Here is a 230,686-nt window from a genome sequence, read left to right on the forward strand (position 1 = left end):
AGATGAAACGTCTTTGCCGTCTGAACGTTCTCTAAAACGAATGCACTCATCTAGACTACCATGCTTTCCATCCAAAAAAAAGTTAAAAAGACACCGAGCTGCTTATCACACTACTAAATGCCTATATATACCCTTTAAAAAGATAGAACTTTAGACATCTCCTTTTTCCAAATAATCCTTGATTTCTTCCTAAAAATACTACTTTTATTTACCGATAAATAGGTGGTAAGGCAATTGAAAAATCTGGTTTTTAATAGAAGGGAAAACAATAATGAGAAATTTACTATTGATTATTGTTCTGCTGTTCACCACCCTCCTGATACCTATTACACCCGTAACACATGCCGCCGGTATCACCCACTTTTCTGATATATCGTCAAAACACTGGGCTCAAAGAGAAATTGAACGACTGCAGGAACAAAACGTGATTGGTGGGTATAGTGATGGAACTTTCCGTCCCGATATGCCCATAACAAGGGCTGAGGCCGTCAAGATAATTGTACAAACCAGCAATATTGACCTTGGACAGGAACTCACCGTAAAACCGACCCATTCGGATGTTCCAGCTTCCTATTGGGCTTTTCCCTATATTGAGGCTGCCGAGAAACATGCCCTCATTACAGGATATGCAGACGGGTCGTTTCGGCCTGTGGCAACGCTGACAAGGGCAGATAGTGCGGTTCTGATCGCACGAGCTTTTGAACTCAACAGCCCCTCCTCAACTACCATCCAACCCAATGATATCGCCGCAAATCACTGGGCAGCTTCCTCTATCTCTAAGTTAATTAATAATGGTGTAGCTGTAGGTGACGCAAACGGCAACTTCCAGCCTGCCAAAATGGTAAGCCGCTCTGAATTTGCAGCTTTGCTGGCCCGAACGCTTTATAAAGAATTCCGCTTAGAGCCGGCTGGTGAGAAGTACCCAATGGTACAAAAGCCCAAGACGGATAATAGTGTAAAGATTATCCCGTTACCTTTACCATCGCCCTCACCTACACCGTCACCTGATACAAATATAGCTGGATCAGGATCTGGATCAGGTGGTTTGGCAGCCCCGCTGCCGCAGCCAGCACCCGTCCCCACTATGGGAACTGCTCCTGTGCAAACACCAATACCTAGTCCTAGTATGGCACCGGTTCAATCTGAGATTTCCGGCCTCCAAGCAAGTATTAAGGAGACAAGCCTATCCCTTACTTGGGTCAATCCAAGCGATGCCTCTTTTAAGAAAGTAAATATTTATAAAGAAGGCTCCAAGGTCGCTTCCAGCACCGGAACGTTCTATGAGGAAAGCGGACTCTCGCCTTCTACTTCATACAGCTTTACCTTTAAAACCGTTGACAGAAATAATCATGAATCAGCAGGTAAAACCATGAGCTATACAACGGCAAGTTCTACTCCTCCTTCTTCACCGGAAGAATTGATTGCCGTCCCTGATGACGGTGCTCTCCATCTGCAGTGGAAAAGCAATTCCGAAAGTAATGTATCAGGCTACAACGTATATCTGGACGGTCACCAATACAATACGACGTCGGTTACTCAAGCCACTTATGCAGTTAAGGGGTTGACTAACGGCGTATCCTACAACTTGTTCGTGACCACTCTAGATACGCTTAACAAAGAGTCGGAACCCTCCGCAACGATTAATGTCGTTCCTGGACTTCCGGATATCCTTGCTCCCGAAGAAGTTAGCGGCTTTGCCTCTAAGGACGATGGCACTTCTATTTCCATGACATGGAGTAACCCTTTGGATTTAGACTTTGTGCGCACTGATATTTATCAACACGATGTTCTGGTAGGCTCCTCCACTCAGGATTCTTTTACAGTAAAGAACCTTGTGAGCGAGACAGAATATGAGTACACGCTCAAGACAGTGGACAGCAGCAACAATACATCAAATGGAACCAGCGTTTCCATCCGCACCCAAGACATTACAGCACCTGCCGTGCCTGCCGATGTTTCAGCTGTGGGTGGTGCCAGCAGTATAAACTTCACCTGGTCAGCCAATGCGGAGACGGATCTGGCGGGATACAACATCTATGTAAATGACATGAAGTTGAACAGCGAAGTCATTAACCAAGTCTCTTATGAGTTAGGTAACCTTGAGTTTGGCAAAATGTACAACCTGACGCTAGAGGCTGTTGATATAAATGGAAACATCTCAAAACTCAGTGATGTTGCTGCTTTTACACCCAGTCACCATTTAATTGAATTATCACGCTGGGGGATCTACAATGACGGCACCCATCCGGTGGAGACGACCAAAGGAATTAATAACGCCCTAACTTGGGCTTATCAGCAAGGCATAACCGCAACGACACTTACGCCTGGAACTTACCTAATCGATAAAGCCAGTCAAATTAATATGGTTCCCAATATGCTGTTTGACCTTACTATGGAAGTTGTTTTGCAAAAAGAAACCAATGACAAGGAATCTTACCAGATTGTCTCTCTCGATTATGGAGATAACAACGTGACACTAAGAGGCGGCACCTATATCGGTGACCGATTGACGCATGACTATTCCAAGAAGGATCATGTAGGTTCAGCAGGTACACATGAATTTGGATACGGTATTATCGCCAGAGGTGTCAAGAATCTGGTCATCGACAGAGTAAAGACCACCCACTTTACGGGTGACGGCATTATTCTGGCAGGACACGGCACGATGAAGGATATCTATGAGCAAAGCTTCGTTTCGGGTTCCGTTAATGACAGCGGCCAAACCATTACGGACGCCTCCAAAACAAGAACAAAAGTAATGCAGCAGCTGACGAATCCGATTTTTCAAAAAGAACCTTATTTCGAACTGATGAATCCGGTAAACCTGCCGGGCAAGTTTGATATTTACTTCTATACGTCTGCTGGAACCTTTCACTCGAAAATGGCCGATAAAAGTATGCGGGATATTATATATATTCCTCAGGGGGTTACACAGTTTCATCTCGTATTTGCTAAATCCTCATATACCGGGGCTTATGTAGAGTACTGGAACCGGGCGTTAACCAGAGATTCTGTAATTATGAATTCAGAGTCCGCCTTCAACCGTCGCCAAGGGATCAGCCTGATCGGCTCGGACAACATTGTGATCAAGAACAACATCCTGCATGATATTAAGGGCATTGCTCCACAATCCGGAATTGACCTTGAAGGTGGTTATGGAGAGAACGGAGATTTGGTTACAAACACTACTATTCAAAATAATGAATTTTTCAATAATGCTTCTTATGATTTGATTCTTTATGACGGCAATCATGCAACCGTAGAAGGAAATCATTTTGCATCAAAAGGAGTCATAGGTTTGGCGGTTTCTCCACCTTTCCAAGGTGCGCTGGTAAAGGGAAACCATTTTGACGGAACACGGGTGATTGCTTATCACGATACAACACTTCTAAATAACCGTATGAATGATTCATCTACCTTTTTTGAGGGACCTAATATTAATATTGACGGATTGGATATCACCAACGGCACATTATCTGTCACTTCCAAAACACCGTTTGGAGTCACACTCTCCAATGTAAATATTAATATTACCAAGAGCATTGATGCAGGGCTTCGAATATGGAATCAACCTATCCGCCTTACTAATGTCACTGTCACCGGAGCAGGAAGTTTGGGCAGTCTGTCCGGAACTGTAGCAGAAGGAAGTATATTTGAAGGTCTTAAGATGATTGGGTATAACTCAAATAATGGGATCACCTTACCGCTCGGAACCTACAACAACAGTATTTTTCAAGCCGCTGAGGGTTATAAAATGGGATCGCCGAAGCTTGGCGCCGGAAAATATATTTTCAATAATTGCACTTTCACCTCAAATACTACCGGAAATACGGCCCTTTACGGCGAGAACGCCGCGCTGGATCTGACCGTCCGCAACTCCACCTTTAATGTGCTGGGGGATGCTACCGCTATCTCCATTCAGACCGCTAAAAAGGTAGTCTTTGAGAATAATTCGATTCAAGCGATGAAAATGGTTCGAACCACCCTTGAACTAATCAAGATTAATGATTACTGGAAACGAAATGATCCTTATGATGTGCTTAATGTAACGATCAATAACAACACGATAACCTCTAATATAGCCGCGGTAGGTATTTCAACCATTTATGCCGGAACAGGCGCACCGTCGTACCTGATACAGAATAACACTCTAAATAAAGCGGTCTTAACGCTAAAAGCAAATGACCTTCAAAGCTTGAACATCTTAAATAAATAATTGAAGGAGGGAGTCGGGCCTAGGCCCGGCTCTTTCCTTTTTTATTGCAAAAAAAGACCGACCCCCGGCCATAGCTGGCAGGAGAATCGGCCTTTTATTTATGCGCTTTCAATAACAGTAATACTTCTCCCACAGCATAAAGGAGTCATCCTTCTTGTCTTCCCACCAATTCTTGACGTCATTCCCCTTTAACCAGCTGAACCAGCTATTGCTGACTGTCTTAGTATCATTGTAATAATAGGTGGTCTTATCTTTCTGAAAAAATGAAGAGATTTCACCGGCTAGTGATGAAAAAAAGGAAGTGGCATAAGAGGAGGTGTTCTGTGACACCGACGAAGCAGATGCATAGGCAGAAGCAGGCAGCATGATTGTACTTATCAATACAACGATCAACGTCAGCCTGGTACACTTCTTTATATACCTGAACATGTTATCGGTCCCCACTTTCCTCTAGTCTAAATGACCTACTTTAAATGATTCTTTATAAAGAATATACCGAATTCGGTGATTTGTAAATAAATTCAAAGAGATAGGTAAGCGCCAGGCATTCCAGAAGGGTCACAAGTAAATATACCAACCCTTGAACAATCCCCACACCCATTAAATCGCCCACGCCTAGCAGAACATTCAGCTTCATTAAGGGGATATGTCCGAAAAAAATGACCTTGCTGAATCCATTAATAAACGGGTGATATTTCTGGATTGTAACCATTTTTATTCTCAAAATACCATAAAACAGCAGGATGGTGCTCGAGATCATGCTTAGGGACAGGGAATAATCGGAATTCCAATCCGCAAAAAAGAACAGTAACAATGTTTCCACCACCAAAAGTGAGGCTGCCAAGATCGACAGGGGAATGGCTCTAACTTGCAAAAACTTCTCCTCATACCTTCCCATCAACACTCCTGCGGATACAAAGGTTAAGCCGTACCCCAGATATCTTTCGGCGAATAGCTCCAAATAATTTCCGTAACTTGAATCCAAAAAAGAAAGCCCGCCTGCAATGGAGTCGAGTCCGATTCGTAAAGTGCCTACCAGAAGCTGAGCAATCAAATAGACTAACAATGTCAGCGTGACCACAGACCGCAAGGACATTCTGGTATACAGCAGATACGACATCCAAACACCGAATAGAAGCGGCGGAATGAACCACAATTGGATAAAAGGTCCATTCAGGAAAAAGGCAATCCCTGCAATCTTCAGTTGAAGGAAGAGGTTCCCCGGAGATAAGCCTCCAGAGGTCACAGCAGGCACAATAAACTCCAACCAGAAAAACAGGTTAAAGAAGACATATACCCAACCAAGACTCATTAGATATCTCCTGATATATAACCGGGAATCTGCTGCATTCGACCAGCCTTTGTAAACAAGAAAACCGGAAATCATATAGAAACACGGCACGATTACCTTGGACGCGTTAAAGATAAAATTCATTTGCGTATGAGGCAGATGATCCAGGTACCTGAAAAGGATGACATGGGCAACCAATACCGTTAATGAGCCTGCGAGCTTAAAAAAAGTAATTCCCGAATAATATTTACGCATTTTTCTTAAGCTCTCCGATCCGCTCCAGCGCCAGCAGCTGAATTTCAGAGACGGATATCTTCCCGGTGGCAGACAAGGGGAAAGATGGCAGGAATAGAATATAACGTGGAATTTTGAACGCTGACATATGAGGTGTGAGCTCTGCCTTCAGCCTCTCCTCTGTCAGACTTGCCCCTTTTTCAGGGATAATACAGGCACAGATCAGTTCCCCGTAAAGTTCATCCGGAATGCCTACTACAAAAGCCTCTTCTACCCCTTTCTGCTTTACTAGAAGGTTCTCAATTTCTACAGGAGAGATCTTCTCTCCCCCACGTGAAATCAAGCGATTCAACCTCCCGGTAATCATCAAATTCCGTTGTTCATCCAGAAAGCCCGAATCCCCCGATCGGTACCATCCGTCCTCCGTAAAACAGGGACTGACTGTATTCTCTTTCATGTACCGCATGACCCTGTGGCTGCGAATTGCAATTTCACCATGCGCATGCTGAGGCAGATCCTCTCCTGTTTCCGGGTTTACAATTTTAACTTCCACCCCCTTGTCTACCTTGCCGCCAAAGCTAAAGCCACCCCTCTCTAATTCCTTGGGATCTATCATTCCACTAAGGAAAGAGGTATAGCTCAGCAATAGATAAAGCAAGGACCACAGCGGATTTTTCCTCCGGTTTAGGAAGCAGATACCGTTTGCAACCGAACCTGCCTCGGAGGAGCCGTAGCTTACCATAAAAAATACAAGCTTCAAGCCCGGGTCCCTGCTGACCTTTTTCAGCAAGGTATTATTTATAGCTGCCGATGTAAAGGCCAGCCCTACCAGGGAAGATAAATCAAATTCACTTCTTCTAGAGGAAGTGAGCATTTGTTGGATCATAAATGGCGTTCCCGTCATAATCTGGCACTTTTCTAGTTCAAGTACTGACAATGCATTCACGGGATTGAAGTGAGTCAGCATGACGACTCGAATATTGCATACCTTCAGCGCGGTAAATAGGGTAGCAAAGCCCCCCAGATGATATAAGGGCAGTAGACTGAATAGCGAGAATTTATGGGCGACCCGATCGGTTAAGCCGGCCATCAGCGCGGATCCCTTTTTCCCTGACTTCTCTCCCCTTTTCTTAACCAGAAAGGAAGCTGTGGAGCGGAGAACCCCTTTCGGTGAACCCAAGGTTCCTGAGGTGTATAGAAGTATCAACGGGTCTTCCGCTCGGATAGACTGATATGCAAGACGGAAGACGTGTTCATCCATCATAGCGGCCAACTGATATATATCTGAAAAGGGACGGAATGGTCTTTGGAGGAATGTACCCTCATTCAGCACAAACATATGAGGGGGCAGCCATGAGCTGTCAGTTCCGTCTAATGCAGTCTCCGCAATCAACTCCTGTATCATCATCGGGTAGTATTGTTGATGGCCTCCAGAACCCATGATCATAAGGGCAGGCTTGGAATCCTGAAGGTAGGTTAGCAGCTCTTCCTTTTTGGAATATGCATTTAGAGGAACGATTACGGCACCTATACTAGCAGCAGCATACATAGATAGGATCAGCTCTATCCGCCCCTGCATAAGCAGTACGACCCGGTCACCTTTTTGGATTCCCAGTTGCAGGAAGCCTTTACCCAAGAGCTGTACTTCGTTCCACACTTGTGACCATGAATAATGCTGCCCAAGCTCTGGAAAGCTGAATACAACGTCATGAGGAAACGTGATGGCCCTTTTACACAAAAGATCGGATAGGGTGTCTTTATGAATAGGGGACTCCTTCGTTTTTTCCATTTCCTTCTCCTCCATTTATAAAATACGCCCTATTTCATTCACCATAACGAACAAAGGAGTGATTATCTTTGATTTACAGTCGATTTGATATATGTGTCTTTAATTTAACATTATTTTTGTACTTTATAAAGAACAAATGAATAATTTTATATAAAAACTGATGCAGTCCCTTTTGGGGGCTGCTAACCCCGTGTTGCTAACCCCGTTCAAATAATGTTTATAGTTTCGGCAAAACTGTTTAGAATCTGGTACTAAGAGTTCATGCTATAATATGTATTGTGGTTGCTACTACCTTTTTAATATGGGAGATGGATGGAATTGAATGATCAGCAATGGATTGCACCTGAATATTACAATCTAACCTCGGAGATGGAGCATCATCCATCCGGCAAAATTGCACTCAAATGGTTGAATGAAAAAGGTGATCGCGAAGAGATCAGCTACGGTGAATTGCTGCAGCAAGCCAATCGGCTGGCAGGTGGTTTGGCTCACCTTGGACTACATAAAGGCGACAGAGTTCTGGTGATGGTTCCCCGTAGAATCATTGCGTACGTTATCTACTTAGCTTGTCTAAAACTGGGACTAGCCGTTATCCCTTCCTCAGAAATGCTCCGGGCCAAGGACTTATCCTACCGCCTCCGTCATTCTGAAGCGCGGGCTGTAATCGCTTGGTCGGAGGTTACTCACGAGGTAGATAAAATCAGTGATGACCTGCCTGCTTTGGATTTCCGCCTTGCTGTGTCCGCAGATGGAGCGGACTCCGGATGGTTGGAGCTAGAGGATCTAATGATTGGGCAGCCGGATCAACTGACTGCGGTTAACACTCACCGAGACGATATGGCTATCTTGGCATATACCTCAGGAACCACCGGCAATCCTAAGGCTGTGGTTCATAGTCATGGCTGGGGATATGCTCACCTGCGGATTACTTCGTCACCTTGGCTGGATATCCGGGAATCAGACACCGTATGGGCAACAGCTGCACCCGGCTGGCAGAAGTGGATCTGGAGTCCGTTCTTGGCTGTATTGGGTAACGGAGCCACAGGATTTGTCTACAACGGACCCTTCCAGCCGAACCGCTACCTGCAGTTAATGCAGGATGAAGGAATTCAGGCATTGTGCTGCACTCCAACTGAGTACCGGTTAATGGCCAAAACAGAAGGGTTGGACACCTATGACTTGTCTCGACTCCGCAGTGCCGTATCTGCCGGAGAGCCTTTAAATCAGGAAGTCATTAACGAGTTCCAGCGTCATTTCAATATCACCATCCGAGACGGATACGGACAAACGGAAAGCACGCTTTTAATAGGAACACTTAAAGACACCCCGATCCGCACAGGTTCAATGGGTAAAGCTATGGCCCCAGGCCTAGTTGAGGTAGTAGACGAGCAAGGAATTCCGGTTGCACCGGGAGTGGTGGGTGATATCGCAGTTCATTTGACCATGCCAGCTCTGTTTCACACTTATTACAAAGACCCAGAGCGCAAAGCGAGCTGTACGACTGGAGAGTTTTTTGTAACGGGAGACCGTGCACGCAAGGATGAGGATGGTTACTTCTGGTTCGAGGGCCGGGGCGATGATATCATCATCAGTGCCGGATACACCATCGGCCCCTTTGAAGTGGAGGAAGCGCTCATGAGACATTCCTCCGTTAAAGAGTGTGCGGTTGTAGCCAGTCCCGATGAAATTCGGGGCCATGTGGTTAAAGCCTTCATCGTTCTGAAGGATGCCTCAGCAGCTTCACCAGAACTCGTTAAAGAGCTGCAATCCCATGTAAAAGAATGGACGGCCCCTTACAAGTATCCGCGTAAGATCGAGTTCATCAGCGATCTTCCAAAGACGACCTCCGGCAAGATTCGTCGGGTGGAGCTGCGTGAGCTGGATCGCAATTCCTAGAAGCTAAAAAAGAGACTGCGCCAAGCCGTTTAGGCTTTGGGGCAGTCTTTTTTTTACGGTCACTAAGTTCCTTAGCCGCTATACGGCTACGCCAGGTCAACATTTACAGGGAAATTAATCCCTCTGAATAGTTAAAACCAAGAGGTATCGTCAAAAAGTTTGTATAAGAGAGTAGAAGTAACTCCACAGGTAACCGTGACAACTACGGCAAATTGTCTGCCTACATGGGTTTCAATATATATAGTTGCACAACATACACTTATATTGCTTTCTTAGCACACTTTAGGATGTTTAATTGTACTTTATACACTTATTTTTTGGTAATCCGGGGTTTAACCGGCATATTCGTGTTTTTAGTTGTACAAAGTACATCTATCCATACAATCGAGCGCCAAAGGCCAGAAATAAATGTACAAAGTACATCTATATCACTGACTACCTCCGAAACGTGCCACTTCGGGGTAGGGTCAAGTTTGTGTAAGAGAACAGAAGTAACTCCACAGGTATCCGTGACAACTACGGCAAATCGTCTGCCTACATGGGTTTCAATATATTTACTCTGACCAATACTTAGCCTCTGAATTCAGCTCCGCCCCTACTTCACCTTCTCTGATTAAATCACAATCCAGATAGCCGTCTTCGTCCAAGAAATAGACTTCTTGCTTATAGAATTCGCAAAGTGTTTCCAGGAACTTCTCAGGAGAGTCATACATAACCACCAAGTCCCCGAAGTCATGCATGAGGTCACAGACCCGCTCGGTACCGTCAGTTGAACGATAGTAACAAATGAAATCACTACCGTAGTTCGTAAGGATCGGCAGAACAAGTCCGTCTACTTCGTGACCTTTCTCTTCCAAAATCTGCGACAACACCTGCATTTGCTGGGCATATTCATCGATATGAATCAACCTGTACCCTGGTACAAATTCAATGAGACTCGGTTCTTCTTCCTCACTACTAGTTCCGGAAACCGTGCCATATATAGCTTTCAGAAGCATTGGCGCTTCAGGCAAAAGCTTTGTAATGGTGTTCTGTCCGTCTTCACTTGTGCCTAAGCTTGAAATATAATCCGGTCTTAATTGTGCTGATAAATGGAGATATTCTTGAAATTTTTGAGTAAGCATGTTGTCATCCTTTATGTCCTACTGAATTTTTAATCGCTATCTAGACTCTAGTCTATTTTCTTGCCTTTACCTTGTAGGATGACACCCATCGATTAAAAGGGTCCCCAAACTTAAGTATAACTACTACTTTAAATCTCATTCCCGTTCTTATCAAGCACATAACCACCGTTTATGGAAATTTGCAACACTTAATTGAATTATTGCCGATGGGTCTCCAACCGAATTTACAATAGTGTCGATTTTCTACTTATAAATCACACTTCCGCCGCCTTTAAACTCCGCTGCTTTGTCCCTCATTCCGGCCGCAATGGCTTCCACATCCGGCTCGTGTTCCTTCTCATGTTCTTGCTGCTGTTTCGCCGTATCCCGGATATCATGAGAAATGCGCATGCTGCAGAACTTGGGACCACACATCGAGCAAAAGTGAGCAGTTTTGGCTCCTTCGGCAGGAAGAGTCTCATCGTGATACTCAAGTGCCCGCTCCGGGTCGAGCGACAAATGAAACTGGTCACGCCAACGGAATTCGAAGCGCGCTTTCGAGAGGGCGTTGTCCCGATCCTGTGCACCCTTGTGACCCTTCGCCAAGTCGGCTGCATGGGCAGCGATTTTATAGGTTATAACGCCTTCCCGTACATCATCCTTATTGGGCAACCCCAGATGTTCCTTTGGAGTTACATAACAGAGCATAGCTGTGCCGAACCAACCGATCATAGCCGCTCCAATCGCCGAGGTGATATGGTCATAGCCGGGAGCAATATCTGTTGTTAAGGGGCCTAATGTGTAAAAAGGAGCTCCATGGCAAAGCTCTAGCTGCTTATCCATGTTCTCTTTGATCAGATGCATCGGCACATGACCTGGCCCCTCCACCATTACCTGAACATCATGCTTCCATGCCAGCGATGTTAATTCACCCAACGTTTCCAGTTCGGCAAATTGAGCCTCATCATTGGCATCGGCGATAGAACCTGGCCGCAGCCCGTCTCCCAGGGAGAATGCCACATCGTAAGCCTTCATAATCTCACAAATATCCTCAAAATGGGTATATAAAAAGTTCTCCTGATGATGTGCAAGGCACCACGCCGCCATAATTGATCCACCACGTGAGACAATACCTGTCATCCGCCCTGCGGTCAGTGGAATATAACGAAGCAGCACTCCGGCATGAATCGTAAAATAGTCCACTCCCTGCTCCGCTTGCTCGATCAGCGTATCCCGGTAAACCTCCCAATTTAAATCCTCGGCCTTCCCGTTCACCTTTTCCAAAGCCTGATAGATGGGCACTGTTCCGATAGGTACAGGGGAGTTGCGGATAATCCATTCGCGGGTAGTGTGAATGTTTTTGCCTGTCGATAGATCCATGATATTATCCGCGCCCCAGCGTGTGGCCCATCTCATCTTCTCCACCTCTTCCTCAATAGACGAGGACACGGCGGAGTTGCCGATATTGGCGTTGATTTTCACTAGGAAATTCCGCCCGATAATCATAGGTTCACTCTCAGGATGATTAATATTGGCAGGTATAATTGCGCGGCCGCTGGCTACCTCATCTCTTACAAACTCAGGTGTAACATTCTCACGGATGGCTATAAACTCCATTTCCGACGTAATAATCCCTTTCCGTGCGTAATAAAGTTGACTGACATTCCGGCCCTTTTTGGCTCTAAGCGGACGCCGCTGTAATCCTGGAAATATCTCCACACCCGACTTACCCGTGGCATTCCCATTATCCTCCGGTTTGATAGTTCTTCCTTCATAGGCTTCCGAATCTCCACGACTTCCAATCCACAAAAAACGATGAGGCGTTAAACCCTGACGAATATCACTATGCGCTTCGTCGTTAGTATAAGCCCCGCTAGTATCATAGACACGGACTGGAGCATTCTCCTCTTCCCCGCTGGTACCCGATGTTCGGCTCAATGTAATCTCGCGCATGGGTACTTGAATATCGGGCCGCGATCCCTCCACATACACCTTACGACTTCCTGGAAAAGCCGACAGATCAATCGTATCTTTCTTCGCTTGGCTAGGCATTTACATTCCTCCTAAAGGTTTGTAAGCGACACTTCAGTGAGTCCGAGAAGTATAAAACTCACTTCAGAAGCATTCGCTTATTTGGCAGCAACAAATAAGAGTGCGCGCAAAAAAGCCGCTCCACAATGGAGCGGCTTTATCCATAAACGGCCAAGGCCAACCATGAAAAAAGAGTCCGACTCCACTTTCCTACGCTGGTATAATCCAGATCAGGTTCAAGGGTCCAGGAATTCAATTTTCCCGTCTCAGCCCATTCAGGCTCCCCTAGTGGTTTCTTATTTAAGTTAGTTATAAGTTACAGAGAAACCCATCATTTGTCAACTTAAGTTTATCCATCAGAAATTGTATATCTTCGGTTCTTACCTTCGCAGAGTAAACTACGTTAGCGACTAATCAAGCAATTTAAGCAAATGAATCTCAGGAGATTTCAGTAAATGATTCTCAGGCAATGACTCAACTTGTAACTACTCATCTATCGCTCCAGTCAGACGGTTGCTTGTATTCACACCATTAAATTAAAGGGATGCGGATGATGAGTAACGGAACCCACGTTAATCGCAAAACAAGGCTAGCCAAAGGGTGATCTTAGTTTAGTTGCACTTTATACACTTAACTGATGCAAAAACAACTCTCGCAGGGCTTTAATTGTAATAAATACATCTAAACTCTGGCTAAAGGGGCATTATCGCCGAATATCATAAATATAAGTGTACTTTGTGCAACTACACTAAGAGACTCCATTAATTTGGATGTTTTAGTTGTAGAAAGTACACTTAAAAACTCACACAGTCCTCGTAAAGCTCTCTGGTTGCTTAGTCTGGCTTAGTCTGGCTTAGTCAGGTCTAGTCTTGTTTAGTCTGGCCTTGTCTGGCCTTGTCATGCTTAATCTAGCTTAGTATTGCATGATCATGTATAGGCTGCCTAACGATATTCCAATGTAAGCGAAAGAGACATGCCGTTATAGGAATATGAATATCCAGATAACACCTGGCTCGAAGCCATTGCGGCAGTAAGGTCAGCAATCGCATCTCCCTCATAAGCAGGCTTGATGCTCAACTCCGTCTCATGGGCTGCAATAGTCTTGGCAATCCTCTCCTTCAGTTCCATAGCGCTGTGTACAACAAGATCTTTATACTCATAATAATTCTTCGATATCGCCGTAGCTTCAGGCCACTTTACTGTCTCCCAGATATGATCCTTCATGAGTTCCTTATCCGTAACGTTGAAATAGCTATATATTAATCTTCCCTTTTCATCTGGAACCGGATCATCCCAAGTAACGTCCAAATTATAATATTCATTGTCAATCTTCACTTTATTCCACGCATGACTTATGCCGTCCGCCGTTCCTATCACTATCTCTGAATCTATACCGGCCAGCTCCAGCAGCAGATGTGCTGCATAGGCGTAACCTTGGCATACAGCGCTTCCGTTGAATAGGACACCATAGGCGCTGAACACGTCGTCCGGCAATGTATCCTTCAGGTAGTTGTCGTAATCGTAAACGGTGTGAAGAATAATATAGTCATGGATGGCGATCTCCTTCTCCATGTCACTCATGCCCGGCTTGATAATTTCTGTATTGACCCGTACTGATTCCTCATAGATTTTTTTCGTACGGTCGTCTTGAAAGAGGAGAGGTTTGTCTGATTGCTCGATGGCCCCCAGCAGCTCATGTTCATTTCTAACAAAGACCGGCCCATAGAGATCATAGATCCGAAACGCCAGTACAAAGATTTGCTCACGTGATGCTTTAGCCTTCGGTTGGAACGCTATCCCCCCCTTGGACTCCGTCCCTTGTAAAATACCGCTGGAGGAAAGCTTGTTCACGGCACTTCCCGCCCAGCCAGCCACAGCGCTTGCGTCCGTGAACGTAGGTGGGCTGCTGCTATTCAACCTATCAGCTATACCCGCCTTTTGAAGCGTGTTATATAACATGACCGCGATTTGTTCACGGGTGACAGGCTCATTCGGCGCAAAGCTTCGGTTGCCCATTCCACCGACTATGTTAAGCGCATAAGCCTTTAGTACATTCTCATCTTTCGTATCCTTGAACGGATTCACGGCAGGCATGGCTGCCTGGAGTCCCGTCATATTCTCATATAAACGAACGGCAATCTGGCTTAGCTCCGCTCTAGTAATTGCGTTCTGAAAATTACTCATAAGACCATAAGGAACAAGGCTCTGTACGTAGGCTTTGGTAACCTCTTCGGCCGCCCATGCACTTGGCTCATTTCGACTGGCAGCCGAGGTACTCAAAGGATGAATCAGCAATATATTAGAGGAGAGCAGCAGACCTGCTGTGAAGGCTGCCAGCTTATGCAGCTTCGGGTATTTTCTAGCGTTGTCCCTTATCATGAATGTCATATCCCCATTCTCCTATTCCATAGATATCCTGATCATTATATCGACAGGATTTCTAGAATAGTTGAGAGGACGCTCCGCAGGAACAGGTTCTAACCACTTTTTACAAGCAGTTATTTCGCCAACGCTCGAGCTTTGGGATATTACGCGTAAACATACCGGTCATGAACTTAGGAAAACCAAATTCCACCAGCTTCTGCTGAACTCTTGCTTTCATCATTTCCGAGGTAAGATCGGGCTGGGTGAACTTACCATTGTGGTAGCAGTGGCTGCAGTATTTCTTGCTTTTACTGCCATCTTCCTCGGTCCCGCCGCGTTGTTCGTCACGAGCAAGCGGCATGCCGCAGCTCTGGCAATTCTTATTTCCCTTTATCCCTGAAATGCGTACAGCACAGTAACTAATACTACGGCTATTACTATACCTGGAAGAAGATTAGCTACTTTAATTTTGGTTATTCCGAGCAAATTCAAACCTATAGCAGCAATCATAATGCCACCGGTAGCCGTCAATTCACTGATACAATTACCCAGTAAGGCATCGGGAACAAACCGGGTAATCTGTGTAGCTAACAACGCAATAGAGCCCTCATAGACAAGGATAGGAATGGCTGAAAATAACACACCGACTCCCAAAGTAGTCGTTAATATAATGGCAATGAAACCATCCATAATCGCCTTCGTGTACAGAATGTCATGATTACCTTTGATGCCGCTATCTAACGCACCCAATATGCCCATGGCTCCGACCACAAAAACCAAGCTGGCAGTTATAAACCCCTGAGAGATACTTCCCGGTTCATTGGAGCCGATTCGGTTCTCTAGCCACTGCCCTGCAGAGGTGAATTTATCCTCCAGAGAAATGAGTTCCCCGATAACAGCACCAATTACCAGACTAAGGATAACAATAAGGAAATTCTCGCTTTTAAAACCCATCTGTATACCTAGAACGACAATAGCTAGGCCAATTCCGTTCATGACCGTTTCTTTCATGCTTTCCGGAATACGGCGCAGCAGCCGTCCTAATAATGTACCAACAATTACCGTGATTCCATTCACCATCGCTCCAAGCAAAACCATTCCTTCACCCTACATTTCTATCTATGATATTAAATCCTTCGGGATACGCCGTGCCATATCTGTTGCAATCGCCGCTTTAATTACTGCTATTCTTACTTGCTCCACTACCTTTTCGTTAAAAATACTCGGAATGATATACTGCTCATTCAATTCATCCTCCTGAACAACCGAAGCAATGGCCTGGGCTGCAGCCAGCTTCATTTCCAGATTCACAGTTCGGGCCCGGCAATCGAGCGCCCCACGAAAAATTCCCGGGAAACACAGAACATTATTGATTTGGTTCGGGTAGTCGCTTCTACCGGTAGCCAGAACCCGGACATACGGTTCCGCTAATTCAGGCTCAATCTCCGGATTCGGGTTAGCCATCGCGAATACGATGCGGTCTGGAGCCATGCTTTTCACATGATCGATGGTCAAAACACCACCGCCGGATACTCCGATGAACACATCTGCGCCTTTGATCGCCTCCGTCAGACCACCAACCAAGCCTTCCTCGTTCGTCACTTCTGCCAGCCGCAGCCATTCTGCATGGGAATACTCTACCCCTCGCCGAAGTATACCTTCCCGATCCACAGCCGCGATATGGCTGGCACCCGCCGCCAGCAGCAGATTGCAGATAGACACTCCCGCTGCTCCGATGCCGATCACTACAATTCGGACTGTAGCTATAGACTTACCAACCACCTTAAGCGCATTCAGCAGACCCGCCAAAGCAACGATAGCTGTGCCATGCTGGTCATCATGAAAGACAGGGATGTCCAGTTCAGCGGCAAGCCGCCGTTCAATCTCAAAGCAGCGCGGAGAAGAGATATCCTCCAGATTAATGCCGCCAAATCCAGGCGAGACCGCTTTAATGATGCTCACAATTTCATCCGGGTCCTTGGTATTTAAGCATAGTGGAAAAGCATCAATGCCTGCCAGCTGTTTGAACAGCATCGCCTTCCCCTCCATCACCGGCATCGCCGCCTCCGGACCGATATCTCCCAGACCCAACACGGCCGTACCGTCCGTTACAACCGCTACCGTATTCCGCTTCATGGTAAGCGAGTAGGCTTTGCTCGGGTCTTCAGCGATAGCTGTACAGACGCGGGCCACACCTGGCGTATACACTTGGGACAGATCCTCCCGATTCTTAATCGGCATCTTGGGGGTAACCTCGATCTTGCCGCCGAGATGCGCCAAAAAGGTACGGTCAGAGACGTTGATCACTTTTATTCCTGCCATCTCCGACAATTCGCTCACCACATCTTCATTCCCCGCATCCAGCACATTCACCGTAATATCCCGAGTCGTCACATCCTTGCCTGCACGAATGACGTCAATGGCCACTATATCTCCGCCGGCGGTGGCAATCTTGGAGGCAACATCCCCGAAGGACGTTATGGATTTGCGTATTTCGAGCCGAATAATTATTGTTGTTGAGATCGACATGATGAATAGCCCCCTTAGTGGTTGTATGGATCCTCTGAACCCTCTGCATACCAGCGTGGAATGACTCTTTTAAAATATTCATAATCTTCAAAGGCTACTTTGCATCTATCTATCATGCCCTCGACTTCAGAAGCTCCGAACGGAATCGCCCATACGATGGAAAAGAGTGAAGAATACGCCACATAAAGCGCTTGTCTGGTCCAGAACTCGTCAGGGGGAGCGCCTTCGAAATACCCGTCGATTTTACCTCTCGCAAAAGGAATACTCCACTCCCGGTCGAAGGACTGCAGCTTATAGAACTCTTCTACATAATCACCACTATCACAGCGGTTGAAATCAATAACTCCAATTTGCCCTTGATCGGTGTACAGCAAATTCCCTATGTGGTAATCTCCATGGCGGTAGACCTCCCCCATATTGCTGAGTTGTCCGATATTCTTTTTGACAAAAGCAATGGCAGTCTCATCCCCCGGTACCCGGTACGGACAGCTTTCGTACTTCTCCACACGGGAGAGAACTTTGGTGCGCAATTGTTGCTCCCAATCGGAATGTTTAGCCGGGGGCGGGATGGAATGTATTTGTTTTAAAATCTGACCGGCCTGAACCCCCAACTGATACTGCTGTGTTACAGGTAAGGACAACAGGCATTCCTCCAGCGGAAGCCCTTCTACCCATGTAAGCAGCATATACGTATTCCTGCCCTCGTTGCATAGACCAAAATCGATAGCCCGCGACATCGCAAAATCAAGCTGATTGATAACCTTAACCCTGTTATACTCCGCCTGCCTCGCGTCAAATTGTTCTATAGCGGAAAGCCTCAAGAGCAGCCTTTGACCGTCCCCGCTCTCGACCTCATATTTCAGATCACTTGACCAGCCTTTAAGCACCGGTTCTAGCTTCTTCCATGTTTTTTGATGGGGAATTCCCGTTACGTGGTTGCTCAAGATTCAGCTCCCTCTCCTTTCAGCTTGGAAGCGGGTTTTCCAGCCTCTATAAGTACCTTGCTGCCCAATAGAAAAAATCCTTGTATAAAGAGCAGTGCTCCCGTTCCGATAAGCATCCATTCGATTTTGATAAAGTCGGCCATAGGACCAAACACCAGCATACCCAACGGCATCATTGAGCTAGAAATCATCCCCAGCACCCCGAATACTCTGCCCAGAAAGTCAGGATCAACCTTCTCTTGCAGCATAACCGTAGAGGGAGTATTGAACATCGGCATCACCAGACCCACTAAACCCATGACTAACAGATAGATCCAGAAGACAGGAATAAGTCCAAGCGCAAAAGTCCCTGCCCCAATAGCCAGACTAGAAAGTGTCATGGTATGCACTCTATTGCGGAATCCACCCCAAGAGGCCATAATCAGCCCGCCGCTCATCATCCCTATGGAAAAAGCAATCTCAATGGCCGTAAGCCGCCAAATATCATTCCCAAATGATCGTGTAACCTGCAGCGGAGTTAGAAAAGCAACAGGTGCAGCGAGAATAAAGAAAAACGCACAGAAGATAAAGAAGGTTCTGATAAAGGGATGACTCTTAATATAGGCAAAGCCTTGCCGAAGGTCACTTATATAACTTAAAGCCTGCTCCTGAGCTGCCTTAGCATGAACCGGTACGTGAAGGAATAATAACAATGTCACAATAGCAATAATTGCTGTAATTACATCGATAAAAAATATGGCCTCAATGGATGCCACCGTAAGCAATGCGCCGCTCAGCATCGGGGATAACAGCATCACCAGCGCCTGAATACTACCGTTGGCACCGCTTACCTTCGTTAGTTGATCCTCTGGGACAAGCTGCGGAATAAAGGCGCCTACAGCCGGCGTTTGGACTCCGGCACCGAGCGCGCGCAAGGCAGAAGCTACAAAAAGCAGCCACATGGCATCGAAGCCCATCAGGAACAATATCGCCAGAATTAACGTGGATATGGCAATGATGGAATCCGATAAAATAATGAGCATTTTACGGTTATAGCGGTCTGCCCACACTCCCGCAAACGGAGACAGGAAAAACGTCGGTAAAAATCCACATATAATGGAAATCGTCATCATGACACCGGATTGCGTATTTAAGGTAATATACCAAAGTATGGCATACTGAACCAATGAGGAGCCAAATAAGGATATGGTCTGGCTGGCGAGAAATAGCACAATATTCTTTTTCCAGTTCGGATTCATAATCGGACAACCCACTCCCTTAACACCGTTTTTTAGTATCGTATCACAGATTGAATTGAAATCGGAAACGGAATACTGCCTTATGTACGTCAAAAGACCGCCATCTTATAATAGGTAGCGGTCCCCTCACTCTCATTCCCTAATTCATCTAACAATCATAATAGCGTCACTGCACAATCAACGTGCCTCCACCTTGCCTTTTCGGTAGATAAACGCACCCAGTGCAAATGCTCCTGCGCCCCATAGCGCTAATATTCCCATTCCCCTCCAGAAGGTAGCGGTAAGAAATCCGGAACCGTATACCATTCCGTCCCGCATGCCTTCCACAAAATAGGTAAGCGGAATCACCTGAGTAACAGGCTTAAGCCAGTCCGGTAATCCGCTGGTTGCGAAGAAGATTCCGCTTAGGAACATCATCAAAAAACTGGCGATATTGGCCATACCCATGTATGACTCGATAGATTTACTGAACGAAGAGAATAAGTACCCCAGTGCGTTAAACGCTAGAACGCCTACAAAAAAAGCTACGATTAACGTTGGAATATCCATATGAAGATTCGCTCCGAACCCGAATACCCCAATTAAACTTAAGAGTATAATTTGCACAACGCTCAGTATAAAACGGACCATCATCCCCCCAACTCCAAAAAGTCCCATACGCATTGGGGTCAGACGAAGACGCTTAAGCAGGCCTGTTCTGCGCAGCTCAACCATATCAACCATGCCGAATAGCCCCGCTTGAGCAATGGAAAGGGCAATCATTCCGGTTAATAAAAAGTCTGCGCTGCTTAAGTCCTCATTGCCTCCGGATACTACAGAAGACTGAAGTTGAAAAGCAGGTACTACCCCTGCGGCAGCAAAGCTGGCTTGCTGGACATATTGCTGCAATATTCCCCTGACGGCCTGAGATGTGGCATTATTCTCATTCTCGGTATTAACGATTAGCTTAATATCACCGGCCTCTTCACTCTCAGGAAGAATGATGACTGCATCCACATCTTTATCCTTAATCCATGTATCTGCTTGTTCACTGCTGACGGCTTGATCCGTCTTCCATTCGAACACGGGTACTTTTCTAAGTCCAGCTTCGAACGAGTCGGCAGCGGCATTCGACTGCGGCTTCACCAGCGCCACTTTTGCCTTGAAGTCGGTGCTGTCTCCACCTCCGAAAATAATCATGAATACCACCATCAGAATAACCGGGAAAAATAAATTCCAGAACCACACCTGCTTCTCCCGAAACATTGTCTTCAGTTGTGCCAGGAACAGCTTCATCAGCTGGTTGCCAATCTTCATCGTCAGTCCCTCCATTCTTTGCCCGTAAAGGCAATAAAGACGTCTTCTAGGCTCATCTCGCGAATGGATACATGCCCTACTCGGTAGCCTCGCTCCTTGGTAAACCCGAGTAAGTCATATAATGATTGCTCCGGCTTCACCGACCATAAGGTCAAATTGGCTCCATCCCGTTCCATACGAACGATATCAGGCTGACTTTGGATGGCCTTCTCGGTTTGACTGGCTGCTTCCTCTCCATCGTGGAACGACAGTCGCATCTCACGTTCCTGAGTCAATCTGCTGATTAAGGCAGCTGGTGTGTCCAGACTGATAATATGTCCTTGGTCTACAATGCAGACGCGATCGCTCAGCTTCTCAGCCTCTTCCATGTAATGCGTAGTCAATATAATAGTGGTGCCGAGTGCCTTGAGCTTCAAGATGATGTCCCATATATTGCGGCGTGCTTGGGGATCTAAGCCTGTTGTCGGCTCATCCAAGAAAATAACCCGCGGATCGTTAATCATCGCCAGACCAATTGCCAACCGCTGCCGTTGTCCGCCAGAGAGTGACTTCACGCGTTTGTCTCGATGTTCCGTCAAGTTAATCATCTCCAGCACTTCGCTGGTTTTCCTTGACCTAGGATAAAAGGAAGCAAATAAATCCAGATTTTCTTCAGCGGTCAGCAATTCGAATAATGCTCCCGATTGCGGCTGTACACCAATCAAGGTTTTGATTTCACTCTCATCCTTTTTCCAGGTCAGCCCGTTTATTGAAATAGTCCCTGCATCCGGCTCCTGTAATCCTTCAATCATCTCCAGCGTTGTTGTTTTTCCCGCTCCATTAGGTCCAATAATAGTAAAAACCTCTCCAGCTTCTACCGTAAAGCTGATATCCTCCACGGCCTTCACTGTCCCGTACGACTTCCTTAAATTTGTTACTGTTAGCACAGACATAATATCCCTCCCGCTCATCCGCTAATTCTTCAATACTAGCTTCATTATATTCCTAATAGTTGAACAGCCTGAACCGTCTGGAAGACGATTCAATATCCGCCTTAGGATGTAAATGTTTGATCTGATTGAGAAACCGTAGGGTCAAACTGTAGCAGGTTCTGCAATCGTTCCAGAGCAAGACTTGTTACGATCCCCGTCTTATGCCAATGCTTGATGCACCCTGCATAATTCAGAAGCACACATTGGGGCTCGTAACCCAATTCCTTGGCTTTATAGCCACCGGAGATCAGATTGAGCACACAAGCGACTCCAATAATCCCAACCTCGCCCTCTGCCATATGACCCTGTCCGAACGCCGTAGACGCATGCGGAATGATCAATACTTTATAACCCTGCTCCTTCCCCATTTTCGTGATCGTGTTCACCTGACAGTCATTCGAACAGTCTCTGCATACAAGGCCTTGCTCCATCGGAACAGCTCTGCAGGCTTCATTAGATTTCAGTCTCATACAAATCGGAAGGAACACTCTTTTTTCCTTGGTTTCTAAAAATGCGCTCCTGAACACCCGATTCATAATCTCCGCACCCACCATATTTAAATGATATTCTATCCGCTCGCGCATACAGAAAATAAGCTTTCCCTTCCCTTTCAGGCTTTCGCGGTTGCCATCAATAAACGAATTCACATGCAGCGTGTAACGGCCTATTGTCTCCTCGCTTCTCTTATCGAACCAGTTCGCCAGCTTCATTGCTTTTGACAGTCTGTGTTCAACTTCCCTCCGAGGCTTGCCTTTCAAAAAATCATACCAGATCGTCATTCTTTGACTCTCTTGCTCGAACTCCCCGGAGGCCTGCAACCATCCGATCAACTTCCCAAAGGAGTCCAGATTAAATTCGTTGTTGCCATAGACCCTCCACAACACACCGATCATTAATAACTCCAACTTATATATTTCGGCTCCCATAGGCTTCAGATTTCTGTCAGCCATATAACGGCTAAATTCTTCGATCCCATCTTCTTCGCTCATTTTATTCATTACTTCTTCAGTAAATGCCGCTGCATCTTCATAATATGTATGACTGTCTGCGCTATCTCCATATAAGGAGTAGGTTACTGTCTCCATTCCGCAATTTACCTCCCACAGTTTACCAGTAAAGTATCATATCCTTCTCTGGGTGGCAGTGACCTTTTATTACGAATTTGCTAAATAACAAATAACCCGCATGGGCACGAGGCCATACGGGTTATTTGTGCTTGCAATCTTTTCGCTAGCTTCTTCTACACCATGATTTTGCAAATATCATTCGTGAATTCTACCGGGTCTCCTACAGGCAGACCTTCAATCAGGAGCGCCTGATTATACAGCAGGTTCGTGTACAAGCCCAGCTTTTCTTTGTCATTCGCTTGAGCGTTTTTCAGGGACTGGAACACTTCATGATTAATGTTGATTTCCAGTACCTTATCCGCTTTTACATCCTGAGCGTTAGGCATAGCCTTAAGGATTTTTTCCATCTCTATGGATAGCTCACCCTCTGTGGAGAGGCATACCGGATGGGTTTTCAGACGTTTGGATGCCTTAACGTTAGTCACCTTGCCGGACAGGATGCTTTTCATGGATTCAAAAAGATCCTTATTCTCATTCTCTTCCGCCTCAGTAGGCTTGTCCTTCTCATCGGCTTCAATGCCAAGGTCGCCGCTGGACACGGATTTGAACTCTTTTTCCTTATAATTCATGATGATGTTGATTGCGAATTCGTCGATATCGTCCGTAAAGTACAGGATCTCAAATCCTTTATCCAATACCATTTCCGTCTGCGGAAGCTTCTCGATTCTTTCAATGGACTCCCCGGAGGCATAGTAGATATATTTCTGATCTTCCGGCATTCTTGATACGTATTCGTCCAAAGTAACCAGTTTCTTCTCCTTGGATGAATAGAACATCAGCAGATCCTGCAGCGTTTCTTTATTGACGCCATAGTCGCTGTACACGCCAAATTTCAACTGTCTGCCAAAGGATTTATAGAATTGCTCGTACTTCTCTCTCTCATCCTTCAACAAGCTTTGCAATTGACCTTTAACCTTGTTCTTGATGTTCTTGGCAATCAACGTTAATTGTCTGTCATGCTGGAGCATCTCACGAGAGATATTCAGGGACAGATCCTCGGAATCCACCATGCCTTTAACGAAGCTGAAATAGTCAGGCAGCAGGTCGGAGCATTTGTCCATGATGAGCACACCGTTGGAATACAACTCTAACCCTTTTTCGTATTCCTTTGTGTAATAATCGTACGGTGTGTTCTCCGGGATGAACAGGATTGCATTATAAACCACAGCACCATCGGCGCTGATATGAATATGCTTAAGTGGCTTGTCGAAGCCGTAACGCTTCTCCATATAGAAGTTATTGTAGTCTTCGGGAGTCAGCTCACTTTTATTTTTACGCCAGATCGGCACCATGCTGTTGACGGTTTGTTCTTCGGTAACTTCTACGAATTCATCTTCGCTGCCTTCTTTCGGCTGCTGGCTTTTTACGTCCATTTTGATCGGGAAGCGGATGAAATCGGAGTATTTTTTGATAATCGACTTCAGGCGGTATTCTTCCAGGTACTCATCGTACTGATCGTCTTCGGTGTTTTCCTTGATCGTCAGTACGATCTCGGTTCCTATGGAAGCTTTCTCGGTCGGCTCAATGGTGTAACCGTCTGCACCTTGGGATTCCCATTTGAAGGCCTCATCGCTGCCCAAAGCTTTACTTGTTACAGTAACGGTGTCCGCCACCATAAAAGCAGCATAAAAACCAACTCCGAATTGGCCGATGATATTATGTCCGTCTTTGGCTTCATTTTCTTTCTTGAAGGCCAGGGAGCCGCTCTTGGCGATAATGCCGAGGTTATTGTCCAGATCTTCCTTTGTCATCCCGATACCTGTGTCGGAGATGGTTAAAGTTCTGTTGGCCTTATCTACAGACACTTTAATGTAATAATCCTCTTTATTGAACACCAGTTGCTCATCGGATAATGCCTTGTAGTAGATTTTGTCGATAGCATCGCTGGCATTGGAAATCAGCTCTCTCAGGAAAATCTCCTTATGGGTATAGATGGAGTTAATCATCATTTCCAGCATTCGTTTCGATTCGGCTTTGAACTCTTTTTTTTCCATGGATCGGTTAATTCTCCTTTCAATATAGGGAAATAAGATGGTGAATGAGAAAAAGTTATGTAGCTGCGCCTATTGGGCAGCTCGTCCAGGAATTAGCACTCAGGTAATCAGAGTGCTAATTCCTCTTTTTATATAACATATACAGATTTGGGAGTCAAGATTTCGATGGAAAAAGGTGGCGGATTCGGCGCAAGGTGGAGGTATATTAGCTAGTATGTTGACTCGTATGTTGACTGTTATGGAATATAGCCTCGTTGCTGCAATTTCAACTATTCTGGTGCCGTATGAGGCTACAACTTCAGTTTAGTGGGAAAAACCCCTCTAATTTCTATCAGATCCAACTAATCAGGCCCGTTTCTCGGAGGTAGTCAGTGAAATAGGTGTATTTTATACACTTATATCTAGCTTTTAGCGCTCGGATGGATGGATAGATGTACTTTGTGCAACTAAAAATATGAATATGCCGGTTAAACCCCGGAATACCTAAAAATAAGTGTATAAAGTGCAATTAAACACCCTAAAGTGTGCTAAGGGAGAAATATAAGTGTACATTGTGCAACTATATATATTGAAAACGATGTAGGTAGACGATTTGCCGTAGTTGTCGCGGATACCCGAGGATATACTTCTTTCTCTCATACACAAACTTCTTGACGCCACCCCATATGCGGCCAAAGCATCGAGTTAGTAGGAAAAACTCCCTCTAAATCATCGATTTAGCCTCATTCCTGAGAGTTAGAGGGATAAGTTCCCTCTAATTTCTCTCAAAACCAACTATTCTGGTACCTTACGCCGATTTAGTGGGCATAATTCCCTCTAAATCATCGATTTTGTCTCAATCGTGATCATTAGAGGGAGAAATCCCCTCTAATTTCTATAGATCATCTATTTGGGCACCATAGGTAACTAAATCGCCAATCTAATGAGAAATTCTAATTAAATTGATGATCGCGGGACGACCTGAGGTGGTTATTGGGCGGTATTGGTTGGAGCGGTAGTTGAGGCGGTTCTTACGGTTGTTACAGCGGTAGTTGAGGCGGTTCTTGCGGTTGTTTCGTCGGTGGTTCGGGAGGTGGATCAGGAGTGGCTCAGGAGGTGGTTACAGTGGCTACTCTTTATTCAAATAGCAAAAAAACCTCTCTAGTTAAAGAGAGGCTTCTTACGTTTCGCATGCTATCCAGCATCTGAGATCTCTATTGCTTGGCTTTTCCGGATTTATTTTCTGCCGGTTGCCGAAGCGTCTTCCCAGGTCTTTTGCAGCCACTTGTCAAAGTCTGCGCCTTTCTCGCCTTCGTAGATGTCGTATATGTCCACACGCATCTTCTTCAGCTTTTCTTTGAACTCTTCATACGTATGGTCCTTAGGCAGACTCTTCTTAATTCTCAATACGATTTTGGATACGCCTTTAACCAATTCAGGTTTGTTCTTCGATGGCGCTGCGATCTCTTCACCAAATGCCTTCAGCTTAAGGTACGCTGCCTCTTGAACGGTATATACAGGATCGCTCGTCACTAAGCGCGTCAGGATATCAATAGTTTGTTTGTTCTTCCACTGGCCCAACTCTTCAACCGCAGCCAAACGAGCTTTCCAATCCGCAGTGCGGTTAGCGGCTTTTTTTAATTCCTCATAATTTTCTGGCAGTTCATATCTTGATTCTTCGTTTTCCATTCTTTTCAATCCCCTTCTATTTCACATCCAATACCTAACAGTAACAGTATAACCCGCAGTTGCGCAAGTGATAAGGTAGAAATTATAGTTTAGGTTCGGCGTTTCTTGATTCAGAGGACTTCTAATTTTTCGAACTCTATTGTCTGTTCTTATGAACGGTGTCTGAATGGGTATCCGTAACATATGATTTCCCTGTCTTCAGCCCAATGATGAACCAGACTAAACCGCCAACGCCCACTGAGAAAATCGTATCCCCAATCACACGCATCCAGATGAGCTTCTGCATATAGCCCAGATGAAGGAACTCCGTCGAACGAGCATACCACATGCCATGTTCCATGCTTGCTAAAGTCTGCAGTAATCCAACAGGCAGCAGGCTTAGCAAGCCCATGGTTAACAAACCAATATTTAAAGCCCAGAAGGAAAAGCTAAGCAGCTTTGTTTTCCAAGGTTTTGTCCCGGTTAAACCTCGCAGACAGAACAGCAGCAATCCTATACCCAACATACCGTACACTCCGAAAAGTGCCATATGCGCATGTAATGCGGTTAAGTTCAGTCCTTGCATATAGTAAAGAGCAATAGGCGGGTTGATTAGAAATCCGAAAATGCCCGCACCTAACAGATTCCAAAAGGATACAGAAACGAAAAAGTATATGGGCCACTTGTAACGTGCAACCCATACTCTGGCGCGTCCCAGCTTCAAGTTCTCATAAGCCTCCATGCCGATCAATAATAGCGGCACAACTTCCAATGCACTGAATACAGCCCCAAATGCAAGGACGCCCTCTGGTGTACCGGCAAAGTAAAGGTGATGAAATGTGCCAATAATACCTCCCGCTAAATAAATAACAGTCGAGAATAAAACGGTTGAGGTAGCGGTTGAGGTACGTATAAGACCCATTCTCGAGAATAAAAAGGAAATGACAACCGCCGCGAATACTTCAAAGAATCCTTCCACCCAAAGATGAACGACCCACCATTGCCAATAACTCACAATACTCATGTGCGTGTTCTGTCCCCACATTAATCCCGGCATATAAAAGATGGGTATGGCTACGGAAGCAATTAGGAATAAACCTAGCATGTGTCTGTCTTCACTTTTTTTCTGGATAGCAGGCCAAATGGCTCTCGCTATAAGAATGAACCAGAGGAATAATCCGACGGCTAAGAAGATCTGCCATACTCTACCTAAATCTATATATTCATACCCCTGATGCCCAAAATAGAAGTTATGCGATAAGTTGCCGATGTACCCTTTTACAGCTAACCATTCACCAGCCATGGAACCAACAACAATAATCAATAAACAAACGAACAAGAAATTTACACCAAAACGTTGATATTTGGGTTCATAGCCTGAAATGGCTGGACCGATATAAAGACCAGTAGCAAGCCAAGCCGTAGCAATCCAGAAAATCCCCAGCTGTTGATGCCACGTCCGGGTAACCGCGTAGGGGAACCACTCTGCTATCGGAATTCCATAAAAGGAACCTCCTTCTACCGCATAATGTGCTGTAATGATGCCTAAGCCGACTTGGACAACAATGAGCGCAGCAACTACCCAGAAATATTTAAGTGTAGCTCTCATAGATGGAGTGGACTTAATATTTAATAAGGGATCCTTCTCGGGGGCAACCCCCTCATCCTCATGATTTTCTTTACCACGCAGCGCGGCATAATACCAGACCATTCCACCAACAGCCGCAAGAAGCAGAATCACACTTAAGATCGACCAAATAAGCAGTGAATGAGAGGGTTCGTTATCGATTAACTCTTCTCCCGGCCAATTGTTCGTATAGGTGATATCCATTCCTTCTCTATTCGTTGATGTTGACCAAGTTGCCCAAAAGAAAAAAGCTGCAATTTTGCGGCGATCTTCCAGACTTTCTATAGAATTCGCTGGCAGAGCGATTTGTTCTCGATAAGTCGCTAGACTGGGGTCATCTCCAAAAACTTTGTTATAATGGTCACTAACGTTATTCATCGCTTCCGCCCTGGTAGCTGAAACTACAATTTCATCCTTTGCCTTATCGTATGTGTTTGTACGGATTTCTTTCTTTAATTGAAATTTAAGCACTAGCTGCTGTTCTTCAGATATTTTGTCATACACAGTGCCATACTTCTCCATAGCCCATTTATCCAAGATAAATACCAGTTCACGATGAAGACCATCCGCCGTCCAGTCAGGTGCAACATAAGCGCCATGCCCCCATACACTCCCGACCTCTTGCCCCCCCATACGTTTCCAGATATTCTGCCCTTCCTGGATGTCATTCTTGGTATAAATCACCTCTCCGGCATCTGTAACGATTTGATTCGGTATGGGCGGCTTTTCCTGGTAGATCCGCCCCCCAAAATAAAGAAGTACCGCGAAAGAACCGATAAAGACAACCGCTAACCAAGCCCACAGCTTTTTGTATTGCATGTGTTCACCTTCCCCCTCCGATTTCTAGTTCTCGACAAAAAAAGACGCCACTATGTTTGGTAAGAGGAATTTTTCGAAAATTCAACACCCATCCAAAGTGACGCCTATCAAGACAAATTTAGAATCCGTACTACAAAAATCACCATATACCCTATTACCCTCTAGTAAGAAACTCCAAACTTTTAATATCACATTTTAATTCAAATCACTAATTTATACCTGATTTTACCTTAAATTCCTGTGGTATTTATCATTGCAAACCTATGTTAGCCTATATATGGAAAGCGCTTTCAACTTAAATGATGCAGGAGGTGAACACGCAAAGTAAGTAAGCCGTACACAATTCGTACTGAATTTTACCGCTGTGGAACGGCTCAGCATTCGCAAGGTTTTAGTATTCAAAACTACCCAAAAAGGAGAATACAATGACTAAGCGTACAACCAAATCTTTTATACTTACTGTAGTTACCACCCTTCTTCTCTCTCTGTTCTCAACCGTGGCTTCAGCCGCTCCAGGAGACGATCAAAAAGCCAACAGCACCCCTAAAAGCAAACTTCAATCCTATGTGGACGACATGCAACCAGGCTGGAATCTCGGGAATACTCTGGACGCTGTAGGCGCGGATGAAACTGCCTGGGGAAATCCACGGGTAACCAAAGAGTTGATCGGGCAAATTGCCAAACAGGGCTACAAAAGTATTCGAATTCCAATTACGTGGGATCAGCACATCGGCCCTGCCCCTGACTATACTATTGACCCTGCCTACCTTAACCGTGTAGAGGAAGTTGTCGGCTGGGCGCTCGATTCTAATCTTTATGTAATGATCAATCTCCACCATGACTCCTGGTTGTGGGTAAGCACCATGGAGAAGAATCACGACGCCGTATTCGCACGTTATAAATCAGCCTGGACCCAGATTGCCGACCGCTTCAAGAATTACCCCGACAAGCTAATGTTCGAGAGCATTAACGAGCCTCGCTTCAGTGAAGGCGGAACCGTTGATGAATCCAAGATGACCCAGATGCTGGGTGAGCTTAATGTTTCTTTTCATGAAATCGTTAGGAAATCGGGTCGATTAAATGCGGTTCGGCCGCTAGTCCTCCCAACGTTATATACATCTCCTGAACAAGCAAGATTAGATGAGCTTTACAAAACCATAACCATGCTGAATGATCCGAATCTGATTGCCACCGTTCATTATTACGGCTTCTGGCCTTTTAGTGTAAATATTGCCGGCTACACCACGTTTGAAAAAGACACCAAAAACGATATCATTCAAACGTTCGATAAGGTCTACAATACTTTTGTCGCTAGAGGAATTCCAGTGATCGTGGGTGAATACGGCTTGCTCGGATTCGATAGAAATACCGGGGTTATTGAACAAGGAGAAAAGCTGAAATTTTTCGAGTTCTTATCTCAATATCTTGAATCGAAGGACATTACCTCTATGCTGTGGGATAACGGCCAGCATTTCAACCGTCTAACCTACAAGTGGTCCGACCCTGAGTTGTACAACGTTATAATGGCAAGCCTTAAGGGCAGATCCGCAAATGCTGAATCCGACCTCGTCTACCTGACCAAGGGTGCCCAGATTCAGGATACTGCTGTTAAGCTGAATTTGAATGGCAATAAGCTGACCGTCCTTCGCATAAAAGACGGAAAGACTCTTCATAAGGGCAAAGACTATGAATTGAATGGTGAGGTTCTGACCCTCAAGGCGAGTCTGCTTAACCAACTTACTGCATCAGGTCAACTAGGCGTGAATGCCGTATTAACGGCCGATTTCAATAAAGGTACGGACTGGAACTTCAAAGTCATCGTATCAGAACCACCCGTGATGAGTAACACAACAGGCACAACCGCTTCCTTCGCGGTTCCAACGGCCTTTAATGGAGATCAGCTCGCCACCATGGTGGCTGTTTATGCAGCAGGTGGGAATGCAGGTCCACAAAACTGGACGGCCTTTAAGGAATTTGGGTACACCTTTGAGCCTTCCTATGCTACGAATGAAATCAAACTGCTTCCTAACTTCTGGAGCGAGGTTAACGACGGTGAGGTCATACTGAAGTTCCATTTCTGGAGCGGTAAGATTGTAACGTATACCATTACTAAGAGTGGAACGAGTATCGTTGGTAAAGCTTTGTAAAAATCTTTGTAATAATCTTTTTTATAATTTAGCAGCATAAAAAGCGTTCTTTTGAGGTCCTCACCTTGAAAGAACGCTTTTTTTTGGATAAACGCAAAAAACACATTCATTCCACACAATTAACTTATAAAATATATTTATAAATGACCTAAAGGAGCTAATAGCACATATGAAAAACATGATTTACAAATACTTGGTGTATGTAATTTACTTCCTAGGAATTGGGATGACATCCAGCGGAATTGTACTGATGCCTTTTAACGCCGTAAGATATTCCATTATTCTTATTATTGGTTTAAGTTTGTTCCTGGCAGGATCCATATTTAATGAAATTGTTATTAATCAGCACAAGATGACTGCAGCTGAAAGCGTTAAGCTTATCGCCTTATCTCTAACTCTGGCATTAGGTATAGGAATGATCAGCGGTGGCATATCCCATTTTAAAGAAAGTCCAATCTATGTGGCCTATCTAATCCCGATGGGTATCGTGATCTCATTTATTAGTTTTATACTCAAAAATAATCTCAAGCTGCCTAAAAAGGAACAAATGTTGATGTATTCAGGGGTAGTTGCAGTAGCATCGATTCTCTTTATCATCCTGTTTTTTTCAGCAAGCAGTTCAAGTATGAATATGACTCCGGGCGGAGATATCTTTAAGAAGATGGATATGGGGCAACATTAAAAAAACCAAAGGGTGCATTTCCCTCACACCGGGACAAGCACCCTTATTTTTTATTTACACATTCAAATCTCTTTTTTTGAAGAACGCATAGGTTACATAGAAAAGCGCAACTATCATCCCTACCGACAACACAACGAATACAGGATCCAGCCCTCCGCCGTACATCACATTCTTAGGTTCAAAGTATTTGAACGGCGTAATATATTTCAGACCTTCAAGCTGCTCATTTAAATCAATGGCCACCGATAGGATAAACGTAAGTAGAAGAATACCCGTTGCTAACGATCCCGCTGTTTTCGACTTTCTTTTAACCGCGGCAATGGCAGTCCCGATACTCATGAATACAAGCTGGGCGATGAACAGTCCGAGCATTGTAATGGCAATATCCCCGCTAATCGCTTCCCCGTCACTGTACTGCCCGACTATGAGGATGGACGAAATGAGCGTCACCAGATTAAAAATAACAATATTCGTAAGTGCCGCAAGTAGCTTGGAGGTTATGATGCTATTTCTGGAGACCGGCTTTACAAATAAAAACTCCGAGGTTTTATCTCTCTCTTCCTTAGAAATGATATTGGCTCCCAGCATAACCGCATGAATCGTAGCCATTAACAACAGATAAAGATATAGCAGCCCATAGTATCCGCTAGCCGTATTTAAATCCAAGTCTCCAATGCCCATTATAGCTTTCAAGGCTTTAGGCATATCTGCCATCAAATCATTCATGGATTGTCCAGATGACGACAAACCCGCATATTTACTCATCCCAGAGACAACCATTAACAATATACCTATACTCCAAAAGATTAGAGATTTTCGGTACGTTTTCATCTCTTTCCAATATATATTCACGAACGAACCCCTCCTTTACACCGAATGGATATCCTTTTTGGAATACACGTAATAACTGGCACCCATCGCAATCGCAATAAGAACAGCCCCCACAATCAAATACGAGACCTCATAACCTGAATTCTTAAGAATATAAGCTGTATCCACATATTTAAAAGGCGTGAAGTAGCGGATGGTTTGTTCGTCAGTGATCCCCCCAAGCGTCCCAATGAAATAGAAGGAGAAAACCGTGGCAAGCGAAACCGTCAACACAGACTTGATCTTCCGGGCCATTACTGAGATTACGATGCCTACGGCCAGGAAAATAAGCTGAACGATAAATAACGTAAGACTAAGCAATAGAAACGCCTGTATATTAAAATCTTCTGCCTTGACCTGATTCGCCATCATCAGAGCTGCTGCACCATACACGATATTGGTGATGAGCAATGATACGAATGCTGCCAACAGCTTAGCGGTTAAAATCGCAGTACGCGTAACCGGCTTCGTCAATAAGAAGTCTGCTGTTTTTTCACGTACCTCTTTAGACACAATGGAAACCCCGATATTCATCGCCTGAATGGCTCCGGTAAGAACAATAAAGGTTAAAGCATAGCTATAAAACCCCAAAATCGTGAAGAAGTTCTCTAAATCAAGGGATAGAGCTTTTCGGAGGGCCTCCGGGTATCCTTGTAGCAGTGTGGTCATTTGTTCAGCATCTTTAGAGAAAGAAGGAAACATCGACATGAACATGACCATAATGGCCGTCAAAGAGACCAGCCATATTATTGTAGATTTCCGGTAGGCCTTCAATTCGTGCAGAAATATATTCATAACGTTCTAGGCCTCCTTTACATAATAGTGCATAAAGATCTCCTCAAGATCCGGCTCATCAATCCACACGTTTGCGATTTCGACGTCTGAAATCTTTTTCATCACCGAATTGAGATTGCCTCTAAACAGGAAGCTAACCGTATCCTTGTTCACCACTAAATTGCTCACACCCGCCAAGTTAAAATAATTGTCATCCAAAGCAGCTTTCGTATGAATTTTGAATTTCTTATAGTTGTTTTCCTGCAAGGTGCTAATCTTCTCGACTGCAACGATCTCCCCTTCTTTAATGATCGCCACCCGGTCACATAAGCGTTGAACCTCCGTGAGAATATGCGATGAAAAGAGTACTGTTGCCCCTTTTTTATGCTCGGCTTCAAGCAGTTCAAAAAATCTTTGCTGCATAAGCGGGTCTAATCCACTGGTAGGTTCATCGAGGATAATCAGCTTGGGCTCATGAAGGAGACCTTGAACAATTCCCACCTTCTTTTTATTTCCCAGCGATAAATCATCAATCTTCTTCGTTAGATCCAAATCCATGATTTCTGCGAGTTCCTTAATTCTTTTCGTGCAATCTTTTTTATAGAAGCTGGCCGAATACTTTAAAAGCTCCATCACCCTCATATTGTCGTAATAGAACACCTCGGAAGGTAAATAGCCGATCTCTTTCTTAATTTCAGGAGCAAACTCAATACAATCCTTGCCAAAGATCTTGGCGCTTCCGCTGGTTGGGTAAATCAATGACAATAACGTTCTGATGGTAGTGGACTTTCCCGCGCCGTTTGGGCCGATGAAGCCGAAGATCTCACCCTCTTCCACATTAAAGCTGATGTCTGTAATCCCTCTTGCGTTGCCGTAGGTTTTGGTTAAATGATTGATTTCGATTACATTCTTCATAGATTGAACCTCCCATTATCCCTATTTATAAAAGCCTTGTCTGAGGACCTCACTATAAAACTCCATCTCTGCTATGAGTTCGTCTATGTTGATTAGCTCCAGTTGAAGGGCATCCAATTTGTTATGATACCGATTGGAGAATCCCTCCATGGTCCAAAAAATAATATTAATGGCCCGTTCAACATCAATCCCCTCTTTAAATTTAGAGGTGTCAATATCTCCGAACAGATCCTTATAGCCCTTACTCAAGATCTCTTGCTTCCGGCGGTCCATGTCGACTTTAACTTCGGCGGCATCCTCCGTAAAGACATTCTTAATGAAATTGAACATCTCCGGGTACTTTTGGTATACCTCGAACTTCAGTCGGGCAATATCCCGGTATCTTTCGAAAATATCCTTCTCACTCCAGTTAATCTTCTTATGGATCTCCTCCATAAAAATGTCGAGGAAATGATTATGCAGAAACAGGTATAAATCCTTCTTATTTTTAAAATAGTGAAACAATAAGCCTTTGGAGATCTCCGCTTCTTTGACGATTTCGTTAGTGGATGCATTCTGGTAGCCCTTTTGCGCGAACTCTTTCAGGGCGGCATTTAATATTCGGTCCTGCTTCTCCGGATTCAGATTTAGAAACTTTGCAAACAAAGAATTCACCCCGCCATATATTGATTGACTACCTTGGTCAATCTCATTGTAGGCCTGTTGACCAGGGTAGTCAATATCTAATATATAAAGGGATTTAAAGCATAAAAAAACCTCCATCGCGGGAGGTTTTTGAGTCTAGACAGCTACTTTCTGCGCCTTAATAACCGTCTGCTTTCTATCAATTAACGTGAAAATAGGTTTTGTTATTAGTTTTATTACATAGGACGTTATTATGCACATTGTAATTAACCATAGAAATACTAACAAGGGATGCCTAGGCGCAAACGTCAGATCACGAAATATAGTTCCATAGAAAAACATATGTGTTAACCAGATATTTGTGGAATGACTACTGAAGAATTCAAGGACTTTATCCACTACTCGGGACTTATCCTTAAGTATGTAAATGCATATGATAACCACCCCGCTTATAGGCGCAATAACAGAGGATTCAACCACGGCATGAAAAAAAACTAAGCCCACCCCCAAGGCAACAAGTAGCGTATTCTTGAATTTAATACGGCTGCATACTTGATGTAATTTCGTAAATATTTTCTCCTTAGCAAATACTGCACCGGTGATATAAGACAACAGGGATACCCCCAGCATAACCGCTAGATCCATGAGGTCAGAAGCCAAGACATTAGATAAAGCTGGAATAATCGGCTTGTAGCGTTGTATATGTGACAATAGGTAAACCAAACCGGAAATCAATATTAACCCCACAGAAGGATATTTTCGGACCATTTCCACCAATACAGGCGACAGCAATACAAAAAGGATATATACAAGAACGAACCACCATGCGCCGTTATAAGTATTTTCCAGCCCAATAATATTTAATCCCAGCCTGGCCATGTCAAAAGAAAAAGTCCCTGTGGCTATGCCGATGGGTAAGAAGATGGCCAAGACAATCCATACATTAACATATAGCTTTAGAACTCTTTTAAAGTTCTTTCCAAAGCTTAAATCACTGGAATTGTTAAGCATAATGTAGAATTCATATCCCGTCACAAACAAATAAATGGTTGGGCATGCATCCCCCATGATACCCAGATAGTAGGTCGCCGGAACACCATTAATCAGGTAGTCGGGTGAATACAGCGTGATATCCTTAGTTGCAAAAAGGTGAAGAATTACCATGCACAGAATAGCTATCCCTTTCAAAATCGATGTATCCTTCTTGGACAATTCCATTGGGTTTAACCTCCACAGACTGTTCTTATTAAATAAACTATCGTTCTTTATAAAGAATAGTATACAGTGGTATGTTTTGCAATAATGAATAAAAAACAAAGGATGCCCCGTAAGCCATTGGCTCTTGGGACATCCTCTATTTACTTAAAGGGTCATTGCCTGACCCTGCCTGGCCAGATAATCCTGCTTCTCTTTGTAATCCGGCATAATACTCCCAACACGCCTCCAAAAGGATCGGTCATGATTCATATGAAGCAGATGACACAGTTCATGAATAATGACATAATCGATCACCTCAAGGGGAGCCATGGCCAGACGATAATTGAAGGTAAGCTTTTTATCCGAGCTGCAGCTCCCCCACTTGGTTCTGGATTCTACAATCTCGATTGATTTCGGCTTTACTCTTAACTCCGTTTGATATCTTTGGATTCGCTGTCCTACAATCTTCTTACAGCTGGCGAAATAGAACTTTTTGAGGTTTTTCTTTAGCTCCTCTTCGCCTAACTCCCCGATCTGTATTAATTCATGCAGGAAATATTCTTTTCCAAGATGAAGGAACTTCCCCTCCTCTTGATACTCTCTTGCCTTAGGAATTTCTCTGGACTTGTCAATGGATTGTAATTTCTCCATTATCAATTTACCATTCTGTTTCACTGCGCTTGTAATGATCTCTTCACTCGTATCCTTCGGAGCTTTAACCGTTATCAGACCTATCGAGTCTATATGAAGGGATAATTTCTTTCGCTTTCCATATTGAACGTTGAACTCTATGATTTGATTCTCAAATTCGATTTTCATTGTCACCATCGATTCTCATTATTTGAAACAAGCCGCTACGGGTTCGGAGGGTTCTTGCGATCGCTGTTAAAGGCGAACACTGCCGTTTCTCCAGAATCCCTCCGACCCTCCGCTCTGTTCGCTCCTATAGTCAACCTCTGTACAACTCAGGTCTGCGGTCGTAAAAAGGAGCCACAGCACCGTGGGCGCGGTTCTCGCGAAGCAAGGTAAAATCGGCAGTTGCTAGAAAAAGCATATCCTCATTGACCTCACCGGCCCGAATGACCCCATCTGCAGGAAAAGGGAAGTCGCAAGGCGCGAATAGCCCCGCTTGGCAATATCCCTTATCCACTTGGGAACGCTTCTCTGTCAGCTCACCGACCACTCCACTGAGGGCAACGAATAACTGGTTCTCAATGGCGCGTGCCTGGCAGGTGTTCCTTACCCGGTGATAACCGTATTCTGCTTCCGTATAGGAAGGGCATAGGATTAGTTCCACTCCTTTATCGGCAGCGATTCTGGCTAGCTCGGGAAACTCAATATCGTAGCAGGTCAAGATGGCGAGATTACCCCACTTGGTTTCTATAATATTAAGTTCATTGCCGGGAACAAGCTTCCATTCTATCCGCTCTTCCGGCGTCAAATGAACCTTGTCCTGTGTCTCCATTCTGCCGTCCGGGAAGAAGAGTGTCGCTTTGTTCACGAACCCACCCTCACCCTTGCAAATATTAGTCCCACCCAATATTACGATATTTCCTTTTGCACTTGCTGCCTGAAAAAACTCATGATACGCTCCCGTAAAGCTGTCCAGATAACTACAGGCTTCTTCATAATTCATCGGCGGGACAATGGACAGCAGATGGGAGGTTGTGTATTCGGGAAAGACGAGCAGATCGGCCTTGCCTCTCACGGCCTCATCGATTTTGGACTGCAGCCCGGTCCAAAATTGCTCGGCGGTTTGAATCGGAGTAAGTCCGTACTGCATAACGGCTATAGTAAGTTGTGTCATTAGCTGTCCTCTCTAAGAACGGATGTGCAGTGAATAGATGTCCGTTCTCCGGTCACGCATCGTCAACACGTCCTTGGTTTTTTTGTAACGCTGCAGCACTTCCAAATCCACTTCCGCCATAATCGCGGTTTCCGTATTTTCACTGCATTCCCCGGCAATTCCGTCCCGTGAGAACGAGAAGTCTGACGGGGTATAGATACCCGATTGGGCGTACTGAATATCAACGTTGTCAACGTGGGTCAGGTTTCCAACGGTTCCAGAGGTCACCACAAACACCTGATTCTCAATCGCTCTTGCCTGAGCACAGTACTTCACCCTTAAGAAGGTCTGCCGGTCTTCGACGCAATACGGCACAAAAATGATTTGTGCCCCCTCTTCCGCCACAATCCGCGAAACCTCAGGAAACTCAATATCATTACTGAGGAGAATGGCGACCTTGCCGCAATCGGTATCGAACACTTCCAGCTCATTCCCGCCGTTAATTCCCCACCATTTTTGTTCATTCGGGGTAATGTGAAGTTTGGTCTGCTCGGAAATCGTCCCGTCCCGGCGGAATAAATGGGCTACATTGTAGATTCGATTGTTACGCTCGACAAAGTGGGAGCCCCCAATAACGTTTACGTTATATTTAACGGCCAATCCGGAGAAAAGCTCCATATAATTCGGTGTAAATTCGGCTAATTTACGTACAGCCAGACTGGGAGACCGTTCTTCGAGGAATGAAAGCAGCTGCATCGTTATATTCTCCGGGAACACAGCGAAGTCAGATTTATAATCAGAAGCAACATCCACATAATGCTCGCACTGTGTGGCGAATTCTTCGAAGGATTCAATCTTTTTCATCATGTACTGCACGACACAAATTCGCACGGGAAAAGACATTTTATTATGAATTCTGGATTTCTTCGGCTTATACTCAATGTTATTCCACTCGAGCAGAGTGGCATAGGTCATAGATTCCTTATCATCCGGCAAATAATCCGTAATAATCCGTTTCAACGTAAAGCCGTTCATCATCTGGAAGGTAAGCACCGGATCATATATGTTCTTCTGCAAGACCTCTTCGGCATATTCCCGGGGCGTAAGCTTGTCGCTGTATTTATGGTATACCGGTATACGTCCTCCGACAATAATGCTCTTCAGATTCATCGCCTCTGCCAGTCGCTTCCGGGCTTCGTATAATCGTCTCCCGATCTTCATACGGCGGAATTCCGGGTGAACCATAACTTCCATACCATATAGATTTTCGCCGTTCGGATTATGGTTCTTGATATAGCCCTTGTCCGTGATTTCGTCATAGGTATGCTGCTCCAAATAGTCGTTGAAATTAACGATCAGACTTGAGCAAGAGCCAATGATCCGCGAATCGTATTCCACACACAACTGCCCTTCGGGAAAAATCCGAATATGGCTCTCAAGCTGCGTCTTCTTCCACGGCTTCATATTGGGGAAGCACACCTTTTGAAGCTCGACCAGATCATCAAAATCCTTGCGTTCTATTTTTCGTATAATAATCTTTTTTTCAAATGGTGAAATATGCCCTTCATCCGTCATAATAACTCCCCATTCGTCTGTTAGGTACACTTCAAGTTTGACTAACTACTGCTACCGTTAATTATCCTTTATTTCTATTCTCGGCCACTCTAAATTTAACGATCTCGCGTATCAATTCATAAGGCAGTGGCTTGTCCAGAGGAAACTGCACAGAGCCTTTAGCCCCTTTGTATCCAGACAATTCCTCTTTAAATGCTGTAATACCGCTAGGCGCCGGATAAAATCCAATATGATTCTTATAGGCAGCGAAATGCACCAGATTGCCATGGAGATCAAAAGTAGGCATTTGATAGCTTATCTTTTCTTTTGCATCCGGGGCTGTCTCTTGTATTACCCCCCTTAGCGTGTTCAGTATCTCCTGAACTTCCACAGAAAACTGTGCAATGTACTCATCTATCGAATTAAAGGTGATTTTATTATCCATGAAGGATTTTCCCCTTTCAGTTAAAAGGATAGCTCCAGAAGCATTCTGTTCCAAAACGTTCCTGGATCTCTTTTGGCTTCAACTTTGTACTCCCTACTAATTCAGCAGCTTGGTACTGGGAGCGGTGAGCTTCTATTGAGGCCATCTTTTGCTTCAAAAAATCTCTAACATCATTAATAATATCAGGTCTCCCGATAGCTTGTTCAAGATCCTTGGCAAAGGCTATGCAGTGAACAGGAGGTCTTTCTTGCTCGGGCAGTCTTCCTACCGTTCGAACTACGGCTTCTCCACAGGCATCATGATCAGGATGCACGCTGTAGCCTGGATAAAAGGTAAGGATCAGCGAGGGGCGAAGTTCCTTCAGAAGAGCGTCAATCCGTTCATCCAGCAGATCTTGTTCCTCGAATTCAATCATTTTATCATGAAAGCCCATTATTCTTAGATCCTTTATACCAATAGCTCGGCAGGAAGCCTCAAGTTCTTTCTTACGTATTTCGGGAAGAGTTACCCGGTTAGCGAATGGCGGGATCCCCATATTCCGTCCCATCTCCCCTAAGGTTAGACAGGCATAGGTTACGTGAGCTCCATTCTGCACATGCATGGCTAGGGTTCCTGCTACACCGAAGGCTTCATCATCCGGATGCGGCAGCACCACAAGGATATTATTATTGTCCACTAGAGTCTTCGTCTCCTCTTTCATCAGAAGGGTTCCCGGCTTAACTGCAAAGATACAATCAGCTTCCCCTGACTGTCATGACCTGCCATAATTAATCTGCCGGTCTCGCCTTTAACATAGTGTGTCAGCCCTTCGGAGTATACCCAACCCTGTTTCATTTTCAGGCCCACCCGATAAGGCCCGTTCCCGGAAATCGAACCATTCGAATATCGGATGCAGGCATTGGTGATAAACGTAGCCGCCGGATGTTTTGAACTATCTAAATGAGAAGCGTACGCCCCCGTTGTCATTTCAAGATGGATATAAAGATCCTGATCTTTAAGTTCATCGATTCTCTGTTGTATTTCCAAATCATTAATAAGCTGCAACTTTTGCGCCTCCATATCTTGCTTCAACATTTCTCATAAAGTATATCCCTCAAAACTTTGTAATTCAAATTTAAAAACAAGTATCCTTTAGTACCATACCGCTGTAATGGATTATAAGATATGCTGAGAATAGGTAAATCCGATATTTACCAATCTTCCATACCCCAACCCACCTAAAGGAGTGTTCCCTTGAAGAAAAAATGGATAGCCACCGGAGCCGCAGCTATTTTCCTAGTGAGTTCCAGTGCAGGCGTGTATGCAGGTTCAAATCTACAGCCCATCAAAGCCTTCCTTAATACGACCATGAAGTTTCAGGTGAACGGGAAGCCGTTTCAGTTGCAAAACGATAAAGGTGCGGTCATGGCACCGATTTCGTACAATGGCAGTACTTATCTGCCAGTTCGTGCGGTTTCAAAGGCACTCGGTGTAGCGATTGATTTTAACAGCCAATCCAATACTATTTTTCTAGGTGAAAAAGGCGAAGGGGTCTCGATTGCTGAAGGTTTTGACAGTAGTTTTCGGACAAAAGACCCTCAGTTGACCAGCTATGCGGGTAAAGATTATAAGGATGTTTTCTTCAATAACGCCAGCGGCAGCCGTTCCAGCGGGTTCATGCTTTATCCTAAAGGCAAATATCAGAAGCTGTATATTCAAGTTGCGGCTGTTGGAAAAGATATCGAGACCTTCTTCGTTCAGGATCAGGATGATGTGAAGCTTGAAATCGACTCGATTAATGTGTCAGAAGGACTGAAGACGTTTGAGATTGAACTTAATGGCGCTGAGTCACTCTTTGTACATTCCGATTTGAAGGCAGGCGGGAGCATCTTCATCCCGTTAACGACCTCCTACTACAAATAAATCTCTAATCATATAAAAACAAGCTGACGTCGAATTCCATCGACATCAGCTTGTTTGTTTATTTAGGCGCTCGAATTCCTGCACAAACTACAACAATACCGCTCCTGAAGCAGCGTCTACGCCTAAAATCCTGCACAATGTACAACAATCCCGCTCCTGAAGCACCGTCTGCACCTAAATTCCTGCACAATGTACAACAATCCCGCTCCTGAAGCACCATCTGCGCCTGAATTCCTGCACAATGTACAACAATACCGCTCTTGAAGCACCGTCTGCGCCTGAATTCCTGCACAAACTACAATACCGCTCCTGAAGCACCGTCTGCACCTGAATTCCTGCACAATGTACAACAATACCGCTCTTGAAGCACCGTCTGCACCTAAATTCCTGCACAATGTACAACAATCCCGCTCCTGAAGCACCGTCTGCACTCGAAATCCTGCACAAACTACAATACCGCTCCTGAAGCACCGTCTGCACCTGAATTCCTGCACAAACTACAACAATCCCGCTCCTAAAGCACCCGTCTGCACCTGAATTCCTGCATATAGTACAACATGGCTATCACCTGGTAAAAAATGCTTATGAAACTGACTTATTGAAACAAATTCCCCGGTTTTTGCGACTTAGGAGTTGGACTGCCCTTCAGGAAATATTCATAGTTGCCGAATCTCCCGAGCGCCTTCCGATCTTCCTCCCATACCCACTCATCTATTTCAGTCTGACAACGATGGTCCCGAAACGCCGCGAGTTTTGCCTCCAAATGATCATGCACATCAATTTTAACTACATCCTGTCGGGTGTATCCGTATCTTTCCGGCTGCTCCATCATATTGCCATAGCTTATGAAATATAGAGACCCCCTGTGCGCTGTATGCTTAAATGCAGCGGTTGTTACTTTTCCGATTGCACAATGATCTGGATGCCCGCCCAACTTCTCGTGAAACGTTAGAACAACGTCAGGATTGACTTCGTTAATAAGGGCTGCAATAGTGTCGGTTAACCCATCCTCGTTAATGAACTCAACCGTCTTGTCGCGGATATCCAAAAACATAAGGTTCCTGATGCCCAAGCTATCGCAGGCACGGCGCAGTTCCTTCTCGCGGACAGCCGGCATCGTTTCCCGGTTAATGTATGGCGGATTGCCCATCCGACGCCCCATTTCACCTCGTGTAGCGCTTACTAATGTAATTTCTACCCCCTCACTTGCGTATTTCGCAAGCGTGCCTCCGCAGATAAAAGTCTCGTCATCAGGATGGGCAAAGACGGCAAGCAGCTTTTTCGAAGGAGCCTTATGTATTTCGTTCATTCGGGAAACGGCTCCTTTCCTAAGTGAAGGGCGACATTCATTCGTCCCTTATCATCATAACCGGCTAGCAGAAGACGGGCATTGCCCTCCCTCTCAACATGCGTGAGCGCCTCCATCCGCAGCCAGCCATGCCCATCGAATTGGAGTGCAACCCGATAGGAACCTTCCCCGGCAATAAAAGCATCTGTGACCTTCACCTTGAAATTTCGGACGAAAACAAACGATGTTGCCTCACTGTGAATATAGACTTCCTCACCAACGAAGCTCTGAAGTTCAGCCTCTACTTGGTCCTTGATTATGGGGTTCATGGGTCAGACTTGCCTCTCTCTGTCTAAGACGGAATTTTCACCAACACTTTATACTCAGCAGCAGATTTCAAATCCTTAATGATGCCATCCTCAATATACTTGCCATTGACGTACACTTCTGTAGTTGCAACGCCTGAATTGCGCTTCATATCAATATGCAGTACTGCGCCTCTAAATATACGTTTAACGGTAACCTCTTGCCAATTAGAGGGAAGCTGCGGCTTGACCTGAAGTCCTTCCTTAGTCCCCTGTAATCCGAATAGGCCGTCAATCAGACAGCGGTATACCCACGGAACCGTTCCTGTATTAAATAAATGGCTGGAGCGCCCGGCGGTATGCGGAAATTGTCTATAGGCACCGCGATAATAGTTAGGGATAAATACAGGTAATTGGCCCCGTCTAAGGATATCCTCTGCGTCCGGCCCCGGGAGCATCTTCCGAAGCAACCGATAAGCATTCTCCTTCTCTCCCACAGCGTAAAGCCCATAGATATAAAAGGCTGCAGCATGATTATACACGGCCCCGTTCTCAGCGGTTCCCGGATGTTTTTGCGTTACCCTTCCCACATCCTCCCGCATCGAGGTGAAGGATGGCGCCAGCTTTTCAACACCGTATGGGGTTTCCAATTGCTCCTTAACCGCCTGAATGAGCTTCTCCTGTTTCTCTTCATCCGCAGCCCCGCTTAGCAGTGCCCACCCTTGTGGGTTAATGAAAATTCGGCCTTCTTGATCCTTACTAATACCGAAGACCACATTATCATCCGTTATTCCCCGCGCATACCATTCGCCGTCCCACAAATATTGATTGACTACGGCATTCGTCTCATCCGCTGCCAAGCGGAATTCCTCGGCGATATTCACACGGTCACCTTTTTCACATATATCCGCCCAAATTATAAAAGCATACGCCGTAGCTATCGTCAGCCACCCGGAAACACCTTTTCCCTTGTAGCCAACCATATTCATCGGGTCACACCAATCACCTTGATTGATGAAATTCAATCCACGCTCATCCCTATCCTTCATAAGCCAGTGCATCGCCCGAGTGATATGTTCGAAGACAGATTCCAATTCCTCACTATCCGCAAAAGGAACCCGTTCTTCCAATATTGTAAAGTCATTCGTTTCATCTAAATAGGTGCTTAAGCAAATGGGCAGCCATACGCAATGGTCCGTGTGAGGGACTTGATTAATATATTTCAGCTCCGCATCTTTATGCAAAATAATACCGTCCGGCATGGCTCCGCTAACTTCTTGCTGGCTTAACGCCGTGAGAAATGCAGCTCTGGCCATCTCCGGTTTAATATAACTCATCCCCATATTGTCCTGCAGGTAGTTCCGGGTCTGAGGATCTGTCGTAAGACGGTTGGTCTGACCATGATAATACATCTGCCGCGGCAGCCAGTGATTCACAAAATTATCGAGATCCGCATCCGGTGTCTGGATTTCAATACAGCCTCTGCCTTCGCTTACGTATTCAGCATATTCCAGTTCAGCCAGCGCAAAACCGTCCTGACCTCCGGCGTTCTTATCTATGAAATATTGGCGGCGGATTTGATCGATCTCTGCCTCATCATGGGCCGGACCAAAGATAAACCGATACTCCCGCTCCTCGCCCGGCTCCATTTCGCTTCTATATTGCAGGACAGCAACCGGAGATTCGTACCGAGATTCCCCTTTCTGCAGCATTTCCCCTCGGATCGCTGACGGTGATGGAATACCGCCCTCTCCTTCAAAAGCTTCCTGATTCACTTCCCATGCGGAAGGCTCTTGATCTGCTAGCAAAAATGTTTTATCTTTCAGGTTCTTAATCTTCTCATAATCCTGATACTTCTGATAAGGCGTGATCGCAGAACAAACAATCCCCTGCAAATCTTCCTTGTACTCTCCGGATTGATTCATCCATGACATATAACCAACTGTAAAATAGGGATAGATACTTAACTTTCGATTCTTGGGCGAGAGATTCGTAACCTTTACCCGCCAAAGCTCCATCGGATCTTCCTTAGGCAAGCTCAAACTCATTTCTATTAAAAGTTCATGATGCTCAATCTTCCATACGATATTATGTTTTCCTACAGAGAACGTATACTTATCGGGGAGCACGCGAACAGGCTCATAAGGTGCTGAGAAAATCTCCCCGCTCACTTCATCCTTCACATACACAAAACGACCGGGATGATGGGCATAATAAGGCTGCTCCGGTTGCATAAACGTCTTAGCTTCCAGATTCGGTGCATAAGAATATTTCCCAGGTTCCGGCTGCATAAATTGCGCCACAGCATAGCCACGACAGTTCATATGAATCATCATCTTTTCATTCCATAAAAACCCCGAAGCCTTCGGAAGAATCGTCGGACTCGTCAGTTCATAATATTCATTATCTTCAGATGCTCTTATCATAATCGTGCCTCTCTTTCGGATGATAGAATTGGTTTGGTTTTGGTTCCGCTTCCATAAGTCGTCATCCCAAATTATACCTTGTTTATCATGGTTATTCAGCATTTACTTTAGCAGCTTCCATTATAGGCATCTGTACCTGTCGATCCGCCTATTCTAGGCATATATATGGGGTAGGAAGTTAACTTTGAAGGAGATGCTTATATGAATCATACAGTTCAACCTGGTGATACGATGTGGTCGATTGCCGCCCGTTACGGCGTAACGGTGGATGCGATATTACGAGCAAACAATTTGACCAATCCGAATTATATCTATTTGGGTCAAAACTTGATCATCCCAACATCAGGGGGATATCCATATCCGTTACCAATACCTATTCCGACACCACAGCCACAACCACAGCCCGGTGCTGGTTTGGCCCAACGTGTTGCAAGGTTGGAACGCCAATATACAGTAATCGAGGCTGAATTGGATCGTCAAATTCAACGCATCAACCGGCTGGAGCAAAGAGTTAGACGCTTGGAGGATTGACCTTACAGCACATTGCTAAGTTTTAGGTACACAAAAGGCTCTCGCTAATAAGCAAGAGCCTTTCCCTATATATGTGCCGGTTTATTTTATTTCCTTTTTAACAACCGGAATCTGAATTTCAGTCAAATAATCTGCCGGATCTTGTTCACACCATGGTCCTTTATGGTAAATTGCTCTAGTCGGCCCCATACAATCATAATGATTGGAAGACATCCAAACGCCCAAAGCATTATATGCTGAAGTCATTTCCTCAAAGGGACCCTCGTGGAAAACAATGGCCATTTCGGGTGCTCCCTCAAGTTCTCTCACCTTAATTCGCTCCGTTTCGGTAACTGCCTCGGTAATACACATGGTTACTTCCACATCCACATCACTCTCCTTATACCCATTGTCATGATAAATGGCATAACTAGGGTCTGTAACGTTCACTTTATGCTGTTCTACGAAAGCACCCAGCTCCTCCCACAGCACCCCTTCCGCATTGTAAGCTGGGATTATCCCTCTTAAGGAAAGCATCTTATACATAGGTATATTTTTAACGGTTATTTCGTATTTCATATTGGAATCCTCCTTGTTAATGAATTTAATCAGAGACTCGACTTTCAAAAGCTTTACATGCTCACTCTCAATAACTTCTGATATCTGACGCTTTCTGCTTTCTAGAAGGCTAATGAGCTGTCTTGAATCCAAGTCCTGATTCAATAATCCGCCTATTTCAGAAAGAGTGAAGCCCATTTCCTTCAAAACTTGAATACGGTTAACCTTTGGAATCTGGTCTACTGAATAGGAACGATATCCCGTATGATGATCAATAGACTTCGGTTTCAGAATCCCTATCTCGTCATAGTGTCTGAGCATTCTTACCGACACCCTGACAAGTCTCGAAAAATCGCCTATTTTGAACATTGTGCCTCCTTATTTATTCTTACAATCCGGATTGTAATTTAACTGTAAACCCTCGCACACTGTGAGAGTCAATAGGGAAACCTCAAATAAATTATTAAACAAACAACAAGAACCCGAACATTTGAACACTCAAACGTTCGGGTCTTTTCATGTATTGGTTAATCAGTCAACAGAATCTTATAGAACACTCGATACCCATTATTGTTGGTGTACCAGACAATGTTATCGCCATCAACGATGGGATTGCATTCGGATAAGGCAAAATACTCGAGAGTATGGATATCTCCCGCGACCTTTCCCTCTCCATCAATAAAGACATATTTCAGAGGACCCGGATTGTCTTCCATATCAAATTCCTGCCATAGCACCATCATTTTGTTATCTGTTATTTTCACTAATTTAGGTATGGATGCGATAAGTTCACTGCCCACATATTTAGCTAGAGTAATCTGCTTAACTGAGGCATTTGACGTGTTGGCCTTAGGTACAAGGCTAAGAATAATATCCCTTTGGTCTGTTTTCAAACCAATCATTTCATAAGAGGTATATTCACTCACCAGCGAATGGTTAATGGTATTCATCGCTACAATGTAATGGGTAGAAGACATTTCAAATCCGCCAATAGAAACGCCGGTTGTATTCGCTCCTATTTTACCCGGAATGTTAAACAAGTCTACATCGCTGTAGCTGGTTCCGTTTCCTTTATTTAGTACAATCGAACGGGGATAGGCGTCTCCATGATCCAGAAGGACCTGAGTATTGCCATCAAACAATACATATTGATCGAAGGAATGGCTAACATGGTTTTTTTGAAATCTGCCCATATCATTAGTCACGGTCATGTTTGATGTATTTACAATAATCGTTAGCTGGGATTGATGATTCAATCCGTCTGGTGTCGTATAGCGCTCACGTGAGGTGTGAAATACAAGCGTATCTCCATACTCAGCCATTCTACCCGAGCCTGCATCAAAAGGTATAACGGTATAACTCTCCCCACCCTTGATAGACACACTATCGATTCTGTTGAAGCTCTTATCATAACGTACAATACGAATTACTTCTTTACTATCGGTCTCTTCACGATTTTCTTGTCCAAAGGCAATATAGTTATACTTCTCACCGCTATACAATCCACCAAACCGCGGAAGCTCATAGGCTATTCTTTCATTTGCCATTAATTCATTTTTATCATTATACGTTTCAATCGTAACCTCTTTATTCGCCTCAATAACACTTATAGTTCGATCATTATTTTTTACAAGGTATGATGTTACAGGATTCTTCCATCTGGGGAATTCTGAAGACTCGGTGTTGCTTTTGGTTGCAAACGCCAGTTGGACCCGCTGTGCATGTTCAGGGGTTTTTGGGAACAGCGATATTTGATTCTTTTGATTGTTAAATTCAATATCGAAGGGGATCTTGCCCGCCAAATCCCTTAATTGAAAATAATTGCTGCCATCAATATTATAGGCCTTAATAAGCTGCAGCTGACCATTAATCAGAACCTTTGAGGTTGAGAGCTTGGCTATGTAATTTCTATTTTGAGAATAATATACACTGTCTTTTGACTTAACAGGAGTATACAATTGTCCCGTTATAATCTCTATAGCATTGTTCTTTTTATTCCAAGAAAGATCAAATTGACTGGCCGTACCTGAGAAATTCTCCGCGATATCACGCAGACTAAAATAATTGCTGCCCAATATATTGAATCCATAAATGTTCCTCTGTTCTCCATTAAAATATGTACTGCTTTCAGTTACCGTGGCCTTCGTAGTATTGCTGGCAAAAGCAGGCGTGCTCAGTACCGCTGTTGTAACCAGCAACAGGACCAGCAGTAGATTAACAATCCTTTTCAACTTTGTTTCCTCCATTTCCAATAAGTTCTATAATATCATTTAATCTCGTATGTATCTTGTATTCTGTACAAGGAAAAAATAGCATTGAACATCACCCAAACAAGAATACGAATCGGTGTTGAATTATAGGCAATGCATGGATTGTTCAGTGAGGGCAGTTACTGGTCAGCGCCCATGGCAAAAAAATAGTTATCAATCTTTTCAGCTTCTGTTAATAGTGTAATGAGTTCTTCTGTTTCTATAGGCTGAATTGCAGCTTCAACAGTAGTTTTTGCAGTAGCTACCCCACTAGTATCTGATGGACTGTATCCGCCTTAAAAGTGAATAATTATGTACAGATTATGGCACTCTCACACAACCGACAATTTTCGTGATAAACTAACGTAAATATATACTTGCCGACATAGTAAAGCGTTTATGCTTGAACAGTTTAAAGCGCTAGGCTTAAGTTATATTTACATATTGAAACCGGGGGAAATTCATTGAAAACATTACTACTCAAGTGGAACCAAGTAAGCCTAGTACGACGAATATTTATAGGGATTATAGTGGGTATAATATTGGCTTTAGTTATTCCTAATGCATCGGGAATCACCATTTTCGGATCCTTGTTTGTATCCTCATTAAAGGCGGTTGCGCCTGTATTGGTCTTGCTTATCGTAATGTCAGCCATATCGCAACATAAACAAGGCCAAAAAACGAATATGAAATCAATTATTCTTTTGTATGGTTTAAGTACATTTTTGGCGGGACTAATTGCCGTTATTGCAAGTTTTATCTTCCCGGTAAACTTATCTCTTGTAACGGGTGCCAGCGACCTGACTCCACCTGATGGGATTGTAGAAGTACTTAAGACTTTGCTATTTAAGGTTGTGGACAACCCAGTAAACGCTCTAATGAATGCCAACTATATTGGCATCCTCACTTGGGCTATCCTTCTTGGTGTCGCATTAAAAAATGCCAATGATTCTACAAAAAACATGCTTACTAACTTCTCAGATGCCGTATCACATATCGTTAAATGGGTGATCAACTTAGCACCACTGGGCATCATGGGACTTGTTTTTGATTCCATTACTGCCAATGGGCTTTCATCCTTACTCGATTACGGTAAACTCCTTATTGTTCTTATTGGATGTATGCTATTTATGGCGCTTATTGTTAATCCATTAATTGTATATCTGAATATTCGCAGAAATCCATATCCGCTGGTGTTTCATTGCCTGAAGGAAAGCGGAATTACCGCATTCTTTACCCGTAGCTCAGCTGCAAACATTCCAGTCAACATGAGCCTATGTGAAAAGATGGAGCTGGATACAGATACGTATTCCGTGTCTATTCCATTAGGTGCTACCATTAACATGGCAGGTGCAGCGATTACGATTTCCGTCTTGACTCTCGCAGCGGTTCATACCGTTGGCATTGAAGTGGATTTTGGCACAGCGCTTATTCTTAGCGTCCTATCCGCTGTATCTGCTGCTGGGGCCTCAGGTGTTGCGGGCGGCTCACTTTTATTGATTCCTCTAGCATGCAGCATCTTCGGAATTTCGAATGATGTGGCGATTCAAGTCGTTGGGGTAGGTTTCATAATCGGTGTTTTGCAAGACTCATTCGAAACAGCCCTTAATTCATCCTCTGACCTACTCTTTACAGCAACTGCTGAATATACAAAGAAACGTAAAGAAGGCACGGACTTTGTGATTAAGATCTAGAAAAATGATGATTAAAAAGCAGGAGGCCTTAGGTCCCTGCTTTTTTTGTTGCCAATTATGAGGCTGGCTTCTCCCCCCCTTTCTCTCTCCTATCCCTATACTTCCCTTAATGCTGAACGGAATAATTCTTCAAGGGCACTAATACGTCAACCTGTGAATGGAACTCACTAGGCGGCATCGTATTATATTGTTGGATCCACTCACAGGCCAAGATGGGACGAAGAACATAGATACATGCATCATATTAATGAATTGAATTATAACCTTTCATTCCCCTCACTTCCTCGATAATCGCCCTAACGCCCTCCTCAATTTGCTCCGGCTGCGCTTGAGAAATGCTGATTCGCAAGAACTTTTCCCGTTCCAGACAGCCGGATAAATAGAATCCTTTTCCAGATACGACTCTAACATTTCTAGCCACAAGCCTTTTTACCAATTGCTCCAAATTCAACGTCTGCGGGAGCTTAAATTGCACAAAAATTCCTGAGCTAACCCCTGAACTTTCTATTAATCCTGCATCGTTATACCGCTCTACAGCCTCATTCAGCGTGCGAATTCTGGCTGCGTATTGGCTGCATATTTTGTGCTTGTGCCGTTCGTACATATCATTGTTAATGTATACTTCGAGTGCCGCCTGGGACAGCAGCGAGGTGTCGCTATATCTTTTATAGGAATGGAACGACTCCAGTAGTGACTCCGGCAGTACGGCGGCCCCCAACCGCAAACCGGGGAATATAATCTTGGAAAAGCTTTTTAAATAAACGACATGGGAAGTTCTGTTGTACGCGTAAATAGGATCAAATCCCTGCTTTTCACCCAAATCAGCCATGTAGTCATCTTCCACGATATAAACGTTGTATTTACTGGCTAAACCAGCAATCGCTTCCCTATCCTCCGCACTATAAGAAGTGCCTAGCGGATTATGATACCTTGACATCGTGTAAAAAAATTTAATGTTGCCGGATTTGAACCTCTCCTCCAATTCCCCTAGATCGATACCTCCTGCCGAGCGGGCGATTCCGCTAACCGGTATACCTTCTGCCTCAAGAAACCGCAAATAGATATCGTAGCTCGGCTGTTCGACAAGGATAACTGATTTCCCATTCGGAAACGGCATTTTTGCCAAAATCTCCAACGCTTGCTGCACACCAGAAGTCACCATTATTCGCTCCGCATTCGTAAAGACTTGATCTCCTGCCAGATGGGAGGCCAGTGTATGACGAAGCTTCTCCAGCCCTCTTGAATCTCCATAGGTAAACAGCTGGTGCTTATATTTATCAATCGCCTTGTTCAAGCAATGCTGGAAATCCAAATACGGGAACACGTTCACATCGGGCAGCACCGAAGCGAAATCTATCATTTTGCTTGTATTGTCGTTCGGCCAGTCTCCCGATTTCTCAACTACGTAATGGCCGCTTTGCGAGATTGAATAAATGGTGTGCCGCTTCTCAAGCTCCGCATATGCCCGAATAACCGTGCTCATGCTGCACCCATGCAGCTCCGAGGTACTGCGAATGGAAGGCAGCTTTTGGCCTGGTCGGTATTGTCCTTCTAAGATTTTTTGCTCGATTTCGGAAAGAATAACCAAATATTTTTTCATGGCGCTGCCCCTCCCCTGTCTCTATTCAGTATATAGAATCAAGAACTGTATCGATACAGTTACGATATTACATTATTGTTCAGGTCATGATTTGCCTCTACAATTCTAAGTAACAGGAAAGGAGGAGACCCGTCATCATAAAACACAAAGGAACGAAGCTAGCTTATTTATCCGCGTTATTGAACGCTGTGATCATTGGATTCTCTTTCTTGTTTGCCAAAATGGCCCTTGACTATGCTGACCCTATGGATACGCTAACGTACCGTTTTGCTCTATCGTTTGCAGTCATGTCTATTCCGGTTATGTTCGGCCGGGTAACACTTAACTACCGCGGCAAACCGCTTAGTAAATTGCTGCTACTGGCTTTAATGTACCCACTCGGTTTTTTCACCCTTCAAACGTTCGGGCTGCAGCAGGCCACCTCTTCCGAGGGGGGGATTTTGTATGCTACCACACCAATTTTGACAATGGTATTAGCCTCCGTATTTTTGAAGGAATCCACCACTGTCCTGCAGAAGCTCTCGATCTTCTTATCGGTATTCGGCGTGGTGTTTATCTTTATGATGAAAGGCACTGGCATCGATTGGACGAACATACAGGGTATTTCCCTGTTATTCTTATCCTGTCTGGCTTTCGCTGGTTATGGCGTTATGGCCCGGTCACTGCTCCGAACCTTCAGCCCTGCGGAGATAAGCTATTTGATGCTCGGAATCGGCTTTGTTACTTTCCTCGTGATTTCACTGACAGATCATGTGACCACCGGGACGCTGGATCAATTCATCACACCGCTCACCAGCAGCACATTTATCGTATCGACTCTGTACCTCGGAGTGATCTCTTCGCTCCTTACCTCACTGTTAGCTAACTATGCTTTGTCCAAGATAGAAGCCTCAAATATGAGCGTATTCTCTAATCTATCGACAATCGTCTCGATCACAGCCGGTTCACTATTCCTCAGAGAAGAGATCACGATATATTCGATTATTGGGTCAGTGTTGATTATAGCAGGAGTTGTAGGAACGGTTTTTTGGGGGCAAAAAAAGACATAAAAAGAACCTTCATCCCCACCTAATGGTTGAATCTGAAGGTTCTTTTACTTAGTAATTGGGACTCGCTCATTCTTCTGGACACTTTGGGGATATGCTTGTTTCCATCAAGTAGGCTGCTGCTTAGGTATAGTTATAAATATGAACAATCCAATTAGAAATAGCGGGATAATCGCTAAAATACTAAGGTTTGCGTTTCTCGTTAAGGTGGTTGTCAAAGACATCACCGCAGGACCGATAATCGCCGCGAACTTGCCAAAGATATTGTAGAAACCAAAGAATTCATTAGAATTTTCCTTAGGAATAATCTTCGCATAATAGGACCGACTGAGCGCCTGAATTCCACCCTGGGCCGAACCGATCAACGCACCCAGAATAAAAATATGCCAGACTGAAGTAATAAAGAAAGCCGCGATACAAGAGATGATATAGGTGAAAATCCCAATAATAATCATCGTCCGGGCGGAATATTTTTTAGCCAGATTGCCGTAAACAATTGCACACGGAAAGGCAATAATCTGTATAACTAATAAAATTCCAAGTAAGGTGAAGGTGTCGAAGGCATCAGCACCCAGAACTGAAGTGGCATAGGGCACTACCATTTTAATAATCGTATCTACCCCGTCAATATAGAAAAAGTAAGCAATTAAGAATACAAATACCGTTCTATGCTGCCTAATATTCTTAAAAGTGCCTGCCAGTCTTCGGAAGCTGCTCGCAACCGGTCTAGGCTCAGGTTCAATATAGTGTCTCTGCTTCACGTCCCTAATCATAGGAACAGTCAACAGCCCCCACCATAGGGCAGTAATGATAAACCCAATCTGATAACCGATCGACTTATCCATACCCATAACCACAATCAATACCAAGCTGATCCCAAATGGAATGACGCTGGAGATATATCCAAAAGCAAACCCTCTCGTAGATACTTTATCCATCCGTTCATCCTTCGTAACATCTACCAAAAAGGAGTCATAGAAAATATTAGCTCCGGCAAACCCTATGGCTGACAGGATATAAAAAACAATCAATAACTGCCACTGTCCGCTCGAAGGTGCCACGAAAGCCAGCGATGCTGTAGCTAGCACACCGACCAATGCAAAAAATACGAAGAAGCGCTTCTTCGTATCCTTGTAATCTGCGATCGTCCCCAAAATCGGGCTGAGGATAGCCACCAGAATACTTGCAATGGAATTAAAATACCCCAAATCCATACTGCTGTTCACATTCGTGAACATGCCAAATACAATGGGCAATAGCGCCGTGGTAACAGCCAGCGAATAGGCCGAATTGCCGCAGTCATACAGAATCCATGATTTCTCCTCTTTGGTTAACTTCATATAACACCCGCCTTTTAAAAGATTGAACTATATTTCCTTGAGGGAAGGTCCGTCGCAACTGCGGTGAATGTTTGGACTTCCGGCCGCTTTTGTCTCCCGATTTCTTGATTTAACCGCTTTTTGCGGTTGAAATCGGGAGACAGCATATGCTTTCGAAGCGAGCTTTCCTACGGAAAGCTTTCGGGCGGGCGCTGTCGCTCCTCCAGTTCCAAAATTCCCCTTCGTTGCTCCTTTCCCTTCTGCAATTTTCTAAGTTCAATCTATAACTAGTTGTTACTGTTATATCACGTGATCATATGAAGCATGTTAAATGAATGTTAAATCACAAAATTTCCGTAGTGAGCGTAAAGCCTTCAATCACAACGTCCTCGTCAATCTCGATCATGATGCAGCGTTTGCCCTGATAATTCACCTGTTTCACATACCTTAAATCCTGCGGGCTGATCGCAATGGTCGCAACCTTCGTCTCAATCTTGATCGACTTCGTGGTGAACTTCGGAATCACGCTGCTGGCTTTGAGTTCATAGTTCCGGTCATCGATGATCGTCTCGAATGCACGCTCCACCTTCTCCGCCGTCAAGTTCTCTACGCCGCTTGCCGTCAATACTCGTTCCACATCTCTATAATCCAGCTTAGGAGCTTCTTCCTCCTCGTTGGATTCGATGACCTGGTGGATCTCCTCATATACATGAGCTAGCGTTAACACGTCGAACTGATCGCCCGCCACTTCTTTGACGATTTCTTCAAAAATAACTCTCTCTTCCTTCGCCGTTACCGACTTCTCGGCATTCAGGACTTGATCGATGAAATGACGATTCGGTTCATTAGCTTTGCCCGAGCAATATAGAACTCGGTTTACATCGGATGCGTTGTCCGTAACACTTGGGTAGAAAAAACCCTGCTCCGGCGTACTCAATTTGATGATGGGATCTACGATGATATTGTACTTGAATTCCCGCTCGGCATAATCGAACAATAATGATTTCCGCTGCGGTTCAGTGGTATTAACACTACACAGGATGAACGGATGGGCGAACATCTCGTTCTTCTCGCTCTCCTCAGCTTCATCGTTGCGACTTTTGGTCGGCCGGAAGTACTGCCCGCGAACAAAAGTAACCACCGTATCCCGTTCAAGCTTGGTATCCTTGATCATCCTGTCCACGAGAAGGAGCATCAGGTCCTGCCATTCATCCCGGTCACCCGTTATCATGCCTTGATGAAGAAGCACTTTCGTAGGCTCCTCCGCTTCCTCTTGAAACCGTACCTCGAACAGCTTCTGATCCAACTCACCGGTCAGCAGTTTTTTGAAATTCCCGATATACAGCTCCTGCTTCTCTCGATCTACCAGCTCGAACGGCTGACACTCGTAATGATAGATTTCACTGCTTTCCTTCATGATATATACGTTAAGAATATCAAACAGCTTGAGCATATCATGGTCCAGCTTGAATTGTTTGCGAATGTGCGCGACTTCTTTTTTATTCATAATCGGTTCAGCAACCCCTTAAAAGTATTATGGCTTTATTAGTATAAACGATAGGGGGCGGGAATGGGTTGATGGATATTTAGGATTAAATAACAAATTACCCGTAACAACCGTCACGGGATTAGAAGCAACTATTATATTAGATGGCCACTTGGTATGCATGGTTAGGAGACTGGCTGGATCTATTTCTTTCTTTTTTCAATCCTGCCAATGGGTTCCCCATTAGTGACATTATACAGGCGGCTCTTGGGCTCGTACATCGTTTGAGCTGGCCACAAGCCGTGGTGTCCTGATACGATGTAACTTACAATGCAAGCAATGAAAAAGTACTCCATACCCTTTCCATTGAATAGTTCCATAGCTAACAGAAAAGCGGCTATAGGCGTGTTGGCCCCACCACAGAACACAGCGATCAAGCCTAGAGCAGCAAGGAACGCTAACGGCAATCCCATAATAGCGTGTAAGGCATTCCCGAGTGTTGCACCCATGAAAAATAAAGGAATAGCTTCACCGCCGACAAAACCGGTTCCAAGTGTCACTGCCGTGAATACCAGCTTAGCCAAAAAAGCATAGGGTGGGACGTCTTCTTTGAATGACTGCTCAAGCATAGGTAAGCCTCGACCATTATAATCCTGGGAGCCTGCGAACAAGGTAAATGCTACAATGATCAGTCCGCCAACAAAAGCTCGCTTCATATGGTTCTTCTTGAACATTCTCTCTGAAATTCTTTGTATTCCGTGTCTCAACTGACAATAAGAAACACTCAATATACCGAATATAACGGCTGCAAGTATAATTTTTGCGAAGGTAAGCATGGAGTGATCAGGGAGTGTCTGTATAGTAAAATGTTCATGCTTCACACCCCAACCATTCTCCGTCACATAATGACCTGCGAAGCTGGCTACAAGACACGGAACGACCGCTTCAAACTTGAGCTTCCCCAGAGCGGCCATTTCCATTCCGAACACAGCACCAGTTATAGGGGTGCCAAAGGCTGCGCCAAATCCGGCGCTGATTCCGCTCATCAACATAATCTTCGTGTCAGCCTTCAACTTAAACCACCGGTTCACAGTTTCCGCTACACTGCCTCCCATTTGCACTGCGGCACCTTCTCTGCCGGTTGACCCACCCAATACGACGGTTAGGAATGTACCCAGATATACAATGGGGCCCATTCTTCGGAGAACAGTCTTTGTACCATGAACTGCGTCGATAACCAGATTATTCAGCTCAGCTGCGTCATGCAAAGTATTGTTTATCATGGAGGTTCCAAATTTCATATACATATAGCCCAGTGCAATACCACCCAAAGGAAGCAGCCCTATCAACCAACCGTTTCCTTCTCTAACTTTGCCCAGATAATCATTGGTTTCCAAAAGGAAGGCAGTTGTTGTTCCCACAACCACACCAATTAATCCCCCTAGGAGTATCCATTTACCCAGGAGCATAACGACATGTATATATTTTTTTATGTTTCCCATCTGAAGGATCCTCATTTCAGTCGTTCCGGAGGTTCATCTATATGTTGCTTAGTGTGGACTTCCGTAAAAAGATGGCCAGGCCCCGAAGACTCGGTTGCTGACAAAGGCATGGAAAGATGGGGCATGCTCGCCTGCAGCATCATAACCAGCCTGTCAATGTCCTCTTTGGTTGCATACTGCTTGCCGGGCTTTAACAGATATCCCAATTGACCGTTTGATTCTATAGTAGCCCATTGCAGATCACTAATCCTCTGGATGCCCTGCTGCCGGAGTCGTACTTCTAGCATATCCACAGAAAGCCGTAATTTTTTAATATTACTCTCGATAATTGTGCCATTCTCGATCACCATACGTGATTTTCCGTACAAAAACGACTCCATCACATCAGACTTCAGAACAATATACTCAATGCCTATAAGAGTAATTACCATTAATAACGTGATTAACAGCGTAATCCAAATGTTACGGTCACCTACGGGTTGAATGATTAATGAGCCCACGGCAACCATCATGACAGTCTGAGCAACTGTAAGTTGTGAGATCGACTTTCTTCCGGCAACTCTTAAGATAAGCACGCCACCCACTACAATGACAACCGCTTTCCAAATGAAATGTAAATTCAATTCCTCCCCTCCTTTCGTTGACTGATCATAAGGATAAGGTTTGTAAATATACCCAGCATTATTCGTCCTATATTCTTGGAGTCAAATTCCTTATATCCAACTAAGAAGAATTCAATAAAAAGACACTTGCAAGAGACACTATAATAGCGTCTCCTGAAAGTGCCCTTTATCTCTCTTTAATTGATTTCAATCAAATTAACATTTCCAGACACTTCATTGGCAACCATCAGCAAAGGTTTTCCCGTCGGACTGTCTTTACCCTCAACCAAACACAATCCTTCCGGCGCAAGAGAACCGCTTCCTGATACTCCTGTCCCCGTGAAATCTCTTAAGTTGATATAGTCATAGAATTTCACATCATTTACATCTGTAACATCATACATCATAATTCCGCCTATTCTTTCAAGAGCAATAAATGCATAGGTTTTACCTTTTATTTTCATCACCTTAACATCTTCAGGTTCGGGACCTTTTTTGCCGCTTCTCGAGTCGAGCTCAGATTTATTGTTGGACGAGTTGAATACAGTCGGATAAAGCTCTGCCGTAATTTTTTCAAAATCGCTTCCGCTGTCATAAACTTGGCTCATTGTCGCTGCATCCCAGATCGAAAAGGAACGGCCTCCGTAAATATAGTTTTTATTGTTATCCAGACCTTCTCGCTCTGCATTCAGGACCGTGTCTATTTTGAAAGTAGTCCCCGGGAACGTATAGGAGCCTGTATCCGCATATTTGTAAGGCTTGGATCCCCATTCTCTGGCGTCACCTTCATTAGCTGTAAACAAGTACTGATTGCCATCTATTTTTGTTGTGGTAATCCCATCCGGCATATAAACGCCATATAGATTTTGTGGTGAAATTTCTGCCTTACCGTTTTTCAATGCATCCAGACTGTTAGCAGCCAAATTATGATCTTTGAAGCCCAGACCCTTTACGCTTACAAACGTTTTTGTCTTCAGATCCAGGGTTGCAATGGCATTGGCTTCCTGCAAGGAAACATACGCATACAAACTGTTCTCGGTTACTGTTATATATTCCGGTTCTAGATCCACTGAAGGCACTGTGTTAGGTTTTAACAACACTCTGTCTGCAATAAGCGCCGCCCTTGCCCCCGTATGATCGAATGCTTCAAACCCGATTGTAGCCACTGATGCTTTGTTTAAGCCCTTCTTGATATCAACAATGGTTACAGTCCCTTTAGGGTCAACAGCACCCGGCGCAGTGTATCCTTCCCTCGGTTCGCCTTCATTGGCAGACAAGATATACTTGGAATCCGGTGTAAAAGTGACCATATCCGGCTGATTCCCAGCCTCAAAATGCTTCAAATAATTACCGGCATAATCAAGAACCACAATATAGCCGTTATCCTTGTAGGTAGCACCCTGTACAGCAATTGCAATGATTTTATCCTTTGTGTTTACATCAATGCTTGTAATATCTCCGCAGAAGAACCCATTTGAGGCGGCCATAGCCGTAATATCTAAACGAGCCTCCAAGCTAAGGACTTTCATATGGGTTGAAACAATAGTTGCAGCATCCACAATATCAATCGATTTTGCTGCGCCGTTTACAATATACATTTTATTATTGTCTTCATTAAATTTCACGATTTCGGCTATTCCGCCATCAGAGTTACTCATACCCGTCTGATAATTTGCAATGTAATTCAATTTGCCATTAATACTGTTTACTTGGAGTCCTGGAAAAATAGGAGGTTTTGGTTGGACTGGTGGAATCGGTGGGTTGACTGTGCCGCTGTCCGTGCTTGTCCATACCCCATTGTCCAGGGATCTTGGAAAATATTTATTAATAAAAGTTTCGTTAACCGCTGGGTCATTCCAGGTTAAAAGTTCAAAATCCGAAGAATTATGATCCGTATCCACAAAGTTAATTCTTCTAAGCGTTTTCTGTTTGGAGGTTGGGACGGCAGGCATATCCCCCTCACCGATATTGTTGAAGTTTGTTGCTCTGTTCGAAATGGCATCAACCTGAATTCCTTTATTGTCCACAAGCTTTAATTCAATGGTCTTATCGTTGTCGATATATCTTGTCGACCAGTCTAAATCTTTTGCTGTAAGCAAATATTTCAGGTAGGTTGTCGATGTTGTCTCCGCAGCTCCTCTGATTAAAAATGAATGCTGTGCAGGAATAGAGCCTGTGAGGTTCAACGTATCCACCTGAAGATTTCCCGATGCGTCTAGTGTAGAACCCGGATGCGTGTTGGGTCTGTTAGATGAATAGGCTAGTGTATAGCCGGAGAGATCAATCGTAGTATTTGTCGGGTTGTAAAGCTCTATAAAGCTGTGAGTAAATGGCGTATCGCTTTTTCCACCGCCTCCATAAAGCTGGTTAATGACTAAGTGGTTTCCTGGCTGTGTCTCTGCAGATACACTCATTGGCAGAACTCCAGGGAACAAACACACCATAATCATCAGACTAATGATTCTTGATTTCAACATGTATTTACCTCCCGATAATGTTTGTTGCGGTCTACGATCAACACGCTCTTGGGCACTGTAGTTCATACTACACAGGAACTATTATCCTGATCGCACAGTTATGTAAAATTTTAAATAAAAAAGACTCCCGCGAAGAGCCAGCGAGAGCCGTAAATATTGAGATTGCTTATATCGACATATAGAATAACGATCTTAACTTTTCTTTCATACTATTTATAATCATTTGTCCCATGTTTGCTTCTGTAAGTGTAATGTCCCATATTGCGACATTTGTAACCGGATTTGGATCATCGTTAATTATTTTTATGGTAAGTTCATTTACTCCCTTTAAAGGGATTTGAAAGAAGATACGCTGATTCTCACCACTATTAGCGGATAAACCCAGTGAATAAATTTCTGTTCCATCTGCGATAAATAGGATGTCGCTGTTCCCTTGGCTTGCTGTATTGATTACATCATCGGGTATAGCGGCATAGCCTGTCATTTTTGCATATTCTCCATTTAAAAGAAACATAAATTCGTTCGTTCTTGTATTCTTTCTGCTGTAAACATTTTTTTGAGGCTCAATCTTTTCTCGATCCACTGTAAAACTTGAAAGGCTTTCATCCCACAGTACAGAACCATCTTTTAATGCTAGTTCATTCAGGGCTACGAATTCGCCACCCCCATTTTCTAAATAATTATTGACCCCTCCCACAATGGCAATGGTGCCAATCGAAAGGATAATCGCCGTTAGGATGATCCTGTAGATGCCTTTAAGATTATCTCGGTCACGGGGTACTAATCGCTGTCCGCAAAATCCTACCACAGCCCCTAATGTGTTAATGATGATATCGTCAATATCAAAGGCTCCTAAACGGGAAAGCATTTGTAAGGTTTCAAGAAGCGTAATTGACACAATAAATATGGTTATAAATCGAACAAAACTACAACGGAACAGAAGTGGGATGACCATCCCAAGAGGTATAAATACGACAAAGTTGCCCAACTCAAAAAACCAAATTTTAAAGTCCCCACCCATTGGAAAATGTAAAGAAATCCCTTGAGGCATTAGATTATATCGCAAGCTAGGGTCCTGAATGGAAGCAGCTCTGTTGAACCCTATATACAAAAAATAGAGGATCAAAACAGAATATACAGCTAACAGTATAATCGTTATTTTCCGTAACTTTCCTTGATACATATTACACCCTTTCTCTCTCAAAACGGCAGTCATACGTCCAATTGATTTTTGAACCGTTGCTGCTTTGAGTATAGTTAATATCTAAAAATAGTATACCGCAACAAAATACCCATGACGAGTTGTCACGGGTATTGGTTTATTACTGCAAACCTATCCTTCTTCTACTCTCGATCTGATCATACTCAACCCGAGCATCACAAACCATGCTGCGAAAAGCAGCTGTGAAACAAACACCATAGCGGTTCCAATCAACCAAGGATAAGCACCGATCAAGTCCAGTATCCCTACCATAAATCCTAAATAAGCTACAGGCTTGCCAATCACGCTTTTTCTTATTACGAGACACAATATGATGGTAGCCGCACTGAAGACAATCGCTACAAGATGCATGCCTCCATAGTATACGCTGAGCACCAGTTTGTAGATATCTAGTGAAAGTTCAATATCATACACGGGATAGACCAGTCTTCCCAGGATAATGTCCAGGAATATATTAATAGGTATGACCACAGCCAAAAGACTGCATCCCAACCATGTTTTGACTATATCTACCTTCACCAGTATCTGATACAAGGCAACGATTGAAGGGATCAACAATAAGGTGGCAAAGAAAAGCAATTCGTCCGCCATGGCGATATTGAACTTCCATTCCCGCAGCCATATCATCAGCTCTGCATCCGAGAGCGGAGGACTCGGCATCGGCAGAACAAATAGATACTGAGCAAAAAAGAGAATCCCAGAAAGGATCAAAGTAATGCCGCCAAATTTAATAACGCCGATTTTTTTCATTGGGTTCATCTCAATTCTGTGTTTTCAATTATTTTTGGGAATTAAGTATAAACATAGAGGCATCTTGTCCCATGAATATTTTACTTCCAGTATAAAACGTTTTAGATTGAATATCTCTGTACCCAACAAGTCCAGTTCCACACCCAAAATCAATAGCAGACTTTCTTTTAGCATCACCCAAATATTCTCGAATGGCATCTGATGATACCTTTGCGATTTGGATTCTTTCAGAAATGTCATAGCTATCAGCTATCATTTCAAACTTATCTGTATTTCCCATTATGTTCGGTTCTGCCTTCCCTACCTATGCCCTCGCTATCAAGCTGGCGTTGTAATATGACAAGGCATACTTCATTTTCACTTTAAATATTCCGCACTTCCACAACCTTCCCCAAATCCACAAACTGCTCATGATCCAGTTTCACCTTCACTCTGCCCTTTCTACGCTTCTCACGCCATTCCCGCAGCGCTTCCTCCGTTTCCAGACGGAGCTCGGCAATCTCCAGGGCCCGGTCCAGGATGTACTTGCTAGTATAAAGCACAGTATAGATCCCTTGTCCTCCAAGTGTAATAGGAATAGCTAATCCCTTCCATTCCTCAATCGTAAATCGTACATACAGATCTTCTTCAGTACCCGGGCGACAAGGGACTTCCTTGATCTCCTTACGCCGCAGCACCTTCCAATCCGCCACTTTGCCTACCCAGTGAATGCCTGTTTTTGCGGGATCAGTAAACTTCTTTCTGGATTGGCACATCGCTACGTATTCGAGTTGAGTGAGTATCTTTACATCTGAAAGGTTTTCTAATGGCATATGATAAAAAGATTTCTGCAACGCCATCTCCACTTGTCCGGGTCCCCGGACAGAACCGACAAGCACATTTTTGCCCGCTAGCTGATTGGCATAGTATTCTTTCGTACCGCGTGGACGAGTCGAGCGCTCAAAAGCTTTTTCCGGACTATCCTGAATAATCTCATCTAAGAACTGCTCCACCAAGCTTGTAGAATTCGGTAGGAACGGTAAAGCGCCAATATTCAATAGCTCAATGCTTTTGTAGAATCGATGGGCCTTGTACCGCTCCTCATCCGGATAGGGAAATAATACATAGGCGCCAAACATGCTTCGCTCATATTCTCCTGAGCCTATCTCCTGATAGACTATCGCGTCCCGATACCGATGCATCGTGTTGATGTCATCTTCTTCAGGCCCAGGCTGACCATATTTCTGATGATAGGAAGTGCCCTCATAGGCCGGATTTAAGCGGTATTTCGCATCAAATACATACTTGTACTCTTTAATTTTGCCAGCATCCTTCTTCTTCAGTGTCAGTACATTATCCGGTCGCTGACTGAGCGTCGGGGTCTTATCCGAGCCGGGAATCGCATTATAATACATGATGAACTGCTCCCCGTTGACCGGATTCTGGTAGACCATCTTGGCGCTCTGCGAGCGATCCAGCGTAACAAAAATACCGTTCCGATTCACCTTAATAATATCCTGCTTCACCAGTTTATACTTTTGCCCTAGGAGCTGATTCAGCTTCAAGAAGCACCAATACTCATAGAGCTGAGCAACATCCTTCATAGATAAGCGGAACAGGTCACCTTGGATAGACAGACCTTTAAGCAGCATCAGATAACAACGATAGACCTCGCGGTATCCAGGGGCCATCTGCAGCACAAGCGTAACGGACATCTGCTTCAGCACTCCAGCCTCACGCAAGAAATCCATCTTAAGTACTCGCTCTAGCTGGGTGAGCATGGCGTCTAACCTTTTAATAAGTAATGGATCTAAGGTTCGGCTATTCATCTTCCAGCGAGTCTTAAGCTCCTTCAGCTTCCCATGAATACGTTCCAGCATCCAGCGGATGAACCGGTTCTCATTCGTATCATAGGCAAGGCGTTTACGTGTCTCTATTAGATGTGTAGCTGTATAATTTTTACTACCAATTTTCAAGAAACCATGTCTCGTATCTTCTCTCAACCGTTCGCGATGCTTCACGAGCTCGCGGATATTCTCTCTGCCTGCCTTTTTAACCCGATTGGCATCCACTAGCCGGTGATCCTGGAGCAGCGCGTAATTGGGATTCTTGTTAATACGCTCAACCGCATCCAAGAGCTGTCTAAAGACATGCTGTAGTATGGTGAAGAACTCCGTTAAGCTCTGATGCTGCGTCTCCCGCAGGCCTGTTAACTGGTAGGTTTTGCGCAAAAAGTCAAAGGCCAAATTATAAATTTGCGCATTCACTTCATTCAAAATATTCTGGTAATCCAGCTTGTAATCCATCTTAGAGGGGAAAATCTCCATCTCTACCCGCAGTAAAGTCTGTCCCATGCTGCGGATCTCCCATTCCGTCAAACCAACCTCATTCCCAAAGTTCAGAACACCCGCAAGAATAGAGTCCCCTAGGGGCTTAACCGCCTGCCGCAGCAGCACATTCTCATGGTAAAAAGAAAGGCTATCAATGCTCTTGTTCTGGATAACCAGTTCATACGACTGCGTCTCATAAAAACATGGAAAAACAGACTCCCCCGGCTGCCACTCCACCATCCCGCCCATCTCAGGTGAAAAGACTTTAATCTGCACATTCCCAAGCCGTTCGGAGCAATCAAGCCCAAGCTGTGCATTCACCCACTCCTGACTAGAAGAACGATGGAGCTGCAATGTCTCTACCGTAGGATGATAAGGCCGTCCTTGAAGAAAAAGAGTAAAAAGCTCCGTTTCTATACGGAGCAACTCAACCGTCTGATTAAGAGAGCCAGAATGAGGTGAATCCATCTTCCTCCAGCCTCCTGAGCATAAAAGCCAATTTACGAGCAGTTTGCGGATGTTTGGCCGCAGGCGGAGTTTGGCCAGCTGCCCATTTCATATAGAGCGGAGAAGCATCCTCCATGAGCTCTTGAATATTTACCGTTACGCCAGCACCACTACCAATAGCACCCTTAATCAAGTTCAACAGGACTCGGCGAACCGAGGAGTGGCTCCCTTGGATTCGTGGTAGTATCTTTTGCAGCAGTTGCCAGTCAAAGGCTTCTTCCTCACTCATCAGCTTGTACCGATCGTTATAAATCATATAGAAGCAAATCGCATCACGCACCCGAAAGCCCACATGAGCATGAATATCCTCAAGCAAGGCATTGATCTTTACCAATCTCTCAGTCGTCCGGACAACGAGCTCTTTGTTGACATCATAGGCATCTACTAACTGCAAATAATCGGAGCGCAGGAAAAGATGATTCAGTTCGGCAGCGTCAGGGCTATCAATAGTCTCTGCCTGCTCACCCAAATCCGGATACTGTTGCAGATTGATGTAATTGAACTCTAGCGTATTGGCGCGGTCGAGTACTTTTTTGCTAAAAGGATGTGTTGTCTCGTCCATGTTCACTGTCCCGATAAAGAACACATTCTCCGGGATGCCAAGACTGCCATACTCCTCTTGATCCTCAGGCGTATCCAGCAAGGTAGGGGAGATAAGGTCCTGCGTCTTAATCTTTCCCTCTCTCCACTCCTGCGTTTCCAGCACACTTAACATATCACTGAAATAATGCTCCACCCGTGCCAAATTCATCTCATCCAGGCAGATAAAATAAGGCTTGTACTGATTCTCCGGTTTCTGTGCATCCACTAACACCTTAGTAATCGGACCCGGCTGGAACCTCCCCGAAAGGTCCTTATACCCTAATATATCCGCAGGATCACTCCAATCCGGCCGTACTGGAATCAAGGCAAACTGACTGTTATCCCTCGTTGCACCAAGAGCCTCTGCAAAGAGCTTCACCAACCGAGTCTTCCCCGTGCCCGATATCCCCGCCAAGATGACAAAAGGTTTAGTCTTCAGCGAGAGGTAAAAGTTCTCGATAAGGTGCTCAGGGAAGAAGAAGCCTTGGCGGAGGATGTGGGATTGGATTTGGTGGAGGATACCTGTTATTTGTACGTCCTTCAGCGGCTCAGCTTCATATGTCACTACTTCCACTTCCTCATCATCAGCTTTATTACTCGCAGAAGTCACAGTATCAACGTATAGACGGTAATCTTCTATAACATTCTCAAGATCTCGAATCAGTTGTTCATCTTTCGGAACGCTTCCCTTCTCGTACTTAATGTATGCAACAGTTGAAACCTGATAATCTTGACCAAGACCACTATCCATGAGACGAATATTCTCATCCTTAGTCATATGGGTCAGAGCAAGGAGCTCTCGAATTTCTTGTGTTCGGTTTCGTAGATAAGCATAGCCTTCTCTACGTCCCTTCTCTTGAATAGGTACCGTCACTCCTTGGTTAAACGTAAGATAGACAGCTCCCATATCCTCAGCGAACAGATACACAACATATTCCCCGTGCTGAGTCGTTTCCGTGATTCGTTTATCCAGGATTGCTAGCCAAGGAACCGTTGCCCAATTCCCTTGTCCAACGGAACCTTGAACTTTATATTGTTCATCTATAAAAGGTAATGCTTTGAGCTCAGAAGGAAGTGTTTGACGAAACAATGTACCAAGTGCATGACCCGCGAAGGGTTCCTTTTTGGCAGAAGTGTACTCCGCCATGATCTTCTCCAGATAACCTTGCAAAGAGAAATGCTGCAAAGCGGCGTTGTAAGACCCGAGTTCGTCATAGGCCAGACTCTCCAAATTTGAAAGTCCCTCTTCTCCTAGCTGGCTTCGAATCTGGCTATGAAAACCTATCGTGTTATCTTCCGAATTCACAAACAAAATATGCGAAAGCGCATTAACAGGACTGTTAATAATATCTTTAAGCTGACTTTTAGGAGCATCCTTCCATAGCTCCCGCCCTGGTGGCTGATCTACCCGGTTTCCTCTTTCCTGTTCAGCTATAAAGTAGTTAAGAAACCGCTCCTTAACTCGATCGAACGAACCCCTCTCCTGATCGGTTACTCTCAGCTCTTCAATTAAAGATAGGATTAGGACCATCTTATATGATTTTTGCTTACGCTTGAAAATCTGTGTGATTGTTTCCGAAAATGCCATGTGAGTCCCCCAAGATTTTTAACGATTTTTAGTAGTCTGAAGCTCTTATAATGAAGTTTGCGAATCGCTGAATTTGTAATGTATGATTGACTTAGTCCATCAAATGGATTTGAATTTGGGAAAATAAAGGCTCTGGGTTCTCCTTCTTTAAATAGCAATCCTCATTCAATCTAGACTTACAATATGTATGGTTATTCGACAATATGGGAACATATCCCTTTAATCAGATTATGAGTGGAAGCCTTAACACTTTTAAATGATTTGCATTGAAAGAAGCGGAAATACCCTAAATATATACAAAAAAAGACTGTCGCATGGACAGTCCAAATATAAAGTATGCGTATGCCTTTTGTTTCCGTCCTAATCCGAGAGAACAGAAGGAGCAGTAAGGGCATTAGCAAGCTGCATACCATCCTTTAGTCCTTGTAGATATAGACGTTCATAGAGAACAGCCTGCTTCAATTGAAGCTTATCCTCCCAATATTCAAACTCTGGCATACTTGCAAAGCCCATGGAGTCAAACAACGCTTGGAAAGCTTTGCTCTCTTCTTCAAAAGCATGCCTAGGTTCGGATTGATATTCTATCTGTGCGGTTATCTCGTTTAATCTGCCTTGCATCGTTTGTACAAACCATGCTGGAAAGTTCACCACATCTCCTCCAAGATAGAAGTTTAAATGAAAATCCTCTGAAGCTCCACCTTTTTCTTGATACATCTGATTAATGAGCTCGTCCACCCTACGGCTCTGAGCCTGAAGCGGCTCATTACTACTGAGTGGAATTCCCTGCTCCAGTGATCTCTGTCCGAGTTCATTCAGCTTGCGCTTTTCCTCCTCATATTTGTGCATCAGATGTTGCATTACACCCCCTCCTTCCTGGAAAAGCTATGTCTGTAGACGATGTACAGAAATTTTAATGCGTTTATCGGTTTATTTTATTTTAATTCGATATTCGCATTAAAACAACGGTTACCTCGCATACAATTTGGTTAAATTGTGAGGTGACACCGAAATGAAACATCGCAAAGAGCCCCCAGGTGACAAAAACATCATTGGGACCCGAGTTGTAGCAATCCGAAAAGTTAAGCAAATGAAACAAAATGAATTCCTCGCCAAGTTACAAACTTTCGGTTTAGATATCAGCCCAACCAGTTTATCGCGATTGGAAGGTCAGCATAGACTTGTACAGGATTATGAGGTAGTTGCCATTGCGAAAGCACTGGAGGTTTCTGTTGGGGAGTTGCTAGGGGAGAGTAGGTAAGGGTAGTGAGGTAGGACTTTTAGTGCTGGAGATTCTTATTTTCTTTATTAAATGTCTTATATAGATCAGCCAACTTTTCGAATAAACATTTATACATTGTTTTCCCCCTACCCGAGTATCCTTTAAATCTAAATATCGGCCCATTATAAAGGCAAAATAATACCTTCTCAATGAAGAGAAGGTATTCACACTTAACGAATTTTCACATAAAATTAAAGGAATTATGGCTATATTTCTAGTGTACATTACCTCATGTTTCACATGAGGTTTTTTGCAAGTCTTTTTATTAAACTTTGCATTAATGCATTTGATCTATAATCCGTTGTAGTCCTGTTAAATTCCCTTTACCCAAAGTAGAGTAATACTCTATATGTTGCTGAACAGCTTTTAAAGCATTTCTGTAGGATTCTTCGCCAAACTCTTGTTTGATTTTTTCGAGCAAGAATTTATTAGTAGCAGCCCTTACTCATATCTAAAGTGATCTCCACTTATTTATCCTCTCCATGATCTTTTTTTAATCAAACCTTTTCTACCACATCAATAATTTGCTTGCTCATGTATTCCTCACGAATTTCATAAAGGGTTTTACCACTCCTTTTTAGAACAGAAAAATCATACGTTGCTATATTCGACCACCCAAATACTTCCTTCAACCGTGGCATAGCTTGCAGCATATCGAATAGCCTGGAACTCGAATGCCTCTTTTCTATTTTCAATATCTTTTCGATCACGTTTAATTTCTATCAATACAATATTTCCATTATTATCAACAGCTGTTAGATCGCTTCTTCCAAGACTTTTATTTTTCACTTGGCGTCCTACTATAAGCATTGATTCTTCATCATCACAGAGTATTTCAATACTATTCCTAAGAATCTCCTCTATATCACTCTCTAACATCCCAAGTTCCGCAAAAGTTACAACATCAACCCTTGAAGCCTTTTTATTTGTAATATTAATATTATACATACATAACCCCCACCTTATAAGAATCATCATTCAAAATCTAAAGCATACTTTTCAAGTATTACTTCTCTATCATGCAAGTCAGTAAAGAATCTGATATCATTAATTATCTGCTCAATATCTTCTTTTAATAAATTCGTTTTTTTATTTTCAAGTATTATTAAGAAGGCTCTAAATAAGTAATCAACTCCAAATCCATTAATAGTAGTATCTTCTATTGATTCGATCAGTCCACTAACTGAATGTATAAGCTCTTCTTTAGAATGACAGATAGCAATGTTTAATTTGTTGCAAATATAAAATAGATCTACTGTTTTTGATCGTTTAATAGAGATAATAATAGAATTATAGATTCCTAAAAAATCTTGTTTTCTGATTCTGTATCGCTTATGGGGATTTACATGAAAGTACCTTTGTATTAACGATACAATCTCATATAAATCTTTTGCACAATTAACCTCTTTGTATTTACAGTAATAAACTTTCTCAAAGACATTGCGTTCAAAAAAGTTATCTTGATCTTTGTTTAATTTGCGTTTAGTTACACTTCTGCCAAGTACTTTTGGCATCAACTCATTCACAAACCAATTGTACGCAGTCTCAACATTCCAGTTTTGCTTTTTATTAATACTCTCTAATCCTCTACTATCTAAATCCTCAAGAAATTCAAAAGTTACACATATATCTTTTGATACCAATTCAGGATTTAAGACCATTTCTTCCGAAAACTCAGCATGGTAAAACGCGTGGTATCCAAGATCATACTTTTCATGGCTTTTGTTCGTATATACCTTGATATAATGATAATTCCTATCAAATATATGCCATTCTGAATTCCCTGAATCTATATCATGTTTCATTGAATAATCTACAATTTTTCTCCATTCATTGTAACTAAGATTAATGAGTTTATAATTATTTCTTCGTTTCGATAATGGGAAAGAGTACGATTTTAATGTATCTTCAATAGCAGTTACACACTCCAAATATTTAATAGCATAAGAATCAACTACATCACACAGTACATAAATATCCTCAATTGATAATTTAATCCTGTTATTCCCCAAACGAACTTTCACGTTATTCAAATCGATAAAATCTTGATTCTTTAATTTAGACGGGGCAACTTCAACAAAACCTCTAGTGCCATATATAGGGTCAGTAAACAACCCATCAAATAACTGACACAATATGATTTTATTATCTAAAATCAACATACAGTCCCGTGCTTTTAAAGTATTAAAGTATATTATACATTCCGTTTCTGGATTATCATATTTCGGTAAAATTGCCTCTAAACCTATTCTTTTTTTGTATTTTTTAAACATCTGTTTATAGTTTTTATCATACAATTCTTCTTGCTCAATAAATTCATCATTTTCATTACTAATAAAATTTACAATATCAGCTAAAACATGTTCTCTTTTCTTCTGATCTTCTTCAGCATCTATGTGAGTTTTAAGCATTGATAAATGTTCATCGTAATTTCGTTTTTTCTTTAAACTCTCTATTTTTTTCTCAATTACCGGAACCTTCTTCTTAACAACGCCAAGATAGAACATCAGTGGGCCTATATCAAACTCCATGTCACTTTTTCTGTTATTGTTAAACTTATTTGTTGGTACAAGGTTATGTATACTATCTAATTCAAAATTTGCATCAAGCTCACATTGTTTAAGGATCCTGCCTAATTCATCAGGTTTGTCTTTGTAACTAGCCGGAATAATGTGATCTAATTCCATATCAGAGTATTCTAAAGGCATTCCAGTATAAAAACATTTAGTGTTATATACTTCCCAAATTGCTCTTCTTATGATTTGGTCTTGTGACAGCAATATAATATGCTCCTTTTTATATAATGTATTATTTTATCAGCAGCCAATGTATGTTTTATAACTAATAAATGCATTATTAATGTTCAAATCTAGTCATAACTACAGTTCGTCGCCTCCACCCTATTTCCTTCCATATGAAAGATATAACTGTTGTCATTAATTTGAGAGCCAAGGAGCTGTCCTATGGAAATATGCCCTTTGCAGAAGACTGGTGAAAAAACACGACATTGTTAGAGTAAATAACGTATTTTATAGAATAAAATGAACTGTGACCCACAAGAAAGGCACTTTGAAAAAAGTGACCTGCCTGTGGGTTTTTTGTGTTTTAATCAGAATATTGAAGAAGGAGCGGGATATGGCTGTGGGAAACTTGACGGCAACCTTCATCCAGAAGCCATATTTCACTCCGATCAGCGCATGCACTATACGCATCCTCAAAATCGGCTCCAAATGCAACAGACCGGATTTCAACAATCGATGTCCCACAAAGGGAACTGCTGGGACAATGCATCGATGGAGTCATTCTTTGGGCATATGAAAAATGAAATGAGTGTTCGAGATTGTCAGACCCTTATGGAAGTCGGGGCTCGCGTTTCGGAATATATTGCCTACTATAACTTCGAGCGATGCCAATGGACAATAAAAAAGATGACTCCTGACGAATTCAGAAGTCATCTCCTTACGAGCTAGCTATATGGGTGTTTATTAACTTTCCTCAAATCGGGTCACAGTTCAAAAAAAGAATAAGAGTGCTCTTTTAATAATTTTTTCTGAAGATAAGAATTTAAACATATTGCACCTTATTTTTATACGGTAGGGGCTTCTTTGTGCGTACAGAAAGATATTCAGAAAAATTCATGCGGGTATAATAAACTTTAACTTCGGCTCGGAAGCAACAATGCTTTCGCTAGGCACTGGAAGGGATACAATTATTACAATTTTCCGAAAAAAGAAGCGAGAATTAACCCGCTCCCTTACTGCAAGACCATAGTCTTTCCTACCAAGAGTGAGCACCACTCTGCTGATGTGCGTACTGGCGAATACTAAAGGATTAGCAGATTACCCGCGTGCAGGAATTTTTAATATATTATTCCAAGTGTTCATTTATTATTTGTTCTTTCTCATTCTGCATGTTGTCTAAGTCTCTTTCAATTGCCGATATTTCATTCTCTAATTTTTCTGCCTTGTCCATTATTTCGAGTTGTTCACTAATTTCAGGAAGCGGAATGCTTATAGAAGAAAGCATCGTTTGATTGACACTTTTAATGTTTGCACCTTTTGGGTCTTTGGTAAGACTATTTCGAACAGCTTCCGTTCGTAAGCAATAACACAGATATTTAGAATTGACTTTTTCCGATTTAGTCCGAATTCTAATTGTAAATCCTGAATATGAAGTCTCTTTCAATAGAGTATCAATATAAACAAACCGACCTACTAAATTAGCAGAGCCATTTGAACGAACTCCCAATATATCCCCAGGTTGTAATTTGTAACTATCACTCAATTCTCCATCAATTCTCACATCTATAAGTTTATCGAGATTAGGTGAGAAGTCTTCTAGGAAATCCTTTACACCTACTATTGTGACTAAATCTCCTCTGCTATTTCCGCTATAATTTAGTCCATTTTTGAACTCCGCAAGGTCTCCTAATTTTTCAAGGGGATAGGTAAGGTCCGAAAAGACTTTATTTAGTTGATTATTTGCCTCAAGCAATTTGTTGCGAAGTATTTTTTCTTTTTGTTCAATAGTGTTTATTTCCTTTACTATTTTTTCTTGTATATGTTTTGGAGGAAGCGGAATTTTAAAGTTCGCTATCGTTTCATAACTAATTTCAATCTGTCCACTTTGACCTAACGCAAGACTTTCTAGATTTTTAAAACCAACCCAGTTAAAAACATATAAAGCATATCTAGAGTCTATTAATTCTTTATTAAATCTAAGAATGGATATATGGCTATCAACAACAAAATCTCCTTCTAAATCGAAAAATGTAACTCTTCCAGCTGTACCTACACCAGATGAATTTAGTAATAGATCCCCTCTTTGTAGTTTCCTTTCATCTAGCACGAACTCAGAACTAACAAAATGTTCTTTAGAAAAATCAAACTCAAACAATCCTCTGGCCTGGCCTGATTTTATAATCTGAATATTCGATTTTCCATAATTAGCGGATTTACCTCTCTTTATCAACGTTGTTAAGTTAGCAAGTTTTGTCAAAGGATATTTACTTTTTATTTGAACTTTTTTTTTTACTCCTAGCGAAATTTGCTTTTCAAAAACCAACTTCTTGAAGTCCAACAACTCTAGGGTGTTGAAAATCGCAATATTATCTGTGAGAGAATTCTCAATGTTGATGTTCTTTTTCAAAAAAGAATGATAAACGTAGCTGTTTGCCTTTTCAGGGTTAATGTGATTATCATCATCATAGAGTTTAGTAGTAAGTATTCCATTTTCATCACGGTACATCTTAATGCCTTCGTGTCCTCTACGATTACTAAACTCATAGCCAATAAAATCCTTCTCAGCTTGCTTTTCACCAACTTTTATTAACACTGTTTGTTGTGGATAAATCAAGAAGAAATAAAGCATTTTTTCTTGTTCGCGTGAAAAGACCTTCTCATAAAATAATTTATCTAATTCCTCTTGTTGTTCAGCCTTGGTTTTGTCCTTAAATACTTTCTTTTCTTTTAATTGTTTTATTTCAGTTAGTGAAGCGAACCATTTTTTGTAGTCTGCAAACAACTCTTGTTTTTTCATATTTTCATTAGGTTGTTTGTTCACCAATGAAATGTAATCCGTAAGTTCTAATGTTTCAAATACTTCGTTTACATACTTACTAAATGCTATTCCGATTCCGTTTACCGTAGCGTCCACAGGTTTGCCAAAGAAGTTATTAATCGCGGATTCAATCTTTCTCCAGTGGTTATTAGACTTACGTTCTAAAAATAATGTAACTGTATTTGTACCTGTCGCCATAAAAGTGTTTGAACCAAATTCAGCAATGGCTTTTACTTCGAAGTACTTTAAGATCATTTCTCTTGCATCTGTATAAATACCTGAATTACTCAAAATTGAACTTGGCAGAATCACACCTGCCCAACCGCCCGGTCTTAAAAGTTGCTTAGTGCGTTCAATAAATAAACATTCAATTTCTGAACTATCATCCGTCAGACGATTGAAGAGGTTAAATGATTCATCACCAAACTTCAAAGTGTTTTTGAAAGCGGAAACTGAATAGGGCGGGTTTGCTACCAAAACATCAAATTGTCCGTTGTCTTTGGTATCGTCTTGATTCACGTCCTTGAGTTTGCCTTTGTAATCTATGCTGTTTTGAAAATGGTCTAATCCGTCAGCATGTATTACGTTTGCTAAACCGTCACCGTTCAAAAAACAACTCACTTTAGCTGTTTTTACTAAGCGATAATCGGCTTCAATTCCGTAGACATATTCGTAAGCCCAATCAAAGGAAGATTCACGCCAACTTTTGAGTTTGGCTTTAACCGAAGGTCTTTGTTTGTTCGGGTCAAGGCTTTCAATGATTTTTTGCACTTCGTCCATCGCTTCGGTCAGGAAGTGTCCACTGCCTGCTGCATAGTCAATTATATATGGCAAAAAATTGGTTTCATCATTGTTGATTTTTCGTTCAATAAGTTCACGAATGGGCAATGACGAAATAATGAATTTAGCTATTGGAACTGGTGTGAAAAATTGTCCTGCTTCCTGCTTAATACCTGTGCTTAATAGCAACTCAAAGAAATCACCCAAGAACTGTTGCTTATGTCCGTACCGAATTTGATAAGGCTGAAGCAACTCTACCACTTCACGAACAACTCTTGCATTTTCTCTAAACGATTTTTCGTCAAAGACTTCTTTAAATGCAAATTCATTGTTTTTGTGCAATCGTACACGGGTAAACATATCACGAATTTGTTCTCTTACTTCAGGATCAAGTGCATAGAGTTTTTCTGCTACTTGCTCGTCATTGTAGTCGGTAACATCTTTGGTCAAATACTCTTTCATGCCTTGTTTATAAAGGTCTGAAAGACGCTTTTGCAATTCTTCATCAGTGTCTGATTCCAACCACTGAAAATTCAGTTCTTCAGATGGTTTGCGGTCTTCATCAACAATTTTGCAAAGGAATAGATTGAAGATTTTATTAAAAGCATTCGGCTTGTCCGAAACAACATTGTGACGAAGAATTTCGGCGAATTGGTTAAAAATTCGCCCGCTATCTTCTTCAGTCAATTCTCTTAGTCTACCTCTTGTGAGTGCTTTTATTTCAATGTCGTAAGCGTTTGTCCAATCTTCAAAAATCCCGTTGTCTTTAAAGTTTTTGTTCCAATGGTCAAAAATTTCTTTTTGGTTACTGAGTTCTTTCCATTGCTCGTCAATCTGCACGATGTCGTTAACGAACTCAAGCTGTCCTTTATAGAGTCTAGAAGCGTACAGACATAAATATTGAGCGGCTTTGTCTTGTTGAAAGTAAGAGAAAAGTTGTCCCCCATCACGCTGCATCTTCTTTTTCTCTTTCTCGTATTCTTCACCCCAAGTTTTGCATTCAATCATCAAATAGGCTTTGTTATCCTTGTCAGTAATAAGAATGTCCAACTTACCTTTTTCTTTTCTTCCCATTGGCCACTTTTGTTCCAATGAAATACTGCCTGGCGGGTAGCCTTTTGCTAAAACTCTGTCCACACACTCCAACACAACAAAGTTTTCGCTGCTCTCAAAGTTGCTTGTTGTAAGGTCGCCTAATTTGATTTTTGAACCGTATTCGATCTTCTCTTTAGCAATATCCACTTTTATAACATAATCATTATGTTGTGAATAGTTTTTATAATAAATATCTGATGTCCCTTCTATCATCTTAAATCCAAGAAGGTTAATTATTGTCAAAATTTCTAGCGAAGAGATTTTCACTTATAGCAACTCCTATCTTATCTGTTTTCACCCACCATAGACGGCGTGCGTCTTTGAGGCAGAGTCAACTTACTTATTATATTCAAAACACCTCGTATTTGTCTTGTTTTATCGAGAAGTTTTATTGAGTTGCTTTTTTAAAATTTGCCTATCGTTGAAATTCTTTATTGAGAAACTGTATATATGTAGAGGATAGTCGAAGTCTTTCACTAGGTTATTTCGTTATAATAAAAATAGAAGCGGGACTTTAATCCGCTTCATTGCTGAATACGCCAATACATCTCAACTATTAGTTTTTTCTATCCAACAGCGAGCAACTCTCCACATGTGTTAATCGTTCAGCGGAAACAACCTCGACAAGAAGTACCCACAACAAATGAAAAACCGACGACCTAAATCAACTAGGGTCTTCGGTTTAATAATTACAACTATTCGCTACTAAAGAGCGATCTCTTAATTATCATTCCCTTATCCATTTGCCGGGAGACCCCTTGCACATCTATACTCATCCGCGGGTAAAAATTATTCACTTCACAAAGTCTCACGCCGCAACTCATAAAAATACCGCACAACCGGATGCTTCAACCCCATCTTCTCAGCCATGCCTAAAATCCGCTTTTTACCAACTCTTCGGTCCACCAAAGCTAGAATATTCATTAAGATATCATTACTCTCTATGCTTTCCTCTATAGAAGTAGATAAGAACTTATTAGCCTGGGCGATAAAATTCGATTTACTTAATGAAGCCTGTGCTGACAAAAGCTCTTTTGCATGTTCTGTACTTTTTCTGCTTCTAGCCATTACTATTAGACGATCCTCCGGCACTGTCCCTTTGGTAGCTTTTCTGACCGCTTCAATGTCGTCGCTGTTGATAGGAATTTGAATATCTGGATCATTCTTAATTTCTAGCTCCGTTTGATACCATCTGATGAAGCTAGTTTTATCACTCATATTGAGTACGTTCTTTTTATCGACTGAGATATAACAAATACCAGGTTTGTCCGTTAAATAACGGTAACCCGGTGCGCGGTATTCTACCCTTCCATTTAACGCAGGACAGAGAAAGCCCTCCAGTTGTTGCTTCAATTTGCTCCAGGACATGTAATCCCCCTCCATAATAAATAACCCCACAAAGTGGGGCTTTAGCTTCGAAGATGTCTCAGGTACTTTGCGGGGACCCCAAAACATACAGAGGAAAGGCTTGTTAACTCTGGGTTGGTCCCCCTCTCCATTCAACCGATCCTCAATCTTTCCACGTCTTTTTCTATTTTAAGTTGGCAACTTAATTTCCTTGTTCTTCTGCCTCGTCATGCTCCTTATTTCCAAATTCATCGAGCAGCGCACGCACTTCATTTGTTGACTTTGTGTTCATTAAGTTATTTCTTAATTCACTTGCCCCGCGGAATCCACGGACATATATTTTAAAGAATCGTTGAAGAGGGCTGAACGAACGTGGTTCCAGTCCTGAATATTGATCATGGAGATCCAGATGCAGACGTAGCAAATCAAGCAATTCCTCACTGCTGTGATCCTTCGGCTCCTTCTCAAAAGCAAATGGATTATGAAAAATACCACGCCCAATCATAACACCATCCACACCGTATTGTTCTGCAAGCTTGAGGCCGGTCTCACGGTCCAGTATATCCCCGTTAATGGTCAGAAGTGTATCGGGTGCCACCTCATCACGAAGTTTCTTAATCTCCGGAATCAGTTCCCAATGAGCAGGTACTTTACTCATTTCCTCTCTTGTACGCAGATGAATGGACAGATTCACAATGTCTTGTTGCAAAATATGGGTTAACCAGCCGCGCCATTCGTCTAAGTCACTGAAACCAAGCCTTGTTTTTACACTGACGGGCAGTCCCCCGGCTTTGGCCGCCTGGATAATTTCCGCTGCAAGTTCGGGACGGCAGATCAGGCCGCTTCCCTTCCCATTCTCTGCTACATTCGCTACAGGACAACCCATATTAATATCGATGCCTTTGAACCCTTCTTCCGCCATACCGATGCTCATTTGACGAAAGTATTCCGGCTTATCTCCCCAGATATGCGCTACAATGGGCTGTTCATCCTCTGTAAAAGTCAAACGACCGCGCACAGCATGGTGCCCCTCCGGGTGACAATAACTCTCTGTATTCGCAAACTCCGTAAAAAACACATCCGGTCTGGCAGCAATACTTACGACATGGCGAAAAACAACATCCGTCACATCTTCCATGGGCGCCAGTATAAAAAAGGGGCGTGGTAAATCACGCCAAAAATGTTTTGTCATATCAAAAACCTCTCTATGAATATCAGGACAAATCTTTATCCCGAAATAGTAAAACTAACCTGTTAATGAAAAGTATATCATAACCCCGAGAGAATCATACTCGCCCAATAAACTCAAAAAAAAGGAAGGGGGGCGCCCCCTCCTTACTATTATCTCCAATAACTCTCCGTATTAGTTATCCTTTTGCACTAACAGCGCCACCGACTCCACATGTGTCGAGTGCTCACTGGGAACAAATCTTATACGATGTGCCTTAAGCAACCAACCTGTTTATCGAAATAATAAGTAAAATCAACTACGGCCCCATCATTCAAAGCACAACGTGTATAACAGTCTTCTTCTTTCATCTCGTTCTTTTTTTTACAAATGCCTCTTCTCCACCAAAAAGGTCTACAGGCTTACTATGATGTATTCCTTGATATTCAAAAGCTATTTGTAGATCGGGTATATAAACATCTAAATGTTGCTGTCCTAAAAATCCAGGCCTTCCATGCTGCAAAACTTCGTAATCAGAAAACAACTTTTTGATGTAATAGTATAATGCAATTTCGTTAACCCATTATGGGTTTGTATGTAATTGTTAAAGCTCTATTGCGGTCGCCTCGAAATTCTCCGCTACAATGTAGGAAGAGTCGCCGAATAATAAAATTTGTTCCCGGCCGTTGTCGCTGTAAATCTGCCGATGCGGCAATGCCGTTACTTGGAGTGATTCAGCCACTAAGACCCGTGAGTAGATATCCAAGATTTCTTGGGGGCCATTGCAGAGATAGACGAGCTGATCTGAGAACGCATCCAAATCAGGCATAAACTCATTGGCGAACTTTTTCGAGCCATATTTTAGTGCAAACGATTGAATTTCGACGAAAAGTTTTCCATAAATGATTTCATTTTTGTAAATGTGTTCGGGGCCCATAATCATGAAGAAGGGCTTCTGGTATTTAAACAATGCCAGATGTTCTTGTTGAAGCTCTACATAAAAAAAGGTGTCCTGGAGATTGATGCTGCTCTCCTTGACCTCGCTGCACGTAAGCAACCATTGCTGGTATCTTCCTGCAGTTTGGCCAAGAGCCTCCTTATACAAGGATAAGGTCAGATACAACCGATTCTCCGTTTGTTCGATCTTGTCAATCTTAAAAAATCCATCTTGATACAGGTCCATGGCATTGTTAAAAGTTTTAATCAAATTTGGGTCATCCTCCTTGGTGGCATATGTACCTTTTAAACCATATCGATCATATAACTGGCTGGCACCCTCCCCTCTATTTAATCCAGTAATGTTACTGGGAACAATTCAAAGTATAAATCATTGGATTGTAGAGAGTATCACTCAAATCGATATTTACATCTGATTTTGCACAAGCACAACAAAAGAAGACGCACAGATGTTTCCTGGTGTCTTCTTTTCATTTAGGCTGAAATTCGGTGAATTTTTACATCGAATTTACATCAAGTCTATTCTCCACTATTTGTACTACCAACGTTTTTAATCTGTACCAGCTCTCACCAACAAAGCCCCCGACTCCACATGTGTCGAGTGCTCAGTCAATATAATACGATGTGTCCTAATAACAATAATTTAACAACCAAAATTTTTGCGGATATCAGACTGTTGTTTCTTTGATCAATATTTACCGGTATCCGGCATGATCCAGACAACCTCGCACAAGCGAACGAAGAAGGTAGAATCCCTTTCTTTAATCACGACATGATCCGGCTTTGCGTCAACCACCATACCGCTCACTGATCCCCGAACCGTATCGAGAACCGCTCTTTTTCCGATCAGACTGCGTACGGCTGCGTATACGTAAGGCTCGATGACGACGACCTGAATCGGCTGTTGCATATTCGGCATCGGGTGCATCGGCTGGTTCATGCCCATCGACATTTGAGGCATTACAGATGATGGAACCATATTATTCAATTGAATCCCTCCATTGTGTTATTCATTCAAAACCAGTGTATGTGCCCACCCACGGAATAGTTCTCAATATATACATGCCTTGAATAGACAAAAAAAATGCCACCAAGACCGAGTAGGGCCTTGGCGGCAAGTTATTTCGCAAAATTTATAATGTTCATTACGCCCTAATCTATGTCAAGTGAATGACCAAGACTAACATTCAGCAAGCGCAGGATCATGAGTAACGACTCTGATCTAGTAGCCTTAGCGTTAGGATTAAATGAACCGTCACCTGCACCATTTATAATACCATTATCCGATAATCTATGAATTGCATCTTCTGCCCAACTACCCGCAATATCATTGAACTTAGTTGGATTTGAAGCTGATGATGTGTTCATTACTTTTGAAAGCATATACACTATTTCCGCTCTAGAGATACTTTGATTCGGTTTGAATGACCCATCTGCATGCCCCTTAACGATCCCAAGTCTAGCCGCTAATTCGATTGTTTTAGCTGTTGGGGAATCTTTAGGTACATCCTTGAATACTACTTCAGGTGCAGAGTTTGCTTTTTCCACTAGAGCTTTGATTACATCAATATTAACCTTTTCATTGTAGAATGATTTAGGCGTTGCTGTAGGTGCTGGTGTTTCCGCCAATACAACTCCGATTTACTTGTCCTTTTGTCTAGTAATAATAAACTCACTACTACTTCTCACCTTCAAACCCGCATTCCACCGTTGCCCGTTAAAATAAAGTCTTGCTACAAATCACGATTTTCTCCAGTAATAATTAAGATTTAATACTCCTTTTTCTCCCTAATCGTTGATGGGGCAGGCTTGGGGGATATAGAGTAAAGACTTTATTATAACTGAGTGCCGTCGGGTAGTAGCGACTTAATTATTAATGCTACGAGTTTATTATGGGGCTACACTTTCGCACTAACTGCGCCACACACTCCACATGACTTGTGTGCTTATACCTTCATTGGATTGAATTCATCAACTCATAGAAATATTTGGATTCATGAGACTTATTAAGACTATACCAGGCATCTATTGTTTTTGAAGAAAACACACCCAGAGCTCTCAAGACGTGAACAGAAAATTCCAACGGAGCTATTCCAGATGCAGTGATCAGTTTTCCATCAGTTACAGCAGACTCCATTTTGTAATACTTTTCGCCCGTGTAAGTGGGACAGATCATTTTAAGGTATTCCAGATCATTGCTTGTATGCCAACGTGAATTCAGCAATCCTGTCTGGGCAAGTGCCATTGTAGCACCACAAATCGCTGCAACTAATATACCTTCCTTTAAACACCTCTGGGCGATTTTTAAGATGGGTTGGTGAATGGTTTCTGTCCATGTATCTCCACCGGGTAAAATCAATAGATCTGTGCTTTCAATGCTGCACTCATCCAGTTTGATGTCAGGCAGTATTTTCAATCCGCCCATTGTAGTCACAGGAGTTTTTTCAATTCCCACGGTAACTATTTTTGATGGGGCCAGCCCTTTTTTATAATATCTTCCCGAGTTCAGTTCGGCAGTTAAGTAACCTATTTCCCAGTCTGACATTGTGTCAAACACATAAAGATATACCGTATTATTCATTGGCAAGTTCTCCTTATTTTACAATTCATCAAGTGATACCAACCATTCATCGGTAATCAATGATTATCATCATTATAAAATAGCTTCACTGACATCTGCTGTCAGTGAAGCTATTAAAGTTGATAGTATTCCATTAACTCCGACGCAACAGCAACAAGTTTTCCCTTCAAACTCTGTGGTTCGATTACTTGAATGGATTTCCCGTAGGATAGGAGAAAATTAGGGACATATGTATGAATTGATTTTCCCTCAAGTAAAAAGATTGCTTGATTTGATGTCCGCTCTTTCAGATGATGCCCCAAAAACCAATGCAGGCATAAGTCATCCAATGCCTCTGATCTGCCTCCGATAATTAAAGAAATTAACCCGTCCTTGCCCGCTAAATCTGGTAACAGATTTTGCATAAAAAATTCACGGGCCGAAAATGCTTCGGAACGCTTAAATATGTTTTGAGTACGCTTGATTTGTAGAATCCGTTCTGCTCGAAAGCTGCGAATCTCATTCCTTAGGTGGCAAAATGCAACAGTATACCATTTATTGTTCCAGTAAACCATTCCATAGGGGTCTATCACCCTATTCTTGGGTTGTTCATCCTGCCTTGTGCGATAATCAATTTCTACAGAGAATTCGTTTGCTACAGCCTGCTCCAATTCCGCCAATACCGGCTGAACAGAAGGGTCTCCCATACGGTTTATTACTTCAAATCCGGCTAAATGACGGCTAAGTATACTTTCCTGCTCCTGATTCGAATACATTTTCAATTTGGATGTTGCATTGCCTAATGCCTCACTCAAAGGGTATCCGGCTTCTTTTGCAAAAACAGCAGCATGAAGGAGTGCCTTTTTTTCCTCAATATCAAATAGCAGAGGTGCTCTGATAAAATTATTCAGCAAGCTATACCCGCCATTATGACCTGTGTCGGATATTATAGGCACTCCACTGGCACATAGTGCATCAATATACCGATAAACTGTCCTTATATTTATTTCTAACTTTTCGGATATTTGTTTTGCAGTCAATTTCACACCCGTATTCAGCATCCAAAGAATTGCCAGCATATTATCGTTTTTTGGCATAACATAAACCCTCATCTTTTATTAAATCTCAATATTTTATAATATCTTTTTTATCTTCTCAAGGATCGCACTAAATTAATAGCATCGCGAATCGCTTGCCTATCTTTTAACTTCCTTGAGCGGTACTGTCACATCTCTTTTTCGTTCCATCAATATTACACACTTCACATGCACCTTATGCGGGTAACCATCCCATTATTAGGGATTCTGTTATAGTGCTGGGAAACCAAAAAGAATGCAGGATTATTTATGCGGCGTGTGTTATGCTAGCAGCTTTTAGTGTGGTTTCACATCAAGTTTCACATCAAGGTAATGCTCTGGTTTCTGATTCTCCACAGCCTGCAGCAGCTTAATAATGTCGTTGGTCTTTTGGTGTACCGGCCACCTGGCCTGCGGATTGTAAGTCTTGAGTGTAGAATTTTCCACGCTCCCACAATAATTAGATTCGTACTGCTTCTTTTTCCAGATGTCATTATCCCAGTTCGGCCAGCTTCGCTTCTAAATCAGCGAGCTTCTGTTGCTCTTCAGCAAGCGTAGCTTTGTTCGTGTCTAAAGCAGCGACAGAGCTGTTAAATATTAGCTTACGTTCAGCTTTCAGCTCATCAGAAGTTTTAGTGTTATTGTTTACAATTTCAAAAGCAGCCCAAGCATCATAAACAACTCTTTCACCACTAGCAATTGCTGATTCCAAGCCCGCAATCTTCTTCTTAGAAACCTCAATTGCCTTTGTAAGGTTGTTAATAGTAGTCGCTTTGTCCATTTCAACTTGCTGTTCTTGAGCGAGTTTGCTATTTTCTTCGCTTTAATTTTCCCTCAAGGTTGACTTGTTTACTGTCCACACTTACCTCCAGTCCCAGGGCATTTGCTGCGGCTCTTACCGGAAGATAACTTGTGCCGTCGATCACTGCACCCTGCCCTATGGAAGTTCCGTTCAATTTAATTTCCAACGTTTTGTCTACCTTAGCACCAAGCAGTTTCGCTCCGGCACCATATATTTGAGGTGAGAGTGTAAGTCCAGCACCAATGACTATCCCAACAAGTAGCACTCCAATCTTCTTCATGATTGCACCCCTATTGCTAGATTTTGGGATAAGTATACCATTAAATTTTGACTGTGAGAATGAATTCAGTTCCGACCCACTTTACAAACCCACCGCCCACAGTCCTGAGCTGTGCCAGCAGAGATGGTCCCAGCTGCAATTTTGTCTTCTGTAATGCTCTTCCCGACAATAACTTCTGCATTCAATTCATTTATATTTAGGGTGTCGAGATGACCAAAAAATGATTTAACTCACGAATAATATTGTTAATCTTACTCTTCACATCCTTCAGCTTGAAAAATGGAGGGAGACCGTTAGCCTGGAAACTGGCATGGTCTTCACCTCTCTATTAATGTTTTAAATATCACTTTATTTAGGGGACTATCTTTTTCCGAAACCCGTGAGATTAGTTTTTCTTGCGCTAGCACTGCTGCCTGTGGTGTCGTGTGGCTGATGCTTTCCAACTCCTTTTTAAGAAGTGAATTTGCCAGCACGTTCTTATTCCATAAACTAACGCGAAAGGTCTCATTACCAGCTTCAGTACTGGAGGAGCTGCGGGATTATTACGCCTATAGAAAAAAGGAGCGGGACATGTTGGGGGACGCATGGAACGGCCGGGATCAAGAAGGCAGGGAGTGGCATTTCATATTCTGTCATCCGGACGGATCCCCATTCCATCATGAGCGTCCGTATCTATGGTTCCGTCAATTTATCCAGAAGAACAACATGCGATATATCCGCTTCCACGATCTGCGCCATACCTCGGCCACGCTGCTCATTAATCAAGGCATTCATGCTAATATCATTTTTGAGCGGCTGGGTCACGGGAATATCACCACAACAATGAATATTTACGGCAATGCGCTCCAGTCTGCTGACCAAGCTGCAGCTGATACGCTGGACTCACTGTTTTCCAAAAAGGCAAAAGCGCAAAAATAAAGACGCTTCAAGGAGTGATTCCCGAGCGCCTTCTTACGTTCTTTTATGTCGAATTATATTTATTTACTGGCGATTATCTTGACTTTTTGCACCACATTTGCACCAATGTACAATTAGACTCACTGTTCCACTAACTTCTACACCTCTGTATCATCGCAAGAACCCTTGATACGCACCGCTTCCCTCCACTGTACTATTTAAGCTCCAGTAATGCGACTGATTCGATATGCACCGTATGCGGAAACATATCCACCGGAGTCACCTCCACTGTTCTGTACCCACCATCCTCCAGCACTCTTAAATCCCTAGCCAGCGTAGATGGATTGCACGACACATACACAACCCGCTCCGGCTTCATCTGTAAAATGGTCTCCAGTAACCTCGGATCGCAGCCCTTACGTGGCGGATCTACTACGATCACATCCGCCGTAATCCCCTGCTCTTTCCACTTAGGAATTACGTCCTCAGACGCTCCGACCTCGAACACTACATTCTTCATCTCATTCAGCACTGCATTCGCACGGGCATCCTCAATCGCTTCGCGCACAATCTCCACCCCGTACACCTTCTCAGCATGCTGAGCTAGAAATAGCGAAATGGTCCCGATGCCGCAATAGGCGTCGATTACCGTCTCTTTACCTGTAAGCCCTGCATACTCCACAGTCTTGCCATAAAGAACCTCTGTTTGGGCAGGATTCACCTGATAAAAAGAGCGCGCAGAGATCGCGAATTGCACATCACCGATGTAGTCATAGATTACATCTCTGCCCCAGAGTGTGCGGGTGTCATCGCCAAAAATAACGTTAGTCTGCTTCGTATTGACGTTGTGGCATATACTCGCTACCTGCGGGAGCTGCTCGCGGATGCTGCCGATCCAGGCGTCCAGATGCGGGATGTCTCGCCCGTTGGTCACCAGCACCAGCATCATTTCTCCGGTGCGGAAGGCTTTTTTCACTACGACATGACGCAGCAGGCCGCGGCCGGTTTCTTCATTATAAGCAGAAATGTCGAGATCGCGGCCGATGCTCTTTACGGCAGCTACGACTGCATCATTATGTTCATGTTGGATCAAACAGGTCTCCATGTCTACGATCCGGTGGCTGCCACGAGCGTAAAAGCCGCCAACGAGGCCGCCATCGGTTACACCGATAGGCACCTGTGCCTTATTGCGATAACGCCAAGGCTCGTCCATACCCAGGGTAGGGCGAACAAGAATGCCTGCGCTCGGTCTACCGTCTTGCCCATCATTCAGCCCGTCACTTCCACCCTCATCATTCCCAGCAACCGTCAGCTTCCCAATCCGCTCCAAGTTATCCACCACCAGCTGCCGTTTCCACGCCAGCTGGGCGTTGTAGTCCATATGCTGCAGCTGGCAGCCGCCGCATTGATCGTAGATGGGACAGGGCGGCCCTATGCGGTCGCTGCTGGCCTTAACGATCTTCAGCAGCTTGGCGTAGCCGTATTGTTTCTTGGTCTTGAGTACCTTAGCCTGGACCTTCTCTCCGGGCAGTGCACCCTGCACAAATAGGGTAAAGCCTTCTACGCGGCCCACCCCTTCGCCTTCATGTGTCATGCCGATGATATCGAGCACAACTTCGTCATTTTTATTCACAGGCAGTCCGGCGATAGGGGCCGTGCCGTCCCGGCGACTGGTGTTGCGGCCGCTGCGGTGTCTAGTCATTAGTTAGAAGTCACTTCTTTCATTGTTTCATTGTTAATACAAATTTATTTAGATGGATTTTCTCCAGTTAATTTCATCTACTCATACCATTTGAAGAATTTAAGTGGAAAAAATCCATCTAATCGGGAGTTTGTGTTGTAAAAGGAGGGTGAATGAGGGAAAAAAGATGAATTAGCGGTAACTTTTCCCCTTAAATCAATAAATGGAGGCTAAATCAGCAAATTAGCAGCAAAATTTCCCTCTAAATAGGCCATAGTAAGCTGCATGGGGCTATCAAACTGAATATTTCTCAGCTAAATGACCCGCGTAACCTTTCTGTAAGCTGCTCTCACGGTAACCTCCCTGCCTTACCATCCTCAGGTACATCTTTCCCTCATATAAACCGTCTCAGAAGCTCCTCCACGAGGTCCTCAACACATTAGTTACTTCAGTTACCACGCAGAAAACCAGCCTTGGTAGGCGCATATCACCCACTCACAGCTGACCCTGCCTACTCCTACCAACACATTCGATAAGTTCCAACATACGGTTGGTGGTTGGAGAACTTCCCCTCACTCCACTCACATATTCTGAGCAAAAATCCGTAAATGCTGCGGCAGAATCCGGAATTGTCCCGGCAGGGTGCCGCCCAGTTCACCATCCAGGTTCAACTGGACATGACCGGGGGAGGTAACCTCCATCGCATCGGTGCGGAAATACACGACCTTCTTATCCTTCAGATGTGCTCCACTTATGGTTAGTCGCACTAAGCGGATGAACTCTGCGAGGTTGCATTTCTTAACCGCAATGACGTCGAATAGGCCGTCGTCGATACGGGCATCTGGTGCAAGCTTCTCGAAGCCGCCCACAGAGTTAGTATTGGCGATAAGAAACAGCATGAATTCGTCATGGATAAGCTCTTGTCCGTTCGCTCGAATAACGAGTTCTGTCGGGGAAAGACTGGCCATTTTCTCGATGCCTTTTAAGTAGTAAGCAAGCTGTCCGAGCATAGTCTTCTGCCTACTGGGTACTTCATATGTTAGGTCGGTCAGGCTTCCGCCTCCGGCAATATTGATGAAATAACGATCATTGGCTTTGCCCAAATCGATAAGACGCGACTCCTGACGCAGAATCAGATCGCAGGAATCCTCCCAGTTCTTCGGGATGCCCATTGCCCGTGCGAAATCATTAGTGGTACCGAGAGGCAAAACGCCGAGCGGTGGAAGATTAGGTTTCTCTGCCATCCCGTTGATAACCTCGTTCAGGGTACCGTCGCCACCGGCCGCTATAATCAAATCGTATCCACGTTCTACGGCATCCGCCGCCGCTGCCGTTGCATCGCCTTCTCCGCTCGTTGCATGGCAAGAGGCCTCAATGCCTCCTATATCCAGCCGGTCCAAAATATCGGCGAGCCGCTTCTTCATTTCTTCCCGTCCAGAAGTGGGATTATAAATCAATCTCGCAGTTTTCATTTACCGGAACGCCACCTGTTTTTTTATATTAATAACCTAACTGATTATAACCAATTCCAGACCCTACAATCAATGTTGGCGGCAAAAGAGTACGAATATATCTCAGCAGCAGTAAGCAACCCCGCCTCAACTAATCTCAAAATCGTCTAAAACACTATACATATGTGTATGCAGGAGCGGCTATAAAAACCACTATGGACGCCATCACTTTAGGTGAAAGCTGCGTCTATTCCTAACCCCGTATACGTTCCAACAGAATTTCCACCTGTCTCTCGATCCAGTGCGGAAGCAGCGGGTGAGGCAGTAAAGTGCGACCGGAATATCGGTAGGTCAGCCCTTCAAGCTTCTCAGGGATCACAACCTTGGTGAAGTATCCCTCACTCAGGAAGAGCGGTGCAAGCAGTACATCGTGACCCTGTTCCCGCCAATACTCCACCTTGCTCCGCACATTGTCCGGGTTCAGCAGAGCGTAATCGGCCGCAGCAACACCGCTCACCTCACGTACACGCTTGGCTAGCGATGTAATACCTGCCTGCCAGCGCTGGCGGAACCCGTCGTGAATACTTCCGTGTCCAACCAGTAAGATGGTCTCCTTCGCCGGGTCTTCGGACACCTCACGAAGCTTGTCCCATACCATAATAGCAATATCCGGGTCATCATCCACTGGATAGCCGTAATGAACTCGTGCTTTGACCGTGAAAAGCTCCAAATCCGTCTCCCGCTCCGGTTCCGGCTTAGCCCCCAGAGCATACTCTATCTCATCGACATGCGTGCTCCCGGAAGACACAAACAAGGGGATCACCATAATGTCTGTGACCCCTGCTTGTTCCAACTTATCCACTCCGTCTTGAATCAATCGACCTTCTACCAGCTCTAAAAAAGAAATAGCCACGGGAATCTCTTCCCGCAGCGTTAAGCTGCTTACGGCTTCCTCTACAATCGTGACCCAAGCTGTATCCCTGGAGCCATGACTAATAATGAGTATGCCCGGCTTCATTCTATCGTCCCAACCGTTCAAGTGTTAGTTTGTAACCGTCATTGCCATAGTTCAGGCAACGTTTCACGCGTGAAATGGTAGCCGTACTTGCTCCTGTTTCAGCTTCAATTTGGTTATAGGTGGACCCTTTACCCAGCATACGTGCAACTTCAAGACGCTGCGAGAGTGATTGGATCTCATTAACGGTACATAGATCATCGAAGAACACATAACATTCTTCCATATTTTTCAAAGTTAGAATAGCCTCAAATAATTGATCGATACTTTTATCATTCAGCTTCTTAAGCTGCATAAATAATCATCCCCTAAAAGTTCTGTCAGCATTAGCATCTCTCATTAAGCTTCGTACAAAACTGCTTTTTGGAAGCATAAACGGAATGTGACTATTGCCTCTACTATATTGTACTGGAGCGCTTTTTTCAAGCATTAACGGTTTCACGCAGTAAAGTCCGAAAATCACGGACAAATGTCCACCGTGGGAGGACAAAATTATGCTTAAATTTTTAAGAACCTTCCTTTCTGTGTCAACATCAACTGCCTTCCCTATAGTACTACAAAAGCGCCGAAAATCAAGCCTGGACACGGTTTATTCACTTTCATACGCCATTATGGGCATACGCCCTTTTCCGCTCCTATCCCTAAGCACCCGGGCATTCGTCCATACGTTATGTTCGCCTATGACATACAGTATAGTAAACCAATAACGAAGGAATGTGATATTATGCCTGATCATTACTATAATCATTCCCGCCGTAACCAGCGTTCGCTGGCCGAACCGTACAATACATCACCCTATCCCGGTATCAGTCCATACGTGCAAGTTCCACCCCCTGGAGCCGGCGGATTGTACTCTTCCTACGGAGCAGGCGAAGTTGCCGAGACCGCTCTAGCTGTCCCTGTTGAAGCCTCAGCGGCCAAAGCGGGGGGGCTTCTTGGAAGCCTAGGAAGTCTGGGTGGACTCGGCGGTCTTGGGAACGCGGCCAATATCGAGCAGATCAAAGGCTTCATTGATCGAATGGGCGGGATCGACGGCATCGTCAGCTCTATGGGTAAGGTACAGAAGGTCATGCAAAGCTTTCAGCAAATGGCTCCCATGGTTAAGCTCGTGATGAGCAGCTTTGGCAAAAACAAGGGATCGAAGAATGGATCATTGGCAGCCGAAGAGGATGCAGCGCTTTACAGTCCCGCTCGACGTAAAAAAAGACGCCCCAATCAGCGCCGTAAATCCACTCCCACCAATCGCCGCCGCTCAAGCCCGGCCAATAGTAAAAGGCGCCGCAAATAGCGGCGCCTTTTCTCTTTTAGCACTATTTAAACCATCCGCTCCGCCGGAACCACCGGAACATGCCTCCACCAAGCACCAGCATAAGCAGCAATATGACGAAGTATCCATATTTCCAGTCCAGCTCCGGCATTACCCGGAAGTTCATGCCGTAGATCCCGGCTATCAATGTCAGCGGCATGAATACCGTCGTAATTACGGTGAGTGTTTTCATTATAGAGTTCATTCGATTCGAATTGAGGGAGATGTAGCTATCCCGCAAATCGGCAGTCATTTCACGGTCGGCCTCAATCATATCGGTCAGCTTCAGCAGATGATCGTAAATATCGCCGAAGTAGATCCGTTCCTCCCCGTTGCTCTGGACATGCTGCGAGTTGACAATTCGGTACATAAGATCACGCATCGGCACAATGGTTCGCCGCAACTTCAACAGGCGTCCGCGTACATCGAATACCTGGCTCATCAGTTCCTCTACCGATTCACTGCTGCCCCGGCTTTCCAGATCGGCAAGCTCGTCCTCAATGCCATAGAGACTGGGGAAATACTTATCCACCAGCTTGTCCATGATTCTATAGGCAGCAGCCATCGGTCCGCCTGACCAGCCTTTGCGGCTGTGAATTTCACTCTGCACCTGTTCCCAAGCTTCGTCCATCTCCGACTTCTCTTGATGATGATAAGATACCAGAAAATTTTTATTCAGAAACAGGTCAACCTCTTCAGCATCCAATGTCTCAGCATTCAGTGCATGCAGTACAAAGAACTGCACATCCTGGTAGTAATCCAGCTTCGGCAGCTGCAGCAGATGCATGCAATCCTCAATCGCCAAATGGTGAAAATGAAAATAGTTATCCAGCAGCAATGTTTCCTCCGGTGTAGGCATTACAAAGTCTGCCCATATCCAGGCGTAGTTCTCCACACGAATGCTCTGGAGCGGTAGCCCGGTCAGCACCTCTCCCTTATGTGTTACTGCAAGCGTGCGTATCATATAAGACCCCTCCACCTCATCAGTACTTGCTCTATGCGCTCTGGGCAATTAATTCCTCTATCGACCCATTCCCTCTTGGAGCTCCAAATACAACACCTGAAGAAACTTCTTAATATTGACTTTCACTTTGCCGGTTTCCTTGCCCTGCTCGATTTCCTTCATTTTCAGGCGTACTTCTTCGAAGTCAAAATAAAGCGGAGCATAATGTTCAAACTTGGGATTGCCATAATCCGTCAGTCCGATTGAAGCAAGATTGGTTAGACCCGCTGATAACGCACGCCGAAGCCGTTGTTCGATGGCTTTGCTTTCCTTAGCGATGTCACTCGGGTTTTCCTTATAGGTTCTAGCTGCCATTTCATACAATTCTTTGAGCGGCGGCAGACTTCCGGTATCCTCACGGTTCGACAGGACCTCCATAATTCCGATAATGTCACGGCTCCCGCTCTCCCCAATCATCCCCAGATTCATCAATATCGGCTGCAAAATCTCCCGTACGGTACGTTTGACCACCGGCAGAGGAGCGGCGCCAAACTGCAGCCCTTCCAGCTTCTCCAGGCTGGACTTGATCTCGTCCAGATAGCGGTTGATAGCGTAGCGCTCATTTACCTTATGTAGCACAGCCTCCACTTCGATCCGGTTTATCGGCTTACGTATGAAGAACTCAATTCCGCTCCGGTAGGCTCGTCCCACCATATCCCCGTTTTCGATTTGGGAGATCATAACGAATTTGGACCGGCAGCCCTGAGCCTGAAGCGTATTAATGGTCTCAATCCCATCCTGGTCCGGCATGAGCAGATCCATCAGTACAATGTCCGGGCGCTCACTTAAAATTAAACGGACGCCGTCCTGACCGCAATCCGCCATCCCGATCACTTCACCAATTCCGCTGTCTTCGATAATATACTGCAGCATTCTTCTGGCACTTCCATCATCATCCACTATACAGAAAGAAAGCGGCATCTCTATTCCTCCTTTCTCAGCATTACTGTAGGAATTAAGATCTGAAACAAAGCCCCGCCTGTATATGGAGCGGTACCCACGGTAACTTCACCTTGAAAAACTTCGACGATATCACGCACATGCGAGAGCCCAATCCCTGTAGCCGCTACACCCTCATCATCGAATTTAGTGGTAAATCCCGGCTCAAATAACAGTTCACGATCGCGATCCTTCACCCCTTGGCCACTATCGGTAACCGTGAATACAGTGAGATCACCTTTTTCATAAACATCTAGAGAAACGGTTCCTTTTTCCTTAATAGCTTCAACCGCATTGGCGGTTAGGTTATTCAACAGAGTTAGCAGGGGAATGTAATTAGCAGTGGTATAATCGGAGGTTATTTGATAATGAAAGACGATTTGTTTACCCAGCATTTCGGCATACTTTGTATTGCTCTTGACCGTAAAAAGGAGGATTCCGGACAGCGGCATATCGCCGGTAACCTCACGGTCGACCAGCTTCACCAGACCTGCAAGAATACGCTGTGAATCCTTTTTCACCTCATGAATTTGCTGTGTGATGTCCAACACCTGGCGGCTCTGCGGCTGATGGCCTTCGTCCTTAAGGCTGCGATACAAATCGTAGCTGTTCAAGGTTACGTTCTCCAAGGTGTCGATGGATTTTTTTAGATAAAATACTTCTCCGTACAATCCTGAGCCAAATCCGAGCATTTGCTCAATCCGCCGCTTCTGTTCCTTTTGCACGATACGCATTTGACTGACCGAAATACTGCTGTATATACCTGTAGTGAAATAAGTCCGCAGCATAGCGATCGCCATCAAAAAAGTCCATTCATTGAGGTGGAAGGAAGGCGTCCCTAGCACTACTAAGCGGGTCAAAAGTTCCATTTCATTGGAGACTAGATCAATAGCCGCCGCCACCCCTCCAAGCACTAGCGGATGGAAGGTGTCGAGCCTCGTCTTTATAAGAGCCATACCCGATGCAAAAACAATATAATAAACCATTGCCGAGCAATGCCTGCCCATAATCTGGCTAATATCCATTCCTTCACCTGCTACTAAGTCTAGGCTAGTACGAAACAGAAGAACAAACACACCGGTAGCTATACCTGTGGTTATATACGGAAGATGCCTCATTAAAAGCAAAAACAGCAGAAATGCACTGCTGCCCAGGCCGATTCTGAAGATATCCCCGTTGAACGGATTGATTTTGAACTCCCCGGCTACAGCTGTACCCACGGAAACCATCAGAATCTGTATATATTTATGTTTCATTAAAGATGTACCCATCATCAAACGGCTCCTACCTAGAGATGTTGATGATTATACTATCATAATACGGAGGGATTTCAAACGAATAAGTATACTACGGGTTAAATACTTTTGGTCTCCAAACGTCTGGATACAAGGGACAGCATGAAATTAACTGTAAAATATACGACCGCAACGAGCAGCAACGTAGGAATTGTATAGGTGTACCCGTGACCGATGACTATACCGGCATTATGCATCAGCTCTGGCAACGAAATCACTACCGCTAGCGATGTATCTTTTAACAACGAAATGAACTGGCTCACCAAAGGGGGAACCATACGGCGCAGTCCTTGAGGCAGAACGATATGCCAAAGGGTCTGGAAGTTGCTAAGACCGGAGGAACGTGCCGCTTCAATCTGACCTTTATCAATAGAGGTTAATCCTCCGCGTACAATTTCTGCAATCATAGCAGCCTCAAAGATGGTTAGACCTGCGATAGCTGCCGTAATCAACCCCATTCTAATACCCACTTCCGGTAGTGCGAAGCGAATGAAGAATATAATCAGCAACAGCGGTAAGTTACGGATCAACTCAACAAACAGGAACATCAATTGCGAGAGCACAGGAACCTTCGTATACCGAACCACACCGATAATACAGCCAAGCACAAAGCTCAGAACAATGGCCGCAAAGGCCACAATTAATGTTATATATAATCCATCCAACAGGAATTTCAAATTATCGGCGGAGTATGCACCAGCGAAATCCATATTACCCCTCCTTCCACTTTATAATTAATATTTACGCTGTAATCTGCGCTCCCACACTCTGATTCCATAGCTAAGGGGCAGTGTCAGCACCAGATAGAATACGGCTACAAAAATATAGGTGTCGAATGTACGATACGTCTCTGTAGAGACAATATCCGCAAAATACATCAGGTCCATACCGGCTACGAGCGTCAGTACCGACGAATTCTTAATCAGATTAATAAACTGATTGCCCAGTGGAGGAATTACCAGTTTGATCGCCTGAGGCAATATAATGTGTACCATCGTCTGAAAATAATTCAGTCCGGAGGAACGTGCCGCCTCCATTTGACCTTTGGGAACCGCCATAATTCCAGCTCGAATAGCTTCTGCAATGAAGGCTGAGGTATACACTGTTAGACCAATAGTTCCAGCTGTGAACCCTTCAAGTGAGAGCCCAAGAGCCGATGGTCCGTAGTAGAAAATATATACAACGAGAAGCAGCGGAATGTTACGGACAAACTCAACGAAACTTGTTCCGAACCATCGCAGCCCTTTCACGGAAGAGATGCGGAATACAGCAATAATAGATCCTAAGAGGAAGCTGCATACCAGTGCGATTACACTAGACAAGACAGTACCATAAAAGCCTTCCAAATAGATGCTGAAATAGTCTGTTAAAATCGAGAATTCCATAGATGTCACCCACTTTCCTTAAGAATTAAAAATGTTATTATCCGTTCATACCCTTACAGACAAACACGAAAGGATGGCCGGCGGAATAACCCGTTCCATCCTTTCGCTGATATTGCATGAATCGCTATGACAACTTTAGAAATGGTTTATTTAGCTGGAGCTTTACCAATCCATTTTTCGTAAATCTTATCATATTCGCCATTCGCTTTCAGTTCAGCCAGTGTATCATTAACTGCTTTAACTACTTCAGCATTGCCTTTTTGCATCGCAATACCGTATGGCTCATCGGTGAACGGTTCACCTACAACTTCATAACCAGGATCTTGCGCAGCCATACCGTATAGAATAGCATCGTCAGTAGTAAGTGCATCGCCTTTGCCGGCTTTAAGTGCACTGAATGCATCTTGGTAGTTATCAAACTCAAGAACTTTAATGCCTTCTACTTTTTCTTTAATATTCTTGATGGAAGTTGCACCCTTCGATCCAAGAATCGTTGTATCTTTGGTTACATCGTCAATTCCTGTAATCGGGCTGCCCTTTTTCACCAACAGCGATTGTCCAGCTTGGAAGTATACCTCTGAGAAATCAACTTCCTTCTTGCGCTCTTCTGTAATAGTCATTGTAGCGACAACCATATCAATTTCACCGTTATTCAACATAGGAATACGAGTCTTGGAAGTTACTTCTTTAAGTTCAATGGCATTCTCGTCACCTAGAATATGCTTAGCAATAGCCTTCGAGATGTCGATATCAAAACCTTGTACATCACCGGATGCAGGGTCCTTTAATCCGAAAAGCTTCGTGTCAAACTTCACGCCAACAACCAGTTTTCCATGTTCTTTAATCTTAGAGACGGCATCTGAGCTTGCAGCGTTATCTTTGTTTCCACAGCCGGCAATTACAAGTAACGACACAACCATCATGACACTAAGCAGTTTTCCCATTTTGGACAATTTCATTTGTAGTTCCTCCCTGATCCTTTTATATTTTTTAATGACTTAATACACGACTAAGAAAGGTCTGTGTACGTTCTTCTCGCGGGCTTGCAAAAAATTGTTCCGGTTCTGCTTCTTCCACGATCTGCCCCTGATCCATGAATATCACACGATCCGCTACCTCTCGGGCAAAACCCATCTCATGCGTAACGACAACCATCGTCATTCCCTCACGGGCCAACGCACGCATAACATCCAACACTTCCCCGACCATTTCTGGATCAAGCGCCGAAGTCGGCTCGTCAAACAGCATGATTTTCGGTTTCATGGCGAGACCTCTCGCGATAGCTACACGCTGCTGCTGTCCACCGGATAATTGGGATGGATAGGCCTGCGCTTTATCAGCGATACCCACCTTCTCCAAGTAATACATAGCCGTCTTTTCAGCTTCTGCTTTAGATAGACCTAGCACCTTAATAGGAGCCAGTGTAATGTTATCGATTACTCTTTTATGTGGGTATAGATTAAAATGCTGAAATACCATACCGATATCTTTTCGCAGCTTATTTATATCCGTTTTGCGGTCATTAACCGTTAAATTGGTAACCGTCAGATCCCCGCTAGTAATCGTCTCCAGGCGGTTAATGCAGCGGAGCATAGTGCTTTTGCCGGATCCAGACGGACCCACCACTACTACCACTTCACCTTCCTGAACATGTAGGTCTATACTTTTGAGTACGTGGAAATGTCCATAATGCTTTTCTACCTGATGAAAATCGATCATCGCCAGGCCTCCTTCGTTCTGTTAACTATAGTAACACTTAAAACACACTTTATCCTAGAGACTATGAAAAACTACAAAAAACTATGTACATAATTAAATTATCATGTCATTTTCTTTTCAAAACGTGAGATATTTCATTTTCTTTTCTGCCTGATTAATGTTTTTTATCACTCTCTTGTGACTTTTTGTGACATTCCTCTCTTGAATTCGAAAAAAAAGAGCCTGTCCTCTCGTAGAATATTCTACGATCAGACAAACCCTGTCGAAGTTCTAGAAAAGAATTTTGAAGATCAATCCCGCTAACACAGCACTGATTGGAATCGTAATAAACCAAGTTACCACGATACGTCCGGCAACTCCCCATTTCACTGCGGAGAAACGCTTAGCTGAACCTACACCCAAAATTGCAGATGTAATGGCATGCGTTGTACTCACGGGTAAATGCAGCAACGTGGCTGAGAATATAACCGAAGCAGCAGAAATATCTGCCGCGAAACCGTTAATCGGTTCGATTTTGAAAATCTTCGTTCCCATCGTCTTGATAATCTTCCAGCCGCCAACAGATGTTCCAAGCGCCATGGCTGTAGCCGCAGAAATCTTAACCCACAACGGAACTTCCATAGATTCCAGATTACCCGAAGTCACCAGTGCAAAGGTAATGATCCCCATTGCCTTCTGCGCATCATTTGTACCATGAGTAAAGGCTTGGAATGCAGCAGTAAGGATCTGCATGGAACGGAAACCTTTATTAACCGTATGTGGACTGTGCTTGGCGAAGATCCATTTCAATATCGTCATAACCACATAACCAATAGCGAATGCAATAAGCGGTGACAGTACCAAGCCCAGCACGATATCCTTGAAGCCGCCCCATTTGATATGGTCAGAACCTGCGCCCACGAAGACCGCACCTGCTAATGCTCCAATCAATGCATGCGAGGAGGAAGAAGGAATCCCAAACCACCATGTAGCTAAGTTCCAGATAATCGCAGCAATCAATGTCGCGATTACGATCTCAATTCCGTTGTCTAGTTGAGCCGGGTCGGTGATACTTCCACCAATTTTCTTAGCAACTCCAGTAAACATCAATGCCCCAATAAAGTTCATGGAAGCTGCCATAACAATTGCAGTTCGCGGGGTTAGCGCCCGCGTGGAGACAGAGGTAGCGATTGCGTTAGCTGTGTCATGAAAGCCATTGATGAAGTCAAACGCAAGCGCGAGAAATATTACTAAGCCTAGTACAAATAATGATGTATCCATAGTTAAGAGCCCCTTATGAGTTGCGCATGATGATTGATTCCAACATGTTGGCTACATCTTCGCATTTATCGGTAGTTGTCTCCAACCGTTCGTAAAGCTCTTTGCGCTTAATCAGCTCAATAGGGTCCTTTACCTTTTCGAACAATTCTTTCGTACAAATCCGTAGGACTTCATCACCTTGGTTCTCCAGATCATTCAGACGAATAGTATACTCCCGGATAGCCAGTAGTTTCTTCTGGGACAGCAAGTGAATAGCCTTTTGGATTTCATAAGCAGACTGACGCAGAATTTCTGCGAACTGGATAATATACTCATCCGCGTCAAGAAGGTTATACATATAAAAGCGCGAGGCTGAAGCCTCCAGGCCGTCGATGACATCGTCCATACTTGTGGTGAGGTCCAATATGTCGTCACGTTCTAGTGGCGTAATGAACGTCTTGTTTAATTCCTTAATAATGGTGTGCGTGTAAGAATCGCATTGAGATTCGTACTTCTTCATCACACCGGCAAAAATCTCCACATTCTCCTTGAGAGTGGTAATATTCTGAGCAAAGTAATCTGCCGCTTGGACAATTGTATCCGCCATGTTTTCGAGCGTCTCAAAAAAAATGTCCTTTTTTCTCAACTTCATCTAATTTAAACCCCTTTACGTAAAGTCACAGCGAAAAACTATTCTCATTCATATGTAAACAGAATGTAAAATGAATGACAACCTTTGTTATCTTATCATATCCGATACAGGGATGTAACCATTAGAAATGAACTTTTTGACACTATCTTAACAATTGGCAGTATCTACAATAAGAATCCGCAAACACAGGAAGTATTGGGACTTAATGGAGATGTTCTGCGGGTTATTCATTTACTATTTACTCTTCCCCATACACAAATTCTTTACTAATTACTTTTGCGGCTGACCGTACGTTACATGGTTGCTGAAGGTTGGAGAATTCGGCACAATTAAAAAGTGTGTGACTCCCGGATATAACAGCGCTTCCTGTCCATCCTTAACAAACCGGATCAAATCGTTTGGCTTCCGCGTCCATCTGCCCTTAATCGCTTGTCCGCGTTGAAAAAGCACAGCCTCTCCGCCTAGTTCAACATCGATCTGAAGCCGTCCCACCTCATCAAGCACCTTATGATCAGCGCCCAATACGATTACATTCGCAGCCTCAACCGGATTGTTATTATTCAGATCCATATGCGGCTTACCGTTCACCCATCTTAGGAACGTCCGTCGTTCGGGATCATATTTGTAGTCCAAGGTGTAGCTTTTGAGAAGAAAATAAACGTTGAATTCGGCAGCAGCCTCCCCGCCGATCGGTACATAATCCGGATTGTTGAACGAGTACGCTGGAACACTAGTATCCTTGGCGTAACCTAGCTTGTCCGCACCTTCCCATAGTTTGTCTACATTGCTGTAAAGATTATGGGGAGCTTTCCGACTCTTATCCCGCCAGAAATACGCTCCGGCCCGCCCAATCTCATCCATATCCTCTTTCTTTTCTTTCTGCAAAATGGCATACGCTGCCTGGCTGCCGCCTGCATGCACGGTCACTCCACCATAGCTTCCTCCGAGATCAATCAGATAGGGACGGATACTGCGGATCGGCCCGATCTTGACAACCCCTGTATGACTTTGAAAGATTCCGATCAGTCGCGTAACCCCGCCTTCGGCAAGCACCTCATATAGAATGTCAGCTTCACTTACTCCCGACTGAGGCCGAGCGGCAGGAGCATTATTAATCATTACAGATAAGGGCCGCGGGAGTGCGGATTCTGTAACCGACAATCCCGTAAGGCCGGAAACCGGAGCTGCAGCAGGATCTGCCGTAGGTGAGGATTGTGGAGAGACCACTGGCAGTGGATCAGCAGAAGTCTCAACTGCTGGGACAATGTTATCGTTAGCAGTCTGGGATCCGCAGGCGGAGAGCAGCAGAGTCGTAAGAATAAGGCCGGTGATAAGAGGGTGAAACGAGCGATTCACTTTCATTAAATGGTTTTTCCTCCTTTGAAGGTATTGCACTTCCTTCCATTTAATCATAGCCTGCTCCATTTGTCTTGATTATGAAGCACCTTATATTAAAACAGGGTATAGCCTCAGTACCCGGCCATACCCTGCATCATCTTTTATTTAATCCAGCATCCAGCAGTTCAGACTCAGCGTACCGTATTGATAGGCTTGAATCATACGCTGAGCCCGCCTTCCTTCATCTGCTGTACCCATGGCGTAAAAGAGCGGAACGAAATGCTCTCTACCGTAAGAGGGAACCGCTTCACGGACATGCGGTGCTTTCTTCTCGTACGCAAACAGCGAAGGCAGGTCCCAAGCCTCCAAGGACTTGGCAATCCATTCATCAAAGCTTAGCGCCCAGTCTTCGGGTTGATCCTTCTCACTCAGCAGCCTTAGATTGTGAATCAATCCTCCGCTTCCAATGAACAATATCCCTTCATCCCGCAACGGTGCTAACATCCGCCCGATCTCATACTGCTCACTAGGAGAACGGAGCGAATCCACGGATAATGCAACTACCGGGATATCGGCTTTAGGAAACATTTTCTGCAAAATCACCCATACACCATGATCCAAACCCCGCCCAAGAATGGGTTGATGGGCCAAATTATGCTTCTTAAACAGCTCGCAAATTCTGCGGCTAAGAAGAGGATCACCAGGGGCCGGATAAACCAGTTCATACATTTCATCAGGGAAGCCGTAGAAATCATGCTGTGTCTCATGCTGTCCATCCACCGTAACCAACTGCTCGGGGCTGTCCCAATGTGCTGAGAATACTACGATGCCTCGGGGCAATGGAAGATCCTGACCTAACCTTGCAAGGAAACGAGTATAGTCATTATCCTCTAGGGCAAGCAACGGGGATCCATGCGCGATAAAAAATGCCGGTAATTTCATAGGGTGCCAACCTCCATAACCCAGTTTATGGCCTGCACCTTTATTTTACAGCTTCTGTCCGATGAATGCGAGTGGAGGACAAGCCGTTAGATCATCCAATTTTGCCACTCCTGTTGGATATGCTCCTGTTGGTTCATCCAATCGATCGTCCGCTTGAGAACTTGCTCCTGTGCAGGGCCTGAAGAGAAGGTATGATCAGCCTGAAATATAATTTCTTTATCGCACCGTCCCTCTGGCCGAGTCCAGAATAACTTCTGGTACAGAAAGGCATAATCAACCGGAATAACATCATCAGAAGTACCGTGAATGACAAGTACATCGCCGCCAAATTTTCCGGTTTCTTGAAACGGCTGGAAGGCAGCCAATGAATTAAAATAAGCAGGCGTAAAGGTGTAACCTGCATGGTCGGCCGACCCGCTTTTTACGGCTGTATCATAGGCTTCCCGTCCCACAATTTTCACAATATCATTAAAGGGATAGCCAACGGCTGACCAAAGCACTAGATTCTTAACTCGACGATCCCGAACGGCTGTCAGCAAGGCCACCGCCCCGCCTAAACTATGACCGATAAGTGTCACACGGGTAGGATCTACATCACCGGCGCTGAGCCCATAATCAAGCACGGCCTTGGTCTGGGCAATCAGGGATTCCATATCCTCACTGCCATAGGTACCGGTACTCTCCCCGCACCCGATATAATCAAACCGGATAACCAAATATCCTTCCTGTGCCAGTTCACGGGCGGCTTTAACAAAGATACGGTCCACACCGATCCGGCTGCCGATAAACCCGTGGCAGATGACTGCCAAAGGTACTCGATCCTTGCAGCGCCCAGAAGTACTCTTTTCTTTTGTGGGATAGTGTAGACTTGCCGTCAGCTCTTGTTGATTATGCCGGATTACAATGGACCGTTCCATGTTTGTTCCTCCCTTGAAACTTCATATATTTTAAATTATAATTATTCCGATTAATTTAGTATGAATTATATTCTTATAGTATCTTTTTTGAAGTCATGCTGTCAATAAATAAATCGAAAAACCCCTTTCGTTCACCAGGAACAAAAGAGGTTAGGACCCTCACCCTCTTATAGGGCCTTACTCATAGCTTCTATGGAACATATCGTGTGTCTTCTGTCTTCCATCCCAAGACTTAAGCCACTCTTCCGGGCTTCCGGGAGCACATTCCCATAATTCGGATTCGTTCTTAGCCTCGCCTTCGCCAAACTCCTCCAATGGATCACCGGTAATCATATCAGGAGTGACACCTACGTCCGTTCCGTTCACCTCAAACTCATCTTGTTCCATAAGTATTCCGCCTACCTCCAGAGTTGTGCCTATATTTTTTCAAACTCCTATCAGTGTTCACTTTTCGACCAGGATTATGCATTAGTAGAGCTTGTCCTTGCACGACCTGTCAGGCCACCGTATACTCTTGTGTAAAGACCGTCTGATTCTTATCGACACTGGAGGTTTACCCCTACGTTATGAAAGTTAAAGAAATGATTAAGGAAAATAATCGCTTGCGGGAACAAATGACACCATTTAATCGTTCTTATCTTGAAGATATGATTTTGGTGCTGCGGGCAAGCAGAGTAGACCCCCTGCGAACAGAGGAGCTGCTGCTAGAGGCTGCTCAGCAAATGCTTATAGCACAGAAAAAAGGGAACACTGCTACACAAGTCTTCGGCGACGATCCGGAAGCCTATTTCAAGGAGGTTATAGAAACCACCCCCTCCCGTCCCGCTCGCAGTAAATTGAATTATTACCTGATGATTCCTTGGACAGCCCTCACCTTGTTATTCGGTGTCATGGCGATCGTCGGCTTAATATCAGAGTGGACCACCGGATCAGCGGGTATGTTCGGTCAGATTAGCCTATTCACGCTTCTTTCTGTCGGTTTAGGTTCTATCATATTCATTGAAATGATTATGAAATGGATGTCGTCCTTGTCTGATACCGATGCTCCCCGAGTGGGCAAATTCAATATCAAGGGTTTTGGTGTCTATATAGCTATTGCTGTTGTTGTTATCTATGCAGGTTTATATCTAAGTCAGCTGTTTCCGCCTTTTGCCCTTTCCCCCTGGGTCAGCCTGATTCTATCCATCGCCGGATTACTCGGACTAAAATTCATATTTCTTAAGTAATAATATCCGCATTCCATTCCGGGTAATAGGGAGGAATCCATTAATAATGAATAAGAAATTTTCGATTCTAACAGCGGCTGTTGCAGTAGCTATAGGGCTTAATGCAGGGGCATCCAATCAAGCGTTTGCAGCCGCACCCTCAACAGAGGGTACCAAGCCGTCTACAATAACTACTAGAAGTAGTCATGCTGAAGCGGTCTACAGAGCTTCCCTGCCTCTCCTGAACTCTGCAGATCAACTGCCTAAGGCCATCTCCTATCTAAACCATAATATGTATGCTGTGGGCTCCTATCGAGCGACAATTATGACCTTGAAGCTGGAGAATACCCATAAAGCAGTGCTTAGCTCATGGAAAAGCAAATTTTCCAGCAGTGATGTCCAGCGGAAGCTGAGTGCAGTTTATAAACCAGGTCTCAGTATGACCCTGCTGGCTAAAGAGACACAGGACGGCCAGTTACGTATCCTTTTAGAGACAGCCGGAGAAAGCGGATATAAGCTAGAAAGAATGGAAGGATCTTTTTTTCCAGTCATTGATTACGGAGCCTACCGCAAATATAAGCTGTACGTCACCGATGACATTCGTGATTATATCTCGATTATGGCGGTCGAATCAGAACTTCCCTCAGCGAAGGACAACGGTCTGATTATCGCTTGGACCGAGGTGGCCTCCCGTGCGTTGTCCCAAGAGAGCTTTATTAAGGCCTATCCGCGATCCAACCGGGTTACGGCAGTGAAGTTGTTATACCAAATGTATTTGGTATATACCTTCTATGGACTGAACAATACGCCGCTCTTTCATTACGATAACTTAGAGATGGACCTGGAGGCGCAGAAAGCTTATTCCGTACTTCTGAGTAAGCGTGAAGACCAGACTCCCTTTTTGGATAAGCTCGAGGGGTTCATGCTGCTCCTGAAGGAAAACGGCTATACGCTGGATAATGCTATTGAGCAGTATCTGGGCAAGGAAGTTCCAGTAGAAAAAGAATAAACACAGCTCCGCATATCTATGCCTATAACTAAATAGCTGCATAGAATGCAGCTATTTAAACAAAATTTCACCTCATAGAGGGTTTAGTTGTAGATTATGCAACTAAATCCCGTCAGTACAGGATATCTGGCCCTACCCAGCCAATATAGCTGTACAAACTGCAACTATTTGCCGTTACAGGAGTAAAAACCTAATTTTAGTTGCACAAACTGCAATTAACTCTTCTGGAAAAGGTGAGCCCCCTCCTATAACATAGAAAAGCCCGTCCCATTTCCCGGGGCCACTGAAAAAGTGATTTTAAAAAAGGTGCAGTTACTCCTTACAAAAAGGAGGAACTGCACCTTTTTCCTGTATACTTAAGTATCATGGGGGAAATAGGTGAGCCGGAATGATTCAGAAACAACAGACCTTGGTGTTGAGTCCATACATCGAACTCTACAATATGGTAGTGCCGAAGGATAACTTGCTTCGGCAAATCAACGAACTTGTAGATTTTTCATTTATCTACGAAGAACTTCAAGTGAACTATTGCCTCGATAACGGGCGTAATGCCATCGACCCGATTCGGATGTTTAAATACTTGCTCCTTAAAGCAATATTTGAATTGTCTGACGTGGACATCGTGGAACGGTCCCGGTATGACCTGTCCTTTAAGTATTTTCTGGGGATGGCGCCAGAGGACCCGGTTATGGATCCCAGCTCCTTAACCAAGTTCCGCAAGCTACGCCTGAAAAACATGAATATGCTGGACTTACTCATTGGGAAAACCGTGACACTCGCCATTGAGATAGGAATCCTGAAGAGCACTGCAATTATTGTGGACGCAACCCATACCAAAGCGCGCTACAACCAGAAGTCTCCGCAAGAGATCCTTCAGGACCGGGCCCGGAAAGTACGCAAAGCTCTCTATGCGATGGACGAATCCGTCAAGACTAAGCTGCCGACGAAGAATACCAGCACAGTGTTGGAAGACGAGATCTCCTACTGCAACAAACTCATACATACCGTCGAAAACGAATTGGGCCTACCATTGGTACCGAAACTGCAAGAACCGCTAAACCTGCTAAAGGAAACCGTGGAGGATGATGTGGAGCAGCTTCGAATCGCAGAAGACGCGGATGCGCGGGTCGGGCACAAAAGTGCGGACTCGTCCTTTTTCGGATACAAAACTCACTTGGCTATGACAGAGGAACGCATTATTACAGCGGCCATTGTTACAACGGGCGAAAAGAATGACGGTAAACAACTGCAAGATCTGATTGAAAAAAGTAAAGCCACGGGGATGGACGTCCGAACGGTAATTGGAGATACGGCTTATTCGGAGAAGGACAATCTCATCTATACAAAGACGAACGACATGGAACTGGTGGCCAAATTAAACCCGATGATTACGCAAGGGAACCGCAAGAAAGAAGATGAGTTTGAGTTCAACAAAGACGCTGACCTGTATGTCTGCAAGGCCGGCCACATGGCGATCCGCAAAGCACGGCAAGGAAAGAAGGGTGTCGGTAAAAACCAGGTGGTCACGTATTATTTTGACGTAGAGAAGTGCAAGCGATGTCCATTCAAAGAAGGGTGCTACAAGGAAGGATCCAAGACGAAAACCTATTCCGTGAGCATAAAGTCCGACGAGCATTCGGAGCAAATGGCTTTCCAAGAGAGCGACTATTTCAAAGACAAGTCAAAAGAACGGTACAAGATTGAAGCCAAGAATAGCGAACTGAAACACAGACACGGGTACGATGTAGCCATATCCTCGGGTCTCTTAGGCATGGAGCTACAAGGAGCAATGGCGATATTCGCAGTTAATCTGAAGAGGATTTTGAAGCTACACGACTAATAAGGATTATGGTTGTGCAGCCAAATACAGCAAAAAGAAGACATCTTCCCTGAGGGGGTGATGCTTCTTTTTGAATGTGACGAAGCACTTAATCCAAAATGGTTAGTTCTTCAGTGGCCTCCCATTTCCCGGGACGGGCTTTTGAATTAGATAAGCATATTGAACAAGTTCAAATCCTTGTTTATCTCTAGGTAGCTTACACCTTTTTGCTCCATTCGTTCGATAAGCGGTGCATAGGCTTCTTTGGAAAGAAGTTCAATACCGACTAGGGCAGGACCGTTCTCCTTGTCATTTTTCTTCGTGTACTCGAAACGGGTGATATCGTCATCAGGACCGAGTACCTCCGAGAGGAATTCACGTAAAGCGCCCGCCCGCTGTGGGAAGTTAACCATGAAGTAATGCTTCAGACCTTCATAGATCAATGAGCGCTCCTTAATCTCCTGCATCCGGTCAATATCATTGTTGCCGCCGCTAACAATACAAACTACCGTTTTACCGACAATTTGCTCACGGTACATATCCAGTGCTGCGATTGGCAAAGCACCCGCTGGCTCCACTACAATTGCATTCTCGTTATACAGCTCCAGAATGGTTGTGCAGGCTTTACCCTCCGGTACTTTCACAACGTCATCCAGATGCCTTGAGCAAATATCGAAGGTTAGTCCACCGACACGCTTTACAGCAGCTCCATCCACAAACTTATTAATTTCCTTCAGCGTAACTACTTCTCCACGGAGTAGCGCCTCACTCATGGAAGCTGCCCCTAAGGGCTCTACACCAATGACCTTGGTAGAAGGACTAACCGTCTTCATATAAGTAGCTATGCCTGCAGCCAGACCGCCGCCACCGATGGTTACAAATACAAAGTCAGCTGGCTGGTCAAGACTTTCCATAACCTCCATGGCAATAGTACCATTACCGGCGATGATCTTAGGTTCATCAAACGGATGAATCAGCGTCATTCCATGATCTATACAAGCTTGCAGCGCTTCCTCGTAGGCATCATCGAAGGTATCCCCTTTGAGAATAACTTCAACATTCTTCCCGCCGAATCGCCGTACCTGCTTAACCTTTTGATTAGGGGTTGTACTGGGCATATAGACTTTACCGTTGATACCGAGTGCCTTGCATGAATAAGCCACACCCTGTGCATGATTACCCGCACTGGCGCAGACAATCCCTTTCTCCCGGTCCTCAGCGGACAAACTGCGAATCATATGATAAGCACCGCGTATTTTGAACGAACGCACGATCTGCAGATCTTCCCGCTTCAAATATACATTGCAATTGTACTTGGCCGACAGCACCGCGTCACGCTGAAGTGGAGTCCGTACAATAACTTCCCGCAGCATATGATGAGCTCGTACAATATCTTCCATTCCTACGATCCGGTCTTCGCCTTCTCTCATGAAATCCTCGCCTCTACTTGTGTTTATTTTGCTTATTGTAACATACTCTTCCGCGGTTGTTTTTTCAAGCATTGTCATGCTTCTGACAAGAAGAAACGGCTTTGTCGTCCTTAATGGGAGCCTATGCTTTCGAAGCAGCGATACTCCGTATCGCTTTCAGGTTTCCGTTTCTCGTAGAAATATAAGCAAAGTATATTGAAAACTTATACTTCCTTTATATCTCAACGAAAAACCGGTCTAGGCAGCTTACCACCATGACCGGCTTCACAAATCAAGATCGATTCTTCTTGGTTATCCATGCACCTTTAAGCTTTAAATCGGGATACGGTCTCCAGCAGCTTAGTCGTACTGCTCTTGATTTCTTCCATCTCTGCTACAATACTTCCCGACTTATTAATAATATGCTCCGCCTTAACGGCTATGCTGCTTGCTCCTTCTGCACCTTCACTTGTCGCAATCGTTGTTTCTCCAATCGCGGTTAGCATATTCTGAATGGAAGCCAGAAGCTCCTCAGAGGTCGCACTGAAGTCTGTTACCAGATCTTCTACATACTTAGCATCCTCACTATACTGACGGCCTGTCTCCTGCATAGCATCGTAGTCCTTAAGGACTTGCTGATCTACGAATTGGAGCATACTCTCTGCACCCTCTACTAGATTAGATACAGCGCCGACAACGGAGTGGGTTACTTCCTGAATTTCGGATACGGTCTCACGTGAGTTCTCGGCCAATTTACGAATTTCGTCAGCCACTACCGCAAAACCTCTACCCGCTTCACCTGCCCGCGCGGCTTCAATCGATGCGTTCAACGATAGAAGATTGGTCTGGGAAGCAATCTCCAGAATAGCGCCTGACAATGCACTAATCTGTGAAATAGATCTGGATTGTTCAATCGCATTCCGTAGCTTGATTTCACCTTGACCATATATTTGATCTGCTTGCTGACGTGATTGAATTGCGCCTTCTCTAAGACGTTCAGCACGCTCATTAATTTCCTTAGCCGATTGGGCACCATCCTGTGCTTTTCTGGCAATATTCTCAATAGCATTCTCAATTTCTATCGTACTGGCGTTCATCTCCTGCATGGAAGCTGCTGTCTGCTCCATACCTGCCGATAATTCTTCAGTTGTTGCCGATACATCTGCAATGTTCTCATCCAGCTCGAATACATTTTTTTCGGTTGCATCTACAGATCCTGAGATGTTGTTGGAATTTTTCATAATCTCTCTGATAAGTTCCTGCTGGGAGGAGATCATATCATTGAAACCTTCGGCCAATACAGCAATTTCTCCCTTAGCGGTTACCTTTGCCCGCACGGATAAATCCCCTGACATGGCTGTTCGGAAGGATGCTGTAAGAATCGGAATCTGCTTCAATATACTGTTAGATACAAAGTACAACAGGACAGCCATAATAAGAATAGCTGAAAATGTAGAGATTAAGAATATTGACTGGAACAGATTGAGTGCACTCTCAGCATCTCTAGCCGGTACCACCAGCGCTACTGCCCATTGCTTATCCACAGCAGGTGCGTAGGATACATAATTGGATTCCCCATCAATATCCGTTTTAATGACATCGTTGCCCCATTGCACTATTTTGTTACCCATTGCTTTCCAATCTTCGCCAAGATCACCCATTTTTTTGAGTAGAATATAATCACTGTTTGGGTGATAAATAAATGCTCCCGTCTTATCAGTCAGCATGGCAAAGCCACTTCCCTTGTAATTAAAAGCACTAAGTGCCTCAGTAATCTGTTCTGTGGAAATGTCCACTCCGGCTGCACCGATTACTTTTCCGCTATCATCCATTATAGGTGAACTAAGACTGACCACCATTTTGCCTGTTAAAGCATCTATATAAGGATCTGTTACCGTAACAGCTTTGTTTTGGACAGTAGTCTTGTACCAGCCGCGTTCTTTCAAATCATAATCTGCCGGAGGCTCGAATTCATCATGAGTGATCAGCTTGTTAACGGAAGAAATGCCTACGTATACATTAAGCAGATTCTTATTATTCTTTTTGATCAAATTCAGTGTGCGAATCAGTTCACTATAACCCGAAGTAGACTTGATCGTCTCTTTTGAGCTTACCTCTGATATGTAATCACGGACATAGGCATTAGCATTCAACATCTGCACGCTATCAGAAGCTGGCTGCAGCATCTGGTTAACCTTCTCACCAATCTGCCCCTTCTCATAGGACAAGGAACTGTGTAGATCATCAATAATAATTTTCTTTGCATTGCTATAAATGACTAGGGATACTATCGAAAAAATGATAGCAACAGACAAAATCACAGATATAAACAACTTCCCTCTTATACCCATGTTAGATATGGAATTTAAAATCCCTTTAAACCTCAATACTAAATTGGACTTCATGTTCTCTTTGTGAGATTTTTGTTGTTTCATAGGAGATCCCGCCTTTTTCAAATAAAATAGTACCTTGGATTGATTTTTCACCGGAATCATTCGACTAATTCCCACAAAAAAACGCTCATTTACTATTATTATCGGACTTTCGGCAGGGATTCTGTATATCATGTCAGGTTTTATATCAGAGGATTTGAGGAATTAAGCCTTCCTTCATTTCCCAGCTTAGATTACTAAGAGGATACATTACATATGAGGTTAGTTATCGATTCTCTTCTTTTTGAGTAATAAGTCTGGTTATATTCATTAATAAGCTCATCAAGCACCATAGATTGTTTAAGAACCCTTGAATGTCTTAGTCCATACCGTTTCTCCAAATGATTAAGTCTCTGTCGTGCCGTTTCCATTTCTTGCTTCAAACCTTTTGGTTCCACTCTGACCCCTCCCTATTTCTATTTATTTTAGAGGGATATGTCTTTTTTTGTATTTAGTTTTTTTCAAAATATGTTGTTTATTTACAAAAAAAGGACCAGCTTATGCTGGCCTTGGGTCATTACTATTCACTTTTTAGAAGATTAAGCTCCTCCATGCCAATCATTAGTTGTGTAGGTGGTTGTATTAGAGTTGTGAATCGGACCCGTAAGTACCAATATTAAGCCAGCCGCCATAAGTAGTACTGCCAATTTTCTCTTCATAGTCTTATCCTTCTTTCAATATAATTTGGTATTCTTCCTGCGTTTCATTAGAAGCGAAATCTCGATAACGCTCTAAAAGTCTTACACATTTCAGCATAAATGTTTCGTTATTCACAATAGAGGATTTTTTCATTCCATCCAGCAAGTATTTGAACCCGCTTGTGTAACCCCCTCTCCTCAAGTAATAATGTGCAATTTCGTACAAAAAACGGGTCAGTTGTTCAGATATAGTCTGCTGCGTATAAACACCTACAGCTTGTTGCTGTTCCTGGATATAGGAAATAATTTCCATTTTAAAATGAATAATAATCTCATCGACATCAAAATCATAACAATTAGCCGCTTTGATGATGTTCAAGAGCCCTGTGAGCAATTCATCTTTATTCCGCTCGATATAAGTTACATAATCAGACAGGACGCTTTCATTTCCGGACATGAGACTGGATACGCATATATTAGCCTGAGCCCATTCTTTATAAAGTTTAATCCAATGTTGAGTGTCGGCATCTGTCTCCTTCACCCAGCTTAGATCCGAATAGGCATTGTTATATTGTATTGCTTGTTCGTGCTCCCCCCGTGCATCGCAAACGGCTCCACGAAGCAAGTTAGAGAAAGCTAGATATACAAACAACGGTCTGCTCGGTTGCTTCTGATCTTGACTTTTCACCTCGGTCTGCTGGCGCAAGCGAAGTTGGATACCGGCCTTATGGCCCAGTTCAATTGCAACTAAATTCACTTTATCCCATCGACGTAACGAACGGTATATATTGGCTAAATCTCTTAATGCATCAAGCTGGTCTATTTCATCCAGTCGTTCTACGAAGGGTTCAAATTGCAGGGCCGCCTGGTAATTCAGCTCCTGATCGTCACCTAGCTTTAGGGTAAACAAGCGATACTGGCAAAAAGCCAGCCTTTCGGAATACTGCCGTCGCTCACTTGCGGCTACACTTTCATAAAGCAGGGCAGCAGCCTTGCGTTTACCTTCTTTGAAAAAAAACTCCGCCGCTTCAAATAGCAAAGGGGAATACGTCAAATTGTCCATCAATAGATTAACAATCTGCCGGATACAGTCCAGCTTGTCCAATTCTACACAGCGATACAATAGAGGTCTTATTCTCCGCCAGTTCGGTACAGCCTCTACCATACATTCCTGAATATATTGCTCATAGAAATGACCTTTAGGCAAGCACAGCACCGCTGTCATCCGATCTAATTGATCGACAGCCATTACCCTGTTTCCCTTTAGAATTGAACTTACTGTACCAGCATTTAATCCCGCCTTTCTTCCTAATTGGCTACAGTTAATTCCTTCACGTGCTATTAATTCCTCCAGCTCGATGCGTATCGTGGTTGTATTATTCAAATAAACCACCCCTTAAATCCGGCATTGCCCTAACTTGATAATTTTATCTCAATGGCAACCGGTAAAATCTCCTATAATATTACAAATATAATCATAATATACACAAAGGTCAATTGTTATTTTAATATCCGTTATTTCTGGAATCATGTTGTATAATATTATATTTTTTTCAAGATGACACGCTGAATCAAAAAAATCACAGCCTCTTTGGGCTGTGATCTCGCTATATTACATTCTATTGTTTAAGCATCCATTTTAAAAGATCCGGTAAACTTGCCCAGAGGCGGGAATGCATAATTACATACTCAACAGCTTCGTTGGCATCTCCCATGCCTATGAAATCGGGGAGGTTATGCGGTAATCTTTTAACACCAAGAAGATAGTCAGGCACATGTTTATTCACATTACGAGCAATACGGTACAGCATTTTTAGCTGTGAAGTAATTCCGTTCCGCTTATATTCCAACACAATTCGATCGTAGGCAAAAGCAGCAGCGGCGTCATCCTTACCGAAGTTTTTCAACATGAGATCCGCATCATTTAGACGGTTATTGTACAAATATACGGCTAGCAGCAAGTACCGGGCACCTGTGTTATCCTCTGTATTAAGCTCGAGAATATGTTCTAAGGTCTTGGCTACTTCTTCACCGTTTCCACCAAACCAGCAGGATTCTGCATAGCTTTTGCAAATTCTAATATAGGGTCTAGTCTCGGATAGCCCCCAGAAATACCCTTTGTTCTTCTCAAAAAAAAGATCACCCAGCTCGCGCTTGCCAGCTTCCATCCCTGACTTTAAGAAAGCCCGTGCTTCATGCTCATTCTCTGCTTCCTCAGCTAGAATCAAATAGGCATCGCAGCTGTTCGGATAAACCTCAAGCGCCGCTTCTGCCAGCTGAATACGTTTTTTCGGGGACGTAGCTTCTCCAGCTTTGTGCAAGAGATATTGCTCCTTCTCCTTGGGAGTGCCGGAACCGGTTGTTATGGATAGAAGCTCATCCTGCTCCCCGGCCATTCCATACTCTTCCACATAACTGAGAAGTTCCTTGAAATTGCGAGAAACGGTTGCTGTAGTGACTTCATACTTTTTAGCCACATCAGTCTGTGTTATAAGGAATCCATATTCCTGTGACAACAAATACTCAATGGCAGCACAATAAGAACCCACTTTCTTCACCACAGGTTTGGTGCGGAGTGAGTATCCGTTCCAGAGCAGCAGCGCCTCAGAGATAAGCTCCTTTTCGAAATCAATATTCATGCTCTCAATGAGATGTAACGCCAGCTGTTCGTGAGACGGGCTGTCCCACTTCAGATCCTTGGATACCATTTTCTTAAGCTTGGCCATCGTAAGGTTGCCTTTGGAAGTTCCGGCAGTGTGTACCCTTTCAGCCTCAGAGATTGTTGGTTCATAGACCTCTGCCTCTTGAGCCGCCGCAGCTTCATCCGTAGTCACCAGTCGAAGTAATGATTCCATGACTGAAGATTCCTTGTCAATGCAGCACCTTTTATATTTTTTCCCGCTTCCGCACGGGCATAATTCATTTCTTCCAACCTTTATCAAAACTTATTCCCCCTTAAATCTGTGACTAGCTATACGGTTCAAGTTCAAGTCGCATCGCTATCCGCACTATGATTATATCCCACAACGGGAAGTTTGTGCAGTCTTGCTTCTATCGGGTATTGCCTATCAGGGCATCCAGGATTCCTAAACAAGCCGTATCAAGAAGAAACGGCTTTGCCGTCCTTAATGGGACGGTATCCGTTTCTCGTAGAAATATAAGCAAAGTATACTGAAAACTTATACTTTCTGGTATTTGTAAAAAGCCCCACAGAGTGGAGCTATAGGATTCGAAGTTATTCTAGTACCTTCGTAGGGTTCCCCGAAAATTTGCACTCTTTAAACTTTAAAAAAGGCCTTTCCATGATCGGAAAGGCCTTTTATCTGTATATATCCGGACATTTTCCCCCGTACTTTTTGTAGTATACCACTTCTAATACTACTTGTCAGTCCCTTTTTAGGACTTAATACGTAAAAATTTTCAAGATCCGGTCCTTTGTCCTCATACGAGAGCTTTCGCAGCGATGTCATTCCGGTTCTGTTTTCCTGCAAAAGTAATACCCTCTGCGCTCTTGTAGGCAGCAGACCGGGCCTCAGCGATATTAGCACCCATTCCTACAACACCCAGTACCCGTCCGCCATTCGTAATCCAATTCCCATGCTCATCTCGGGCTGTACCTGCATGGAAGATAAGTTCTTCCCCGCTATCTGTAAGACCGGTAATAGGAACTCCTTTAGGATACGAGCCGGGATAACCACCCGATGCCAGGACTACACATACCGCCGCCTCGTCGCTCCACTGAATATCGATATCTGCTAATCTTCCTTCTACCACAGCCAGGAAAATATCCAGTAAATCCGTGCGCAAGCGCGGCAATACAACTTGTGTCTCAGGGTCTCCAAAACGAGCATTGAACTCTATCGTCTTGGGTTTTCCGTCCGGAGATATCATTAGCCCAGCAAATAATACCCCGCTGAAAGGACGGCCTTCAGCCACCATGGCTTTAGCTGTTGGGATGATAATCGTTTCTACGGCTTCCTGGATAATGGAATCGTTGATATGCGGCAGAGGAGAATACGTGCCCATTCCACCTGTATTAGGTCCCTTGTCGCCATCAAATATGGGTTTATGATCCTGAGCAGCGGCCATAGGACGCACCGTCTCCCCATCCACGAAGGCTAGAATTGACATTTCCTGACCCGCCAAAAATTCCTCTATGACAACCTGACTACCTGCATCACCAAAAACCTTAGTGACCATAATATCCAGCAATGCCTGCTCTGCCTCATCCCGCGAATAAGCTACCGTTACACCTTTCCCTGCCGCAAGACCATCTGCCTTGATAACGATTGGCAGCTCTTGCTCACGCAAATAGGAAAGGGCCGATTCATAATCACTGAACTTCTGATAGGCTGCTGTCGGAATATTATATTTATGGAGCAGATCCTTCATGAAGGTTTTGCTGCCTTCAATCTCAGCCGCATTACGACGCGGCCCGAACACCGGGATCCCCTTAGCCTCAAAAGCATCGACAATCCCTGCTGCAAGCGGATCATCCGGTCCAATCACAACTAGACCCACTTCCTTTTCCTTCGCAAAAGCGGTCAAGCGATCAAATTCAAAGACCCCGATGGGTACGCACTCCGCAAGCTGTGCAATTCCGCCGTTGCCAGGGGCACAATAAATTTTACCCGCCTTCGTGCTCTTTGATAGACTCCAGATAATCGCATGCTCCCGACCGCCACCGCCTACTACTAAAATATCCATAGGTACCTCCCAAGCGTTCTAGTGTTTAAAATGGCGGACGCCGGTGAAAACCATAGCAATGCCATATTCATTTGCAACTTTAATGGATTCCTCGTCTTTAATAGAACCACCCGGCTGAATAACCGCCGTGATGCCTGCCTTTGCAGCCATTTCAAGCGTATCTCCCATCGGGAAAAATGCATCAGAAGCAAGAATTGCTCCCTTAGCCTTATCTCCAGCTTGTTCAATCGCGATTTTAGCTGCACCGACCCGGTTCATTTGGCCTGCACCTACACCTACTGTCATGTCGTCTGCTGCCAATACAATGGCATTAGACTTCACATGCTTAACTACCTTCCAGCCAAAGAGCAGCTGTTTCATTTCTTCTTCAGATGGCTTACGGTCTGTAACCACTTGAAGTTCATCTGGATTTACGGAGTGCACATCGCTTTCCTGTACGACCATACCGCCCTCAATGGAAGTCACGACAAAACTGGTTTGGCGCGAGGATGCAGCGCTGAGATTGCCGATTTTGAGCAAGCGGATATTTTTCTTTTTCGTCAAAATTTCCATTGCTTCATCCGTGAAACCCGGTGCGAGTACGATTTCCAAGAAAATATCCTTAAGAAGATTCGCCGTATCAGCATCCACGATGCGATTCGCAGCTACAATTCCGCCGAAGATGGAGGTAGGGTCAGCATTGTATGCTTTTTGGTAAGCTTCATATACACTAGCTCCTACGCCTACTCCACAAGGATTCATATGCTTAACTGCCACCACGGCAGGTTCTTCAAATTCCTTAACGATTTGCAGCGCAGCATTGGCATCATTGATATTGTTGTAGGACAGTTCTTTGCCGTGCAGCTGTTCAGCAGCTGTCAGTGTATCCTGTGCAGCCAGAGGCTTGCGGTAAAAAGCCGCCTTCTGATGCGGATTCTCGCCATAGCGAAGGTCCTGAATTTTCTCATAAGTAACCGTATAGCGCTCCGGCAGAGGTTCACCAGTAACGTTAGCCATATAATCGGAGATCAAGGCATCGTAAGCCGCCGTATGACGGAATACTTTTGCCGCAAGCCGTTTGCGTGTACTAAGGGATGTATCCCCGCCTGCACGTACTTCCTCAAGCACAGTACTGTAATCAGCCGCATCAACAACCACACTCACGAACGCATGATTCTTCGCCGCAGAACGCAGCATTGTTGGACCGCCGATATCGATATTCTCGATGGCTTCCTCATAAGACACATCCGGTTTAGCAATGGTTTCTGCAAATGGATACAAATTAACTACAACCAAGTCGATATAGTCCAGACCCAGTTCAGTCATTTGCCGTGTGTGCTCCTCATTGTCACGAACCGCAAGCAATCCGCTGTGTACAGCAGGGTGCAGCGTTTTAACGCGTCCGTCCATAATTTCAGGAAAACCTGTTACATCCGAAATACCAATGACTGGCACGCCTTCTTTAGCCAGAAGAGTGCTTGTTCCGCCTGTGGAGATGATTTCTACGCCCAATGCAGACAGCTCGCGGCAAAAATCCACGATGCCCTGTTTATCCGATACGCTGACTAGCGCTCTTTTGATACTCACTTTGAATAGTCCTCCTCCGATTTACGTGCGATTAGTGGGGTTTTACGGTAATCATGTAGACGAAATGTCTGATTAACTGGACTGTCCGCCAATTTAGAGGGAATTTCTCCATCTATTATTTCATTAAAAGCGTTTCAGCGGTAATTAGAGGGAACCCCTCCCCCTAAATCATTCAAATCAGTTGAAATCTCAAAGGAATAGCCGAATTAGTGGGGTATTTTCCCTCTAACTTCCGGAATTCAAGGAAATGGCTCGAATTAGTGGGGTATTTTCCCTCTAACTTTCATATGTTGCTCTTAATCTTTATGAACAACCTATTAATAAGGATCTAGGGCCAAGCTACTTAACGTGATGCCCATCTAATAGAATTACACCAATCGACGCTAGTGCGATATTTCCCGAGAAATATCGGAATTATCCAGAATTGTGTTACCCTTGTCGATAATTACCGCTAGAGCGGATGCCGTTAGTACAAGATACCTCACTTTTCGCGGACAATCGTCTTTCTTCCATCCAAAGAAATTCTTCCTGCGGCAAAAGCGCCTACAACCTCGGGATACAGCTCATATTCGACCTTATGAATGCGCTTTGAGAGCAAATCAACGGTATCGTTATCCTCCACCGCTATGCAACGTTGTGCAATGACAGGCCCGGTATCCATTCCCCCGTCGACAAAATGCACAGTAACACCCGTCAGCTTCACACCATAGTCCAGTGCTTGGCCTATTGCATCTTTCCCCGCAAAAGCCGGCAGAAGCGAGGGGTGAATATTGATGATTCGTCCGCTGTAAGGCGTTAGGAGAACAGGTGTAATCAGCCGCATGTAACCAGCCAGAACAATCAGGCCGATCTTCAGGCGCTGAAGCTCCGCTACAATCTCAGCTTCATAAAGCTCACGGCTGGCGAAGTCCTTCGGCCGCAGCAGGAGGGTAGGAATACCTGCATCCTTCGCTCGTTGTGCCACCGGTGCCTCCGGCTTATCAGATACCAGCAATTCTATGCGGCCACCGCCAAGGTTGCCTTCCTTCTGTGCATCCATCAGTGCAGCAAAATTACTGCCCTGCCCGGAGGCAAAAACAGCGATTCGACTCTGCAGCATTAGACTTCAGCTCCCGTAAAGGTAACTTTGCGTTCCCCTTCCGTTACCGTGCCAATACGATACGCTTCCTCACCGCTGGCTTTAAGCAGCTCCAGTGCACGTTCACCGTCAGCAGCATCAACGACCAGCACAAGGCCGATACCCATGTTAAAGGTAGTGAACATGTCCCTGTTGCTTACATTCCCTTTGCTTTGCAGCAAATTGAAGATGGGCAGGATCGGCCATGAGCCGTAATTAATCTCTACATCAACACTTTGAGGCAGTACGCGCGGAATGTTCTCGATGAACCCGCCTCCGGTAATGTGAGCCATTCCTTTCACAGTAAGCTGCTCCAATAATGAGAGCAAAGGCTTAACGTAAATCTTGGTAGGTGCTAAGAGAACATCTACAAGCGGTGCTCCAAGCTCTGCTACCACATCGTTTAATTCATAACCGTCTTCCTCCAGCAAAAGCTTACGCACCAGCGAAAATCCATTGCTGTGCACACCGCTTGAAGCCAAGCCAATTACGGTATCTCCCGGCGCTATGTTCGCTCCTGTTACGAGCTTGGCTTTATCCGCTACGCCCACTGTAAATCCGGCGATGTCATATTCTCCGGCTGAATACATGCCTGGCATTTCTGCTGTCTCGCCGCCGATGAGTGCGCATCCGGCCTGATGACAGCCCTCAGCGATCCCAGCTACGATGGCTTCGATTTTCTCAGGTATAACTTTATCGCAGGCTAGGTAATCGAGGAAGAACAGCGGTTCAGCGCCCTGTACGACAATATCGTTCACACACATTGCTACTGCATCAATGCCAATCGTGTCGTGGCGGTCTGCCGCGAACGCGATCTTCAGCTTCGTGCCTACGCCGTCGGTTCCAGACACCAATACCGGCTCATCATACTTGTCCTTATTGAGTCCGAACAGTGCACCGAATCCACCCAGCTCCGTCATCACTTCAGGACGGTAAGTGCGTTTCACGTGCTTTTTCATGCGTTCTACGGCTTCGTTGCCAGCCGCAATATCCACTCCGGCATTTTTATAAGCTTCCGACACTATTGGACACCTCATTTATTATTATTTAGAGCGCGTTTGTGGGTTCAGATGGCTGGTGGTGGTTTTGTGAGAGTCATTACGATGAATGTGGACTTCCGATCGCTGTTATGGTTGGATTTCCTGATTTGAACCGCTCTCGCGGTAGAAATCCAACCATAAAGGCGAACGCTACGCTTCTCCAGTTCCACATTCCTCTCCATGACTCTCCTAACCACCGGGTAAACCTTCTGCAAGCCAAGCAATTCACGCCTACCCTAGAGCAACAGATCTCGGTGCTTGGAACAAGCCAAGCACCTCCACACACTAAAAACTAAAAACTAAAAACTAAAAACTACAACCCACAAGCTACTGGTGGCCGGACGGCAGTGCCATCCGGGATCACCCTACGCAAGTAAGATCAAAAATTTAACAGCCGCAGCCATCTTTCTCTTCCCCGCCAAAATCAACCTGGGTCGGGTAATCGTTATCGAAGCAAGACAGACATAAACCGCCTTTATAATCGCCGCTATTGTGACCGCCGATGGAAGTGATTAGTCCGTCTGGCGACAGAAACGCCAGTGAATCCGCGTTAATCTCAAGGCACATTTCCTCAATCGTTTGGTAGGAGGCAATAAGCTCCCGGCGATCAGGGGTATCAATCCCGTAGAAGCACGGGTTTTTGAAGGGTGGAGAGGTAATGCGGACATGAACTTCTGCAGCTCCGGCTTCACGCAGCAGGTTAACGATTCGGCGGGAAGTGGTGCCACGCACGATGGAATCATCGATCATGACGACACGTTGACCTTCAACAACGCTTCGAACAGCGCTCAGCTTCATCTTCACACCCTGCTCGCGCAGCTCCTGACTCGGCTGGATGAACGTTCGTCCGGTGTATTTATTCTTGATTAGACCAAGCTCATAAGGGATACCGGTCTGCTCTGCATAACCTATAGCGGCTGAAATACTGGAATCGGGGACGCCGGTTACGAGGTCGGCATCTACGAAGGCCTCAATCGCCATTCGGCTACCCATACGCTTGCGAGCAGAGTGCAGGTTCGATCCGTTCATATCACTGTCGGGACGAGCGAAGTAGATATACTCCATCGCACAAAGTGCCTTACGTTTAGGCTCGGTGAACCGATCCTCCAAGAGGCCATCTTTGTCGAGCACCAATACTTCTCCAGGCTCAATATCGCGGATGATCTTCGCTCCGATGACCTCGAGCGCACAGGATTCTGATGCGAATACATAAGCTTCACCCACACGCCCCATTACAAGCGGACGCAATCCGTGTGAATCCGTGGCTACAAGCAGCTTGTCGTTCGTCATTAGCAGAAAAGCGAATCCGCCTACCAACTGCCGCAACGCATCCTTCGTAGCTTCGACAAAATCCTTTTGTGATCGAGCTATGAGATGGGCTAGCACTTCTGTATCACTAGTAGTCTGAAAAATAGAACCGTTCTGCTCCAATTGCTTACGAATCAAGGGCTCATTAACAATGTTGCCGTTGGTCGCAATGGCCAAATCCCCGTCACGATACTTGAATACCAGAGGCTGAGCATTGGTTAACCGGCTGTCGCCGCTGGTGGAGTAACGCACATGCCCGATGGACATATCCCCAATTAGCGAAGCAATTTTATCTTTATCAAAGACTTCCTTCACGAGACCCATACCACGGTGGTAATTAAAATCACGTCCATCTGCTACACAGATGCCCGCGCTCTCTTCTCCACGGTGCTGCAGGGCATGCAAACCATAATAGGACATGGAGGATGCTTCCGGGTGTCCGAAGACACCGAAAACGCCGCATTCCTCTTTTAATGTATCGAATATATCTCCTGAGCCCGTTCCTTCATTGTAATAGTCACCGGTCCACAGGATAGGATCCGCCTGCTCTTTCCCGGTCTTTATTTCATAAGACATGGAATAGCATCCTCCCAAACGAATTTCAATTCTGCAACAGGTTCATCCAGAACGGCTGTGCCGTCCAGATTCACTCGAAGTCTATCTCCACCTACCGTTCCAATGATTTCCACCGGTACACCAGCGGCTGCAATAGCTGCCTTCAACTCTTCCGCACGTTCAGGTGCTGATGTCAGCACAATACGGGATTGAGTTTCGCTGAACAACGCCACATCAGACCGCAGTCCGTTAGCAGACAGCTCAACGTTCGCACCAATGCCCCCGCTAATACAGCTTTCCGCCAGCGCAACAGACAGTCCACCTTCGGACAAGTCATGCGCGGAACGAACCAATCCTGCACGAATCGTACTAAGCACCGCATTCAGCAGCTTCTTCTCAGTCTCCAAATCCAAAGCTGGAGGACGCCCTTCCGTTACACCATGTACAGCATATTGGAATTCACTGCCGCCTAGCTCTGCTTGAGTCACTCCGAGCAGAAGGATAGCATCGCCCTCTTGCTTGAAGGCTTGGGTCGTAATGTGGTCCGTATCTTCTAATAGTCCTACCATACCGACAACTGGTGTCGGATAGATAGAACCAGATGCATTTTCATTATAAAGACTGACATTCCCGCCGATTACAGGAGTGTCCAGCACGCGGCAGGCTTCCGCCATACCGTCTACAGCTTTTTCCATTTGCCAGAAAATCTCCGGTTTCTCCGGGTTGCCAAAGTTTAGGTTGTCTGTAATTGCCAAAGGTTGAGCACCGGAGCAAACAATGTTGCGGGCCGCTTCGCTAACCGCAATCCGACCGCCAACCTCAGGGTCAAGATAGACATACCGGCCGTTACAGTCCGTTGTCATAGCCAAACCTTTACGTGTACCTTGAATCGTAATTACAGCAGCATCCGAACCCGGACGAACCGCTGTACTGGTCCGAACCATGTAATCGTACTGGTTATAGACCCATGCTTTGCTGGCTACCGTTGGGGATCCAAGCACGGTACGAAGTGCTTTGCCCAAATCAGTGACTTCCTCATAGCGCAGGGTATCTACTGATGCGTTCTCCACATAGTAAGCAGGAACTGAGGATGGCTTGTCATAGACTGGGCACTCATCTACCAGTGCTGTAACCGACATGTCGCCAACAACCTCACCGTGATGGATCAATTTCAGGCGGCCGTCATCGGTTACCTTGCCGACTTTGCAGCAAATAACGCCCCAACGATCAAAAATCTCCTGAGCCTGCGCCTCATCCTTAGGTTCTACTACAAACAGCATCCGCTCCTGGGATTCCGAGAGCATCATTTCGTAAGGTGTCATGCCTTCTTCACGCTGCGGCACTTGATCCAGATACAATTCAAGACCATTACCCGCTTTACTAGCCATCTCGGCACTTGAACAAGTCAGACCCGCTGCGCCCATATCCTGAATTCCAATAACAATACCGCTATTGATCAGTTCCAGACAAGATTCCATAACAAGCTTCTCCATAAAGGGATCGCCCACCTGAACGGCAGACCGTTTCGCTTCGGTTTCTTCACTCAGTTCCACCGAGGCAAAAGTCGCACCGTGAATACCATCACGTCCAGTAGGAGGCCCTACATAAAAGACCGGATTCCCTACACCTTTAGCGACACCGCGCTGAATTTTATCGTGATCAATCAGGCCAATGCACATCGCGTTAACGAGTGGGTTGCCATCATAGCTGTCATCGAACATAATTTCGCCGCCAACGGTAGGAATACCGATACAGTTACCGTACCCTGCAATACCGGACACGACGTGCTCGAACAAATATTTTACCCGATCACTCTCAAGCTTCCCGAAACGCAGGGAATTTAGCAGTGCCACAGGTCTAGCTCCCATGGAAAAAATATCACGAATGATACCGCCCACACCTGTAGCAGCGCCTTGAAAAGGTTCTACTGCCGACGGGTGATTATGGCTCTCGATTTTGAATACAACCGCCTGGTTATCTCCGATATCTACAATCCCTGCCCCTTCACCCGGTCCCATCAAGACGCGAGGTCCTGTTACCGGAAAACGGCGAAGCAGCGGTTTTGAATTCTTATAGGCACAGTGCTCGGACCACATTACACTGAATACACCAATTTCCGTATAGTTCGGAAGACGACCCATGAAAGACTTGATAAGCTCATATTCACTGTCCGACACACCGAATTGACTGTAGATTTTCTGCTCCGCAATTTGTTCTGCGGTCGGTTCCTTAACGGATACTTGCTGCGCCATGACGATCCCTCCAAGTCTTCAGTATAGATGTGAACATCCGTTTGCCGTCTTCCGAACCGAGAAGCGCGTTGGCCGCACGTTCCGGGTGAGGCATCATGCCGACTACATTGCCTTGAATGTTGCTGACACCCGCTATATCATCTACAGAGCCGTTAGGGTTGTCGCTATATGTGAATACGATCTGATTATTGGCTTTTAGTTGTTCCAAGGTTTCATCATCACAATAGTAGTTCCCTTCGCCGTGGGCGATCGGAATGATAATCTCTTCATCCTTAGCATAGTCAACTGTAAACGGTGTTGCATTATTAACTACCTTAAGCACAGAGTCATGACAACGGAACTTCATAGACATATTGCGGCGAAGTGCACCTGGCAGAAGCCCTGCTTCCGTTAGAATCTGGAATCCGTTGCAAATCCCGAGCACGAACTTCCCTTGCTCAGCTGCTTTTGCAACCTCAGCCATCACCGGAGCAAATTGGGAAATCGCTCCGCAACGGAGATAGTCACCATAAGAAAAGCCGCCTGGTACCAAAATACAATCGTAAGCCGATAAGTCCGTAGCTGTATGCCACACATAATCAACAGGTTCGCCGAGAGTATCCTCTACCGCCTTGTAGCAGTCAATATCACAATTGGAGCCCGGAAAGACAAGTACAGCAAATTTCATGACTTTTAGTCCTCCAATTCGTATCGGTAATCCTCGATCACCGTGTTAGCAAGCAGTTTTTCACACATTTCCTTAAGGCGTTCTTCCGCAACAGCGCGGTCATCCGTATCTAGCGTCATTTCCATATACTTGCCGATGCGCAAGCTTTCCACTTCCTGAAATCCTACCGAACGCAGTGCCCCTTGTACTGCTACCCCTTGTGGATCAAGCACGCTTTTTTTAATGGTTACATACACCGTCGCTTTTAACATACGTTTGTATTTCCTCCTAGAATTTAATTAGCACACCTTGGTTACGTGGAAACCAACGACAGCCTTACCTGCAATGAGAACATAGGCTAAAATTCACATCATCTTCTGGACACCATACTTGAGGCAAAATCGGTAAAACCGTTTAACTGCATAAAGTACACTTAAAAGGTCTCTTTTCCCCGCTAAATATAGTTTAGTTGTACTTTGTACACCTATATCCCTCTAAACTCTGCTAAAAGCTAATCCACACTCCACTTAGTTGTACAAAGTACATCTAAAGTCAAAACACAGACCATATCGGCCGAAATAATTGTAAAAAGTGCAATTAGATTAAAGACTTTCCGGTAAGACGATGATAAATGTCTAAATAACGACGAGTGGTTTCCTCTACTACTTCAACCGGAAGTGGATCAGGCTTGCTATTTTTATCCCAAGAAGATCCGGATAGATAGGTTCGGACCGGCTCCTTATCCATGCTGTCAATCTCAATATCAAGTGCGTATTTATCCTTAGCCCAGAAGCGTGAAGCATCCGGTGTAAAAATCTCATCGATCAAGATCACCTTACCGTCCAGCAGACCGAATTCGAATTTGCAATCGGCTAGGATAATTCCCCGATCCGCACAATAATCTCTGGCAAAAGCGAACAGCATCAGGCTTTTCTCCTTCAACTCTTCCGCCAGCTCCGCTCCGATCAACTCTTTCATGGTGTCAAAGGGAATATCCTCATCGTGGCCGACATCATTCTTGGCTGCAGGTGTGAAAATCGGCTGTGCCAGCAACGCGTTTTTGCGTAAGCCTACAGGAAGCTCAATGCCATTTACCTTGCCCGTTTCCTCGTACTGCCGCCATCCTCCGCCGGTGATACATCCGCGAACGACGCATTCAATATCGATCCGCTCCGCTTTGCGTACAACCATAACCCTATTCTTAAGAGCCTCTTTATCCTTAATGACGTCTCCCAGCTGATCCACATCGATATGAACGACATGGTTGTCTATCAGCTCCTTGGTCTGTCCGAACCAATAAGCACTTAACCGGTTAAGCACATTCCCCTTCTCAGGTACCGCTGGGTCCAGCACATAGTCAAACGCCGATATGCGATCCGTAACTACGATTAGGACTTCATCCCCCAAATCGTAGAGTTCACGTACTTTTCCTTTATAGAGCAGCGGCGCATTGATGAGTTCCACGGCTGTGGATACGGCCGGTGATGTCATGACCTTTCCTCCCTTGAACTAATGATCTTCCTAAATTCGTGCGTATCAGCCGCTCCAAGTGCGGATTATTCTTCCGATCGATTAGAAAGATTGTTATAACGAATCGGTTAATGGGACCACTACAAGAAATATTTCGACTTCCGATCGCTGTTATGGTTATATTTCTTTGATTTAACCGCAAGCTGCGGTAGAAATTTAACCATAAAGGCGAACGCTACGCTTCTCCAGTTCCAAAATTTCTCTTCGTTCCTCTTTTACCGAACCCCTATTTCAACCTTCTTATTGACGCTTCTTCTGAACAATTCCGCTCTTTCCGCTACTCTCCGCCTATATATTACTGAGTTCCTTACTTCACCACTAACTTACCTTTTTTAGATAAGTTCCAGCTTGCGGAAGATGGTGTCCACATGCTTCAGATGCCAAGTAGGATTGAAAGCATCCTCGATTTCTTCAGGGCTGAGTACATTCGTGATTTCAGGTGTAGCTTCCACGATGTCGCGGAATTGAATTTGATCTTCCCAAGCCTGCATGGCCCGCGGCTGTACAGTATCGTAAGCTTGCTCACGGCTAAGGCCTTTGTCGATCAGCTTGGTCAGGATACGGCCGGAAAATGGGACGCCGTAGGTGGCGTTCATGTTGCGCTTCATATTTTCAGGGAATACGGTCAGGTTCTTCACAATGTTCCCGAAACGATTCAGCATATAGTTGAGCAGCATAGTTGCATCCGGCAGGATAATGCGTTCCACCGAGGAATGCGAGATATCGCGTTCATGCCACAGCGGTACGTTCTCATAAGCCGTTACCATGTGTCCGCGAATAACACGGGACAGGCCGGAAATGTTCTCGCAGCCGATTGGATTGCGTTTATGCGGCATCGCCGATGATCCTTTTTGTCCTTTGGCAAAAGCTTCTTCCACCTCGCGGATTTCACTCTTTTGCAGAGCGCGGATTTCGGTTGCGAACTTGTCCAGCGAAGTAGCGACGAGTGCCAACGTCGCCATATATTCAGCGTGTCGGTCACGCTGCAACGTCTGTGTGGAGATTGGAGCAGGGCTCGTACCCAGCTTGCGGCAGACGAACTCTTCAACAAACGGATCAATGTTAGCGTAGGTGCCAACCGCGCCGGAGATTTTACCGAATTGCACACCGTTCGCAGCATGACGGAAACGTTCCAAGTTCCGTTTCATTTCTTCGTACCAAAGTGCCATTTTCAGCCCAAAAGTCGTTGGCTCGGCATGCACACCATGAGTTCTGCCCATCATCGGGGTATCTTTGTAAGCTACTGCTTTTTCTTTTAGAATCTCAATGAAATTAATAATGTCTTTCTCCAAAATCTCATTTGCCTGACGCAGTAGATAGCCTACAGCCGTATCTACTACATCCGTAGAAGTAAGTCCGTAATGAACCCATTTGCGTTCTGCTCCTAGGCTCTCAGATACCGCGCGGGTAAAGGCAATAACATCATGGCGTGTTTCTTGTTCAATCTCATCAATGCGCGCGATATCGAATTTAGCGTCCTTCCGAAGTTTCGCAGCATCTTCATGCGGGATCACTCCCAGCTCGGCCCAGGCTTCACAGGCACAAAGTTCAACTTCCAACCACGCGTTAAATTTATTTTCTTCGGTCCAAATGGCCCGCATCTCAGGTCTGCTGTAGCGTTCGATCATGTTTGTTATTTCCTCCAAAGGTTAGTTTGCTCTACCCAAGATATTCCGTCTCCGGTATCCTTGCAGAGCAGGTTGATGTGGCCCATTTTGCGGCCGGTCTTACTCTCAGTCTTGCCATATATATGAAGCTTAGGTGCAATACCCAGCTTGTTTGCTTCATCATCCGCTTTACATAGGCGCTCCACTGTTCCATCCATATGTTCACCCAATACATTCACCATTACTACAGGGGTCAACAACGTTGTATCCCCAAGCGGCAAATTGCAGATGGCCCGCACATGCTGCTCGAACTGCGAAGTGACGCAAGCATCCATGGTATAATGCCCCGAATTGTGGGGGCGGGGAGCCAACTCATTGACGAACAGTTCTCCGTCTTCTGTGACGAACATTTCCACGGCCAGCAATCCAACAGCGTTGAGCCCGTCTACCAAAGTCTCTGCTAACCGGCACGCCCTTTGCTGAATTTCCTCAGGCACCCGTGCAGGAACAATAGAGAGATGCAAAATGTTATTCACATGAATGTTCTCTGCAGGCGGAAAGCTCTTAACTTCCCCGGATGTGCTTCGTGCAGCAATTACAGAAATTTCACATTGAAAAGAAATGAATTTCTCAAGCACCAACTCCGGCGAGCCCGATGCCGCGATGTCCGGTACCACCTGTTGAAAAGCGGACTGCAGCTCTTCTGCGTGACGGATGACGGCTTGTCCCTTGCCGTCATAACCGCCTGTGGCTGTCTTAAGCACACAGGGTAGCCCGAGTTCGGCAGCAGCGGCTGTAAGCTCCGCGAGGCTACCGACCTTCCGGTACGGGGCGACCGGAACGCCCGCCGCCTCGATGGCGGCTTTTTCGCGCAGCCGATGCTGCGTCGTATACAGCAGCGCGCTGCCCTGCGGCACGTACGATTCCTCCGTCAGCAGCGCGGCTACGCCTGCGTCGACGTTCTCGAACTCGTACGTGATCACGTCCGAGCGCTGCGCCAGCTCCCGCGCCGCGTTCTGGTCGTCATACGCCGCGATGATCTGCGGCGTAACCTGCCCGCAGGGCGCATCCGGCGCAGGGTCCAGCGCCACGAAGCGGTAACCCATGGCGCTGCCCGCATGCGCCATCATGCGTCCGAGCTGGCCGCCGCCCAGCACGCCAATCGTTGCCCCGGGTGTCAAAGTCCGCGGGTTGTCTGACCGGCTCACCTTAAGCTCCTCTGGTCTCATAGACTGTTGCTGCTTTCCAGTACTTCGTCACGGGTCGCATCACGCCGCTGTTGTACTCGGCTCTGAACTTCCGGATCAAAGGCCCCGATGATCTGAGCAGCCAGCAAGCCGGCATTGATAGCCCCCGCACGGCCGATCGCTACGGTTGCCACCGGAATTCCACCTGGCATCTGCACGATCGAGAGCAGCGAATCCAAACCGTTCAATGCCTTTGACTGTACAGGCACTCCTATTACAGGCAGCATCGTCTTCGCTGCCACCATTCCCGGAAGATGCGCCGCTCCGCCTGCTCCGGCGATAATCACCCGAAGACCGCGGCCTGCCGCTTCCTCCGCATAGCGGAACATCAAATCTGGAGTACGGTGTGCGGATACTACCTTTTTCTCATAGGAAAGTCCCAACTCCTCAAGCACCTTACAGGCATGCTCCATTGTTTCCCAATCGGATTTACTGCCCATGATGACACCCACTTGCACAGACATGATTCAACCTACCTTCTGTTCAATGAATTGATATCTATTCCTCTAATCCGAAAAAAAAAGCCCGATTTCCAGACGCATTCTGATGCGGGAGGATCGGACTACTGCAGGAATTAGGAGAAAGCTGTCCCTCATGCCGGTTCATTCGACAGCAGAATACGCGGGAAAGCGACAGTAAAACTACCCGATTCTCGGGCGTTACTGATTGAATCTATCATCCTATTTCCTCGTAGTCCGGTAATTTAAGGTTCCCGGGTAGAAACTTCCGGGCCATATCCCCGGTTTTATACGAGCTGTTCATAACTTTAGTTTAACAATGCCCTACACTCCATGTCAACTTAAACACGAACATTGTCAAATAGTCTCTATAAATTGTTCGCTTTTGGACGATTCAAATTCTTAATAATCGCTTATTCTGTCGAAAGAGAGTTCAATCAGCCACTTGTTGATTGATATATGGTCTTTTATAGAAAAAAGGGGAACGCAACGGGCGCTCCTCTTCTTAACATCTATTTATTTAACAACCAGCACCGGGATACGGGCGCTCTGCACTACGTTATGACTAACGCTGCCCAGAACAAACTCACGAATTCCTCCCAAACCACGACTGCCGATTACAATTACATCCACATCTTGTTGTTTGGCATATCTCAAAATGATTTCTGCAGGTGAACCCTGTAAAAGCTCAACCACCGCATTCAGCCCTTCAGCTTCCAGTCGGCTCTTCACTTCCTCAGTTGTCTGCACTGCCAGATCATAATAATCTTTGTTCACGGAAGCCGGTAGAGGCGCGAGAGCTTCCCCAATGAAAAATCTCGGGAAATCAAATGCGTGTACGACATGAAGTACGGAATCAGGAGTTACCTTTGCCAGTTCTATTGCGCGCTCCAATGCCTTATTGGCAGCCTTAGAACCATCGTAGGCGAGTAGAATTTTAGAGAATAACATGTACGCCACCTCATTTTCTGTTTTGTCTAACTAAAAAGGGATTGATAATGCCGTTCATCTTAAAAAATAACTATAGAGCAGGACATTCAGCAGAAGCAGCAAAGGAACTCCGATCCTAAAGGATGTATGTTGCGTCTTATGGCGCTTGCGGTACATGGCAATTAACACACCTAACGCCCCGCCCATCCCTGCCAGCAAAAACAGCGTTTTCTCAGGGACGCGCTGCCGCCTTTTACGGGCCTTGTTCTTATCCTCGGACATGACCACATAACCTATAATGTTGATAACCACGAACCACGACATGACAACATTGACCATTCCTTCCGGCTCCTCCTCCTTGCATCCTACCTACCTATATTATATTACCCTTTTCGCCAAAAGACCAATTATCCTTACACTTCATGACACGTCCTTCATCCATACCCATGACAATACCGCAGCAAACGCCGCCGCAACCGCACCTAGCCAAAAGCCTCCAGTCAAACCATACACAGAGCTTATCCACCCTGCCACAAACGGTCCTCCCGACATGCCTATCGCATATACCGCCTGATAAAAGCCCATCGCTGTTGCACGCTTATATGGAGCAATACCAGACACCGACTTACCCAGCAACAGCGGAAAAATAAGTCCCTGCATAAATCCATTCCCGATCTGTGTCGCACATAATGCACCAAGGGTCGGCATCGATGGAATAAGCAGAGTGAACAACGCACTCCCCGCATAACCCAACATCAAAGTGCCCCTATCCCCCAACCGTTTTCCGAAAAAACGCGAACCATAAAGTGTCGCCACCGCATGCGGGACCATAAATGCCAACGTCAACCAGCCCAGACTTTCTTTACTCGCGCCGATATTGAGTGCCTGATTAGGGGTATAACCAAACATCGTAATAAACAGAACACAGTGTGCCAGCACAGATAACAACGATACACGGACCAGCAGAGGTTCTTTCATAACACCCGTGAGATCCTTGAGTTTAACCGCACTTTCCCTTTTCTCCGGTCTCTGTTCTGGCAGTCGTAAAGCAAGCAGAAGTGCAACGAAGGCTACAAGCCCTCCAATTAAAAAAGGTGCATTCCAACCCCAGTGCTCTACCATATATCCGCTGATCATCATACTCGTTAGTTGGGCAATTACAGTAGTAAACTGCAGCATCCCCATTGCCCGGCCAGCTTCCTCTTTCGGAAAATACCCCGCGAACATCACAGAATACACGACCCAGGCAGAGGCAGCAATACCGGATACAGCACGAGCGGCCAACGCCCATCCCGGCTGTACTCCCCACATAAATAGAAGACAGCTTGCTCCGCTAGCGATCAGACCGAGAAAAATAAACGGCCTCCGCCGATTCATATAATCTGAGCCGATGCCAATAGGTAAACGAAATAAAATCTGCATTAGTCCATATACACCAAGGACCATCCCCACCATAACATAGGAGGCACCCAAGTGCTCCACGTAGGGAGAAAGCACGGGAACGTAGATATAGGAAGAGAACCAGAATAAAAAAACGATACCTAAAAAATAAAACCGGCTGCTCCCTATCCTCTTTGAGGTCTCTAGAGCCTTCGACTGACCCGTTTGTATTTGACCCACCACTTTTGTCACCCGCCCCGTTATCATGCCGAGAAAGCCCCTTGCAATTGACTCTGAATTTTAAGTATTATCTTTTTTACCTTCCAGTGCAGCCTTCAGTAGGTCTCCAAGGTTCGAGCCGATGCTCTCCGGTTTGCTATATTGCTGAACCAGCTTCTGTTGCTCCCGCTTGTTGATATGCTTATGATCTTTGTCCATGGTCTCTGTAATTCCACAGCCAAGGCATTGCACAAACAAGCCTGCTTTACCTTCTTTCAGCTCCATTTTCTTATGGCACTGCGGGCACCGCCGGTTCGACAACCGTTTTTCACCTGCACGGGTATAGCCGCAATTATCGGCAGGGCATATTAACATCTTGCCTCGTTTGCTCTTCTTCTCCAGCAGACGTGTGCCACATTCAGGGCAATGACTGCTGGAGACATTATGCGGTTGATATTCTACTTCGCTGATTTTGACACCGGAGACGAGCTCCTGAGCCATACTGCGGATACCTTGCAAAAATGACTCTGGGCTCCCTTGACCGCGGGCGATTTTCTCCAGATCAGCTTCCCAACGCGCCGTTAAATCGGGTGTACGTAGCTGCGCCGCTACCAGACCGATCAGTTGCTTCCCTTTTCCTGTTGGATGCAGCAGAGTCCCTTGACGTTCAATCGTATCGGAGCTTACCAGCTTCTCAATAATATCCGCACGGGTTGCCGGAGTTCCCAGACCATGCTTCTCCATTTGTGTCAGCAGCGAAGCTTCATTGTAACGCTTCGGCGGCTGCGTTCGTCCCGCACGAACCATACAGCGTCTTATGGTAACTGCGTCTCCCTCTTGCAACTCCGGCAGCTTCACACTGTTGGCTGCAGGTTCATCAGCCGAATTCTCGTCATCCTCTTCATTACTTAAATCTCCGCCGTATACCTCACGCCAGCCTGCATCTTTTACCGTAGTTCCTTTTACGTATAAGCTCTCGCCTACCACATTAACAGTCACGGCTACTGCATCATAACGGGCCGGCGGATAAAACAGACTTATAAAACGCCGCACAATCAAATCGTACAGCTTACGCTCCTCATTGCTTAGCCCATTCAAAATCAGCGTCTGCTCCGTAGGAATTATCGCATGGTGATCACTTACCTTGCTGTCATCCACAATCCGCTTCGTGATGGGTAACGGTCTACGCAGCAAAGGACGTGCCAGAGCAGCATAAGGTCCTACCGCCACACTATCCAGCCGTTCCTTAAGTGTACCTGTCATATCAGAAGTCAGATAGCGGCTGTCGGTACGCGGATATGTAACCAGTTTGTGCTGCTCATACAGACGCTGAAGTACACTGGAGGTCTGCTTGGCCGAGAAGCCAAACTTCCTGTTGGCATCACGCTGAAGCTCTGTCAGATCATAGGCGAGCGGATGCGGCTCGATCTTTTCACTTTTTTGCACCTTCGTTATACGTCCATTTCCTTCGGTGAGCTTATGACTTAAGCTCAGTGTTTTCTCTTTCTCAAAAATACGCCCGTCTCCGTTACTTCCCCGCCACCCGGCTTGAAAATGCCCGAAGTCTACAGTAATTGTATCAAAATCCTGTGAACGGAAGCCCGTAATTTCTCCTTCACGGTCCATGATCATCCCGAGTGTCGGTGTCTGTACCCGACCTGCTGAGAGGGGAGCACCGAACTTGCAAGTAAGAGCCCGCGTTACGTTAAGCCCGATCATCCAATCGGCTTCTGCACGGCAGCGGGCAGATTGATATAAACGTTCGAAATCTTTTCCCGGTTTTAGCGCTGCGAAACCTTCCACAATAGCCTTATCCGTTTGCGAGGATATCCACAGCCGCCGGAACGGTTTTTTCCATCCCGCCATATTCATAATCCAACGCGCAAGCAATTCACCTTCCCGCGCAGCATCCGTTGCCACAATCAGTTCCTCGATATCCTGCCTTTTCATAAGATACTGTACCGCCTTGTACTGTTGACCGGTCTCACGCAGCACCTTCAGCTTCATTGTTTCCGGGAGAATAGGCAGGTCTTCCATAGCCCACGTCGCAAATTTATGATTATAATCCTCAGGCTCCGCAAGTCCCACCAGATGGCCTAAGGCCCAAGTAACTACATATATCGGACCTTCAAAATAACTTTTTTGTTTATCCCTACATCCCATTACCCGAGCTATTTCCCGCGCAACGGATGGCTTCTCCGCCAATACCAATACTTTCATAACGCTCCCCTTTCCATTTCGAATTTATTATAGCATTTTTAAGATTATTTTCAGTTAAGCTTGCTATAGTCATTCAAAGTTAATTAGGCAGATACCGTGGTTATGGCTATCCTGCTGCTACTCCTATCCTGCTGCTTTCTGCTGTTCACCTGTTGTTTTGCTGCTGCTTTCCTGCATTCTCCCTAATGTTACCTACGTAAAGTCGCCAGCAATAATACTTAGTTGTACTTTCTACACTTAATACATAAGGTTTGCAAGAATATTACGTTATAGGTGTATTTTCTGCAGCTATTTTCACTGGTTACAGCGTTAAGTAGGGGAACCTCGGGGAATAACTGCACCAAATACACTTATATTCACTTTGCGAGTTAACTTACAGAGAATAAGTGTATAAAGTGCAGTTAAGTTGGCTTAACCTCATACGTACTTCTTCAGATATTCTATTAGATCGCTTTAAAATCTAGACAAGCCTCAAAAAACACTTTTTCATTTTCATCACTCTGACCGCGAATAAACACTCCTTCACTAGTTACCGGTGAACGTAAAATACTAATTTCATCTCCGTACTTGGCCTCCTGCAAATAAGTTATTCGGAAATGTTGGAGTTCAGCAAACTCCCATTCGGATATAGAAAGTACATCACAGCATATATCACCATAACGAGCATTGTTCAAATGACCATTATTATCAAGCCCACTGTATTTCACCGGATATTGAAAAACTTCCTCCATAGGAACGTTCGTAGGGATTGTCACTTTATTCGGGATATCTCCTACGGAATCACCAGAGTAGGGTTCCACTTGAATAGGAAGTGCAGTGGGACGAAGAATTTTGCGTTTATCAATATCCACGAGTGCCCACACTGAACGAGCAGTTACAACTTCTTCACCCTTATCATCAGATATTCTATAATTCGCTGCCACAGTGGCCCTTTGGTTCCTTTACTCCAGGTACGGATGGTTAGAAGGTCATTCTGTTTAGGTCCGCGCCCCTAGCCTGTTTAACTTTTTACATTTTAAGCTGTATCCACATTTAAATCTACACTATCCACATATATTGGGGATTACTATAACATCTCATTTCTTATCCACATGTTAGTAACTTTTGAATCTCTGTATTAAATTTCAAGTTATCCACAATCTATACAGCTTATATTGGACACAAAAAACCACTGTTGAATAAATCAACAGTGGTCTCATGTGCTTGGCAACGTCCTACTCTCCCAGGACCCTTCGGTCCAAGTACCATCGGCGCTGGAGGTCTTAACGGTCGTGTTCGGGATGGGTACGCGTGGAACCCCTCCGCTATCGCCACCAAACGGCAGGCTTGATCGCCTGAAAACTGAATCCGAAACAAATCTGCGTTTAGATATTTGGATAAGCCCTCGACCGATTAGTATTGGTCAGCTCCATGCATTGCTGCACTTCCACCTCCAACCTATCTACCTCGTCGTCTTCAAGGGGTCTTACTAATTGGGAAATCTCATCTTGAGGGGGGCTTCACGCTTAGATGCTTTCAGCGCTTATCCCGTCCGTACGTAGCTACTCAGCCATGCTCCTGGCGGAACAACTGATGCACCAGCGGTACGTCCATCCCGGTCCTCTCGTACTAAGGACAGCTCCTCTCAAATTTCCTGCGCCCACGACAGATAGGGACCGAACTGTCTCACGACGTTCTGAACCCAGCTCGCGTACCGCTTTAATGGGCGAACAGCCCAACCCTTGGGACCTACTTCAGCCCCAGGATGCGATGAGCCGACATCGAGGTGCCAAACCTCCCCGTCGATGTGGACTCTTGGGGGAGATAAGCCTGTTATCCCCAGGGTAGCTTTTATCCGTTGAGCGATGGCCCTTCCATGCGGTACCACCGGATCACTAAGTCCGACTTTCGTCCCTGCTCGACTTGTAGGTCTCGCAGTCAAGCTCCCTTATGCCTTTGCACTCTTCGAATGATTTCCAACCATTCTGAGGGAACCTTGGAACGCCTCCGTTACTCTTTAGGAGGCGACCGCCCCAGTCAAACTGCCCGCCTGACACGGTCCCCGTACCCGATTAGGGCACTAGGTTAGAACCTAGATACGATCAGGGTGGTATCCCAACGTCGCCTCTGCAGAAGCTTGCGCTCCTACTTCTCTGGCTCCCACCTATCCTGTACAGATCGTACCCAAATTCAATATCAAGCTGCAGTAAAGCTCCATGGGGTCTTTCCGTCTTGTCGCGGGTAACCTGCATCTTCACAGGTATTAAAATTTCACCGGATCTCTCGTTGAGACAGCGCCCAAGTCGTTACGCCATTCGTGCGGGTCAGAATTTACCTGACAAGGAATTTCGCTACCTTAGGACCGTTATAGTTACGGCCGCCGTTTACTGGGGCTTCGGTTCACAGCTTCGGATTGCTCCTAACCGCTCCCCTTAACCTTCCAGCACCGGGCAGGCGTCAGCCCGTATACTTCGCCTTGCGGCTTCGCACAGACCTGTGTTTTTGCTAAACAGTCGCTTGGGCCTTTTCACTGCGGCCCCCTCGTGCTATTCACACTACCGGGGCACCCCTTCTCCCGAAGTTACGGGGTCATTTTGCCGAGTTCCTTAACGAGAGTTCTTCCGCGCGCCTTAGAATTCTCTTCTCGCCTACCTGTGTCGGTTTGCGGTACGGGCACCTTCTCCTGGCTAGAGGCTTTTCTTGGCAGTGTGAGATCATGACCTTCGCTACTACAATTTTCGCTCCCCATCACAGCCTGGCCTAATAATGTGCGGATTTGCCTACACATTAGCCTCACTGCTTAGACGGACACTTCCATCAGTCCGCGTCACTACCCTCCTGCGTCACCCCATCGCTCATAGCGGATTACGGTGGTACAGTAATTTCAAACTGTTGTCCTTCGACTACGCCTTTCGGCCTCGCCTTAGGTCCCGACTTACCCTGAGCGGACGAGCCTTCCTCAGGAAACCTTGGGCTTTCGGCGGATCAGATTCTCACTGATCTTTTCGTTACTCATACCGGCATTCTCACTTGTATACGCTCCAGCACTCCTCACGGTATACCTTCAACGTATATACAACGCTCCCCTACCCCAGATACTTAGTATCTAGCCATAGCTTCGGTGGTGTGTTTAGCCCCGTTACATTTTCGGCGCAGAGTCACTCGACCAGTGAGCTATTACGCACTCTTTCAATGGTGGCTGCTTCTAAGCCAACATCCTGGTTGTCTGTGCAACTCCACATCCTTTCCCACTTAACACACACTTGGGGACCTTAGCTGATGGTCTGGGCTGTTTCCCTTTCGACAATGGATCTTAGCACTCACTGTCTGACTCCCGGCAATAAGTATATGGCATTCGGAGTTTGACTGATCTTGGTAACCCTTGCGGGCCCCGCAACCAATCAGTGCTCTACCTCCACTACTCTAATACCGAGGCTAGCCCTAAAGCTATTTCGGGGAGAACCAGCTATCTCCGAGTTCGATTGGAATTTCTCCGCTACCCCCACCTCATCCCCGCATTTTTCAACATGCGTGGGTTCGGGCCTCCAGTGCGTGTTACCGCACCTTCACCCTGGACAGGGGTAGATCACACGGTTTCGGGTCTACGTCCACATACTCAAATCGCCCTATTCAGACTCGCTTTCGCTGCGGCTCCGTCTTCTCGACTTAACCTTGCATGTTAAACGTAACTCGCCGGTTCATTCTACAAAAGGCACGCCATCACCCATAGATAGGGCTCTGACTTTTTGTAAGCACACGGTTTCAGGTTCTATTTCACTCCCCTTCCGGGGTGCTTTTCACCTTTCCCTCACGGTACTGTTTCACTATCGGTCGCCAGGTAGTATTTAGCCTTAGCAGATGGTCCTGCTGGATTCATACGGGGTTTCACGTGCCCCGCACTACTCGGGATCCGTCTCGGAGAGAACACAGTTTAGATTACAGGGCTTTTACCTCTATCGCGGGCCTTTCCAGACCTCTTCATCTACTGTATTCCTTTGTAACTCCATGTGAGACGTCCCACAACCCCAAGGGGCAAGCCCCTTGGTTTAGGCTGTTCCGCGTTCGCTCGCCGCTACTGACGGAATCACTATTGTTTTCTCTTCCTCAGGGTACTTAGATGTTTCAGTTCCCCTGGTCTGCCTCTACATACCCTATGTATTCAGGTATGAGTAACTGCGAATTACCACAGCTGGGTTTCCCCATTCGGACACCCCCGGATCAAAGCTTGCTTACAGCTCCCCGAGGCAGTTTCGTTGTTCGCCACGTCCTTCGTCGGCTCCTGGCGCCTAGGCATCCTCCGTGTGCTCTTATTAGCTTAACCATCACTCCGGTGTTTGGCTTGTTCGCTCATCTTGTTTTGAATGATGCTCGTGGAAAACCACTCGCAAGGTATTCAAAGCCAAAGGTCGCTTCACAATCCAAAACCTTCGTTTCCAGCTAATAACTAATTTACTTGTTTGCACAAGTTATAGCTAAAAGATGTTCTAAAACGCAAATTCGTTTCGGTATCCAGTTTTCAAGGATCAAGTTTCTGTTAATTTTGGGTCGATCACGAATGTGTCGATCAAAATTACAGACAAGTTTAAAAATGAGAGCTTAAACTCTCAAAACTGAACAACGAGTGAGTGGTTCGAACCTTCAAGGGTCCTTATAGAAGCTTAACGCTTCTGTTCGAATGTTTCCGTTACAGGAAACGATTCTCCATAGAAAGGAGGTGATCCAGCCGCACCTTCCGATACGGCTACCTTGTTACGACTTCACCCCAATCATCTACCCCACCTTCGGCGGCTGGCTCCCTTGCGGGTTACCCCACCGACTTCGGGTGTTGTAAACTCTCGTGGTGTGACGGGCGGTGTGTACAAGACCCGGGAACGTATTCACCGCGGCATGCTGATCCGCGATTACTAGCAATTCCGACTTCATGCAGGCGAGTTGCAGCCTGCAATCCGAACTGAGACCGGCTTTGTTGGGATTCGCTCCACCTTGCGATTTCGCAGCCCGTTGTACCGGCCATTGTAGTACGTGTGTAGCCCAGGTCATAAGGGGCATGATGATTTGACGTCATCCCCACCTTCCTCCGGTTTGTCACCGGCAGTCTGCTTAGAGTGCCCACCATAATGTGCTGGCAACTAAGCATAAGGGTTGCGCTCGTTGCGGGACTTAACCCAACATCTCACGACACGAGCTGACGACAACCATGCACCACCTGTCTCCGATGCTCCGAAGAGGGGCACTATCTCTAATGCTTACATCGGGATGTCAAGACCTGGTAAGGTTCTTCGCGTTGCTTCGAATTAAACCACATACTCCACTGCTTGTGCGGGTCCCCGTCAATTCCTTTGAGTTTCAGTCTTGCGACCGTACTCCCCAGGCGGAGTGCTTACTGTGTTAACTTCGGCACCAAGGGTATCGAAACCCCTAACACCTAGCACTCATCGTTTACGGCGTGGACTACCAGGGTATCTAATCCTGTTTGCTCCCCACGCTTTCGCGCCTCAGCGTCAGTTACAGCCCAGAAAGTCGCCTTCGCCACTGGTGTTCCTCCACATATCTACGCATTTCACCGCTACACGTGGAATTCCACTTTCCTCTTCTGTACTCAAGCCACCCAGTTTCCAGTGCGACCTCAGGTTGAGCCCAAGGTTTAAACACCAGACTTAAATAGCCGCCTGCGCGCGCTTTACGCCCAATAATTCCGGACAACGCTTGCCCCCTACGTATTACCGCGGCTGCTGGCACGTAGTTAGCCGGGGCTTTCTTCTCAGGTACCGTCACTCCGGTAGCAGTTACTCTACCGGACGTTCTTCCCTGGCAACAGAGCTTTACGATCCGAAAACCTTCATCACTCACGCGGCATTGCTCCGTCAGGCTTTCGCCCATTGCGGAAGATTCCCTACTGCTGCCTCCCGTAGGAGTCTGGGCCGTGTCTCAGTCCCAGTGTGGCCGTTCACCCTCTCAGGTCGGCTACGCATCGTCGCCTTGGTGAGCCGTTACCTCACCAACTAGCTAATGCGCCGCAGGCCCATCCCTCAGTGACAGATTGCTCCGTCTTTCATTCTCTCCTCAGGTGAGGAAAGAAATTATCCGGTATTAGCTACCGTTTCCGGTAGTTATCCCAGTCTAAGGGGCAGGTTGCCTACGTGTTACTCACCCGTCCGCCGCTAAATGATTTTGAAAGCAAGCTTTCAAAATCACTCCGCTCGACTTGCATGTATTAGGCATGCCGCCAGCGTTCGTCCTGAGCCAGGATCAAACTCTCCAAATTGTATTTAGAAAGAGCGATTGCTCATTTTTGAAACATCTGACGAGAATTAAAAAATTCTCTGATCATGGTCTTCAAGAAGTCCATGATTTTGGATTTTACTCTCGTAAAATCCCACTCACTCGTTGTTCAGTTTTCAAAGATCAAGTTCTCGTTGTCGGCGGTTAATGTCTCACCAGCAACTCTTATAATATATCATATCCAACCGTGTAATGCAAGCTCTTTTTTCAACTTCTTTTTCGAGCTCGGCATCAACATTTCTTGGCCGGAATAAGAATATATCATGTATAGAAATCAATTGCAAGCTTTTTTTGAATGACTTCTTTTTAGTTCATCATTCATTGGTGTAGGCAAATCTCTGATAACGCTTTCTTATAATAACTCAATACTAGCTCAAAAATCAACCATTACACAAAAATAAAAACAACCTGCTTAATAGTTAAGCAGGTTGTTCATTTATCACGTTTACTTTTAATTTGTATTAGTAGAATTTAGCCGAGGTATATTTGCTGGAGCTTTTGATTAATTCGGCTGTTTTCTTGTTCTTTATCAATCCAGCATCTACTGTTGTATCAACGGTTACCCATTTCCCATTCAGTAGAACTTCATTCCAAGCATGGTACTCACTAACATAACTCGTGTTGCCCATTACCAATTTGGCTGGAATGTCTACGCTACGTAGCATCGCAGCGAACAAGGAAGAGTAATCATAACAAATACCTTTTTTGTTCGTGATCGTATTATTAATATTAGGGATGTAATCCGTAGCAACATTGGCTGCCAATGTGTAGTCATACTGTACGTTCTTAACGATGTAGTTATAGATTGCTTTCACTTTGTCTTCATCTTTGGTCAGGCCTTGTGTCAGTTGTTGAGCTTTCTGGATGGCTTTATCTGAGGAATTCCATTTAATATTCTGAACAGAATTCAAATATACAACATTAGTATTGCTTAGAGATAAGTCAACTTCTTCAGAGTATATCACTCTGTACTTGTTGCCTGTTGTGTTCTCAAGAACTGACACCTTGTAAGAACCATTACCTTGTTGGAGGGGGAAAACTTCGGTTTGATTAGAGGATACCAGGTTATAAGTGTAGCTGCTATTATCCTTAGTAATCATTAGCTTGGTACGTTTATTCGACGGCACTTCATATTGTACTCCAATTACACCTTCAGCTAACTTTGACGTGTTCAACCAAGTGGTATCGGTAGTTGCTGCTTCTGCTGTAGTAACCTGTACTGAGGTAACTAACACGAATAGTGTCATTAACATGAAATAGAACTTCTTCATGGATAAAACTCCTTTCGGTAGCTGGCTGTCATCCTTTCGGGAAGACCCTTTAGCTTTGCGTCCCTACCTTTCGATAGGTTTGCCGTTATCGTTGTAGCTTTATCTACATCTACTAGAATCATAGGAGCGAGTAGATTAAAACAAAAAAAGCCTCTTTATTCGGTAGCTGGCTGCCATCCTTTCGGGAAGGCCCTTTAGCTTTGCGTCCCTATCTTTCGATAGGTTTGCCGTTATCGTGTTTAGCTTTATATCTATTATATTACCATGTTTTCGGTAATACTCAATAGACTGGTTGATAGAATCCTCTATTTTATAATTATATTTTACGATAATTCAAATTCTCTACATTATTCAGGGTAACTTGGCATGAATTATAAGACGGTGCGTCGGATTGACCAGCGGATCACAAGTAATAAGTGTAAGGATCGAGTCCTTGTTATTGCCCTTAAGAACAGAAACGTCCGTTGGCTCCACGATAGAAATATCATAAACTTCATAATTATAGTCTTGGTTCTTGGTCTTTACCGTAATAATGTCACCTATACCCACTTCATTTAATCTGTTGAACAATCTTCCTGTCTTTCTGGCTCTATGAGCAGCAATTGCTGAATTACCAATCTCACCTAGGGGTGTTGTTTCTTTCATATGTGCTGCTGCATGCTTCATATTCGCTTTCGTAGCTCCTTCAAGCACAGGAAGCTTCAGGTCTATCTTATTTATCTCGATGAGTGCAATCACATCTCCGCCAACCTCCTGCTGAGCCTGAGCAGAGTTGTCCCCTTCTGTCTGAGCTTGCTCGTCCAACGTGGATTCCTCAGCAAGCAGCTGAGTAACCTTAGCATATCTGCTTTGTAGCTCAGCATCATTAGAAGGAGTCTCACTATCTCTGTAACTCTGTTCCGCTTCATTTACCAGCCGATTCTGCTGCCAATCGTTAAACCACTCATTAGCTTTCGGATACAGTATGACCAAAATACCGCATAGTATCAGCAGGTAGGAAAACTTTCGCATAGAATGCACTCCTCTCTATTAATAAGATAAATATATCAAAAAACCCATTTTCGGCTGCCAAAAAAATTGATGACAACCGTTACAAAGGTGACCATAACCTTAGCCATTAATACTTGAACCCCGAATTTGTCAGTCAAAAGGTTCATTAACAGCAGGGAGATACCCAGCACTACCAGATTAAGTAGAATAAATCTCAATAGCTGCTTGCGGTCAAAGCCATCTGTGCTGCTACGCTCCCGGTCTCGGAAGGTCACCTTTTTATTAAGAATAAAGCTATTGGCAGTACCTGCACTGTAGGAGATGACTTGAGCCACACCATATACCATCCCAATGGAATGTAATAATGTAAATATCGCAAAATCAACCAATGTGTTAAGAACGCCAACTGCGTTGAATTTTAGAAATTGAATGACTCCGACACGCAGGCTTTTATCGGACATGACGTTGTACCTTCAGACTTGCCTCAGATATTTCTTCATCATCTTGGTATCCTGTCGTCTCACGAACAATATAAAGCGGTCTGTCTTTGGACTCATCATAAATCCTACCGATATATTCACCGATAACACCAAGCAGCATTAGCACGATACCATTGAAAAGCAGATTAACCCCTACAATAGAAGCCCAGCCGGGTACGGTCCACGAGGTGAATAATCTCTGGAACAATACAAGAAATAAGTAAATAAAGCTGGCAAAGGAAAGAAAGAAGCCAATATAGGAAGCGATTTTGAGCGGCTTATGTGAGAAAGAGGTTATTCCGTCTAATGCAAAGCGGATCATTTTTTTCAACGGATATTTGGTCTCGCCTGCAAAACGCTCTTCCCGTACGTATTCGACCATAGTCTGGCGGAAGCCCACCCAGCTTACCAAACCTCTAACATATCGATTCTTCTCTTTCAGTCCTCTTAGTACATCACATACTTTACGGTCAATAAGACGGAAATCACCTGTGTCCGTTGGAATCTCCACACTCGTCATACTGCTTAGAAGCCTGTAGAAGAGCTTAGCCGTTACCTTTTTGAAAAGAGTCTCTCCATGTCGTTTCAATCTCTTCGCATATACAACGTCGTAGCCTTCCTTCCACTTCTCGATCATCTCTAAAATGACCTCCGGCGGATCCTGAAGATCTGCATCGATCACTACAACCGCCTGACCTTCTGAATAATCCATACCCGCGGTTATTGCTACCTGATGGCCAAAGTTACGGGAGAAATCAATCAGCTTTACGTTCTTATCACGATTAGTGATTTCCCGCATAATTTCTACTGTACGATCACGGCTCCCATCATTAACAAATAAGAGCTCATAGGACTCCCCGCAGGTGTCCATTACTTTTTTTAATCGATCGTACGTGTGGGCAATAACTTCTTCCTCGTTGAACATAGGAATAATTACGCTGTATCTAGCTTTCATTACGTTCCTCCTCAAGCATAGTCATTCTTCAACATTTAAAACACCCAGGTGGGGAACCAGCGTAAAAAATATTTAACATAATCCCCGTTAACCTCCATACCCGATAGCACCGGATAAAATGCGATAAACAACAGCACTGCAAGCCCCATAAAGATATAACGAATGTAACGGGATTTTGGGTGCTTACCGTCAAGAAGCTTCATCATATAAACAAGACTAAGAATTAGAAATGGCACCATAGCAAAGTAGTGATAAAGAAAAGTCTCACGCGGAACAAGCATCCAAGGTACAAATTGAGAAAAGAAAGCGATCCAGATCATGTACAAACTTTTATCTTTACGTTTAATAGACAGCCATAAGGCACCCAACACTGCAAAGATTCCCACCCACCAAATGAGCGGATTACCCAGAGTGACAATGCTGGTTACTTTACCCGCAGGAAGACCTTCGCCACCGCTGTAGAACCAGACTGGTCTCTTCATAAATGGCCACTGCCACCAGGATGATGCAAAAGGATGCGTAGCTACTAGCTGACTATGGTAGTTGTACATATTCTTCTGGGCATCAACTAAGCCTTTAAGCGTGTAACCCTCCGTTGTCGGTGTCAGAACAGGGATGAAAGAAAGACTATATACAAGGACAGGAATAAGAACAAAGAAAACTATGCAGCTGAGCAAGGTAAGAGTCGTGTTCTTCCAAAAGACTTTGACAGCCCCCTGGCTGGCATGTTTCAGTTCCTGATCACTAAGTTTCCCTTCAACCAAAACTCTCTTGGCCGCACGATACTGCTTATGACGCTCGAACAATACTAGAGCGAGCATAATCGCCAGCCCGGCACCGCCATACAGCACGATCCATTTGGAGGCTACTCCGATCCCGAAGAACAATCCGGACCAGAATAAGGGAACCAAGGTTTTTCTAAGTGGAACCAAATAGAAGTTCATAGTGAAATACCGCTGCATGAAATAGAACATCAGCATGATGAAGAAGACGCCGTACACATCTATAGTGGAGATACGCGTTTGGGTGAAATGCATGAAATCTAGAGCAAATAATCCTGCAGCAAGAACGGCATATCTACTCTTTCCAAACAAGCGCAAAGCCATAATGTAGATGAGCGGAAGCATAGCTATTCCAAAAAGCGTGCCGATAATGCGCCAACCGAACGGATTCACACCGAACAGCTCCATCCCGATAGCAATAAGCAACTTCCCAAGCGGCGGATGCGTATTCTCGTAAGGCACGATTCCATGTGTATACTCATAAGCCGTACGGGCATGATAAATTTCATCAAAGTAGGTCCCGTTCATGAACCCTGAATAGGCAGGAATTAGCGACTGCTCATCAAAAAGATGGGTTGGGCTGCCCTGTTTGGATACGACTTGGGCATCCGGCACCACACTGGTAATCGGCAACGGCGTTCTACCGCCGCCCTGCGCATACAAAGCCATTTCATGCAGCGCGAATCCCGGTGAATTAACCGTAAGCTTCATGTAACGCGCCGCTACGTTGAGGGGTTGGCTTTTCCATACAAATACATTACCCACGTCCTCGTTAACATCCAGCGGAGTACTCCAAGTATCCGGGGTTTGGCTGAATTCCAGCTGAAATTTACCCGTTCCAACGCCTCCGAATATATTTACACGCTCTAGCTGTTTGCTCTCCCCAAGATCGATATAGAAACTCTCACCTTTGGCTGATGGTTCCCATAACGTTTCCGGGGACTTGGTGGAGCCTAAATGGAAAAGGGCAAGCGCCGCATATATAGCTGTAATCAGAATAATCCCTATCCAGTCCTTACGTTGAAGCTTGAACCTCGATCCGCGTCCGTTTTCTGCAAATGGACGTATATCTTCAATAATACTCAAATCCTCGGCAGTTTTCTCCGCGGCTGTATATTGGGGAAGAAGGAGTTTGGGCTCTTTGCGTATATACACATGGTAACCAATATAGAGCATATATAACAGAAGCCCAAGATTCGTAATCGCTGTGATCAGCACAATTCCATCCGAACCGGGATTATTACCTGCGTTCAGATGGGCAAGCGTGTAACCTACATTAATATATTGAGTCAAGCTGAACCCCAGGAACAAGGTCAGGAAACGTCGGTCACGGCTTTCAATAAAACTGAATAGACACAGAATTACAACCGGGAAAAGATAACGTTCATGCATTTTGGTTCCAAGTACAAACACAACAACAATCAGGACCATTCCTATATAGTAGGACTTGGATAGATCGAGACGCTCTTTGGCAAAGGAGAAAAGGACTGCAACGGCGACAGCAACCAATATAAAGATAAATCCCCAAATACGATAGGTGATTCCCAGCCAAGTTGTATCCAGTGACGACCATAAGGGATCGGTCAGCGCATACAGGTTAAAGGCATTAACCGAAGAATACGGATAGGACGATAGAGTGCTTTTGTAAAGACGGATAATGCCGCCCAAACCGCCGTTATTCCAGAAGAAAGGAACTGCAAGCAGGATAAAAGTGCCCATACCATATAATGCCCCAACGGCAAGCTGCTTCCATGCACGGTGATGATAAAAGGCAAACAGTAGAACCGGTGTGAATATAAGCGCCTGCGGCTTAATTAATACCGCCAGTGCAAAGAATATCGCTGATCGAACGAAAGCTTTATCAACAGCCCCCCTAATACTCATGAGCAGAAATATCAGGAAAAAGGAATCCGCTTGACCCCAAGCCGCTGAATTAATAAGCACGGCAGGATTAAATAAGAAGAGGAGCATCAAACCCACAGCCAAGCCTGAACCTATTTTCTTACGCCCTATTCTAAATATCAAATATCCAAGCACGAGGTCAGAAAGGATTGCCGGCAGCTTGAAAAGAAGGGTCTCACCCGCCGAACCGTGTGCAAAACCGAATACACCTTTAATGAAACTAAGTAAATACAATACATATAAATACCCCGGGGGATAGTCTGCAAAATAACCCTTTTGATAGAAGTTTCCTGGACCCAAATCCAGCATGCGTTGACCCCAGGCAATAAAGGTATTCATGTCGTTCTCGTATCCTTGCGCGGTTATACCAATCCATATTCGCAGGATAAGGGCGGCTCCCATGGCCACAACCAACCATCTTTGATAGATGACTTCGGGTTGATCCAAAAGTCCTTTACTGCGGAAAGCTCTATTATAGAAATAAACAAACATAATTGTAAAAAGCGATGAGATTAACAGCAGCTTCGCCGGTGATATTTTATGGGGAGCTGCCGCCGGATCTTGGCTGCTTGCGTCCTGAGCTGCGGCCCCGCTATCCAATGAAATAATGTCCTTTCCGACAGGAGCAGCCTCTAAAAGTTCTACGGATAAATCATCAAAATAGGCTTTGCCTTTGATCAAGCTGGAATACCCTCCAAGGCTGGCACCTATCCCAAACTCCGTTTGCTCGGGCCCGGTTTGGCCGAAAAACTCAAGATATTGCCAGTCCCCAGCAGTATCTACAACGCTCGGATACCCGCTTCCGATCCCTACAGGGAGAATATTCGCACCCGTTCCATCACCTTCGGTGCTTACTACCTTGACCCATCCGGATATTTTATAATAACTTCCAGACTGAGCCTTAATATCCTGTATCCATTTCAAGTGATTCGGTTCCAAATTCTCAATCATAGCCGCCTTGCTGCCGGAATGGACCTCCTCTGATTGAACAGAGATCTGCCCGGAGTCGTCTCCTGCAATCCATGCATCCCTTGTCCAGTTGGAGGGAGAATTCGAATCCCCTTCTTCAAAGCCAGGATTCTGCACAAGATTCCCTGCTGCAAAGGCACCAGAAACTGGGAAAACGAATAAAAGCAGCAGGAACAGAACCAATGCAGTTATGCGTTTATTAGTAGTTATCATTGCTCAACCTTCACCTCACCGATGTTATTCCAGCGATACGCTGGTATTATGAACTCTCATTATTCATCCTTCTGGAATTAGCACAGTATAATTCGTGAATTTCGTAATGGAAAAATGCTCGCTCTCCGCCGGAAGAGACTGCAACTCTCCGTTCCAAATGATATACGCTGCCTTCTCCTTCGAGGTTATGTCCGGCCGACCAAAAACATATCTCCCAAATGAAGATACCTTCTGAAATGCATGACCGGGATTCATGTATTTAACAGTCTTTATAAAGTCATGAGGATTAACTTTCTCATAAAAAAGCACATGAATATAAGGCATGTTTACCTGATCTGTAACGTAGATCTTACCTTTACTCTCTATAGAAGCATATTGTACAGCCTCACCGAACGATTCATAAAAAGCTGGGCCAATTCTCTGAGGATAGTCGCGGAAGTATGCCGTAGCGAACAGAACAAAGAATATACTGAACAAGGCAGTTGAAGCGACTCCTGCAGCTTTTACCTTGCGGGCAAGCCCTAAAAATCCTTCAACAATTAAGAATAGCAAAGGATAAAAAATAACGTTAATCCGATTAATATTTACATCCGTGATGAGCGACATTAGAACAGATACGATAAGCCATAGCAGAATTAAAAAGGGAGGCCCCGATGCACGTTCTTTATTCCATAAGGATTGCAGCATTAGGATCAGACCCACAACAGCAAAAGGTAATGCAATAGGATAAGCGTATCCATAGGGACTAATCGCATTCCAGGGCAGTCCATCCGTTCCACTGACAATTAAACTTATAAAGTTTCGGAAATTTGCACCGGCAGCCGCCCATAAATGTCCACCGAATAGAGAGGAAATTTCCTCAACACGCGGTGTCGTCAGCTTCGGTATTGAAAAGAGCAGTGTTACTATGCTCTGGAGTTTCCAGTGGTTGATTATAATAAATAATAGAATAGGTAGTGCCAACAGTACAAACAACACAACATTCCAGACCGCTGTTCGGAGTGTCAGCATCCTGTTATATAGAAGAAATGCTGCTACGGCCAAGGCAAATACAGGTATGAAAAAATAGGCAGTCCCATACGCATACAGCGAAAGCGCTGCTATGACGGTAAAGCCATAAGACCATTTCGGGGATTGGAATGACTTTAATGCACAATAAGCTGCAATTAAAATAAGGGTCGGTAATACATTGGATTCCAACGCCCATCTTGACATCATAATATGCCATGGATTAATAGCGATAAGGAACATGGCAGCTAGGCCTGCGGACTTGGATTTAAACAAAGCTTTTGAAAAAAGATAAAATACGATCATGCCCAACAGGCCCATCAACAAGCTGACTGCCCGCACTGAAAATGGAGTTAAGCCAAAAACTAGAATAAAGGGCATGGACAAATAGGCATAAAGGGCATTTTGGCCGCTCCCCCATGAAATAAGATGAATCGGCAAGTGAATTCCGTTCCGATCTATCCCGTAATGTAGAATAGCAAATGCATCATAACCTATGGATGCTTCGTCCTGATTCAGACCTCCGGGAATCGACCCTATGTAAAGAATGCGAATTGCAGCTCCCGATAGAAACAAAACTACCAGCCACGGATTGTTTCTGCAGTAGTTGTACCCACCTATTAAACTACTCCACAACACGCATCACCTCTTCAACAATATAATCTATATGCGGGATGAAGAAAAGCCCTTCCCCATGGACTATGGAAGAAGGCCGTATATACTTAAGACAAAAAAAGCGGCCCCTTCTAATAGAAGGAGCCGCTAACTTTAAGGATTAGGTCTTAACCTTGGCTGCCGATTAATACATAACGAAGGATAATCAGAACAGCCAGTACCCACATCATCCAGTGAATGTCATACTTCTTCTTGCCGGAAAGGTTACCCACAAAAGCAAGAATAACATACGTAACAATACCGAAGGAAATACCATTAGCGATATTATAAGTGAACGGCATAATTACGAAGGTCAAGAAAGCTGGAATCGCAATAACCATATCATCAAAGTCAATTTGACGAATCGATTGTGCCATCAGTACACCAACGATAATAAGTGCTGCTGCCGTAGCTGAACCCGGAATCAATTGGACTACAGGAGCAATGAAGAGAGCAAGCAGGAAACATACACCCGTTGTTACAGCGGTAAGACCTGTACGTCCGCCTTCTGCTACACCTGCCGCGCTTTCAACATAAGCTGTCGTTGTGGAAGTACCCAACACCGCACCGCCTGCTACTGCAACCGCATCTACAAACATTGCTTTACCTACACGTTTTTTACCCTCTTCAGGGTTGTCCATAATACCTGCACGCTGTGCTGTACCCACCAGCGTACCAAAGGTATCAAACAATTCTACGAAAGTGAATGTTGCGATGGTCGAAACAATACCTGTATGAAGGATACCGTCCCAGTCAAATTCCATAAAGTTCAATTGAGTAAAATCTGGAATCCATGGTGTCTGCGGATTGGACAAGCTGCTGAAATCTACAGCACCCATTAGGATACCCGCTACAGTTGTACCGATAATACCGAACAGGATTGCACCACGAACCTTAAGTACCATTAGGATAGCAATGAGAAGCAGGCCTATAATAGCGAGCTGAACATTGGTGTTCTCCAAGCTGCCCATGTGAATTACAGTTTCAAACGAAAGTACATCTGTAAAAGTGTTCGCTGCGATGTCATTCCCGGCTTCAACGCCGATCGTCATCAAACCGCTGTTCTTAAGTCCGATAATGGTGATAAACAAACCAATACCTACTGTAATTGCATGCTTTAAACCGTCTGGAATAGCATCGAGCAATATTTGACGTACTCTGGTTATCGTTAAAAGGATAAAGATCAAACCGGAAATGAAAACCGCTGTCAATCCCATCTGCCAAGTAAAAGGAGAATCCGATGTTGCAGAAGACAATATTACGGATGCGAAGTATGCATTAAGCCCCATGCCAGGAGCCAAAGCTACTGGGAAATTTATGAACAAGCCCATAGCGATAGTAAAAATACCTGCTGCCAGTGCTGTAGCCAGAAATACGGAGTACCAGCCCATATCGATCCGGCCAAAAGCTGTCAAAGTGCCCGGATTAACCGATAGGATGTAAGCCATTGCCATAAACGTGGTCAAACCGGCCATTATTTCTGTGCGCACAGTAGTACCATTCTCTTTCAGTTTGAAAAAGCGATTCAAATTGTTCTCCCCCTAAGGTATGTTGGTATGCTGTTGACAGCAACAAAAGGCCGGAGTCTTGGGAGACGCCGGCCCGAAAAAAAAGTTCCTCCTTGATAATCGCCAGCCTTACGGCAACGGTAACCTAGGAATCCTCTTCTTAATCGTAGCCAGGTCATTACGGTGACCTCGTAGAAACTTTCAGGCCAATCCCTGAAATTATACGAATATTTGTGTTGTTGTGCTTTATCATTTTAGGTTGACATGACATGTGTTGTCAATGGTAAAAACGAACATTATTCGTCATATTTTTTAGATTGTTCGTAAATCAGACAATTTTCGCGACGACACCACTTAACCCATTGTCATTGTCCGGCTGCTGAACGATTTAAAGGGGGGTTTCTCATAACGTATTAATGGTGCTCCCATCGATTGGGTTAGGGAGTTGTATAATTTGTATGATATGTAGGATTTGTTCTATATTTTTAGCCATTCCTTGGTTAAATATGTAGGTATATAAGATGAACTTAAGATTTTGCTACATTGGTTTTGGGTCGTAACTACGGTGAATGTTGGACTTCCAGCCGCTGTTGTCTCCGGATTTCTGGATTTTTACCGCTAGTAGCGGATGAAATCCGGAAACAAAGGCGGACGCTACCGCTCTTCCAGTTCCAAAATTCCCCTCCGTTACTTCAATCCTTTTTGTCAGTTTATCAAGTTCAATCTATATAGAATAACCTTCTCAATGAAATAACTGCATTCTGTACAGTTATTATTGAGGAATGATCCTGCTAAGTGAGTTTAGTTGTATTTTTTGCATTTATATCCCGAAAAAACCTCATGATGCACCTTCTACAAGGAAAATAGCTGCAGAAAGTGCAATTAAAGCATCGCCCCTCGGCCAAATTAATCATTTAAGTGTACAAACTACAATTAACCTGAAAAGCTAATTCCTATAACCCGCAGACACCTATACCATAACCATGTATTAAATAGACTTATTTAAACAAGTGCGCATAAAAAAGAACTGGAACACCGGTTACGGCAGTTCCAGCTCTTGCTTTTGCTTTTGGATGGTCCTACTACTCCCACTCAATGGTTGCAGGTGGTTTAGAGGTCACATCATACACAATGCGATTTACGTTTTCTACTTCGTTTACGATACGAACGGAGATTTTCTCCAATACATCCCACGGAATACGTGCCCAGTCAGCAGTCATCCCGTCGATGGAAGTTACTGCACGGATGCCTACGGTGTAGGAATACGTACGGGCATCACCCATAACACCAACACTTTTCATGTTAGGCAAAGCTGTGAAGTACTGCCAAATTTCACGGTCCAGACCGGCTTTGGCAATCTCTTCACGCAAGATTAAGTCGGAGTCCCGTACGATGGTCAGCTTTTCTTCTGTAATTTCACCCAGCACACGTATTGCAAGTCCCGGACCAGGGAAAGGTTGACGCCATACGATCGCATGCGGCATTCCCAGCTCTTCGCCCAATTTATGGACTTCGTCTTTGAACAATGTGTTCAGAGGCTCAATCAGGCTGAATTTCATATCTTCCGGAAGCCCGCCCACATTATGATGTGATTTGATAGTTTGTGCCGTTGCCGTTCCGCTCTCCACAATATCCGTATAGAGCGTTCCTTGGGCTAGGAATGAGAAATCTCCCAGCTTAGCCGACTCTTCATCGAAGCAATAGATGAACTCATTACCGATGATTTTACGCTTCTGCTCAGGGTCTTCTACACCAGCCAGCTTGCTCATAAAACGCTCACGGGCATCAATTTTGACAACATGAATATCGAACTTACCTACGAATGTTTCCATAACACTCTCTGCCTCGCCCTTGCGCAGAAGACCGTGATCGATAAACATGCAGGTTAATTGATCCCCAATGGCACGATGGATTAGCATCGCCACTACAGAGGAATCAACTCCGCCGCTGAGTGCACAAAGCACTTTTTTATCTCCGACTTTATCTTGAATATCCTTAATTGCGTCCTCAATAAACGATGACATCGTCCATTTGCCTTCGCAGCCGCAAATTTCGTACAGGAAGTTGGAAATCATCTCGTTACCACGTACGGAATGCTGTACCTCAGGGTGGAACTGAACGGCAAAGAATTTGCGTTCGTTGTGGCTCATTGCGGCGATTGGTGCGCTTTCGGTACCTGCGTCCAGCTTGAAGCCAACCGGAAGTTCCACAACATGGTCGCCATGGCTCATCCATACGGTCTGGCGGCTCTCAAGTCCCCCAGCGAGCAAAGCTCCTAGTTCAAAGTCAACGTCTGCTTTGCCGTACTCACGTTTGGCAGAGCGCTCCACTTTACCTTCAAGCTGATGGGCCATGAGCTGCATACCGTAGCAGATACCGAAGATTGGCAGACCCAAATCATAAATAGCTGGATCTACATGCGGTGCATTCTCAGCATAAACACTGCTAGGGCCGCCGGAGAAAATAATTCCCTTAGGTGAGAGTGCTTTGATCTTGTCAATTGGCGTATTGTACGGCAGAAGCTCGCTGTATACCCCTAGGTCCCGAATTCTGCGCGCGATAAGTTGGTTATATTGTCCTCCGAAATCGAGAACGACGATGATTTCATTTGGCTTGTCCATTACGTGCCTCCCTTGATTATTGGATTCATTATACTCATGGATAATTAACACCGTCAAGGAAAGGAGACACCGTATTGCAGAACCTTTTAGCCAAAATCAAAGGGTACACTTCCTGATCTTGCAAGAATAAACAAGCAATGCACGTTTATTAAGTTACACGCAGTGTAATGCCCAGGCAGACTCCTATAAATGCAGTGGCTGACTGGGAGTCAGGTAATGAGGGATCGGCGGGTCCGGCAGAGACCAACTGTGCATCCAACGAGGATGCACAGGCTGAAGAAGCCGGAATCGTTCGCTCGCGGAAGCAAGAGCGAAGGTGAACCGGGCTGTACGCCAGGAGCTCCCACTGGCGTACAAACTGCCAGACCGCTTCGCGTAGTCTGGCGTCTTCTATATGCAGGGAGGCGGCGTACTCCCTGCCGGTCATCCCCGGCGGCGGCTGGCCATAGCGCGCCGCCAGCCCTTGCCAAGCCAGAGTGGCTGCGGCCAGCAGCCGTTCTGGCTTGGCCGTTCTGCTGCTGCGCGCCGCCAGCAGCAGAGCCAGGCTGCGCCGCCAGCGCCAAGCGGCGGCGGGAAGCAGCAGCGCCGCCGCGCGGAGCGGCGCTGGGGTTGGCCCGCCCTGGCGCAGCCGGGCGGGGAGGGTGCCCGCGCCAAGCGCAGCGGGCGGGGGTTGACCCGGCAGCGCGGTGCCCTCTGCCGATAATGATCCCGGCGTGGGGTCGAAGGGAACCCAGCCCGCGCCGGGGAAATAAACCTCGACCCAGGCATGCGCATCTGCCTGGGTGACCGCATACCGCTGAGAGGCGGAGCCCTTCTCTGCGGTACCAGGCCCGTATCCCTGCACGTATCTTGCGGGAATATCGGCGCTGCGCAGCAGAGTAACCATTGCTGTAGCGAAGTGAACACAATAGCCCTTCCGGGACTCGAATAAGAAGTCGTCCACAAAATCCGCTCCTACCGGCGGTACCTGAGTATCCAAGGTGTATGGATAGCGACTCTGCAAATAATCCCTTACCGCAACGGCAGCATCATACCGGCTCCGTGCAGTTGCCATGATCTCTCCAGCCAGTTCCCGGACACGGCCCGGGAGTGAGGTGGGCAGCTCTAGATATGTGTCCTTTACCTTCACCGGGTCCGAACCGGCAAAGGCACGAAGAACCTCGGGGTTCGTCTCAGGCAACAACGATTTAACCCTATATGTGGATATCCGTGCAGATCCTCTAATGTTGGGCAGCCGGAAACTATCCTTCTCTGCATTCGTAAATATAAACCCCAGTTTACTGCCGTCAGCCAATTCAACGTTCGTAACATCTACAACCCTTCCAGCGCTAAATAACGGCTGCCCGCCAGTCGATGGAACAGCGAATTGCACCCGTTGAAGCAGCGAAGTCCCTCCTGATTCTATGAACTCTGTAGAACTCTCATCCGGCAGACTTGCCAAATTCAGCGGAAGATAAGCCTCGCCGCTTTTTCCCCATCGGCGTCCATCATAATAGGCGAAGCTTTCTCCGCGCCAATAGACGGGTAGACTGCTTTCTGCTGTGAATACAAGCTCATTGCTTTGGGACAATGGTGTGCCTAACTCTCCTTCACCAGAGCCGTAGCCTGTCATTCCCGCTGTCATTCCCGGTTGTACCGAACTTTCTCCTTCGGCCCACGCCTGCATTCTACCGAGCACCGGAAGCAATGAAATCGGCGATCCCGGTTGCGGGCTATACAGTTCACCCCCGCACCAAGATGCCACCGTTAGACCGGCACCAGCTATAAAAGCAGTAATTCCCCAGCGAGTATACGGAATTTTTTTCTGACCAGGATTTTTCTCACGCATTAGAAGCAGCCAGCACATCCCTTTCAGCCAAACAATCAATCCTGTTGAAATTACAATCTCCTGAAGGGTACTTATCTCAGTCAACCTGTTCAATATCAATAGATATATCAAGGTTACAATACTAAAAAGTGAAATACTGCCTCTAAAAAGAGCTAAATGCTGGACGGAGGCTACCAGCATCCCCCAACCAACCATCAGGATTAAGAGACGACTCTCACTGCTGAGTTCGGACATCCTTCCGGAAAGAAAAAGGACTGCATCCCCTTTGATTCCCGTGAGAAAAGCAGTTAACCAGGCTTTGCCTTTATCCTCTGCGCACATATATATCCATGATAAAAGAATAATTGCCAACTGCCCCGACTGGAGCAGCCAGCCAGGGCTCTGAAACAATCCGCATACTAATAGCAGCAATGCCGCCAGGCCAAGAACAGCCAGCAGCTGGCGGGTATCCTGGTCCTTGCTGATGCGGTATAGAGGAAGCAGCCACTGTACGAACAATCCCATTATAGGCAAAGAGAACAGCAGCCTGAAATATACGGGAAGCTTCCCCGAATTATCGGCTGAACTGCTCTCTTTCTTCCCCGGTGATCGACCTCGGTTCATAAATCTACTGTACTCTTGGTTGTCCAGATGGCTCATGGGAGGGTTCCACCCCCTGACCATAGGTCGGCAGTGCATGCTCAAGACAATATAATACCGCTCCCATACGTTTTAAACTGTCTCCGATGGTACCATTACTAGGAGAAGATTCATTAGACTTCCGATCCCATGCATAATATAAGGCGACCTTCACACCATGTGTTAACAGCTTGGCAATCACCTTAGCGGATTCCTGCTCCAGTGTCCCTGTAACCACAGCGATACTCATACCCGGAATCCATCCACGGGAGGCATCATCGAGCAACTGAGACAGACTTCTTGTACTATCGGGCTTAATTTCAGTGAGGACATCCAGTACCCTGCCCGGAATTTTCCCCAGCCCTTCATGCCTAGCCATCCCTTCGGGCCATCCGCCGCTGAACAGCTGAACATAAGCACCCGATCGCTCGGCAGAGCGCATCAATCCCATAGCTATGGAAACCGCCTTCTCAAACGCAGGAGTTTCCGTCCTCCTGCTACTGCGTGGCCGTAGAGCATCCATGGGGATCTCATAACTCTTGGAGGCATTATCCAGAACGATGCAGATCATTCGAACATCCCCCCGTTCAGGGGTTCGGCTGTGCAAAGTCCCATGCCGGGCTGAGCTTTTCCAATGGATCCGGCTCATTGGATCTCCGGGTAGGTAATGACGGATATCTGCAGCCTCTTCTTGGCTTCTACTGCGCAACGCAGCAGCTGACTCACCCGGAAAATAACCGCCCTGCATATTCATTTGTCCAAAAAACAATGGGGACGGAAGTACTTTAAATTCTGAACTTCCCTTCGGATAACTTATACCTGTGAACCATCCCGTTAAATCGCCCCATTTTACATAGCAATTCTCTAAATGGTGAAAGCCCCGTGTCACTTTCGGTAATCTATAGGTATAAATAAACGTTCTGCGAAAGCCGGGAAACAGCAGTTCTCGATGAGTATCACCGCTCCACCGGTCTGTAATTATCATCCAAGGCAATGGAATACGCGTACGAAAGCTCACTTGAACGGTGACTATAACCGATTCACCGGATATGGCATGAACCGGGGTGACCAGACGATTAATGTCTATCCGCTTAGGTCCAAGTAAATAAAGCAACAATCCGCCAACCAAAAGAACTCCGACAGCCACAGAAAGAAACAGCAGCTCAAAACCGCCTAATCCTAAATATAAACCGAAGAACAAGCCGCCTACACCCAGCATTCGCGCCCACTCTAACAAAGCCTTTTTATTGCGGAGATAGGGCAGTTTATCCGTCGGTTTTGGGTCAATCTTCTGTTGCGGATCTATTAACGATGAAGAGGACAATGGGACAACCCTTCCTTTTTCCATAGATTTAGATACTATCTATTCTTCCCAGGAAAAAGGGGGGGCAGACGCTGCAATGATCTCTTTTTGCCGTTAAATGCAATTTGTAAAGCTAATCAGCCTTCACCCTCCGCTCGTCGCTGGTCACAGTGGTTGCCAGGGGAGGATGCTCGACAATTTCAAGCAGATCCCGAAGCGATATCCAGATTACTCCGCCTATCATCTCCACCTTACCTTTCCTGACGGATACTTCCCCGTTGACTCCGTTGAAAGTCAGCTCTTTATTATTAACATCCGCCAAGAAGGATCGCCCATTCAAGGTAGCTTTTCCGCTGCGAATGCCCGCTTCCCAGTTCGCCGTACCTCCAAGTCGTTCAATAACGGCCCGCATAGGTACCATATATTGACCTTGCTCAATTCTATACTCTCCCGGCTTAAGCTTCGTTTCCTGCTTTCCCACTTCCAGTACCAGAGGCTTACCGACCGCGAACAACGCGCTGTTAGCGGTTATATTCGAGGCAATCCACGCCGCGGAGGGTTTAGCTCCTTCCGAACCGGCATTGGACGAAGAAACCCTGAATTGTACCGGCTTAACTTGGTTATCCAGTACACCAAAGGTGTACCCTGCCTCTTTGTAGCGAGCAATGATTTGAGGGAGAGCCTTAGCACTTTCTTCATGCCCTCCCCCATCATGCATTAGGAGAATTACACGGGAGGACGTAGTGTTCGGAACCGCGTCTTTAATGATTTCAGCTGCCGGCACCCCCCTTCGTTTGGAGTCGCCGCTGTCCACAGTCCAGTCTGTAACTATGTACCCTGCTTGCTTCAGCAGGTAGAAGTAGGTATCATCAAAATGACCGAAGGTTCCGCCGGGTGCCCGAATGAGCTGAGGTCTTGTACCTGTGATGCCTCGAATAATCTCTTCCGTCTTCTTGATCTGATTCCAAAAGCGGGTAAATCCGCTATATAATTCGTGATAATTATGATCATAGCTATGATTGCCTATGGCATGACCCTGTTCCCAAATGTCGCTAATGACCTCCGGATGGCTTTTAGCTCCGTTACCCAACACAAAAAAGGTCGCCTTCACTCCTTCACGTTTTAGAATATCAAGCACTTTTGCAGTGACTGGACTGGGTCCATCGTCAAAGGTTAAATAGACTATTTTACGGGATTCATTGTCTTTTGATGCGACTGCGGGCGTTGGTGAGACCTGAGGAGTGTTCGGTTGCTGTGCAGCGGAGGAATATTTTATGGTGGCAGGAACAATTTGTCTTGCATGAACCGGGGATTTCTCCTGCAGCTTTGTTGTCCTGATACTTGCAGCTTGCGAGGTGCCGCAACCTGATATCACCATCATTACAGCTATCATTAAAAGCAATCCGCGCAGAACTAATCCTAGGCTGCGGGCTTTCTTGTTATCCCTCATCTTCTCTACCTCCAGCATTCTATTGGCTTTTGGTAGATTGTATGAAGACAAGCTTAAGAATAGAATAACAACTGCCTTCCTGGAGAGTGACAACCTAATGGAAATGTTGAAATGGATTCAAGAGTTATTTGCCAATTACGGATATAGTGTATTGTTCTTTGGGCTGCTGCTGGAGTTCGTCGCTTTGCCTTTTCCGGGTGAGACCACCTTGGCCTTTGCTGGGTTCCTGTCCTATATGGGAAGATTGGATTTCATGACCTTAATTCTAGTCGCCTTCTTTGGCACAACCGTCGGTATGACAACAACCTATTTCATCGGACTGAAAGCCGGACTACCTTTTATACAGCGCTATGGAAAATGGTTTTTGATCTCTCCGAGCAAGCTGGACAAGACGCAGCGTTGGTTCGAACGGTACGGAAGCATCCTCATTTTCATCGGTTACTTTATTCCCGGTGTACGTCACTTTACCGGTTATTTCTCCGGTATTATCGCCCTGCCCTTCCGAAAATTCGCCTTATATGCTTACAGCGGCGCCCTATTTTGGGTATTGCTGTTTCTCGGCCTAGGGCGGATATTCGGTCCTCAATGGGAGGGAGTTTTCCATTTGTTCGAGCTTTATGATATATGGATCGTTGCAGGTATTGCGGTTGTGGCCCTGGTCATTATCTTATACCGCTACCGCCGTAGCATAAGTGCCCACTTAGGTAAACGAAAGGCTGAGATTAAATTGAAAGCCGAAATAAAAGAGTCCTCCAGAGGCGGTGAATGAACCGCCCTTTTTGTTGCGCAGTTTTTGGCAAGACTTTGTATCCTTCTATTGATAAAATAGCTTTAGTGATCCTGAGATAAGCGGGGGTGCAGCTAATGAACCATTTCATTAGATTACTGATCTTCTTCATCGTCATATTGGCAGGGTGTTCTAATAATAAAGCGACAGAATACCCTTTACTGCCCTATCCAGAAGTTGTTGTGTGGGATAACAAATCCTATGTTGTGACCGATGAAATCGTAAGTCATTTATCTATTGGACAAAAGCTGGGTGATGTCAAACGTTACATAGATCCAAACCTAGCCTTGCCTGAAAAAAATGAAGATTCCACTATAGCCCCTGTAGGGAGTACAATCTATGAAATAAAAGATAGCGACTTGAATTCTGAATTTGCCGTGAAAATTAATGGGCAGCTTCGAAAAGCCGTATATTATGAGCCTTAATATAGCTCGAATATTCTAAGAAAGCGGGATCAACCTGTGAAAATAGATCGATTGCTATCCATTGTTATCCTGTTAATGAACCGAAATTTGATTCAGGCTAAAGAGCTCGCCGACATGTTTGAGGTGTCCGTGCGCACGATTTACCGTGATATCGAAAGTATTAATCAAGCGGGCATTCCCGTGGTTACCTATCAAGGAGCTAACGGCGGAATAGGGCTTATGGAAGGGTACCGCCTTGACCGAAATGTTCTAACCGATCGGGAACTGGCTGATATTTTCACGGCCCTTCAGAATGTCTCTGCTTATGGCGGGGGCGAACATTCCCTCCTCATGGAGAAGATCAGCAGCGTGATTCCCCCCTCCAAAATCGATGCCTTCCGCAGCAAAACGACCCAGCTCGTGGTCGACTTTTCACCTTGGGGGATTAACAGTCCTCTGGAAGAGAGGCTGAGTACTTTGAAGGAGGCGCTTGATAAGAGCGTAACGGTAACCTTCGAATATGTCAGTGCAGAGGGTCAGGCAACTCTGCGCTCAGTGGAGCCTTACACGCTGGTGTTAAAGGGGCAGTCATGGTATTTATACGGCATATGTACTTTACGGCAGGAATTCCGGCTGTTCAAGCTGCTGCGGATGAAGACGCTTGTGAAGGAGACACGTAGTTTTACAAGACAAGATCTCCCTGCCAAAGGGCTCCCTTGGATCGCTGAGATGACAAGAGAACCTTCATTGGTGCCGGTGGTTCTGCGCTTCACTCCGGAAGGCAAACACCTTGCCGAAGATCGTTTTGACTACACAGAGCTTGAGGCAGACGATAAGGGCGGCTATAGGGTTTCGCTCGACTATCCTGAGGACGGGTGGTTATATGGCTTCCTACTAAGCTTCGGAACAGCTGTGGAGGTGCTTTCGCCGGAGCATATACGCCTTAAGCTTGGGGAGATGGGCGCAGGAATTGCTGCAAAATATGGATGCTCCTAATAAACCTGACGGAATGTCGTCAGGTTTATTTTTTTATAATGGGTACATAACCTAAGCTTAAAGATTAACCACTACAAATTTAGAGGAGCGAATTCGAAAATGGAACAGGGACAGAACCAGGAGCAAGTATTCTGCCAAAGCTGCAGTATGCCCATACAGGATGCCGCGTTATTGGGTACGGAACAGGATGGCAGCAAAAACAGTGAATATTGCATGTACTGCTATGAAGCCGGAGAATTTAAGCAACCTGACATTTCTCTTCAGGAAATGACTGATCTATGTACCGGTTTTATGGTTCAGGAAGGTATGCCTGAGGAAACGGCACGACAGATGCTTGCTGAACAACTGCCCCGCCTGAAACGGTGGAATGCTTCCTAATTTAAGAACCTTTGAATGGGTGGTAATGAGCAACTGAGACGGAATGAAGAGTATAAGTACCTTTGAATCGTGGTGTCGAGTACGGAGGTCAAAACTAGTCTCGGGTATTACCTGGTTAGTTGCACTTTATACATCTATTAGGTGCAGAAATGGGACTCGAAGAGCTTTAATTGTATTAAGTGCAACTAAAATATACCAAAAGAGGCATTTTCGCCAATTATTGTAGTCATAGGTGTATAAAGTGCAACTATAGTGAGCCGTTCGGGTATGTTGGATGGTTTAGTTGTATAAAATACACTTAGACGCTCAGATGGGCCTCGGAAAAACTCAGAAATGTCTCCATATTACAAAAAAATACGAAAACAGACTTCTTAGAGTCGATCTTCCAGATTGTGATTGTGAGAGAAGCCTAACCGTTATATTCCAGAAAGGGACTAATCCTTCGGTCTGTACTGACCGGAGGATTAGTCCCTTTTATATTTATATATTGTTTACTTTAGTTCGCCGTTTCTTTCTCCGTCTTCAAGAAATCAGGCTGCGGCGAAGTTTTTTGAATAAAGAAAGCCAGCACCAATGCAGCCACTGTTACCCAGGTAGCTACTGTAAAGGCATGGGTAATCCCATTGATCTGAGCTTCCTGTGTAAGCTGCAACATTGCAGCCTTGTCCGTTTGTGAGACAGTTCCGCTCACTACAGCATCTGTGATGAAGTCTTTAACCCGGTTGGTCATCAGGCTGACGAAAAGGGCAATACCGAGTGCACCCCCTACCGTACGCAGCGTATTGGACATTGCTGTACCATGCGAACTGAGACGCTGAGGCAATTGGTTAAGGCCTGCGGTAACAATCGGCATCATGAGCATCGACATCCCGAACATCCGCGCCGTATACGTCAGAATAAGATGAGTGTATGAGGTTGTCTCTGTAAGCTGGCTGAATTCCCATGTTGTAACTACCGTAATGAGAAGACCTATGACAGACAACCATCGTGCACCGATTTTATCAAAGATAATGCCCGTTATCGGGGACATAATTCCCATCAGGATAGCACCCGGCAGCAGCATAAGCCCAGAGTCTATCGGCGTAAAGCCGCGAATCGTTTGTAGATATATAGGCAGCAAAATCATACCTGAATACATAGCCATAGTTACAATAATATTAATGATTGTAGTGAGGGTAAACATGTTGTATCTGAAAATACGCACTTCCAGCAGCGGCTTATCTGTCGTAAGCTCACGCACAACGAATAGAATCAAAGAAATAACGCCCAAGACCAGACAGATGATTACGGTCTTACTTCCCCAGCCTTCGGTTCCGGCATCACTGAATCCGTACAGCAATCCTCCAAAGCCAAGTGTTGAGAAAATAATGCCCGGTTTATCCAGCGTAGGCGAGGTTACTTTCCCTACATTTTGCATCGTCTTCATTCCAAGTAAAGTCGAAAAAATGGCTAACGGTAGAACGATATAGAAAAGCACGCGCCAAGAGTAATTCTGTACTACCCAGCCTGACAACGTAGGGCCTACCGCCGGAGCAAAAATCATAGCAACGGCCATGAGTCCCATCGCTTTACCCCGCTCTTCAATCGGGAAAATCCGCAAGAACACAATGTTCATGAGCGGCATCAAAATACCCGCGCCGACAGCCTGAATTACTCTGCCGACCATGATCATTTCAAATCCGATACCCACTGCACAAACCAGCGTACCTATTGAAAATAAAACCATTGCAGTAGTAAAAAGCTGACGGGTCGTAAACTTCTCCACCAGATAAGCACTGATAGGAACAAGAACACCATTGACCAGCATAAATCCAGTCGTTAACCATTGCGCCGTATTGGCGACAATGTTCAAATCCTCCATCATTTTCGGCAATGCCACGTTCATAAGCGTTTGATTCAAAAGCGCCACAAAAGCGCCTATAAGCAACGCCGCAATGATGGGGCCTCTGCGTAAAGTCTTAGATCCTGCAGCAGCGTTAGCAGTTATTGTACTCATAGCTTCTTTTTGTCTCTCCCTTGTTCTAATATTTTGACGATTTCACCGTGGATCCGCAGCAGTTCCCCGGCGTCCTCGGTGGGAATAGTTGAAAGCGGCAGCAAATGTCTTCTCAGAGATTGTTTGCTTCGTTCCCTAATTTCAATACCCTTATCGGTCATCGACAGCTTGAAGCTGCGCCGATCACTCTCCGAACGCTGCCGGGTTATCAAGCCCGCCTTCACCATGCGGTCAACGACTCCACTCGCCGCACTGTTTCCTAAATGAAGCAGCTCCGCAAGCTCAGTGATGCCAATTTCAGGGTGCATAGACAGCTTCCGCAGCACTATGAGCTGAGTCGGTGTAATCTCAAGCTCTTCGGCATCTTTCCACAGAAGCTGCTGGAATGCATGACTTATACGGCGAAAAGAAGAAACGATCTCGTCCAACTGCTGCTCATTTCCCTCCAACACATTTACCCCCAATTAACTTTAAAAGATATAGTTCGCATACGAACTATTTTACTATTTACGTATTTATTCGTCAATAGTTTACTGAAAGTTTCTGAAAGTGCGCAAAGAGTAACCAAAATATTTAATTGCACTTTTTGCAGCTATTCGGTGTGAAATAGACGCTCGGAGCACTTTAGTTGTATTTCGTGCAATTAAAAACCACTCTGGGGCTGTTATTTGGGTAAAACGGGGTTTTTAGATGCACAGAATACAGCTATTTCTCTATTAGCAGAGATTGCAATAGTTATAAGTGTATGATGAGCAACTAAATACAAAAAGAGCGTGCCAATTATTACATTGGCACGCTCTTTTTATACTTATATTCTGCTGGCCGCACTTTCCAGAACCGGGAGCCGTAATTGGCTGTCGATCTCCACAGGGGTCTGCCCCTTGCTCTGCAGGCCTCCGGCAATCGACATCATCAGCTTGATCCGGTTCGTCTGGTTCACTATGCTGACTCCCGCATCATAATCAATAGCTGCGATGTTGGCACCCGGATAAAGCTCCTTAAGTCCTTTGATCATCCCTCGGCCTGTTATGTGGTTAGGCAAGCAAGCGAACGGCTGAATACAGACGATATTGTTAACCCCATGATCAAGCAGCTCCATCATCTCAGCTGTCAAGAACCAACCTTCACCCATCTGATTGCCCACGGATACCAGACGGCTCGCTTTTTCGGCCAAACCGTAGATATTTTCGCGGCCCTTCGTCAGCTTAGCAGCTTCAAGCGCTGTTTTGATTGGCTTTCGATACATTTCCAGATAGGAAATCAACATTGGATTAATATAGCCGAGTTTTTTGCTTTTACCAAACTGCTCTGCTTTGTAGATAGGGTTGTAGAGGCAGTAGAAGATAAAATCCAGGAAATCCGGCATGACCGCTTCTCCGCCCTCAGACTCAATCAACTCTACGATCTGATTATTGGCATCCGGATGGAACTTAATTAGGATTTCACCAACGATACCTACTTTAGGTTTAACCACAGCCACCACAGGTAGCTTGCAGAACTCCGAGACGATATCACGAATCAGCCGTTTGTATTCCCGGAACGAAAAGGACGACAAGCTGTCTTTGCATCGATCCATCCCTTTACGGAATAAAGCCTGCGCGCTGCCCGGCAGCAGCTCATAAGGTCTGAAGCGGTATAACATACGCATCATGAGGTCACCGTAGCATGCGGCTGCAATAAGCCGGTTAGCCAGCTTAAGGTTAATACGGAAGCCCGGCTGGTTCTCCATACCTGACGCATTGAGCGAAATGACCGGGATTTGCCCCAGCCCTGAATCCTTCAGAGCTTTACGCAGCAAAGCAATGTAGTTAGTCGCCCGGCAGCCTCCGCCGGTCTGCGACATAATTACCGCTGTACAATTCGGATCATAATCCCCGCTTTTCAGAGCGGATAATATCTGTCCTATCGTTACAATCGCGGGATAGCAGGCGTCATTATTTACAAACTTCAGCCCTTCCTCCGTCTCCTCGGGGCCTGTTGTCTCCAGAATCTTCAGGCGATATCCGGCATCTTGGAATACCCGCTCGAACAATTCGAAGTGAACAGGGGACATTTGCGGAGCCAGGATCGTATAGGTTGCCTTCATTTCCTTGGTGAAAGGTACATTTAATTGCTCTTTGTAGAGCTGCTGAGGCTGCAGTTTACTTTTGTCCCGCTCACGCATTGCCGCCAGCAAAGAACGCAACCGGATCCGGGCCGCACCGAGATTACTGATCTCGTCAATTTTGATTAGCGTGTATACTTTATTATTCCGCTCCATAATTTCCTGAACCGCATCACAGGTAATCGCATCAATACCGCAGCCAAAGGAGGTCAATTGCACCAGCTCGAGATCATTTCTGGTTGCGGCGAGGCGGGCTGCCCGGTACATCCGAGCATGATAGGTCCACTGATTCACAACGCTCATTTCGCCTTCGCTATGATCCAGATGACATACCGAATCCTCAGTCAGTACGGCAAGACCCATTCCTGTAATTAGTTCTGCCAAACCATGATTGATTTCAGGGTCGGCATGATACGGATGTCCGCAGAGCAATATTCCTTTGGTACCGCTGCTCGTCAGATAAGCCAGCGTCTCCTCACCCTTAGTTCGAACATCGTCCTTGGCTCGATTCGCTTCCAGCAGACCTGCTTGAACAGCAGCCGAAATCTCTTCCTTCGGAATGTGTGTAAATGTTCTTGCCAATCCTTTGGTCAATGCGGATATATCGTCAAAGGTTAGAAACGGACTAACCATAGGAATTCCGCCTTCCTTTAACCCATCCATATTGTTGCGGATAACTTCGGGATAGGATGCAACCACGGGGCAGTTAAAATGGTTATGGGCAGCCTCATCCTCTTTCTTCTCATACACTACAGCAGGGTAAAAAATAAAATCGACACCTTGACCGATTAGACTCTGCACATGCCCGTGAGCCATTTTTGCGGGATAGCATATGGATTCTGAAGGAATAGTATCCATACCACTCTCGTACAGCTTCTTGCTCGATATCGGTGAAAGAATCGCCCGATAACGCAATGAGGTAAAAAAGGCGTGCCAGAAAGGATAATTCTCGAACATGTTCATCGTACGCGGTAGGCCTACAGTTCCACGATCCGCCTGTGCCACCGGTAACGCCTCATAGTCGAAGAACCGTTCATACTTGTACTGCATGAGGTTCGGTAGAACATTCTTCTCTTTCTTCCGGCCTGCGCCGCGTTCACAGCGGTTCCCGGTAACGTGAAAGCTCTTATCCGGGAACCGGCTGATCGTCAGCGCACAATTATTGCTGCAGCGCCCACATCGGCCTGGAGAAACCTGATAAGTGAAATCCTCCAGCTCCTCCTGCTTCAGCAGTGTACTTATACCTGCATTCCCCACCTGTTCTCTAGCAAGAATTGCGCAGCCATAGGCTCCCATAACTCCGGCAATATCCGGACGGACTACCGTACGGCCGGTCAGGCTCTCAAAGGCCCGCAGGACGGCTTCGTTATAGAAAGTTCCGCCCTCAACGATGATGTTTTCCCCTAGATCCTCAGGATTACGAATTTTGATTACCTTTTGCAGGGCATTCTTTACCACAGAATAAGCAAGCCCGGCTGATAAATCAGCCAAGGACGCACCTTCCTTCTGCACCTGTTTCACTTTTGAATTCATAAATACAGTACAGCGTGAACCTAGGTTCACCGGTTGGGTTGCTTCGAGTGCAGACTCGGCAAATTCTTCGATTCCAAGATCCAAAGCAGAGGCAAAGCTCTCCAGAAAAGAACCGCAACCCGCAGAGCAGGCCTCGTTCAGCATAAGGCTATCGATCGCCCCACCGCGAATTTTGATACACTTCATGTCCTGTCCGCCAATATCGAGGATAAAATCGACCTTCGGCATAAACTTAGAAGCGGCTTTGAAATGCGCTACAGTCTCAACCTCGCCAGCGTCTGTTTTAAGAGCGGATTTAATTAGCCCTTCTCCGTAACCCGTGGCACAGCTTCCTGCAATATAGCAGCCTTCAGGCATGATTTGATATATTTCCTTCAATGCATCAGTGACCGAATGCAGCGGGTTACCTTTATTGCTTCCATAAAAAGTATGGAGAATTTCATCCTGTGAACCTGTAAGCACCAGCTTAGTTGTCGTAGAACCGGCATCAATGCCCAAATAACAAGCTCCACGATAGGAAGCCAGGTCCGCCCGGGGGGCTGTCGCTTTTCCATGTCTAATCCTGAACTCCACCAGATCATCCAACGTCTCAAAAAGCGGCGGCAATTCAGCATCCAGATTCCGGTCACCGGAGAAATCCACGGCCGTTATCCGCTCCAGCCATGCCCCCATAGTCATAACAACAGGCTCTGTAATAGATAAGGCTGAACCAATGGCTACAAAATACTGAGAGCGTTCCGGAAAAAGAATATCACTTTCCGATAAACCCAACGTTACTGCAAACCGAGCCCGAAGCTGTGGCAAAAAGGTGAGCGGTCCTCCAAGAAAGGCTACCTTGCCGCGAATAGGACGTCCGCAGGCCAGTCCGCTGATCGTCTGATTTACGATACTCTGAAAAATGGATGCTGCTATATCCTCACGGCGTGCCCCTTCGTTGAGCAGGGGTTGGACATCGCTTTTCGCAAATACACCGCAGCGCGAGGCAATTGGATATAGGGTCTCATGTTTTGCAGCCAACTCATCCAAGCCCCCGGGGTCCGTCTGCAGCAGAGATGCCATTTGGTCAATGAACGCACCCGTACCTCCCGCACAGGCATTGTTCATACGTTGTTCGATGCCGCCGCTCAGATAAATAATTTTGGCATCCTCTCCGCCCAGCTCAATGGCTGTGTCACACTCCGGGATTCGCTCATGAATTGCTTTTGTACAAGCAATGACCTCCTGAATAAATGGAATGCCTCCCAGTTTAGATAGGGACAACCCTGAGGAACCGCTTACAACGAGTGCTGCCTCTCTCTCTGGAAACCTGTCACCTACGTCTGACAACAGAGAGAGAATTGCTTTTTTAATATCACTATAGTGTCTTACATAATCCTGATAAATAATTGAATGTTGCTCCATGACAACCAATTTGGCTGTAGTTGAACCGATATCAAGCCCGATGCGCAGCATCATCACTCCATCACCATGCCTTGTTACAAATTTGAAGTAATATGAGCAACTATATCATGGGAGAGCAGTGCTTTAGCTGTTAAAAATGTAACAGACTTTTAGAAAATTTTACCACCACACCTTATTTCAAATCCAGAAGTTGTACCGCTGCTTCAACATGCCCTTTCACGCGTACCTTGCGCCATTCTTGTTTCAACACACCTTCTTCGTCAATGAGGAACGTCGAACGAACGATACCCATAAATTCCTTGCCATATAACTTCTTAAGCTGCCACACTCCAAACCTCTCACTCACCTTATGATCCTCATCCGAGAGCAGCAAAAAAGGAAGTTCATTCTTAGCTATAAATTTAGTATGGGACTCGAGGCGATCTGGACTAATTCCTAGAATCACCGCCCCCTTCGCGGTAATCTGATCGTGGACATCACGAAATTTACAGGCCTCTTGGGTGCAGGCTGGCGTCATATCTTTAGGGTAAAAATAGAGGATAATCTTATGTCCCCGGTATTGGCTGAGGCTCACTTGATTCCCGTCAGAAGCGGGAAGTGTAAAGTCCGGTACGGTATCTCCGATAGTTACAGTGTTCATATTAGGTATTCACTCCTTCAAATTAAGACACAAACCGCTAAGCACTTGCGAAACTTTTGCCGAAATTGATTGTATACTTAAAAGAAATTATAATGTAAGGAATGTAAATGCGAAAGGAAGAACGAGAAATGCCGCCAAGAACGAAAAGACATGCAAAAACAAAAAAAACCAAATCTAAAAAACCGCTGCTCTGGACTCTAGCTATAATCCTTCTAATCATCGTCGGCTTCGCAGTTTATTTTTTCGGATCCATTTTTAACGGTCTGGAGAACTTCAATAAGAGAGGCGATAACTCACCTTTTAAAGATGTTGTTGAATCCGTAGACGTCAAGACCCCTGAACCTCCAAAATGGGAGGGTACAGAACCCGTGAATATTCTGCTGATGGGTGTGGATGCACGCGGAGTTAAAAAAGGCGAGGTTCCCCGTTCCGATACCATGCTGGTTGCTTCCTTGGACCCGGTAAAGAAAAAGTTCTATGTATTCTCCATTCTTCGAGATACTTATGTATCTATTCCGGGGTATGATAAGGATCGTATCAATACAGCGATTACTCACGGATCCAACGTAGCAATGCAGACTGTAAGCGATTTGCTTGGGATTCCGATTCAATATTACGTATATACCGACTTTCAAGGCTTCATTAAGCTGATTGATGAGATCGGCGGCATTGATTATGACGTCGAGAAGGACATGGTATACAAGACCAAAGCCGACGGACCAGAATATGATATTGATTTGAAAAAAGGCTTTCAGCATCTGGATGGCAGTATGGCTCTGCAATATGTGCGCTTCCGCCACGATGCTACCTCCGACTTCACCCGGACCCAGCGCCAGCGTGGATTTCTCAAGGCTGTAGCAGACAAGATGAAGAGTACTACCTCTCTAATCAAGCTGCCTTCGATCCTCTCGGCGGTCAATCCTTATGTGGATACGAACTTGTCCGTAAACGATATGTGGAAGCTGGCCAATCTGGGATATAAGAGCAGCATGGGCGGTAGTGAGCAGATTCCGCCGATGGACCTGCTTGTAGAAGAAAAAACTCGCGGCGGTTCCGCAGTAATCGGTATAAGCAGCACCGAGGAACTGAAGCAATTTGTGGAAGATACGATGACTGAGCCTGTGCCTACTGCTTCTCCTGAAACTACAAACGCTGGCAGTACTTCCGAATCAAGTAATTAGACTATAAACAGGACTTAGACGGGCGGACGGCGGCGATGACTGCAGTTCGCCCGTTCCCCTGCCTTCTACCATGGACAAATGAAAGGATGCTGAATTCAATGAACCGTTCTACATCAGAGCAATTATATCAAGAAGCCCTTCAACATATCGTAGGAGGCGTCAACAGCCCCTCCCGTTCCTTCAAGGCTGTCGGAGGCGGAGCACCTGTATTTATGAAACGCGGTAGCGGTGCACACTTTTGGGATGAAGACGGCAACAAATACATAGATTACTTAGCCGCTTACGGTCCGATTATTACCGGTCACGCTCATCCTCACATTACCGCAGCCATCACTGAGGCAGCAGAGAATGGGATACTTTACGGCACCCCAACCCGATTAGAAATTAAACTTGCCAAAATGCTCAAGGAAGCCATCCCTTCGATGGATAAAGTACGGTTCGTCAACTCCGGTACTGAAGCGGTTATGACTACAATCCGTGTGGCCCGTGCTTACACTAAACGCAGCAAAATTGTTAAGTTCGCCGGCTGTTACCATGGTCATTCCGACCTTGTGCTTGTTGCAGCAGGCTCAGGACCTTCTACACTGGGCATCCCTGACAGCGCTGGGGTTCCGCAAAGTATCGCTCAAGAAGTGATTACTGTCCCTTTCAACGACCTTGAGGCTCTGCGTGAAGCGCTGGACAAATGGGGCGAGGAAGTTGCAGCAGTTATGGTGGAGCCTATTGTCGGCAACTTCGGAATGGTTATGCCTAAGCCAGGCTTTCTAGAGGGACTCTGCAAGCTTACGCATGATAACGGCTCACTTGTGATCTACGACGAGGTGATTACCGCCTTCCGCTTCCACTATGGATCGACACAAACCTATGCCGGACTGGATAACCATGAGGACATCATCCCTGACCTGACGGCTCTGGGTAAAATTATCGGCGGCGGTCTGCCTATCGGTGCTTACGGCGGACGTAAGCACGTTATGGAACAGGTTGCCCCGCTCGGTCCTGCTTATCAGGCCGGTACTATGGCGGGAAACCCCGCTTCCATATCAGCGGGCATCGCCTGCCTCGAAGTCCTTCGGGGTGAGGGAGTATACGAAGAAATGGAACGGCTGGCGATACGCTTGGTCGATGGACTTCAGGCGTCTGCTGCACGCCACGGCATCCCGCTAACCATCAATCGTATACGCGGCGCTTTTTCTACCCATTTCTGCGATCACCCGATTACCGATTACGAGGAAGCTCAAGATACCGACGGCGAGATGTTCGCCAGCTTCTTCCGCCATATGCTGGACCGCGGGATTAACCTGGCCCCGTCCAAATATGAGGCATGGTTCCTTACTACGGAACATACAGACGAAGACATTGATGCAACGCTCGAAGCGGCTGAGGATTCCTTCCGCGCTATGTCGGCGGAGAGATAGGAATAAGTGCCACTGGGGCGGAAACGCGCCACTAAGGCGGATTCTAGTGTATTTTTACCTTTAATTCGCAGAAACGCGCCACTGCGGCGATAGCGTCAAGAAGTTTGTGTATGAGAGTAGAAGTATCTACTCGGGTATCCGCGACACATACGGCAAATCGTCTACCTTCATGGGTTTCAATATATATAGTTGCACAACGTACACTTATATTTCTCCCTCAGCACACTTTAGGGTGTTTAATTGTACTTTATACACTTATTTTTTGGTATTCCGGGGTTTATCCGGCATATTCGTGTTTTTAGTTGCACAAAGTACATCTATCCATACATCTGAGTGCCAAAAGCTAGAAATAAGTGTATAAATTACATCTATTTCACTGACGACCTCCGAAACGTGCCACTGCAGCAGATTTAAGTGTATTGTTACCTTTGGCTCGCTGAATACACACCGCTAAGGCCGAAAGTACGCTACTGTGTATCCATACCTACCCACCATTGCTAAAGCAAAAAGGGGCTGTCCCATAAGCCATGAAATGGCTGCTTGGGACCGCCCCGCTGTTTTTGAGTCGGATTGACTTGTGTACGTGGTGTGGACGCTCCGCGAACGGACCGTTGCTCCAATCGCTGTGCTCTCCAGATTTTATTTATTTCCCTTAGCGGTAAAAATCCGGAGACCAAGGCGACCGCTACCGCTTTTCCGCAATCAGTCCGTCCTCTCCGCTGCTTTGAGCAGAAAAAGTTTCTACAATCTTCTTTAAAATCACAAAAAGAAATCGCCCTTTTGGTAAAATGGAGGTACCACCCAACCATTCAAAAGGAGCGATTTCTTTGTACATTCAATATACCATGGACCAACTTTGCTTGCCAATGGATCTGGAAGAAGACATCCCGGAAAATCACCTCGTTCGTGTCGTGAACGCAGCCGTCAATCGGCTGGACGACACCATCTTTGACGCTGCCTATCCTGGCGGCGGCCGCGACAGCTACCACCCTAAAATGCTCACCAAAGTTATTATCTACGCGTACACCCAGCAAATCTATTCGTCTCGCCAAATTGCCAAAGCGGTACGGGAGAATATTCCCTTTATGTGGCTGGCCGGACGGCAGCGACCCGACTTCCGCACTCTTAATCGCTTCCGTTCCCAGCGAATGAAGGACGTCCTTGAAACGGTATTTACCGCCGTGCTTCAGTTTTTGTCTGACGAAAAATACGTTTCGCTGGAGCATTACTTTGTGGACGGAACCAAAATCGAAGCGAATGCCAATCGCTACACCTTTGTGTGGGGCAAAGCGGTCAACAAGAACAAATTGAAATTACAGGAGAAGGTACACGCCCTGTTCGCGAGCATTGAAGCGGCAGAAGACCAAGAAGAACGCGAGCACCACGGAAACGACCTCCTTGAACTCGGGGAGTCTTCTGAGTGGAACAGCGAGAAACTCGAACTAGCAGCGCAGAGGCTTGAAGCCCAGCTATTGGAAAAACCCAAAGACAAACCCCTGAAAAAAGCCGTTCGGAAGATTCGCAAGGATTTGCTGCCTAGGCTACTGAAGTATGAGCAGTACCAAATACTGCTTGGCGACCGGAACAGCTTTAGCAAGACCGACCCGGACGCGACCTTCATGCGGATGAAGGAAGACCACATGCGGAATGGTCAACTCAAACCGGGTTACAATGTACAGATTGGAACCGAAAACCAATTTATATTGGCCTACAGCCTACACCCAAGACCTACCGATACCCGTTGTTTACAGCCGCACCTGGAAAAGGCAAGGCAGATCCTAGGAAAACTTCCTGGGACGTTAGTTGCGGATGCAGGCTACGGCAGTGAAGAAAACTACGCCTATCTGGAAAAGGAAGAGATTCAGGCGGTAGTGAAATACGGCAGCTACCATAAAGAAAAGAGCAAAGCATGGAAAGAGAATGTCGGAAAGATTGAGAACTGGACCTATGACAAAGCCAAAGATACGTGGATATGCCCCACCGGACAAACGCTGCATTTCCGCAAGGAAAGTAAGGAGCTCTTGGAGAGTGGATATGAAATTGGAAAACGTCATTACCGCAGCTTAAGTTGCGACGGTTGCCCGCTGAAGGAACGCTGTACAAAGGCAACAGGAAATCGGGAAGTGGTTGTAAGTCTGGAACGACTGCGGTACCAGAAGCAAGCTCGGGCAATCTTGCAAAGCGAGGAAGGCTATGCTTTGGCTGTACGTCGAATGACAGAACCAGAAAGTGTGTTTGGACAACTGAAGAATAACCGGGGCTTCCGGCGGTTTCTGCTTCGCGGCATGGAAAAAGTGACGCTTGAAGTCGGGTGGCTTTCCCTTGCCCACAATCTACTGAAGCAAGCTGCAAATGACCAAAGACGCAGAGCAGCGATCCTCCAATAACAGGAGAATCGCTGCTCTGTTGACTTTTTGCGATTTTGAAAATGAAGAGGGTCTTTCTCCGCTCGTAAAAATCTACTTATGGGACAGCCCCTTTTAATGCTGACCACTCATTTCGTTTTATTTGCCTTTTTGTTCATACAGGCTTCTGATATTTACATCCTGCGGAAGCTTGAAAGGATTCTCGGTGTTGATTCGATCGTAGAACATAATGCCGTCGAGATGGTCTATTTCATGCTGAATAACAATGGCTGGGTAGCCTTTGAACTTCAGCACAACTTCCTTGCCTGAGGTGTAATCATACCCCTTCACCTTTACGGATTCATACCGAGGCACAAATCCCTCAACAGGCCGGTCAACGGATAGGCAGCCCTCACTCTCCGGCAGATAAACCATGGATAACGAGTGGCTGACAATTTTCGGATTCACAAGTGCGTGCTCCAATATTCTCCCCTTCTCGTCCGTTAGGTAGAGGGTAAACATACGCTGCTGTAATCCTATCTGATTGGCCGATAATCCTACTCCAGAACGCAGCTTGTATTTGGCGGCGACCTCTGGGTTTTGGCTATTTTTCAGGAATTGCATCATACACTGGAGTGTCCCTTGCACCTCCTCAGACAGCGGCAGTTGAACTGGCTCTGCGACGGCTCGAAGGATTTGATGACCCTCACGTATAATATCGTCCATCTTAATCACATAGTTAGCATTGTATTTAGAACTAGACAAGCGATTCATCCACCTTTTCTGAAAAACTGTTACCCGCATTAATAATACATTGTATTAAGGATTTATGAAGGCCGTTCGTAACTGCCCGCTATATTTTACATCAAATCCAAGACCTGTTGCTAGTGCTGCTAAAGGTAAATATGTTTTATCTTCTTTGCCAACCTTCTGTAAAAAGGCAGGCGTATCAATTGCAACATTCTGCCCGTTCACTTTGATATTCTTGGCGCCAATCGTGATAACAACGGTTCTGCCGCCGTATAAGATCGTAGCACTGGATGTTTTGTTGTCCCACTTGCCAGTTGCGCCCACTGCGTTCAGAACATCCTTCAGAGCCAAGAAGTTCTGCCCGTTTTTAAGGATCGGCTTGTTCGGCGTATTTAACTCTATCCCTTTTACCACAATAGACATAGGTGCAGAGGATGGGGTCATTACGGCCACAGCCGGTGTACGGTATTCTCCCCATTGAAGCTCCGCGAACACTCTGGCAATCTTCTCATAACCAAGCTGAGTCGGATGAAAGTCTGCTTTTCCTATACCGATAATATGTGTTAATGAGCCCTCTACACCCGCAAAACGTTCGGCTACATGTGCCACGCGGACAGGTGCACCCTCACGGTTCATGCTTGCCGCAACACTTTCCACTGTTGTCGTCATGCGAGCAGCCGCAGTCATAAGCTGGGCATAGTTAGGACCCAACGCAATGCTCGGGGCAGGCTGATATTGATCTGCCAGAATGATGGTCGATTGCGGATTCACAGCCCGGATGTTCTGAAGCACAGCGGTTACATTCGTTGTGTAATCGGTAAGACGCTGCTCTAACTGGGATTGAAAATCTACATCTGTCATCTCCTTGACCTTCAAGAAAAGACTGCTCACATCATTACCACCTATGGTAATAGTAATGAGATCAGCCGACTTCAGCTCTGTCCCGATCTGGACAGTCAGACCCGCGAATTGAGTGATCCGAGGGTCCAGCAATCCCACCTGAATCCCTTCAGGTGTAATCGCTGCACCTGTAGAAATCGCTCCTGTGTAATTACGAAGCCCGGCTGTAGTCAAACCCAAGATGCCGTAATTGGTCAGCGAGGCTCTTCCGTGGTACCATCCCTGCTCCAGCAATCTTTCCGCATAACCGTAAGGCTTCGTATTAGGGTCAGTCATTCCTGGCTCATAGCCCGCGGTTATGGAGTCGCCCAGAGCTACGATGTTAAAGACATCCTGTCCTGAGTCCCCTGCAACCGCTGCCGCATTTATGGTTCCGCCTCCTGTGATAACCAGTGCAGAGAACAGCAGAAGGCCGCTTGTTCCAACTGCAACAATCCTTTTCAATGCGTTCAGCATCATACTCCCCCTTAAATGTTATGAACCCATTCTATCATTACCACAGGCCATACAAAAGAGCGGCTTCCCGTTATGGAGAAACCGCTCTTTTGTACTCACTTATTTAATACTGCTGTATTATGCTTTATCCCCTTTAGTTGTAGAGCCGCTACCTAAGTTAGTGCTTTTCTCTGCCTGATCCAGATATTTATCGTAACGATTATCCAGCTCACGGCCGATCTTTCGGTAACGAAGAGTCTCTTCCACAATGGGATCCAGGGTGGTCTGAATACGAATTTCATACTTCGGTGAAATTTCACGAATTTCCTGGGCTTTACGATCTCCCTGCTCCATTTCACCTTCAGTCAACATTTCGCTTAATTTGCGTTCCAAATCATTATTTTCACTCATCGCAGGTTGCCCTCCTTAAAGCTTATATCCGGTCGCATCAGCGGATGTAAGAGAGGATACCAGACCCTCATGGATTTTGCCGTTACTGGCTACAATATGCCGCGTTCCAATATCATACGGACGTCCCAGCGTATCGCTAACCTTACCTCCGGATTCCAATACGAGCAGTACACCTGCAGCACAATCCCATGGGTTAAGTCCCACTTCCCAGTAGCCATCCACCCGACCGGCCGCTACATAAGCTAGGTGCAGGGCTGCCGAACCGCCGGCGCGAACGCCGCGCACTTGCGGTAGGATACTTTGGAGACCCGCCATATTCACCGGTTGCGCAAATTCACGATCCGGTGGAAATCCCATGGCAATCAGACTGTCGGAAAGGTTAGTCTCCCCTGAGACAGCGGTTGGTATGCCGTGCATATAGGCTCCCTTGCCTTTTTCAGCTACAAACATTTCATCACGAGTGGGGTCATAAATGACACCGACAGTGATTTCTCCGCGAACAACCAACGCAATCGATACACAATAGAACGGAAATCCATGTACGAAATTAGTAGTTCCATCCACTGGATCAACGATCCACATATATTCATTCTCCCGTGCCTCTTCCAGAGCTGCAGCGGCTGCTGCCGCTCCCGGTTCAACGCTTTCTTCACCCAAAAAGGTATGATCGGGATAATGCGTAAGTACGAGTCTGCGGATCATTTGCTCAACGCCTTTATCGACCTCTGTCACCAGGTCTTGGGCGGAAGTTTTGGTTCCAAGGTCTTTTACCTGACCCTGTCTGCTTTTGATCCATTCTCCAGCCTTGGCAGCAGCATTAATCGCCACTGCTGTATGTCCTTTGCCTGAAACAACATAAGGCTCCCGTTCGGTTCGGCCATTTGGATTTGTAGGATTGATTGGATTCATATCTTCACTTCGCTTTCTTGTACATAGTCGTCGTATTAAGCTCACCGCGCTCCCTGCACGATGTTTACTTGGCATGAACGTTAACCGCCGATGATGTGATATCCCCCATCAACATGGATAACTTCTCCAGTAATTCCGCGGGACAGATGGCTCATCAAGAACATAGCCGTATCCCCTACCTCTGCTGTATCGGTGCCCCGCCGAAGAGGAGCTTTTTCCTCAACAATACGCAGAATCGAGTTGAAATCACTGATCCCCTTAGCGGCCAGCGTACGAATCGGTCCTGCCGAAATGGCATTGACACGAATATTGTCCGGTCCAAGATCACTTGCCAAATAACGAACCGATGCTTCAAGTGCGGCCTTGGCGACTCCCATAACGTTGTAGTTACGCATTACTCGTTCCGAGCCCATGTATGTCATTGTAATTATTGAACCGCCCTCAGTCATTAACGGATGCAGACGCTGGGCTACAGCCACCAGGGAATACGCGCTGATGTCATGAGCGAGTGCAAATCCAGCCCGTGAAGTATTCGCAAAGCGGCCTTCCAAATCTTCATCTTTGGCAAAAGCGATACTATGCACTATACCGTGCAGCTCGCCAAAGCGTTCCTCAAGCTCCGTCGCTAAGGTATCAATATCATTATCAACCGTTACGTCACATGGCAGGATAATTGAGCCCGGGAGTGTCTCCGCCAGCTTGCGTACGCGACTTTCTACCCGTTCATTCTCGTATGTAAAAGCTAGGCGTGCGCCCTGATCTGACAAGCTCTGGGCAATGGCCCAGGCAATGCTCCGATCATTCGCCACGCCCATAACGACGATGTTTTTTCCGGTTAACATCTCTCCCATGTGTTAAACCCCTTTGAAAAGATTTGAGCTTCGGGCGCTAAAGTTTCATCCAACGTACCCTATTTCAGGATACATATCAAGTGGAGCCTTCGTAACTAATCCCCATGTTTATTCCAGTTTACGGATCGATATTAACGCTGGCTCCGTCTAGCAAAGTAATTCCATTACCCACCTCTGCCAGCTCTTTCATGGCCTCCATCAGATCAAACAGTGCGCCATCCTTAGCTTTGGCCTCAATCATCACGTCAACGGCCGGAGTAGATGCAGCAATCCGTCTGAGAAAAGCAAGGATCGGTGCCGGCTCGACTCCTTCAGCATGACTTCGGGGGTCAGTAGGACTGCGAGGACTGGAGACATGAATCTTGGGAGGCAGATGCTCTCCGGGACCGACATCCGTTAATGCGAGCGGACTCTGCCAGGTCTTCTGTATATCCTCCCATAATTCCCAAGGCAGTTCTCCCTCATTGTTCACCCACTGATGATGGATATCGAGGACCATTGGCAGCCCAAGTCCCTGGCATACCGCCAGTGTCTCAGGTGCGTTGAATGTCTTGTCATCATTCTCCAGTGTGATGCGTTCCCGCAATTCCAAGGGAAGATTGCCGAATTGTTCATGAAAACGAGCCGCTGCCGAAGGCTTGTCCCCATAAGCGCCCCCGATATGAATATTATTCTTAGCTGTACATGGCAAGTCCAGCGCTTTGAGCATCCGGGTATGGTGTTGTAAATCACGGATAGAACTGGACAACACTTCCGGTCGTGGAGTACTAAGGACCGTAAAATGATCAGGATGGAAAGAGACTCTGATCCCATGCTTTTTGATAAAGCTGCCTACTTCCTGAAAGGCATCCGCCAGCGCCGCAAAAGGATTCCAGTCCTGCAAATCAGGATGCGTAGCCAGCGGAATCAGCTTGGAGGTGAGGCGGTACACCTTAATATCAGACCCAACATTATGCCTAAGCAGACGATGGGTATTGTGCAGATTCATTCGGCCGATACTCTCTAGCCGTCTTACTGCCGCCTCACGGTCACCTATTTTGTTGAAGGATGCCATCGTCATGGTCTTGGATGGGGAGCAGTCTGGGATGACCGTCGACATTGCCACGTATCCAAATCGGACAATCATTTTTCTTCTCCAAAAAACATTTCAAAGGCTAGGGCAGTTTGCACCCGCGACTCTTCCTCCGTAAGCTTGCGTACAAGTTCCATTTCTACTGCCGTAATCTCATGACCTTGAAAATTAATCTCTGCGATGGACGCAGAGATTTTGACTATAGCTATAGCAACATTCTCCAGCGTATAGGCGATAACCTTTTGCCCGGTTGGAAAGACGCGAAATCCTGTCTTAACCATCTTGCAGCGTCCATATTCCAGCAGTTCGTAAAGCTCCTGCTCATTCTTAAATTTGCACACTGAATTAAATTCTGTTTGAAAGCCCATCATTTCTCTCCTTTCCGGCCGGGATAATCTCCCTATCAGCCCCTTATTGCTCGTTGTCGTACTTCAGACTTTGTTTGAATTCATAACGCTCCAGAGCAAGCTCTATCATACGGTCCAGCAGTGCTTTGTAAGAGAGGCCGGTTTCCCGCCACAACAGAGGATACATACTGAAAGGTGTGAAGCCCGGCATGGTATTGACCTCATTGATCAATATTTTGCCGTCAGACCTGCGCATAAAGAAATCTGCACGTGTTATTCCGCTACCTTCAATAGCTCTAAAAGCTGTTATTGCCGATTCCCTCAGGTGGTCCGCAACCTCACAGTCAACCGGAGCCGGAATAAGCATTTGCGATTTGCCATCAATATATTTTGCAGCATAATCGTAATATTCACCAGAAGAGACGATTTCACCCGGGACAGAAGCTTCAGGCTCATCATTGCCTAAGACACTAACCTCTAGTTCACGTGCGTCCACGAATTCTTCAATGATAACCTTTGTATCATATTTGAAGGCGAATTCAACAGCTTTGATCAGGCTTTCCTTATCAACGGCCTTGGAAATACCTACACTGGAGCCCAGATTGGCAGGTTTCACGAACACCGGATAACCCAGCTTATCCTCAACGTTTGTGATCAACTCATAGCCTTGGCGTTTCCATGCGCTAACACTGAAGTAGCAATACAGGCACTGATCAAGCCCAGCCTCTGCGAACAGCTTCTTCATTACTACTTTATCCATGCCGGCCGCCGAAGCAAGAACCCCTGCACCAACGTAAGGGATATTCGCCATTTCGAATAATCCTTGGATGGTTCCGTCCTCACCATGGGTACCATGTAAAAGAGGGAACATTACATCTACTGCTTTTTCCCCGCCGGACAATCCGCTGAATACTGCATTAAGGGCAGTGCCCATATCTTCTGGAGCGTCAGCAAGCTTGAGCTCTTCTATCCGGCCAAAAGGTGCCGACAGCGTCTTTCCAACCTTCCAAAGTCCCTGCTTAGTAATATAAAAAGGTACAATCTCGTATTTATCGTAGTCAAAAGCGTTCATAACTGCAAAAGCCGTCTGAAGCGATACTTCATGTTCTCCGGATTTGCCGCCGTACGTAAGTCCTACGGTTAGTTTTGGGTTCCCCATGCCATTAACCTCTTTCTGAATTATAAATAGTCATGAATATGAAAAAAACGGTACACGGTTCTGTCGTTCCACGCATAGGAATCACGATAATCCCAATACCGGTGACGGCTGCTGACCGTATGTGCATTGACCAGCGGCATTCCGCCTGCATCCAAGGCCGTAACAATCGTACTGTGTTGGTACTGACCATTCCCATCCCAATCGTATTGAATGACATCACCCAGCATAAGCTGTTCAGGACGCTCTACAACTTCTGCGCGCAGACCATTGCTTCGGCCTGTGCTTAAATAGCGCTGCAGACTGTCTGATACAGTCCAACTGAAGCTCCACCATTCCTGCTTTCCGGTATAACCTTTATACCACCAGCCCGTTTCCCTTTTACCAGTATAGTTGATAGGTGCCCCCCCTGCAAAGAGACATTGGGAGACATAATTCGTACAATCCACGGCAAAAGTCTCAAACTCCGGATTCCCTTCCTGCCACCAGCGGTCAGCATAAGCAGCAGCGGCCTGACGGTTGTAAAGAACCTCCCGATTACCTGAAATGCCTCCCAATAAGCTACGGTTAAGAAGCGGCTGCGGAAGCGGCATCGGTTCATGATCCCAGTCCGTAATTCTTTTGAAGGTATCCGCGGCAGGACGGCGGACGGCTTGACGTTCGGGAACAGCTCGCTCCACAGAGGCAACCTCCCACGTTTTTCCCTCGTGCACAAAGGTTAGCCGTTCTGAATTCACAATATCCTCCCGGTGGGTAATGCCCCCTTTTTCATAAAACAGGGCACTATGCAGTGATATCTCAGCAATCACCTCTGAAGGAGTCTCTCTTACAACCCTCAGGACTTTCACTCCAGTCTCACCGCGCAGAGGCTTGATGTCTCTGGCATCATACCACTCTTCCAGCCGTCTGCTCCGCTCCCCTTGCTCCATTAAAAAGCGTGGATCATTCACGGCTGTATGCTTAAGCTCTATCCGTGGCTCCACCCGCCCTCTATTGATTTGATCCACGTACAGATATAGACACTGTTTCCACTGTTGCTCCATAATAAGTTCCGCCCTTCTCTCCGGTTTGGCTGCTGTCCTATGTATATGAAGGCAATCATGGAGCTATACAGATAGAATGGATTCAAGAGGGAATTACTACACTTAAATATCCGCATCTTTCGGGCGAATTAGGAGTAAAAAAAACTTTACTCCCCTCTATGTAAACGTTATAATTATTGTAGATGCGATTTGAAATTGAGTTTCAACAGATGAAACAAGGAGGCGCATTTATGCCAAGCAAGGACCACTTCTCGCTGGCCCGTAACCTGGAGTCGGGCGGCAAGACTTACCGCTATTATGATCTTCAATCCCTTGAGGAACAAGGTCTCGGGGACATCACATCACTTCCTTTTTCCATTAAAGTACTGCTTGAAGCAGCTGTCCGCCAGTTCGATGGGCGCGCGATTACAGAAGATCATGTGAAGCAGCTGGCCGGATGGGCCGGCGGTGCAGACCGCAACAAGGAAATCCCTTTTATCCCGGCTCGTATAGTCCTGCAGGATTTCACGGGTGTACCGGTAGTTGTAGATCTTGCAGCTATGCGTGATACCGTTAAAAAGGCGGGCGGCGATCCGAAGACGATTAACCCGCTTGTACCGGTTGATCTCGTTATTGACCACTCTGTAATGGTTGATGCCTTTGGTACCGCGGATGCTTTGGATTACAACATTAATGTTGAATTTGAACGTAATGAAGAACGCTACCGCTTCCTGCGCTGGGCGCAGACAGCATTTAATAATTTCCGTGCAGTTCCTCCTTCCACCGGTATCGTTCACCAGGTAAATCTGGAGTATTTGGCTTCCGTGGCTACTACCAAAACCGTTGACGGCGAAACAGTCGTTTACCCGGATTCCCTTGTAGGAACTGACTCCCATACGACTATGATTAACGGTCTTGGTGTTGTCGGCTGGGGTGTGGGCGGTATTGAAGCAGAAGCAGGCATGCTCGGGCAGCCGTTGTATTTTGTCACACCGGATGTTGTTGGTTTCAAGCTTACCGGCAGCCTTATGGAAGGGGCTACTGCGACCGATTTGGCTCTGACCGTTACTCAAATGCTTCGTAAGAAAGGTGTCGTTGGCAAGTTCGTAGAATTCTACGGACCGGGACTCGCGAATATCAGTCTTGCAGATCGGGCAACAGTAGCCAACATGGCTCCAGAATACGGAGCTACCATTGGATTCTTCCCTGTAGATGATGAAACCTTGGCTTATTTGAGAAGCACAGGTCGCCCTGATGACTTGGTAGCCTTGGTAGAGAACTATTATAAGGCTCAAGGCATGTTCCGCACTTCGGATACTCCAGATCCACAGTTCAGCGACTTCATAGAGATGGATTTGGCTTCGGTTGTACCGAGTTTGGCAGGACCGAAACGCCCTCAAGACCGGATTGAGCTGACCCATATGAAGGAGAACTTCGAGGGCATCATCCGTACGCCTGTAGATAAGGGTGGCTATGGCCTCAGTGATGAGAAAATTGCCCAAACTGTTGATATTCAACATAAGAATGGCAGCTCAAGCAAGCTACGCACAGGTGCAGTAGTCATTGCAGCTATTACGAGCTGTACGAATACCTCTAACCCAAGTGTTATGCTGGGTGCTGGATTATTGGCTAAGAAAGCTGTTGAACGCGGACTTACCAAACCAGGTTATGTTAAGAGCAGCTTGACTCCGGGATCCCTTGTTGTAACAGAGTACCTGGAGAAAGCCAACTTGCTTAAGCCGCTTGAAGCCTTAGGTTTCTACGTAGCGGGTTACGGCTGTGCTACTTGTATTGGTAACTCCGGCCCGCTTCCGGATGAAGTTAGTCAGGCCATTATCGACAATGACATGACGGTAGCCGCTGTAATTTCCGGTAACCGGAACTTCGAAGGCCGTGTTCATGCTCAGGTTAAGGCCAACTATCTTGCTTCTCCGCCACTTGTCGTTGCTTATGCGCTGGCAGGTACAGTAGATATCGATTTGCAGACGGAACCGCTTGGATTTGATCCACAGGGAGAGCCTGTATTCCTCAAAGACATCTGGCCGTCCTCCGCAGAAATTCATGCAGCCATTAGCCAATCCCTTAGCCCGGAAATGTTCCGCCGCAAATATGAGAATGTGTTCACTGCTAATGAGCGTTGGAACTCCATTGCTGTACCAGAAGGCGAGCTGTACGAGTGGGATGACAATTCTACTTACATTCAGAATCCGCCATTCTTCGAGCATCTTGCAGATGGTCTTGGCGATATCGAAAATATCAGTAACTCGCGTGTACTGGCACTTTTGGCTGATTCCGTTACGACGGATCATATTTCGCCAGCCGGTAATATCTCTGCCTCCGGTCCAGCCGGCGAATATTTACGTGACCATGGCGTAGAGCGTGCAGATTTCAATTCCTACGGCTCACGCCGCGGAAATCATGAGGTCATGATGCGCGGTACGTTCGCCAATATCCGGATTCGTAACGCCGTTGCTCCAGGCACAGAAGGCGGAGTTACCACCTTCCTGCCGAGTGAGGAAGTAATGTCGATCTATGATGCTTCCATGCTGTACCAAGCCGCCGGCCAAAATCTCGTCGTAATTGCCGGTAAAGAATACGGTACAGGCAGCTCTCGTGACTGGGCTGCTAAGGGTACTCTCCTGCTGGGCGTTAAGGCGGTCATCGCTGAGAGCTTCGAGCGGATACACCGCAGTAATCTCGTGGGCATGGGTGTTCTTCCGCTGCAATTCCAGGAAGGTCATGGCTGGAGCAGTCTTGGTCTTACCGGTCGTGAGTCCTTTGACATTACCGGCCTGGATAACAATGTCCTGCCAAGTCAAGAGTTGACCGTTACTGCCACCCGTGAGGACGGTACGAAGTTCGACTTCCCTGTAATCGCACGGCTTGACAGCACGGTGGATATTGATTACTACCGGAACGGCGGCATTCTACAAACGGTACTTCGCCAAATGTTGGCGGATGCCACTTCTACAACAGAAGCATTACCTGTAGATTAATAATAATTCAGCGCTCCCTACTCAGGGACGCATTATAGCCCTCGAACCTTCCTGCCCGGAAGGTTCGAGGGCTATTTGTTATCGCTGCAGATAAAAATTAAGGAATCATCATACCCATTTCACCCGCAGCCTCAATTAGCACAGCTGCATAGTCAATCAGCGTCTCCTTAGAAAGACGGCTAACCGGTCCCGAAAGCGACAAAGCCGCCACTACATTTCCGCTTCGACCGACAATAGGTACAGCTACAGCGGCGGCACCGGGCTCCCGCTCCTCGAGACTGGTCGCATAACCCAACCTCGTGATGTCTTTCAACTGTTTAGCATAGACCATTCGATCTACAGTTGAAGGCCAATCCTGTCCCTCCAGCAACGCCTTCTGCACCTCAGGAGGAGCATAAGCTGCCAGTACTTTGCTTGATGCTCCTACAGATAAAGGAAGCCTTGCGCCAATCTGTGCGACACGCCGTATGGCCTGTTGACTCTGAACAGCCTGAATGCGTACCCGTTCGGTTCCATCACGCAGATATAAACTAACCGTCTCACCAAGCCGGTCCCGCAGCCGTTCCATAGCGGGAAGCAACAATGCAGCAGGTTCATCAAAGGCCGGGAGATGCGTTGACAACTCCCAGATGCGAATACCTAACCGATACTTCTCGGTTGCCGGATTGCGAATGAGAAACCCCTTCTCCTCCAGAGTGGTAAGCAGCCTATGTACAGTACTCTTATGAAGTCCAATTTGCGACGCGATCTCCGTTAATCCCAGATCACTTTCCCGTGTAAAACATAGCAATATATCCAGCGCCCGTTCTACAGCGCGTACTGTAAGTTTCCGGTCTTCCACAACGATCTCCCCTTCATTGTTTCATCAAATGAAACACGGTTACATTATTTCATATAATCATATTAGTGCAAAGGTCTGCGAAAAGTCCAGTATATTCGGCGGACGGAAAACCTTGGGTTCTAGTTTACATTTACATTACAAATGGGGCGAATTCATTGACTTTGTAAGGACATGAACATACGATTAATTATATAAACTTTTAGGAGGGGACCCTATGGATCTGGTAACTGCCCACACACGCTCACCTGTCTCCCGGAAACCCACTAAACTTACTGATGATGCCTTTCCTTCGCTTCCCCTAGGGAGGATTCGACTTAAACATATTATAGTAGCGCTGCTGCTATCGGTATTTTTCTTCTTTGTATTCTGCTTTATTTCATTGCACGCTTATATTGCGTGGGTGTTGTCCAACCCGACAGTAGCCCCCCTTTATTCTAACCCGGCCATAGCCAAGGGTCTGCAATATGAGGAAGTATCCTTCCGGGCGCTAGACGGCAGCCGTAACATGCAGGGCTGGTATATCCCGGCAAAAGGTGCCACCAAAACCATCGTGTTCAGTCATGGCTATGGTGCCAACCGTGAAGAAACGTGGGTACCGATGTACGATCTGGCTCATTATGCCCACCGTCTTAATTTCAATGTGGTGATGTTCGATTATGCATTCGCTTCCCAGACTAACAAAGATCTAGCTACCGGGGGCAAAAAGGAATCCCAGCAGCTGCTTGGCGCGATTCAATTTGCCAAAGAGCGCGGAGCCAAAGAAATCGTAGTATGGGGCTTCTCGATGGGGGCAGGAACCGCGCTCCAATCCGGCCTGGTCACAAAGGACGTTGATGCGATGATACTTGATAGCACCTTCTTGCTTGAGCCGGATACACTGTATCACAATATTAAGCAAAATATCGATCTGCCGCGTCAGCCTTCCCTTGAAATCATGGAGCTGATCTTTCCGGTACTGAACGGTACAGGGCTGGATCAAATTCCTTATGCAAAGGTCAAATCCAAGGACTACCCGTTTCCGGTTCTGTTCCTGCACGGGACTAAGGATGAGAAGGCTCCTTACCCGATCGCCGAGGAGCTGGCTGCGAATCAGACCCATCCCTATTCTGAATCCTGGATTATCGAGGGCAGCCACCATGAACTGTTATTCCGTGAACATCCGCGGGAATATCTGCGGCGCGTATCCGCATTTCTTGGCAATGTCCAGATTGCCAAGTGATGCTTTCTTATCTGAACAGACAGCCTCTTCCCAGGAAAACTACCCGGGAAGGGGCTGTTTTCATAACCTAAGTCTCCCGGTCATATAAATGACTGATGATTACTAATCAGGGGAGGACTGTATGAGATGCTATATGTATACGGGCCGTTGATGCCTATTAGAGTTCTAGAGGAGATTGTCTTTTGGAAAACCCAAGAAACGGAACATACCGCTGTTATTAAAGCGATTATTCCCAATCTTGAAGAACCCTATGTGAAGTTGCTTGATGAATGGGCCGTTGTCTTCGGAGCAACCGAAGAGGCTGCCCGGTCAATGCTAAATGCTGCACTTACCCCCTCCATGCCCAACTCAGAGATGACAGAGGCCAAAATAGAACATTTACTGCACATATCCTGCAACCAATCACACGAATTCATAAGACAATTGTACGCCGTCATGGAGGCCAGTGCTGCAGTCAAAGAAATACCGCTGGCTGTAACAGTCCTCCTGCATATCATACGTGAATCTGAGTATTTCATCGGTGTTCTGGAAGGGCTCGCCTCCCCGGGTCTCCTGGGCCGTGAAATGCAAGGAAACGCCGCGGCTGATAACAGAGAAACCGAAGCCGGAATACCCTCCGCTGTTACTCTTTCAGAAGTCCACACCCAGGAATCTGTACCGATTGGGGGCCACCGCCTACCTCCGCTCCCTTATCCCTATAACGCATTAGAGCCCTATATTGATGAAAAGACCATGAGAATTCATCATGATAAGCATCATCAGAGTTACGTTGATGGATTGAACAAAGCTGAGGTAGAGCTGGCAGAGGCGCGCAAGACTGATAATTATGATCTCGTCAAGCACTGGGAACGGGAGCTGGCCTTCCATGGTGCCGGGCATTACTTACACACGATCTTCTGGAACATATTGTCCCCTTTAGGGGGTGGACGTCCAACTGGATCTCTTCTAGAGGCTTTGGACAGCAGCTTCGGAAGCTATGACCGCTTCAAGCAGCAGTTCAGCGAAGCCGCGAACAAGGTTGAAGGTGGCGGCTGGGCTATTCTTGTATGGAGTCCGCGCAGCGGAAGACTTGAAATACTAACGGCAGAAAAACATCAAAATTTATCGCAATGGGATGTTGTACCTTTATTGACCCTAGATGTATGGGAGCATGCCTATTATCTGAAGCATCAGAATAATCGCGCTAATTATATTAAAGATTGGTGGAAGGTTGTTAATTGGCCCTATGTATCCAAGCGGTATACACAAGCAAGCAGGCTGATGTGGGAACCTTTTTAACCACTAACAAGAAGAAACGGCTTGCCGTCCTTAATGGGAGCCTATGCTTCCGAAGCAGCGATACTCCGTATCGCTTTCAGGTACCCGTTTCTCGTAGAAATATAAGCAAAGTATACTGAAAACTTATACTTTCTTATATTTTTATAAAAAACCGACCTCAGAGGATTCCCCGAGGTCGGTTCTATAGTTTATTATCTATTCCTTAATCAGTGCTAAAAACTCAGCACGGGCGGCTGCATCCTCGCGGAAGGTTCCTCTGGTCGCAAGCGTTAATGTCTTACTGCCATACTTCTTCACTCCACGAGCGCACATGCACAGATGCTCTCCCTCAACAACAACCATAACACCGTGTGGGTGCAGTACCTCGGTCATAATATCCGCGATTTGTGCCGTAATACGTTCCTGAACCTGCAAGCGGCGACTCACCGCTTCTACCAGCCGGGCCAGCTTGCTAAGTCCAGCGATTCGACCGCTTGGAATATAACCGATATGCACTTTACCGAAGAAAGGGGCCATGTGATGTTCGCATTGACTGTAGTACACAATGTCCTTCACGATCACCAATTCTTCATGAGATTCATCAAAAGTGACGCCAAGCGCCTCTCGGGGATCTACAGAATATCCTCCGAATATCTCCTCGTACATGCGCGTGACACGCGCCGGTGTTTCCAGCAGTCCTTCGCGACCGGCATCCTCACCGATCAGCTCTAATATCTTCCCAACATGATACTCGATCTTTTCACGGTTATCAGAAACCTTACCGTTTACGTATTCGTTGATGCGCCCCATGAAACTTCCCCCTTCCGGACCCGTACTGAAATTCTATCTATACCGGGCCTGTTTACTTCCCCTTACGGTTTTGCCCTTTACCAGCGCCCGGACTACGTCCCGGATTCTGGTTCTTCATCATTTGCTGAGCGCGCTGCATTTGCTTGCCGTTCAGGTTATAACCCATTTGTTTGGCAACCTTTTGAAGCATTTCAGGATCATTCTGCATCGTTGTCATTTGTCTGCGCAGGTAATATACACCGATGAAAAACCCGCCCAGAAGTCCAACGACCAACGTAATAATAGGTATTGCGATATCCATCTAAAGTCCACCTCTATGCTCTATTGTCTGCTACGCCCAAGGCGTGCGAATCTATCATAGCATTTCAAGAACTGGACAGCAATTGGCAAATCCCACTCCTTACGATTGGGAATTGAGCAATTTGTCCTCTGCCTTATGCAGCATCTCCAATACGGTCTCATGCTCCTCTTGCTCCAGCCCCTGCTTTACCGCAGCCAATGCCTCCGAACCCCCAATTCGCCCCAGTGACCAAGCGGCAGTACCGCGCATTTCCGGACGGGGTTCCTTTAGCAATATTTCGCGTAATTTAGGGATAGCAGCTTTCTCTTTAAAGTTGCCCAAGCCTATAATTGCATTGCGCTGGATAGGTTTTTTCCCTCTCCATGCAGCTGAGCTGCTGCCGAACTTCTCCTTGAACTCACGGTTGCTAAGGTCAAGAATAGGCAGCAGTAACGGCTTGGCAATCTCAGGATCGGGTAACAGTTCCGGACGATGATCCCAGTTCTTGCCGCGGTTATGCGGACAGACAATCTGGCAAGTATCACAACCGTATAACCGATTGCCGATCTTTGTCATGTAGTCATCACTTAGAAAGCCCTTCGTTTGGGTGAGATATGAGATACAGGCCTGAGCATTAAGCTGTCCCGGACCTACCAAAGCTCCGGTAGGACAAGCGTCTATGCACTTTGTGCAGTCTCCGCACCCCTCCTGTACAGGAGTATCGGGCGCGAATGGAATATTCGTAATCATCTCGCCAAGATAGATCCATGAGCCATAATGGGGCGAGATAATCGAGCAATTTTTACCGCTGAAGCCTATTCCGGCACGCTCTGCTACAGCCCGGTCAACTAGTACTCCAGTATCCACCATACTCTCCAGCACCGCATCAGGCACACGCTCACGTATGAAAGCTTCCAGCTTCCCTAAAGCCTCACGCAGCACATGATGATAATCCTGCCCCCATGATGCACGAGCCATAATCCCTCTTCGCTCACCCGGCTCCGACTTAGGAGGATCCTCCATTTTGGAAGGATAGGCTACAGCTACGGCTATAATAGACTTGGCCTCACCCGATTCCAGAGCGGGTATCGTTCTTTTATCCAGATCAGGCTCTTCGAAACCGGACTCATAGCCCTTATCCCGATGATCCTGGAGAATAGTTTTTAAATATAGAAACGGCTCTGCAGTTGCAAACCCGATATCGTCAATACCGAGTGCCGGTGCAGCAGCCTTAATCTCAGATTTAAGCTTGTCCCACTTGGAAGGAGGGGGAGCAATGGATGACTGATTAAATGGGTTCATTTCCGCCCTCTCCCTTTTATTAGTAATCTATAATGTATTTAATTTTGAAAATGGCCACCATATAAAGGCAGCTCTTCCGACAATCATATCCTTCGTAATAAACCCGAAATACCGGCTATCCTTGCTTGCACCAGCGTGTCGGTTATCTCCCATAACGAAAAAACCGTCCTCATCAATGGTTATAGGAGCAAAATCAGGGTCCTGAATGGCCGTATCGATATATGGCTCCGCTTTAACTTTTCCGTTAACATACAATAAATGATCCCGAACCTCCACCACATCTCCAGGTATCCCGATCACTCTTTTCACCAGATACTCTTTACGGTTCAATCCAGTACTGGGGTCGTGCAGAACAATGACATCCCCTCGCTTGGGGTTCGCGAACGACAGCGTGATTTTGTTAATGAACAACTTCTCGCCTTCCCATAAGGTTGGCTGCATGGACTGACCTTTAACCGTAGAAATATTAAATACAAATATATTAAGCAAGGACATGATGATAAACACCACAACAGCGGTCAGTATCCAGTCTTTAAGTTCCACTATCCATCGCTTCCCTTGTGAGAACTGTGTGCTTTTTTTTCGGGATGGCTTATGTTTCTGCTGTCGGCTGCGCAAGTATTCTTCTTCAAGATTGTCGCTCATATTTCACCCTCTAGTCCCATTAATTAAACAATCGGATAACAATCGCATAACAATAGAAAAGCATATCTTCCAGCCATTTGCAACGGCTCCCCAGAAGATATGCTTAATATAATGGAACAGACTATTCAGTCTCTATCGATCTCTATACTAAAAATGATTCCGCTTACGAAGGATACAGCAATAATATGCCTAGCCAACAATGCTTAGCTTCCGTACAGACTTGAAGATTTGATTCTCATCATATCCCATAGCTTCATACAACGGTAAAGCGGCGGCATTATGCTCGTCGACAGCTACAAAAATACCTTTGACTTTACGTGCCTGAAAACGGTTTTCCATGGCTGTTACGAGGCTTCTACCGATTCCTCTGCGGCGATAATCGGGGTGGACGGCGATACGGAAATAACAACCGTGATTCTGCTCAATCGTACCAATTAATGCACCTACAATTTCACCTTCTTCTTCTGCAACTACTATGAGATCAGAATCCCATGAAAGCTGCCTAGAGAAAGGCTCCATTGTGCTCGTGTAACATTCTTCGGATAATGCGGTCTGCAGCAGTTCAGTCACTGGACTAACGTCGCTTAATTGAAAGGAACGAACGTGCATTCTTTAAAATCTCCCTTTTCTATGGCTTATGATTTTACAAAAAGAAGGATTTCCCATAACAATGTGGAGACGAAAAAAGCATCAAAAAACGAGGAATACCTGCTTTTAAATCTATTAAAGCATACTTTTCTCGCGATATCACGACTTTTCTTGTGAAAGCGCTTGATATTAAGCGTTTACATTAAAATACTAGAAATGATTTCTATATAAGGTAAAAAGTCTGCATAATTCAATGTAAAACAGGATATCCTTCAGTGTTAACACTGCCTTTACAAATGAAATTCAATCGTTTATTCAGTTACACTTTTTAAACACATTAGTTTGTTTAATGTTGCAATATTGTTCCAGATACGGTTTAATGATAGTAGGCAGATGGGTACATATCCAATAGGTTATATTGGAAATAACCTTAAAAATTCAACTAAACTCAGGAGGGATTTTTTCATGGCATTTCAATTACCATCACTTCCTTATCCGAACAACGCTCTCGAACCGCACATCGATGCATTAACGATGGAGATTCATCACGACAGACACCATAACGCATACGTGACTAATCTGAACGCCGCTTTGGAAAAGGCGCCTGAATTGCAAGACAAAAGCATTGAAGAACTTCTTACTGATCTAAACGCAGTACCGGAAGCTATTCGTACCGCAGTTCGCAACAACGGCGGCGGACACGCTAACCACACCCTTTTCTGGGAAGTTATCGGACCGAACGGCGGCGGTGCACCAACTGGCGCATTGGCGGCGGCTATTGATAGCGAGCTGGGCGGCTTTGACAAGTTCAAGGAAGATTTCGGCACAGCAGCTACAACACGCTTCGGCAGTGGCTGGGCTTGGCTCGTAATCAAAGACGGCAAGCTGGCTGTAACAAGCACCCCTAACCAAGACAACCCAATCAGCGAAGGTGCAACACCGCTTCTTGGACTGGATGTATGGGAACATGCTTACTACCTGAACTACCAAAACAAACGTCCGGATTATATCAAGGCGTTCTGGAACGTAGTGAACTGGGAAGAAGTAGGCAAACGCTACGAAAGCTCCAAATAATAAGGTAACTTATAATTAAATGACGACGCCTCCAGGCCATTTGGCTTGGGGGCTTTTTATATAGGAAAGTACATGGGGAAGAGTGCGGGGGCAGGCTCCATACCTAACGCTACCTCCTAAAGTAGATATATGCAAAAAAACTCCGTGCACCCTACTTCTGGGTGACGGAGTTTTTGGATATTGGATTGTTGGGTAACGTTCGATTGGATATGCTGGGTTGTTGGAAATAGTGGATTATTGATTTGTTGGATATGCTGGGTTGTGCTGGAGCGTTTGATTAAGCTGTAATTTCGTTGGATTATTGGTTATGGATATCTGATTGCACTGGAGCGTCCTGGATGCTGCTTGTTAGATCCCTATGCGATGTATTGCTAGCTAGGTTGCTTCGTTCACGAGATTAAGGTTACTTAATTGCACTTTATACACTTATTCCTCTTTCATTTCCTCTAATGTTCAAAATAATTGCAGTTTATACAACTATAAATGAGGAATAGGCGCTTTTACGCAATATTCAGAGGATATAAGTGTACTGAGTACAACTATGCTTGGAATCGAGTGAGAAATATAGGTTTTAACTGTACATTGTGCAACTATATTAATAAACCGACAAATACTTCACACTACAATCAATCAAAATCAACCAATAATCAATATCTAATAATTATTTAGATTAATGAAATGAAGGTAAAGGGATATCTACGATGTCTACTCTTTTCTTCCCTCTTGTACATCAAAGTAACTATTCAGCAGCTTCAGAAAAACATTAGGGAATGCATAACGCGCCATATCTTCACGGTTAATCCAGCGTACGGCCCCCATGTCTTCCGGATTCTCGGTTCCATCAGCAAAGACTTCTACTTCTAAGGGCACGATGCTATCGGTTAGGAGTACACTCTCCAAGTCTGCACCGCGGGACGGAGTCATCCCGGCCTCGCCTATATCAGACGAGGCTGTCCCTGCGCCATTGGCACTGGCGCCCTCTAGAGAATATGCGGTCACCGCCGCTGCGGCTTCCGCCCGGTAAACCGCCAGGCCTTCTGCCGCCAATGGCATTGGCAACGGCAGGCCCTCCTCTTCCCTGCAGCGATACACCTGCAGGGTCCAAATAATATGGCTGAATGTATGCTCAGCAGCCATCCAGTGCTCTGAAGGCCGGGCGGAGATCCCGGCCTTCACCAGGGACCGGCGCAGCCGGTCCTGCGCCGCGGCATCAGCCAGCCGCGCGCCAGGAGCGGCGCCTTCCGCAGGCGGCGCCGGCCAATGCGGCAGCTCCCACATGCGGGCTAAAAGCCCGCTCATTGGCCGCTGCCGAATGAGCACTCGGCCCGCGTGGGCACCGCGGCCCTCGATCAGAGCCGCCAGCCGCTCCTCCGGGCGCGGCGGCTTGGCCTTAGTCTTGACGGGCAGCGAGGTCTCGCAGCCCGCAAGCCTCCCGGCGCAATGCTCCATCACCGGGCAGGTAAGACATCTCGGTGATTTCGGCGTGCACACGAGCGCCCCAAGCTCCATCAGCGCCTGGTTGAAATGTGAAGCCGATCCCTCCGGGATCAGCTCGGCTGCCAGGCGCTCCATCTTGATTCGAGTGGGACCCTTGGCGATATCATCCTCCATCAGGAAGTACCGGGACAAAACCCGCATAACATTGCCGTCCACTGCCGGCTCCGGCCGGTTGAAGGCTATGCTGAGAATGGCTCCTGCGGTGTAAGGGCCCACTCCCTTAAGACTGAAAACGGCATCGCGGTCATTCGGCACGTTCCCGCCGTACTGCTCTTTCACCTGTCTGGCTGCATGCTGTAAATTACGGGCGCGGGAGTAATATCCCAGCCCCTCCCAGCACTTGAGCACATCCTCTTCCGGAGCGTCTGCCAGCGCCTCTACCGTAGGGAAACGTTCAATAAAACGGTGGAAATACGGAATGACCGTATCCACTCTCGTCTGCTGAAGCATGATTTCAGAAACCCAAATATAATAAGGGTTGCGATGACGCCGCCATGGCAAATCCCGCTTCTGTTGATGGTACCATTCCAGCAAATGACGGCTGAAAAATAACTTGGACTCCTGTTGTTCCTGCTGCTCTTGTTGTGTCATCATTACTCTCCTAGCCCCTTTCCTATCACCGCAACGCTTCTTCTTCCGAAACGATAGCCGCTTTATAATTGCGACTGCTGCTCCACTACGGCAAAAGCTGAAGCCAAACGTCGTTCATGTGTTATTGTAAGATGAATCTTATAGTTATGCCCCTTCGGAAGTCCCAGCCTAGACCAAGCCTCTGCGGATAACCGTACTTCTGGCTTACCAAGTCCGTCCGGCACAATCTCAATATCTGTGAACCCAAGTATACTTCCGATCCCGCAGCCTAGAGCCTTAACAATTGCTTCCTTCGCTGAGAATCGACCAGCTACATACTCCGGCAACTTCCGCCCACGGCAGTGACTAAGCTCAATCTCACGAGCAGTGAGTACACGCTCTATAAACTTGTCCCTCAGGCGTCCTTCCATAAGCGCTGATATTCGATCAATGTCCAGTACGTCATGTCCAATTCCGTAAATCAAACCTGCACACCCCTTAAGAACATATATTCCCTTACCGTTTGGGAAATGGTATGATATGACCATAAAAATTGTAGTCATTCAAGATACTTTCTGCTATCTTAAAAGAAAACACGTTGGAAGTCTATCTCTCACCTATAACAGAATGGTTTATAACAAATATATCAATAAATGTACGACTATATATGAAAGGGGATCCTTAGATGCACCGCAATTTTGAAATACCTGCCGGAGCGGATGCCGTTCTACGTTGTTCGCATTTTCCAGCACACAACAAAGCCAAGAGCCTTATCGTTATTGCGCACGGATATAAAGGCTTTAAAGACTGGGGAATGTTCCCGCATGCCGCAGCCTCTCTAAGCCGGGAGCATGAGGTCATAACCTTTAATTTCTCACATGCCGGAATCGGAGAAGATCTAGAAACCTTTACCGAGCTTGAGAAATTCGCCCGCAACACCTATCACCGTGAACTAAAGGATTTGGAAGTCTTACTGTCCTATCTTAGCCAGCATCCGAAGTTTGGCGGACTCCCTCTATTTCTGCTGGGACATAGCCGCGGAGCTGGGGATTGTCTAATATACACGCTTGATCATCCCGATGAGATATCCGGAGTTATCTCTTGGAACGGTATAACTGACTTGGATTTGTTCACGGAAGAACAGAAACAAGATATGAGGGAAAAAGGCCGGGCTTATGTCCTTAACGGACGCACCGGTCAGCAAATGCCACTGGATAACCTCATTCTAGAGGATCTGGAAGCTCAGCAGGAGCGTTATAACATTCTGCAACGAATGAGGGACTCCACCTTCCCTGTTGTCCTTATTCAGGGAAGTCAGGACGGCTCACATCTAAGACAGGGATCGGAACAGCTGATATCCGTAAGACCGGATATTAACTGGATACAAATTTCCGGTGGGAATCACACCTTCAATTCAGTCCATCCTTTTGCGGGTACAACTCCGCAACTGGAGCAGGCAATCGCTCAGACCGAGGATTTTATTGACCAGATCCTTCGTTAACGTACAATTCATCCCATCAGACTCTGTAGAATTATCAAAAACCGCCATGATACTCTGCTCTCATTCGCAGATGAATCACGGCGGTTTTTTAAACCTATTTATACGTTAAATTCCAGGAATCGCATTGCGCTTATGCGCCGTTCTTCGGTAATAGCTCTCCAGCTTCTCTGCCACTTCCGGGCTTACCTGCTTACCTTCCAGATAATCACTGTTATCATCATAAGTTATACCCAACTCTGTCTCGTCCGTTTGGCCGGGCCATAAGCCTGCTGTCGGCGCTTTGGTTACAATAATCTCCGGCACTCCAAGGTAAACCGCTAACTGACGGACTTGACGCTTATTGAGGGAAGTCAAAGGTGTAATATCGACGGCACCGTCACCCCATTTGGTGTAAAAACCGGTAATCGCCTCAGAAGCATGATCCGTTCCCACAACCAGTAAATTATTCTCAAAGGAAAGGGCGTACTGCATCACCATACGTGTTCTAGCTTTGACGTTCCCCTTGCCTTGATGTGTGATATGACGATGCTGCCCCAATGCTTTAAGGCTGTGCTCCACCTCGAGTGCGATTTCATTGACAGTTTCCTCTATGTTGGTCTCTACCGTATGTGTCAGTCCAAAGGCTTTGGCTGCAGCGTAGCTATGCTCTATATCTTCTTGAACAGCATAAGGCTGGAAGACACCTAGCGTGATGTACTCTTTGCCTTCCTGTTCGGATAACTCGTCCGTTGCCCGTTTGCACAGCCCCGTAGCCACCGCACTGTCCACACCACCGCTAATAGCAATCAGTAAGCCTTTCGCCCCGGCTTGCAGTATGTATGACTTTAAAAATTCAACCCGTTTTTGTACTTCTGCCTCTACATCAATGCTAGGCTTTACACCTAATGCAGCAATAATTTCCGCTTGCAGACTCACAAACCACACCCCGTTTCATTTCATTGTCTTATATTTTAAGAAGAAACGGCTGCACCGTCTATATTAGACGGCGCCCGTTTCTAGGATTGTATAACTAAAGGTCATTATTGGCATATACGATTAAATACATCCTTCAATTCCGCAGCAATTTCAGCAGCAGAACGATCCTCAACCCCATGGCGCTCAATGAAGTGTACTAATACTCCATCCTTCATAAGGGCGATAGAAGGTGACGATGGAGGATAAGGAGCGAAATACTCACGGGCTTTTGCCGTGGCTTCCTTTTCCTGACCTGCAAATACGGTGAATAGATGATCCGGTGTAATTTCATTCTGCAAAGCCTGAGCTACACCCGGGCGACATTGTCCGGCAGCACAGCCACATACTGAATTTACTACCACAAGCGCTGTTCCCTTTACAGTCGGGAGAGCAGCCTCTACTTCTTCTGGAGTTAGCAACTCCTGAAAGCCGATGCTTGTCAAATCATCACGCATAGGTTGAATTGAATCTCTCATGTATTGATTAAAAGACATGGACATTGTTTCTGCACTCTCCTTCACACTATTGTCAGCTAACTTAACAGCAGCACTTACTAACTTTATTATACATCCATACTCTGTGAAAGCAAGGGTAAGGCATAGCCTGTACACCCCCCTATATAATCAGACAAATAGGTGAAACTCATTCAGCAATAGCCAATATTGGAGCTTCGTCCACCTCGTAAGGAAGGGATACAATGAATTCTGTACCTACTCCCTGTTGAGAGTGCACAGTTATTTTTCCATGATGCCGTTCGACAATGTTCAGACAAAGAGGAAGACCGAGGCCTGTACCTTGACTCTTTGTTGTAAAAAAAGGCACAAACAGCTTTTCTCTTTCGATTTCAGACATGCCGCTTCCCGTATCTCTTATAATTAGTTCTACCCTGTCCCTGTCCGATGAGATCCTCGTTTCCAGAGTCAGCACTCCTTTGGAGCCCATAGCTTCCATACCGTTACGTCCCAAATTTAGTATCAGTTGTTTCATTTCCCTTACATTGAGCTGGAGCAAAGGCATCGAGGGATCAAGATTCAGCTCAACCGTTTGCCCTCTAAGATTAGCGTCAGCCCATAGAAGAGGACTGAGATCCTCAATAATGCCATGTAATAGGACCCTTTCTTTGACTGATATACGACTCTGCGCCAAAGACAAGAAATCATTAATAATGCTATTCGCCCGATCCAATTCTTCCATAACGATGTGGTAATAGGAATGAAGATCATCCGGGCTCTTCTCCCGCATAAGCTGTAGAAATCCACGGACAACTGCCATAGGATTGCGAATTTCGTGTGTGATACCCGCAGCCATTTGCCCCACCAGTGTTAACCGTTCAACATTATCCATCTCATTGCGCATATTCTCCTCTTCCGTCATATCCTGCACAACCAGCAACATGCCTTCAGGCAACTGTGTACCCCTTTGTACCAGTGGTGACGAATAGATATGATAAGTTCGAGAATTTCCGGACAGTTTGACAAATTCACGTTGCTTATAGAAAATGCTATTTTTTAAACGCTGAATGATTTGTTTATCCTCAATGCTATCTAGAAAATAATTAATATTCCGTTCCAATAACTCCGTCTTAGTAAGCAGCGGATAACGTCTTCGCAACAATTCCAGCATAAGCTCGTTAATCCCTGCAATGTTGCCATTGACATCCAAAGACATAATGCACAAGGGTACTACATTTGTAATTTGCTGAAGCTTATCTGACTCCCACTGGAACCTGCGGGTAACTCCCTCCATCTCCACTTTAACGTGAAGCTTATCCCAGATCGTTTCTATGAAGTAGATCAGAATTCCACCTAAGACGAAGGTGACAAATACATAAATCGTTATTAACAGCGCTTTACTCGACTGGGGTTCGTAGAGGTCTTTACCTTCTAGGGTTGGAACAAGCGCTATAAATAGCATGCTCGGAAAAAGCGCTATCCAGAGCAAGCCCATCTTCTCGATTACTGTACCTTTTTTAAATTGGGCGGACATACCAAACAACAGCGGATATACTAATATCCCTGAATTCAGCAGCAAATTGTTAAACTCCAGGGATCCTGTGCTCAAAATAGTACATAGTAACAATAATGCGGCAAGGGCTAGCCCCGATCGGTAGCTTCCGTACAGAATGCCGATAAAAGCGGGGAGAATAGCTAAATTTAAGTATGTAGTTCCAAATAACGTCGTGGATAAAATAGAACAAAGTAAGATACTAAAAGCACAGCACAAGACCAAAACAGATTGGTCATCTGGAAATTTGCTGTCTCTTCGAGTCATGTGACTCTGATCCAATCTCCAATGAAATAGAACCACAAATAAGCATGCAGTCGATATTTGCAACAAAATCTCCTTAACTGCCTCAAAAATAGAAATCACACCCCGAGTTGGACAAATTACCCTATATGCATAGATTAAAACATACAAGTTGCTATATTACAATCATTATAAATAAGACCCATGCACAGGGCTGGATACGCCCAACGCAGAAGTGGTATGATTCCGTTAGAAGAACACTGGGACTCAAGTTCCCCTAATGAAAAGGAGTAATAAAATGAGCAACTACGATGTTGTCGTCATTGGCGGCGGGCCTTCTGGACTGATGGCCAGTGTGGCTGCAGCAGAGCATGGAGCATCCGTCCTGCTGGTGGATAAAGGATCCAAGCTGGGGCGGAAGCTGGGCATTTCCGGCGGTGGACGCTGTAATGTGACGAACGTCAAAGAGACCACTGAGCTGATCTCTCATATACCGGGTAATGGACGATTTTTGTACAGTGCCTTCGATCATTTTAATAACCAGGATATCATCGCTTTTTTTGAGAATCTGGGTATTGCTTTAAAAGAAGAGGATAACGGACGGATGTTTCCTGTCACCGATAAAGCATCGAGCGTAGTCTCCGCATTAATCAACAAGGTACGGAGTCTGGGTGTACAGATTTTAACGGACAGTCCGGTGAAGGAAATTCTCTATAAAGAGAATGCTGTTGAAGGCATACTCCTTACATCAGGCAAGAAGCTAAGCGCTCCTGCAGTAATTATCGCCACCGGCGGGAAATCTGTTCCCCAGACCGGCTCTACAGGAGACGGTTATCCTTGGGCTGAACAAGCAGGACACACTGTCACGGAGCTATATCCGACAGAGGTGCCGATTATTTCACGGGAAGAATGGATTAAATCCGGAGAGCTTCAGGGATTATCCTTGAGGGATGTTACGCTCGCTGTATGGAATGCCAAAGGTAAAAAGGTGATTGATCATCGCGGGGATATGATTTTCACCCATTTCGGGCTGTCCGGTCCTATTGCCCTGCGGTGTAGCCAGTTCCTGCGCCAGGTTCAGAAAAAGACAGGCGGTGATGCTGTGGAAATGTCACTCGACTTGTTCCCGGATCTCAAGCCTCATGAGATGGAGTCACAGCTGCAGGACAAGCTGGATCTAGAGCCGAAGAAGGCGATACGCAACGCGCTGAAGGGATTAATTCCGGAGAGAATGATTCCACTGCTGCTTGTTAAAGCCGGATTGGACGGAGATATTACAGGACATCACTTCCCAAAAAGTGGAATTACAGCCTTAGCCGGGATATTGAAACGGTTGCCGATTACCGTTCATGGCACCCGTTCTTTAGCAGAAGCCTTTGTTACCGGGGGCGGTGTCAATCTGAAGGAAATTGATCCGGGGTCGATGGAATCCAAGCTTATGCCGGGCCTATTCTTCTGTGGGGAGATACTAGATATTCACGGTTACACTGGCGGTTATAATATAACTGCCGCCTTTTCAACGGGATATACGGCAGGCAAGCATGCAGCGGAATTGCACAACTGATCGCGAAGGCTGTGCTTGACCCAAAAAAAGAGCGTACGGAACTTACTCCGTGCGCTCTTTTTGGGCTAACTATAATCTAACCCTCGATTTCAGCAGCGAGGATGATGCGTCCACGCGGCTGTTCGCCTTGTCCATCCGGCTCCAGCGTAATGGCTACCGTATCATATTCCTGCGGATCGAAGGTGTAATACATGGCCCCGGTACCTTTTGAAGTCAGGAAGGTGCCGGCACTTTTTTTGAGATCACCTTTAATGAGCCATACCTGAAACGCCTCACTCCCGCTCAATTCAGGCAGCTTCTCGGCCTGGACAAGAAGGTGTGTCCCCTTCGCGTCGATAACAATGGTTGCCAACCCGCGGGCCACTATGTCCTTGGCAGCCGGGTCTAGAACGACTGCTTTGTTAACTTTGAGTTCACGGGAGGGAGAGTTAACCAACGCAACTTGCTTCTGTAACCCCTCACGGTTCTGTTCAGACACTGCAAGTTCCTTCCGCAATCCGCGCATATCCTGATGCAGTACCGTCGCATACATAGCCAATACCGCCGCAGTTGCTGCCAAAGCAGCACACACGATACGAAGCCGGGCATTTCTTTTGGATGGAACAGGATAATGCGTGGCCGAAAACTCAGGAACAACTGGTGCGGCCGATGAAGATTCTATCGGCTCTTCTATTATTGGAGTTTTCAAGACATTATCTTTGTCGTTATTCGATAAGTCACCTGTCTTACCATCGACAGCTAATATTCGTCCCAACACTCGCTTTTTCATACCTTCAGGTAGTGGGACTTCAAAGGCAGCCCATGGCAGCACGTCAATCACTTTTTTCAATTCTTTCACCTGCTCCCGGCAGTCCGCGCATTCGGATAGATGGGTTTCAAATCGTTGAATATCCTCTTCACTCAGTCCGCCGAGGGCATAGATTTCCGCCCATTCACAATATTCATTCAGAGCTTTATCCATGATAACCTTCCCTCCTTCCCTCAACCATTAACGACTTTCTCATCTGCTTCAGGGCCAGGCGCACACGGCTTTTAACCGTTCCTAGAGGAATATTGTAGCGTGCGGATACTTCCTGTTGAGTCATGCCCCCATAATAAATCGAATCAATGACCTGTTGTTGATCCCGGCTGAGTCCATCCAGAATCTCACGAACTCGCTGCCCCTCGCTTCTCATTTCTACCTGCACCGCCGTATCGGCAAGATCATCAGCTACCGCATGCAGTGCGTCCGTCTCTACAGGTATCCCTCTATCTCTTACCGATTTACGCCGCAGCATGTCCACAGCTATATTGCGGGTAACCGCGAACATCCATGTCGTCAACTTGCCTTGAGAAGCCTCATAACGTTCACTGTGTGTCCAGACCCTCAGGAAAAGCTCCTGTACCACCTCTTCGGCAGCCATGGAATCCTGCACAATTCTATAAGCGAAGGAATATACGACTTTCTCATATCGGTCATATAGATGTTCCAGCGCCGCAGGGTCCTTGTCTCCAATCTGCATCATTAAATCTCTGTCATCCAGAGCATCTGTCATAAGGGAACCCCTCTCATTAATCTCCCTTTATATATAACCTTCGCGGGAAAGTTTGAAGAGGATTACTTTTTATAATAAAAATTTGTAAAATTCTATCTGGCTAAACGAATCGCACCGAATATCCTGGAAACCATGATTCCGGCAGCCGCACCGATAGGGATAAAGAGCACCAAGCCCCACCAAGCATATATCGAAAAACACACTACAGCGGAACAAAGAACCGCAAAAGGCATCAACAGAATGGGAACCGCTCTTGAACCCGCTTCAGCTTTTTGTTCTTTGGTGAAAGGTAATATCCCGATGTAATCATCTTCAATAAATAAGGACCAGAAGGAGAAGAGCCAATAGGTCATCAGTGATGTCAAGACGATGAATATTATCCACTTCAGAAATGCCGGAGCGATTAAGATCGCTACAAGAGACACACCGGTAAACGATAGGTACAGCTTCAAATGCGCGGGATTACGTATCAGTGCTTTGATTGCAGTAGCTGAAAGTCTGCTCTCCGGAAGCTTGGAGGACAATAACGGCTGTGATTTACGGAATACCCAAGGCTTATAGCGTGTCGGGCGCGGCTTAGAAAGAACACCCCTCAGCATTAAACCGGCGATTCTCATACGCTGCTTATAATCTTCTCGAACATCATTCATGAAGGTTCCACGCAGGCGCACCCTATATCGAATGGAGAACAAGGTCGCTAGCGCAAAAAGTGCGGCAGTAATCCACATAAGCATAGAATAGGTATCCCCAAGCTGGGCTACTCGAAAATAAATGCCGCAGGGCAGGGCAACTGCCGGAACTTGCCATAGCCATCGGCGCCACCCTTGATGCTGCACTTTCACAATATGCCCTAGCAGCTTAACGCACCAGCTGCAAGCTAGAGTTAGGATTAGCAGCGAAAGGGCCGCATCCCAAGTCAATCCGTAACCACGGATAATAAAAGGCAGCATCAGTGTATACACAGCCGCTATTTTGAGTGAGGTGACTGCCAGACTATAAATAATACCCCGACTTATAATAGTATTGATCCAGTCCTGCCGCTGCCTTAAAAACAGCAAATCGCCCTCCTGCAGCAGAAGCACCATTCCTCCAGTACCTATCACGATAACCAGTAAAGCAGGCATTAGCATAAAAGGTACTACTGAAGTCCAGTTTGGGAGTTCATTGTTCCAGTATCCGTAGTACAGGCGGCCCCCGAGCAGACCTCCCGGGATAATAATATAGAGCAGAACCGTCCAGTCAGCAGCGGTGCGGATAATGGCGGATTGCTCTTGCCAGTGGGAAATCAGCCGCCGTAGAAACAGTCTTGTAGATGTAGGAAAAGCAAAGGCCTGTTTACTCATGTTAATTCGTCAAAGCAATCAAACAGCGACGCCTCCGGTAATCCGGCATAAGCGCGGATACCCTCCAGTGTACCGGAAGCAGCAACTTTCCCTCCGGAGATAAGCACGAAATTATCACATATTTTCTCAGCGGTATCCAGTACATGTGTTGACATTAATACACCTGCGCCACGCTTACGCTCAGCCTCCAGCAGCCGCAAAAAGTCCTTAGTCGCACGGGGGTCCAACCCAATAAACGGCTCATCCACGATATATACGTCAGGCTGTACCAGAAACCCGAGCATCAGCATCATTTTTTGCTTCATTCCTTTGGAGAATCCCGCCGGAAGATCATTGCGGACAGGCTCCATGCCGAACTGCTTCAGCAGCCGTTCAGCCGTTTCCTGAAATTGTGCATACTCCAGTCCGTAGGCGGCAGCTGCTAAATCCAGATGCTCCCACAACGTAAGATCCTCATAGAATACCGGCTGCTCCGGCACATAAGCGTAAGACTTATTTGAACCCCCCAGCTTAACTTTAGCTTTGGCATGCTTCAGCAAACCTAGAACCGTCTTGATCGTTGTGCTTTTGCCGGCACCATTGGGCCCTATCAAACCCAGCAGCTCTCCGCTCCGAACCTGAAACGTAATATCGGATATGCGCGGATCCCCTGCCTCATATCCTGCCTCTTCAATATATACGTCAAGCACAATGGATTGATCTGTTTCTATCTCTTCCATACTCCATCTCCTAAATGTTAATGGGTGACATATGGTTTCCATGCCACATCTATAATTCACTATCCGATGAGCGGTATTATACATTGTATTTTGTATTAAGCATACCGCTCTTTATTTCAGAGTAGGATTGAAGCCGGTGTTCTGGTGGACGCTCCGCGAACGGTCCGTTGCTCCAATCGCTGTGATCTCCAGATTTTATTTATTTTCCTTAGCGGTAAAAACCCGGAGACAGCTGATGCTTTCGAAGCTAGTTTTCCTTCGGAAAACTTTCGGGCGACCGCTACCGCTTTTCCGCAATTGTTCCGCCCTCTCCGCTACTTCAGCGGAAAACATTACTAAATTCTTCTCTAATCCATCCATGATGTAATATCCGTGGGTATATTGGGAAAGGAATTTACGATGCCGCCACTGCTTCTTTTCGAATAGTTGCCGCTTCATCTCTTCTCTCAATTTTAACACGAAGAATTAGAAGAGCTAATCCGAGCAACAGCGTCAGTATACCTGAGAGGAGGAAGGCAGATATTGGCCCCGAGGCCGTCACTAAGGCTCCACCAGCTACCGGCCCCAGAATAACCGCCGCACTCGTCAAGCTGCCTACGGTACCGAATACACGGCCTGTGTAAGCCTCCGGCGTCCGCTGCTGCAGCATAGACTGAAAGGGTATAAAGGCTAGGCCGGCACCCAATCCTGCCAGCAAGAAGGAACCGAACAGGGCCACATTCATTAAGATCCCCGCCTGAACATAGTAGGTAATGAGCGCGGCGCTTGCGAAGACAGTACCCATAAGAACTGCACCAGCCCCCATGTAGATCAAAGGACGGGTTCCGCCTTTCCTTTTACTCACGAGCAATGCCGAGAACAATGTCCCTAACCCGCTTGCCCCTACACACCAGCCTAGCAGATCACCGTTAATACCCGGGATTTCACGAAAGAGTGTCACGATCTGGGAATCAGCAATTTGCAGCACCAGGAGAACAGATACCAGCATGACGATGCCAGTAAGCACTGCCGGCATTCCAGCAATAATACGTAAACCGGCCTCCATTTCATGTCTAAAGGATTGTTGTTTTTGCAGCTTATCTACGGTTGTATCCCGATTTTCCAGTTTGAAAGCCCCCTTATGAGGAAGTCCCAGCAAGATTACCGCAGAAATAAGATAGGTAACCGAATCAATAAGATAACACGCCGAGATGCCGAACCCGGCAACCAGCAAGCCCCCAAGTGCGGGTCCGATGATTTTGGTAATTTGCTCTATTGAAGAGCTGAGCGCAACGGCACTGTCCATCTGTGCTTGAGGCACAAGTTCCTTAAGCTTACCGCTTCCCCTACATTGGATATTAGCTGCGCAGTAATTAATAGAACAAACGGCCTATTCGCCGATAGTTTCCCTTCCTTGTTGGCCTGATGATCTTGAAATTCTTTCATTTCCGGTCACTCCCCTGTCTCCTCAGTTCCTTATTTATCCATATTAAAACAGAGCAAGACACCCTTCATCCGTCCGCAGATGTAAGTACGACCTCTGCCAGAGGCTGAAATTGCCCTGCGTACAAGGGCGGATATGAAAGTCTTTAATTTTTTTATTATCTTTAATAATTGTTTGATTTTTAATAATTAAAAGTGTGCTCATTGTGACAAATCACATGTTCTTCTTCCATTGTTTGACGTATTGTAAAGCTATAAATAGGTTCGCTGCACAGGTGACCCTTTCAAATCAGACAATATACTACTAGCCGTGCGACGAGATCACACGATTAAAGATAAGGGTGGAGAAGCATGATACAATCCTATGAACGCGATACTCAATTAACACTGCATTTGTACCGGGTTTTTGCCAAGTCTTTCAAAAGCATCAACGAACATGCTGTTACCGGCAGCAAGATTGAAGGGTTTAATCCTACAGCTTTTGCTGTTATGGAAGTCCTCTATTACAAAGGACCCCAACCTATTCAACAGATTGGCGCCAAGCTTCTGCTGCAAAGCGGAAATGTTACCTATGTAATTGACAAGCTGGAAGAACGCGGGTATCTTCAACGCAAGCCTTGCCCAAGTGACCGCCGTGTAATCTTTGCGGAATTAACTACAGAAGGCGAACGACTGATGAATGAGATGTATCCGAAATATTCGGAGCGCATCCACCTTGCCTTTAGCGGCCTAAGTGATGAAGAGAAGGAACAAATGATCATTCTGCTCAAAAAGATGGGCCTGCAGGCTGAAAAACTCTCTCCGCTTCCACGCAAATAGTAGATTGGAATTCAAAACAGCAAGTCTCCCAATACGAGACTTGCTGTTTTTTTATTACGCAAAAAACTTTCGTATTTTTTCGCAGCTTAAACATAGATCCTAGTTAAATAGAAAAATATTAGGTCTAAATACCTTTATTTATAAGACTATAGTATTGTATTTTCAGATAAAACAACCGATAATCTAAGTAGAACATACCAAAATAAAAGAAAAGAGCAAACCCGTGGAAACACGGGGACGCAAAGCTACAGGGGCTACAGCGTAAAGCTATGCCAGCCAGTTACCTTTTGAGATCTTAGATCTCGGGGTGTGTTTTTTTATTTTTCAACATTACAATCTTGTATGGCGGCTTGATAGTTTTGGATAGTGAATAATCAAAAAAAGCGGTGATTGACTTATGGTGAGCATAACCCTCCAGAAAAAAAACAAAATTTTGAATAGGTGGGTACTTTATCTCTTTTGGTTGATGGCCGGGCTTATCCTTATTGCCGGGTTAATCTTCCACCTGTTGGCAAGCGAGGTAGCGAATAAGGAATCTGAGGCTATCTTTCTACCTACCATATTAGTTTCAACTACAGCCTTTGGGATATCTTTATTACTTGCTGAATTGGCACTGCGTTATATCAAAGTTAATCTAGATTTCATCCTCATCTCACTTGGATTTGTGTTTGCCATTGTAGTTATGCTCACCTTCGGCACTCGAATTAATGGATTGTACATCGCACTCGACATTCCTATCATCATTTCTATTCTTTATTTTAGACGCTCTAGGCTTTGGTTTGCTTCTGTCATGTCTTTGATTTGTTATTTTATTTTGTATAGCTTTGTAGAAACGTTGCGCCAGCAAGTCATGATTTATGACTTATTTACGATCATGGGTATGATTATGGGTACGAGCCTTATTGGGGAAATGATACTGCGAAGAGGTGTGGAGCTTATAGCTGCTCTGGAACGTGCCGTACGTTCTGAAGTAGAGGCGTTCGCCGATTCAATTGCCGTTGAGAATCAATCGAAATATGATCATTTGACGGGTCTTACCAATTATGTAACTTTCCAAGACTACATGGTCTCTCTTATTGAGCAGCATGAGCGTTACGGGCTTCCTTTATGTCTTGCTGTAATGGATCTTGATAATTTCAAGAACATTAACGATACGTACGGCCATTGTGAGGGAGACATGGTGCTACGTGAGACAGCTCAGCTATTACTTGCTGCAATCTCCAGTGAAGATGTTGCGGTACGCTACGGTGGAGAGGAGTTCGTGCTCATCCTGACAGGGAAAACAATAGATCAAAGCCTTCAACTGCTAGAACAAATTCGAGTACAAGTATCTCAACTGCGTTTGGGCTCTATTGATAATCATAAGATAACAGTAAGTATGGGTATCGTTCAATATCAGAGGGGTATGGGAAAGGATGATCTGTTCAGATCAGCGGACGCTCTGATGTACGAAGCTAAGCGGACGGGTAAGAATCGTATTCAAGTCCTTTGGAATGGAGTGTCGGGTTATGATCAGAATTTTTCTTAATACCTCTCAGAAGTTAAGTGATTGGAATCGTAAAATAAGAACGTTATATTGGCTGGTTGGACTATTAATGTTCTTAGCTACTATTGGAACATGGCCTTTCGCCATACAACAACATTCTACGATCCATCACCTATTGAAATACATTTTACTTCAAAATGGCATTCTACTCGGGATTTTATTGCTAGCTGAGCTTGTCTATCATCTCGATAAGCGGTGGCAGGATTATGCAATCATCTCCATCGGTTCCGGATTCGCTGCATTGATTCAAGCGATGGCCCCAATCGATGTCTCGGGCGTCCAAATTGTGGTTGTTCTGCCCATTCTCTCCTCCGTCCTCTACTTTCAATATCGAAAAGTGTTATTCGCATGTTTCAGTACATTGTTGCCATATCTGGCCATTATGCTCTTCAATCCTTCTTACAGGTTTGAGTTGCCCATGTATCAAAAGGCTGTGGGATACAGCTTAATACTATTTATAACACTAGCCAGTCTCGGAATCGTATATCGTGGGCTTAAAATTATAAACGGTGAAAAAGCGGCACTAATGAATGAGGAGAAACACCGTATTCAGAAGAAAGTTAATGATGAAGTCTCAAGCAAAGATGCCCTGACTGGTCTTAACAATCATAGATGCTTCCAACAACGTCTACGCGCAGAAATGGATAGTGTACGGGATTATCCCCTGCACCTGGCCTTAATAGATATCGATAATTTCAAGCAGGTAAACGATAAATATGGACATTTAACAGGTGATACGGTTATTCGAAGAATAGGAGAAGTATTGAGAGAGCAATCGAATAGCAACTGCTTCGCTGCACGCTATGGCGGCGAGGAGTTCGCCGTTATCATTAGTGGACTGAACTCCCTGCAGACCGTGGAATGGCTCGAAGGGCTTCGCACCCAAGTGGAGCAAGCCGTTATTGAGGAGCTCCGCGGCCATAATATCACCATTAGTATTGGCTGCCATCTTTTAAATGAAACTGAGGATCGTGATCTCTTGTTTCGTCAAGCTGATGCAGCACTGTACCGGGCTAAACGTAACGGTAAGAATCAAGTGGCTTGGTAAGAACTTACTTTGCACTATCCTGCAAGGAAGGCACAGAACTACGCAATCCCCAGGAAATCAGCAAAGAGAGCAGTGCAATAACGGCCATAACGATAAACAGCAAATGAAGCCCACCCTCCAGGGCCGAATGCAGGCTTTGTCTAACAGCGGACGGCAGACTACTACCTTCCTGCGGGTTAAGGAGCTTGTTGATATCATCACCCGTGACTTGGGATCCAGGCTGATTCTTCAGCAGTCTATCTATATTGAAGTTCAGCCATGAACCAAATATGGCGACCCCGATGGTCTGTCCCAAAGACCTTGTGAACGTATTTAATGCCGTCGATGAACCCCGTAATTCATGCCCGACTGAGGATTGAGCAATAATGGTAAAGACAGTGGAAACATACCCAAAACCTATACCGCAAATAAACATGAGACACAGCAAGAAAATCTGTGAGGAGCCTTCCGACATAAAAGTCAGACCCACCGCGCCAATAGAGATCATAGCCAAACCGAGCATAGCTGTTCTTCGGGAGCCGGATCGGAGAATCATGCGTCCCCCGGCAATCGAGCCGAACATCCAGCCCACAGACATAGGAGCTAGAAGCAACCCTGAGAGTGCCGCACTTTTACCAGATACACCCTGTACCCATAGCGGCACGTATGTAGAGAGACCGATAATTAATGTGCTAACAAGCAGATTGGCCCCCGTAGAAACAGCAATATTACGAATTGAGAACAATCCCAGCGGCAACATGGGCTCAGAGGCCTTAAGCTCTACTCTTAGAAACACTACCAGCAGCAACACAGACGCTGACAATATCATAACTAACAGCGGAGATGACCAGGCAAGGCTTTGTCCCCCGACGGTCAGCCCAAAGAGCAGGGCTCCCATACCTGAAGCAAACAGCAATGCGCCTGCAATATCAATTTTTGTCTTGCGGCGAACTTTATTTTCCTTGAGATAGCGGGATATAAACAGAATGGATAGAAGACCAAACGGCAAATTAAATACAAATACCCAACGCCAGCTTAAATAATCGACCACATAACCACCCAGAAGTGGACCTACGAGTGAAGAAATCCCCCAGACGGAGCTTAACATTCCCTGAGTCTTAGCCCTCTCCTGGATACTATAAATATCGCCGATAATGGTGAAGGTCATAGGAATAAGTGCCCCGGCTCCAAGCCCTTGAATCGCACGGAAAATAATCAGTTGTTCCATACTCTGTGAAATCCCACATAGCAAAGATCCCAATAAAAAAACAATTGTACCGCCGATAAATACAGGTTTGCGGCCGAAGAGGTCACTGATTTTTCCGAATATAGGTGTTGTAATGGCCATAGCCAGCAAATAGGCCGTAAAAATCCAGCTAAGCCACTGTACCCCCTGAAAATCGCCAACTATCGCAGGTCCCGCGGGACCCGTAACCGTTCCTTCAATCGCGGCTAGAAAAGTAGCCAATAATACTCCAATTAAAATAAGATTACGTTCTTTAGCACCCGGTGACGTCAAGATTCCAAATCCTCTCTTATAACATTTAATTCTGCCATCCATCCGTGTTCAATAGCGAATACATAGCAACATCCTGAAAGCCCGCTTCCGTATGACGGTATTGGCGAAGTATTCCCTCCTGCGTGAATCCAAGCTTAGTAAACAGCTTTGCTGCACGTGCATTACCCGGATGGCATATTACCTCTATCCGATTAAGCCCCATGCTTTCAAAACCAAACTTTAGCAAGAGCCTCAGCGCCTCACTCATGTATCCGTTACCCCAAAACTCAGGCCGTAATTCACACCCTAGCTCACCTCGATAAGCACCCTCAAGCTGCCAGTTATTAAAACCGCAGCTCCCGATTACTGTACCCTCAGGCAAGACGATACTAAAGCGGAGGCTCTCATTCTCCTGCGCCAATTCCAACAATCTGACTATCAGTTCCCGAGTCTCAGTAACCGAAGACAATATGGGAGTCCCCAGCCAATGGGATACCTCAGGATGAGACCAACAGTGAAATAACGCTTCCGCATCATCCAGAGAAATGGCCCTAAGCAATAATCTCTGTCCATTCAATACAGGTACATAGCCATTGCTCAAAATACATCCGCCCCTTTCCATAACCCATACATTATACATTAAAAACAGCGCTTGTACCGGGCAGTATAATCACCACCCGCTACAAACGCTGTTATTTTAGAAAGCCTATTACTTTGTTGTTCCGGCAGCTTTCAACGGCTTTAGCACACCGGTGCTAAGTACTTGAAGTTTCGTCTGTATGTCCTTGAATTCCTCAATACCAGTACGGGTAATACTGTAAGCATCATTGTGTGCAGTTAAGAAATTCCCTTGTGTCAGCCGCTCCAACTCCTGCTTCACTTCCCGTTCTGCTACACGGTATCCCAAACTCTCTAATTCAGGCTGCATATCCGTTACCGTCAGGTCTTTCTCATGGGCAAAATATAGCATGTGAATTCCCATAAACAAATTCTGTATATCGGCGCGCATGTCTCACTCCTTCTGGCCAAAAGCCTTCGGTATCTTAATCATCATTACCCTTCGCTGCTGGCCTGGAAACATGGTGTAAGTTCAATACCCCTCTTCCATTGGGTAACTATCTTATATTAACCTTGTTAACTCTTGACGTAGCTTGTAAGCTGTACTATGTTGTAAATTACAGTTAAGATACTGAGTCAACTTACAGAAAGGTGATGCTTCATGTTTCAGGCTATGCCTTATGATAGTACACGCAGCGAGCGGTTTGAATCGGTTCTAACCCAGCTGGTGGCACTTATTCAAGATGAACCCAATTCCATAGCCAATCTGGCTAATGCTTCGGCCCTTCTCAAATACTCTTTACCGGATACAAATTGGGCCGGCTTCTATTTATACGATGGCAACGAGCTCGTGCTTGGACCGTTCCAAGGACTTCCTGCCTGTATCCGTATACCACTGAACCGCGGTGTGTGTGGAACAGCAGCCTCTGAACGGCGTACGCTTGTGGTAGGAGATGTTCATGCATTCCCAGGTCATATTGCTTGTGATGCTGCATCTAACAGTGAGATTGTTGTGCCTTTAATTAAGGACGATCGCCTCTTAGGTGTACTGGATATTGACAGTCCAATTAAGCACCGCTTCGATGATGAGGAGCGTCGTTTCCTGGAGCGTTTTGCCGCCATTATTGCGGAGGTTATTTAACCTATATAAGATGAACTTAAGATATTAACCTAAGGCTCAGGCGTCACTACCGTGAAGATTTGGACTTCCGGCCGCTGTTGTATCCAGATTTCTATGATTTAACCCGCTTTTAGCGGTTGAAATCCGGATACAAAGGCGGTCGCTATCGCTCCTACAGTTCCAAATTTCCCTCCCTCTGTATTAATCATTTTCCTTTCAAATGCTCGCTCATTCGCAGGATATCTTTCTGCTAATCAGATGAGGAAGAGCGTGAGGCCGGTTAAAGCCTTCTCTCCTCCTTGTCAGAGGGCATACGGGAACAAGGGAGGGGTTATTTCCCTGGTTTCACGATATGTAGGAGCTGGATCCACTCGATCCCTGGAGGTTTTCCCTCCCATGACTCAACGGGTCTATGCCCTTTCATTCCTTCGTTACACCTGTCCAGGGAGTGGAGGCCGGTTATGCTTTAGGTAGCGGGTCTGGGCCCTTATGGAAATTTAATCCGGCCTTCGGTACGCTCCTTTTAGTTAGCGATCCTGCAAATGAGCCAATCCTTGCGAAAAAATTAACGTCGATAAATCTTAAGCTGCCAGTGGGGCGGGGTTAGCGACCTTTGGATCAAAGGAACGCTCCTGTCGGACTAGACCTACAATGATGCGGCAGAGCTTTCCGATTAACTTGAAAATGGAAGCCATGGGCTTCATCTTCTTTTGTTTCACATTATGCTCATGCCAAGCCCGAAAGGCAGGGTTTTGGGAGACTAGAGAGATGACACCCAGGTAGAGGTGTTTACGTAGTTGGGGCCTTCCTCGTCCAGTGATCTTGACTTGGCCCTGGTATTTACCAGAACTCTTCTCTGCCAAATTTAGACCGGCCTGAGAAAGAATTTGGTTACCATGGGTATAGGTTTTCAGATTTCCCGTTCCCGCCAATAAGGCCGCAATACAAATCGTGCCTAGACCTTGAATCGAACGGAGCCGTTGGGTCAATTCAGGAATCTCCTCCAGTAGTTTGATCAGTTCCTTTTGCATCTCTCCTATCCGCTGTTCTAGCCGAAGATAATCGGCTACTAGATTCGCAAGTTGGCGCCGTTCTTCTTCCTGACACGTCGTACGCCCTACAGAGCGACGTGCAGCTGCCAGCAGCTCCGCCGCCTTTTGCAGGGCGCGGGAACCACCCACTCGCTTCATAAAAGGCTTCCAGCCTGCAATCATCTTCTCCGAGTCCAGATTCTTGATATCCCTTGGCAGAGGGAAGGCTTGCAGGGTAGCTAGCGAACGGGGTACGGTCCAATCTTTAAACACGGTGGTGTACTCCGGAAAACTCACATCCAGCCAGCGTGTAATACGGTTTTTGATGATGACTAGGTCTTTCATACAAATTTCCCGATAATTCATGGATACACGTAAACGTTGGAAGACTTCGGGCGTTCGCGGCAAATCGGTATAGTACCCTCGGGAGACCACATCGGCGATCACTAAAGCGTCTTTCATATCACTTTTGGAGGGAGAGTTATCCCGATTTTCTTTATTACGCTTGGTCGTTGCCGGGTTGACCAATACGACATCAATGGACTCCGCAAGAAGCCAATCCGCCAGGTGGAACCAGTAGTGTCCCGTAGGCTCCATTCCAACCAAGACATTGTTTAGACGATGAGTGGATTGAAGGTGCTCCAGCCACTGCTGGAACCGGATAAAGCCTTCCTTGGAGTCAGCAAACTTCAAAGGTTTCCCTATTTCGATTCCACGATAATTGACAGCTCGAGCCACATGAATTTCTTTAGCAATATCTACACCGATGACCACGTGTTTAGGTGTAATCCTTTCGATCTGTTGATTTTGTTTATTTCTTTGTTTAAACTCCATAGTGAGTGTCCTCCCAAGATGAATTTTGTTAGTCACTGGCCGTGACATGATTCTATCTTACAGAGGCGCTCTTTCTTTTGGCAAACTGCATTTCTTAACGCCAACAGGAATGCTTTCGTTCCTTTTCGATTTTTGTTACTTTCTTTGTTCAGCTTATATAGCTATTTTGTAATTTTAAGCTTTAAAAACAAAAAAACGAGCCAGTCTCCAGGTTATTGGAGAGTGGCTCGTTTTCGTTTTTGATTGAATGGTTCCCGCTGAAACCAGCGGAGAGGACGGAATGATTGCGGAAAAGCGTTAGCGGTCGCCTTTGTCTTCAGATGTACACTGCTAAGCGTAATTCAAATACATCTGAAGACAACAGCGATTGGAGAAACGTTCCGTTCGCGTAGCGCCTTAGAACTTAACCGGGCTGATATTCCAAATTTCTGAAGCATATCGACTAATCGTATTATCACTGGAGAATTTACCGGAGTGACCGATATTAATAATCGACTTCTTCAGCCAATCTTTCTGATTTCGATAAGCACGATCAATTTCGACATGTGTCTCCACATAACTGGCGAAATCCTTCAACACAAAGTACTCATCATTGTTGTCCAGCAGGGAATGGAAAATTTGATCAAACTCTTGGGTATGGCAGCAGATAGGCCCTGGTGTTACGAGCTGATCCAGCACTTCCTTCAATCGGCTGTCCTCGTTGTAAATATTGCGGGCATAATACCCACCGTACTGGTAATAATCGAGTACCTGCTCGGCACGAAGACCAAACAGGAACATATTATCATCACCGATCATTTCATGCATTTCCACGTTAGCTCCATCCATTGTTCCAATGGTAAGAGCCCCGTTCATCATGAACTTCATATTCCCGGTACCAGAAGCTTCCTTGCTGGCCGTTGAAATTTGTTCACTGACATCTGCCGCCGGAATGATTTTCTCAGCCAATGAAACGGAGTAATTCTCCAGAAAGAATATACGAACTTTACCTTTAACGTCCGGATCCTTATTCACCACATCAGCAACAGTGTTGATCAGCTTGATCGTGCGTTTTGCCAAGTGATAGCTAGGTGCAGCCTTTGCTCCAAAAATGAACGTACGCGGTACCATATCCATACTTGGGTTTGCCTTGATTTGATTGTAAAGATGGATAATATGAAGAATATTAAGCAGCTGACGCTTGTATCCGTGAAGCCTTTTTACATGCACATCAAAGATCGAATCCGGGTCAACCTTCTCCCCGTGCTTGGAGCTGATAAACTCTGCTAACCGCAGTTTATTCTGTCTTTTAATCCCTGAAACTTTTTCTTGGAAAGAGGAATCCTCACAGTATTTAATAAGTCCGATCATTTCCTGCGGATGTGTAATCCAGCGTGTTCCAATAGCTTCGTTGATCAAGTTGGTCAGTGGAGGATTCGCATGCAACAACCAGCGGCGATGTGTAATTCCATTCGTCTTATTATTGAACCGATGTGGATAATACTCATCGAACAGCTTCATCTCGCGTTTTTGCAAGATTTCGGTATGAAGAGCAGCAACTCCATTTACACTATAACTGCCTACAATAGCTAAATGAGCCATTCTGACCTGATCCCCATAGATAATTGCCATTTGCGAAATACGTTCCTGATTTCCCGGATAACGGTCCATCAGTTCGCGGCAGAAGCGTGCGTTAATCTCTTCAATAATCAGTTGAATGCGCGGTAAAAGCTCCTTGACCATGGTCACAGGCCATTTTTCCAACGCTTCACTAAGAATAGTATGGTTCGTATAGGAAACCATTCGTGTCGTTATGTCCCAAGCTTCATCCCAGCTCATGCCTTTTAGATCCATTAGAATCCGCATAAGTTCCGGGATAACCAGTGTAGGGTGAGTATCATTAATGTGCAGCCCAACCTTGTCAGGAAGGGTGTCATAAGGAAGCCCTAGCTTATCAAAGGTTCGGATTATACTTTGCAGACCTGCACTACAGAGGAAATACTGTTGCTTCAGGCGGAGCAGCTTACCCTCGTACTGGGAATCATCAGGGTATAGGAACTCGGAGATTGACTCTACAGAACGTTTATACTCCAGGAATTTATGGTAGTCAGAACCGCCCCGGGAACCAAACATCCTGCCCGGCTGGGTAATAGACTCCGCGCTCCAGTTACGGAGAGTATTCACATGCCTCCGATCGGCACCTATAACAGGTATATCGTAAGGTACTGCGCGGACAGCCTCATAGTCCTTATGTTCAAAAACTAAACGTCCGTCCTTTTCATAGCTGTCCACATGTCCCCAAAACTTCACTTCCACCTGCTTGTCTTCGCGACGGACTTCCCATACGTTTTCCTTCTGCAACCAGTAATCAGGTAGTTCAACCTGGTACCCGTCTACAATTTTTTGCTCAAACAAACCATATTTGTAACGTATTCCGGTGCCATGCCCTGCATATTGCAGGGAAGCCAGCGAATCCAGGAAACAGGCTGCCAGACGGCCAAGGCCTCCGTTTCCAAGACCTGCATCCGCCTCTTCTTCCTCAATATCCTTAAGACAAAAGCCAAGGTCTGCCAAACCTTCGCGTACTACCTCCAGCACGCCCATATTCAGCAGGTTGTTGCCGAGAAGCCTGCCGATCAGAAACTCCATTGAAAAATAGTAAACCTGCTTCCCCTTATCGGCCTTGAATCTTTGGTTGGTTTCCACCCAATGTTTGCCGGCATTCTCGCGGATCATGTTGCCTAAAGTATTGTAAATATCGGCATTGGAAGCTTCTTCGAGCGGTTTGCCCAGATTTCCGATGAGTTTCTCGCGGAATACTTGTTTGAAAGTTTCTTTATCGTTAAACAATAGCAGGTTCCTCCTCACAAAAGCTTTTAACAAAATGGCAGCGGACAATTAGCGGTGTTTATATTTTACTGCTTTTGGCAATGACGAATGGCCGTGTATGATCTCCAACAAGTATACGATCTTTGCTGAGATGAACGTCTTTATCCATAATAACATTTTCAATCACAGCATTCTCATCAATTACACATTTTTGCATAATTACAGAGTTGGTAATTCTTGCACCCTTTCGTACCTGCACTCCACGGAAAATCACGCTGTTCTCAACTTTCCCCGCGATGATACAGCCGTTTGCAATAAGTGAATTGCTGACATCTGCGCTTTCCAGGTAACGGGTTGGCGCTTCGTATTTGATTTTGGTCTGTACCGGATTTTCCTTGAAAAGACTGAAATAATTGTCCGGCTCCAGAAGCTCAAGACTATTCTTATAGTAGCTCTCCAGAGAGTTAATAACTGCATGATAGCCTTTGTACTCGTAGCCTGCAATTTTCAGATCATGCCGATTTTTTTGTATCACATCACGGAAAAAGTAGCTCTCTCCATGGGCAATACTGTATTTAACCTTCTCTAAAAACAGTGCCTTCTCCATAATAAACATATCCAGATACAGATTATGATGATCCTTCTCGTGATGGATACTGGTTACATTATTATGTTCATCAACCTCGACACGCTGGCAAAGATCATGTTCCGGCTGAAGTTGATCTATTTTTTTGTAGACCACAGTAACATCGGCGCCTTTTTCCATATGGTATTTATACATATCCTCGATATCCATAGTAGTGATATGCTGCGTACCGGAGAACACGATATATTTAGCAGCTGCGCGTTTGAAAAAGTCCAGGTTATTATGGAAATGCTGTAAATCACCTAAAGAAGTATCCGTTGGATCGTTCCAGTCCGGAGGCAAAATAAACAGCCCACCATGCTTGCGGTTCATATCCCACGATTTACCGTCACCCAAGTGATCCATCAAGGAACGGTATTTACGGCGGACAAACAGTCCAACGCTCTCCAGATCGGCACGCATCATGTTGGAAAGAACAAAGTCAATCAACCGATAACGACTCGCAAAAGGAACAGCCGCACCGGAGCGAAAATAGGTTAGTTCATTTAAATTATCCAATTCATGGTCAAGATTGATAACACCCATAAGTTGCTTCATCGGAATCCACCATCCTCTAATCGATTATATGGTTTTGGCTGCGATTGGTTTTTTCTTTTTGCTTTTCTTGTCAACAAGCAGGATATCATCTTCGTTTTCCCGCTCAATGCCAATATCCATATTATCCTCGATTACTATATTTTCGCTGATGATGGCTTTGTGAATCCGTACATTTTTGCCAATCTTAACTTTAGGCATAATAACCGAGTCCGTAATTACACTACCTTCACCCACCTCAACGCCATAAAAGAGGACCGAATGCTTGACTTCACCGTGAACGATGCACCCTTCATTAACAATGCAACTGGAAACCTTTGCTCCCGGAGCCACATATTGAGCCGGTTGGTTTGGATTTCTTGTGTAAATACGCCAGTTCGGATCGTTCAAGTTGAGCTGCGGATTGTCATCAAGCAAATCCATATTCGCTTCCCATAAGCTGTTCACTGTACCCACATCTCTCCAATATCCTTCAAATGGATAAGCAAAGAGGGAATTGTTATTACCCAGCATCATAGGAATAATATCTTTACCAAAATCATGGGATGACAAGGCATTCTCCCCATCCTCCAGCAGATATTTTCTTAATACATCCCATTTAAAAATATAAACGCCCATGGAGGCCAAAGTACTCTTCGGCTTTGAAGGCTTCTCGTCAAATTCATAAATTTTAAGATCTTCATGCGTATTCAATATGCCAAAACGACTAGCTTCCTCCAGAGGAACATCAATGACTGAAATCGTGCAGTCTGCATTTCTTTCCTTATGGTATTGAAGCATTGCGTTATAGTCCATTTTGTAAATATGATCTCCTGAAAGAATAAGCACATGCTCAGGATCAAATTGATCAACAAATTTCAAATTACGATAAATTGCATCCGCAGTCCCGCGGTACCAACTGCTCCCATTCTCCCGTTCATGCGGCGGCAGTACAAATACTCCACCATTCTTCCGATTTAAATCCCAATCATTTCCTACTCCAATATAAGAGTGAAGTACAAGGGGTTCATACTGGGTTAGAACGCCAACCGTGTCAATTCCCGAATTCGTACAGTTGCTTAATGGGAAATCAATAATTCGGTAGGTACCTCCAAAATAAACGGCCGGTTTAGCCAGTGACTTCGTCAGTGACTTCAACCTTTTGCCTTGGCCTCCCGCTAATAACATGGCCACCATCTCTTTTTTCTTCATGGAAGAGCCTCCTTGACCTTTAAATAGTAAAGCGACAGAAATTAGTTGTGTGAATGCAAATAGAGGTAAAAATTAAAGAAATGTGCTTGATTAGGAGCTTGGTAAGATTAGGAACGGGGAAAACCATACAGAAAAAGGAATGGCTATCAGACTGGAGGGGGCTCTCCATACCCTGATGTTATCCTTATTGTAATGTGTTCGCTAGCCGCCGTCAAAACCCTTTATCGCATCCAAAAAACGCCTCTATTTCTATTATAGTCCTTATTAATACACTTAACTTCTTATATTATGATTAACCAATATGATTAACCATGAACGATGTTTTTAAATCAAATTAACAAAAGATTTGGGCAATCTTCAGCAAACGTTCAATATGGTATGTCATAATGTTGCTAACTACTTTTACAATGGAGGGACCCGGATTGAAAGCCGCCCAAGGTGTACGACTTTTATTGGTGGACGACGAGCCTCATATCCTGCAGTTCTTAGAAATCGGACTGGTAAATGAGGGATTTGAGGTACAGACTGCTTCCGATGGTTTATCAGCCATATCCATAGCCGCCGATTTCAAACCGCATGTGGCGATTCTTGATGTTATGATGCCCGGTATGGACGGATTTAAAGTATGTCGTTACCTCCAAGCCGAAGAAAGTGAAATTGCTGTTATTATGCTTACCGCCAAAGATGAGGTTGATGATCGTGTCAAAGGCTTGTCTATTGGTGCGGATGACTATATGGTCAAACCTTTTAGCTTTGACGAGCTGCTTGCACGGATTCAGGCAAGGCTGCGCAATCATTTTCCCGGTCTACTCGGTGAGGTGCGCTGCGGCCCATTCAGAATTGACGGACGCCGAAAGGAAATCCGCCACAAAGATGAGGTGTTGGAGCTTTCACCTACAGAGTATGAACTGCTGCAGTACCTTATCATTAATCACGGCCTTGTACTTAGTAAAGCCATGATTTTAGACAAGGTATGGGGATATGATTTTGGCGGGGAGGAGAATATTGTGGAAGTGTACATCCGGTCCCTCCGTGAGAAGCTCGGAGATAAAGAACACCGTACCATTCGTACACTTCGGGGCTCAGGTTACAGGGTGGATCTCCTATGATTCCCCGTATCTCAGGCCTTATCTACCGTCTCGCGGCTCCCCGCTCCCTTAGAAAGCAGCTCCTCGCCATCTCGATCTTAATTCTGTCTGGATTGCTGCTGCTCATCGGGGTTCTGCAATATTTCCTGATGAGGGACTTCATTTACAGCAACAGAGCCAAGTCCATGGAAACCCAAATACGTTCTGTACCGCATGAATTGTTTTTCAACTTTCTTACTTACACTAGTGACGGAAATGGTAAAAACGCCGGTCCTAAGATTCCGTCCGGTGGTTTGCGGTCTGACGGCAACAGACGCCCTCTTCTTCTGGACGCCCATACGACAATTGCGATCTACAGTTCAGATGGTACCTTCAGGGACTTCCAGCAAGAAACGTTGTCTGATTCGACTGCACCCAGACTATCCGATGAAGAATACAAGCAGCTGTTGGTACATACAACAGAACGGGCAACCGGCAAATACAAACTCATAACTGCCGAAGACGGGAGTGAGCATTTGGCGGTATTCATGAGTCTGGGTCGACCGGGTAACGCTAAGCTACTGCTGCAAATGAGTGTGGATACAGGTCCTTTAAGTGATGTAATCATGCAGCAGTTGCTTATTTTTGCAGCTTTGTCATTGGTTGCTTTACTGGCCGGCCTCTTTATGTATCTGCCTGCGCTGAGAAAAACACTAATTCCTTTATCCAATATGGGGGAAACCGCGCATATCATTGATGCAGGCAACCTGGATGTACGATTTCCGGTTGAACAGGGACAGAATGAAATTGACAAGCTGGCTCTCTCCTTTAATAGTATGTTGGAACGTCTGGAGATATCCTTCCACAATGAACGGGAGGCTAAAGAGCAAATGCGTCGTTTTGCAGCTGATGCCTCCCATGAGCTAAGAACTCCGCTTACCTCCATTCATGGATTCTTGGAGGTCCTGCTCCGAGGAGCCGCTGACAACAAAGAACAACTATACAACTCGCTGCACGCAATGCATGGTGAATCGAAACGGATTAACAAGCTGGTGGAGGATCTACTGCTGCTGGCCCGTATGGACGGAGCTCCACAGTTGCGAGTTAAGGAGCTGCTGCTAGGAGAAATCATTTCCGAAATGCAGCCACACCTCCTGGTGCTGGCCGGAAATCGGAAGGTTATCTTCGATATTTCCAACGGTATAAGCGGTAAATACGATCCCGATAAGATAAAGCAGGTTATCCTTAATCTGTTCCACAATGCGGTTCAGCATACGGACCCCGAGAAGGGAACTATTTACGTCGCTATGCCTGTCAGGAATGCTCATGTTGAGGTGACCATACGAGACAACGGCTCCGGTATTTCAGCTGAGCATCTCCCCCATATATTCGATAGGTTTTACCGCAGCGATTCATCGCGTACACGCAAATACGGGGGATCAGGCCTTGGATTATCTATCACAAAATCTATTGTAGAGGCTCACGGCGGAGAGATTAAGGCTAGCAGCGAACCCGGGACTGGTACGTCCTTCACCATTACCCTTCCTTATCTGAAGAATTAGCTAAAGAGCGGTAATTAACGTTATAATAGTAAGTGAGAATGCTGATTCGAAAGAAGATGTGCTCCACAAAACTTAGTTTATGCTTTCGGAGTAGTTTTGTTATGACGTTAGTTCGTAAGAAGTACTGCTCCACAAAACTTAGTTTATGCTTTCGGAGTAGTTTTGTTATGACGTTAGTTCGTAAGAAGTACTGCTCCACAAAACTTTTAGGAGGTTGGGACATGTACGAAATCGCCGTAATTGGAGCGGGACCTGCGGGTGCTAGCGCAGCTCTGTTCGCCGCAAAAGCAGGTAAGAAGACGCTGCTTATCGACAATGATCAGGGAATGACCCGAAGAGGATGGTACGAGAACTACTACGGTATTGCTGAAATTGGGGGCCCCGAGCTGGTTGAAACCGGTCATAAGCAAGCTATGAAGTTTGGTGCAGAGCTTGTTGCCGAACAAGCCGTTAATCTCGTACCAAGCGGAGCCAGCTTTATGATTGAAAGTGAAAGCGGAATAACCTATGAAGCGAAGCATGTCATTCTTGCCACCGGTGTATTAACGGATCTGGCTGCCAAAGCCGGCGTAGAAACGAAGGATGGCTCAGAGCCAAGAATTAAAACGGTAGTAGCTGTTAACACCGAAGGCAAAACAAATGTTCCAGGCATTTGGGCCGCAGGAACCGTTGCAGGAGTAAGCGTTCATGCGATCATTACTGCAGGTGACGGAGCGAAGGTTGCTATCAATGTAATCAGCGAATTGAACGGTGCACGATACGTCGATCATGATGTTTTGAAATCTTAATAAGATCCTCACGATCCGGAAGATGGACTTTAAGTCTGTTTTCCGGATTTTTCGTCATATGGAGACATTGCTGAGTTTTTCCGAGGCCTATCTGAGCTTTTAAGTGCACTTTATACAACTAAAACATCCACCATACCCGCACCGCTCACAATAGTTGCATTTTCTACACTTATATCTACAATACTCGGCGATAACGCCTCTTTTGCGAGATTTTAGTTGCATTTACTACAATTAAAGCTCTACAAGTCCCAAATTCGCACCTAATAGATGTACAAAGTGCAACTAACCCGGTCTGACCCGAGCCTAGACTACATTTCAATGCGATTCCACCGCTGTTGCTCGTACTCACCGATTCAAAGTTACTTATACTCTTTATTTCCCTTCAGTAATCAATCCCTTTATGCGCAATTAAATTCCCTCCATAAACCTCCTGGACAATGTAGAGCGGACGCCCCTTAGTCTCATCATAAATTCGGCCGACATACTCACCCAGAATGCCCAGCATAATTAGTACGAAACCGTTAAAAGTTAGCGTAATTCCAATCATTGAAGCCCAGCCCTTTACTGCAGATTCCGTAAAAATAACCAGATACATAACATACACAAGATATAGAAAACCCGAGGCTGATAATAAAGCCCCCAAATATCCGGCAAGCTTCAGCGGTTTATACGAAAAGGAAGTGATCCCATCCAGAGACAGCTTAATCATCCGCTTCAATGGATACTTGGTTTCTCCCGCCAGACGTTCATCCCGCTCATACTCAATGGCCTTCTGACGGAAGCCGACCCAACTGACGAGTCCCCGTACAAAACGGTTTTTCTCCGGCAGACGCTTTAACTGGTCACATACCTTACGGTCAATTAGTCGAAAATCACCGGTATCTACCGGTATGGAGATGTCTGTCGAATACCGGAGCACTCTATAAAACAGGCTGGCTGTCCATTTTTTGAAAAGGGACTCTCCATTGCGCTTCACGCGTTTGGCATAGACGACTTCGTATCCTTTCTTCCATTCTTTGATCATATCGAGGATCAGTTCAGGCGGGTCCTGTAAATCAGCGTCAATAATGACAACCGCATCACCCACTGCATAATCCATATCGGCTGTTATGGCAATCTGGTGCCCAAAATTACGAGATAGGTCGATCAGACTGACGCTCTCATCCCAATAACTGTATTCCTCTATCATTTGTGCACAGCTATCCGTGCTGCCGTCATTTACGAAAAGAAGCTCATAAGCCTCACCCGTCATTACCATTACTTTCTTAATTCTCTGGTACGTTTCTTGAATAACCGCCTCTTCGTTAAACATGGGTATAATAATGGAATAGCCCACTTTGGTACTCATCCAGCAGCTACTCCTTAAATTGGTAAAGCCCTGATCAATCTCATTTTATTTCAGTGTTACCTCGTACAAAGTACCGCTGCTGTTTGCTGCTAGAGCTGTTCCTGCTGCTCCTGTTCCCTGCCAATCGGCTGCCGGAATCTCTGTTCCATTCTCGTTAATCCACGTTGTCAGCTCAGAGTTGCCCCCGCGGCCGCCACCCATTCCCCCGCTGGATACAAGGAAGTACCTCACTTTTCCACTTTCGACTAGAGCCTCAAGCGTGTCTGCGGTGTACACCTTATCTGACCCGGAGAATCCGTTCAAAATAACAACTTTGGCACCCTCGTCCACGATATAAGGAGCTGCCGTATTATAGTCCATAACGGCGAACAAGTATTTCTCATCGGTGTTGTGACTCTGCAAATAAGTTAGCAATGATTTGTTGAGACCGCTCCTTGTTCCAGCATTGGTTCCTCCCGGCATGACTCCGGCATTCCCCATCTGGCTTAGCATCTGAGCATTGGGTTGGAATCCACCCATTTCATTTCCACCTGTTGGCCCTGCCGCTGGAATCATACTGTTCTGCCCATAAGTTATGGGTGTCAGAGCCCAATACATCGGCCCAATCAACAATACCAATAAACCGGCTAATCCTGCCGCATAGGCAAATGGTTTCTCTTTTCCCTTAAAAGCTGCCAGCAGCAGGGCAATCATTGCTCCTGCGAGCAGGATACCTATGGACCAGCCGCTGCCGATTGTATTGTCATACGGATGAAGGATGTACCACTGAAGCGCTGCTGTTATCAGCGTTGCAGCAGGCAAGAGCCAGGATAGCCAGCCTGATCGATCTCGGTACAGACTCCATAATTCAGACCAACCTGCACCCGCCAATGCGGCAATCGGGGGTGCCATCATAATCAGATAATATTGGTGGAAGAAGCCAGCAATGCTGAAGAACCCCATAATCGGCACCAACCATGCGAGCCAAAACAATGCTTCTTTATGCTTTTGGGTAAAGTTTGTACGTCGCAAGCTTGCGAACAATCCTATACAGGCGAAGGCTGCAAATGGAAGCAGCCAGCTGGACTGACCGGACAACTCCGACTGGAATAAACGCAGCGGACCCGCTGTTCCTGTATTAAACATTCCGCCACTACCTGCACCTGCACCGCCACGGTTCCCGAATCCGCCTCCGGCACCAGCAGGTAGACGGCGCCCTCCGTCGGCACCGTTATCTGCGACCTGACCCGGCATTCCGCCTCCGTTCCCGCCTTTTCCCTGATCCCCTGTTAAGCGGGATACTCCGTTATATCCAAAGGCTAAGTTAAGTACAGAGTTAGTTCCGCTGCTGCCGATATAAGGACGTTTGCTGGCAGGAATCGAATCCACGATAACCGCCCAAGATAGAGATACTACGAGCAGTACAGCCGTGGAAGCTGCTAATACACCTGTTTTCCTCTTCCAATTCACCTTCGCTGCCAGTATATAAAAGAGGTAAAAGGCCGGCAGAACCATATAGGCCTGCAGCATCTTTTCATTAAATCCAACCCCGATCAGCGCAAATGAGGCGATAAGGCTGCCGATTTTATTACTTTCAGTTCCCTTAAATAGGAACCATGCGGCTAATAGGAGGGTAAATACGAGCATGGCATCAATGTTGTTCGTACGGCTGACCGCAGCTGCTACCGGAGTGGTCGCCATCGCCAAAGCGGCTAATCGTGCTGACATTCTGCCGAAGGTCGGCTTCACCAACAGATATACCAATAGTACCGATCCAACACCACCCAAAGCCTGAGGCAGAATTACACTCCAGCCATGCAATCCGAAAATCAGAGCACCGAGCGTCTGAATCCAGAAGGTTTCCGGCGGCTTGTCAACCGTTACAGAACCCGCGGAATCCAGGGATACAAAAAAGAAATTATGAAAGCTTTGCAGCATGCTCCCTACTGCGGTGGTGTAATATGTATTCGCATATTGATCATTCCAAATTTCATACCCGTACAGAAAAGCTGCTAGCACCAGAATGCCTAACAGAACGATATCAGAACCCATTCTTATGATAAACTTCATATGTCTCCACTCCTTATCCTTTATAACTTTATAGCTCGAGCTGCCCCCTATGTCCGTTTCAATCTTTCCGTAGATAAATTATTGCATCCTTACCTTAACTCTCAATGAATAATGGCTGAATGTTTGCTGAACGTAAAAAAGCCCCCAATAGGGGGCTAGCCTTGCTTATTCTCCATGTTATAAATGCGATTATGGCTTTTCTACTCTACCTAGAGCAACGAGCTTATTCACTGTATTCCAATTGCGGCTTGTAGCTGGCATGCCTAACATTTTATCCATTGGAACTTTAAAAAGCGCTGACTGACTTACACTGACCTCATAGAACGCATACATTTCTTTGCCGACAAATCTTAACTTATCCGGCCCGTCCATGTAGGGTTGCAGCTTTTCAAGCGCCTCAGTAGAAGGTTCAGAGGTTAAGAACGAGACATAAAGCCTTTTATAGTCCTCTTGTTCCGGGAGATCAAAGGGGTTGTTCTCTATCACCTGCGCCAGTTCCTCCAGCGTTCGAAGAATAACGGAAACTTGAAATCCATATACCTCTTTGATGCGCAGCTCAATCAACCCGCCAAGCAGTTCAATCTCATGATTGTTACTCTCAAAAATAACATTGCCGCTCTGGATGTAGGTCCTGACATGATCTAATTCGAGAGACTGGAACAGCAACTTTAAATCTTGCATTTTGATTATCTTGTTACCGCCGACATTAATGCCGCGCAGAAGCGCAATATAGCTTGTCAAAAGTCATCGCCCCTCCTTCTTCTTAGTTCATTTTCTCGCCGACAGCACCTTTAGGCGTTTTCGAATTTCTGCAAGAAGCTGCTCTTTTTCCGTGTGGGGAAGCCATTCCACCAACCGTGCTGCCGCTACCGGTAGAACCCATTGATCTATATCTGCATAGGATTGCCCTGATAACCTGAGATACTCGCGGATGTATCCCTTCGTTAGTCTCTTCCTAATGAATCCTATCATTAATTTGACTGGTAGAGGAGCTTGTTGAGGTATAGCTCCTTTACTGAACATGATCACCGATCGTGCAGCGTCTCCATTAGGATCTCCAGCTGCTCCAGTCATCCAATCAATAACCCATGCTTCTTCTTGATCCAATAGAACGTTATCCGGATGAAAATCTCCGTGGCATAACTTGTAATCCTCCGGGAGGTGCTCTAGATAGGACAAAATAGCCGACTTTTCACCTATATCAAGCATCGGTGCCTCTTTAATGCATCTACTTAACATTTCCTTCTGATGCCCGATCTCTTCCGAAGCGTCAAGCTTATGTAGGCTATAGTGCAGCTCTGCCATCATTTTGGCGTATTGGCTGACTCTCCAAGGATTCTTGCTAATCATCTTTAGTAGCGAAGGGCCCAGAATTTGTTCAAATACAATACCTTTCCGTTCATTCATAGTTATGAGTTCAAAAGGCTTCGGGCTACGGATACCCTGCGTATACACGAACTGACTGACTTTGTACTCACGGAGTATATTCTGTTCTGAAACGTTCTCCCGGTATAGCTTTACAATCGTCTGCCCCTTATGCTGAAGTATCTCCGCTGTCCTTCCTTCACCTATAAGCTTCTCCTTCACTCGGTTCCCCCTATAAATTTTTCAGTGCGTCCCTAAAATATTCATGGTATAAATTAATAATCACAATAAGTATCGCTAAGGATTCGTTAACAGTGCCTACTTCCAAATAGTGATTGGCATCATCCATTCTATACACTTTGATGTGATTCACATTCGTAATCTCACGGGAATGCTGCTCAGTGAACAACGGATCAATACTACCATAAATCACACTTCCTGCACTTCGCCGAATGAACGGTATCGTTTCTTGCAGCGGAGTTAAATACAAATGTGAAGTCTTCTTCTGTATTTCCAGCTCCTCGGCGATTCTACCGGCGATTACCGTCCCCATGCTCTTACTGATGAACAGAAATCTCTCGTATACAGGAAGGGAGGTAATTGCTGATTTACATTCATCAACGATGATACTCATCTGTTCACGTTGAAGGTCAACCCTTGCACTTTGATAACCGTATTCCAGCAACAGAATGTCACAGTTATACTCCTTCGCTACCTTGGCTGCATACTCCAGCAGCGGCCGTTCTGCAGAATAGTTTCTCCCGGGAAAAACCACAGCCAACGCCTTAGAGCCTTGCGTAATATGTGTATGTCTAACCTCTCTACCCCAATATGAAGGCATAAGAATATGGTTTACACTCATAGGTCCATTCTCTCCTCCAATAACAATGTACGGATATGCCCTTGCTTTTATTATAGCTATCCTAACTAACGTTTGGAAATATTACTATGGCTCAAGATGATGTTTGCTTTCGATTACTTTTTCTGATAACCAGCTCGGCGCCAATCCATAATATTAACGGGATAATTACCTGAAACGGAAGTGCATAATATCTATAGGTTTCAAAGGCAAAATGCTGCATCTCAAAAATATCTTTAAATATAAAATTTGCTATATAGACCATGATAAGCCCCATTTGAAGCACTACAGAACGGTAACTCTTTAAGTTGAATACTTTAGCCATTCCTGTGCTGGCTACATATAAACATATGCTGACTTTCATAAATAGAGAGGTACAAAAAACAATGGCAGACGATCCCTCAATCCTCGTTAAAAAATTACCCACATTTATTCTGCTGACAGCCACATAAGAAGGAAAGTAAAGACTTGTCAATGCGTTGGAGCCAAGTACCAGCAGGTTTCTTACAGAAATGAATAAAATGATTAAACCGGCAATTAACAAGCCGCTTATTAGTATCTTATAGGCCGAGCCCTTCTTAGGAAGGGCCCGAAAAGTTCCCAAAAACAATATAGTTTCGGCAAAGGGAAATGTAAAAGTACCAAAGGCATCGTTCAAGATAGGTCCCCAGCCGGGATCTAATACAGGTCTCAAATGTTCAAAGTCAAACAAGGGGATGGCTAACAATTGAACGATTATGATTACGAAGATACTGAACACAAGTAGAAGTTTAGCAGTTCGCCCCAATACTTCAATTCCTGATTTAACAGCCGATATGCCGAGCAGACCCACAAAAAGCATAGGAACAATCATGGGTGTTTCTGTTAATGCAACCGTTCGACAGAATTCCCCGAAATTTCGCAGAACCAGCGATCCAAGATGCAATGCATACCATATATACAAACAGGAGAATATTTTACCTCCGATTTTCCCAAAAACGGCGACCAGCATGTCAAAGAGATCTTTGCCCGGAAAAAGAACATTCAATCGAGCAAGGGTTATAAGTAAGGGTACCGTCAGCGCCATGGCAAGAAGTAGCGTAATCCAGCTGCTGTTGCCTGACTTCCCTGTTACCCCCATAATTAGTGTGCTTCCAAATACAAACAGGATGATCATACTGATATAATTCCCTGCGGGTACAATCTCTTTACTCATGCTTTAGCCCCCTTTCAAACATCTATTCTCTAGAAAAGTTTCCCCACCCATTGTACAATCCACGGTGAGGGGCTGGGAATCTCCCAACCCATTGCCAATGCAAATGCGATAGAGAAAGAAACAAAACACAAGGCAGAGCATACATAGAAATCACGTTTCTCCCCTTGCTTAAGCAATCTATAGGGATCAATCCACAAGATACCCACATAAAGAAGCACGATGAAAATACCCATAATTATTCAACTATTTTTATTGATCTAGTCGTCTTGGCACTAGTCTCAATAATCACTTTAGGTTTAACCACAACTTGCAGTAAAGGAAAGGACTCGTCCCAATTTTTCTTCAGCTTCTTCCAGTCTTTTGGATCATTCATATGAATATTCGCTCCAAATCCAAAGATATCCGATTTATATTTCTTCTGAACTTTATGAATTACGGCAAGCATGTTATTCTGCAACTGCTGCTTTGCAAGCTCCTCAATCTCTTTAATCTTTTCAAAATCTGGGAATCCATTCGGTGTCATCACTTCACCCAACCCGGTTTTCGTTTCAGTGCTGACCTGTATTTGCAGTTTCCCGTTAACCCATACTGGCTTTATTTTTGTTTTATTGGAGAAAATCTCTA

The 230,686-nt window shown here is 45.5% G+C and carries 186 protein-coding genes, 3 rRNA genes, 2 pseudogenes and 6 riboswitches (1 of these 197 only partly in view); of the genes and pseudogenes, 35 read left to right on the forward strand and 156 right to left on the reverse strand.

All coding sequences use genetic code 11. The annotated features are described in order from the left end of the window. Nucleotides 1-271 precede the first annotated feature (271 nt). Nucleotides 272-4,216, forward strand: a complete 3,945-nt coding sequence (locus tag PWYN_RS08045; RefSeq protein WP_036650217.1) for an S-layer homology domain-containing protein — start codon at nt 272-274, stop codon at nt 4,214-4,216. A gap of 108 nt (nt 4,217-4,324) precedes the next feature. Here the strand turns inward: PWYN_RS08045 and PWYN_RS08050 are convergent, their stop codons facing one another. Genes PWYN_RS08050 through PWYN_RS08060 form a run of 3 tightly spaced genes read right to left on the reverse strand, consistent with a single transcriptional unit; the run spans nt 4,325 to nt 7,530 of the window. Next, nucleotides 4,325-4,645 (reverse strand): hypothetical protein, encoded by a 321-nt coding sequence (locus PWYN_RS08050; protein WP_036650219.1) that lies wholly within the window; start codon nt 4,643-4,645, stop codon nt 4,325-4,327. A 52-nt stretch (nt 4,646-4,697) separates the two neighbouring features. Further along, on the reverse strand, nt 4,698-5,762 hold the full coding sequence (locus PWYN_RS08055; protein WP_036650221.1) for an acyltransferase family protein: 1,065 nt from the start codon (nt 5,760-5,762) through the stop codon (nt 4,698-4,700). Next, nucleotides 5,755-7,530, reverse strand: a complete 1,776-nt coding sequence (locus PWYN_RS08060) for a class I adenylate-forming enzyme family protein (RefSeq protein WP_036650223.1) — start codon at nt 7,528-7,530, stop codon at nt 5,755-5,757. The genes PWYN_RS08055 and PWYN_RS08060 overlap by 8 nt, the downstream gene beginning before the upstream one ends. A 312-nt stretch (nt 7,531-7,842) precedes the next feature. On the opposite strand from PWYN_RS08060, the gene PWYN_RS08065 reads away from it, so the two are divergent. Next, a complete protein-coding gene (locus PWYN_RS08065) occupies nt 7,843-9,426 on the forward strand; it encodes an acetate--CoA ligase (protein WP_036650225.1) in 1,584 nt (527 codons plus the stop codon). 554 nt (nt 9,427-9,980) lie between these two features. On the opposite strand, the gene PWYN_RS08070 is transcribed toward PWYN_RS08065, so the two are convergent. The 14 genes from PWYN_RS08070 to PWYN_RS08135 all read right to left on the reverse strand — a co-directional run bounded on the left by PWYN_RS08070 (nt 9,981) and on the right by PWYN_RS08135 (nt 29,116). Continuing rightward, a complete protein-coding gene (locus PWYN_RS08070; RefSeq protein WP_036650227.1) occupies nt 9,981-10,550 on the reverse strand; it encodes a hypothetical protein in 570 nt (189 codons plus the stop codon). Nucleotides 10,551-10,793: 243 nt separating this feature from the next. Then, the gene (gene thiC, locus PWYN_RS08075) at nt 10,794-12,581 is read right to left on the reverse strand and encodes a phosphomethylpyrimidine synthase ThiC (protein ID WP_036650230.1); all 1,788 of its coding nucleotides are present in this window, start codon (nt 12,579-12,581) and stop codon (nt 10,794-10,796) included. Nucleotides 12,582-12,750: 169 nt separating this feature from the next. Continuing rightward, nucleotides 12,751-12,857, reverse strand: a riboswitch (TPP riboswitch). Between the two features lie 645 nt (nt 12,858-13,502). Next, nucleotides 13,503-14,948, reverse strand: coding sequence for an S-layer homology domain-containing protein (locus PWYN_RS27930; RefSeq protein ID WP_052087832.1), 1,446 nt, complete (start codon nt 14,946-14,948; stop codon nt 13,503-13,505). Between the two features lie 100 nt (nt 14,949-15,048). After that, entirely contained in the window at nt 15,049-15,285 is a 237-nt protein-coding gene (locus PWYN_RS28625) for a zinc ribbon domain-containing protein (protein WP_084146644.1), read from the reverse strand. A gap of 29 nt (nt 15,286-15,314) precedes the next feature. Further along, a complete protein-coding gene (locus PWYN_RS08090; protein ID WP_036650236.1) occupies nt 15,315-16,022 on the reverse strand; it encodes a DUF554 domain-containing protein in 708 nt (235 codons plus the stop codon). A gap of 21 nt (nt 16,023-16,043) precedes the next feature. Next, the gene (locus tag PWYN_RS08095; RefSeq protein WP_036650239.1) at nt 16,044-17,453 is read right to left on the reverse strand and encodes an NAD-dependent malic enzyme; all 1,410 of its coding nucleotides are present in this window, start codon (nt 17,451-17,453) and stop codon (nt 16,044-16,046) included. 14 nt (nt 17,454-17,467) lie between these two features. Next, a complete protein-coding gene (locus PWYN_RS08100) occupies nt 17,468-18,397 on the reverse strand; it encodes an aminoglycoside phosphotransferase family protein (protein ID WP_052087833.1) in 930 nt (309 codons plus the stop codon). Further along, on the reverse strand, nt 18,394-19,635 hold the full coding sequence (locus tag PWYN_RS08105) for an MFS transporter (RefSeq protein ID WP_036650241.1): 1,242 nt from the start codon (nt 19,633-19,635) through the stop codon (nt 18,394-18,396). The genes PWYN_RS08100 and PWYN_RS08105 overlap by 4 nt, the downstream gene beginning before the upstream one ends. Nucleotides 19,636-19,812: 177 nt before the next feature. Next, nucleotides 19,813-20,931 (reverse strand): ABC transporter permease, encoded by a 1,119-nt coding sequence (locus PWYN_RS08110; protein WP_036650244.1) that lies wholly within the window; start codon nt 20,929-20,931, stop codon nt 19,813-19,815. Between the two features lie 2 nt (nt 20,932-20,933). Further along, entirely contained in the window at nt 20,934-21,863 is a 930-nt protein-coding gene (locus PWYN_RS08115) for an ABC transporter ATP-binding protein (RefSeq protein ID WP_036650246.1), read from the reverse strand. A 101-nt stretch (nt 21,864-21,964) separates the two neighbouring features. Continuing rightward, nucleotides 21,965-22,987: a DUF116 domain-containing protein gene (locus PWYN_RS08120; RefSeq protein WP_052087834.1), complete on the reverse strand. Its 1,023-nt coding sequence runs from the start codon at nt 22,985-22,987 to the stop codon at nt 21,965-21,967. A 155-nt stretch (nt 22,988-23,142) separates the two neighbouring features. Beyond that, nucleotides 23,143-25,023 (reverse strand): molecular chaperone HtpG, encoded by a 1,881-nt coding sequence (gene htpG / locus PWYN_RS08125; protein WP_036650248.1) that lies wholly within the window; start codon nt 25,021-25,023, stop codon nt 23,143-23,145. A gap of 1,215 nt (nt 25,024-26,238) precedes the next feature. Continuing rightward, nucleotides 26,239-26,691, reverse strand: coding sequence for a HEAT repeat domain-containing protein (locus PWYN_RS08130; protein ID WP_036650250.1), 453 nt, complete (start codon nt 26,689-26,691; stop codon nt 26,239-26,241). Nucleotides 26,692-26,827: 136 nt separating this feature from the next. Next, the gene (locus PWYN_RS08135; RefSeq protein ID WP_036650253.1) at nt 26,828-29,116 is read right to left on the reverse strand and encodes a nitric-oxide reductase large subunit; all 2,289 of its coding nucleotides are present in this window, start codon (nt 29,114-29,116) and stop codon (nt 26,828-26,830) included. Between the two features lie 425 nt (nt 29,117-29,541). Here PWYN_RS08135 and PWYN_RS08140 point away from each other — a divergent pair, with 425 nt between their 5' ends. Then, complete coding sequence (locus tag PWYN_RS08140; protein ID WP_036650256.1) at nt 29,542-31,263, forward strand: cellulase family glycosylhydrolase; 1,722 nt, start codon at nt 29,542-29,544, stop codon at nt 31,261-31,263. Between the two features lie 169 nt (nt 31,264-31,432). Then, nucleotides 31,433-31,945, forward strand: coding sequence for a hypothetical protein (locus tag PWYN_RS08145; RefSeq protein WP_036650259.1), 513 nt, complete (start codon nt 31,433-31,435; stop codon nt 31,943-31,945). A gap of 54 nt (nt 31,946-31,999) precedes the next feature. On the opposite strand, the gene PWYN_RS08150 is transcribed toward PWYN_RS08145, so the two are convergent. From PWYN_RS08150 to PWYN_RS08200, 11 genes are all read right to left on the reverse strand, one after another. Continuing rightward, nucleotides 32,000-32,797, reverse strand: a complete 798-nt coding sequence (locus PWYN_RS08150) for an ABC transporter permease subunit (protein ID WP_036650262.1) — start codon at nt 32,795-32,797, stop codon at nt 32,000-32,002. Between the two features lie 15 nt (nt 32,798-32,812). Beyond that, a complete protein-coding gene (locus PWYN_RS08155) occupies nt 32,813-33,610 on the reverse strand; it encodes an ABC transporter permease subunit (RefSeq protein WP_036650265.1) in 798 nt (265 codons plus the stop codon). Nucleotides 33,611-33,616: 6 nt separating this feature from the next. Beyond that, nucleotides 33,617-34,504, reverse strand: a complete 888-nt coding sequence (locus PWYN_RS08160) for an ABC transporter ATP-binding protein (protein WP_036650267.1) — start codon at nt 34,502-34,504, stop codon at nt 33,617-33,619. A 21-nt stretch (nt 34,505-34,525) separates the two neighbouring features. Further along, nucleotides 34,526-35,149 (reverse strand): TetR/AcrR family transcriptional regulator, encoded by a 624-nt coding sequence (locus PWYN_RS08165; protein ID WP_036653541.1) that lies wholly within the window; start codon nt 35,147-35,149, stop codon nt 34,526-34,528. Between the two features lie 135 nt (nt 35,150-35,284). Continuing rightward, nucleotides 35,285-36,346 carry an acyltransferase family protein gene (locus tag PWYN_RS08170; RefSeq protein ID WP_036650269.1) on the reverse strand — a complete coding sequence of 354 codons (1,062 nt, stop codon included), beginning with the start codon at nt 36,344-36,346 and terminating at the stop codon, nt 35,285-35,287. Nucleotides 36,347-36,490: 144 nt separating this feature from the next. Beyond that, nucleotides 36,491-37,144, reverse strand: coding sequence for a M48 family metallopeptidase (locus tag PWYN_RS08175; RefSeq protein WP_036653543.1), 654 nt, complete (start codon nt 37,142-37,144; stop codon nt 36,491-36,493). Nucleotides 37,145-37,274: 130 nt separating this feature from the next. After that, nucleotides 37,275-38,132, reverse strand: coding sequence for a carbon-nitrogen hydrolase family protein (locus PWYN_RS08180; protein ID WP_036650270.1), 858 nt, complete (start codon nt 38,130-38,132; stop codon nt 37,275-37,277). A 12-nt stretch (nt 38,133-38,144) separates the two neighbouring features. Beyond that, nucleotides 38,145-39,686 carry a bifunctional GNAT family N-acetyltransferase/carbon-nitrogen hydrolase family protein gene (locus PWYN_RS08185; protein ID WP_036650271.1) on the reverse strand — a complete coding sequence of 514 codons (1,542 nt, stop codon included), beginning with the start codon at nt 39,684-39,686 and terminating at the stop codon, nt 38,145-38,147. Nucleotides 39,687-39,747: 61 nt separating this feature from the next. Beyond that, a complete protein-coding gene (locus PWYN_RS08190) occupies nt 39,748-40,110 on the reverse strand; it encodes an iron chaperone (RefSeq protein ID WP_036650272.1) in 363 nt (120 codons plus the stop codon). 16 nt (nt 40,111-40,126) lie between these two features. Continuing rightward, nucleotides 40,127-40,786, reverse strand: coding sequence for a bacillithiol biosynthesis deacetylase BshB2 (gene bshB2, locus PWYN_RS08195; protein ID WP_036650275.1), 660 nt, complete (start codon nt 40,784-40,786; stop codon nt 40,127-40,129). 23 nt (nt 40,787-40,809) lie between these two features. Next, entirely contained in the window at nt 40,810-41,154 is a 345-nt protein-coding gene (locus PWYN_RS08200) for a YojF family protein (protein WP_036650276.1), read from the reverse strand. A gap of 189 nt (nt 41,155-41,343) precedes the next feature. Here PWYN_RS08200 and PWYN_RS08205 point away from each other — a divergent pair, with 189 nt between their 5' ends. Further along, nucleotides 41,344-42,012, forward strand: coding sequence for a stalk domain-containing protein (locus PWYN_RS08205; RefSeq protein ID WP_036650279.1), 669 nt, complete (start codon nt 41,344-41,346; stop codon nt 42,010-42,012). A 58-nt stretch (nt 42,013-42,070) separates the two neighbouring features. On the opposite strand, the gene PWYN_RS29170 is transcribed toward PWYN_RS08205, so the two are convergent. From PWYN_RS29170 to PWYN_RS08220, 4 genes are all read right to left on the reverse strand, one after another. Further along, nucleotides 42,071-42,304 (reverse strand): hypothetical protein, encoded by a 234-nt coding sequence (locus tag PWYN_RS29170; protein WP_157261112.1) that lies wholly within the window; start codon nt 42,302-42,304, stop codon nt 42,071-42,073. A gap of 303 nt (nt 42,305-42,607) precedes the next feature. Continuing rightward, nucleotides 42,608-43,321: a PIG-L family deacetylase gene (locus PWYN_RS08210; protein WP_036650281.1), complete on the reverse strand. Its 714-nt coding sequence runs from the start codon at nt 43,319-43,321 to the stop codon at nt 42,608-42,610. Beyond that, nucleotides 43,318-43,629 carry a DUF1806 family protein gene (locus PWYN_RS08215; protein ID WP_036650283.1) on the reverse strand — a complete coding sequence of 104 codons (312 nt, stop codon included), beginning with the start codon at nt 43,627-43,629 and terminating at the stop codon, nt 43,318-43,320. The genes PWYN_RS08210 and PWYN_RS08215 overlap by 4 nt, the downstream gene beginning before the upstream one ends. Before the next feature lie 23 nt (nt 43,630-43,652). Beyond that, nucleotides 43,653-46,031, reverse strand: a complete 2,379-nt coding sequence (locus tag PWYN_RS08220; protein ID WP_036653545.1) for a GH36-type glycosyl hydrolase domain-containing protein — start codon at nt 46,029-46,031, stop codon at nt 43,653-43,655. Nucleotides 46,032-46,232: 201 nt separating this feature from the next. Between PWYN_RS08220 and PWYN_RS08225 the strand changes: the two genes are divergently transcribed. Beyond that, on the forward strand, nt 46,233-46,562 hold the full coding sequence (locus tag PWYN_RS08225) for a LysM peptidoglycan-binding domain-containing protein (protein ID WP_036650285.1): 330 nt from the start codon (nt 46,233-46,235) through the stop codon (nt 46,560-46,562). A gap of 81 nt (nt 46,563-46,643) precedes the next feature. Here the strand turns inward: PWYN_RS08225 and PWYN_RS08230 are convergent, their stop codons facing one another. Continuing rightward, nucleotides 46,644-47,468 carry a MerR family transcriptional regulator gene (locus PWYN_RS08230; protein WP_036650287.1) on the reverse strand — a complete coding sequence of 275 codons (825 nt, stop codon included), beginning with the start codon at nt 47,466-47,468 and terminating at the stop codon, nt 46,644-46,646. A gap of 158 nt (nt 47,469-47,626) precedes the next feature. After that, a complete protein-coding gene (locus PWYN_RS27935; RefSeq protein ID WP_052087836.1) occupies nt 47,627-49,330 on the reverse strand; it encodes a hypothetical protein in 1,704 nt (567 codons plus the stop codon). Nucleotides 49,331-49,812: 482 nt separating this feature from the next. On the opposite strand from PWYN_RS27935, the gene sstT reads away from it, so the two are divergent. Further along, on the forward strand, nt 49,813-51,042 hold the full coding sequence (gene sstT, locus PWYN_RS08240) for a serine/threonine transporter SstT (protein WP_036650288.1): 1,230 nt from the start codon (nt 49,813-49,815) through the stop codon (nt 51,040-51,042). A 133-nt stretch (nt 51,043-51,175) separates the two neighbouring features. On the opposite strand, the pseudogene PWYN_RS28630 reads toward sstT, so the two are convergent. Together PWYN_RS28630 and PWYN_RS08245 are read right to left on the reverse strand one after the other, a co-directional pair. Further along, nucleotides 51,176-51,271: pseudogene (locus PWYN_RS28630) on the reverse strand (DNA polymerase beta superfamily protein); the annotation flags it as partial. 15 nt (nt 51,272-51,286) lie between these two features. Continuing rightward, a complete protein-coding gene (locus PWYN_RS08245; RefSeq protein ID WP_036650290.1) occupies nt 51,287-52,642 on the reverse strand; it encodes an aminotransferase-like domain-containing protein in 1,356 nt (451 codons plus the stop codon). A 137-nt stretch (nt 52,643-52,779) separates the two neighbouring features. Between PWYN_RS08245 and PWYN_RS08250 the strand changes: the two genes are divergently transcribed. Beyond that, nucleotides 52,780-53,691, forward strand: coding sequence for a DMT family transporter (locus PWYN_RS08250; RefSeq protein ID WP_036650291.1), 912 nt, complete (start codon nt 52,780-52,782; stop codon nt 53,689-53,691). A 104-nt stretch (nt 53,692-53,795) separates the two neighbouring features. Here PWYN_RS08250 and PWYN_RS08255 read toward each other — a convergent pair whose 3' ends face one another. The 11 genes from PWYN_RS08255 to PWYN_RS08305 form a co-directional block, all read right to left on the reverse strand. Then, entirely contained in the window at nt 53,796-55,028 is a 1,233-nt protein-coding gene (locus PWYN_RS08255) for an MFS transporter (RefSeq protein WP_036650293.1), read from the reverse strand. A gap of 322 nt (nt 55,029-55,350) precedes the next feature. Beyond that, complete coding sequence (locus PWYN_RS08260) at nt 55,351-56,514, reverse strand: DUF4317 domain-containing protein (RefSeq protein ID WP_036650294.1); 1,164 nt, start codon at nt 56,512-56,514, stop codon at nt 55,351-55,353. A 182-nt stretch (nt 56,515-56,696) separates the two neighbouring features. Beyond that, nucleotides 56,697-57,995: a voltage-gated chloride channel family protein gene (locus tag PWYN_RS08265; protein WP_084146646.1), complete on the reverse strand. Its 1,299-nt coding sequence runs from the start codon at nt 57,993-57,995 to the stop codon at nt 56,697-56,699. A gap of 11 nt (nt 57,996-58,006) precedes the next feature. Then, on the reverse strand, nt 58,007-58,618 hold the full coding sequence (locus PWYN_RS08270) for a DUF421 domain-containing protein (protein WP_036650297.1): 612 nt from the start codon (nt 58,616-58,618) through the stop codon (nt 58,007-58,009). A gap of 176 nt (nt 58,619-58,794) precedes the next feature. Then, complete coding sequence (locus PWYN_RS08275) at nt 58,795-61,074, reverse strand: choice-of-anchor I family protein (protein ID WP_052087837.1); 2,280 nt, start codon at nt 61,072-61,074, stop codon at nt 58,795-58,797. 166 nt (nt 61,075-61,240) lie between these two features. Further along, a complete protein-coding gene (locus PWYN_RS28635) occupies nt 61,241-62,257 on the reverse strand; it encodes a VanZ family protein (RefSeq protein WP_084146648.1) in 1,017 nt (338 codons plus the stop codon). A gap of 150 nt (nt 62,258-62,407) precedes the next feature. After that, entirely contained in the window at nt 62,408-63,046 is a 639-nt protein-coding gene (locus PWYN_RS08285; protein ID WP_036650298.1) for a hypothetical protein, read from the reverse strand. A gap of 28 nt (nt 63,047-63,074) precedes the next feature. Then, nucleotides 63,075-63,326 (reverse strand): class I SAM-dependent methyltransferase, encoded by a 252-nt coding sequence (locus PWYN_RS08290; protein WP_036650301.1) that lies wholly within the window; start codon nt 63,324-63,326, stop codon nt 63,075-63,077. A gap of 82 nt (nt 63,327-63,408) precedes the next feature. Then, complete coding sequence (locus tag PWYN_RS08295) at nt 63,409-65,823, reverse strand: restriction endonuclease-like protein (protein WP_036650303.1); 2,415 nt, start codon at nt 65,821-65,823, stop codon at nt 63,409-63,411. Further along, the gene (locus tag PWYN_RS08300; RefSeq protein ID WP_036650305.1) at nt 65,795-68,032 is read right to left on the reverse strand and encodes an MrcB family domain-containing protein; all 2,238 of its coding nucleotides are present in this window, start codon (nt 68,030-68,032) and stop codon (nt 65,795-65,797) included. Before PWYN_RS08300 ends, PWYN_RS08295 begins: the two co-directional genes overlap by 29 nt. Before the next feature lie 360 nt (nt 68,033-68,392). After that, entirely contained in the window at nt 68,393-68,890 is a 498-nt protein-coding gene (locus tag PWYN_RS08305; protein WP_036650308.1) for a hypothetical protein, read from the reverse strand. A 151-nt stretch (nt 68,891-69,041) separates the two neighbouring features. Between PWYN_RS08305 and PWYN_RS08310 the strand changes: the two genes are divergently transcribed. Then, complete coding sequence (locus tag PWYN_RS08310) at nt 69,042-69,290, forward strand: helix-turn-helix domain-containing protein (RefSeq protein ID WP_036650310.1); 249 nt, start codon at nt 69,042-69,044, stop codon at nt 69,288-69,290. Nucleotides 69,291-69,902: 612 nt separating this feature from the next. Here PWYN_RS08310 and PWYN_RS08315 read toward each other — a convergent pair. Both PWYN_RS08315 and PWYN_RS08320 read right to left on the reverse strand, forming a co-directional pair. Then, nucleotides 69,903-70,259: a PDDEXK family nuclease gene (locus PWYN_RS08315; RefSeq protein ID WP_052087838.1), complete on the reverse strand. Its 357-nt coding sequence runs from the start codon at nt 70,257-70,259 to the stop codon at nt 69,903-69,905. Between the two features lie 26 nt (nt 70,260-70,285). Continuing rightward, the gene (locus PWYN_RS08320; protein ID WP_036650312.1) at nt 70,286-72,091 is read right to left on the reverse strand and encodes an HNH endonuclease; all 1,806 of its coding nucleotides are present in this window, start codon (nt 72,089-72,091) and stop codon (nt 70,286-70,288) included. 309 nt (nt 72,092-72,400) lie between these two features. On the opposite strand from PWYN_RS08320, the gene PWYN_RS08325 reads away from it, so the two are divergent. Further along, entirely contained in the window at nt 72,401-72,781 is a 381-nt protein-coding gene (locus PWYN_RS08325) for an IS3 family transposase (protein WP_169744097.1), read from the forward strand. 397 nt (nt 72,782-73,178) lie between these two features. Here PWYN_RS08325 and PWYN_RS08330 read toward each other — a convergent pair whose 3' ends face one another. The 11 genes from PWYN_RS08330 to PWYN_RS08375 all read right to left on the reverse strand — a co-directional run bounded on the left by PWYN_RS08330 (nt 73,179) and on the right by PWYN_RS08375 (nt 84,935). After that, a complete protein-coding gene (locus tag PWYN_RS08330) occupies nt 73,179-77,012 on the reverse strand; it encodes an N-6 DNA methylase (protein WP_052087839.1) in 3,834 nt (1,277 codons plus the stop codon). Nucleotides 77,013-77,543: 531 nt separating this feature from the next. Then, nucleotides 77,544-78,113 carry an SF0329 family protein gene (locus tag PWYN_RS08335; protein ID WP_036650314.1) on the reverse strand — a complete coding sequence of 190 codons (570 nt, stop codon included), beginning with the start codon at nt 78,111-78,113 and terminating at the stop codon, nt 77,544-77,546. 181 nt (nt 78,114-78,294) lie between these two features. Continuing rightward, nucleotides 78,295-79,284 (reverse strand): tRNA dihydrouridine synthase, encoded by a 990-nt coding sequence (locus PWYN_RS08340; RefSeq protein WP_036650317.1) that lies wholly within the window; start codon nt 79,282-79,284, stop codon nt 78,295-78,297. Nucleotides 79,285-79,864: 580 nt separating this feature from the next. After that, complete coding sequence (locus PWYN_RS08345; RefSeq protein WP_036650319.1) at nt 79,865-80,467, reverse strand: hypothetical protein; 603 nt, start codon at nt 80,465-80,467, stop codon at nt 79,865-79,867. A 438-nt stretch (nt 80,468-80,905) separates the two neighbouring features. Next, the gene (locus PWYN_RS08350) at nt 80,906-81,196 is read right to left on the reverse strand and encodes a DUF2642 domain-containing protein (protein ID WP_240479760.1); all 291 of its coding nucleotides are present in this window, start codon (nt 81,194-81,196) and stop codon (nt 80,906-80,908) included. A gap of 173 nt (nt 81,197-81,369) precedes the next feature. Next, nucleotides 81,370-81,846, reverse strand: a complete 477-nt coding sequence (locus PWYN_RS08355) for an S-layer homology domain-containing protein (protein WP_036650321.1) — start codon at nt 81,844-81,846, stop codon at nt 81,370-81,372. A gap of 325 nt (nt 81,847-82,171) precedes the next feature. Further along, complete coding sequence (locus PWYN_RS08360) at nt 82,172-82,798, reverse strand: type 1 glutamine amidotransferase family protein (RefSeq protein ID WP_036650323.1); 627 nt, start codon at nt 82,796-82,798, stop codon at nt 82,172-82,174. A 113-nt stretch (nt 82,799-82,911) separates the two neighbouring features. Beyond that, on the reverse strand, nt 82,912-83,874 hold the full coding sequence (locus PWYN_RS08365; protein ID WP_036650325.1) for a helix-turn-helix transcriptional regulator: 963 nt from the start codon (nt 83,872-83,874) through the stop codon (nt 82,912-82,914). Nucleotides 83,875-84,150: 276 nt separating this feature from the next. Beyond that, nucleotides 84,151-84,300 carry a hypothetical protein gene (locus PWYN_RS29175; protein ID WP_157261113.1) on the reverse strand — a complete coding sequence of 50 codons (150 nt, stop codon included), beginning with the start codon at nt 84,298-84,300 and terminating at the stop codon, nt 84,151-84,153. A 46-nt stretch (nt 84,301-84,346) separates the two neighbouring features. Next, a complete protein-coding gene (locus tag PWYN_RS08370) occupies nt 84,347-84,634 on the reverse strand; it encodes a hypothetical protein (protein WP_036650326.1) in 288 nt (95 codons plus the stop codon). A gap of 28 nt (nt 84,635-84,662) precedes the next feature. After that, the gene (locus tag PWYN_RS08375; protein WP_036650329.1) at nt 84,663-84,935 is read right to left on the reverse strand and encodes a hypothetical protein; all 273 of its coding nucleotides are present in this window, start codon (nt 84,933-84,935) and stop codon (nt 84,663-84,665) included. Nucleotides 84,936-85,367: 432 nt separating this feature from the next. Here PWYN_RS08375 and PWYN_RS08380 point away from each other — a divergent pair, with 432 nt between their 5' ends. Then, nucleotides 85,368-85,853, forward strand: coding sequence for a tyrosine-type recombinase/integrase (locus tag PWYN_RS08380; protein WP_052087840.1), 486 nt, complete (start codon nt 85,368-85,370; stop codon nt 85,851-85,853). A gap of 193 nt (nt 85,854-86,046) precedes the next feature. Here PWYN_RS08380 and rlmD read toward each other — a convergent pair whose 3' ends face one another. From rlmD to PWYN_RS08400, 4 genes are all read right to left on the reverse strand, one after another. Beyond that, entirely contained in the window at nt 86,047-87,534 is a 1,488-nt protein-coding gene (gene rlmD / locus PWYN_RS08385; RefSeq protein WP_036650333.1) for a 23S rRNA (uracil(1939)-C(5))-methyltransferase RlmD, read from the reverse strand. Nucleotides 87,535-88,094: 560 nt separating this feature from the next. Further along, nucleotides 88,095-88,985: a diacylglycerol kinase gene (locus tag PWYN_RS08390; RefSeq protein WP_036650334.1), complete on the reverse strand. Its 891-nt coding sequence runs from the start codon at nt 88,983-88,985 to the stop codon at nt 88,095-88,097. Nucleotides 88,986-89,217: 232 nt separating this feature from the next. Further along, on the reverse strand, nt 89,218-89,982 hold the full coding sequence (locus tag PWYN_RS08395) for a sirohydrochlorin chelatase (RefSeq protein ID WP_036650335.1): 765 nt from the start codon (nt 89,980-89,982) through the stop codon (nt 89,218-89,220). A gap of 1 nt (nt 89,983) precedes the next feature. Next, on the reverse strand, nt 89,984-90,274 hold the full coding sequence (locus PWYN_RS08400) for a YerC/YecD family TrpR-related protein (RefSeq protein WP_019913624.1): 291 nt from the start codon (nt 90,272-90,274) through the stop codon (nt 89,984-89,986). 429 nt (nt 90,275-90,703) lie between these two features. Between PWYN_RS08400 and PWYN_RS08405 the strand changes: the two genes are divergently transcribed. After that, nucleotides 90,704-91,267 (forward strand): hypothetical protein, encoded by a 564-nt coding sequence (locus tag PWYN_RS08405; RefSeq protein ID WP_036650337.1) that lies wholly within the window; start codon nt 90,704-90,706, stop codon nt 91,265-91,267. A gap of 22 nt (nt 91,268-91,289) precedes the next feature. Here the strand turns inward: PWYN_RS08405 and corA are convergent, their stop codons facing one another. The 13 genes from corA to PWYN_RS08470 form a co-directional block, all read right to left on the reverse strand. Next, nucleotides 91,290-92,249 (reverse strand): magnesium/cobalt transporter CorA, encoded by a 960-nt coding sequence (gene corA / locus PWYN_RS08410; RefSeq protein WP_036650340.1) that lies wholly within the window; start codon nt 92,247-92,249, stop codon nt 91,290-91,292. A gap of 57 nt (nt 92,250-92,306) precedes the next feature. Then, nucleotides 92,307-93,209, reverse strand: a complete 903-nt coding sequence (locus PWYN_RS08415) for a response regulator (RefSeq protein ID WP_036650342.1) — start codon at nt 93,207-93,209, stop codon at nt 92,307-92,309. 2 nt (nt 93,210-93,211) lie between these two features. Further along, nucleotides 93,212-94,501, reverse strand: a complete 1,290-nt coding sequence (locus PWYN_RS08420) for an ATP-binding protein (RefSeq protein WP_036650344.1) — start codon at nt 94,499-94,501, stop codon at nt 93,212-93,214. An 80-nt stretch (nt 94,502-94,581) separates the two neighbouring features. Continuing rightward, nucleotides 94,582-95,232: an amino acid ABC transporter permease gene (locus PWYN_RS08425; RefSeq protein ID WP_036650346.1), complete on the reverse strand. Its 651-nt coding sequence runs from the start codon at nt 95,230-95,232 to the stop codon at nt 94,582-94,584. Nucleotides 95,233-95,256: 24 nt separating this feature from the next. Beyond that, on the reverse strand, nt 95,257-95,907 hold the full coding sequence (locus PWYN_RS08430) for an amino acid ABC transporter permease (protein WP_036650348.1): 651 nt from the start codon (nt 95,905-95,907) through the stop codon (nt 95,257-95,259). Between the two features lie 146 nt (nt 95,908-96,053). After that, on the reverse strand, nt 96,054-96,866 hold the full coding sequence (locus PWYN_RS08435) for a glutamate ABC transporter substrate-binding protein (RefSeq protein WP_036650349.1): 813 nt from the start codon (nt 96,864-96,866) through the stop codon (nt 96,054-96,056). Between the two features lie 31 nt (nt 96,867-96,897). Beyond that, entirely contained in the window at nt 96,898-97,626 is a 729-nt protein-coding gene (locus PWYN_RS08440) for an amino acid ABC transporter ATP-binding protein (protein ID WP_036650350.1), read from the reverse strand. 270 nt (nt 97,627-97,896) lie between these two features. Then, a complete protein-coding gene (locus PWYN_RS08445) occupies nt 97,897-98,886 on the reverse strand; it encodes an inorganic phosphate transporter (protein WP_036650351.1) in 990 nt (329 codons plus the stop codon). 13 nt (nt 98,887-98,899) lie between these two features. Next, nucleotides 98,900-99,517 carry a DUF47 domain-containing protein gene (locus PWYN_RS08450; RefSeq protein ID WP_036650353.1) on the reverse strand — a complete coding sequence of 206 codons (618 nt, stop codon included), beginning with the start codon at nt 99,515-99,517 and terminating at the stop codon, nt 98,900-98,902. Nucleotides 99,518-99,787: 270 nt separating this feature from the next. After that, the gene (locus PWYN_RS08455; RefSeq protein WP_036650355.1) at nt 99,788-100,879 is read right to left on the reverse strand and encodes a DUF3048 domain-containing protein; all 1,092 of its coding nucleotides are present in this window, start codon (nt 100,877-100,879) and stop codon (nt 99,788-99,790) included. Between the two features lie 141 nt (nt 100,880-101,020). Further along, nucleotides 101,021-101,797 (reverse strand): DODA-type extradiol aromatic ring-opening family dioxygenase, encoded by a 777-nt coding sequence (locus tag PWYN_RS08460; RefSeq protein WP_036650357.1) that lies wholly within the window; start codon nt 101,795-101,797, stop codon nt 101,021-101,023. A gap of 86 nt (nt 101,798-101,883) precedes the next feature. After that, nucleotides 101,884-102,714 carry an alpha/beta hydrolase family protein gene (locus PWYN_RS08465; RefSeq protein ID WP_036650358.1) on the reverse strand — a complete coding sequence of 277 codons (831 nt, stop codon included), beginning with the start codon at nt 102,712-102,714 and terminating at the stop codon, nt 101,884-101,886. Between the two features lie 177 nt (nt 102,715-102,891). Further along, nucleotides 102,892-103,101: a hypothetical protein gene (locus PWYN_RS08470; protein ID WP_036650360.1), complete on the reverse strand. Its 210-nt coding sequence runs from the start codon at nt 103,099-103,101 to the stop codon at nt 102,892-102,894. A gap of 179 nt (nt 103,102-103,280) precedes the next feature. On the opposite strand from PWYN_RS08470, the gene PWYN_RS08475 reads away from it, so the two are divergent. From PWYN_RS08475 to PWYN_RS08485, 3 genes are all read left to right on the forward strand, one after another. Beyond that, on the forward strand, nt 103,281-103,940 hold the full coding sequence (locus tag PWYN_RS08475; protein WP_036650361.1) for a DUF1129 family protein: 660 nt from the start codon (nt 103,281-103,283) through the stop codon (nt 103,938-103,940). Between the two features lie 46 nt (nt 103,941-103,986). After that, nucleotides 103,987-104,928 carry a hypothetical protein gene (locus PWYN_RS08480; protein WP_052087842.1) on the forward strand — a complete coding sequence of 314 codons (942 nt, stop codon included), beginning with the start codon at nt 103,987-103,989 and terminating at the stop codon, nt 104,926-104,928. A gap of 388 nt (nt 104,929-105,316) precedes the next feature. Continuing rightward, on the forward strand, nt 105,317-106,768 hold the full coding sequence (locus PWYN_RS08485; protein ID WP_036648568.1) for an IS1182 family transposase: 1,452 nt from the start codon (nt 105,317-105,319) through the stop codon (nt 106,766-106,768). A 146-nt stretch (nt 106,769-106,914) separates the two neighbouring features. On the opposite strand, the gene ilvA is transcribed toward PWYN_RS08485, so the two are convergent. The 36 genes from ilvA to PWYN_RS08665 all read right to left on the reverse strand — a co-directional run bounded on the left by ilvA (nt 106,915) and on the right by PWYN_RS08665 (nt 158,820). Further along, nucleotides 106,915-108,177, reverse strand: a complete 1,263-nt coding sequence (gene ilvA, locus PWYN_RS08490; protein WP_036653566.1) for a threonine ammonia-lyase IlvA — start codon at nt 108,175-108,177, stop codon at nt 106,915-106,917. A gap of 305 nt (nt 108,178-108,482) precedes the next feature. Beyond that, complete coding sequence (locus PWYN_RS27945; protein ID WP_169744098.1) at nt 108,483-110,591, reverse strand: methyl-accepting chemotaxis protein; 2,109 nt, start codon at nt 110,589-110,591, stop codon at nt 108,483-108,485. A 194-nt stretch (nt 110,592-110,785) separates the two neighbouring features. Then, on the reverse strand, nt 110,786-110,986 hold the full coding sequence (locus PWYN_RS08500) for an aspartyl-phosphate phosphatase Spo0E family protein (RefSeq protein WP_036650363.1): 201 nt from the start codon (nt 110,984-110,986) through the stop codon (nt 110,786-110,788). A 265-nt stretch (nt 110,987-111,251) separates the two neighbouring features. Further along, nucleotides 111,252-112,619: a transcriptional regulator gene (locus tag PWYN_RS08505; protein ID WP_338049179.1), complete on the reverse strand. Its 1,368-nt coding sequence runs from the start codon at nt 112,617-112,619 to the stop codon at nt 111,252-111,254. Nucleotides 112,620-112,845: 226 nt separating this feature from the next. Beyond that, entirely contained in the window at nt 112,846-114,168 is a 1,323-nt protein-coding gene (locus PWYN_RS08510; RefSeq protein ID WP_036650367.1) for a YecA family protein, read from the reverse strand. A 499-nt stretch (nt 114,169-114,667) separates the two neighbouring features. Further along, nucleotides 114,668-115,933, reverse strand: coding sequence for a phosphoribosylamine--glycine ligase (gene purD, locus PWYN_RS08515; RefSeq protein ID WP_036650369.1), 1,266 nt, complete (start codon nt 115,931-115,933; stop codon nt 114,668-114,670). Between the two features lie 18 nt (nt 115,934-115,951). After that, nucleotides 115,952-117,499: a bifunctional phosphoribosylaminoimidazolecarboxamide formyltransferase/IMP cyclohydrolase gene (gene purH / locus PWYN_RS08520; RefSeq protein ID WP_036650371.1), complete on the reverse strand. Its 1,548-nt coding sequence runs from the start codon at nt 117,497-117,499 to the stop codon at nt 115,952-115,954. 481 nt (nt 117,500-117,980) lie between these two features. Then, the gene (gene purN / locus PWYN_RS08525) at nt 117,981-118,598 is read right to left on the reverse strand and encodes a phosphoribosylglycinamide formyltransferase (RefSeq protein ID WP_036650372.1); all 618 of its coding nucleotides are present in this window, start codon (nt 118,596-118,598) and stop codon (nt 117,981-117,983) included. Next, complete coding sequence (gene purM / locus PWYN_RS08530; protein WP_036650374.1) at nt 118,598-119,638, reverse strand: phosphoribosylformylglycinamidine cyclo-ligase; 1,041 nt, start codon at nt 119,636-119,638, stop codon at nt 118,598-118,600. The genes purN and purM overlap by 1 nt, the downstream gene beginning before the upstream one ends. Nucleotides 119,639-120,043: 405 nt before the next feature. After that, on the reverse strand, nt 120,044-121,540 hold the full coding sequence (purF, locus tag PWYN_RS08535; RefSeq protein WP_036650376.1) for an amidophosphoribosyltransferase: 1,497 nt from the start codon (nt 121,538-121,540) through the stop codon (nt 120,044-120,046). Next, entirely contained in the window at nt 121,525-123,771 is a 2,247-nt protein-coding gene (purL, locus tag PWYN_RS08540) for a phosphoribosylformylglycinamidine synthase subunit PurL (protein ID WP_036650378.1), read from the reverse strand. The genes purF and purL overlap by 16 nt, the downstream gene beginning before the upstream one ends. Beyond that, nucleotides 123,749-124,438 (reverse strand): phosphoribosylformylglycinamidine synthase subunit PurQ, encoded by a 690-nt coding sequence (purQ, locus tag PWYN_RS08545; protein WP_036650381.1) that lies wholly within the window; start codon nt 124,436-124,438, stop codon nt 123,749-123,751. The genes purL and purQ overlap by 23 nt, the downstream gene beginning before the upstream one ends. A 5-nt stretch (nt 124,439-124,443) precedes the next feature. After that, the gene (gene purS, locus PWYN_RS08550; protein WP_036650383.1) at nt 124,444-124,689 is read right to left on the reverse strand and encodes a phosphoribosylformylglycinamidine synthase subunit PurS; all 246 of its coding nucleotides are present in this window, start codon (nt 124,687-124,689) and stop codon (nt 124,444-124,446) included. 325 nt (nt 124,690-125,014) lie between these two features. Further along, nucleotides 125,015-125,908: a phosphoribosylaminoimidazolesuccinocarboxamide synthase gene (locus PWYN_RS08555; protein ID WP_036650385.1), complete on the reverse strand. Its 894-nt coding sequence runs from the start codon at nt 125,906-125,908 to the stop codon at nt 125,015-125,017. Between the two features lie 371 nt (nt 125,909-126,279). Next, nucleotides 126,280-127,575: an adenylosuccinate lyase gene (gene purB / locus PWYN_RS08560; protein ID WP_036650387.1), complete on the reverse strand. Its 1,296-nt coding sequence runs from the start codon at nt 127,573-127,575 to the stop codon at nt 126,280-126,282. 5 nt (nt 127,576-127,580) lie between these two features. Beyond that, the gene (gene purK, locus PWYN_RS08565) at nt 127,581-128,783 is read right to left on the reverse strand and encodes a 5-(carboxyamino)imidazole ribonucleotide synthase (protein ID WP_036650389.1); all 1,203 of its coding nucleotides are present in this window, start codon (nt 128,781-128,783) and stop codon (nt 127,581-127,583) included. Next, a complete protein-coding gene (gene purE / locus PWYN_RS08570; protein WP_036650391.1) occupies nt 128,780-129,265 on the reverse strand; it encodes a 5-(carboxyamino)imidazole ribonucleotide mutase in 486 nt (161 codons plus the stop codon). The genes purK and purE overlap by 4 nt, the downstream gene beginning before the upstream one ends. A gap of 207 nt (nt 129,266-129,472) precedes the next feature. After that, nucleotides 129,473-129,574: riboswitch (purine riboswitch) on the reverse strand. Between the two features lie 201 nt (nt 129,575-129,775). Next, complete coding sequence (locus tag PWYN_RS08575) at nt 129,776-130,210, reverse strand: universal stress protein (protein WP_036650393.1); 435 nt, start codon at nt 130,208-130,210, stop codon at nt 129,776-129,778. Nucleotides 130,211-130,264: 54 nt separating this feature from the next. Further along, nucleotides 130,265-130,528: a DUF1294 domain-containing protein gene (locus PWYN_RS08580; protein WP_036650394.1), complete on the reverse strand. Its 264-nt coding sequence runs from the start codon at nt 130,526-130,528 to the stop codon at nt 130,265-130,267. Between the two features lie 81 nt (nt 130,529-130,609). Then, a complete protein-coding gene (locus PWYN_RS08585) occupies nt 130,610-131,836 on the reverse strand; it encodes an MFS transporter (protein ID WP_036650396.1) in 1,227 nt (408 codons plus the stop codon). Nucleotides 131,837-131,869: 33 nt separating this feature from the next. Beyond that, nucleotides 131,870-134,008 carry a DNA topoisomerase III gene (locus PWYN_RS08590; RefSeq protein ID WP_036650398.1) on the reverse strand — a complete coding sequence of 713 codons (2,139 nt, stop codon included), beginning with the start codon at nt 134,006-134,008 and terminating at the stop codon, nt 131,870-131,872. Between the two features lie 443 nt (nt 134,009-134,451). Continuing rightward, the gene (locus tag PWYN_RS08595; RefSeq protein ID WP_052087844.1) at nt 134,452-134,931 is read right to left on the reverse strand and encodes an acyl-ACP thioesterase domain-containing protein; all 480 of its coding nucleotides are present in this window, start codon (nt 134,929-134,931) and stop codon (nt 134,452-134,454) included. A gap of 278 nt (nt 134,932-135,209) precedes the next feature. Then, nucleotides 135,210-135,326 (reverse strand): 5S ribosomal RNA (rrf, locus tag PWYN_RS08600). A gap of 54 nt (nt 135,327-135,380) precedes the next feature. After that, nucleotides 135,381-138,308: ribosomal RNA gene (locus PWYN_RS08605) — 23S ribosomal RNA — on the reverse strand. Nucleotides 138,309-138,694: 386 nt separating this feature from the next. Further along, nucleotides 138,695-140,252, reverse strand: a 16S ribosomal RNA gene (locus tag PWYN_RS08610). Together the 16S, 23S and 5S rRNA genes form the textbook arrangement of a ribosomal RNA operon. Before the next feature lie 478 nt (nt 140,253-140,730). Then, complete coding sequence (locus tag PWYN_RS08615) at nt 140,731-141,540, reverse strand: transglutaminase-like domain-containing protein (RefSeq protein ID WP_036650400.1); 810 nt, start codon at nt 141,538-141,540, stop codon at nt 140,731-140,733. A gap of 13 nt (nt 141,541-141,553) precedes the next feature. Then, a riboswitch (cyclic di-GMP riboswitch) is annotated at nt 141,554-141,634 on the reverse strand. A 64-nt stretch (nt 141,635-141,698) separates the two neighbouring features. Then, nucleotides 141,699-141,779, reverse strand: a riboswitch (cyclic di-GMP riboswitch). A gap of 112 nt (nt 141,780-141,891) precedes the next feature. Continuing rightward, nucleotides 141,892-142,551 (reverse strand): class D sortase, encoded by a 660-nt coding sequence (locus PWYN_RS08620; RefSeq protein ID WP_084146651.1) that lies wholly within the window; start codon nt 142,549-142,551, stop codon nt 141,892-141,894. A gap of 35 nt (nt 142,552-142,586) precedes the next feature. After that, a complete protein-coding gene (locus PWYN_RS08625) occupies nt 142,587-142,991 on the reverse strand; it encodes a GtrA family protein (RefSeq protein ID WP_036650403.1) in 405 nt (134 codons plus the stop codon). Then, entirely contained in the window at nt 142,981-143,964 is a 984-nt protein-coding gene (locus tag PWYN_RS08630) for a glycosyltransferase family 2 protein (protein ID WP_036650404.1), read from the reverse strand. The genes PWYN_RS08625 and PWYN_RS08630 overlap by 11 nt, the downstream gene beginning before the upstream one ends. Nucleotides 143,965-143,999: 35 nt before the next feature. Further along, nucleotides 144,000-147,830, reverse strand: a complete 3,831-nt coding sequence (locus tag PWYN_RS08635) for a glycosyltransferase family 39 protein (RefSeq protein WP_036650406.1) — start codon at nt 147,828-147,830, stop codon at nt 144,000-144,002. 63 nt (nt 147,831-147,893) lie between these two features. Beyond that, nucleotides 147,894-149,474 (reverse strand): glycosyltransferase family 39 protein, encoded by a 1,581-nt coding sequence (locus PWYN_RS08640; RefSeq protein WP_036650407.1) that lies wholly within the window; start codon nt 149,472-149,474, stop codon nt 147,894-147,896. Between the two features lie 146 nt (nt 149,475-149,620). Further along, a complete protein-coding gene (locus tag PWYN_RS08645; protein ID WP_036650409.1) occupies nt 149,621-151,021 on the reverse strand; it encodes an NCS2 family permease in 1,401 nt (466 codons plus the stop codon). 126 nt (nt 151,022-151,147) lie between these two features. After that, a riboswitch (purine riboswitch) is annotated at nt 151,148-151,247 on the reverse strand. An 835-nt stretch (nt 151,248-152,082) separates the two neighbouring features. Beyond that, nucleotides 152,083-153,621, reverse strand: a complete 1,539-nt coding sequence (gene guaA, locus PWYN_RS08650; protein ID WP_036650411.1) for a glutamine-hydrolyzing GMP synthase — start codon at nt 153,619-153,621, stop codon at nt 152,083-152,085. Between the two features lie 148 nt (nt 153,622-153,769). Further along, entirely contained in the window at nt 153,770-156,088 is a 2,319-nt protein-coding gene (locus PWYN_RS08655; RefSeq protein ID WP_036650413.1) for a DUF4129 domain-containing transglutaminase family protein, read from the reverse strand. Next, nucleotides 156,057-157,391 (reverse strand): DUF58 domain-containing protein, encoded by a 1,335-nt coding sequence (locus PWYN_RS27950; protein WP_052087845.1) that lies wholly within the window; start codon nt 157,389-157,391, stop codon nt 156,057-156,059. The genes PWYN_RS08655 and PWYN_RS27950 overlap by 32 nt, the downstream gene beginning before the upstream one ends. Before the next feature lie 112 nt (nt 157,392-157,503). Continuing rightward, nucleotides 157,504-158,820, reverse strand: a complete 1,317-nt coding sequence (locus PWYN_RS08665) for a polysaccharide deacetylase family protein (RefSeq protein ID WP_052087846.1) — start codon at nt 158,818-158,820, stop codon at nt 157,504-157,506. Between the two features lie 97 nt (nt 158,821-158,917). On the opposite strand from PWYN_RS08665, the gene PWYN_RS08670 reads away from it, so the two are divergent. The 4 genes from PWYN_RS08670 to PWYN_RS08685 all read left to right on the forward strand — a co-directional run bounded on the left by PWYN_RS08670 (nt 158,918) and on the right by PWYN_RS08685 (nt 161,385). Next, nucleotides 158,918-159,589 carry a DedA family protein gene (locus PWYN_RS08670; RefSeq protein WP_036650414.1) on the forward strand — a complete coding sequence of 224 codons (672 nt, stop codon included), beginning with the start codon at nt 158,918-158,920 and terminating at the stop codon, nt 159,587-159,589. Between the two features lie 95 nt (nt 159,590-159,684). Continuing rightward, nucleotides 159,685-160,032, forward strand: a complete 348-nt coding sequence (locus PWYN_RS08675) for a NisI/SpaI family lantibiotic immunity lipoprotein (RefSeq protein WP_036650416.1) — start codon at nt 159,685-159,687, stop codon at nt 160,030-160,032. Nucleotides 160,033-160,068: 36 nt separating this feature from the next. After that, nucleotides 160,069-161,007, forward strand: coding sequence for a helix-turn-helix transcriptional regulator (locus tag PWYN_RS08680; RefSeq protein ID WP_036650418.1), 939 nt, complete (start codon nt 160,069-160,071; stop codon nt 161,005-161,007). A 99-nt stretch (nt 161,008-161,106) separates the two neighbouring features. Next, a complete protein-coding gene (locus PWYN_RS08685; RefSeq protein ID WP_036650420.1) occupies nt 161,107-161,385 on the forward strand; it encodes a zinc ribbon domain-containing protein in 279 nt (92 codons plus the stop codon). Between the two features lie 496 nt (nt 161,386-161,881). Here the strand turns inward: PWYN_RS08685 and PWYN_RS08690 are convergent, their stop codons facing one another. From PWYN_RS08690 to bcp, 4 genes are all read right to left on the reverse strand, one after another. After that, nucleotides 161,882-163,381, reverse strand: a complete 1,500-nt coding sequence (locus PWYN_RS08690) for a DHA2 family efflux MFS transporter permease subunit (protein WP_036650421.1) — start codon at nt 163,379-163,381, stop codon at nt 161,882-161,884. Further along, nucleotides 163,378-163,830: a MarR family winged helix-turn-helix transcriptional regulator gene (locus PWYN_RS08695; protein WP_036650423.1), complete on the reverse strand. Its 453-nt coding sequence runs from the start codon at nt 163,828-163,830 to the stop codon at nt 163,378-163,380. The genes PWYN_RS08690 and PWYN_RS08695 overlap by 4 nt, the downstream gene beginning before the upstream one ends. 359 nt (nt 163,831-164,189) lie before the next feature. Continuing rightward, on the reverse strand, nt 164,190-168,473 hold the full coding sequence (locus PWYN_RS08700) for a 2-hydroxyacyl-CoA dehydratase (protein WP_052087847.1): 4,284 nt from the start codon (nt 168,471-168,473) through the stop codon (nt 164,190-164,192). 118 nt (nt 168,474-168,591) lie between these two features. Then, a complete protein-coding gene (gene bcp, locus PWYN_RS08705; RefSeq protein ID WP_036650425.1) occupies nt 168,592-169,059 on the reverse strand; it encodes a thioredoxin-dependent thiol peroxidase in 468 nt (155 codons plus the stop codon). A 128-nt stretch (nt 169,060-169,187) separates the two neighbouring features. On the opposite strand from bcp, the gene PWYN_RS08710 reads away from it, so the two are divergent. The 3 genes from PWYN_RS08710 (at nt 169,188) to PWYN_RS08720 (ending at nt 174,042) form a co-directional block, all read left to right on the forward strand. Then, nucleotides 169,188-170,240, forward strand: coding sequence for an LCP family protein (locus PWYN_RS08710; RefSeq protein ID WP_036650427.1), 1,053 nt, complete (start codon nt 169,188-169,190; stop codon nt 170,238-170,240). A gap of 98 nt (nt 170,241-170,338) precedes the next feature. Continuing rightward, nucleotides 170,339-171,655 carry a glutamate-1-semialdehyde 2,1-aminomutase gene (locus PWYN_RS08715; RefSeq protein WP_036650429.1) on the forward strand — a complete coding sequence of 439 codons (1,317 nt, stop codon included), beginning with the start codon at nt 170,339-170,341 and terminating at the stop codon, nt 171,653-171,655. 827 nt (nt 171,656-172,482) lie between these two features. Then, nucleotides 172,483-174,042 carry an IS1182 family transposase gene (locus tag PWYN_RS08720; protein WP_036650430.1) on the forward strand — a complete coding sequence of 520 codons (1,560 nt, stop codon included), beginning with the start codon at nt 172,483-172,485 and terminating at the stop codon, nt 174,040-174,042. Nucleotides 174,043-174,159: 117 nt separating this feature from the next. On the opposite strand, the gene def is transcribed toward PWYN_RS08720, so the two are convergent. From def to PWYN_RS08765, 9 genes are all read right to left on the reverse strand, one after another. After that, complete coding sequence (def, locus tag PWYN_RS08725) at nt 174,160-174,726, reverse strand: peptide deformylase (RefSeq protein ID WP_420805761.1); 567 nt, start codon at nt 174,724-174,726, stop codon at nt 174,160-174,162. A 93-nt stretch (nt 174,727-174,819) separates the two neighbouring features. Next, nucleotides 174,820-176,106: an SGNH/GDSL hydrolase family protein gene (locus PWYN_RS08730; protein ID WP_036650434.1), complete on the reverse strand. Its 1,287-nt coding sequence runs from the start codon at nt 176,104-176,106 to the stop codon at nt 174,820-174,822. A gap of 117 nt (nt 176,107-176,223) precedes the next feature. Next, nucleotides 176,224-176,496, reverse strand: a complete 273-nt coding sequence (locus PWYN_RS08735; protein WP_052087848.1) for a hypothetical protein — start codon at nt 176,494-176,496, stop codon at nt 176,224-176,226. A 15-nt stretch (nt 176,497-176,511) separates the two neighbouring features. Then, entirely contained in the window at nt 176,512-177,405 is an 894-nt protein-coding gene (locus tag PWYN_RS08740) for an inositol monophosphatase family protein (RefSeq protein WP_052087849.1), read from the reverse strand. Between the two features lie 80 nt (nt 177,406-177,485). After that, nucleotides 177,486-178,256: an enoyl-ACP reductase FabI gene (fabI, locus tag PWYN_RS08745; protein ID WP_036650436.1), complete on the reverse strand. Its 771-nt coding sequence runs from the start codon at nt 178,254-178,256 to the stop codon at nt 177,486-177,488. 118 nt (nt 178,257-178,374) lie between these two features. Continuing rightward, nucleotides 178,375-179,382: a UV DNA damage repair endonuclease UvsE gene (gene uvsE / locus PWYN_RS08750; RefSeq protein WP_036650438.1), complete on the reverse strand. Its 1,008-nt coding sequence runs from the start codon at nt 179,380-179,382 to the stop codon at nt 178,375-178,377. Beyond that, a complete protein-coding gene (locus tag PWYN_RS08755; protein WP_036650439.1) occupies nt 179,379-179,696 on the reverse strand; it encodes a hypothetical protein in 318 nt (105 codons plus the stop codon). Before PWYN_RS08755 ends, uvsE begins: the two co-directional genes overlap by 4 nt. A gap of 43 nt (nt 179,697-179,739) precedes the next feature. Then, nucleotides 179,740-180,834 (reverse strand): D-alanine--D-alanine ligase, encoded by a 1,095-nt coding sequence (locus PWYN_RS08760; protein WP_036650441.1) that lies wholly within the window; start codon nt 180,832-180,834, stop codon nt 179,740-179,742. Between the two features lie 20 nt (nt 180,835-180,854). Beyond that, a complete protein-coding gene (locus tag PWYN_RS08765) occupies nt 180,855-181,877 on the reverse strand; it encodes an amidase domain-containing protein (RefSeq protein WP_036650446.1) in 1,023 nt (340 codons plus the stop codon). A 227-nt stretch (nt 181,878-182,104) separates the two neighbouring features. Here PWYN_RS08765 and acnA point away from each other — a divergent pair, with 227 nt between their 5' ends. Then, entirely contained in the window at nt 182,105-184,849 is a 2,745-nt protein-coding gene (gene acnA, locus PWYN_RS08770; RefSeq protein WP_036650447.1) for an aconitate hydratase AcnA, read from the forward strand. Between the two features lie 97 nt (nt 184,850-184,946). On the opposite strand, the gene PWYN_RS08775 is transcribed toward acnA, so the two are convergent. Then, nucleotides 184,947-185,690: an IclR family transcriptional regulator gene (locus PWYN_RS08775; protein WP_036650448.1), complete on the reverse strand. Its 744-nt coding sequence runs from the start codon at nt 185,688-185,690 to the stop codon at nt 184,947-184,949. Between the two features lie 214 nt (nt 185,691-185,904). On the opposite strand from PWYN_RS08775, the gene PWYN_RS08780 reads away from it, so the two are divergent. Together PWYN_RS08780 and PWYN_RS08785 are read left to right on the forward strand one after the other, a co-directional pair. After that, nucleotides 185,905-186,909 (forward strand): alpha/beta hydrolase, encoded by a 1,005-nt coding sequence (locus PWYN_RS08780; RefSeq protein WP_157261115.1) that lies wholly within the window; start codon nt 185,905-185,907, stop codon nt 186,907-186,909. A 126-nt stretch (nt 186,910-187,035) separates the two neighbouring features. After that, nucleotides 187,036-188,187 (forward strand): Fe-Mn family superoxide dismutase, encoded by a 1,152-nt coding sequence (locus PWYN_RS08785; protein WP_036650449.1) that lies wholly within the window; start codon nt 187,036-187,038, stop codon nt 188,185-188,187. Between the two features lie 195 nt (nt 188,188-188,382). On the opposite strand, the gene folE is transcribed toward PWYN_RS08785, so the two are convergent. The 5 genes and pseudogenes from folE to PWYN_RS08810 all read right to left on the reverse strand — a co-directional run bounded on the left by folE (nt 188,383) and on the right by PWYN_RS08810 (nt 191,812). Beyond that, entirely contained in the window at nt 188,383-188,976 is a 594-nt protein-coding gene (gene folE, locus PWYN_RS08790) for a GTP cyclohydrolase I FolE (RefSeq protein WP_036650451.1), read from the reverse strand. 52 nt (nt 188,977-189,028) lie between these two features. After that, the gene (locus tag PWYN_RS08795; RefSeq protein ID WP_036650453.1) at nt 189,029-189,277 is read right to left on the reverse strand and encodes a YneF family protein; all 249 of its coding nucleotides are present in this window, start codon (nt 189,275-189,277) and stop codon (nt 189,029-189,031) included. A 117-nt stretch (nt 189,278-189,394) separates the two neighbouring features. After that, a pseudogene (gene queG, locus PWYN_RS08800) lies at nt 189,395-190,558 on the reverse strand (tRNA epoxyqueuosine(34) reductase QueG); the annotation flags it as partial. A gap of 27 nt (nt 190,559-190,585) precedes the next feature. After that, nucleotides 190,586-191,203, reverse strand: a complete 618-nt coding sequence (gene lepB / locus PWYN_RS08805; RefSeq protein WP_036650456.1) for a signal peptidase I — start codon at nt 191,201-191,203, stop codon at nt 190,586-190,588. 189 nt (nt 191,204-191,392) lie between these two features. Beyond that, on the reverse strand, nt 191,393-191,812 hold the full coding sequence (locus PWYN_RS08810) for a GNAT family N-acetyltransferase (protein ID WP_036650458.1): 420 nt from the start codon (nt 191,810-191,812) through the stop codon (nt 191,393-191,395). Nucleotides 191,813-192,256: 444 nt separating this feature from the next. Here PWYN_RS08810 and PWYN_RS08815 point away from each other — a divergent pair, with 444 nt between their 5' ends. Beyond that, nucleotides 192,257-192,865, forward strand: coding sequence for a superoxide dismutase (locus PWYN_RS08815; RefSeq protein ID WP_036650460.1), 609 nt, complete (start codon nt 192,257-192,259; stop codon nt 192,863-192,865). Nucleotides 192,866-193,570: 705 nt separating this feature from the next. Here PWYN_RS08815 and mutY read toward each other — a convergent pair. Next, on the reverse strand, nt 193,571-194,956 hold the full coding sequence (mutY, locus tag PWYN_RS08820) for an A/G-specific adenine glycosylase (RefSeq protein WP_240479704.1): 1,386 nt from the start codon (nt 194,954-194,956) through the stop codon (nt 193,571-193,573). A gap of 59 nt (nt 194,957-195,015) precedes the next feature. Further along, nucleotides 195,016-195,417, reverse strand: a complete 402-nt coding sequence (gene acpS / locus PWYN_RS08825; protein ID WP_036650464.1) for a holo-ACP synthase — start codon at nt 195,415-195,417, stop codon at nt 195,016-195,018. Nucleotides 195,418-195,617: 200 nt separating this feature from the next. Here acpS and PWYN_RS08830 point away from each other — a divergent pair, with 200 nt between their 5' ends. Next, a complete protein-coding gene (locus PWYN_RS08830; protein WP_036650466.1) occupies nt 195,618-196,433 on the forward strand; it encodes an alpha/beta hydrolase family protein in 816 nt (271 codons plus the stop codon). A 105-nt stretch (nt 196,434-196,538) separates the two neighbouring features. Here PWYN_RS08830 and nadE read toward each other — a convergent pair whose 3' ends face one another. From nadE to PWYN_RS08845, 3 genes are all read right to left on the reverse strand, one after another. Further along, entirely contained in the window at nt 196,539-197,348 is an 810-nt protein-coding gene (gene nadE, locus PWYN_RS08835) for an ammonia-dependent NAD(+) synthetase (RefSeq protein WP_036650468.1), read from the reverse strand. A gap of 104 nt (nt 197,349-197,452) precedes the next feature. After that, entirely contained in the window at nt 197,453-197,887 is a 435-nt protein-coding gene (locus PWYN_RS08840) for a BrxA/BrxB family bacilliredoxin (protein WP_036650469.1), read from the reverse strand. Nucleotides 197,888-198,029: 142 nt separating this feature from the next. Then, nucleotides 198,030-199,418 (reverse strand): two-component system sensor histidine kinase NtrB, encoded by a 1,389-nt coding sequence (locus PWYN_RS08845; protein WP_052087850.1) that lies wholly within the window; start codon nt 199,416-199,418, stop codon nt 198,030-198,032. 514 nt (nt 199,419-199,932) lie between these two features. Between PWYN_RS08845 and PWYN_RS08850 the strand changes: the two genes are divergently transcribed. Continuing rightward, the gene (locus PWYN_RS08850; RefSeq protein ID WP_036650473.1) at nt 199,933-201,198 is read left to right on the forward strand and encodes a BaiN/RdsA family NAD(P)/FAD-dependent oxidoreductase; all 1,266 of its coding nucleotides are present in this window, start codon (nt 199,933-199,935) and stop codon (nt 201,196-201,198) included. Nucleotides 201,199-201,274: 76 nt separating this feature from the next. On the opposite strand, the gene PWYN_RS08855 is transcribed toward PWYN_RS08850, so the two are convergent. The 5 genes from PWYN_RS08855 to PWYN_RS08875 all read right to left on the reverse strand — a co-directional run bounded on the left by PWYN_RS08855 (nt 201,275) and on the right by PWYN_RS08875 (nt 206,095). After that, nucleotides 201,275-202,159 carry an anti-sigma factor gene (locus PWYN_RS08855; protein WP_036650475.1) on the reverse strand — a complete coding sequence of 295 codons (885 nt, stop codon included), beginning with the start codon at nt 202,157-202,159 and terminating at the stop codon, nt 201,275-201,277. Further along, nucleotides 202,152-202,733 carry an RNA polymerase sigma factor gene (locus tag PWYN_RS08860; RefSeq protein WP_036650477.1) on the reverse strand — a complete coding sequence of 194 codons (582 nt, stop codon included), beginning with the start codon at nt 202,731-202,733 and terminating at the stop codon, nt 202,152-202,154. The genes PWYN_RS08855 and PWYN_RS08860 overlap by 8 nt, the downstream gene beginning before the upstream one ends. A 92-nt stretch (nt 202,734-202,825) precedes the next feature. Beyond that, nucleotides 202,826-204,076: an ABC transporter permease gene (locus tag PWYN_RS08865; RefSeq protein ID WP_036650479.1), complete on the reverse strand. Its 1,251-nt coding sequence runs from the start codon at nt 204,074-204,076 to the stop codon at nt 202,826-202,828. Further along, the gene (locus PWYN_RS08870; RefSeq protein ID WP_036650481.1) at nt 204,073-204,795 is read right to left on the reverse strand and encodes an ABC transporter ATP-binding protein; all 723 of its coding nucleotides are present in this window, start codon (nt 204,793-204,795) and stop codon (nt 204,073-204,075) included. The genes PWYN_RS08865 and PWYN_RS08870 overlap by 4 nt, the downstream gene beginning before the upstream one ends. Nucleotides 204,796-205,189: 394 nt before the next feature. Then, nucleotides 205,190-206,095 carry an MFS transporter gene (locus PWYN_RS08875; RefSeq protein ID WP_052087851.1) on the reverse strand — a complete coding sequence of 302 codons (906 nt, stop codon included), beginning with the start codon at nt 206,093-206,095 and terminating at the stop codon, nt 205,190-205,192. Nucleotides 206,096-206,568: 473 nt separating this feature from the next. On the opposite strand from PWYN_RS08875, the gene PWYN_RS08880 reads away from it, so the two are divergent. From PWYN_RS08880 to PWYN_RS08890, 3 genes are all read left to right on the forward strand, one after another. Continuing rightward, the gene (locus PWYN_RS08880) at nt 206,569-207,036 is read left to right on the forward strand and encodes a MarR family winged helix-turn-helix transcriptional regulator (RefSeq protein ID WP_036650483.1); all 468 of its coding nucleotides are present in this window, start codon (nt 206,569-206,571) and stop codon (nt 207,034-207,036) included. A gap of 204 nt (nt 207,037-207,240) precedes the next feature. After that, nucleotides 207,241-207,324, forward strand: a riboswitch (cyclic di-GMP riboswitch). Nucleotides 207,325-207,433: 109 nt separating this feature from the next. After that, on the forward strand, nt 207,434-208,564 hold the full coding sequence (locus PWYN_RS27955) for a GGDEF domain-containing protein (protein WP_084146657.1): 1,131 nt from the start codon (nt 207,434-207,436) through the stop codon (nt 208,562-208,564). Next, nucleotides 208,545-209,630: a GGDEF domain-containing protein gene (locus PWYN_RS08890; RefSeq protein ID WP_036650486.1), complete on the forward strand. Its 1,086-nt coding sequence runs from the start codon at nt 208,545-208,547 to the stop codon at nt 209,628-209,630. Before PWYN_RS27955 ends, PWYN_RS08890 begins: the two co-directional genes overlap by 20 nt. Nucleotides 209,631-209,634: 4 nt before the next feature. Here PWYN_RS08890 and PWYN_RS08895 read toward each other — a convergent pair whose 3' ends face one another. From PWYN_RS08895 to PWYN_RS08905, 3 genes are all read right to left on the reverse strand, one after another. Further along, a complete protein-coding gene (locus PWYN_RS08895; protein WP_036653588.1) occupies nt 209,635-211,128 on the reverse strand; it encodes an MDR family MFS transporter in 1,494 nt (497 codons plus the stop codon). Nucleotides 211,129-211,153: 25 nt separating this feature from the next. Further along, nucleotides 211,154-211,708: a GNAT family N-acetyltransferase gene (locus PWYN_RS08900; RefSeq protein ID WP_240479705.1), complete on the reverse strand. Its 555-nt coding sequence runs from the start codon at nt 211,706-211,708 to the stop codon at nt 211,154-211,156. Nucleotides 211,709-211,816: 108 nt separating this feature from the next. Continuing rightward, nucleotides 211,817-212,116 (reverse strand): hypothetical protein, encoded by a 300-nt coding sequence (locus PWYN_RS08905; RefSeq protein WP_036650488.1) that lies wholly within the window; start codon nt 212,114-212,116, stop codon nt 211,817-211,819. Nucleotides 212,117-212,326: 210 nt separating this feature from the next. Here PWYN_RS08905 and PWYN_RS08910 point away from each other — a divergent pair, with 210 nt between their 5' ends. Beyond that, nucleotides 212,327-212,806, forward strand: coding sequence for a GAF domain-containing protein (locus PWYN_RS08910; RefSeq protein WP_036650490.1), 480 nt, complete (start codon nt 212,327-212,329; stop codon nt 212,804-212,806). Nucleotides 212,807-213,366: 560 nt separating this feature from the next. Here PWYN_RS08910 and PWYN_RS08915 read toward each other — a convergent pair. The 4 genes from PWYN_RS08915 to PWYN_RS08930 form a co-directional block, all read right to left on the reverse strand. Continuing rightward, a complete protein-coding gene (locus tag PWYN_RS08915) occupies nt 213,367-214,650 on the reverse strand; it encodes an IS110 family RNA-guided transposase (protein WP_036647612.1) in 1,284 nt (427 codons plus the stop codon). 396 nt (nt 214,651-215,046) lie between these two features. Beyond that, entirely contained in the window at nt 215,047-217,479 is a 2,433-nt protein-coding gene (locus tag PWYN_RS08920; protein WP_036650492.1) for a glycogen/starch/alpha-glucan phosphorylase, read from the reverse strand. Between the two features lie 58 nt (nt 217,480-217,537). Beyond that, nucleotides 217,538-218,641: a glucose-1-phosphate adenylyltransferase subunit GlgD gene (gene glgD / locus PWYN_RS08925; RefSeq protein WP_036650494.1), complete on the reverse strand. Its 1,104-nt coding sequence runs from the start codon at nt 218,639-218,641 to the stop codon at nt 217,538-217,540. Between the two features lie 24 nt (nt 218,642-218,665). Next, a complete protein-coding gene (locus PWYN_RS08930) occupies nt 218,666-219,829 on the reverse strand; it encodes a glucose-1-phosphate adenylyltransferase (protein ID WP_036650495.1) in 1,164 nt (387 codons plus the stop codon). A 407-nt stretch (nt 219,830-220,236) separates the two neighbouring features. Here PWYN_RS08930 and PWYN_RS08935 point away from each other — a divergent pair, with 407 nt between their 5' ends. The 3 genes from PWYN_RS08935 (at nt 220,237) to PWYN_RS08945 (ending at nt 223,246) form a co-directional block, all read left to right on the forward strand. After that, nucleotides 220,237-220,938 (forward strand): response regulator transcription factor, encoded by a 702-nt coding sequence (locus PWYN_RS08935; RefSeq protein ID WP_036653592.1) that lies wholly within the window; start codon nt 220,237-220,239, stop codon nt 220,936-220,938. Then, complete coding sequence (locus tag PWYN_RS08940; RefSeq protein ID WP_036650498.1) at nt 220,935-222,458, forward strand: sensor histidine kinase; 1,524 nt, start codon at nt 220,935-220,937, stop codon at nt 222,456-222,458. The genes PWYN_RS08935 and PWYN_RS08940 overlap by 4 nt, the downstream gene beginning before the upstream one ends. Before the next feature lie 221 nt (nt 222,459-222,679). Further along, entirely contained in the window at nt 222,680-223,246 is a 567-nt protein-coding gene (locus PWYN_RS08945) for an FAD-dependent oxidoreductase (RefSeq protein ID WP_036650500.1), read from the forward strand. Nucleotides 223,247-223,628: 382 nt separating this feature from the next. On the opposite strand, the gene PWYN_RS08950 is transcribed toward PWYN_RS08945, so the two are convergent. From PWYN_RS08950 to PWYN_RS08985, 7 genes are all read right to left on the reverse strand, one after another. Then, complete coding sequence (locus tag PWYN_RS08950; RefSeq protein ID WP_036650502.1) at nt 223,629-224,594, reverse strand: glycosyltransferase family 2 protein; 966 nt, start codon at nt 224,592-224,594, stop codon at nt 223,629-223,631. 45 nt (nt 224,595-224,639) lie between these two features. Then, the gene (locus PWYN_RS08955) at nt 224,640-226,643 is read right to left on the reverse strand and encodes a glycosyltransferase family 39 protein (protein WP_036650504.1); all 2,004 of its coding nucleotides are present in this window, start codon (nt 226,641-226,643) and stop codon (nt 224,640-224,642) included. 189 nt (nt 226,644-226,832) lie between these two features. After that, the gene (locus tag PWYN_RS08960; protein WP_036650507.1) at nt 226,833-227,384 is read right to left on the reverse strand and encodes a DUF1697 domain-containing protein; all 552 of its coding nucleotides are present in this window, start codon (nt 227,382-227,384) and stop codon (nt 226,833-226,835) included. Between the two features lie 27 nt (nt 227,385-227,411). After that, entirely contained in the window at nt 227,412-228,230 is an 819-nt protein-coding gene (locus tag PWYN_RS08965; protein WP_036650509.1) for a phosphotransferase family protein, read from the reverse strand. A 10-nt stretch (nt 228,231-228,240) separates the two neighbouring features. Then, nucleotides 228,241-228,870: a hypothetical protein gene (locus tag PWYN_RS08970; protein ID WP_036650511.1), complete on the reverse strand. Its 630-nt coding sequence runs from the start codon at nt 228,868-228,870 to the stop codon at nt 228,241-228,243. A gap of 91 nt (nt 228,871-228,961) precedes the next feature. Beyond that, a complete protein-coding gene (locus tag PWYN_RS08975) occupies nt 228,962-230,062 on the reverse strand; it encodes a GerAB/ArcD/ProY family transporter (protein ID WP_036650513.1) in 1,101 nt (366 codons plus the stop codon). 235 nt (nt 230,063-230,297) lie between these two features. Next, nucleotides 230,298-230,686: the final stretch of a Ger(x)C family spore germination protein gene (locus PWYN_RS08985; protein WP_036650516.1), read on the reverse strand. The gene runs 769 nt beyond the window's last position; 389 of the gene's 1,158 nt are visible here — the last part of the coding sequence; its start codon lies beyond the right edge, outside the window — the gene reads right to left on this strand; it ends in the stop codon at nt 230,298-230,300.

This window comes from Paenibacillus wynnii (genome assembly GCF_000757885.1).
GTDB classification, from domain to species: Bacteria; Bacillota; Bacilli; order Paenibacillales; family Paenibacillaceae; genus Paenibacillus_AQ; species Paenibacillus_AQ wynnii.

Bases quoted from the DNA above. Each gene is read 5' to 3' on its own strand.
- mutY (WP_240479704.1), bottom strand. From the start codon at position 194,956: ATGATGACACAACAAGAGCAGCAGGAACAACAGGAGTCCAAGTTATTT.
- PWYN_RS08275 (WP_052087837.1), bottom strand. From the start codon at position 61,074: ATGTTGAAATCAAGAATCATTAGTCTGATGATTATGGTGTGTTTGTTC.
- PWYN_RS08575 (WP_036650393.1), bottom strand. From the start codon at position 130,210: ATGTTATTCTCTAAAATTCTACTCGCCTACGATGGTTCTAAGGCTGCC.
- PWYN_RS08890 (WP_036650486.1), top strand. From the start codon at position 208,545: ATGATCAGAATTTTTCTTAATACCTCTCAGAAGTTAAGTGATTGGAAT.
- PWYN_RS08955 (WP_036650504.1), bottom strand. From the start codon at position 226,643: ATGAAGTTTATCATAAGAATGGGTTCTGATATCGTTCTGTTAGGCATT.
- purF (WP_036650376.1), bottom strand. From the start codon at position 121,540: ATGTCTTATGAAATAAAGACCGGGAAAGAGCAGGCGGATCCTATCCTG.
- PWYN_RS08260 (WP_036650294.1), bottom strand. From the start codon at position 56,514: ATGAATAAAAAAGAAGTCGCGCACATTCGCAAACAATTCAAGCTGGAC.
- PWYN_RS08175 (WP_036653543.1), bottom strand. From the start codon at position 37,144: ATGAAAATCGAATTTGAGAATCAAATCATAGAGTTCAACGTTCAATAT.
- PWYN_RS08555 (WP_036650385.1), bottom strand. From the start codon at position 125,908: ATGACATCACCGGCCGTATCCACAGCCGTGGAACTCATCAATGCGCCG.
- PWYN_RS08945 (WP_036650500.1), top strand. From the start codon at position 222,680: ATGTACGAAATCGCCGTAATTGGAGCGGGACCTGCGGGTGCTAGCGCA.
- PWYN_RS08485 (WP_036648568.1), top strand. From the start codon at position 105,317: ATGATTCAGAAACAACAGACCTTGGTGTTGAGTCCATACATCGAACTC.
- PWYN_RS08580 (WP_036650394.1), bottom strand. From the start codon at position 130,528: ATGGTCAATGTTGTCATGTCGTGGTTCGTGGTTATCAACATTATAGGT.
- PWYN_RS08070 (WP_036650227.1), bottom strand. From the start codon at position 10,550: ATGCTTACTCAAAAATTTCAAGAATATCTCCATTTATCAGCACAATTA.
- PWYN_RS08130 (WP_036650250.1), bottom strand. From the start codon at position 26,691: ATGGAAAACGAAGAATCAAGATATGAACTGCCAGAAAATTATGAGGAA.
- PWYN_RS08675 (WP_036650416.1), top strand. From the start codon at position 159,685: ATGAACCATTTCATTAGATTACTGATCTTCTTCATCGTCATATTGGCA.
- guaA (WP_036650411.1), bottom strand. From the start codon at position 153,621: ATGGACAAGCCAAATGAAATCATCGTCGTTCTCGATTTCGGAGGACAA.
- PWYN_RS08685 (WP_036650420.1), top strand. From the start codon at position 161,107: ATGGAACAGGGACAGAACCAGGAGCAAGTATTCTGCCAAAGCTGCAGT.
- PWYN_RS08910 (WP_036650490.1), top strand. From the start codon at position 212,327: ATGTTTCAGGCTATGCCTTATGATAGTACACGCAGCGAGCGGTTTGAA.
- bcp (WP_036650425.1), bottom strand. From the start codon at position 169,059: ATGAACACTGTAACTATCGGAGATACCGTACCGGACTTTACACTTCCC.
- PWYN_RS08480 (WP_052087842.1), top strand. From the start codon at position 103,987: ATGAATAAGAAATTTTCGATTCTAACAGCGGCTGTTGCAGTAGCTATA.
- PWYN_RS08295 (WP_036650303.1), bottom strand. From the start codon at position 65,823: ATGGATTCACCTCATTCTGGCTCTCTTAATCAGACGGTTGAGTTGCTC.
- PWYN_RS08905 (WP_036650488.1), bottom strand. From the start codon at position 212,116: ATGCGCGCCGATATACAGAATTTGTTTATGGGAATTCACATGCTATAT.
- PWYN_RS27930 (WP_052087832.1), bottom strand. From the start codon at position 14,948: ATGACATTCATGATAAGGGACAACGCTAGAAAATACCCGAAGCTGCAT.
- PWYN_RS08230 (WP_036650287.1), bottom strand. From the start codon at position 47,468: ATGTTCAAAATAGGCGATTTTTCGAGACTTGTCAGGGTGTCGGTAAGA.
- folE (WP_036650451.1), bottom strand. From the start codon at position 188,976: ATGGGGCGCATCAACGAATACGTAAACGGTAAGGTTTCTGATAACCGT.
- PWYN_RS08445 (WP_036650351.1), bottom strand. From the start codon at position 98,886: ATGGATACATCATTATTTGTACTAGGCTTAGTAATATTTCTCGCGCTT.
- PWYN_RS08665 (WP_052087846.1), bottom strand. From the start codon at position 158,820: ATGAGGGATAACAAGAAAGCCCGCAGCCTAGGATTAGTTCTGCGCGGA.
- purL (WP_036650378.1), bottom strand. From the start codon at position 123,771: ATGGCGCAGCAAGTATCCGTTAAGGAACCGACCGCAGAACAAATTGCG.
- PWYN_RS08625 (WP_036650403.1), bottom strand. From the start codon at position 142,991: ATGTCCGATAAAAGCCTGCGTGTCGGAGTCATTCAATTTCTAAAATTC.
- PWYN_RS08380 (WP_052087840.1), top strand. From the start codon at position 85,368: ATGCTTTCCAACTCCTTTTTAAGAAGTGAATTTGCCAGCACGTTCTTA.
- corA (WP_036650340.1), bottom strand. From the start codon at position 92,249: ATGATACGCACGCTTGCAGTAACACATAAGGGAGAGGTGCTGACCGGG.
- PWYN_RS08810 (WP_036650458.1), bottom strand. From the start codon at position 191,812: ATGCACGTTCGTTCCTTTCAATTAAGCGACGTTAGTCCAGTGACTGAA.
- PWYN_RS08440 (WP_036650350.1), bottom strand. From the start codon at position 97,626: ATGATCGATTTTCATCAGGTAGAAAAGCATTATGGACATTTCCACGTA.
- PWYN_RS08335 (WP_036650314.1), bottom strand. From the start codon at position 78,113: ATGTCCTGGAGCAAATTGAAGCAACAACTGGAGGGCTTTCTCTGTCCT.
- PWYN_RS08930 (WP_036650495.1), bottom strand. From the start codon at position 219,829: ATGAAGAAAAAAGAGATGGTGGCCATGTTATTAGCGGGAGGCCAAGGC.
- purE (WP_036650391.1), bottom strand. From the start codon at position 129,265: ATGTCTGTGCAAGTGGGTGTCATCATGGGCAGTAAATCCGATTGGGAA.
- PWYN_RS08585 (WP_036650396.1), bottom strand. From the start codon at position 131,836: ATGATAACGGGGCGGGTGACAAAAGTGGTGGGTCAAATACAAACGGGT.
- PWYN_RS08365 (WP_036650325.1), bottom strand. From the start codon at position 83,874: ATGCCAAAAAACGATAATATGCTGGCAATTCTTTGGATGCTGAATACG.
- PWYN_RS28625 (WP_084146644.1), bottom strand. From the start codon at position 15,285: ATGCCGCTTGCTCGTGACGAACAACGCGGCGGGACCGAGGAAGATGGC.
- acnA (WP_036650447.1), top strand. From the start codon at position 182,105: ATGCCAAGCAAGGACCACTTCTCGCTGGCCCGTAACCTGGAGTCGGGC.
- PWYN_RS08315 (WP_052087838.1), bottom strand. From the start codon at position 70,259: ATGTATAATATTAATATTACAAATAAAAAGGCTTCAAGGGTTGATGTT.
- PWYN_RS08140 (WP_036650256.1), top strand. From the start codon at position 29,542: ATGACTAAGCGTACAACCAAATCTTTTATACTTACTGTAGTTACCACC.
- purS (WP_036650383.1), bottom strand. From the start codon at position 124,689: ATGTTAAAAGCGACGGTGTATGTAACCATTAAAAAAAGCGTGCTTGAT.
- PWYN_RS08760 (WP_036650441.1), bottom strand. From the start codon at position 180,834: ATGGGGAACCCAAAACTAACCGTAGGACTTACGTACGGCGGCAAATCC.
- PWYN_RS08870 (WP_036650481.1), bottom strand. From the start codon at position 204,795: ATGGAAGAGATAGAAACAGATCAATCCATTGTGCTTGACGTATATATT.
- htpG (WP_036650248.1), bottom strand. From the start codon at position 25,023: ATGGAAAAAAAAGAGTTCAAAGCCGAATCGAAACGAATGCTGGAAATG.
- PWYN_RS08970 (WP_036650511.1), bottom strand. From the start codon at position 228,870: ATGAGTGTAAACCATATTCTTATGCCTTCATATTGGGGTAGAGAGGTT.
- PWYN_RS08210 (WP_036650281.1), bottom strand. From the start codon at position 43,321: ATGAACGAAATACATAAGGCTCCTTCGAAAAAGCTGCTTGCCGTCTTT.
- PWYN_RS08110 (WP_036650244.1), bottom strand. From the start codon at position 20,931: ATGAAGATTGGCAACCAGCTGATGAAGCTGTTCCTGGCACAACTGAAG.
- PWYN_RS08115 (WP_036650246.1), bottom strand. From the start codon at position 21,863: ATGTCTGTGCTAACAGTAACAAATTTAAGGAAGTCGTACGGGACAGTG.
- PWYN_RS08190 (WP_036650272.1), bottom strand. From the start codon at position 40,110: ATGGATAATAAAATCACCTTTAATTCGATAGATGAGTACATTGCACAG.
- PWYN_RS27945 (WP_169744098.1), bottom strand. From the start codon at position 110,591: ATGAAACAACAAAAATCTCACAAAGAGAACATGAAGTCCAATTTAGTA.
- PWYN_RS08050 (WP_036650219.1), bottom strand. From the start codon at position 4,645: ATGTTCAGGTATATAAAGAAGTGTACCAGGCTGACGTTGATCGTTGTA.
- PWYN_RS08185 (WP_036650271.1), bottom strand. From the start codon at position 39,686: ATGACGGATGAAGGGCATATTTCACCATTTGAAAAAAAGATTATTATA.
- PWYN_RS08850 (WP_036650473.1), top strand. From the start codon at position 199,933: ATGAGCAACTACGATGTTGTCGTCATTGGCGGCGGGCCTTCTGGACTG.
- PWYN_RS08785 (WP_036650449.1), top strand. From the start codon at position 187,036: ATGCTATATGTATACGGGCCGTTGATGCCTATTAGAGTTCTAGAGGAG.
- PWYN_RS08735 (WP_052087848.1), bottom strand. From the start codon at position 176,496: ATGAGTGAAAATAATGATTTGGAACGCAAATTAAGCGAAATGTTGACT.
- PWYN_RS08620 (WP_084146651.1), bottom strand. From the start codon at position 142,551: ATGCGAAAGTTTTCCTACCTGCTGATACTATGCGGTATTTTGGTCATA.
- PWYN_RS08475 (WP_036650361.1), top strand. From the start codon at position 103,281: ATGAAAGTTAAAGAAATGATTAAGGAAAATAATCGCTTGCGGGAACAA.
- PWYN_RS08710 (WP_036650427.1), top strand. From the start codon at position 169,188: ATGCCGCCAAGAACGAAAAGACATGCAAAAACAAAAAAAACCAAATCT.
- PWYN_RS08430 (WP_036650348.1), bottom strand. From the start codon at position 95,907: ATGGAATTCTCGATTTTAACAGACTATTTCAGCATCTATTTGGAAGGC.
- PWYN_RS08405 (WP_036650337.1), top strand. From the start codon at position 90,704: ATGCCTGATCATTACTATAATCATTCCCGCCGTAACCAGCGTTCGCTG.
- PWYN_RS08215 (WP_036650283.1), bottom strand. From the start codon at position 43,629: ATGAACCCCATAATCAAGGACCAAGTAGAGGCTGAACTTCAGAGCTTC.
- PWYN_RS08950 (WP_036650502.1), bottom strand. From the start codon at position 224,594: ATGAGTACCAAAGTGGGCTATTCCATTATTATACCCATGTTTAACGAA.
- purB (WP_036650387.1), bottom strand. From the start codon at position 127,575: ATGATCGAACGCTACAGCAGACCTGAGATGCGGGCCATTTGGACCGAA.
- PWYN_RS08265 (WP_084146646.1), bottom strand. From the start codon at position 57,995: ATGGGAAACATAAAAAAATATATACATGTCGTTATGCTCCTGGGTAAA.
- thiC (WP_036650230.1), bottom strand. From the start codon at position 12,581: ATGCCTAGCCAAGCGAAGAAAGATACGATTGATCTGTCGGCTTTTCCA.
- PWYN_RS08840 (WP_036650469.1), bottom strand. From the start codon at position 197,887: ATGTCCATGTCTTTTAATCAATACATGAGAGATTCAATTCAACCTATG.
- PWYN_RS08360 (WP_036650323.1), bottom strand. From the start codon at position 82,798: ATGAATAATACGGTATATCTTTATGTGTTTGACACAATGTCAGACTGG.
- PWYN_RS08460 (WP_036650357.1), bottom strand. From the start codon at position 101,797: ATGAAATTACCGGCATTTTTTATCGCGCATGGATCCCCGTTGCTTGCC.
- PWYN_RS08425 (WP_036650346.1), bottom strand. From the start codon at position 95,232: ATGGATTTCGCTGGTGCATACTCCGCCGATAATTTGAAATTCCTGTTG.
- PWYN_RS08060 (WP_036650223.1), bottom strand. From the start codon at position 7,530: ATGGAAAAAACGAAGGAGTCCCCTATTCATAAAGACACCCTATCCGAT.
- PWYN_RS08815 (WP_036650460.1), top strand. From the start codon at position 192,257: ATGGCATTTCAATTACCATCACTTCCTTATCCGAACAACGCTCTCGAA.
- PWYN_RS08310 (WP_036650310.1), top strand. From the start codon at position 69,042: ATGAAACATCGCAAAGAGCCCCCAGGTGACAAAAACATCATTGGGACC.
- PWYN_RS08855 (WP_036650475.1), bottom strand. From the start codon at position 202,159: ATGGATAAAGCTCTGAATGAATATTGTGAATGGGCGGAAATCTATGCC.
- PWYN_RS08740 (WP_052087849.1), bottom strand. From the start codon at position 177,405: ATGAATCCAATCAATCCTACAAATCCAAATGGCCGAACCGAACGGGAG.
- PWYN_RS27955 (WP_084146657.1), top strand. From the start codon at position 207,434: ATGGTGAGCATAACCCTCCAGAAAAAAAACAAAATTTTGAATAGGTGG.
- PWYN_RS08065 (WP_036650225.1), top strand. From the start codon at position 7,843: ATGGAATTGAATGATCAGCAATGGATTGCACCTGAATATTACAATCTA.
- rlmD (WP_036650333.1), bottom strand. From the start codon at position 87,534: ATGACTAGACACCGCAGCGGCCGCAACACCAGTCGCCGGGACGGCACG.
- purD (WP_036650369.1), bottom strand. From the start codon at position 115,933: ATGGATATTTTAGTAGTAGGCGGTGGCGGTCGGGAGCATGCGATTATC.
- PWYN_RS08860 (WP_036650477.1), bottom strand. From the start codon at position 202,733: ATGACAGATGCTCTGGATGACAGAGATTTAATGATGCAGATTGGAGAC.
- PWYN_RS08400 (WP_019913624.1), bottom strand. From the start codon at position 90,274: ATGCAGCTTAAGAAGCTGAATGATAAAAGTATCGATCAATTATTTGAG.
- PWYN_RS08780 (WP_157261115.1), top strand. From the start codon at position 185,905: ATGGATCTGGTAACTGCCCACACACGCTCACCTGTCTCCCGGAAACCC.
- PWYN_RS08865 (WP_036650479.1), bottom strand. From the start codon at position 204,076: ATGAGTAAACAGGCCTTTGCTTTTCCTACATCTACAAGACTGTTTCTA.
- PWYN_RS08180 (WP_036650270.1), bottom strand. From the start codon at position 38,132: ATGACACAACTTACTATAGCCGTTATGCAGTACGGACTTACTCCGATT.
- PWYN_RS08450 (WP_036650353.1), bottom strand. From the start codon at position 99,517: ATGAAGTTGAGAAAAAAGGACATTTTTTTTGAGACGCTCGAAAACATG.
- PWYN_RS08435 (WP_036650349.1), bottom strand. From the start codon at position 96,866: ATGAAATTGTCCAAAATGGGAAAACTGCTTAGTGTCATGATGGTTGTG.
- PWYN_RS08655 (WP_036650413.1), bottom strand. From the start codon at position 156,088: ATGAGCCATCTGGACAACCAAGAGTACAGTAGATTTATGAACCGAGGT.
- PWYN_RS08465 (WP_036650358.1), bottom strand. From the start codon at position 102,714: ATGGAACGGTCCATTGTAATCCGGCATAATCAACAAGAGCTGACGGCA.
- PWYN_RS08590 (WP_036650398.1), bottom strand. From the start codon at position 134,008: ATGAAAGTATTGGTATTGGCGGAGAAGCCATCCGTTGCGCGGGAAATA.
- PWYN_RS28635 (WP_084146648.1), bottom strand. From the start codon at position 62,257: ATGTATCAAGGAAAGTTACGGAAAATAACGATTATACTGTTAGCTGTA.
- PWYN_RS08225 (WP_036650285.1), top strand. From the start codon at position 46,233: ATGAATCATACAGTTCAACCTGGTGATACGATGTGGTCGATTGCCGCC.
- PWYN_RS08350 (WP_240479760.1), bottom strand. From the start codon at position 81,196: ATGGTTCCATCATCTGTAATGCCTCAAATGTCGATGGGCATGAACCAG.
- PWYN_RS08670 (WP_036650414.1), top strand. From the start codon at position 158,918: ATGGAAATGTTGAAATGGATTCAAGAGTTATTTGCCAATTACGGATAT.
- PWYN_RS08755 (WP_036650439.1), bottom strand. From the start codon at position 179,696: ATGGGCTTTCAAACAGAATTTAATTCAGTGTGCAAATTTAAGAATGAG.
- PWYN_RS08880 (WP_036650483.1), top strand. From the start codon at position 206,569: ATGATACAATCCTATGAACGCGATACTCAATTAACACTGCATTTGTAC.
- PWYN_RS08340 (WP_036650317.1), bottom strand. From the start codon at position 79,284: ATGACAAAACATTTTTGGCGTGATTTACCACGCCCCTTTTTTATACTG.
- def (WP_420805761.1), bottom strand. From the start codon at position 174,726: ATGGACGATATTATACGTGAGGGTCATCAAATCCTTCGAGCCGTCGCA.
- PWYN_RS08395 (WP_036650335.1), bottom strand. From the start codon at position 89,982: ATGAAGCCGGGCATACTCATTATTAGTCATGGCTCCAGGGATACAGCT.
- PWYN_RS08420 (WP_036650344.1), bottom strand. From the start codon at position 94,501: ATGATGGGTACATCTTTAATGAAACATAAATATATACAGATTCTGATG.
- PWYN_RS08285 (WP_036650298.1), bottom strand. From the start codon at position 63,046: ATGAAAAAAATCGGCGTTATTAAATTTGGCGGCATTACTTTGATCCTT.
- PWYN_RS08470 (WP_036650360.1), bottom strand. From the start codon at position 103,101: ATGGAACAAGATGAGTTTGAGGTGAACGGAACGGACGTAGGTGTCACT.
- PWYN_RS08255 (WP_036650293.1), bottom strand. From the start codon at position 55,028: ATGAAGTTAACCAAAGAGGAGAAATCATGGATTCTGTATGACTGCGGC.
- PWYN_RS08090 (WP_036650236.1), bottom strand. From the start codon at position 16,022: ATGGTTTTGCTTGGAGCGATGGTGAATGGAATCACGGTAATTGTTGGT.
- PWYN_RS08730 (WP_036650434.1), bottom strand. From the start codon at position 176,106: ATGCTGAACGCATTGAAAAGGATTGTTGCAGTTGGAACAAGCGGCCTT.
- PWYN_RS08145 (WP_036650259.1), top strand. From the start codon at position 31,433: ATGAAAAACATGATTTACAAATACTTGGTGTATGTAATTTACTTCCTA.
- PWYN_RS08635 (WP_036650406.1), bottom strand. From the start codon at position 147,830: ATGATAACTACTAATAAACGCATAACTGCATTGGTTCTGTTCCTGCTG.
- PWYN_RS08300 (WP_036650305.1), bottom strand. From the start codon at position 68,032: ATGGCATTTTCGGAAACAATCACACAGATTTTCAAGCGTAAGCAAAAA.
- PWYN_RS08390 (WP_036650334.1), bottom strand. From the start codon at position 88,985: ATGAAAACTGCGAGATTGATTTATAATCCCACTTCTGGACGGGAAGAA.
- purK (WP_036650389.1), bottom strand. From the start codon at position 128,783: ATGAGACCAGAGGAGCTTAAGGTGAGCCGGTCAGACAACCCGCGGACT.
- PWYN_RS08415 (WP_036650342.1), bottom strand. From the start codon at position 93,209: ATGCCGCTTTCTTTCTGTATAGTGGATGATGATGGAAGTGCCAGAAGA.
- purN (WP_036650372.1), bottom strand. From the start codon at position 118,598: ATGCTGCAGAGTCGAATCGCTGTTTTTGCCTCCGGGCAGGGCAGTAAT.
- PWYN_RS08135 (WP_036650253.1), bottom strand. From the start codon at position 29,116: ATGCAATACAAAAAGCTGTGGGCTTGGTTAGCGGTTGTCTTTATCGGT.
- PWYN_RS08375 (WP_036650329.1), bottom strand. From the start codon at position 84,935: ATGAAGAAGATTGGAGTGCTACTTGTTGGGATAGTCATTGGTGCTGGA.
- PWYN_RS08160 (WP_036650267.1), bottom strand. From the start codon at position 34,504: ATGAAGAATGTAATCGAAATCAATCATTTAACCAAAACCTACGGCAAC.
- fabI (WP_036650436.1), bottom strand. From the start codon at position 178,256: ATGGGAGAGATGTTAACCGGAAAAAACATCGTCGTTATGGGCGTGGCG.
- PWYN_RS08830 (WP_036650466.1), top strand. From the start codon at position 195,618: ATGCACCGCAATTTTGAAATACCTGCCGGAGCGGATGCCGTTCTACGT.
- PWYN_RS08170 (WP_036650269.1), bottom strand. From the start codon at position 36,346: ATGGAATTGTCCAAGAAGGATACATCGATTTTGAAAGGGATAGCTATT.
- PWYN_RS08935 (WP_036653592.1), top strand. From the start codon at position 220,237: ATGGAGGGACCCGGATTGAAAGCCGCCCAAGGTGTACGACTTTTATTG.
- lepB (WP_036650456.1), bottom strand. From the start codon at position 191,203: ATGAGCGACAATCTTGAAGAAGAATACTTGCGCAGCCGACAGCAGAAA.
- purQ (WP_036650381.1), bottom strand. From the start codon at position 124,438: ATGAAATTTGCTGTACTTGTCTTTCCGGGCTCCAATTGTGATATTGAC.
- ilvA (WP_036653566.1), bottom strand. From the start codon at position 108,177: ATGAGAGAAGGCGAAGACCGGATCGTAGGAATGGAAGATATTGTACGA.
- PWYN_RS08940 (WP_036650498.1), top strand. From the start codon at position 220,935: ATGATTCCCCGTATCTCAGGCCTTATCTACCGTCTCGCGGCTCCCCGC.
- PWYN_RS08915 (WP_036647612.1), bottom strand. From the start codon at position 214,650: ATGGAGTTTAAACAAAGAAATAAACAAAATCAACAGATCGAAAGGATT.
- PWYN_RS08305 (WP_036650308.1), bottom strand. From the start codon at position 68,890: ATGCAACATCTGATGCACAAATATGAGGAGGAAAAGCGCAAGCTGAAT.
- PWYN_RS08155 (WP_036650265.1), bottom strand. From the start codon at position 33,610: ATGAATATATTTCTGCACGAATTGAAGGCCTACCGGAAATCTACAATA.
- glgD (WP_036650494.1), bottom strand. From the start codon at position 218,641: ATGAAGCAACTTATGGGTGTTATCAATCTTGACCATGAATTGGATAAT.
- PWYN_RS08095 (WP_036650239.1), bottom strand. From the start codon at position 17,453: ATGTCGATCTCAACAACAATAATTATTCGGCTCGAAATACGCAAATCC.
- PWYN_RS08055 (WP_036650221.1), bottom strand. From the start codon at position 5,762: ATGCGTAAATATTATTCGGGAATTACTTTTTTTAAGCTCGCAGGCTCA.
- PWYN_RS08690 (WP_036650421.1), bottom strand. From the start codon at position 163,381: ATGAGTACAATAACTGCTAACGCTGCTGCAGGATCTAAGACTTTACGC.
- PWYN_RS08220 (WP_036653545.1), bottom strand. From the start codon at position 46,031: ATGATAAGAGCATCTGAAGATAATGAATATTATGAACTGACGAGTCCG.
- PWYN_RS08615 (WP_036650400.1), bottom strand. From the start codon at position 141,540: ATGAAGAAGTTCTATTTCATGTTAATGACACTATTCGTGTTAGTTACC.
- PWYN_RS08795 (WP_036650453.1), bottom strand. From the start codon at position 189,277: ATGGATATCGCAATACCTATTATTACGTTGGTCGTTGGACTTCTGGGC.
- PWYN_RS08105 (WP_036650241.1), bottom strand. From the start codon at position 19,635: ATGAATCCGAACTGGAAAAAGAATATTGTGCTATTTCTCGCCAGCCAG.
- PWYN_RS08455 (WP_036650355.1), bottom strand. From the start codon at position 100,879: ATGAAAGTGAATCGCTCGTTTCACCCTCTTATCACCGGCCTTATTCTT.
- PWYN_RS08630 (WP_036650404.1), bottom strand. From the start codon at position 143,964: ATGAAAGCTAGATACAGCGTAATTATTCCTATGTTCAACGAGGAAGAA.
- uvsE (WP_036650438.1), bottom strand. From the start codon at position 179,382: ATGATTGTCCGATTTGGATACGTGGCAATGTCGACGGTCATCCCAGAC.
- PWYN_RS08245 (WP_036650290.1), bottom strand. From the start codon at position 52,642: ATGAAAAAATATTTGGTTATTCTTTCCGAAATCGAGCAAAAAATCTTA.
- PWYN_RS08290 (WP_036650301.1), bottom strand. From the start codon at position 63,326: ATGGGAAATACAGATAAGTTTGAAATGATAGCTGATAGCTATGACATT.
- PWYN_RS08975 (WP_036650513.1), bottom strand. From the start codon at position 230,062: ATGAGTAAAGAGATTGTACCCGCAGGGAATTATATCAGTATGATCATC.
- PWYN_RS08700 (WP_052087847.1), bottom strand. From the start codon at position 168,473: ATGATGCTGCGCATCGGGCTTGATATCGGTTCAACTACAGCCAAATTG.
- PWYN_RS08370 (WP_036650326.1), bottom strand. From the start codon at position 84,634: ATGGACAAAGCGACTACTATTAACAACCTTACAAAGGCAATTGAGGTT.
- PWYN_RS08045 (WP_036650217.1), top strand. From the start codon at position 272: ATGAGAAATTTACTATTGATTATTGTTCTGCTGTTCACCACCCTCCTG.
- PWYN_RS08715 (WP_036650429.1), top strand. From the start codon at position 170,339: ATGAACCGTTCTACATCAGAGCAATTATATCAAGAAGCCCTTCAACAT.
- PWYN_RS08120 (WP_052087834.1), bottom strand. From the start codon at position 22,987: ATGGAGACAGTAACCTACTCCTTATATGGAGATAGCGCAGACAGTCAT.